The 226,410-nt window shown below is 69.4% G+C and carries 217 protein-coding genes, 3 tRNA genes and 1 pseudogene (2 of these 221 only partly in view); 116 read left to right on the top strand and 105 right to left on the bottom strand.

Translation table 11 applies throughout. The annotated features are described in order from the left end of the window. Nucleotides 1-478 carry the 3' portion of a hypothetical protein gene (locus FVO59_RS05705; RefSeq protein ID WP_182255560.1) on the top strand. It extends 344 nt beyond the left edge of the window, so the window shows 478 of its 822 coding nt (coding positions 345-822); its start codon lies beyond the left edge, outside the window; its stop codon occupies nt 476-478. 10 nt (nt 479-488) lie between these two features. Here the strand turns inward: FVO59_RS05705 and FVO59_RS05700 are convergent. From FVO59_RS05700 to dnaA, 12 genes are all read right to left on the bottom strand, one after another. Next, a tRNA-Ala gene (locus FVO59_RS05700) sits at nt 489-561 on the bottom strand. 38 nt (nt 562-599) lie between these two features. After that, nucleotides 600-673, bottom strand: a tRNA-Ile gene (locus FVO59_RS05695). An 81-nt stretch (nt 674-754) separates the two neighbouring features. Continuing rightward, complete coding sequence (locus FVO59_RS05690) at nt 755-1,558, bottom strand: DUF4097 family beta strand repeat-containing protein (protein WP_182255558.1); 804 nt, start codon at nt 1,556-1,558, stop codon at nt 755-757. After that, nucleotides 1,555-2,256 (bottom strand): LuxR C-terminal-related transcriptional regulator, encoded by a 702-nt coding sequence (locus FVO59_RS05685; protein WP_182255556.1) that lies wholly within the window; start codon nt 2,254-2,256, stop codon nt 1,555-1,557. The genes FVO59_RS05690 and FVO59_RS05685 overlap by 4 nt, the downstream gene beginning before the upstream one ends. Beyond that, complete coding sequence (locus FVO59_RS05680; protein WP_182255554.1) at nt 2,244-3,632, bottom strand: sensor histidine kinase; 1,389 nt, start codon at nt 3,630-3,632, stop codon at nt 2,244-2,246. The genes FVO59_RS05685 and FVO59_RS05680 overlap by 13 nt, the downstream gene beginning before the upstream one ends. A 233-nt stretch (nt 3,633-3,865) precedes the next feature. Then, nucleotides 3,866-4,270, bottom strand: coding sequence for a DUF3566 domain-containing protein (locus FVO59_RS05675; protein WP_182255552.1), 405 nt, complete (start codon nt 4,268-4,270; stop codon nt 3,866-3,868). A 21-nt stretch (nt 4,271-4,291) separates the two neighbouring features. Continuing rightward, nucleotides 4,292-6,859 (bottom strand): DNA gyrase subunit A, encoded by a 2,568-nt coding sequence (gene gyrA / locus FVO59_RS05670; protein ID WP_182255550.1) that lies wholly within the window; start codon nt 6,857-6,859, stop codon nt 4,292-4,294. Nucleotides 6,860-7,052: 193 nt separating this feature from the next. Beyond that, complete coding sequence (gene gyrB / locus FVO59_RS05665; RefSeq protein ID WP_182255548.1) at nt 7,053-9,101, bottom strand: DNA topoisomerase (ATP-hydrolyzing) subunit B; 2,049 nt, start codon at nt 9,099-9,101, stop codon at nt 7,053-7,055. A gap of 117 nt (nt 9,102-9,218) precedes the next feature. Continuing rightward, nucleotides 9,219-9,704 carry a DciA family protein gene (locus FVO59_RS05660; protein ID WP_182255546.1) on the bottom strand — a complete coding sequence of 162 codons (486 nt, stop codon included), beginning with the start codon at nt 9,702-9,704 and terminating at the stop codon, nt 9,219-9,221. After that, on the bottom strand, nt 9,697-10,878 hold the full coding sequence (gene recF, locus FVO59_RS05655; protein ID WP_182255544.1) for a DNA replication/repair protein RecF: 1,182 nt from the start codon (nt 10,876-10,878) through the stop codon (nt 9,697-9,699). Before recF ends, FVO59_RS05660 begins: the two co-directional genes overlap by 8 nt. Before the next feature lie 53 nt (nt 10,879-10,931). Next, nucleotides 10,932-12,074, bottom strand: coding sequence for a DNA polymerase III subunit beta (gene dnaN, locus FVO59_RS05650; protein WP_182255542.1), 1,143 nt, complete (start codon nt 12,072-12,074; stop codon nt 10,932-10,934). A 418-nt stretch (nt 12,075-12,492) separates the two neighbouring features. Then, entirely contained in the window at nt 12,493-13,890 is a 1,398-nt protein-coding gene (gene dnaA / locus FVO59_RS05645) for a chromosomal replication initiator protein DnaA (protein WP_182255540.1), read from the bottom strand. A gap of 342 nt (nt 13,891-14,232) precedes the next feature. Here dnaA and rpmH point away from each other — a divergent pair, with 342 nt between their 5' ends. The 11 genes from rpmH to FVO59_RS05590 all read left to right on the top strand — a co-directional run bounded on the left by rpmH (nt 14,233) and on the right by FVO59_RS05590 (nt 22,205). Further along, complete coding sequence (rpmH, locus tag FVO59_RS05640; RefSeq protein WP_022879826.1) at nt 14,233-14,370, top strand: 50S ribosomal protein L34; 138 nt, start codon at nt 14,233-14,235, stop codon at nt 14,368-14,370. A 7-nt stretch (nt 14,371-14,377) separates the two neighbouring features. Beyond that, on the top strand, nt 14,378-14,728 hold the full coding sequence (gene rnpA, locus FVO59_RS05635; protein ID WP_182255538.1) for a ribonuclease P protein component: 351 nt from the start codon (nt 14,378-14,380) through the stop codon (nt 14,726-14,728). Further along, nucleotides 14,725-15,075, top strand: coding sequence for a membrane protein insertion efficiency factor YidD (gene yidD / locus FVO59_RS05630; RefSeq protein ID WP_182255535.1), 351 nt, complete (start codon nt 14,725-14,727; stop codon nt 15,073-15,075). Before rnpA ends, yidD begins: the two co-directional genes overlap by 4 nt. Before the next feature lie 3 nt (nt 15,076-15,078). Beyond that, the gene (gene yidC / locus FVO59_RS05625; RefSeq protein ID WP_182255533.1) at nt 15,079-16,089 is read left to right on the top strand and encodes a membrane protein insertase YidC; all 1,011 of its coding nucleotides are present in this window, start codon (nt 15,079-15,081) and stop codon (nt 16,087-16,089) included. Next, nucleotides 16,089-16,574, top strand: coding sequence for a Jag family protein (locus FVO59_RS05620; protein WP_182255531.1), 486 nt, complete (start codon nt 16,089-16,091; stop codon nt 16,572-16,574). Before yidC ends, FVO59_RS05620 begins: the two co-directional genes overlap by 1 nt. Nucleotides 16,575-16,674: 100 nt before the next feature. Next, nucleotides 16,675-17,301, top strand: a complete 627-nt coding sequence (rsmG, locus tag FVO59_RS05615) for a 16S rRNA (guanine(527)-N(7))-methyltransferase RsmG (protein WP_182255529.1) — start codon at nt 16,675-16,677, stop codon at nt 17,299-17,301. A gap of 151 nt (nt 17,302-17,452) precedes the next feature. Continuing rightward, nucleotides 17,453-17,752: a GIY-YIG nuclease family protein gene (locus tag FVO59_RS05610; protein WP_182255527.1), complete on the top strand. Its 300-nt coding sequence runs from the start codon at nt 17,453-17,455 to the stop codon at nt 17,750-17,752. Nucleotides 17,753-19,067: 1,315 nt separating this feature from the next. Continuing rightward, complete coding sequence (locus FVO59_RS05605; protein WP_182255524.1) at nt 19,068-19,949, top strand: ParA family protein; 882 nt, start codon at nt 19,068-19,070, stop codon at nt 19,947-19,949. Next, the gene (locus FVO59_RS05600; RefSeq protein ID WP_182256533.1) at nt 19,949-20,932 is read left to right on the top strand and encodes a ParB/RepB/Spo0J family partition protein; all 984 of its coding nucleotides are present in this window, start codon (nt 19,949-19,951) and stop codon (nt 20,930-20,932) included. The genes FVO59_RS05605 and FVO59_RS05600 overlap by 1 nt, the downstream gene beginning before the upstream one ends. A gap of 94 nt (nt 20,933-21,026) precedes the next feature. Further along, on the top strand, nt 21,027-21,905 hold the full coding sequence (locus FVO59_RS05595; protein WP_182255522.1) for a ParB/Srx family N-terminal domain-containing protein: 879 nt from the start codon (nt 21,027-21,029) through the stop codon (nt 21,903-21,905). Nucleotides 21,906-21,914: 9 nt separating this feature from the next. After that, nucleotides 21,915-22,205: a tryptophan synthase subunit alpha gene (locus FVO59_RS05590; RefSeq protein WP_182255520.1), complete on the top strand. Its 291-nt coding sequence runs from the start codon at nt 21,915-21,917 to the stop codon at nt 22,203-22,205. An 84-nt stretch (nt 22,206-22,289) separates the two neighbouring features. Here FVO59_RS05590 and trxA read toward each other — a convergent pair whose 3' ends face one another. From trxA to FVO59_RS05570, 4 genes are all read right to left on the bottom strand, one after another. Further along, nucleotides 22,290-22,613 (bottom strand): thioredoxin, encoded by a 324-nt coding sequence (gene trxA / locus FVO59_RS05585; RefSeq protein WP_182255518.1) that lies wholly within the window; start codon nt 22,611-22,613, stop codon nt 22,290-22,292. Between the two features lie 91 nt (nt 22,614-22,704). Next, nucleotides 22,705-23,679 carry a thioredoxin-disulfide reductase gene (gene trxB / locus FVO59_RS05580; RefSeq protein WP_182255516.1) on the bottom strand — a complete coding sequence of 325 codons (975 nt, stop codon included), beginning with the start codon at nt 23,677-23,679 and terminating at the stop codon, nt 22,705-22,707. 151 nt (nt 23,680-23,830) lie between these two features. Beyond that, entirely contained in the window at nt 23,831-25,450 is a 1,620-nt protein-coding gene (gene murJ / locus FVO59_RS05575; protein ID WP_182255514.1) for a murein biosynthesis integral membrane protein MurJ, read from the bottom strand. Next, the gene (locus FVO59_RS05570) at nt 25,447-27,561 is read right to left on the bottom strand and encodes a DUF6049 family protein (RefSeq protein ID WP_182255512.1); all 2,115 of its coding nucleotides are present in this window, start codon (nt 27,559-27,561) and stop codon (nt 25,447-25,449) included. Before FVO59_RS05570 ends, murJ begins: the two co-directional genes overlap by 4 nt. Before the next feature lie 89 nt (nt 27,562-27,650). Here FVO59_RS05570 and FVO59_RS05565 point away from each other — a divergent pair, with 89 nt between their 5' ends. The 3 genes from FVO59_RS05565 to FVO59_RS05555 all read left to right on the top strand — a co-directional run bounded on the left by FVO59_RS05565 (nt 27,651) and on the right by FVO59_RS05555 (nt 35,300). Further along, nucleotides 27,651-29,171, top strand: coding sequence for a DUF7059 domain-containing protein (locus FVO59_RS05565; protein ID WP_182255510.1), 1,521 nt, complete (start codon nt 27,651-27,653; stop codon nt 29,169-29,171). A 29-nt stretch (nt 29,172-29,200) separates the two neighbouring features. Next, nucleotides 29,201-30,259 carry an LLM class flavin-dependent oxidoreductase gene (locus FVO59_RS05560; RefSeq protein WP_182255508.1) on the top strand — a complete coding sequence of 353 codons (1,059 nt, stop codon included), beginning with the start codon at nt 29,201-29,203 and terminating at the stop codon, nt 30,257-30,259. A gap of 154 nt (nt 30,260-30,413) precedes the next feature. Beyond that, a complete protein-coding gene (locus FVO59_RS05555) occupies nt 30,414-35,300 on the top strand; it encodes a metallophosphoesterase (RefSeq protein WP_182255506.1) in 4,887 nt (1,628 codons plus the stop codon). A gap of 54 nt (nt 35,301-35,354) precedes the next feature. On the opposite strand, the gene FVO59_RS05550 is transcribed toward FVO59_RS05555, so the two are convergent. Continuing rightward, nucleotides 35,355-36,608, bottom strand: a complete 1,254-nt coding sequence (locus FVO59_RS05550) for an FAD-dependent oxidoreductase (RefSeq protein WP_182255503.1) — start codon at nt 36,606-36,608, stop codon at nt 35,355-35,357. Nucleotides 36,609-36,682: 74 nt separating this feature from the next. On the opposite strand from FVO59_RS05550, the gene FVO59_RS05545 reads away from it, so the two are divergent. After that, nucleotides 36,683-37,282 carry a TetR/AcrR family transcriptional regulator gene (locus FVO59_RS05545; protein WP_182255501.1) on the top strand — a complete coding sequence of 200 codons (600 nt, stop codon included), beginning with the start codon at nt 36,683-36,685 and terminating at the stop codon, nt 37,280-37,282. A gap of 71 nt (nt 37,283-37,353) precedes the next feature. Here FVO59_RS05545 and FVO59_RS05540 read toward each other — a convergent pair whose 3' ends face one another. After that, nucleotides 37,354-37,821: an ASCH domain-containing protein gene (locus FVO59_RS05540; protein WP_182255499.1), complete on the bottom strand. Its 468-nt coding sequence runs from the start codon at nt 37,819-37,821 to the stop codon at nt 37,354-37,356. Nucleotides 37,822-38,017: 196 nt separating this feature from the next. On the opposite strand from FVO59_RS05540, the gene FVO59_RS05535 reads away from it, so the two are divergent. The 4 genes from FVO59_RS05535 to FVO59_RS05520 all read left to right on the top strand — a co-directional run bounded on the left by FVO59_RS05535 (nt 38,018) and on the right by FVO59_RS05520 (nt 43,111). Next, the gene (locus tag FVO59_RS05535) at nt 38,018-39,445 is read left to right on the top strand and encodes a CCA tRNA nucleotidyltransferase (protein ID WP_182255497.1); all 1,428 of its coding nucleotides are present in this window, start codon (nt 38,018-38,020) and stop codon (nt 39,443-39,445) included. 153 nt (nt 39,446-39,598) lie between these two features. Continuing rightward, a complete protein-coding gene (locus FVO59_RS05530; RefSeq protein ID WP_182255482.1) occupies nt 39,599-40,930 on the top strand; it encodes a GAF domain-containing protein in 1,332 nt (443 codons plus the stop codon). Between the two features lie 169 nt (nt 40,931-41,099). Then, the gene (gene exaC / locus FVO59_RS05525) at nt 41,100-42,647 is read left to right on the top strand and encodes an acetaldehyde dehydrogenase ExaC (protein WP_182255470.1); all 1,548 of its coding nucleotides are present in this window, start codon (nt 41,100-41,102) and stop codon (nt 42,645-42,647) included. 68 nt (nt 42,648-42,715) lie between these two features. Further along, a complete protein-coding gene (locus FVO59_RS05520; protein WP_182255468.1) occupies nt 42,716-43,111 on the top strand; it encodes a DUF779 domain-containing protein in 396 nt (131 codons plus the stop codon). A 46-nt stretch (nt 43,112-43,157) separates the two neighbouring features. Here FVO59_RS05520 and FVO59_RS05515 read toward each other — a convergent pair whose 3' ends face one another. Next, complete coding sequence (locus FVO59_RS05515; protein ID WP_182255466.1) at nt 43,158-44,354, bottom strand: hypothetical protein; 1,197 nt, start codon at nt 44,352-44,354, stop codon at nt 43,158-43,160. Nucleotides 44,355-44,473: 119 nt separating this feature from the next. Here FVO59_RS05515 and FVO59_RS05510 point away from each other — a divergent pair, with 119 nt between their 5' ends. From FVO59_RS05510 to rplI, 8 genes are all read left to right on the top strand, one after another. Next, nucleotides 44,474-45,451, top strand: coding sequence for a glycosyltransferase family 2 protein (locus FVO59_RS05510; RefSeq protein WP_182255464.1), 978 nt, complete (start codon nt 44,474-44,476; stop codon nt 45,449-45,451). Further along, complete coding sequence (locus FVO59_RS05505; RefSeq protein WP_182255462.1) at nt 45,448-46,812, top strand: polysialyltransferase family glycosyltransferase; 1,365 nt, start codon at nt 45,448-45,450, stop codon at nt 46,810-46,812. The genes FVO59_RS05510 and FVO59_RS05505 overlap by 4 nt, the downstream gene beginning before the upstream one ends. Next, complete coding sequence (locus FVO59_RS05500) at nt 46,809-47,513, top strand: acylneuraminate cytidylyltransferase family protein (protein WP_182255460.1); 705 nt, start codon at nt 46,809-46,811, stop codon at nt 47,511-47,513. The genes FVO59_RS05505 and FVO59_RS05500 overlap by 4 nt, the downstream gene beginning before the upstream one ends. 262 nt (nt 47,514-47,775) lie before the next feature. Next, nucleotides 47,776-49,068: a DUF6716 putative glycosyltransferase gene (locus FVO59_RS05495; protein WP_182255458.1), complete on the top strand. Its 1,293-nt coding sequence runs from the start codon at nt 47,776-47,778 to the stop codon at nt 49,066-49,068. Nucleotides 49,069-49,188: 120 nt separating this feature from the next. Further along, entirely contained in the window at nt 49,189-49,554 is a 366-nt protein-coding gene (gene rpsF, locus FVO59_RS05490; protein WP_101187511.1) for a 30S ribosomal protein S6, read from the top strand. A 5-nt stretch (nt 49,555-49,559) separates the two neighbouring features. Beyond that, on the top strand, nt 49,560-50,054 hold the full coding sequence (locus FVO59_RS05485) for a single-stranded DNA-binding protein (protein WP_182255456.1): 495 nt from the start codon (nt 49,560-49,562) through the stop codon (nt 50,052-50,054). Between the two features lie 47 nt (nt 50,055-50,101). Further along, a complete protein-coding gene (gene rpsR / locus FVO59_RS05480; RefSeq protein ID WP_071641238.1) occupies nt 50,102-50,356 on the top strand; it encodes a 30S ribosomal protein S18 in 255 nt (84 codons plus the stop codon). An 11-nt stretch (nt 50,357-50,367) separates the two neighbouring features. Next, entirely contained in the window at nt 50,368-50,820 is a 453-nt protein-coding gene (gene rplI, locus FVO59_RS05475; protein WP_182255454.1) for a 50S ribosomal protein L9, read from the top strand. 172 nt (nt 50,821-50,992) lie between these two features. Here the strand turns inward: rplI and FVO59_RS05470 are convergent, their stop codons facing one another. The 3 genes from FVO59_RS05470 to FVO59_RS05460 form a co-directional block, all read right to left on the bottom strand. Then, nucleotides 50,993-52,351, bottom strand: coding sequence for a chaplin family protein (locus tag FVO59_RS05470; RefSeq protein ID WP_182255452.1), 1,359 nt, complete (start codon nt 52,349-52,351; stop codon nt 50,993-50,995). 83 nt (nt 52,352-52,434) lie between these two features. Then, the gene (locus tag FVO59_RS05465; protein ID WP_182255450.1) at nt 52,435-53,433 is read right to left on the bottom strand and encodes a hypothetical protein; all 999 of its coding nucleotides are present in this window, start codon (nt 53,431-53,433) and stop codon (nt 52,435-52,437) included. A 423-nt stretch (nt 53,434-53,856) separates the two neighbouring features. Next, nucleotides 53,857-54,582, bottom strand: a complete 726-nt coding sequence (locus tag FVO59_RS05460) for a hypothetical protein (protein WP_182255449.1) — start codon at nt 54,580-54,582, stop codon at nt 53,857-53,859. 960 nt (nt 54,583-55,542) lie between these two features. On the opposite strand from FVO59_RS05460, the gene dnaB reads away from it, so the two are divergent. Both dnaB and FVO59_RS05450 read left to right on the top strand, forming a co-directional pair. Beyond that, nucleotides 55,543-56,934, top strand: a complete 1,392-nt coding sequence (dnaB, locus tag FVO59_RS05455; RefSeq protein ID WP_182255447.1) for a replicative DNA helicase — start codon at nt 55,543-55,545, stop codon at nt 56,932-56,934. A 117-nt stretch (nt 56,935-57,051) separates the two neighbouring features. Then, nucleotides 57,052-57,681, top strand: coding sequence for a LysE family translocator (locus tag FVO59_RS05450; RefSeq protein ID WP_220465700.1), 630 nt, complete (start codon nt 57,052-57,054; stop codon nt 57,679-57,681). Between the two features lie 56 nt (nt 57,682-57,737). Here the strand turns inward: FVO59_RS05450 and FVO59_RS05445 are convergent, their stop codons facing one another. The 15 genes from FVO59_RS05445 to FVO59_RS05375 all read right to left on the bottom strand — a co-directional run bounded on the left by FVO59_RS05445 (nt 57,738) and on the right by FVO59_RS05375 (nt 73,634). Then, entirely contained in the window at nt 57,738-58,925 is a 1,188-nt protein-coding gene (locus tag FVO59_RS05445) for an AI-2E family transporter (protein WP_182255442.1), read from the bottom strand. A gap of 94 nt (nt 58,926-59,019) precedes the next feature. Next, complete coding sequence (locus tag FVO59_RS05440; RefSeq protein WP_182255440.1) at nt 59,020-60,816, bottom strand: RNA polymerase sigma factor; 1,797 nt, start codon at nt 60,814-60,816, stop codon at nt 59,020-59,022. A gap of 95 nt (nt 60,817-60,911) precedes the next feature. After that, the gene (locus tag FVO59_RS05435; protein WP_182255438.1) at nt 60,912-61,826 is read right to left on the bottom strand and encodes a DUF4328 domain-containing protein; all 915 of its coding nucleotides are present in this window, start codon (nt 61,824-61,826) and stop codon (nt 60,912-60,914) included. A gap of 68 nt (nt 61,827-61,894) precedes the next feature. After that, on the bottom strand, nt 61,895-62,551 hold the full coding sequence (locus FVO59_RS05430; protein ID WP_259363462.1) for a histidine phosphatase family protein: 657 nt from the start codon (nt 62,549-62,551) through the stop codon (nt 61,895-61,897). Nucleotides 62,552-62,576: 25 nt separating this feature from the next. Further along, complete coding sequence (locus FVO59_RS05425; RefSeq protein WP_182255436.1) at nt 62,577-63,350, bottom strand: alpha/beta fold hydrolase; 774 nt, start codon at nt 63,348-63,350, stop codon at nt 62,577-62,579. Between the two features lie 36 nt (nt 63,351-63,386). After that, nucleotides 63,387-64,295 carry a J domain-containing protein gene (locus tag FVO59_RS05420; protein WP_430736335.1) on the bottom strand — a complete coding sequence of 303 codons (909 nt, stop codon included), beginning with the start codon at nt 64,293-64,295 and terminating at the stop codon, nt 63,387-63,389. A 61-nt stretch (nt 64,296-64,356) separates the two neighbouring features. Continuing rightward, entirely contained in the window at nt 64,357-65,175 is an 819-nt protein-coding gene (locus tag FVO59_RS05415; protein WP_182255432.1) for an alpha/beta fold hydrolase, read from the bottom strand. Nucleotides 65,176-65,199: 24 nt separating this feature from the next. Continuing rightward, nucleotides 65,200-67,227 carry a hypothetical protein gene (locus tag FVO59_RS05410; protein ID WP_259363461.1) on the bottom strand — a complete coding sequence of 676 codons (2,028 nt, stop codon included), beginning with the start codon at nt 67,225-67,227 and terminating at the stop codon, nt 65,200-65,202. Between the two features lie 5 nt (nt 67,228-67,232). Next, on the bottom strand, nt 67,233-68,207 hold the full coding sequence (locus tag FVO59_RS05405) for a glycoside hydrolase family 130 protein (RefSeq protein ID WP_182255428.1): 975 nt from the start codon (nt 68,205-68,207) through the stop codon (nt 67,233-67,235). 29 nt (nt 68,208-68,236) lie between these two features. Further along, complete coding sequence (locus tag FVO59_RS05400; protein ID WP_182255426.1) at nt 68,237-69,079, bottom strand: carbohydrate ABC transporter permease; 843 nt, start codon at nt 69,077-69,079, stop codon at nt 68,237-68,239. Then, nucleotides 69,076-69,975: a carbohydrate ABC transporter permease gene (locus FVO59_RS05395; protein WP_182255424.1), complete on the bottom strand. Its 900-nt coding sequence runs from the start codon at nt 69,973-69,975 to the stop codon at nt 69,076-69,078. The genes FVO59_RS05400 and FVO59_RS05395 overlap by 4 nt, the downstream gene beginning before the upstream one ends. A gap of 4 nt (nt 69,976-69,979) precedes the next feature. Next, a complete protein-coding gene (locus tag FVO59_RS05390) occupies nt 69,980-71,248 on the bottom strand; it encodes a sugar ABC transporter substrate-binding protein (protein WP_182255422.1) in 1,269 nt (422 codons plus the stop codon). Further along, nucleotides 71,245-72,276, bottom strand: coding sequence for a LacI family DNA-binding transcriptional regulator (locus FVO59_RS05385; protein WP_182255420.1), 1,032 nt, complete (start codon nt 72,274-72,276; stop codon nt 71,245-71,247). Before FVO59_RS05385 ends, FVO59_RS05390 begins: the two co-directional genes overlap by 4 nt. Nucleotides 72,277-72,396: 120 nt before the next feature. After that, nucleotides 72,397-72,600, bottom strand: coding sequence for a hypothetical protein (locus FVO59_RS05380; protein WP_182256935.1), 204 nt, complete (start codon nt 72,598-72,600; stop codon nt 72,397-72,399). A 68-nt stretch (nt 72,601-72,668) separates the two neighbouring features. Next, the gene (locus FVO59_RS05375; protein ID WP_182255418.1) at nt 72,669-73,634 is read right to left on the bottom strand and encodes a DNA topoisomerase IB; all 966 of its coding nucleotides are present in this window, start codon (nt 73,632-73,634) and stop codon (nt 72,669-72,671) included. 185 nt (nt 73,635-73,819) lie between these two features. On the opposite strand from FVO59_RS05375, the gene FVO59_RS05370 reads away from it, so the two are divergent. Both FVO59_RS05370 and FVO59_RS05365 read left to right on the top strand, forming a co-directional pair. After that, complete coding sequence (locus FVO59_RS05370) at nt 73,820-75,328, top strand: MATE family efflux transporter (protein WP_182255416.1); 1,509 nt, start codon at nt 73,820-73,822, stop codon at nt 75,326-75,328. Between the two features lie 209 nt (nt 75,329-75,537). Then, nucleotides 75,538-75,948 (top strand): hypothetical protein, encoded by a 411-nt coding sequence (locus FVO59_RS05365; protein WP_182255414.1) that lies wholly within the window; start codon nt 75,538-75,540, stop codon nt 75,946-75,948. Nucleotides 75,949-75,965: 17 nt separating this feature from the next. On the opposite strand, the gene FVO59_RS05360 is transcribed toward FVO59_RS05365, so the two are convergent. Further along, nucleotides 75,966-77,696: an AMP-binding protein gene (locus FVO59_RS05360; protein ID WP_182255412.1), complete on the bottom strand. Its 1,731-nt coding sequence runs from the start codon at nt 77,694-77,696 to the stop codon at nt 75,966-75,968. 131 nt (nt 77,697-77,827) lie between these two features. Beyond that, the gene (locus FVO59_RS05355) at nt 77,828-78,736 is read right to left on the bottom strand and encodes a DMT family transporter (protein WP_259363460.1); all 909 of its coding nucleotides are present in this window, start codon (nt 78,734-78,736) and stop codon (nt 77,828-77,830) included. Nucleotides 78,737-78,962: 226 nt separating this feature from the next. On the opposite strand from FVO59_RS05355, the gene FVO59_RS05350 reads away from it, so the two are divergent. After that, on the top strand, nt 78,963-79,607 hold the full coding sequence (locus tag FVO59_RS05350) for a ClpP family protease (protein ID WP_182255410.1): 645 nt from the start codon (nt 78,963-78,965) through the stop codon (nt 79,605-79,607). Then, on the top strand, nt 79,604-80,191 hold the full coding sequence (locus tag FVO59_RS05345) for a ClpP family protease (RefSeq protein ID WP_182255408.1): 588 nt from the start codon (nt 79,604-79,606) through the stop codon (nt 80,189-80,191). The genes FVO59_RS05350 and FVO59_RS05345 overlap by 4 nt, the downstream gene beginning before the upstream one ends. A gap of 25 nt (nt 80,192-80,216) precedes the next feature. On the opposite strand, the gene FVO59_RS05340 is transcribed toward FVO59_RS05345, so the two are convergent. After that, complete coding sequence (locus tag FVO59_RS05340) at nt 80,217-80,561, bottom strand: helix-turn-helix domain-containing protein (RefSeq protein WP_182255406.1); 345 nt, start codon at nt 80,559-80,561, stop codon at nt 80,217-80,219. 142 nt (nt 80,562-80,703) lie between these two features. On the opposite strand from FVO59_RS05340, the gene FVO59_RS05335 reads away from it, so the two are divergent. Together FVO59_RS05335 and FVO59_RS05330 are read left to right on the top strand one after the other, a co-directional pair. Beyond that, a complete protein-coding gene (locus tag FVO59_RS05335; RefSeq protein ID WP_182255404.1) occupies nt 80,704-81,363 on the top strand; it encodes an acyl-CoA synthetase in 660 nt (219 codons plus the stop codon). Continuing rightward, nucleotides 81,360-81,746, top strand: a complete 387-nt coding sequence (locus FVO59_RS05330) for a hypothetical protein (RefSeq protein WP_259363459.1) — start codon at nt 81,360-81,362, stop codon at nt 81,744-81,746. The genes FVO59_RS05335 and FVO59_RS05330 overlap by 4 nt, the downstream gene beginning before the upstream one ends. Nucleotides 81,747-81,754: 8 nt before the next feature. On the opposite strand, the gene FVO59_RS05325 is transcribed toward FVO59_RS05330, so the two are convergent. Further along, nucleotides 81,755-82,840, bottom strand: coding sequence for a PQQ-dependent sugar dehydrogenase (locus FVO59_RS05325; RefSeq protein ID WP_182255402.1), 1,086 nt, complete (start codon nt 82,838-82,840; stop codon nt 81,755-81,757). 104 nt (nt 82,841-82,944) lie between these two features. On the opposite strand from FVO59_RS05325, the gene FVO59_RS05320 reads away from it, so the two are divergent. Further along, nucleotides 82,945-84,369, top strand: a complete 1,425-nt coding sequence (locus FVO59_RS05320) for an MFS transporter (protein ID WP_182255400.1) — start codon at nt 82,945-82,947, stop codon at nt 84,367-84,369. 66 nt (nt 84,370-84,435) lie between these two features. On the opposite strand, the gene purB is transcribed toward FVO59_RS05320, so the two are convergent. Continuing rightward, on the bottom strand, nt 84,436-85,809 hold the full coding sequence (purB, locus tag FVO59_RS05315) for an adenylosuccinate lyase (protein ID WP_182256527.1): 1,374 nt from the start codon (nt 85,807-85,809) through the stop codon (nt 84,436-84,438). A gap of 37 nt (nt 85,810-85,846) precedes the next feature. Next, nucleotides 85,847-86,359: a low molecular weight protein-tyrosine-phosphatase gene (locus tag FVO59_RS05310; protein ID WP_182255398.1), complete on the bottom strand. Its 513-nt coding sequence runs from the start codon at nt 86,357-86,359 to the stop codon at nt 85,847-85,849. A gap of 113 nt (nt 86,360-86,472) precedes the next feature. Between FVO59_RS05310 and FVO59_RS05305 the strand changes: the two genes are divergently transcribed. Then, nucleotides 86,473-86,733 (top strand): hypothetical protein, encoded by a 261-nt coding sequence (locus tag FVO59_RS05305; RefSeq protein ID WP_182255396.1) that lies wholly within the window; start codon nt 86,473-86,475, stop codon nt 86,731-86,733. After that, nucleotides 86,730-88,034, top strand: a complete 1,305-nt coding sequence (locus FVO59_RS05300) for a WXG100 family type VII secretion target (RefSeq protein WP_182255395.1) — start codon at nt 86,730-86,732, stop codon at nt 88,032-88,034. The genes FVO59_RS05305 and FVO59_RS05300 overlap by 4 nt, the downstream gene beginning before the upstream one ends. Nucleotides 88,035-88,051: 17 nt before the next feature. Here the strand turns inward: FVO59_RS05300 and FVO59_RS05295 are convergent, their stop codons facing one another. Further along, nucleotides 88,052-88,453: a phage holin family protein gene (locus FVO59_RS05295; RefSeq protein WP_182255392.1), complete on the bottom strand. Its 402-nt coding sequence runs from the start codon at nt 88,451-88,453 to the stop codon at nt 88,052-88,054. A 65-nt stretch (nt 88,454-88,518) separates the two neighbouring features. Between FVO59_RS05295 and FVO59_RS05290 the strand changes: the two genes are divergently transcribed. From FVO59_RS05290 to FVO59_RS05270, 5 genes are all read left to right on the top strand, one after another. Continuing rightward, nucleotides 88,519-89,586 (top strand): histidinol-phosphate transaminase, encoded by a 1,068-nt coding sequence (locus FVO59_RS05290; RefSeq protein ID WP_182255390.1) that lies wholly within the window; start codon nt 88,519-88,521, stop codon nt 89,584-89,586. A 96-nt stretch (nt 89,587-89,682) separates the two neighbouring features. Further along, the gene (locus FVO59_RS05285) at nt 89,683-90,810 is read left to right on the top strand and encodes a thiamine pyrophosphate-dependent enzyme (RefSeq protein WP_182255388.1); all 1,128 of its coding nucleotides are present in this window, start codon (nt 89,683-89,685) and stop codon (nt 90,808-90,810) included. After that, on the top strand, nt 90,807-91,787 hold the full coding sequence (locus tag FVO59_RS05280) for an alpha-ketoacid dehydrogenase subunit beta (protein ID WP_182255385.1): 981 nt from the start codon (nt 90,807-90,809) through the stop codon (nt 91,785-91,787). Before FVO59_RS05285 ends, FVO59_RS05280 begins: the two co-directional genes overlap by 4 nt. Before the next feature lie 22 nt (nt 91,788-91,809). Continuing rightward, a complete protein-coding gene (locus tag FVO59_RS05275; protein WP_182255383.1) occupies nt 91,810-93,144 on the top strand; it encodes a dihydrolipoamide acetyltransferase family protein in 1,335 nt (444 codons plus the stop codon). 27 nt (nt 93,145-93,171) lie between these two features. Beyond that, on the top strand, nt 93,172-93,756 hold the full coding sequence (locus FVO59_RS05270; RefSeq protein WP_182255381.1) for a DUF1349 domain-containing protein: 585 nt from the start codon (nt 93,172-93,174) through the stop codon (nt 93,754-93,756). Nucleotides 93,757-93,794: 38 nt separating this feature from the next. Here FVO59_RS05270 and FVO59_RS05265 read toward each other — a convergent pair whose 3' ends face one another. Continuing rightward, nucleotides 93,795-94,019 carry a hypothetical protein gene (locus FVO59_RS05265; RefSeq protein WP_182255379.1) on the bottom strand — a complete coding sequence of 75 codons (225 nt, stop codon included), beginning with the start codon at nt 94,017-94,019 and terminating at the stop codon, nt 93,795-93,797. Between the two features lie 111 nt (nt 94,020-94,130). Here FVO59_RS05265 and FVO59_RS05260 point away from each other — a divergent pair, with 111 nt between their 5' ends. Beyond that, nucleotides 94,131-95,813, top strand: coding sequence for a glycoside hydrolase family 13 protein (locus FVO59_RS05260; RefSeq protein ID WP_182255377.1), 1,683 nt, complete (start codon nt 94,131-94,133; stop codon nt 95,811-95,813). A 74-nt stretch (nt 95,814-95,887) separates the two neighbouring features. Here FVO59_RS05260 and FVO59_RS05255 read toward each other — a convergent pair whose 3' ends face one another. The 10 genes from FVO59_RS05255 to mshB form a co-directional block, all read right to left on the bottom strand. After that, a complete protein-coding gene (locus FVO59_RS05255; protein WP_182255375.1) occupies nt 95,888-98,683 on the bottom strand; it encodes a PIG-L family deacetylase in 2,796 nt (931 codons plus the stop codon). Nucleotides 98,684-98,844: 161 nt separating this feature from the next. Then, nucleotides 98,845-99,156, bottom strand: coding sequence for an ROK family protein (locus tag FVO59_RS05250; RefSeq protein WP_182255373.1), 312 nt, complete (start codon nt 99,154-99,156; stop codon nt 98,845-98,847). After that, complete coding sequence (locus tag FVO59_RS05245) at nt 99,042-99,719, bottom strand: ROK family protein (protein ID WP_182255371.1); 678 nt, start codon at nt 99,717-99,719, stop codon at nt 99,042-99,044. Before FVO59_RS05245 ends, FVO59_RS05250 begins: the two co-directional genes overlap by 115 nt. Before the next feature lie 20 nt (nt 99,720-99,739). After that, the gene (gene argH, locus FVO59_RS05240; RefSeq protein ID WP_182255369.1) at nt 99,740-101,245 is read right to left on the bottom strand and encodes an argininosuccinate lyase; all 1,506 of its coding nucleotides are present in this window, start codon (nt 101,243-101,245) and stop codon (nt 99,740-99,742) included. Nucleotides 101,246-101,296: 51 nt separating this feature from the next. Further along, on the bottom strand, nt 101,297-102,511 hold the full coding sequence (locus tag FVO59_RS05235; protein ID WP_259363520.1) for an ABC transporter permease: 1,215 nt from the start codon (nt 102,509-102,511) through the stop codon (nt 101,297-101,299). A 2-nt stretch (nt 102,512-102,513) separates the two neighbouring features. Continuing rightward, nucleotides 102,514-103,038 carry an ABC transporter permease gene (locus FVO59_RS16385; protein WP_259363458.1) on the bottom strand — a complete coding sequence of 175 codons (525 nt, stop codon included), beginning with the start codon at nt 103,036-103,038 and terminating at the stop codon, nt 102,514-102,516. Further along, nucleotides 103,035-104,123, bottom strand: a complete 1,089-nt coding sequence (locus FVO59_RS05230; protein WP_182255365.1) for an ABC transporter ATP-binding protein — start codon at nt 104,121-104,123, stop codon at nt 103,035-103,037. Before FVO59_RS05230 ends, FVO59_RS16385 begins: the two co-directional genes overlap by 4 nt. An 8-nt stretch (nt 104,124-104,131) precedes the next feature. Then, a complete protein-coding gene (locus FVO59_RS05225; RefSeq protein WP_182255363.1) occupies nt 104,132-105,232 on the bottom strand; it encodes an extracellular solute-binding protein in 1,101 nt (366 codons plus the stop codon). A gap of 73 nt (nt 105,233-105,305) precedes the next feature. Then, nucleotides 105,306-106,424, bottom strand: a complete 1,119-nt coding sequence (locus FVO59_RS05220) for an ROK family protein (protein WP_182255361.1) — start codon at nt 106,422-106,424, stop codon at nt 105,306-105,308. Then, nucleotides 106,424-107,323 carry an N-acetyl-1-D-myo-inositol-2-amino-2-deoxy-alpha-D-glucopyranoside deacetylase gene (gene mshB / locus FVO59_RS05215; protein WP_182255359.1) on the bottom strand — a complete coding sequence of 300 codons (900 nt, stop codon included), beginning with the start codon at nt 107,321-107,323 and terminating at the stop codon, nt 106,424-106,426. The genes FVO59_RS05220 and mshB overlap by 1 nt, the downstream gene beginning before the upstream one ends. A gap of 143 nt (nt 107,324-107,466) precedes the next feature. Here mshB and FVO59_RS05210 point away from each other — a divergent pair, with 143 nt between their 5' ends. The 9 genes from FVO59_RS05210 to FVO59_RS05170 are packed head-to-tail and all read left to right on the top strand — an operon-like array spanning nt 107,467 to nt 116,093. Continuing rightward, nucleotides 107,467-108,510 carry a metal ABC transporter solute-binding protein, Zn/Mn family gene (locus FVO59_RS05210; RefSeq protein WP_182255357.1) on the top strand — a complete coding sequence of 348 codons (1,044 nt, stop codon included), beginning with the start codon at nt 107,467-107,469 and terminating at the stop codon, nt 108,508-108,510. Beyond that, a complete protein-coding gene (locus tag FVO59_RS05205) occupies nt 108,507-109,358 on the top strand; it encodes a metal ABC transporter ATP-binding protein (RefSeq protein WP_182255348.1) in 852 nt (283 codons plus the stop codon). The genes FVO59_RS05210 and FVO59_RS05205 overlap by 4 nt, the downstream gene beginning before the upstream one ends. Then, a complete protein-coding gene (locus tag FVO59_RS05200; protein ID WP_182255346.1) occupies nt 109,355-110,209 on the top strand; it encodes a metal ABC transporter permease in 855 nt (284 codons plus the stop codon). The genes FVO59_RS05205 and FVO59_RS05200 overlap by 4 nt, the downstream gene beginning before the upstream one ends. A 56-nt stretch (nt 110,210-110,265) precedes the next feature. Continuing rightward, nucleotides 110,266-111,516: a DivIVA domain-containing protein gene (locus tag FVO59_RS05195; protein ID WP_259363457.1), complete on the top strand. Its 1,251-nt coding sequence runs from the start codon at nt 110,266-110,268 to the stop codon at nt 111,514-111,516. A gap of 50 nt (nt 111,517-111,566) precedes the next feature. Further along, nucleotides 111,567-111,983 carry a Fur family transcriptional regulator gene (locus FVO59_RS05190; protein ID WP_182255342.1) on the top strand — a complete coding sequence of 139 codons (417 nt, stop codon included), beginning with the start codon at nt 111,567-111,569 and terminating at the stop codon, nt 111,981-111,983. Next, complete coding sequence (locus FVO59_RS05185; protein WP_182255340.1) at nt 111,980-113,014, top strand: permease; 1,035 nt, start codon at nt 111,980-111,982, stop codon at nt 113,012-113,014. Before FVO59_RS05190 ends, FVO59_RS05185 begins: the two co-directional genes overlap by 4 nt. Then, entirely contained in the window at nt 113,007-113,795 is a 789-nt protein-coding gene (locus FVO59_RS05180) for a TIGR03943 family putative permease subunit (protein ID WP_259363456.1), read from the top strand. The genes FVO59_RS05185 and FVO59_RS05180 overlap by 8 nt, the downstream gene beginning before the upstream one ends. Further along, entirely contained in the window at nt 113,785-115,428 is a 1,644-nt protein-coding gene (locus FVO59_RS05175; RefSeq protein ID WP_182255338.1) for a hypothetical protein, read from the top strand. Before FVO59_RS05180 ends, FVO59_RS05175 begins: the two co-directional genes overlap by 11 nt. Nucleotides 115,429-115,430: 2 nt before the next feature. Further along, nucleotides 115,431-116,093 carry a DNA-3-methyladenine glycosylase gene (locus FVO59_RS05170; protein ID WP_182256523.1) on the top strand — a complete coding sequence of 221 codons (663 nt, stop codon included), beginning with the start codon at nt 115,431-115,433 and terminating at the stop codon, nt 116,091-116,093. Nucleotides 116,094-116,165: 72 nt separating this feature from the next. Here the strand turns inward: FVO59_RS05170 and FVO59_RS05165 are convergent, their stop codons facing one another. Then, entirely contained in the window at nt 116,166-117,140 is a 975-nt protein-coding gene (locus FVO59_RS05165) for a LacI family DNA-binding transcriptional regulator (RefSeq protein ID WP_259363455.1), read from the bottom strand. A gap of 16 nt (nt 117,141-117,156) precedes the next feature. Then, the gene (locus tag FVO59_RS05160; protein WP_182255334.1) at nt 117,157-118,365 is read right to left on the bottom strand and encodes a Gfo/Idh/MocA family protein; all 1,209 of its coding nucleotides are present in this window, start codon (nt 118,363-118,365) and stop codon (nt 117,157-117,159) included. A 356-nt stretch (nt 118,366-118,721) separates the two neighbouring features. Between FVO59_RS05160 and rpmB the strand changes: the two genes are divergently transcribed. The 6 genes from rpmB (at nt 118,722) to FVO59_RS05130 (ending at nt 123,177) form a co-directional block, all read left to right on the top strand. Beyond that, a complete protein-coding gene (gene rpmB, locus FVO59_RS05155; protein WP_071645079.1) occupies nt 118,722-118,958 on the top strand; it encodes a 50S ribosomal protein L28 in 237 nt (78 codons plus the stop codon). Next, entirely contained in the window at nt 118,958-119,128 is a 171-nt protein-coding gene (rpmG, locus tag FVO59_RS05150) for a 50S ribosomal protein L33 (RefSeq protein ID WP_045250846.1), read from the top strand. Before rpmB ends, rpmG begins: the two co-directional genes overlap by 1 nt. A gap of 2 nt (nt 119,129-119,130) precedes the next feature. Then, nucleotides 119,131-119,436, top strand: a complete 306-nt coding sequence (gene rpsN, locus FVO59_RS05145) for a 30S ribosomal protein S14 (RefSeq protein WP_099195867.1) — start codon at nt 119,131-119,133, stop codon at nt 119,434-119,436. Between the two features lie 239 nt (nt 119,437-119,675). Next, a complete protein-coding gene (locus FVO59_RS05140; protein ID WP_182255332.1) occupies nt 119,676-120,500 on the top strand; it encodes a type IV toxin-antitoxin system AbiEi family antitoxin domain-containing protein in 825 nt (274 codons plus the stop codon). Between the two features lie 308 nt (nt 120,501-120,808). Continuing rightward, nucleotides 120,809-121,096 (top strand): HU family DNA-binding protein, encoded by a 288-nt coding sequence (locus tag FVO59_RS05135; protein ID WP_099195869.1) that lies wholly within the window; start codon nt 120,809-120,811, stop codon nt 121,094-121,096. Between the two features lie 71 nt (nt 121,097-121,167). Next, nucleotides 121,168-123,177, top strand: coding sequence for a bifunctional copper resistance protein CopD/cytochrome c oxidase assembly protein (locus FVO59_RS05130; protein WP_220465699.1), 2,010 nt, complete (start codon nt 121,168-121,170; stop codon nt 123,175-123,177). Nucleotides 123,178-123,181: 4 nt separating this feature from the next. Here FVO59_RS05130 and FVO59_RS05125 read toward each other — a convergent pair whose 3' ends face one another. Beyond that, nucleotides 123,182-124,282: a hypothetical protein gene (locus FVO59_RS05125; RefSeq protein WP_259363454.1), complete on the bottom strand. Its 1,101-nt coding sequence runs from the start codon at nt 124,280-124,282 to the stop codon at nt 123,182-123,184. Between the two features lie 70 nt (nt 124,283-124,352). Here FVO59_RS05125 and FVO59_RS05120 point away from each other — a divergent pair, with 70 nt between their 5' ends. From FVO59_RS05120 to FVO59_RS05090, 7 genes are all read left to right on the top strand, one after another. Further along, entirely contained in the window at nt 124,353-125,777 is a 1,425-nt protein-coding gene (locus FVO59_RS05120) for an ATP-dependent DNA helicase (protein ID WP_259363453.1), read from the top strand. 60 nt (nt 125,778-125,837) lie between these two features. Beyond that, on the top strand, nt 125,838-127,124 hold the full coding sequence (locus FVO59_RS05115; protein WP_182255328.1) for a serine hydrolase domain-containing protein: 1,287 nt from the start codon (nt 125,838-125,840) through the stop codon (nt 127,122-127,124). Further along, a complete protein-coding gene (locus FVO59_RS05110; protein ID WP_259363452.1) occupies nt 127,121-128,044 on the top strand; it encodes an EamA family transporter in 924 nt (307 codons plus the stop codon). The genes FVO59_RS05115 and FVO59_RS05110 overlap by 4 nt, the downstream gene beginning before the upstream one ends. Nucleotides 128,045-128,056: 12 nt before the next feature. Continuing rightward, nucleotides 128,057-128,647: a hypothetical protein gene (locus FVO59_RS05105; RefSeq protein WP_182255326.1), complete on the top strand. Its 591-nt coding sequence runs from the start codon at nt 128,057-128,059 to the stop codon at nt 128,645-128,647. Between the two features lie 89 nt (nt 128,648-128,736). After that, nucleotides 128,737-129,309, top strand: a complete 573-nt coding sequence (locus FVO59_RS05100; RefSeq protein ID WP_182255324.1) for a copper resistance CopC family protein — start codon at nt 128,737-128,739, stop codon at nt 129,307-129,309. A gap of 92 nt (nt 129,310-129,401) precedes the next feature. Further along, on the top strand, nt 129,402-130,418 hold the full coding sequence (locus FVO59_RS05095) for a magnesium and cobalt transport protein CorA (protein ID WP_182255322.1): 1,017 nt from the start codon (nt 129,402-129,404) through the stop codon (nt 130,416-130,418). A gap of 64 nt (nt 130,419-130,482) precedes the next feature. Continuing rightward, the gene (locus FVO59_RS05090; protein WP_182255320.1) at nt 130,483-131,679 is read left to right on the top strand and encodes a MalY/PatB family protein; all 1,197 of its coding nucleotides are present in this window, start codon (nt 130,483-130,485) and stop codon (nt 131,677-131,679) included. Between the two features lie 41 nt (nt 131,680-131,720). Here FVO59_RS05090 and FVO59_RS05085 read toward each other — a convergent pair whose 3' ends face one another. Further along, complete coding sequence (locus tag FVO59_RS05085) at nt 131,721-132,188, bottom strand: MarR family winged helix-turn-helix transcriptional regulator (protein WP_182255311.1); 468 nt, start codon at nt 132,186-132,188, stop codon at nt 131,721-131,723. A 123-nt stretch (nt 132,189-132,311) separates the two neighbouring features. Between FVO59_RS05085 and FVO59_RS05080 the strand changes: the two genes are divergently transcribed. Next, nucleotides 132,312-132,671: a DUF7882 family protein gene (locus FVO59_RS05080; RefSeq protein WP_182255303.1), complete on the top strand. Its 360-nt coding sequence runs from the start codon at nt 132,312-132,314 to the stop codon at nt 132,669-132,671. Continuing rightward, nucleotides 132,668-133,069: a peptide ABC transporter permease gene (locus tag FVO59_RS05075; protein ID WP_182255301.1), complete on the top strand. Its 402-nt coding sequence runs from the start codon at nt 132,668-132,670 to the stop codon at nt 133,067-133,069. Before FVO59_RS05080 ends, FVO59_RS05075 begins: the two co-directional genes overlap by 4 nt. Nucleotides 133,070-133,106: 37 nt before the next feature. Here FVO59_RS05075 and FVO59_RS05070 read toward each other — a convergent pair whose 3' ends face one another. The 5 genes from FVO59_RS05070 to FVO59_RS05050 form a co-directional block, all read right to left on the bottom strand. After that, nucleotides 133,107-133,448, bottom strand: coding sequence for a protein-L-isoaspartate carboxylmethyltransferase (locus FVO59_RS05070; protein WP_182255299.1), 342 nt, complete (start codon nt 133,446-133,448; stop codon nt 133,107-133,109). A 142-nt stretch (nt 133,449-133,590) separates the two neighbouring features. Continuing rightward, on the bottom strand, nt 133,591-135,942 hold the full coding sequence (ppsA, locus tag FVO59_RS05065) for a phosphoenolpyruvate synthase (RefSeq protein ID WP_259363518.1): 2,352 nt from the start codon (nt 135,940-135,942) through the stop codon (nt 133,591-133,593). 74 nt (nt 135,943-136,016) lie between these two features. Beyond that, entirely contained in the window at nt 136,017-136,862 is an 846-nt protein-coding gene (locus FVO59_RS05060) for a pyruvate, water dikinase regulatory protein (protein ID WP_182255295.1), read from the bottom strand. Between the two features lie 103 nt (nt 136,863-136,965). Next, complete coding sequence (locus tag FVO59_RS05055; protein ID WP_182255293.1) at nt 136,966-137,544, bottom strand: NADPH-dependent FMN reductase; 579 nt, start codon at nt 137,542-137,544, stop codon at nt 136,966-136,968. A gap of 91 nt (nt 137,545-137,635) precedes the next feature. Continuing rightward, nucleotides 137,636-138,031 carry a winged helix-turn-helix transcriptional regulator gene (locus FVO59_RS05050; protein WP_182255291.1) on the bottom strand — a complete coding sequence of 132 codons (396 nt, stop codon included), beginning with the start codon at nt 138,029-138,031 and terminating at the stop codon, nt 137,636-137,638. A gap of 143 nt (nt 138,032-138,174) precedes the next feature. Here FVO59_RS05050 and FVO59_RS05045 point away from each other — a divergent pair, with 143 nt between their 5' ends. After that, nucleotides 138,175-138,540, top strand: coding sequence for a DoxX family protein (locus tag FVO59_RS05045; protein ID WP_182255289.1), 366 nt, complete (start codon nt 138,175-138,177; stop codon nt 138,538-138,540). Between the two features lie 19 nt (nt 138,541-138,559). After that, nucleotides 138,560-139,987: an MDR family MFS transporter gene (locus FVO59_RS05040; RefSeq protein ID WP_259363451.1), complete on the top strand. Its 1,428-nt coding sequence runs from the start codon at nt 138,560-138,562 to the stop codon at nt 139,985-139,987. Between the two features lie 54 nt (nt 139,988-140,041). On the opposite strand, the gene FVO59_RS05035 is transcribed toward FVO59_RS05040, so the two are convergent. Further along, a tRNA-Gly gene (locus FVO59_RS05035) sits at nt 140,042-140,115 on the bottom strand. Nucleotides 140,116-140,461: 346 nt separating this feature from the next. Between FVO59_RS05035 and FVO59_RS05030 the strand changes: the two genes are divergently transcribed. The 5 genes from FVO59_RS05030 to FVO59_RS05015 are packed head-to-tail and all read left to right on the top strand — an operon-like array spanning nt 140,462 to nt 144,150. Then, nucleotides 140,462-141,406, top strand: coding sequence for an ABC transporter ATP-binding protein (locus tag FVO59_RS05030; RefSeq protein ID WP_182255285.1), 945 nt, complete (start codon nt 140,462-140,464; stop codon nt 141,404-141,406). Further along, the gene (locus FVO59_RS05025; RefSeq protein ID WP_182255283.1) at nt 141,403-142,212 is read left to right on the top strand and encodes a phosphatidylglycerol lysyltransferase domain-containing protein; all 810 of its coding nucleotides are present in this window, start codon (nt 141,403-141,405) and stop codon (nt 142,210-142,212) included. Before FVO59_RS05030 ends, FVO59_RS05025 begins: the two co-directional genes overlap by 4 nt. 26 nt (nt 142,213-142,238) lie before the next feature. After that, the gene (locus FVO59_RS05020; RefSeq protein ID WP_259363450.1) at nt 142,239-143,300 is read left to right on the top strand and encodes a histidine kinase; all 1,062 of its coding nucleotides are present in this window, start codon (nt 142,239-142,241) and stop codon (nt 143,298-143,300) included. Then, entirely contained in the window at nt 143,267-143,488 is a 222-nt protein-coding gene (locus FVO59_RS16380) for an ATP-binding protein (protein WP_259363449.1), read from the top strand. The genes FVO59_RS05020 and FVO59_RS16380 overlap by 34 nt, the downstream gene beginning before the upstream one ends. Further along, nucleotides 143,485-144,150 carry a response regulator gene (locus FVO59_RS05015; protein WP_182255281.1) on the top strand — a complete coding sequence of 222 codons (666 nt, stop codon included), beginning with the start codon at nt 143,485-143,487 and terminating at the stop codon, nt 144,148-144,150. Before FVO59_RS16380 ends, FVO59_RS05015 begins: the two co-directional genes overlap by 4 nt. A 251-nt stretch (nt 144,151-144,401) precedes the next feature. Here FVO59_RS05015 and FVO59_RS05010 read toward each other — a convergent pair whose 3' ends face one another. The 5 genes from FVO59_RS05010 to FVO59_RS04990 all read right to left on the bottom strand — a co-directional run bounded on the left by FVO59_RS05010 (nt 144,402) and on the right by FVO59_RS04990 (nt 149,476). Then, entirely contained in the window at nt 144,402-145,622 is a 1,221-nt protein-coding gene (locus FVO59_RS05010; RefSeq protein ID WP_182255279.1) for a sensor histidine kinase, read from the bottom strand. Then, entirely contained in the window at nt 145,615-146,337 is a 723-nt protein-coding gene (locus FVO59_RS05005; protein WP_259363448.1) for a response regulator transcription factor, read from the bottom strand. Before FVO59_RS05005 ends, FVO59_RS05010 begins: the two co-directional genes overlap by 8 nt. A gap of 50 nt (nt 146,338-146,387) precedes the next feature. Further along, entirely contained in the window at nt 146,388-148,238 is a 1,851-nt protein-coding gene (locus tag FVO59_RS05000) for an Ig-like domain-containing protein (protein WP_182255275.1), read from the bottom strand. An 88-nt stretch (nt 148,239-148,326) separates the two neighbouring features. After that, entirely contained in the window at nt 148,327-148,857 is a 531-nt protein-coding gene (locus tag FVO59_RS04995) for a signal peptidase I (RefSeq protein WP_182255273.1), read from the bottom strand. Nucleotides 148,858-148,909: 52 nt separating this feature from the next. Then, a complete protein-coding gene (locus FVO59_RS04990) occupies nt 148,910-149,476 on the bottom strand; it encodes a TasA family protein (protein ID WP_182255271.1) in 567 nt (188 codons plus the stop codon). Between the two features lie 183 nt (nt 149,477-149,659). Here FVO59_RS04990 and dcd point away from each other — a divergent pair, with 183 nt between their 5' ends. The 3 genes from dcd to FVO59_RS04975 all read left to right on the top strand — a co-directional run bounded on the left by dcd (nt 149,660) and on the right by FVO59_RS04975 (nt 152,073). Then, on the top strand, nt 149,660-150,265 hold the full coding sequence (dcd, locus tag FVO59_RS04985; RefSeq protein ID WP_182255269.1) for a dCTP deaminase: 606 nt from the start codon (nt 149,660-149,662) through the stop codon (nt 150,263-150,265). A gap of 1 nt (nt 150,266) precedes the next feature. Next, nucleotides 150,267-150,776, top strand: coding sequence for a hypothetical protein (locus FVO59_RS04980; protein ID WP_182255267.1), 510 nt, complete (start codon nt 150,267-150,269; stop codon nt 150,774-150,776). 79 nt (nt 150,777-150,855) lie between these two features. Further along, nucleotides 150,856-152,073: an MFS transporter gene (locus FVO59_RS04975; protein ID WP_182255265.1), complete on the top strand. Its 1,218-nt coding sequence runs from the start codon at nt 150,856-150,858 to the stop codon at nt 152,071-152,073. Nucleotides 152,074-152,535: 462 nt separating this feature from the next. Here FVO59_RS04975 and FVO59_RS04970 read toward each other — a convergent pair whose 3' ends face one another. Together FVO59_RS04970 and FVO59_RS04965 are read right to left on the bottom strand one after the other, a co-directional pair. After that, nucleotides 152,536-153,411, bottom strand: a complete 876-nt coding sequence (locus tag FVO59_RS04970) for a helix-turn-helix transcriptional regulator (protein ID WP_182255263.1) — start codon at nt 153,409-153,411, stop codon at nt 152,536-152,538. A gap of 81 nt (nt 153,412-153,492) precedes the next feature. Beyond that, on the bottom strand, nt 153,493-154,359 hold the full coding sequence (locus FVO59_RS04965; protein ID WP_182255261.1) for a MarR family winged helix-turn-helix transcriptional regulator: 867 nt from the start codon (nt 154,357-154,359) through the stop codon (nt 153,493-153,495). Between the two features lie 86 nt (nt 154,360-154,445). Here FVO59_RS04965 and FVO59_RS04960 point away from each other — a divergent pair, with 86 nt between their 5' ends. Further along, nucleotides 154,446-154,973 (top strand): MarR family winged helix-turn-helix transcriptional regulator, encoded by a 528-nt coding sequence (locus FVO59_RS04960; protein ID WP_182255259.1) that lies wholly within the window; start codon nt 154,446-154,448, stop codon nt 154,971-154,973. 8 nt (nt 154,974-154,981) lie between these two features. Here the strand turns inward: FVO59_RS04960 and FVO59_RS04955 are convergent, their stop codons facing one another. Next, nucleotides 154,982-155,884, bottom strand: coding sequence for an alpha/beta hydrolase family protein (locus FVO59_RS04955; protein ID WP_182255257.1), 903 nt, complete (start codon nt 155,882-155,884; stop codon nt 154,982-154,984). Nucleotides 155,885-155,951: 67 nt separating this feature from the next. On the opposite strand from FVO59_RS04955, the gene FVO59_RS04950 reads away from it, so the two are divergent. Continuing rightward, on the top strand, nt 155,952-156,611 hold the full coding sequence (locus FVO59_RS04950) for a TetR family transcriptional regulator C-terminal domain-containing protein (RefSeq protein ID WP_182255255.1): 660 nt from the start codon (nt 155,952-155,954) through the stop codon (nt 156,609-156,611). Nucleotides 156,612-156,816: 205 nt separating this feature from the next. Here the strand turns inward: FVO59_RS04950 and FVO59_RS04945 are convergent, their stop codons facing one another. The 5 genes from FVO59_RS04945 to FVO59_RS04930 all read right to left on the bottom strand — a co-directional run bounded on the left by FVO59_RS04945 (nt 156,817) and on the right by FVO59_RS04930 (nt 163,234). Further along, nucleotides 156,817-159,192 carry a glycoside hydrolase family 65 protein gene (locus FVO59_RS04945; RefSeq protein WP_182255253.1) on the bottom strand — a complete coding sequence of 792 codons (2,376 nt, stop codon included), beginning with the start codon at nt 159,190-159,192 and terminating at the stop codon, nt 156,817-156,819. A 129-nt stretch (nt 159,193-159,321) separates the two neighbouring features. After that, on the bottom strand, nt 159,322-160,758 hold the full coding sequence (locus FVO59_RS04940; protein ID WP_182255251.1) for an MFS transporter: 1,437 nt from the start codon (nt 160,756-160,758) through the stop codon (nt 159,322-159,324). A gap of 18 nt (nt 160,759-160,776) precedes the next feature. After that, complete coding sequence (locus tag FVO59_RS16375) at nt 160,777-161,187, bottom strand: vWA domain-containing protein (RefSeq protein ID WP_259363447.1); 411 nt, start codon at nt 161,185-161,187, stop codon at nt 160,777-160,779. A gap of 10 nt (nt 161,188-161,197) precedes the next feature. After that, the gene (locus FVO59_RS16370) at nt 161,198-161,827 is read right to left on the bottom strand and encodes a vWA domain-containing protein (RefSeq protein WP_259363446.1); all 630 of its coding nucleotides are present in this window, start codon (nt 161,825-161,827) and stop codon (nt 161,198-161,200) included. Between the two features lie 546 nt (nt 161,828-162,373). Then, a complete protein-coding gene (locus tag FVO59_RS04930) occupies nt 162,374-163,234 on the bottom strand; it encodes a serine protein kinase RIO (RefSeq protein ID WP_346265687.1) in 861 nt (286 codons plus the stop codon). A 259-nt stretch (nt 163,235-163,493) separates the two neighbouring features. Here FVO59_RS04930 and FVO59_RS04925 point away from each other — a divergent pair, with 259 nt between their 5' ends. Both FVO59_RS04925 and FVO59_RS04920 read left to right on the top strand, forming a co-directional pair. Next, a complete protein-coding gene (locus FVO59_RS04925) occupies nt 163,494-164,882 on the top strand; it encodes an HNH endonuclease (protein ID WP_182255249.1) in 1,389 nt (462 codons plus the stop codon). A gap of 319 nt (nt 164,883-165,201) precedes the next feature. After that, a complete protein-coding gene (locus tag FVO59_RS04920; RefSeq protein WP_182255247.1) occupies nt 165,202-165,663 on the top strand; it encodes a DUF3817 domain-containing protein in 462 nt (153 codons plus the stop codon). A 21-nt stretch (nt 165,664-165,684) separates the two neighbouring features. Here FVO59_RS04920 and FVO59_RS04915 read toward each other — a convergent pair whose 3' ends face one another. The 12 genes from FVO59_RS04915 to FVO59_RS04860 form a co-directional block, all read right to left on the bottom strand. Beyond that, nucleotides 165,685-166,605: an NAD(P)/FAD-dependent oxidoreductase gene (locus tag FVO59_RS04915; protein ID WP_182255245.1), complete on the bottom strand. Its 921-nt coding sequence runs from the start codon at nt 166,603-166,605 to the stop codon at nt 165,685-165,687. Then, nucleotides 166,598-166,927, bottom strand: coding sequence for a ferredoxin (fdxA, locus tag FVO59_RS04910; protein WP_182255243.1), 330 nt, complete (start codon nt 166,925-166,927; stop codon nt 166,598-166,600). Before fdxA ends, FVO59_RS04915 begins: the two co-directional genes overlap by 8 nt. Next, a complete protein-coding gene (locus FVO59_RS04905) occupies nt 166,924-168,309 on the bottom strand; it encodes an FAD-dependent oxidoreductase (RefSeq protein WP_182255241.1) in 1,386 nt (461 codons plus the stop codon). Before FVO59_RS04905 ends, fdxA begins: the two co-directional genes overlap by 4 nt. Then, entirely contained in the window at nt 168,306-169,316 is a 1,011-nt protein-coding gene (gene cobA / locus FVO59_RS04900) for a uroporphyrinogen-III C-methyltransferase (protein ID WP_182255239.1), read from the bottom strand. Before cobA ends, FVO59_RS04905 begins: the two co-directional genes overlap by 4 nt. Next, on the bottom strand, nt 169,313-170,209 hold the full coding sequence (locus tag FVO59_RS04895) for an ABC transporter permease (RefSeq protein WP_182255237.1): 897 nt from the start codon (nt 170,207-170,209) through the stop codon (nt 169,313-169,315). The genes cobA and FVO59_RS04895 overlap by 4 nt, the downstream gene beginning before the upstream one ends. Next, nucleotides 170,199-171,035 (bottom strand): ABC transporter ATP-binding protein, encoded by an 837-nt coding sequence (locus tag FVO59_RS04890; RefSeq protein WP_182255235.1) that lies wholly within the window; start codon nt 171,033-171,035, stop codon nt 170,199-170,201. Before FVO59_RS04890 ends, FVO59_RS04895 begins: the two co-directional genes overlap by 11 nt. After that, nucleotides 171,035-172,105 (bottom strand): ABC transporter substrate-binding protein, encoded by a 1,071-nt coding sequence (locus tag FVO59_RS04885; protein ID WP_259363517.1) that lies wholly within the window; start codon nt 172,103-172,105, stop codon nt 171,035-171,037. Before FVO59_RS04885 ends, FVO59_RS04890 begins: the two co-directional genes overlap by 1 nt. 59 nt (nt 172,106-172,164) lie before the next feature. After that, on the bottom strand, nt 172,165-173,463 hold the full coding sequence (cysN, locus tag FVO59_RS04880; protein ID WP_182255233.1) for a sulfate adenylyltransferase subunit CysN: 1,299 nt from the start codon (nt 173,461-173,463) through the stop codon (nt 172,165-172,167). Further along, on the bottom strand, nt 173,463-174,482 hold the full coding sequence (cysD, locus tag FVO59_RS04875; protein WP_182255231.1) for a sulfate adenylyltransferase subunit CysD: 1,020 nt from the start codon (nt 174,480-174,482) through the stop codon (nt 173,463-173,465). Before cysD ends, cysN begins: the two co-directional genes overlap by 1 nt. Further along, nucleotides 174,479-175,219 carry a phosphoadenylyl-sulfate reductase gene (locus FVO59_RS04870; RefSeq protein ID WP_182256932.1) on the bottom strand — a complete coding sequence of 247 codons (741 nt, stop codon included), beginning with the start codon at nt 175,217-175,219 and terminating at the stop codon, nt 174,479-174,481. The genes cysD and FVO59_RS04870 overlap by 4 nt, the downstream gene beginning before the upstream one ends. After that, complete coding sequence (locus FVO59_RS04865; protein WP_182255229.1) at nt 175,216-176,937, bottom strand: nitrite/sulfite reductase; 1,722 nt, start codon at nt 176,935-176,937, stop codon at nt 175,216-175,218. Before FVO59_RS04865 ends, FVO59_RS04870 begins: the two co-directional genes overlap by 4 nt. A gap of 288 nt (nt 176,938-177,225) precedes the next feature. After that, nucleotides 177,226-177,915 carry a sirohydrochlorin chelatase gene (locus tag FVO59_RS04860; RefSeq protein ID WP_182255227.1) on the bottom strand — a complete coding sequence of 230 codons (690 nt, stop codon included), beginning with the start codon at nt 177,913-177,915 and terminating at the stop codon, nt 177,226-177,228. A gap of 102 nt (nt 177,916-178,017) precedes the next feature. Here FVO59_RS04860 and FVO59_RS16365 point away from each other — a divergent pair, with 102 nt between their 5' ends. Then, nucleotides 178,018-178,602 carry an ATP-dependent endonuclease gene (locus FVO59_RS16365; protein ID WP_259363555.1) on the top strand — a complete coding sequence of 195 codons (585 nt, stop codon included), beginning with the start codon at nt 178,018-178,020 and terminating at the stop codon, nt 178,600-178,602. A gap of 92 nt (nt 178,603-178,694) precedes the next feature. Here FVO59_RS16365 and FVO59_RS16360 read toward each other — a convergent pair. Then, nucleotides 178,695-179,237: pseudogene (locus FVO59_RS16360) on the bottom strand (alpha/beta fold hydrolase); the annotation flags it as partial. A 303-nt stretch (nt 179,238-179,540) separates the two neighbouring features. On the opposite strand from FVO59_RS16360, the gene dnaK reads away from it, so the two are divergent. The 12 genes from dnaK (at nt 179,541) to FVO59_RS04795 (ending at nt 192,210) form a co-directional block, all read left to right on the top strand. Then, nucleotides 179,541-181,400: a molecular chaperone DnaK gene (gene dnaK / locus FVO59_RS04850; protein WP_182255225.1), complete on the top strand. Its 1,860-nt coding sequence runs from the start codon at nt 179,541-179,543 to the stop codon at nt 181,398-181,400. Nucleotides 181,401-181,402: 2 nt separating this feature from the next. Beyond that, nucleotides 181,403-182,050 (top strand): nucleotide exchange factor GrpE, encoded by a 648-nt coding sequence (locus tag FVO59_RS04845; protein WP_182255217.1) that lies wholly within the window; start codon nt 181,403-181,405, stop codon nt 182,048-182,050. A gap of 7 nt (nt 182,051-182,057) precedes the next feature. After that, nucleotides 182,058-183,044 (top strand): DnaJ C-terminal domain-containing protein, encoded by a 987-nt coding sequence (locus FVO59_RS04840; RefSeq protein WP_182255215.1) that lies wholly within the window; start codon nt 182,058-182,060, stop codon nt 183,042-183,044. 2 nt (nt 183,045-183,046) lie between these two features. After that, nucleotides 183,047-183,508 (top strand): heat shock protein transcriptional repressor HspR, encoded by a 462-nt coding sequence (locus FVO59_RS04835; RefSeq protein WP_182255213.1) that lies wholly within the window; start codon nt 183,047-183,049, stop codon nt 183,506-183,508. Between the two features lie 53 nt (nt 183,509-183,561). Continuing rightward, a complete protein-coding gene (locus FVO59_RS04830; RefSeq protein WP_182255211.1) occupies nt 183,562-184,227 on the top strand; it encodes a GntR family transcriptional regulator in 666 nt (221 codons plus the stop codon). 171 nt (nt 184,228-184,398) lie between these two features. After that, nucleotides 184,399-185,364 (top strand): tripartite tricarboxylate transporter substrate binding protein, encoded by a 966-nt coding sequence (locus FVO59_RS04825; protein ID WP_182255209.1) that lies wholly within the window; start codon nt 184,399-184,401, stop codon nt 185,362-185,364. A 58-nt stretch (nt 185,365-185,422) separates the two neighbouring features. Next, on the top strand, nt 185,423-185,950 hold the full coding sequence (locus FVO59_RS04820; RefSeq protein ID WP_182255207.1) for a tripartite tricarboxylate transporter TctB family protein: 528 nt from the start codon (nt 185,423-185,425) through the stop codon (nt 185,948-185,950). Then, nucleotides 185,947-187,596, top strand: a complete 1,650-nt coding sequence (locus tag FVO59_RS04815) for a tripartite tricarboxylate transporter permease (protein ID WP_182255205.1) — start codon at nt 185,947-185,949, stop codon at nt 187,594-187,596. The genes FVO59_RS04820 and FVO59_RS04815 overlap by 4 nt, the downstream gene beginning before the upstream one ends. Further along, on the top strand, nt 187,593-188,462 hold the full coding sequence (locus tag FVO59_RS04810; protein WP_182255203.1) for a dihydrodipicolinate synthase family protein: 870 nt from the start codon (nt 187,593-187,595) through the stop codon (nt 188,460-188,462). The genes FVO59_RS04815 and FVO59_RS04810 overlap by 4 nt, the downstream gene beginning before the upstream one ends. A 44-nt stretch (nt 188,463-188,506) precedes the next feature. Further along, nucleotides 188,507-189,994: an FGGY-family carbohydrate kinase gene (locus FVO59_RS04805; RefSeq protein WP_182255201.1), complete on the top strand. Its 1,488-nt coding sequence runs from the start codon at nt 188,507-188,509 to the stop codon at nt 189,992-189,994. A gap of 24 nt (nt 189,995-190,018) precedes the next feature. Further along, nucleotides 190,019-191,650, top strand: a complete 1,632-nt coding sequence (locus FVO59_RS04800) for a fucose isomerase (RefSeq protein WP_182255199.1) — start codon at nt 190,019-190,021, stop codon at nt 191,648-191,650. A 92-nt stretch (nt 191,651-191,742) separates the two neighbouring features. Beyond that, nucleotides 191,743-192,210, top strand: a complete 468-nt coding sequence (locus tag FVO59_RS04795; protein WP_182255197.1) for a hypothetical protein — start codon at nt 191,743-191,745, stop codon at nt 192,208-192,210. Between the two features lie 74 nt (nt 192,211-192,284). Here FVO59_RS04795 and FVO59_RS04790 read toward each other — a convergent pair whose 3' ends face one another. Then, complete coding sequence (locus tag FVO59_RS04790; protein ID WP_182255195.1) at nt 192,285-192,851, bottom strand: TetR/AcrR family transcriptional regulator; 567 nt, start codon at nt 192,849-192,851, stop codon at nt 192,285-192,287. Between the two features lie 74 nt (nt 192,852-192,925). Here FVO59_RS04790 and FVO59_RS04785 point away from each other — a divergent pair, with 74 nt between their 5' ends. Next, on the top strand, nt 192,926-193,498 hold the full coding sequence (locus FVO59_RS04785) for a dihydrofolate reductase family protein (RefSeq protein ID WP_182255193.1): 573 nt from the start codon (nt 192,926-192,928) through the stop codon (nt 193,496-193,498). 19 nt (nt 193,499-193,517) lie between these two features. Here FVO59_RS04785 and FVO59_RS04780 read toward each other — a convergent pair whose 3' ends face one another. Further along, nucleotides 193,518-194,102, bottom strand: a complete 585-nt coding sequence (locus FVO59_RS04780) for a hypothetical protein (protein ID WP_182255191.1) — start codon at nt 194,100-194,102, stop codon at nt 193,518-193,520. 94 nt (nt 194,103-194,196) lie between these two features. On the opposite strand from FVO59_RS04780, the gene FVO59_RS04775 reads away from it, so the two are divergent. After that, a complete protein-coding gene (locus FVO59_RS04775; protein ID WP_259363445.1) occupies nt 194,197-195,375 on the top strand; it encodes a glycosyltransferase in 1,179 nt (392 codons plus the stop codon). Nucleotides 195,376-195,507: 132 nt separating this feature from the next. Here the strand turns inward: FVO59_RS04775 and FVO59_RS04770 are convergent, their stop codons facing one another. Further along, nucleotides 195,508-195,651, bottom strand: coding sequence for a hypothetical protein (locus tag FVO59_RS04770; protein WP_182255189.1), 144 nt, complete (start codon nt 195,649-195,651; stop codon nt 195,508-195,510). A 97-nt stretch (nt 195,652-195,748) separates the two neighbouring features. Between FVO59_RS04770 and FVO59_RS04765 the strand changes: the two genes are divergently transcribed. Continuing rightward, a complete protein-coding gene (locus FVO59_RS04765; protein WP_182255187.1) occupies nt 195,749-196,717 on the top strand; it encodes a GlxA family transcriptional regulator in 969 nt (322 codons plus the stop codon). 213 nt (nt 196,718-196,930) lie between these two features. On the opposite strand, the gene allB is transcribed toward FVO59_RS04765, so the two are convergent. Then, entirely contained in the window at nt 196,931-198,328 is a 1,398-nt protein-coding gene (allB, locus tag FVO59_RS04760; protein WP_182255185.1) for an allantoinase AllB, read from the bottom strand. 206 nt (nt 198,329-198,534) lie between these two features. On the opposite strand from allB, the gene FVO59_RS04755 reads away from it, so the two are divergent. The 6 genes from FVO59_RS04755 to FVO59_RS04730 all read left to right on the top strand — a co-directional run bounded on the left by FVO59_RS04755 (nt 198,535) and on the right by FVO59_RS04730 (nt 203,472). Next, complete coding sequence (locus tag FVO59_RS04755) at nt 198,535-199,392, top strand: HpcH/HpaI aldolase/citrate lyase family protein (protein WP_182255183.1); 858 nt, start codon at nt 198,535-198,537, stop codon at nt 199,390-199,392. 35 nt (nt 199,393-199,427) lie between these two features. Beyond that, entirely contained in the window at nt 199,428-199,895 is a 468-nt protein-coding gene (gene bcp, locus FVO59_RS04750) for a thioredoxin-dependent thiol peroxidase (RefSeq protein ID WP_182255181.1), read from the top strand. A gap of 179 nt (nt 199,896-200,074) precedes the next feature. Further along, nucleotides 200,075-200,563 carry a 2-oxo-4-hydroxy-4-carboxy-5-ureidoimidazoline decarboxylase gene (gene uraD / locus FVO59_RS04745; RefSeq protein ID WP_182255179.1) on the top strand — a complete coding sequence of 163 codons (489 nt, stop codon included), beginning with the start codon at nt 200,075-200,077 and terminating at the stop codon, nt 200,561-200,563. A gap of 11 nt (nt 200,564-200,574) precedes the next feature. Then, nucleotides 200,575-200,916: a hydroxyisourate hydrolase gene (gene uraH, locus FVO59_RS04740; protein ID WP_182255177.1), complete on the top strand. Its 342-nt coding sequence runs from the start codon at nt 200,575-200,577 to the stop codon at nt 200,914-200,916. A gap of 9 nt (nt 200,917-200,925) precedes the next feature. Then, entirely contained in the window at nt 200,926-201,819 is an 894-nt protein-coding gene (pucL, locus tag FVO59_RS04735) for a factor-independent urate hydroxylase (RefSeq protein WP_182255167.1), read from the top strand. A gap of 153 nt (nt 201,820-201,972) precedes the next feature. Then, nucleotides 201,973-203,472, top strand: a complete 1,500-nt coding sequence (locus FVO59_RS04730) for a nucleobase:cation symporter-2 family protein (RefSeq protein ID WP_182255165.1) — start codon at nt 201,973-201,975, stop codon at nt 203,470-203,472. A gap of 82 nt (nt 203,473-203,554) precedes the next feature. On the opposite strand, the gene FVO59_RS04725 is transcribed toward FVO59_RS04730, so the two are convergent. Then, nucleotides 203,555-204,307, bottom strand: coding sequence for an SDR family oxidoreductase (locus FVO59_RS04725; protein WP_182255163.1), 753 nt, complete (start codon nt 204,305-204,307; stop codon nt 203,555-203,557). Between the two features lie 66 nt (nt 204,308-204,373). Between FVO59_RS04725 and aceE the strand changes: the two genes are divergently transcribed. After that, complete coding sequence (gene aceE / locus FVO59_RS04720) at nt 204,374-207,097, top strand: pyruvate dehydrogenase (acetyl-transferring), homodimeric type (protein WP_182255161.1); 2,724 nt, start codon at nt 204,374-204,376, stop codon at nt 207,095-207,097. A 96-nt stretch (nt 207,098-207,193) separates the two neighbouring features. Here aceE and FVO59_RS04715 read toward each other — a convergent pair whose 3' ends face one another. After that, nucleotides 207,194-207,961 carry an IclR family transcriptional regulator gene (locus FVO59_RS04715; RefSeq protein WP_182255159.1) on the bottom strand — a complete coding sequence of 256 codons (768 nt, stop codon included), beginning with the start codon at nt 207,959-207,961 and terminating at the stop codon, nt 207,194-207,196. Between the two features lie 196 nt (nt 207,962-208,157). Here FVO59_RS04715 and FVO59_RS04710 point away from each other — a divergent pair, with 196 nt between their 5' ends. The 7 genes from FVO59_RS04710 to FVO59_RS04680 all read left to right on the top strand — a co-directional run bounded on the left by FVO59_RS04710 (nt 208,158) and on the right by FVO59_RS04680 (nt 216,469). Continuing rightward, complete coding sequence (locus tag FVO59_RS04710; RefSeq protein ID WP_182255157.1) at nt 208,158-209,558, top strand: NAD-dependent malic enzyme; 1,401 nt, start codon at nt 208,158-208,160, stop codon at nt 209,556-209,558. A gap of 5 nt (nt 209,559-209,563) precedes the next feature. Beyond that, nucleotides 209,564-210,829 (top strand): DUF6986 family protein, encoded by a 1,266-nt coding sequence (locus tag FVO59_RS04705; RefSeq protein WP_182255155.1) that lies wholly within the window; start codon nt 209,564-209,566, stop codon nt 210,827-210,829. Then, nucleotides 210,826-211,638: a bifunctional allantoicase/(S)-ureidoglycine aminohydrolase gene (locus FVO59_RS04700; RefSeq protein ID WP_182256507.1), complete on the top strand. Its 813-nt coding sequence runs from the start codon at nt 210,826-210,828 to the stop codon at nt 211,636-211,638. Before FVO59_RS04705 ends, FVO59_RS04700 begins: the two co-directional genes overlap by 4 nt. 196 nt (nt 211,639-211,834) lie before the next feature. Continuing rightward, a complete protein-coding gene (locus FVO59_RS04695) occupies nt 211,835-212,620 on the top strand; it encodes a hydroxypyruvate isomerase family protein (RefSeq protein ID WP_182255152.1) in 786 nt (261 codons plus the stop codon). A gap of 28 nt (nt 212,621-212,648) precedes the next feature. Continuing rightward, nucleotides 212,649-213,533, top strand: coding sequence for a 2-hydroxy-3-oxopropionate reductase (locus FVO59_RS04690; protein WP_182255150.1), 885 nt, complete (start codon nt 212,649-212,651; stop codon nt 213,531-213,533). 12 nt (nt 213,534-213,545) lie between these two features. Next, nucleotides 213,546-215,333, top strand: a complete 1,788-nt coding sequence (gcl, locus tag FVO59_RS04685) for a glyoxylate carboligase (protein ID WP_182255148.1) — start codon at nt 213,546-213,548, stop codon at nt 215,331-215,333. Nucleotides 215,334-215,338: 5 nt separating this feature from the next. Next, complete coding sequence (locus tag FVO59_RS04680; protein WP_182255146.1) at nt 215,339-216,469, top strand: glycerate kinase; 1,131 nt, start codon at nt 215,339-215,341, stop codon at nt 216,467-216,469. Between the two features lie 212 nt (nt 216,470-216,681). Here the strand turns inward: FVO59_RS04680 and FVO59_RS04675 are convergent, their stop codons facing one another. Together FVO59_RS04675 and FVO59_RS04670 are read right to left on the bottom strand one after the other, a co-directional pair. Continuing rightward, nucleotides 216,682-216,828 (bottom strand): hypothetical protein, encoded by a 147-nt coding sequence (locus tag FVO59_RS04675; RefSeq protein ID WP_182255144.1) that lies wholly within the window; start codon nt 216,826-216,828, stop codon nt 216,682-216,684. A gap of 112 nt (nt 216,829-216,940) precedes the next feature. Further along, nucleotides 216,941-217,642, bottom strand: a complete 702-nt coding sequence (locus FVO59_RS04670) for an NRDE family protein (RefSeq protein ID WP_182255142.1) — start codon at nt 217,640-217,642, stop codon at nt 216,941-216,943. Nucleotides 217,643-217,697: 55 nt separating this feature from the next. On the opposite strand from FVO59_RS04670, the gene coaBC reads away from it, so the two are divergent. Beyond that, a complete protein-coding gene (gene coaBC, locus FVO59_RS04665; protein ID WP_182255133.1) occupies nt 217,698-218,930 on the top strand; it encodes a bifunctional phosphopantothenoylcysteine decarboxylase/phosphopantothenate--cysteine ligase CoaBC in 1,233 nt (410 codons plus the stop codon). A gap of 11 nt (nt 218,931-218,941) precedes the next feature. Here the strand turns inward: coaBC and moaA are convergent, their stop codons facing one another. Then, entirely contained in the window at nt 218,942-219,970 is a 1,029-nt protein-coding gene (gene moaA / locus FVO59_RS04660; RefSeq protein ID WP_182255131.1) for a GTP 3',8-cyclase MoaA, read from the bottom strand. A 221-nt stretch (nt 219,971-220,191) separates the two neighbouring features. On the opposite strand from moaA, the gene FVO59_RS04655 reads away from it, so the two are divergent. Together FVO59_RS04655 and FVO59_RS04650 are read left to right on the top strand one after the other, a co-directional pair. Continuing rightward, a complete protein-coding gene (locus FVO59_RS04655; RefSeq protein ID WP_182255129.1) occupies nt 220,192-220,695 on the top strand; it encodes a nucleoside deaminase in 504 nt (167 codons plus the stop codon). Nucleotides 220,696-220,742: 47 nt separating this feature from the next. After that, complete coding sequence (locus FVO59_RS04650; protein ID WP_182255127.1) at nt 220,743-222,254, top strand: NCS2 family permease; 1,512 nt, start codon at nt 220,743-220,745, stop codon at nt 222,252-222,254. Between the two features lie 112 nt (nt 222,255-222,366). Here the strand turns inward: FVO59_RS04650 and FVO59_RS04645 are convergent, their stop codons facing one another. The 5 genes from FVO59_RS04645 to xdhB all read right to left on the bottom strand — a co-directional run. Further along, on the bottom strand, nt 222,367-222,753 hold the full coding sequence (locus tag FVO59_RS04645) for a type II toxin-antitoxin system VapC family toxin (RefSeq protein ID WP_182255125.1): 387 nt from the start codon (nt 222,751-222,753) through the stop codon (nt 222,367-222,369). Beyond that, nucleotides 222,753-222,992 carry a type II toxin-antitoxin system Phd/YefM family antitoxin gene (locus FVO59_RS04640; protein WP_182255123.1) on the bottom strand — a complete coding sequence of 80 codons (240 nt, stop codon included), beginning with the start codon at nt 222,990-222,992 and terminating at the stop codon, nt 222,753-222,755. Before FVO59_RS04640 ends, FVO59_RS04645 begins: the two co-directional genes overlap by 1 nt. Before the next feature lie 129 nt (nt 222,993-223,121). Next, nucleotides 223,122-223,631, bottom strand: a complete 510-nt coding sequence (locus FVO59_RS04635) for a hypothetical protein (RefSeq protein ID WP_182255121.1) — start codon at nt 223,629-223,631, stop codon at nt 223,122-223,124. 122 nt (nt 223,632-223,753) lie between these two features. Next, nucleotides 223,754-224,575, bottom strand: coding sequence for a xanthine dehydrogenase accessory protein XdhC (gene xdhC / locus FVO59_RS04630; RefSeq protein WP_182255119.1), 822 nt, complete (start codon nt 224,573-224,575; stop codon nt 223,754-223,756). Nucleotide 224,576: 1 nt separating this feature from the next. Then, nucleotides 224,577-226,410 carry the 3' portion of a xanthine dehydrogenase molybdopterin binding subunit gene (gene xdhB, locus FVO59_RS04625; protein ID WP_182255117.1) on the bottom strand. 530 nt of this gene lie beyond the right edge of the window, so the window shows 1,834 of its 2,364 coding nt (coding positions 531-2,364); the start codon falls outside the window, past its right edge — the gene reads right to left on this strand; the stop codon is at nt 224,577-224,579.

Here is a 226,410-nt window from a genome sequence, read left to right as displayed (position 1 = left end):
GTTTCTGGCAGGACGTCGCCGTTACCCGGGAATGCTGCACTGCCTTGGTGTGACATTCGTGTTCGGAGCATTGGGAATACCGGTGGCGTTCGGGATCGCCGCGGAGGCGGGAACAGGGCTCGGCCTCATGATGCTTCCGACCTACGTGATGATGGGGCTGGCCGCCATCGTCTTCGTGATCATCCAGTTTTCTCCGCGGCCTGACCCTGAGCCCGAGAAGCCGCCACTGACGATCGACGATCTCGACGACAAGGCGATGCGAACCCTCATGCGGGAACGCCGCAACGCCATCAAGAAGCTGTGGCTGAGGGGACGACTCCCCGATGTCGATCTCAAGAAGCTGAAGCAGTTGCAGGCACGACCGCTGGGAAGACTGCATATCGATGACGACGCAGCGGAAGGGTGCCCCCCCGCAGGGCGGGCTCGGCGAACACGGGCAGTGAAAGAGGCCACCTCCGCGAACGGAGATGGCCTCTGACTGGATCTTGTGGAGCCTAGGAGATTCGAACTCCTGACATCTTGCTTGCAAAGCAAGCGCTCTACCAACTGAGCTAAGGCCCCGAAGCGGTGCGGACACCGCGGGGATTCCGTGAACGGAGTGGGGCTACCAGGACTTGAACCTGGGACCTCTTCATTATCAGTGAAGCGCTCTAACCGCCTGAGCTATAGCCCCGTCAACCTCCAAGACTTTACCCGATGACCCGGGCCAAAAGCGAATCGGGCCCGGCCTGCACGCAGGCCGGGCGTTTCGGATTCACTCCCCGGCGCCACCGGGGCGCAGCGTGGCGGATCCTGCGGACACGCTTCCGCTGATCCTGTGCGGACTGTCGGTGCTCTCATCGAGGCTGCTGTCGAGCGAACCGGCGCTGACCTGACGACGCAGGTCGTACTCCTCGTCGGGGAGGGTGAGGTCGAGCGATCCTGCCGAGACGGTGAAGTCGACACTGTCGGGCACGCTGGCCAAGGTCGACACGATCCGCCCGGCACTGATCGTGAACTGCGCCTGCTCGACGCCGCGCAGCTCGATGTCGGCACGGCCGGCGTTCACCTCGAGATCGAGGTCGCGCGCATCGCCGTTCAGCGACAGCGCCCCCGCGTTCACATCGACTCCGAGTCCGCCGAACTCGCCGACGACGTCGAGCGACCCGGCGTGCAGGGTGAGGTCGGCATCCACCCCCTCGAGCGCGAGCGGAAGCACGAGCACGGCCCTCTCGTCGCCGCGCAGCCAGTCGGGGCTCCACCAGTCGAATCCGCGGTCGGGGCCGTGAACCTCGAGCTCGTCTCCGTCGGTGCGCAGGGTCCAGCCATTGGCCGAAGCGCCTTCCACGCGCAGCTCGGCCTCGTCGACGTCGTCGAACATGACGCGCACCTCGGCTCCTCCGACCTCGAGGTCGATGGAGGTCACGCCACGGGCATCCGTGGTCAGCTGACCGGACTGAGGTCCGATCTGCTGCAGCCCGGTGACAGCGGCCGATGCCGCCGAGCCGAGCATGACGACTCCTCCGAACGCGGCGATCACCACGGTGATCGCGCCGATGCTCTTCTTCGTGCCGCTCATCGCAGCCCTCCCTGGTCGTTGCGGCCGGCGTCTGCCGTGCCGGAGTTCTCGATGTGGGCGAGTGCGGCCAGCACCCGCCTGTTGCCGTCCTCGGGTTCGAGCCCGAGCTTCTGGAAGATCGCGGTGATGTGCTTCTCGACGCTGGCCTCGCTGAGGAAGAGCATTCCCGCGATCGTGCTGTTCGACTTGCCCTCGGCGATCAGCGCGAGCACCGTGCGCTCGCGCTCGGTCAGCCGCAGCATCCGCTCGTCGCGATTGCGACGGGTGAGCAGCTGCGCCACCACCTCGGGATCGAGCACGGTGCCTCCCGCGGCGATCCGCTCGACCGACTCGACGAACTCGGCGACGTCGGCCACGCGGTCCTTGAGCAGGTAGCCGAGCGCGCCGCCCTGGGTCTGACCGGACTGAGCGGCGATCAGATCGCTGGCATAGCGCTCCTCGACGTACTGGGAGAGCACGAGGATGGGCAGTGAGGGCTGAGCCCCGCGGATGGCGAGCGCCGCGCGGATGCCCTCATCGGTGAACGTCGGCGGCAGGCGCACGTCGAGGATCGCAAGATCGGGGGCGGCTGCCGTGACGGCGTCCATCAGCCCCGTCGTATCGGGGAGGGCCGCGACCACCTCGTGGCCTGCGTCGTCGAGGAGGCGCACGAGTCCCTCTCGCAGAAGGACCGAGTCCTCGCAGATCAGGATGCGCATGGCACCGTCACCTCCAGGCTGGTCGGACCGCCGGCGGGGCTGTCGAGGCGGAAGGTGCCGCCTGCGGCGAGCACCCGGTTGGTGATGCCATCGAGTCCGCCACCCGGCTGCACCTGAGCCCCGCCCATTCCGTTGTCCTCCACCCGCGCCCACAGTCCGCCGTCACGGCTGCGCACGACCACGCGACATTCGCTCGCGCGGGAGTGCTTGGCGGCGTTGGTCAGCGACTCGGCGATCGCGAAGTAGACGGCGGCCTCGGCGTCTCGGCACGCGGCGTTCGCCCCTGTGACAGCCGGGTCGATTCGCACGTCGAGCAGCACGGGGATGTGCGAGCGGCCGGCGAGCGCCGACAGCGCGGCGTCGAGCCCTCGATCGTCGAGTACGGAGGTGTGGATGCCGCGGGCGAGCTGCCTGAGCTCGGTGATCGCCGCCTTGGTCGACGTGTGCGCCTCATCGATCAGCGCCTTCGCGGCTGCCGGGTCGGCATCGATCTTCTGCTTCGCGAGGCCGAGGGTCATGCCCACCGAGACCAGCCGGGGCTGGACGCCGTCGTGCAGATCGCGCTCGATGCGAGTGCGCTCGAGCTCGGCGGCGCGCACGGCTCCGGCGCGCTGCGCCGACGTGGTGCGCACCTGGGCGGTGAGCTCCGCCTCGCGGCTGGGGATGACGAGGGCGCGGCTGAGCACGCGGTGCAGCAGCGCGAGGCCGATGATCCCCGCGATGCCGGCGATCACCCCGAGGATGCCGACCAGGGGCGCCCACTCGACAGCCAGGTAGCTGCCGAACGGCCCCTCGACGCTGCCCTCGGACGAGAGCGGGGCGAACGAGAAGAAGGCAGACCAGATGACACCCCAGAACAGGCGCAATACGAGCGTGCCCGCGATGCAGGCGAGCACGAAGTTGAGCATGGTGCGCCACATGCGCCCGTCGACCGACTGCCGGCCCAGGTTGCGAAGCCATCCGCCGAATCCGGGATGCGTGCGCTCGCGCCACTGCAGATCGGGGACCTCGACGCCGTACAGGCTGCCGACGCGTCTCACCTCGAACCAGGCGACGCCGTAGAGCCCGTACACGAGGCCGACCAGGACGAACAGGCCGATGCCGAAGACGAACAGCAGCGCGAGCCCGACACCGAGCGTCGCGCTCAGTGCGGCGAGCGCCGCCGAACCGACGGCACCGAGAGCGGCGAGCTCGAGGACGGTCAGGACGATGCGCAGCGGCGGCTGTGCGGCGTCCCTCATCGGACGAGTCGGCGCGGACGCCTCGCTCTGAGCCTGACCGAGGGCGGACGGAGCCGGCCTGTCGGCCTGAGACGGACGAGCGGTCGGCGGGGCCGGCGGGGCCGGCGGGTTCGGCGGGGTCGGATTCGTGGTCATGACTCAAAGCTACGGTTCGGCGCCGGTTCCCGACACGGAGCCAGCCCGACACCCGGATTCGGGTTTTCCCTACTCTCGACCCGTCGGCCGTGCAGCGCCGAACAGCGGCAGCAGCACGTCAAGGCCCCACGAAAGATCAGGAACGCACGTGACAGAGCATCCGGAGATGCTCTTCTGACTTCTCACCGCGCCGACGCAGGCCGAGCCCGCGCCGACGCCGACGCGAATGGAGACTAGTTCGACATGAACCCGACGAGCAGTCCGCCCGTCACCTTCACGGCCAGGTTGTAGATGCCCGCGATGACCGCGCCGAGCACGGTGAAGACGATGAGGTTCAGGATCGACACGACCGCGCCGAACGCCATGACCTGCGGCAGCCCGATGAGGCTCTGGAGGTCGACGGCGCCGTCAGTCAGCGTGTCGAGGAACTCACCGGTCTGGCCGATGACATTGGTCGCCTGCAGCACCATGAAGACGAGGAAGAACGAGACCATGGTCACGATCGCCAGCGCCACCGCTCCGAGGAACGACAGCTTCACGGCCGACCAGAAGTCGACGTAGACCAGGCGCAGGCGCACCTGCTTGCCGCCGGTCTTGCGCGTGGACTTCTTCGCCAGCTTGTCAGCGACTGTGCTCATGTGTCAGTGCTCTCTTCGGTCTCAGGCTTCGGGGATCTCCGCGGCGGGGGGCTGCGCGGTGGGGTTCTGGGGATCCGAGGTCTCAGCCTCCGACTCGTCCTCCTCGTCGATGCCGCGCTCGCTGTTGCGTGCGACGGCGAGGATGCGGTCATCGCCGGACATACGGGCGAACACGACTCCCATCGTGTCTCGGCCCTTCGCCGGCACCTCGGCCACGGCAGAGCGTACCACCTTGCCGCTGGACAGAACCACCAAGACCTCGTCGTCCTCCGAGACGATGAGACCGCCCGCGAGGACGCCTCGCTCGTCGCTCAGCTTGGCGACCTTGATGCCCGTTCCACCGCGCTTCTGCACCTTGTACTCGGAGGCGTCGGTGCGCTTCGCGTACCCGCCGTCGGTGACGGTGAACACGAAGGAGTCGTCGGAGACGATGGATGCCGAGAGCAGGCAGTCCTCGTCATCCTTGAACTTCATGCCCCGAACACCCTCGGTCGCGCGTCCCATCGGACGAAGCGCCTCGTCGGTCGCGTGGAAGCGCACCGACATGCCCTTCGCACTGATGAGAAGGATGTCGTCGTCGGAGTTGACCAGCTTCGCACTGACCAGCTCGTCGGTCTCGCGCAGGCGGATGGCGATGACACCGCCCTGGCGGTTGGTGTCGTAGTCGCCGAGGCGGGTCTTCTTCACCAGGCCGCTGCGCGTGGCGAGCACCAGGTAGTCCTTCGCCTGGTAATCGCTGATGGCGAGCACCTGGGCGATCTTCTCGTCGGGCTGCAGGGCGAGAAGATTGGCGACGTGCTGTCCCTTGGCATCCCGTCCCGCTTCCGGCACCTCGTAGGTCTTGGTGCGGTAGACGCGGCCCTTGTCGGTGAAGAAGAGCAGCCAGTGGTGCGTCGTGGTGACGAAGAAGTGCTCGACGAGGTCGTCGGCGCGCAGCTGTGCGCCCTTCACTCCCTTGCCGCCTCGGTGCTGCGAGCGGTAGTTGTCGCTGCGGGTGCGCTTGATGTATCCCTCGCGGGTGACGGTGACGACCATCTCCTCGACGGGGATGAGGTCCTCCATCGACATGTCGCCGTCGTAGCCGTGCAGGATGTGCGTGCGGCGCTCGTCGCCGAACCGGTCGACGATCTCGGTGAGCTCGGTGCGCACGATGTCGCGCTGACGCGACTCGGTGGCGATGATGTCCTTGTAGTCGGCGATCTTCGCCTCGAGCTCGGTCGCCTCGTCGATGATCTTCTGCCGCTCGAGCGCCGCGAGGCGGCGCAGCTGCATCTGCAGGATCGCATCGGCTTGGTCGTTGTCGATGTCGAGCAGAACCTTGAGTCCCTCGCGCGCCTCCTCGACCGTCGGCGAACGACGGATCAGGGCGATGACCTCGTCGAGCGCGTCGAGCGCCTTCAGATAGCCCTTCAGGATGTGCATCCGCTCTTCCGCCTTGCGCAGGCGGTAGGTCGTGCGGCGCACGATGACGTCGAGCTGGTGGTCGAGCCAGTGCGTGATGAATCCGTCGAGTCCGAGCGTGCGAGGCACGCCGTCGACGATCGCGAGCATGTTCGCGCCGAAGTTCTCCTGCAGCTGTGTGTGCTTGTACAGGTTGTTCAGCACGACCTTGGCGACCGCGTCGCGCTTGAGCACGACGACGAGGCGCTGACCGGTTCGGTCGGAGGACTCGTCGCGGATGTCGGCGATGCCGGTGATCTTGCCGTCGCGGGCCAGGTCGCCGATCTTCACCGCGAGGTTGTCGGGGTTGACCTGGTAGGGCAGCTCGGTGATCACGAGGCAGGTGCGGCCCTGGATCTCTTCGACCTCGACGATCGCGCGCATCGTGATCGATCCGCGGCCGGTGCGGTACGCCTCGTGGATGCCCTTGGTGCCGAGGATCTGCGCGCCTGTCGGGAAGTCAGGGCCCGGTACGCGCTGGATGAGCCCCTCGAGCAGCTCCTCGCGGGGGAGGCTGGGGTTCTCGAGGGCCCAGAGCGCAGCGGCCGACACCTCGCGCAAGTTGTGCGGCGGGATGTTGGTCGCCATGCCGACCGCGATGCCGATCGAGCCGTTGACGAGCAGGTTCGGGAACCGCGCCGGCAGGACATCGGGCTCCTGAGTCTGACCGTCGTAGTTCGGCGAGAAGTCGACCGTGTCCTCTTCGATGTCGCGCACCATCTCGAGCGCGAGCGGGGCCATCTTCGTCTCGGTGTAGCGGGGGGCCGCGGCGCCCATGTTTCCCGGCGAGCCGAAGTTGCCCTGTCCGAGCGCGAGCGGGTAGCGCAGCGACCACGGCTGCACGAGCCGCACGAGGGTGTCATAGATGGCGGTGTCACCATGCGGGTGGTACTGACCCATCACCTCGCCGACCACGCGGGCGCACTTCGAGAACGACTTGTCGGGGCGGAAGCCGCCGTCGTACATGCCGTACAGCACACGGCGGTGCACGGGCTTCAGGCCGTCGCGCACATCGGGCAGCGCGCGGCCGACGATGACGGCCATCGCGTAGTCGAGGTACGAGCGCTGCATCTCGGACTGCAGATCGACCTGGTTGATGCGGCCGTGCTCGTGACCCTCGTTGATGTCGGGGCGTTCTTCGTCAGTCATGTCGTCTTCTCTGTCCCGCGTGATGTTGCCGGATTAGTGCCGGACTGCGGACTCTTCTCTTCTTTCACAGAGCGGGTCCCTCCCGCTTCGCGGGTCCCTCCCGATGCTCACTCCGAGAAGAGTCCTCCGTCCTGAGTTTCTGTGTTCAGCCACCGCGAGCAGCGGCCTTGTGTGTGTATGGCGGAGGTGTGGACTAGATGTCGAGGAAGCGGACGTCCTTGGCGTTGCGCTGGATGAACGTTCGCCGGGACTCGACGTCCTCGCCCATCAGCACGCTGAAGATCTCGTCCGCCGCTGCGGCGTCGTCGATGGTGATCTGGCGAAGGGTGCGCGTGGTGTGATCCATGGTGGTCTCCCACAGCTCCTTGGCGTTCATCTCGCCCAGACCCTTGTAGCGCTGAACGCCGGCATCCTTCGGCAGACGCTTGCCGTTCTCGGCGCCGTGCGCGAGCAGGGCATCGCGCTCGGCGTCGGAGTAGACGTACTCGTGCGGCGAGTTCGACCACTTCAGGCGGTACAGCGGCGGCATCGCGAGGTACACGAAACCGGCCTCGATGAGCCCGCGCATGTAGCGGAACAGCAGCGTGAGCAGCAGGGTCGTGATGTGCTGGCCGTCGACATCGGCATCCGCCATCAGCACGATCTTGTGGTACCGGGCCTTCTCGATGTCGAAGTCCTCGCCGATGCCCGTGCCGAAGGCCTGGATCATCGCCTGGACCTCCTTGTTGCCCAGCGCCTTATCGAGACGCGCCCGCTCGACGTTCAGGATCTTGCCGCGCAGCGCGAGGATCGCCTGCGTGTGCGGGTCGCGGCCCTGCACGGCCGAGCCGCCGGCCGAATCGCCCTCGACGAGGAAGATCTCGCTGATCGACGGATCCTTGCTGGTGCAGTCCTTCAGCTTGTCCGGCATGGCCGCGGACTCGAAGACGCTCTTGCGGCGGGCGGTCTCGCGTGCCTTGCGGGCTGCGATGCGGGCGGTCGCGGCGTCGATCGCCTTGCGGATGACGTTCTTCGCTTGCTGCGGGTTGCGGTCGAACCAGTCGCCGAGCTGGTCGTTCACGATCTTCTGCGTGAACGCCTTCGCCTCGGTGTTGCCGAGCTTGGTCTTCGTCTGACCCTCGAACTGCGGCTCGCCCAGCTTGATCGAGATGACCGCGGTGAGGCCCTCGCGCACATCGTCGCCGGAGAGGTTGTCGTCCTTCTCCTTGAGCAGGTTGTTCGCGCGGGCGTAGCGGTTGACCAGGCTGGTCAGCGCGGCCCGGAAGCCCTCTTCATGGGTGCCGCCCTCGTGCGTGTTGATCGTGTTCGCATAGGTGAACACGTTCTCGGTGTACGACGTCGTCCACTGCATCGCGAGCTCGAGGGAGATCTTGCGCTCGGTGTCCTCCGACTCGAATGCGATGATCTCGTCGTTGACGACCTCGGCCTTGCGCACCTTGTTGAGGTACTCGACGTAGTCGACCAGGCCGCGCTCGTAGAGGAACACCTCGGAGGGCTGGTGCGAGACGACGGTTCCGTCGACCTCGTCCTCCACGGCGGATGCCGGACGCTCATCGCGCAGGGCGATCCGCAGCCCCTTGTTCAGGAAGGCCATCTGCTGGAAGCGGGTGCGCAGCGTGTCGTAGTCGAAGTCGACCGTCTCGGTGAAGATCTCGGCATCCGGCCAGAACGTGATGCTCGTCCCGGTCTCGGTGGTCGCCTCGCCCTTCTCGAGCTTCTGCTGAGGGGTGCCGCCGTCGGCGAAGCTGTGCCGCCAGACGAAGCCCTTCTGCTTGACCTCGACCTCGAAGCGCGTCGAGAGGGCGTTGACCACCGACGATCCGACGCCGTGCAGACCGCCCGAGACGGCATAAGCGCCACCGCCGAACTTGCCGCCGGCGTGCAGGATGGTCAGCACCACCTCGACGGTCGACTTGTTCGGGTCGGAGGAGTGCGGATCGACCGGGATGCCGCGGCCGTTGTCGACGACGCGCACCGCACCGTCCTCGAGGATGGTGACCTCGATGTTGTCGGCGTGGCCGGCGAGCGCCTCGTCGACGGAGTTGTCGACGATCTCGTACACGAGGTGATGCAGACCGCGCGGTCCGGTGGACCCGATGTACATGCCGGGTCGCTTGCGGACGGCCTCGAGGCCCTCGAGGATCTGGATCTGGTCGGCACCGTAGTCGCCGGAGACCTTCGAGGAGCTGTTCTCGGTCGCTGAGCTTGTCGAAGCGTCGTCGGCGTTGTCTTCAGGCGTCATCAGGAATGGTTCTCCACATCGAAAGTACCTACTCATTCTAGTGGGTTTCACCGATGCATATGCGCCTCAAACGCCGTGTGATCGCCTCTGAGCGCTTGAGGGTGCGGGCGTGGTGTCCTACCCGTAGGTGTCTCGTGGACCCCGTCCCGGCACGACCCGCGGACCCCACTTCCACGACGGCACGTCCGGTCCGATGAAGCGCAGGTTCTGCACTCCGGCATCCGGATAGCGGTTGCCGATCTCGGTCATGATCACCGCCCGCATGAACTGCAGGTTCTTCGCCCAGGCCGTCGAGTCGCACTTCACCGTGAGCACCCCGCGCTCGAGCGACACGGGCTCGGAGTGCTTCGCGGTGTCGGCCCCGGCGAGCTCGGCCCACTGCCGCACGAGATCCTCGGCGGCGAGAGTCTTCTCCCAGCCCGAGTCCTTCGTGAGCTTGGCGAGCACGTCTCCGAGAGTGCCGGGATCGCGCCCCTTGGTGAACGGAGCGTTGTCGTCGTCGGCCTCGATGCGCTTCTTGCGCTTCCAGTTCTTCGCGCTCGGCTTCAGCCCTCGCAGGCGCAGGTACGTCGCGACCGTCTCAGGCGGCTGCGGATCAGGCATCCGGATCCCCCTCCGACTCGCGGTCGTCGCTGATGGTGCCCGCGCTGATCCGCACCACGTGTCGATGCAGCGGCTCGGGGATGTCGGCTTCGACAGCCGCCGTGACGATGACCTGCTCGTACCCCGCCGTCAGCGCGGCGAGGCGCTGCCGGCGGTCGGCGTCGAGCTCGGCGAAGACGTCGTCGAGGATGAGCACCGGATCGCCGGCAGGTGACTCCGCGCGCAGCAGCTCGGCTGACGCCAGTCTCAGAGCGAGCGCGACCGACCATGACTCGCCATGAGACGCGTACCCCTTCACCGGAAGGCCCCGCACCCGCAGCATCAGGTCGTCGCGGTGCGGACCCACGAGGGTGAGGCCCCGTTCGATCTCCTTCGCGCGCTTGGCCTGCAGCGCCGAGCGGAACTGATCGGCGATCTCGCCCCTGGCGTCCGGGGTCTCGTCCGTCTCGTCGGAATCGTCCTCCTCCGGGTCGCCGCCGCGCACCGACAGCGCCCACTCGAGCTCCGGGCGATGGTCGGCTCCGGCGATGGCGGCATAGGCATCGGCGACCGGTCCCTGCAGATCGGCAGCGAGACGCAGCCGGGCGTGGATGATCTCGGAACCGAGGGCGATGAGCTTGTCATCCCAGACATCCAGGGTCGACAGGCCCTCTCCGCGCACCCCGCGGGCGCGCGCCGACTTGAGCAGCGCGGTGCGCTGCTTGAGCACACGTTCGTAATCGGCGATGACGCCTGCCATCCGGGGTGTGCGCTGAATCAGCATCTGATCAGCGAATCTTCTCCGGGAAGAAGGGTCACCCCGTACGATCTGCAGGTCCTCAGGCGCGAACAGCACGACGTGCGCATAGCGCGGGAGCTCGTTGGTCTTCGACGGCGATCCGTTGATCCGCGCCTTGTTCGAGCCCTGGCGGTTCAGCTGCACCTCGACGAGCACCTTGCGCTCTCCGTGCGCCAGACGGGCGCGGATGACGGCGAAGTCGTGGGAGTCCTTGACCATCGGCGCGTCCGACGAGACCCGGTGAGACCCGAGAGTCGCGAGGAAGACGATCGCCTCAGCGAGATTCGTCTTGCCCTGTCCGTTGCTGCCGACCAGCACGTTCGGGCCTCGGTGGAGAGTCAGATCGGCCGTCGCATAATTGCGGAAATCGACCAGGTTCAGGTGCTCCACAATCACCGGTACAGCCTACCTTCGGGCCCCGACACCGGCTCCTGCGAGCCGACCCGCCCTCACCGCAGCAGGAGGTTCGGCTGCAGCAGGTACTTGAACGAGTCGAGGCCGGCCTGATCGACCGAGGTCTGGCTGGTGATCAGCACGGGGCTCAGCTTGTTGGCGTTGTCGCTCGAGGTGAAGGTCACGCGGGTGAACTCGCTCTTGACCGCACCGAGCGCCTCGAGCAGGTACTGGGGGTTGAGGCCGAGGGTCACATCGTCGCCGCCGTTGAGGTGCGCATCGACCGACTCGGATGCCCGTGCCTGCTCGCTGCCCGATGCATCCATCGTCACGCCGTCGGCGCCGAAGGTGAACCGAAGCGGTGCCGAGCGGTCGAGCACGAGGGCGACGCGGCGGACGGCCTCGATGAGCTCCGCGGTGTTGACGACCGCGTAGTGGTCGGTCTGCTCGGGGAACAGCCGGCGCACAGGCGGGAAGTTGCCTTTGATCAGCAGAGACGTGACCGTCTTGTTGCCCGCGGTGAAGGCGATGATCTCGCGGTCGCCGGCGCCCGAGAACGCGACCTCGATATTGCCCGCGTGGGCGAAGGTCTTGCCGACCTCGGTCAGGGTGCGCGCGGGGACGAGTGCGGACTGCTCGGCGACCTCGCCGTCCCACGGCACGTCGCGCAGCGAGACTCGGTAGCGGTCGGTGGCGACGAGACTCAGGTTGTGATCGGCGACCTCGAGCTGCACGCCCGTGAGCACAGGGGTGACGTCGTCGCGCGATGCCGCGAAGGCGACCTGGGCGATCGCCGTGGCGAAGTCCTCGGCCGGCACGACGCCGGTCGAGCCGGTGACCTCGGGGATCGAGGGATATTCCTCGACAGGCATGGCCGCGAGGGTGAAGCGTGCCGAACCGCAGGTGACCGCGACGCCGCCGTCCTCCTCGACCGCGATCTCGATCGGCGCGTTCGGCAGCCGGCTGGCGATGTCGGACAGCAGTCGCCCGTGGACGAGGATCGTGCCCGGATCATCGACGGTCGCCTCGATCGTGGTGCGGGCGGATGCCTCGTAGTCGAAGGCGGAGAGGGTGAGGCCCTCACCGGATGCCTCGATGAGCACACCCGCGAGGATCGGCTGCGGATTGCGCTGCGGAAGCAGCTTGACGACGAAGGACACAGCCTCGCTGAACACATCGCGGTTGACCTGGAACCTCACGGGCGCTCCCTCGTTGTACCTGCTGACTGCAGTGGGCGCACTGCAGGCGATCCCATGCTAGTCGCAGGTGACGAGCCGTCCACCACCTCGATCCGGGCGATCGGGCCGGATCGTCCACATCCGTCTGGTCATCGAATGACCCTCGACATGATGGAGATCTCTTAACGGTGTTAACAACTGTGGATTCTGTGGATAACCCGGTGGATATCAGCAGAGAGTAGGTAACTACATCCGTGTGACATGTGGAATCCCTGAGGAATCCGCGGGTTTCGGGGGTGTTGGACGTTCGACCGGCCTCCGCGCTTATCCACAGGGCGGTTATGGCGAGGGCATCCCGAGACGATTGTTTCCACAAGTTATCCACAAGGGCTGCGGAGAACCGGCGCGATTCCGCGCGGGATCAGGCGTGTCGGGGTCGTCAGCGTCGGCTGATCTGAGTGGTGATCTCGGTCACCTGGTTGTACAGCGACCGGCGCTCTTTCATCAGCTCGCTGATCTTCTTCACCGCGTACATCACCGTCGTGTGATCGCGATTGCCGAACAGCTGACCGATCTTCGGCAGCGACAGGCTGGTGCGCTCACGGCACAGGTACATCGCGATCTGCCTGGCGGTCGCAATCTGCTGCGAGCGGCTCGAACCGTACAGGTCGTCGACGGTGAGCTTGAAGTACGCCGCCGTCGCCGTGATGATGTCGGTCGGCGAGATGATGTTGTCCTCGGTGGTGTCGACGATGTCGCGCAGCACGGTCTGCGCGAGCGAGATGTCGAGCATCGAGCGGTTGAGACTGGCGAAGGCCGAGACGCGGATGAGCGCGCCCTCGAGTTCGCGGATGTTGGACGACACGACGGTGGCGATGTACTCGAGCACCTCGTCGGGGATGTGCAGCGACTCGCTCTGCGCCTTCTTGCGCAGGATCGCGATGCGCGTCTCGAGGTCGGGGGCCTGCACGTCGGTGATCAGACCCCACTCGAAGCGGCTGCGCATGCGGTCTTCGAATCCGGTGAGCAGCTTGGGTGCCACGTCGCTCGTGATCACGACCTGCTTGTTGTGATCGTGCAGCTGATTGAAGGTGTGGAAGAACGCCTCCTGCGTCTCGGCACGACCCTGCAGGAACTGGATGTCGTCGATGAGCAGGATGTCGACCTCGCGGTACCGGCTCTGGAATGCCGCGCCGCGGTTGTTGGCGATCGAGTTGATGAAGTCGTTCGTGAACTCCTCGCTCGAGACGTACCGCACCTTGACCCCGGCGTACAGAGACTGCGCGTAGTCGCCGATCGCGTGCAGCAGGTGCGTCTTGCCGAGGCCGGAGTCGCCGTAGATGAACAGCGGGTTGTATGCCTTCGCCGGCGCCTCGGCGACCGCGACCGCGGCGGCATGCGCGAAGCGGTTGGACTGTCCGATGACGAAGTTGTCGAAGGTGTACTTCGGGTTCAGGCGCGACTCGTGGCGCAGGGGAGCGGGCTGCTGCTGCTCCATCGGCGATTCGACGCGGGCGGGTTCAGGGGCGGCGAACTCCGGAACGGCGATGGGGGCGGTCGGCTGGTCGATCAGCTCGTGGTTCACGACGGTGCGGTACGAGGTGACCTCGTCGCCGATGGCGGAGAGCGCCTCCATCATCGGCACTCGCAGGCGCTTGTTGATCTGCGCCGCGGTGAGATCGTTCGGCACGTCGAGATACAGCACGCCTCCCATGACCCCGGCAGGCACGACCAGGCTCAGGAAGCCCCGCAGCTGGGGACTGACCCGCTCGTCATCCCCGAGTCGCTCGAGCAGAATCGACCAGATCGGCACATCGGGATGGGCGGCAGAGGTCATGGTGCTCCGGGGCGAAGTTGTGGAAAGGTCGCGTGAAGCGTGGTCTCCCCCTGTGGATAACGTCGCATGCCACGGTAGTCACCGCCGCGGTTAACAGCAAGCCGCCCGCGGAAACATGCGGGTGTGTCGCAAGACCGGCCGATCTCCACAGTTGTGGATAATGGGTGTGCGCAACTCCACGGCAGCACGGCGGGATCCGGCGCGGACCGTCCTGGCATCCGGGGGCTGATTTGCCCTGCGCGTCGGCAGGTCGTACCCTTAATCGGTTGACTTATGCCATTTAGGCAGTACCCCCTGTCTCCGGATGCTTAGACCCGGTGACACCATTCCCGGAGTGATTCCATGAGCAAGCGCACCTTCCAGCCCAACAACCGTCGTCGCGCCAAGAAGCACGGCTTCCGCGCCCGCATGCGCACCCGCGCCGGCCGCGCCATCCTCTCGGCTCGCCGCGCGAAGGGCCGCACCGAGCTCTCGGCCTGACAGCTCAGTGCTCGCCCGGCCGAATCGACTGACTCGCGGCGTCGACTACCGACAGGTGGTCCGTCGGGGCACACGATGCGGCGGACCGCGTCTGATCACCTCAGTGCTTCGTGGCGCTGATCAGCGGGCTCCCCGGTTCGGGTTCATCATCAGCAAGCAGGTAGGAACCGCCGTGGTTCGCAACACCGTTCGCCGACGCCTCAAGGCCGTGTGCGCGGAGTTCATCGACATGGTTCCCGAGGGCACGGATGTCGTCATCCGTGCCCTTCCTGCATCCGCCTCCGCGGACTTCGCGTCTCTTCGGATCGACGTCGAACGCTGCCTGCGCCGCGTGCTGTCCGGGTCGGCACGCGCATGAGCGCGCTGCCGTCGTACGCCTTCGGAACGGCGCGGTTCCGGGCATCCGATCTGCTGCGCGGCATCGCGCTGCTTCCGCGCAATCTCGCGCTGGCCTTCCTGGCCCTCTACCGGGCTGTGATCTCACCGCTGTATGGCGACGTGTGCAGGTATTACCCGTCCTGTTCCGCGTACGCTGTAGGGGCGGTTCAGCAGAACGGCGCCGTGTGGGGAGCAGTGCTCTCCGTCTGGCGCATCCTGCGTTGCAATCCGTGGAGCAAGGGCGGCGTCGACGACGTCAAGCCCCATGCTCATTTCCGATACGAACTGACCCCGCGCGGGTTCGTCGTACCTGCTCGAAAGGACTGAACAGTGGACTTCCTGGGAATCATCCTGTGGCCGCTGAAATGGGCTGTTGAGCTCATTCTCGTTGCGTGGCACTGGCTGTTCACGGCGATCGGAATGGCGCCGGCCGACGGAATGACCTGGGTGCTGTCGATCGTCGGTCTGGTGATCGTGGTGCGCGCGGCGGTCTTCCCGCTGTTCGTGAAGCAGATCAAGAGCCAGCGCAAGATGATGGAAATCGCTCCTGAACTGCGAAAAGTCCAGGAGAAGTATCGCGGCAAGAAGGATCAGCTCTCTCGCGAGGCGATGAGCCGCGAGACCATGGCGCTCTACAAGAAGCACGGCACGACGCCGATGTCGAGCTGCCTTCCGCTGCTGGTGCAGATGCCGATCTTCTTTGCGCTCTTCAGCGTGCTGAACGACGTGCAGAAGATCGCGAAGAATTCCGACTTCGCTGGTGTGGGCCTGCTCAGCAATGAGCTCACTCAGCAGTTCTATGACGCCAAGCTGTTCGGCTCCGTGTCACTGCACGAGACGCTCAGCGTCGCGTGGGAGTCGCAGAACATGACGGCGATCATCCTGCTCGCCACGCTGGTCGTGCTGATGATCGTCTCGCAGTTCTTCACCCAGCTGCAGATCATCTCGAAGAACCTGTCGCCAGAGGCCAAGACCGGCCAGGCGTACCAGATGCAGAAGATCATGCTCTACGTGCTGCCGCTGGGCTTCATCTTCTCGGGCGTGTTCTTCCCGCTCGGCGTCGTCATGTACTGGTTCGTGTCGAACCTGTGGACCATGGCGCAGCAGTTCCTCGTGATCCGCGAGATGCCGACCCCCGGTTCCGAGGCGGCGAAGGCGCGCGAGGAGCGTCTTGCTCGCAAGGGCAAGGCGATCAATGCGCAGGGCAAGGTCGTTCCGATCGCGGTGTACGAGGCTGAGGAGCAGCGCAAGCTCGAGGAGCTCGAGAAGGCGAAGGCCGAGGCTCCGAAGCGTGAGCAGCCGATGAGCAAGAAGCGTGCGAAGAAGAAGGGCTCCAACTGATGACCGATGACGTGAAGGCCGCGCCGTCGGTCGAAGAGCTCGAGCACGAGGGCGATGTCGCCGCTGACTTCATCGAGGAGCTGCTCGACATCGCCGACATCGACGGTGACCTCAATCTCGATGTGCGCCAGGGCCGCGCCTATGTTTCGGTCGAAGCGGAGGGCAACGGCTTGTCTGTGCTGTCCGCGCCCGACACGGTGCAGGCACTGCAGGAACTGACCCGGCTGGCCGTTCAGAGCAAGACCGGAACGTTCTCCCGTCTGATCCTCGACATCGGGGGATCGCGCGATACCCGTCGCCGCCAGCTCGAGCAGCTGGTGGATGCCGCTGTTGCGAAGCTCGATGAGGGAGCCAGGCAGGCATCCCTGCCCTCGATGTCGAGCTACGAGCGCAAGCTGGTGCACGACATCGTCTCCGATCGTGGACTGACGTCGGAGTCGTACGGCGAGGGTGCCGACCGGCACACGGTGATCTCGCGCGGTTGACGCGATGTTTCACGTGGAACATTCCGATCGCTGAAGCGGTCGAAGCGGGTTGAAGCGCCCAGATCTCATCCGTTGTCTCCCAAAGACCTAGGATCCCCACATGGACAACCCCACCGTCGAGTCCGAACCCGCGGTCGCAGCAGAGCTGTTCGGTGACCGTATCGATCTGGCGCGTCAGTTCACTGAGGCGCTGGTGGCGGAGGGCGAGCTTCGGGGACTGATCGGTCCTCTCGAGCTTCCGCGCATCTGGACCCGGCACATCCTGAATTCGGCGATCGCTGCCCCTCTCTTCCATGGATCGGTTGCCGACGTGGGATCGGGCGCGGGTCTTCCCGGCCTTGTGCTCGCGATCAGCCGCCCCGATGTGCACTGGACTCTGATCGAGCCGATGGACCGTCGAGTGACCTGGCTGAACGAGCAGGTGGATGCGCTCGGTCTCGACAACGTGAAGGTGATGCGCGCCCGCGCGGAAGATGTCGGACTGGAGTTCGATGTGGTCACCGCCAGGGCAGTGAGCGCGATGCGCACACTGGTGCCGATCACGGCACCACTGGCGAAAGATGGCGGCGAACTGATCCTGCTCAAGGGGCACAATGTGCCGGCGGAGATCGAGTCAGCACAGAAGGTGCTCCGGAAGCACAAGGTGACCGACGTCTCGGTACAGGTGCTGGGGGAGGACATCCTCTCCGAGACCACCCGTGTGGTCCGCGCCCGCGTCCGCGCCTGACCCCCGGTCGATGCGCGAGCGGGCCCCCCGGTCGTTGAGCGAGCGCAGCGAGTCGAAACGCCCGTTCTGCGTGGCGCGGCGGATCGTCCGGTTCTCCACATCCGCGCACCCGCCAGGTACCGCCCCATGCCTACGGCGCTAGATTCCGTGAATGACCGGGTTCACCTACGTACTTCGCTGCTCCGATGGGACCTTCTATGCGGGCAGCACCAAGCACCTCGACGATCGAATCGAAGCTCATCAGCAGGGATTGGGAAGCGACTACACCACCAGTCGACGCCCCGTCGAACTCGAATGGTTCGCAGAGTTCGACCGCATTGACGAGGCATTCGCGCTTGAGAAGCAGATTCATGGGTGGAGCCACGCAAAGCGACTCGCCTTCATCGAGGGCGGATTCGATGCCATCAAGGGGTGGAGTGCCCGAGAGCGGGCCCTGCGCGCACGACGGTGACCGGGGGAGCCGGGTGCATCGGTCGTTAAGCGAGCGCATTTCGTCTCGTTCACGTGAAACATCGGTCCCTTGGCTGCGCTCGCTCTTCCTGCCGAGGTGTGAGTACCCCCGGTCGTTGAGCGAGCGAAGCGAGTCGAAACGTCCCTTCTCTGCAGGCTGGGGCCTTTCGTCTCGTCGCTGCGCTCCTCGCTCAATGACCGGGGATGCGGTGTTTCACGTGAAACACGTATCCAAGGCTGCGCGCTCGTCATTTCGTACCGGGCGCGAGTTACTCCCCGGTCGTTGAGCGAGCGAAGCGAGTCGAAACGGCCCTACCTGCGGGCTGGGCCATTTCGACTCGTCGCTGCGCTCCTCGCTCAATGACCGGGGAAGGGGAGTGCCCTCGGCCGTTGAGTGAGCGAAGCGAGTCGAAACGTCCTTGCCTGCGGGCTGGTTCATTTCGTCTCGTCGCTGCGCTCCTCACTCAATGACCGGTAATGGGGATTGCCTCGGTCGTTGAGCGAGCGAAGCGAGTCGAAACGTCTTCAATCTTCACGGGGCATTCGTCTCGTCGCTGCGCTCCTCGCTCAATGACCGGGGGATCGGTGTTTCACGTGAAACATGGGTTCCATGGCTGCGCTCGCCCTTCGGTGCCGGGGTGTGAGTACTCCCGGTCGTTGAGCGAGCGAAGCGAGTCGAAACGTCCTTGCCTGCGGGCTGGTTCATTTCGTCTCGTCGCTGCGCTCCTCACTCAATGACCGGTAATGGGGATTGCCTCGGTCGTTGAGCGAGCGAAGCGAGTCGAAACGTCTTCAATCTTCACGGGGCATTCGTCTCGTCGCTGCGCTCCTCGCTCAATGACCGGGGGATCGGTGTTTCACGTGAAACATGGGTCCCATGTCGGCGCTCGCCATTTGGTGCCAGGTGTGCGAGTACTCCCGGTCGTTGAGCGAGCGAAGCGAGTCGAAACGTCTTTGCTTGCGGGCTGGTTCATTTCGTCTCGTCGCTGCGCTCCTCGCTCAATGACCGGGGAGCGAGCGCAGGGAGTCGAAACGTCCTTTCCTGGGGCATTTCGACTCGTCGCTGCGCTCCTCGCTCAATGACCGGGGGCCACAGCGAGTCGACCCGTCTTCCTCGTCGCTGCGCTCCTCGCTCAATGACCGGGGGGGAGCGACCGCGGGGAGTCGAAACGTCTGCTCATCGCTCAATGACAGAGGCGTGAGGCCGGGGCTCAGTGAGTGGGGGAGGGATCACGTAGAGTGGAGGACGGTCCCGAAAGGAGTCGATGTTTCACGTGAAACCATCCGACAACGCATCGCCGAACCAGGATTTCGGGATGGATACCCCGCTTGCCCGGGAGCTCGCAGACCTCTCGTCTCGACGCAAGGCTCTCAAGGCGGTTGACGTCCAGTTCAGCGGCGACACTCGTGTCTTCACGGTGTCGAATCAGAAGGGTGGCGTCGGCAAGACGACGACCGCGGTCAATCTGGCATCCGCTCTCGCAGATCTGGGTGCGAAGGTGCTGGTCATCGACCTCGATCCGCAAGGCAACGCCTCGACGGCCCTCGGGGTCGCCCACTCGGCAGACACGAAGAGCATCTACGACGTGCTGATCAACGACCTCCCATTCGGCGAGATCGTTCAAGACAGCCCCGAGTCCGAGAACCTCCGCTGCGCACCCAGCACCATCCACCTCGCAGGTGCCGAGATCGAGCTGGTGTCGCAGGTCGCCCGAGAGTTCCGACTTCGGCGAGCACTGGAGGAGTACCTCCGTGAGAACCCCGTCGACTTCGTCATCATCGACTGCCCGCCCTCACTCGGACTCCTCACGATCAACGCGTTCACCGCGGCATCCGAGGTGCTCATCCCCATCCAGTGCGAGTATTACGCGCTCGAGGGCCTGAGTCAGCTGCTCGGCAGCATTCAGATGATCCAGAAGCATCTGAACCCCGAACTCCACCTGTCGACGATCCTGCTCACGATGTACGACGCGCGCACGCGCCTCGCCCAGCAGGTCGCCGACGAGGTGCGAACCCACTTCCCGCAGCAGGTGCTCAACGCCGTGATCCCCCGTTCCGTGCGGGTATCGGAGGCGCCGAGCTTCGGACAGACCGTCATCTCCTATGACGGCACGTCGGCCGGCGCCGTCGCCTACCGGGAAGCAGCAGTCGAGATCGCGCAGCGCAAGGAATCCGCCGCGCAGAACAAGGGAGCATGATGGCGAAGCGCACGGGACTCGGTCGGGGGATCGGAGCACTCATTCCGACGACGGATCAGGCGGAGCGTCCGGTCGACGTCTTCTTCCCTGGTGCGGTGAAGGTCAAGACGGATGCCACTCCCGCACAGCCTGACGAAAGCACCTCTGCCGCAGATGACGCCGAACTGTCGCAGGTGCCAGGTGTCCGGCTGATCCAGGTCGACCCGAACAGGATCGTCCCGAACCCGCGTCAGCCGCGTACGCACTTCGACGAGGACCACCTCGCCGAGCTCGTGCACAGCGTCCGCGAGTTCGGAGTGCTCCAGCCGGTGATCGTCCGCGAGAACGCGGACGGCGAGTACGAGCTGATCATGGGCGAGCGTCGTACGCGCGCCGCACGCGAAGCCGGCCTGGAGACGATCCCCGCGATCCTCCGCGAGACGGCGGACGAAGACCTGCTCCGTGACGCCCTGCTCGAGAACCTGCACCGATCGCAGCTCAACCCGCTCGAAGAGGCCTCGGCCTATCAGCAGCTGCTCGAGGACTTCGGCATCACTCAGGAGGAGCTCGCCGCCCGCATCGGCCGCTCGCGTCCGCAGATCAGCAACACGATCCGCCTGCTGCGCCTGCCCGTCCCCGTGCAGCAGCGCGTGGCTGCAGGCGTCCTCTCGGCCGGCCATGCCCGGGCGATCCTCTCGGTCGAGACGCCCGAGCAGATGCAGCGACTTGCCGACAAGGTCGTGAACGAGGACCTCTCGGTGCGAGCCACCGAGGCCGCCGCCAAGACGCTGCCGACCACCCCCGGATCCGCGAGCAAGCCCACCGCTGGCGCGCGTCGTGCCTACCTCGATGAGGTGTCGCAGAAGCTCGGCGATCGCCTGAACACGCGGGTGCAGATCGCCCTCGGCGCGCGAAAAGGCCAGCTCAAGATCGAATTCGCGTCGATTCAGGATCTCAACCGCATCCTCGCCGAGCTCGGCGAGGATGAGTTCGGCTCGCGCTGAGCCCGATCGGCTGCAGAGCAGATGAGCGCCGGCACATCGCCGGTGCTCATCTGCCGTTAAGGGGACGTTCACGCGCATCCGGAACCCTCTTCCTGTGCGAAGAGGTTCTGCTCGAGGAGGTCGCGCGCGGGAGCAGTCGGACGCTGCTCGGCCGCGCGTCGGCGATGTCGTCGTCGCACCCCTCTCCGACCTCCACCCGACTCAGTCGACCCTCGGATTCGACGAGATCTGCAGCAAGCTGGGTCGCTACACCCTCGGCAAGAACGCCCCCGAGGCGAAAGGGCGCTCCGACCCGCGTACGCGCACCAAGACCGCGGTCATCGGCCCCGGATCACAGCTGTACCTCACCGACGGACACCATACGTTCACCACACTCGCCGAGATGGCCGACGGCGGTCCCGACGCGCGTGTGAAGCTGCGACTCGTCGCCGACCTGTCCGACGCGACACCCGATGTGTTCTGGGCGACGATGCGGCGGCACGGCTGGACGCACCTGAAAGACGCCGAGGGGCGGACGATCGCACCCGCTGATCTGCCGGCATCGCTCGCTCTCGCCGACTTCGGCGACGATGAGCTGAGAAGCCTGCTCTACTTCGCCCGGGGGATCGGCTACCGTTCGACGGACGTGCCGTTCCAGGAGTTCCACTGGGCCGAATGGCTTCGGACCGAGACCGACATCGATCTTCGGATCCGTCACGAGCACGATGCGTACCTCGACCTCGTCGAGCGGGTGACGCGCGCGCAGGCTTCGCTGCGTCCGGATGCCCGCATCTCAGGCGACCTGACCGCGGCCGATCTGGGCGCGCTGCCGCGCTGGAACGACGGAGCGGCGAAGGGGGAGGGCGCCTTCGGCCGTCTGTCGGCACCCTACGAGAGCCCGCGACCCGGTCGCCTCGCATATGCACTCGAGTTCCGCCAGCTGCACGGCATCCACCCCGCGCATCGCGGCCCCGAGCACGCGCACCGCTCGTAGAATTGTCTGGTGATCCCCTCATTCCCCCGCCGCGCGAGCCTGGAAGTGCTGCGCGCGGAGGCGGGAGACGAGCGCTCGGTGCTGGTGCACGAGCGCCTGCGCGGCGGGGAGGACCCGTGGGACTTCATGTCCGAGCTGCCGTCGGTCGACGAGCTGGTGGTGCTGCTGCTGCGCACCGACGTCTACGAGGACCGCGGGGGGAATCCGCGTGATCCTCGGTGGAACGACCTCGTGCTGCGCAGCATCGCGCACGAGTACCCCGAGCTGAGCCCGACCGTGTGGCGGATGCTCACGGCGTAGCCGCTCAGGACCGCCGCGCCCTGGCATCCGGATGCAGGAGCGCCCGCCACCATGCGGTGACGGGCGCTTTCCGAGAGATCGGGATCAGCCGATGAACGGCGCGAGGTCCTGCTCGAGGGCGAACTTCGGCTTGGCGCCGATGATGGTCGTCTTGACCTCACCGCCCTGGAACACCTTCATCGCCGGGATCGAGGTGATCTGGTACTTCATGGCCAGGTCAGGGTTCTCGTCGACGTTGAGCTTGAGGATCGTGATCTTGTCGGGATGCTCGGCCTGGATCTCGTCGAGCACGGGCGCGACCATGCGACACGGTCCGCACCATGCGGCCCAGAAGTCGACCAGCACGGGTCCGTCGGCCTGCAGGACGTCCTGCTCCCAGGTTGCCTGAGTGGTTGCCTTGGCGGTCATGGATTGTCTCCTTGTTCGGTGTCCACCTGATCAAACGTCAGAGGGGAGGATTGTGTTCCCGTGGCCGCGGGCCGCGGTCACGGCCGGGCGGTCAGCCGACGATGATCTCCGCTGCGACGGCGGCCGGCTCTTCGACCGAGGCGTCTTCGAGATCGGCGATGAAGTGCTCTGCGTCGAGGGCGGCGACCACACCCGACCCGGCTGCGGTGGCGGCCTGGCGGTAGGTGGGGTCGATCACGTCGCCTGCGGCGAACACGCCGGGAACCGAGGTGCGCGACGAGCGACCGTCGACCCAGATCGTGCCGGCGTCGGTGAGCTGCAGCTTGTCGTGCACGAGGTGGGTGCGCGGGTCGTTTCCGATCGCGACGAACACGCCGTCGAGGGCGAGCTCGCGGGTCGAGTCGTCGACCGTCGAACGCAGCCGAACGCCGTTCACCGAGTCGCCGCCGAGGATCTCGTCGACGGTGCTGTTCCAGATGAACTCGATCTTCTCGTTCGCGAACGCCCGCTCCTGCATGATCTTCGAGGCGCGCAGGCTGTCCTTGCGGTGGATGACGTACACCTTCGATGCGAAGCGGGTGAGGAAGGTCGCCTCTTCCATCGCGGAGTCGCCGCCGCCTACGACCGCGATCTCCTTCTCGCGGAAGAAGAAGCCGTCGCACGTCGCGCACCACGAGACTCCGTAGCCCGAGAGCCGCTCTTCGCCCTCGATGCCGAGCTTGCGGTAGGCCGATCCGGTCGCGTAGATGACGGTGGACGCCTCGTGCACCGCACCGCTGCCGAGGATGACCTTCTTGACCGGGCCGTCGAGCTGCAGTTCGGTGACGTCGTCGTACAGCACCTCGGTGCCGAACTTCTCGGCCTGGGCCTGCAGCTTGGCCATCAGGTCGGGGCCCTGGATGCCCTCGGGGAACCCGGGGAAGTTCTCGACGTCGGTCGTGTTCATCAGCTCGCCGCCGACCTCGACGGTGCTGGCGACCAGCAGCGGCGTGAGGTTGGCGCGCGCGGCGTAGATCGCGGCGGTGAATCCGGCGGGGCCGGAGCCGATGATGATGACCTGACGCATGTGCTCTCCTAAAGCGGGATGTCGGGCAGGCGCGTGATGATCCGCGTCGTCTGCTTCAACCCATGGTAACCGCGCCGCATTCCCGTGCGCTGTGGGCACCGCGGTGCGGAAGGCGATCCGGATGCCCGATCCCGGGCATCCGGAAGGGGAGTCAGCGCCCGGGCAGGAACCGGGTGACGAGACCGCGTGCGGCCTGCACCTCGGGGGCGCGGAGCAGCACGAGCACGAGCATGTACACGGCGATGGCGACCAGCCCGATGACGCCGGTTCCGGCGGCGCCGAGCAGCTTGTCGACGAACGTCGACCCCGTCTGCCCCGTCGTCCAGCCCTCGCCGGCGCCGAGCAGCAGGTACATGCCCCAGCCGGCGAAGCCGGCCGGCACCGCGGCGATGAAGAACCTGCCGAGCGACAGCAGCGTCTGCCGCAGCTCGAGGCCGCCGAGGCGGTGACGCAGGATGAGCATCGCGAGCACGGTCTGCACGATGCCCGCGACCGACTGCCCGAGGGCGACGGCGGCGGCGAGCTGGCTGAGCGGGGCGATCGCGGCGGCGAGGTACGAGAACCCGATGATCAGGCCGACCTGCACGAGGGTGAAGACGAACGGGGTGCGGGTGTCGCCGAAGGCGTAGAACGCGCGCTGCACGATGAAGAGCACCGACAGTGGCAGCAGCCCCACGAGATAGCAGACCAGCACCGGCGCCGCGGCGACGGCCTCGGCGGGGCTCTGAGTGAAGATGCGGGTGGCGGGCACAGCGGCGACGGCGAGGGCGATGCCCGACCCGACGATGAAGAGCGAGACGAAGCGGATGCAGCGCGCGACATCCGAGCGCACCTCGTCGCGCCGGTTCGCGTGCGCGTGCTCGGCGATCTGGGTGAAGTAGGGGGTGCCGATCGAGATCGCGAAGATCGAGTAGGGCAGCATGAACACCAGCCACGCGGCCTGCATCATGAACACGGACGGGTGGTCGCCCGACGAGTCCGTGACCACGCGGGTCTGGATGAGACCGGCGATCTGACCGGCGATCACCATGAGGAAGGTCCATCCGGCGAGCGAGCCGACCTGCCCGAGGCCGACGCCCTTCCAGCGGAAGTCGGGGCGCAGGTGCAGCCCGGTGCGCCGCCAGGCGAACAGCAGCAGCACAGCCTGCACGGCGATGCCGAACGTCGCCGTGCCCCCGAGCACGGCGATCATGGTGGGATCCCAGACCGACACCCTGCTCCGGTCTCCGCCGAACAGCGCGATGAACACCAGGAAGCCCGCGATGGAGATGAGGTTGTTCGCGACCGGGGTCCAGGTGTACGGGCCGAAGACGCGTTTGGCGTTGAGCGTCTCGCCGATCAGCGCGTACAGGCCGTAGAAGAACACCTGAGGCAGGCACCAGTACGCGAAGGCGGTGGCCAGGGCCAGCTGCTCGGCGGTGAACTTCGGGCCGTACAGCGCGACCAGCCACGGGGCTGCGAGCATGGCCAGCACCGTCGCCCCGAGGAAGACGACCGTGCCCAGGGTGAACAGCTTCGAGATGTACCCGCCGCCGCCGTCGCTGTGGCCGGCCGACTTCACGATCTGCGGGATGATCACCGCGGTGAGGATGCCGGTCTGGATGATCGTGAAGACGTTGTTGGGCAGTTGGTTCGCGACGGCGAACGCGTCGCCGGCCTGGCTGATGGTGCCGATCGCGGCGACCAGCACGATCGTGCGGAGGAGGCCGGTGATGCGCGAGATCAGCGTCCCCGCACCGAGGATGGCGCTGGCGCGGCCGAGACTGGTCACTGCTCTCCTTCTGCCGGATGCTGCGTCTGCTGAGCCTCGTCTCGGGCATCCGCCCTGCGCCGGCGCACCATCCGCACGCTGCCGACGACGAGCAGCAGCGCGATCACGCCGCCGAGGATGCCGAGGCCGATTCCCTCCCAGTCGGCGCGCAGGGTGACGTCGGCGATCTCGGGCTGGCCGACGGGAACGCCGGTGCTGCTCTCGATGCGGAACCCCACGTCGACCCGGCCGCTGGCGACGCGCGCCTCGATCGGCACATCGACGCGGGTCGCGCTGGATGCGAGGGCGCGCACCTGGGTGACCGGCTGGATGTCGAGACGGGTGTCGGAGGGCGTGCTGAACAGGTTGACGGTGACCGGCCAGGGCAGGTCGTTGCGCACCCACACCGGCAGGGGAGCCGCCGAGGTGAACAGCTGCACCGGCTTCGGCTTCTGCACGCTCACCGAGGTGAGCGTGGTGTTCACCCGGTCGGCGTTCTCGGTGGTGCGCTCGACGAACTGCTCGTCGTCTAGTCCGACGCCGATCGCGCGCAGCACGCGGATGCGGGAGGGGGCGAGCAGCACGGCGGGCTCGTCGAGGATCGTCGCGAAGGCGGCGAGGCGGTCTTCCCCGGCGAGCATGCTGTTCAGCTCGGCGACGCGCGCCCCGGTGCTCGTCTCGGTGAGGGTGACGGATGCCGGTTCGCCGGTGCGCAGGGCGCTGAGCGCCGTGCCCGGCGTGGCGAACGCGGTGAGCGCGGCGCGAAGAGCCTCGGGCGAGCGCGTCTCCGATCGCTCGAGCGCGACAGCGGTGAGCGCGCTGCGCTGCTCGGCGAAGTAGAGATGGCCGGCGGCGCCGGCGAGGTCGGCGTCGGCAGCGGCGGGGTCGGTGCGCTCGACGGCCGCGGACATGCGGGCCGAGGCCGCGGCGTCGGCGATCAGCAGCTCGCGTGCGCCCACAGCGCTGTGCACGGCCGGGTCGCCCTGAACGGAGCTCGAGGGCAGGATCGTGGTGACACGGTCGCCGAGGTATGCCCCGAAGGCGGCGAGGTCGGCCTCCGTCACGTCGGCACGCGGCCACAGGATGCCCGCCTGCGTGCCGCGCACGGCGGTCAGCTCGCTGGTGTCGGGCAGGTCGGGATCGGAGGTGGGCAGCGGTGTCGGAGTCGGCTCGGTCGTCGGCTGGGGATCGGGCTCGGTCGCCGGGAAGTGGGCGGGGTCGAGGAGCGGGGTGAGGTCGGGCACCTCGAGCAGCTGCGCGCGCCCGGCCTGGGCCTGCACCGTGGCGTCGGCGTCGCCGAACTGCAGGGTGAACATGTCGTTCGGCAGGGCCTCGAAGCTCTCCAGCCATTGCGTCGCGCTCGCCGGAGCCGCGTCGCCGAGCAGGCGGATCGCGGCCGGGATCGCGGGATCGATCGCGAGGATCGCGCTCGTGCCCGAGACCGCCTCGACGAGATCGGCCAGTGCGCCGCCTGCGGTGGTCAGGGTCGTCAGCTCGTCGGATGTGAGCAGGGCGCCGTTCTCCGGTGTCGCGGTGACTGGCACGATCACCGCCGTGCGGCTGTCGGTGGGTGCGGTGACCACCAGTACCGATGCCGCCGAGATGTTCCACGGCACGGTCTCACCGTCGGCGTCTGTGGTGGTGGCTCCGGTGAGGCGCGCCTTCAGCGGGTAGACCCCGGGGGCGAGCGGACCGAGCTCGGCGGCCTCGACGCTCACGCCCACCGCGTCCGCTGCGCCATCGCCGACGACGGGAGTGGCCTCGGAGGCGACGCTGCGGAATCCGCCGTCGGCGGTGCCTGCGTCGAGCCAGGCGTCGAGTGCGGCACCGTCGGCGAGGGGTGTGGGATTCAGCTCGAGGCTGAGGCTTCCTGCGGTGAGGTCGCTGTCGGTGGGGTTGTCGATCGTGACCGTGCCGAGCAGATCGGTGCCCGGTGCGACCTCGCCTGCCGCGCCGACCGAGACGAAGAGCTCCACCGCCTGATCTGCCGGCTGCTCGGCCTCTGCGTCGTCGGCCACCGCCGGCGTCGAGACGCCGAGACCGCAGGAGGCGACGACGAGCACCGCGGCGAGGCGGCCCAGCAGCCGACGCGCGCGGGGGCGGAGGCCTTCGCGAGGGAATGTCGAGATCATGAGTGCGGGTCGCCGGCTGCCGATCCCCGGTGCCGACGACGCCCCCGATTCTAGGCCGCGACGCCCCCGGAACCCTGAAGGCGCGTAGAGTGACGGCCGTGCCGGATCGCGCTCAGCCTCTTCCCGATGCCCCTCTCGCGCAGGCGCTCGCCGCCGATCTGGATGCCGCGGACTTCCGCTCGGAGCCGCTGCGGCGGCTGTGGGGCGAGGAGGCCGACGACGCCCTGGGCCGCGGACTGCGCGTGCCGATCCTGCGCGCGCTCGCCTCACGTTCCGACACTCTGGCGACCCTCGGACGACTGTGGGTGCTGGGGATGGCGCAGCCGCTCGTCGCCGTGGAGGCTGCGCTGCCGCGGGTGGGCGTGGCCGGCGCCGTCGCCCTCGGGCTCGCCCGCGTGGACGGCGAGAGCGTGCATCCGACGGCGCTGATCCGCCCGCAGTCCTTCGTCGATGCCGATGGCGTCGGCGAATGGTGGATCGCGAGCGACCTCGACGAGGTCGCGCTCGGCACCTCGCTGCCGGCCGACCATGTGCTGGGCGTCGGCGGCGCATCGCGCACGCTCGCCGAGCTGGTCGTTCCCGCGCCGGTGGAACGGGCGCTCGACCTCGGCACGGGGTGCGGCATCCAGGCGCTGCTCGTGTCGCGGCACGCGGGCCGCGTCGTCGCGACCGACATCTCCGCACGGGCGCTCGGCTACGCCGAGCTGAACGCGCAGCTCAACGGGGTGCACAACATCGACTTCCGCCTCGGCAGTCTCTTCGAGCCGGTCGCCGGAGAGTCGTTCGATCTCGTCGTGTCGAATCCCCCGTTCGTCATCACGCCGCGGGCCACGGGGGTGCCCGAGTACGAGTACCGCGACGGCGGGCTGGTGGGGGATGCCCTGGTCGAGGAGTTCCTGCGGCGTGTGCCTGCGCACCTCGCACCCGGCGGCATCGCGCAGCTGCTCGGCAACTGGGAGTCGCGTGCCGACGGCCGCGGACTCGACCGCGTGCGCTCCTGGGTCGGCGACGACCTCGATGCGTGGGTGATCCAGCGCGAGGAGCTCAGCCCGCTCGGATACGCCGAGTTGTGGATCCGCGACGGCGGGACGCTGCCGCGGGACGCCGAGTTCACCCGGCTCCTGCGAGCATGGCTCGACGACTTCGCCGAGCGGGGCGTGACGGCCGTCGGCTTCGGCTACATCCTGCTGCGACGTGCGCTTCCGGATGCGGGGGAGCGGCGTCTGCGACGATTCGAGAGCATCGCGCAGCCGGTGTCCGACCTGGGGCGGGCGCTCGGCGCCGGTCTCGCCGCTCATGATTCCCTGACCGAGGGCATCCCCGACCGCCTCGTCGTCGCACCCGACGTGACCGAGGCGCGGCGTCTCATGCCGGGAGAGGACGACCCCAGCGTGATCGAGCTGCGCCAGGGCGGCGGCTTCGCGCGCACGATCGGTGTCGACAGCGCGCTGGCCGGCTTCGTCGGCGCGTGCGACGGCGAGCTCACCGTGGCGCAGATCGTCGCCGCGCTGGCCGATCTCTTCGAGGTTCCTCTTGCCGAGCTGTGGGCCGATCTCGAGCCCCGCATCCGCCGGCTGGTGCTGGACGGCATCCTGCTGCCCGCGGAATAGCATCCCGCTTTCATGCGTTTGCATACGGCATGAAGGCATTCGGCTTCCTCTCCTTCGGGCACTACCAGGATGTGCCCGGCTCTGTCACCCGCACCGCCGGCGACATGCTGCGCCAGACCATCGAGCTCGCCGAGGGCGCCGACGAGATCGGCGTCAACGGCGCGTACGTGCGCGTGCACCACTGGGCGCGTCAGGCCGCGTCGCCCATGCCGCTGCTGTCGGCCATGGCTGCGCGCACGAAGCGCATCGAGGTCGGCACCGGTGTGATCGACATGCGGTACGAGAACCCGTTCCAGTTCGCCGAGGAGGCGGCCGCGCTCGACCTCATCGCCGACGGCCGCATCGCCCTCGGCGTGAGCCGCGGGTCACCCGAGACGGCGCTGCGGGGCTACGAGACCTTCGGCTTCCACGACGAGGAGGACACCGAGCGCGGCAGCGTGCTGGCCCGCGAGAAGTTCGACCTGTTCCTCAAGGTGATCGACGGTGAGCGCATCGCGCCAGGCGACCCGCGCATGGTCGGCCCAGGTCAGTACCTCGCGATCGAGCCCCAGTCGCCCACGCTGCGCGACCACATCTGGTGGGGTGCGGGCTCGCGCGCCACGGCGGAGACCACCGGGCGCATGGGCCTGAACATGATGAGCTCGACCCTGCTCGTCGAGGCCACCGGCCAGCCGTTCCACGAGTTGCAGCGGGAGCAGATCGATCTGTTCCGCGCCGCGTACAAAGAGGCCGGCCACACCGGAGCCCCTCGGGTGTCGGTGAGCCGCAGCGTGTTCCCGCTGGTCAGCGACCGCGACCGCGCGTACTTCGGGCTGCGCTCGCGTGAGAGCAACGACCAGGTCGGCATCATCGACGGCTATCGCTCGACGTTCGGCAAGACGTACGCCGACGAGCCCGACGCGCTCATCGAGCAGCTGCTCGCCGACGAGGCCGTGATGGCGGCTGACACGCTGATGCTCACGATCCCGAACCAGCTCGGGCCCGAGTACAACCTGCACGTGCTGCAGGCGTTCGCCGAGCACGTCGCCCCCGCGCTGGGGTGGAAGCCCAACACCGAGGGGCCTGTGCAGGGCGACCCCGTCGCCTGACGCGGGCTGACCCGCGCCGGGGCGCGCCGGGGTTCACCGAGCGTTCATGAGACGGTCGCAGACGTCGGCAGACGGTTACCGAGAGGTCATCTGAGGGGACTACGAAGGGGGAGCGGCATTCGCCGTTCCCCCTTCGTGAAGAGGTCTCCTTTCCATGCCCCATCCATCCCTCCGCCGTGCCGGAGCCGGTGCGCTCGCCGCCATGGTCGTCGCCACGACGCTGGTCTCCGGCGCCACGACCGCCGCCTATGCAGACGAGACAGCACCGACGCCGACGGCGACCCCCACGCCCGAGCAGAGCACCGCGGCTCCCGAGCCGACTCCCAGCGCCCCCGGCACTCCCGCACCAGGCGAGACGGCTGCGCCGACCCCGGATGCCACGCAGCCGGCGCCCACGGCAGAGCCGGCGCCCGCCGAGCCGGACCCTGCCGAGACGGATCCGGCCGAGAGCACGGATGAGACCGCGCCGGAGGCATCCGTCATCGCCGCCGTCACGGGCGAGAGCGGCAACGCCGCCGAGCACTGGCCGCTCGTGATCACCGAGATCAACGGCGACAACGCCGGGGCCGACACGTACGAGTTCGTGGAGGTCACGAACACCACATCCGAGTCGATCGACCTCACGGCTCGCGGACTGCAGCTGCGCTACCACACGAGCCAGTGGAACACCGGCACGGTGCAGCCGCTGATCCATCTCGACGGCGAGGGCGACAGCCCGGCGGTCATCCCCGCGGGCGGCACCGCCGTGCTCTGGATGAACTACGCCGAGGGAGACTCGCGCCGCAGCCTCACGAAAGAGCAGTTCCGCTCGTTCTACGGCGTGGCCGAGACCGTGCAGGTGCTGCGCTTCGGGCCGCAGGGCGGGTTCGCGAACAGCGGGTCTCGCGGCTTCAGCCTGACGGATGCCGAAGGGGCGACCCTCGCGCGCGCCTGGGTTCCCTCCGACGACGGCGTCGGCTCGACGCCATGGAACGCGCAGTTCGCCGTGCCGAACCAGATCGGTTCGGCAGACGCGCGTCTGCTCGACTTCGACCCCACCGGTGCCACTGCCGCACCCACGCCGGGCACGATCACCGTCGACCAGGTCACCAGCGAGCTGATCCCCGCACCCAAGCCCACCGACCCCGACGCCACGGGGCCGATCCTGCAGATCACCGAGGTCGCCCCCGATACGGCGAACGTCTCCGGCTCCGACGCGTTCGAGTTCATCGAGGTGTACAACGCCTCCGACGCGCCCGTGGGCTTCGGCGACTACGTGCTCACCTACCTCACCACCGACAACGCACTGACCGGCCCCACGACGAACGCATCCACGCTGTGGCCCGCCGGCCCCGGCGAGCCGACGATCGGCGCGGGCGAGACGCTCGTGCTGTGGATCCAGAACCCGGCGGTGCTCAGCGCCGGCTACACGGTCGCCGACTTCAACGCCGCCTTCGGCACCGACCTGGTGCTCGGCGAGAGCATCCTGACCATCCAGTCCGGCGGCATGGCGAACGGGGGATCGCGCGGTCTGCAGCTGAGCACGAAGAGCGGCCACGACATCTCACGCGCGTACTACTTCGACGATGGACAGACGACCTCGTCGACGGCGATCCAGTACGGGTGGAACCCGGCCGATGCCACCGGTGCGCTGTGGGTTCCCGCCGATCCCGCCGGCAGCATCCAGAGCATGCTGCGTCTCGCGACGCCGACCCCGGGCGCCGTGAGCGACAGCCAGGTGGCGGAGGCCTACGTGCCGCACCCGGCCGCGGGCACCGCTCCGGCGATCATCGACCTCACCGGCGGCTCCGAGCTGCCGAGCGGCGACGGCATCGAGCTCGGCTTCGACATCACCGACGATGTGCTCGTGCGGCGCGTCACGCTCACGCTGACCGACGACCTCGGCGCGACCGAGACGCGCGACCTCACCTTCACCACCCCGGGGCGCTACCTGTACAGCATCCCGTCGGTCGACGTCTACGGGAAGCGCTGGCTGGAGTACTCGGTCACCGCCGGCGACGGCAGCCAGCTCACGACCCTCGGGCCCGTGCGCCTCACTCTCGACGACACCCCTGACGACCCCGTGCGCCTCAACGTCGCCGAGGGGCAGTTCGTCGGCGGACAGACGCCGCTCGTCGCCACGACCGACGGCGACCCGGCATCCCTCTCCCTCTCGATCGACGGCGAGCCGGCAGGCGAGGCGATCCCGTCGCTCGAGCGGGCGCCGCGGTTCGCGATCGAGGCGACCAGCACCGATGCGTTCTTCCGCAACGGCATCAAGCTCGGCGACAACGTGCTCACCGTCTTCGATGAGGGCTACTACGACCGCATCGTGACCGTCGACGCCGAGGTGCCCGTGCAGGAGGTCGTGCGCGGCGAGCAGCTGACGCTCGGCGTGTACGCCGGTACGAAGGCCTGGCCGCAGCCCGACCCCGACGAGAACAACGACGACTTCACGGCCATGAACCCGCGTCTCGTGCTGCCGGACGGCCGGGTGCTTCGCCCGACCTCGTGCGCGGGCGCCGGCGAGGGTCAGGAGCCGACGACGCGCGCCTGCCCGGCCACCTCGACCGAGCGGATCAACTTCAGCGATGCGAACCTCGTGTACTTCCTCGCGACGTTCACCATCCCCGACGACGCGTTCGACTCGGTCTCGACCATGTGGGAGACCACGGCGGTCGACGATGGCGAGCACGTGATCACGGCATCCGACTCGACGGGAGCGGCACCCGTCGCGGCCCGCGCGGCCGACGCGCTCACCGCGACGCGCACCGTGATCGTCGACAACACCGCCCCCGAGATCGACAGCACCCTCGTCGACGGCCGGCAGTACCGCGGCGACTTCACGATCGACGCGACCGTCACCGACGCGGGCTCGGGCTTCCGGTCCCTCACGGCCACGCTCGACGAGAACGAGATCACGCTGCCCTTGTCGACCTCGTCGCTCGCTCTGGCGCCCGGCGACCACACCGCGGTCATCACCGCGAAGGATGCCGTCGGCAACGTGTCGACCAGCACGATCGCGTTCTCGACCGCCGACGAGAAGCCGCGCACGCAGCTGATCAGCCCCGATGACGGAGCCGAGCTCACCGGCGACCAGGTCGACCTGGTCGCGCGGCCCGGATCGCAGGTCGACGACCGCCTCGAGCTGTGCTTCGCCGAGGGCTACACGTACACCTCGATGGATGCCGAGGTGCGCGTCGCCTCGGGAGCCACGTCGAACTCGCGTTCCGCCGACCGCGGCGACGCGAAGCCCCTCAGCGAAGACGAGCTGGCGCGCATCGCCCGCCTGGACGGCATCGAGGTCGCCGCGAGCTCCGACACAGCCATGCCGTATCAGCTGTTCACCGTGCAGGTTCCGGCGCGGGCAGGTTCCGACGCCGAGGTGCGTGTCGCATGGGAGGGCTCGGCGAACGCGGATGCCAAGGTGCTGCTCTACGTGCAGAGGACCGACGGCGCCTGGCACGAGGTCGATCGCCACGTCACCACCGGCGGCGCGCCGGCCAGCTTCGCGCTGGAGGCGGAGGTTCCGGTCGACGGACACGCGAAGGACGGCGAGCTGACGCTGCTCGTGCAGCACTCCGAGGGCTGGGCGGGTACGGACACGAGCTCGCGCGACTCGCAGGTCACGCCGTTCAACGCGGCCGCCACCCCCCGCGAACAGTACGACTTCACCCTCGGCTGGCTCTCTGACACGCAGTACTACAACCGCAACGAGGGCGACCTGGCCGGCGACGGCGGATCGGACGTCTGGTACCAGCATCAGCAGAACATGAACCGGTTCCTCGTGGCGCAGCGCGATGCGCTGAACCTGCAGTACGTCACGCACACCGGCGACATCGTCGACAACTACGACCAGCCGCACCAGTGGAAGAACGCCGACGCGGCGTACCGTCTGCTCGACGACGCGGGGATCCCGTACGGTGTGCTGGCGGGCAATCACGACGTCGGCCACTGGGACGGCGACTACACCGAGTACAGCAGGAACTTCGGCGAGGCGCGCTTCGCCGACAACCCCTGGTACGGCGGCTCGTACAAGGACAACCGGGGGCACTACGACCTGGTGACCGCGGGCGGCATCGACATGCTCATGATGTACATGGGCTGGCCCGACCCCAACGACGAGGCGTCGAACAGCGAGGACATCGCGTGGATGAACTCGGTGATCCGGCAGTACCCCGAGCGCAAGGTCATGATCAACCTGCACGAGTACATGCTCACCACGGGCGGGCTCGGGCCGTTCCCGCAGCGGATCTACGACGAGGTCGTGGCACCGAACGCGAACGTGATCTCGGTGGGCTCCGGTCACTACCACGACGCCTACACGCGCCTCGACGAGTTCGACGACGACGGCGACGGAACGGCCGATCGCACGGTCTACTCGATGCTGTTCGACTACCAGGGCCTGCCCGAGGGCGGCCAGGGGTACCTGCGACTGCTGCACTTCGACAACGAGCAGGGCCGGATCATCGTGCGCACGTACTCGCCGTCGCTCGACGACTTCGACTCCGACGACGCGTCGCTGAACAGCCCTGCCGGCATGCAGGAGTTCGAGATCCCTTACGCCGCGGGCGGCATCGCCCCGGTGACGAAGGTGCTGTCGACCGACTCGTTCCGCGCCGACATCCTCACCACCAACGCGATCGACTGCGTGCAGGACGTGGTGAGCGGCGAGCAGACGACGGTCGCCTGGAAGGGTCTGGATGCCGGTGAGCACGGCTGGTACGTGCGCACGACGGGTCCGTACGGCGGCGTGGAGAGCACCGAGGTGCGCTCGTTCACCATCGACGGCAAGGGCACGGTCGATCCCGGCGAGGGCGGCCCCGGTGACGGCGAAGGCGGCGGTGACGGCGGTGACGGTGGCGGTGACGGCGGTGGCGAAGGCGGACCAGGGTCCGGCGAGTCCGACGGCGGGGTGAAGAACCCGAGCGTCGACCGGCCGGGTGACGCCCTGGCGACGACCGGATCCTCCGGAACCTGGACGCTGGGCCTCGGCATCCTGGCGCTCCTCGCGCTCACCGCCGGCGGCATCCTGTTCCGGAACGGCCGCCGCCGCGCCTAGCGCCCGACGTGCGAAGACCCCGCCGGCACGCGCGCCGGCGGGGTCTTCTCGTTCTCACGCGGAACGTGGGTTCTCGCCGAGGTCGGACGCGCTGGCGAGGGCGGTCAGGGCGACGGAATCAGGGTCGGGGCGGTCGGCGATCAGGCGCACGATCGGGCCGAGCGCGGCGCGCACGCTCAGCATCCGCATCGCCGACTCGCGCAGCCACGCCACCACCCGACCGCGGCGGAACATCATCTTCGCCAGCATCCGCGAGTTGGTCTGCGCCGACTCGACGCGCGGTCGTTCGACCCGCTCCCACTCCGCGAGCACCGCAGCCAGCGTCGAGCGGTCGGCGTGGGCGAGCATGCGCCCCAGCATCCACCCCGACTCCATCGCCATCCCCGCGCCGATGCCGGCCGTCGGCAGGAAGCCGGCGGCGGCGTCTCCCAGCAGGATGCCCTCCGGCAGCACCCAGTTCGAGACCCGCGCGTCGTCGAGTCGCCAGAGGTAGGGGTCCGAGGCGGATGCGACCGCGTCGAGCGCCGTGCTGAGGCGCGGTCCGAGTTCGGCGACGCGCGAGCGCACGTCGGCTGCGAAAGCGGCGGGCCCGACGCGCAGCTCGTCATCCGGACCCCCGAGGAACACTCCGAGCCTGCCCTTGACGGGGTACACCCCGAGGAAGAATCCGTCACCCCAGAGCTCCTCGCCGAGGGCGGGATCGCCGCGCTCCGCCGCCCAGGCCACCCAGCCCGACCAGCCCGTCTCGACGACATCGGCCTCGGCGGCGCCGAGCACGTCGCGCATCCGCGACCGGATGCCGTCGGCTCCGACCACCAGATCGAAGGACGCCTCGACGACGGGGGCGCCGTCGCGGTCGGTGAAGCGAGCGATGCCGTCGGCCACGGTGTCGACGGTCGTGCCGAACGCGACCGGGCATCCGTTGTCGGTGAGGATCTCCACGAGTGCCCCGCGCGAGATGCCGTTGTAGTCGCCGTAGATGCTGAGCAGCTCGCCGAGGGCGTCGGTGCGCAGCGTCCGTCCGCGGTGCGAGCGGAACGAGTATCGCACCAGCGGCGTGCTGGCGGTGCGGTACTGCTCGCGGACGCCCAGATCGATGAACGCCTGGTCGACGCTCGGCATCAGCGCGAGCATGTAGCCGGGGTGGTCGTCGGCGGGCATCCGGTCGACGACCACGGGATGCAGTCCGTCGCGGCGCAGCATGCCGGAAAGGGTGAGCCCGGCGATGCCGGCGCCGACAATGAGCACCTTCAGTCGATCTTCGCGCTGAGCGGCGATCTGGTCTGCGAGCGGGGTCGCGGTGAGCATGATCCTCCTCTGGACCAGCTGGTCCAGTCTTGACGATACTCCCTCTGGACTGACTGGTCCAGTAGGCTGAGCGCATGACCGAGCTCACCGGAAGCCACCGCGGCGCGCTGATCGAGGCGACGGTGGCCGAGTTCGCCGCGAGCGGATACGAGGGCGCCTCTCTCAATCGGATCATCCGCGCCGCCGGCATCAGCAAGAGCTCGTTCTACCACGCGGTCTCGTCGAAGGCCGAGCTGTTCGACGCGGTCGTCGCATCGCTCGTCGCCGACGTGCGGGGGAGGTGGCAGCCGCCGGCGCCGTCCGAGTTCGCCGGCTCCGACTTCTGGCTGCGGGTCGACGACGTGCTCGCGCGCCTCGCCGCGCTCGCCGGCTCCGATCGGGCCGTCGGCATGCTCGGGCGCATCTTCTACCTGCCCGCCACGGCGGAGCCGGATGCCCGCACGCGGATGCTCGAGGGCATCCGCGCCTGGGTCCGAGAGGTCCTCGAGGTCGGTGTCGACTCCGGCGCGGTCCGTGACGACCTCCCGGCCGAGGCCCTCGCCGCCGCCGCGTTCGGCATGCTGCGCGGCCTCGACGAGTGGGCGCTCGCCGGCACCGTGGATCCCTCATCTGCGGCCGCAGCCCCCGGCATCCTGCTGCGCGGCCTGCTCGCCCCTGCGCCCGTCATCTCGTAGGCGACCCCCGCGGGCAAACCGCTCACCGGCTGACCGAGCGACCGGGAGAGAGGCCCCGGAGGCGTCGTGACTCAGTCCGCCGCGCCGCGAAGCAGGCGGAACTCCTCGCAGACGACCGGCATGGTCGGCTCGTAGCCGCGGGGGTTCTCGGAGTGCAGGCGCCAGTAGCGCTCGTGCACCTCGCGCCAGTGCGCGAGAGTGCGATCGCCCTCTCCCTCGGCGAAGGCATGTTCCGGCGATACCCGGTCGAACGGGACGACGTCGATGGCCGTGGTCTCGAGCAGTGCCCGTGGTGCCCCGCGCCCGTCGAGGATGATGCTCAGCGCGCCGACCGCGGGCAGCGCCTCGCCCGTGTGCTCGTAGTCCCACAGCGACGAGGCGGTCGCCGTCTTGGTCCCGGCCAGCACAAGCGCGAGCAGCTCATCGGCGTGCTCGGGGGTCGCGCCGAAGGCCCACGCCTCGGGCAGCGTCTCGGGCAGATGCGCCAGGGCCGCCCTGCATTCGCGCCAGTACTGGTCGATGGCTGCGTCGGTGTGCATCCACTCACCGTACGCGACCCCCGCCCCCCGCCCGCCCCGCCCCCGCCCCCCGCCGCCCGCTCCGCCGCCCGACCCGGTGAGACGTACGTTCCCGCATCAGACTTACGCTGCAGCGCCCTGTCTCGTGCGGGAACGTACGTCTTGCGATGCCGACGCAGGCTCAGAGCGGCCCGGACGCGCCGGTACCCTTGAATCCATGCTCAATATGGCCGAGGGCCTGTCCCGACTCGGCGCGCTCGCCGCGAATCCCGTCGTCGCCACCCTCGCGGCCGCCTTCGCAGATGCGGGCTTCGATCTCGCCGTCGTCGGCGGTCCGGTGCGCGACGCGCTGCTCGGTCGCTCGATCAACGACCTCGACTTCACGACGAACGCCCGCCCCGACGACATCCTGGCGATCGTCAAGCCGATCTCGAGCACGCAGTGGGACATCGGCCGTGCCTTCGGCACGATCGGCGCGAAGGTCCGCGGCGAGCAGGTCGAGATCACCACGTACCGCGCCGACAGCTACGACGGCGTCACCCGCAAGCCGGTCGTCGAGTTCGGCGACGCGATCGACGGCGATCTGCTTCGTCGCGATTTCACCGTGAACGCGATGGCCCTGCAGGTTCCTGCGGTCAAGCTCATCGACCCGACCGGCGGCGTCGAAGACCTGGTCGCAGGTGTGCTGCGCACCCCGATCGACCCCGAGATCAGCTTCGGCGACGATCCGCTGCGGATGCTGAGGGCGGCGCGCTTCAGCGCACAGCTCGATTTCGGCATCGAAGACGGCACCTTCGCCGCCATCGAGAAGCTCACAGAGACGCTGAAGATCGTCAGCCCCGAGCGGGTGCAGGGCGAGCTCGTTCGGCTCATGCAGACCGACGACCCGATCCGTGGCATCCGGGTGCTGGTCGAGAGCGGACTGATCGACGAGTTCCTGCCCGAGGTCAGCGCGCTGCGCCTCGAGGTCGACGAGCACCACCACCACAAGGACGTCTATGAGCACTCGCTCACCGTGGTGCGGCAGGCGATCGACCTCGAGAAGTCGCGCAATCCCGGCGCCGCCCCCGACGTGCCGCTGCGCCTCGCCGCCCTGCTGCACGACATCGGCAAGCCGCGCACCCGCAAGCTCGAACCAGGGGGAGGGGTCACCTTCCACCACCACGATGTGGTCGGCTCGCGCATGGCGCGCAAGCGCCTCCAGGCGCTGCGCTTCGACGGCGACACCACCGACGCGGTCGCGAAGCTGATCGAGCTGCACCTGCGCTTCTTCGGCTACGCCGAGGGAGCCTGGACCGACAGCGCCGTCCGCCGCTACGTGCGCGATGCGGGCGACGTCGTCGACCGGCTGCACATCCTGGTTCGCGCCGACGTGACCACCCGCAACAGGCGCAAGGCCGCACGTCTCGCCTCGGCCTACGACGACATCGAGCGGCGGATCGTCGAGCTGCGCGAGCAGGAGGAGCTCGACAGCATCCGCCCCGAGCTCGACGGCAATCAGATCCAGCAGATCCTCGGCATCAGACCCGGCCGCGAGGTCGGCGAGGCGTATCGGTATCTGCTCGACGTGCGTCTCGACGAGGGCGTGATCGGCCCGGATGCCGCTGAGCAGCGTCTTCGCGAATGGTGGGCCTCGCGGGGCTGACCCGTATGCACCGACGGCCGTGAGACGTACCCTGCAGCACGAGACAGGGGGTCTGAGGGTACGTCTCGTGCGGGAACGTGAGTCTCGCGGGTGCGCCGGCGGCCAGCATCCGACTTACACTGGGCACACCCATCAGCGCCGATCGGAGCCACCGTGCCATCCCCGTGGTCGTCATCGCGTGACGCCTCACCCGAGGTCTCGCGTCTGCTGATCGAGCGCGCGCACGAAGAGCTCGTCGCCGGCAACCTCGACGACCGTCGGCTGCAGCAGGTGCGCCCGCTGGTTCGAGCATCGTGGGAGCGCGCCTGGCAGAGCCGGGTCGGCGCCGAGGGCCTGCCGCCCCTCGACTTCAGCGCGGATGCCCTCGACGAGTACCGCACCGGGCATCCGCTCGCCGGAGTGATGGACCTGATCCGCTCGCTGCTGCTGCCGGGCAGCCCAGAGGACTCCGGTGTGGTCGTCGCCGTCGGCGACCACGTCGGCCGACTGCTCTGGGTCGAGGGCGATCTGCGCCAGCGCGTGCTGTCGGGTGAGATGGGCTTCGTCGAGGGCGCGAACTGGTCGGAGCAGGTGGTCGGCACCTCAGCCCCCGGCACGGCGCTCACCCTGGGCGAGTCGGTGCAGATCCACCACGCCGAGCACTACAACCGGCTCGTGCAGCCATGGTCGTGCACGGCCGCGCCCGTCTTCGACCCCGAGACCCGCCGCATCCTCGGCGTGATCGACGTGACCGGTGGTGCCGAGGCGGTCACGCCGCAGGCCAGGATGCTGGTGGATGCCACGGCGCGAGCCGTCGAGTCCGAGCTGCTCATCGCCTGTCTGCGGGCGCGCAGCGAGGCACCGCGCGGATCCGGTCGACCGACCCGTCGCACACCGCGCGACACCCGTCATGCCCGCCTGCAGGTGCTGGCGCGCGACCGTGCCCGGCTCGAGATCGACTCCGCCGACGGCGAGAGCGTGATCGAGCTCAGCGCCAGGCACGCCGAGATCCTGCTCATGCTGGCCGTGCACCGCCAGGGGCTGTCGGCCGAGCGACTGGCCGAGCTCGTCTACGGCGAGGACGCGTCGCCGGACACGCTGCGCCCCGAGATGGTGCGCCTGCGCAAGGTGCTCGAGCGCGTCTCGCCGGATCTGGCGCCGCAGTCCCGGCCGTATCGGCTCACCGCGCCGCTCGAGACCGACGCGCAGAACGTGCTCTCGCTGCTCGACCGCGGCGCGCATCGCGTCGCGCTGACGGCGTACGTCGGCGCGGTGCTCCCCGAGTCGGCATCCCCCGGCGTCGAGGAGTTCCGCGAGACGGTGCGTGCCGCGCTGCACGAGGTGATGGTCAGCGAGGCCAGTCTCGACGTGCTGCTCGCGTACGCCGAGATCCCCGAGGGGCAGAACGACGCCGAGGCGCTGCGCCTCGCGCTCGAGATGCTCCCCGCCCGCTCGCCCAAGCGCGCCGGTCTCGTCGCACGGATCGAGCGTCTCGACGCCGAGTGAGACCGGATGCCCGGCAGCGGGCATCCGAGCATGCGGCGCGCACCGGCCACCCGGCGTGCACCTCGCAACCGACCGCAACGTTGCGCACGGGTGTGCAACGTGACGCGACCTACCTTCGAACCCAACAGCCGCGCAGCATCGAGGCCGCGGCCCGTCGAAGGAGTCAACGATGACCATCGTCGAAGAAGACGTGTCCACCGCGTACGCCGCTCCCGGGCAGCCCGGGGCCGTCGCGAACTACCGCGCCCGCTACGGCCACTACATCGGCGGCGAGTTCGTCGAGCCGGCCAAGGGCCAGTACTTCGAGAACGTCAGCCCGGTCAACGGCAAGCCGTTCACCGAGATCGCCCGCGGCACGGCGGAGGACATCGACCGCGCTGTCGACGTCGCCTGGAAGGCGTTCGAGTCCTGGAAGCGCACCTCGCCCGCAGAGCGCTCGGTCATCCTGAACAGGATCGCCGACCGCATCGAAGAGAACCTCGAGGCGATCGCCGTCGCCGAGACGTGGGAGAACGGCAAGCCCGTGCGCGAGACGCTCGCCGCAGACATCCCGCTCGCCGTCGATCACTTCCGCTACTTCGCCGGAGTGCTGCGCGGGCAGGAGGGCGGCATCAGCCAGCTCGACGAGAACACGGTCGCCTACCACTTCCAGGAGCCGCTGGGCGTGGTCGGCCAGATCATCCCGTGGAACTTCCCCATCCTCATGGCGACGTGGAAGCTCGCTCCCGCGCTCGCCGCGGGCAACTGCGTGGTCATCAAGCCGGCCGAGCAGACCCCGGCGTCGATCCTCTTCCTGTTCGAGATCATCGGCGACCTGCTGCCGGCCGGTGTCGTGAACATCGTCAACGGCTTCGGCATCGAGGCCGGCGCACCGCTCGCGCAGCACAAGCGCATCCGCAAGGTCGCCTTCACGGGTGAGACCACCACGGGCCGCCTGATCATGCAGTACGCCTCGCAGAACCTCATCCCCGTCACGCTCGAGCTGGGTGGCAAGTCGCCGAACGTCTTCTTCGAAGACGTCGCCCGCGCCGACGACCCGTACTACGACAAGGCGCTCGAGGGCTTCACGATGTTCGCGCTCAACCAGGGCGAGGTCTGCACCTGCCCGTCGCGTGCGCTCATCCAGCGCTCGATCTACGACGGATTCCTCGCCGACGGGCTCGAGAGGGTGGGCAAGGTCATCCAGGGCAATCCGCTGGATCCCGCCACGATGATCGGCGCACAGGCGTCGAACGACCAGCTCGAGAAGATCCTCAGCTACATCGACATCGGCAAGCAGGGCGGTGCGAGGCTGCTCACAGGTGGCGAGCGGGTCGACCTCGGCGGAGATCTGAGCGAGGGCTTCTACGTCGCGCCGACCGTCTTCGAGGGCACCAACGACATGCGCATCTTCCAGGAGGAGATCTTCGGCCCCGTGCTGTCGGTGACGAGCTTCAGCGACTTCGACGACGCCATCTCGATCGCCAACGACACCCTCTACGGCCTCGGTGCGGGTGTGTGGAGCCGCAGCGGCGACACGGCGTACCGCGCCGGCCGGGCCATCGAGGCGGGCCGCGTGTGGACGAACACCTACCACCAGTACCCGGCGCACGCCGCGTTCGGCGGGTACAAGCAGTCGGGCGTCGGTCGCGAGAACCACAAGATGATGCTCGACCACTACCAGCAGACCAAGAACCTGCTCGTGTCGTACGCCGAGGGCCCGATGGGCTTCTTCTGATCCGCACTCAAGAACTTCGGGCGGGTGCTGCGGCACCCGCCCGAAAGCCATATTCGAGAGGAGCCGACATGGTCAGCATCGGAAAGTACGAGCGGGTGGATGTGTCGGATGCCGCGGCCCGGCTGCTGCGTGAGCTGACGGCGCAGCACGGTCCGCTGATGTTCCATCAGTCGGGCGGATGCTGCGACGGCTCGTCGCCCATGTGCTACCCGATAGGCATGTTCATCACCGGCCCGAGCGACGTGCGGCTCGGCGAGCTCGAGATCGAGGGGATCGAACCGATCGAGGTGTTCATGTCGGAGGCGCAGTTCGAGTACTGGAAGTACACGCACCTCACGATCGACGCCGTCCCCGGCCGCGGGGCCGGGTTCAGCGTCGAGGGCCCGACAGGCATGCGGTTCCTCACCAGATCCCGGATGCTGAACGACGCCGAGCTCGAGTACTTCGGCCTCGCTCCGGCCTGAGCATCCGGGCCAGCCGCATCCGGATCGCGTCTGCGGGCGACCCGCGTCAGCGGGTGAGGAAGAACGACAGGAAGCCGATCAGCTGCGGCACCAGAGTGATCCCGAAGACGACGAGGATGATCACCAGCGTCACCCACGAGAAGCCCTTGCGCAGGCGCCGGCCCTGCGGGGCGACGCCGGGTGGTGGCGGGGTGAGCATGCCGAGAGGCGGTGCGAACGGCAGGGGAGGCGCGACGGGCGCACCCGCATGCGGGGCAGCCGGCGGCGGGGCGGAGGGATGCGCCCCGGCCCCCTGTGCAAGCCGCAGCCTGTCGTCGCGCCAGCGCGCCCACTGGTCGAACTTCGTCATCAGTGCGCCGACGGTGCCGAACAGCCACGCCCAGGTTCTCGCATCCGTCGTCGACGCGGGCCGGCGCATGTAGAGGAACATCCAGTCGTCGACGATCTCGACGTCGAGCTGCGCGGCGTGGTCTATGAAGCGGGCCATGATGTCGGGCGTGAACAGGTACAGCGCGTCGGCCTCGTAGCCCTGCGGGCAGTACAGGGTGAAGTACCGGTCGAAGTCGCCCTCGAGCGAGAGCCGCTGATCCTTCGAGAACGTCGCGGGCAGGTTCGAGCCGAGCGCGTTGTTGCCCAGCGCGTCGAGCACGATGTTCGGCAGCGGGACGTCGAGTTTCACCGCCACGTAGCCCCAGTTGTGCGTGGTCTTGTTCTTGCCCGAACCGGTCGTGTACCGGTAGTTGCCGAACTCGACGAACCGCGGCTCCTGCCCTCGCACGAGCTGCGACGCCATCCGGGAGTGGCCGAGGTGGAAGATCATGCCAGGCAGCGGCGGGTCGCTCACGAACGGCCGGAAGGTCATCCCGTTCGCCTCGGCGAATCGCGCGATCCGGTAGGTGCTCTCGCGGGTGCGGCGGCGCGAGACGACGAACAGGGGGATGCCAACCCCGGCGATCACCAGCAGGATCAGCGCGGGCAGCGAGAACAGCGCACCGAAGCCGGCCTCGCCCGATGCGATGCTCGTGGCCGTCCCGATCAGGATCATGCCGACGGTCGGCAGGAAGACGAGTGCGAAGATCGCGGCGATGACCACGGTGAACGCGACCTGGGCGCCGGAACTCGGGTTCTGCGCCTTGACCACGCGCCAGAACTCGTTCACCGCACGCGGATCGACCGGTTCGGTCAGCGGCCGCGTCTCGAACGGGTGATGCTGCGGCGGTCGCTGCGGCAACGGAGTCGTCATCGGCCACCCCCTCGTTCGGCGATCCACCCCATGCGTAAACGGTACCCGCCCGGCTGCGCGTCACCGGCTGTTCACCCGCAGGACGCGGGCACGTAAGAGCCGACCGGCACGATGACCCGGTGCCAGCGCCCTCGATGACCGTGATCGTCCCCGCCAAGGACGCCGCTGAGTTCATCGGCACGACGCTCGAGACCCTCACCAGGCAGTTCGACGACGACCGCGAGCTCAAGCTCGTCGCGATCGACGACGGCTCGAGCGACGACACGGGGGCGATCATGCGCCGGTACGCCGAGCGCTTCACGCACGCCGAGGTCATCCGCAACGACATCCCGCACGGTCTCGCCGCGGCCCGCAACCAGGGACTCGCACAGGTCGAGGGCGACTCCTTCTGCTTCCTCGACGGCGACGATTGGATGCAGCCGGGCCGGCTGCCCGTTCTGCAGCAGGCGCTGCGAGCATTCGACTGCGACTTCGTGCGCACCGACCATGTCACCGTGAAGCGCGCGGAGCGCCGGCTGGTGCGCGCGCCGTTCACCCATCGCGGCGTCGTCGCCGATCCCCGAGAGGCCATCCTGCCCGCCGACGACCGCAGCATGGTCGACTACCCGTTCGCCTGGGCGGGGCTGATGCACCGTCGGATGCTCGACCAGGGCCTCGCGCAGTTCCGCGACGGCCTGTTCACCGCCGAGGACCGCCCGTGGATCTGGCGACTGCACCTCGACGCCCGTTCGTTCGCCGTCGTCGATGCGCCGCACCTGCTGTACCGGCGCGGACTGTCGGACTCCCTGTCGAAGACGCTCGATCGTCGTCAGCTGCACTTCACCCGGGCACTGGGCGAGGTGCTCGACATCGTCGAGGCCGATCGCGAGGCCGAGCGGATCCTCCCCAAGGCCGTCTTCAGCGTGCTGGCGCTCAGCTCGCACCACCTCGTACGCGCTCGCCGCATGCAGCCGGCCGTGCGCAGAGAGCTGCGCACGGGCATCCGGCATCTGCTCGCCCGCCTCCCGCGCGACCAGGCGCGCGCGGCGATCGACCGCATCGGCGGCCCGCGCCGGCGGGTGCTGGCGCGCGTGCTGCGAGAGGCGGACCACGCATGAGCCGGCCGATCCAGCTGTTCGCCCTGCACAGCGCGTACGGGCTGATGACCGCGGTGGCCGCGATCGACGCGGGGCTGCTGGGATCTGACGACGACGTCGAGCGCATCCTCGTGCCGATGAACACGGCGACGGTGCCCGAAACCGCGCACGATCTCGACCTCGTTCCCCGGCTCGCGTCGCTGCGGGCACGCTTCGGCCGGGTCGAGCCGCTGAATCCGCTGCTCGACCCGCTGCACCCGACGACGTGGAAGCCGGATGAACAGGATCTGCCGCTTCTGGAACGACTGCTCCGCAGGGCGTGGGGTCTCGGCGACTCGCAGCTCGAGGTGTTCGTGCAGTCGCCGCAGGTGGCGCCGGCGCGCACCCTGATGGCGCTGTTCTCGCAGGCGCGGCTCGGCGTCATCGGCGACGGGCTGATGACCTACTCGCCGATCCGCGACCTGCTGCCGCGGCAGCTCACCGAGCGGATCACCCGCGTCGTGCATCCCGACATCGTGCCCGGCGTCGCACCGCTCGTCTTCGCCGAGACGGGCGCCGCGCGGGTGCCCGTGCCGGCCGAGGCTTTCGGACGGGTGCTGCGCGAGGCGGGCGAGGCGCGGCCCGATGCCCTGCTCGAGGGGCTCGTCGACCCCGAGGTGCCGACCGCGCTCGTGCTCGGGCAGTACCTGGCTGCGCTCGGACTGGTCAGCGCTGCGGAGGAGGGTGAGCTGCAGGCGCGGATGGTCGACCTGGCGGCGGATGCCGGTGCCCGGCGCATCGTGTTCAAACCCCACCCGTCGGCGCCGCCGTCCCTGGCGGATGCACCGGCGCAGCGGGCCCGCGCGCGCGGACTCGACTTCGCGATCTACGGCGGAGACCAGTCCGCCGAGTTCGTCGCGCACCGGCTCGGCGCCGTCGCCGTGATCGCCGGGTTCTCGACCGCCCTGCCCACCGTGCAGGCCGTGTTCGGGATCCCGGCGCACGCGGTGGGAACCGACACCGTTCTCGAGCGTCTGGGGCCGTTCGAGAACAGCAACCGCGTGCCGGCGACGATCGTCGACGCCCTCGAGCGCGGGGTCGCCGGAGCTGAGCTGCAGAGCATCGTCGACGCGGTCGGGTACGCCATGCAGCCCGAGATCGTCTCGCACCTGAGGCCGGCTGCGGTCGCGACTCTGGCCGGCATGACCGCAGCCGAGCGTGAGCGGTACGTGCCGCCGTCGCGGCTGAGCCGGCTCCGCCTTCCCGGCGCTCCCACGCCGACACCTCTTCAGCGTGCACGCGAATCCGCCGGGGGAGTGGGACGCTGGGAGGAGCTGCGGCTCACCGCAGCCGGCGCGAAGCGCCGTGCACGCAGAGTCTGGAAGGCGGCAACCGGCCGATGACCGAGAACACCCGCACTGTCGCGATCATCCCCGCCCGAGGCGGATCGAAGGGCGTGCCGGGCAAGAACCTGCGCCGCGTGGGCGGCCTGACGCTCGTCGAGCGGGCTGTTCGAGCGGCGGCCGCCGCAGAGGGCGTCGATCTCGTCGTGGTCAGCACCGATGACGCCGAGATCACCCGCGTGGCCGAGACCGCGGGCGCACGGGTCGTCGCGCGCCCCGCTGAGCTCTCAGGCGACACAGCCACTTCCGAGAGCGCACTGCTGCACACGCTCGACGTGCTCGCAGCCGAGGGCGAGAGCGTCGGCACCGTCGTGTTCGTGCAGGCCACCTCGCCCTTCATCCCCAGCGGCGGCATCGCCGAAGCGGTCGCGCACATCGCCGCCGATCGCTACGACAGCGTCTTCTCGGCATTCGAGACGTACGGCTTTCTCTGGGGGCGGGATGCCGATCAGCACGCCGTCGCGATCAACCATGACGCCTCGCACCGCCCGCGTCGGCAGGATCGTGAGCCGCACTACCTCGAGACCGGGGCCTTCTACGCCTTCACCGCCGACGGCTTCCGCGCCGCCGGACACCGCTTCTTCGGCCGTGTCGGCATCGTCGAGGTGCCCGAGGCGTCGGCGATCGAGATCGACGACGAGCACCAGCTGGCGGTCGCGAGCGCCCTGGCCGCGCTGAGCGACCCCGCACAGACCGTGTAGCCGGCATCCGGCGGGGCCGGAGACCGACGCGGCATCGGGCGTCGGCCCCCATCCGCGCACCGACGCGACGTCGACGGCCAGACCGTCGCTCAGCCTTCGGCAGACGGCCACCATCCCGATCCCGTCGGTTCACCTGGACTGCGTAGACCAGGAGGACACGACCGGAGACGGAGGTCCTCATGATCGTCAGCATCGCAGACCGCGTGAACGGCCGGGCCGGCGCATGACCTTCCCCGGCAGCAGGCCGCCCCGGTTGAGGGTCGTGGCGATCGGCGACGCGGACTCCTTCGTGAAGTGGGCAGCCCATCTCATCGACCAGGTCGACGACATCAGCCAGCACCTGCTGCTGGTGCACACGCCGCTGGTCGTCAGCGACGCGCAGCGGGATGCCGCGGTCGCCGGTACCCGATTCGCCGCCGACTCCGCGTCGATCAGCCGCATCGCGTTCGCCGACATCGCCGGCTGGCTGGCGAAGGACGCCCCGGACGTCGTCGTGCTAGCCGGCCGTGCGCCGTTCGTGCGCCTGCTCGGCCGCGAGATCGATCGACTCCCGCGTCGGCCCATCGTGGTGAGCGGCCTGCCCGGCATGTCGATCCCCGCGCTGCGCGGAGCGCTCGAGTACCGCCGGCACTGCGACCTCATGGTGGTGCACTCGCACCGCGAGGTCACCGCGTACTCGCGCCTGGGACGGGCCCTGGGCGTGACCGTTCCGGTCGCGCTCGCGACCCTGCCGTTCGCCACGCCCGCTCGCGCGACCACCGCCGGCACCGACCTCGTCTTCGCCGCGCAGGCCCTCGTGCCGGCCGACCGCGCCGAGCGCCGGCGGATCGCCGAGATCCTTCGCCTCGCAGCGGTCGCCGATCCGTCGCGCCGCGTGGTCGTCAAGCTGCGCTCGCGGCCGGGTGAGGTCGAGGCGCACCAGGAGCGCGACGGCTACACCGACCTGCTCGAGAACGCCCCCGAGAACCTCGTCTTCTCGTACGCCCCGATGTCGGAGGCGCTGAGCACGGCCGAGGGCCTCGTCACGGTCAGCTCGACCGCGGCGATCGAGGCCATGGCCGCGGGAGTTCCCGTCATCGCGCTCGACGACTTCGGCATCAGGCCCGACCTGCTCAACCACGTCTTCGAGCACAGTGGCCTGCTCGGCAGCGCCGATGAAGTCGTGGCGCGCCGATTCCGGCATCCGGATGCCCGGTGGGCCGCGACCAACTACTTTCACGACTCGCGCGACTCGCGCTGGTGGGAGGAGGTGCGCCGGCTCGTCGCGCAGCGACGACGAGGCGCCCTGCCCGCCCGCACCGTCCCCGCTCCGCGCGGGGGTGCCCTGCACGCCGCCTGGCACCGCCGGATCGTTCTCGGCGACGTCGACCGCACCCTGTCGGGGCGCATCGCCGGCGTGGTGGTGACACCGGTCATCTCCGCGCTGACTGCGCTCAAGCGCCGTCGTCGGCGACCGGGGGTTCCGGATGCCATGGCCGCCGACTTCACGCTTGCGCCGAGTCCTCTCGCGGAGCCGGTTCGCCGCCGGTCGGCGGCATCCGCCCCGATCGGGTAGACTGTTGTGGTTGTCTGCCCGTCGGCGTCCATTCGGGACGCCGCGACAGACGACGTGCTACACACCCTCCTGCTTCCGGGAAAGTCCCGGGAGCCGTTCTAGTCCGAAGGAGGTGGGTAAGTGACGCACCAGTACGAGCTCATGGTCATTCTGACCCCCGAGCTGGACGAGCGCCAGGTTGCCCCCAACCTCGACAAGTTCCTGAAGGTCATCACCAACGATGGTGGCTCGATTGACAAGGTCGACATCTGGGGCAAGCGTCGTTTCGCCTACGAGATCAACAAGAAGAACGAGGGCATCTACGCCGTCGTCAACTTCACCGCCACCAGCGAGGCCACGGTCGAGCTCGACCGTCAGCTGAAGCTGAGCGAGCTCGTGTTCCGCACCAAGGTCCTGCGTGCCGAAGAGGCACAGGCCATGGTCGCCGCCGAGGCCAAGCGCGCTGCCGAGAAGGCTGCCCGCAAGCCCAAGGTCGCGAAGGCCTAAGGCTCATGGCCGGCGAAACCGTCATCACCGTGGTGGGCAACCTCACCGCAGATCCCGAGCTGCGCTACACGCAGAACGGCCTGCCGGTGGCGAACTTCACCATCGCCTCGACCCCGCGCACGTTCGACCGTCAGGCCAACGAGTGGAAGGACGGCGAAGCGCTGTTCCTCCGCGCGTCGGTGTGGCGCGAGTTCGCCGAGCACGTGGCAGGCTCGCTGACGAAGGGCATGCGCGTCATCGCGCAGGGCCGTCTGCGTCAGCGCTCCTACCAGGACCGTGACGGCAACAACCGCACGGCCATCGAGCTGGAGGTTGACGAGATCGGTCCGTCGCTGCGTTATGCGACGGCACAGGTCACGCGGGCCGCATCCAACGGCGGTGGACAGTCGCGTCCGCAGCAGCAGCAGCAGGTCTCGGACGAGCCGTGGTCGACCCCCGGCTCCTCGAGCGCTGACGCCTGGAGCACTCCGGGCAGCTTCGGCGACGACACCCCGTTCTGAATTTCCGGATGCCCCGGCATCCGAATCTCATCTCTTAAGGAAGAAACATGGCTGGAAAGTCGAGCGGCGATCGCCGCAAGCCGCGGAAGGGTGGCAAGCCCACCGCTCCCGCGAAGTCCATCCGCGTTGGCGTCATCGACTACAAGGATGTCGCGACGCTTCGCAAGTTCATCTCGGAGCGCGGCAAGATCCGCGCCCGTCGTATCACCGGTGTCTCGGTGCAGGAGCAGCGTCTGATCGCCAAGGCGATCAAGAACGCTCGCGAGATGGCTCTCCTGCCCTACGCTGGCGCTGGCCGCTGAGGGGTACCGACATGGCAAAGCTGATTCTCACGAACGAGGTCGCCGGGCTGGGTAGCGCCGGTGACGTCATCGAGGTCAAGAACGGGTACGCCCGCAACTACCTCGTCCCCAAGGGCTACGCCGTGGCGTGGACCCGTGGTGGCCAGAAGCAGGTCGAGTCGATCCAGGCAGCCCGCAAGGCGCGCCAGATCCACGACCTCGACGAGGCGACCGCACTCAAGAACAAGCTCGAGGGCACCAAGGTGCGCCTGGTCGTCAAGGCCGGCGCCGAGGGTCGCCTGTTCGGCTCGGTGAAGACGGCCGACGTGGCCGACGCTGTCGCCGCCGCCGACCTCGGCTCGATCGACAAGCGCAAGGTGCACTTCACCTCGCCGATCAAGACGACGGGCGAGCACGAGGCGACGGTTCGTCTGCACGACGACGTCACCGCCGTGATCACCCTTCAGGTCATCGCCGCGAAGTAATCTCGCAGCATCCAGCAGGCCCCCGACATCTCCGGATGCCGGGGGCCTTCTGCATGCCTGGCGGTGCGCACTCGATCCTTCTCGACTTGGGCCGGGCGGCGCGGGCTGCCGGTGGGCATGCCGATGCGGCGGACGCGGCCGATGACGTCGCGTCCGCCGCAAGGGTTGTGCATCAGGCCGTGCGGGAGCGGCGGATCAGCGCCCCACCGATCAGCAGCATGAGTCCGGCCAGCAGAGCCAGCAGCGGAGCCATGTCACCACCGCCGGTCATCGCCAGCGCCGGCGCGCCGGTCGCCGCCGAAGCGACGGCCGGGTGACGCGGCGAGGTGGTGCCATCGGTTCCCGGGTCCGTGCCGGGGTCGGTGCCCGGGTCCGTGCCGGGGTCCGTTCCGGGGTCCGTTCCGGGGTCCGTTCCGGGGTCCGTTCCGGGGTCCGTGCCCGGGTCGGTGCCAGGATCCGTGCCCGGGTCGGTGCCAGGATCGGTTCCCGGATCCGTGCCGGGGACATCGACCGTGCTGTCTCCGATCACCGCGATGGCGTTGCCGCCGATCGTGATCGGCGCCGTGATCGGCAGCAGCACCTGTGTGCCGCCGAGCAGCGAGCCTTCACCGCTGGTGATGGCCCCGATCGTGCCGGGTGCCGCCGGCGAGCCGGAGGAGCCGCCGGTGACGGCCGATTCACCCAGCACCGAGATGGCGTTTCCTGTGACGGTGACGGGGGCGGTGATCGGGGCGATGACCTGGGTGCCGCCGAGGATGCTGTCGCTGCCGTCGGTCGTCGCGTCGATGGCGGGTGCCTCTGCGGGTGCGGGTGCGCCGTTGGAGGAGCCGCCGGTGACGGCCGATTCGCCCAGCACCGAGATGGCGTTTCCGGTGACGGTGATCGGGGCGGTGACCGGAGCGATGACCTGGGTGCCGCCGAGGATGCTGTCGCTGCCGTCGGTCGTCGCGTCGATGGCGGGTGCCTCTGCGGGTGCGGAGCTGTCGGCCGTTCCTCCCGATACGGCCGATTCACCCAGCACCGAGACGGCATTGCCTGTCACCGTGATCGGCACGTTCACCGAGATGAGACCCTGCGTACCGGACAGCAGACCGTCCGACCCCGACGTCGTCGCGGTCGCAGCCGGAGCAGACGCGGGGGCCGGGGCAGGGGCCGGAGACTCCACGGCTGACGTGCCGAGCACGCTCACCGCGTTGCCCGACACCGTCACCGGCGCATCGACGGCGATCAACGCCTGCGTGCCGGATGCCACCCCGTCGTCCCCACTTGTCTCCGCGACGGGCGCGGGTGCGGGAGCCGGTGCAGCTGCAGGTGCGGCAGCGGGGGCCGAGGCGACCACGCTGGTGCCGAGCACCGATACGGCGTTGCCGACGACGTTCACCGGCGCGGTGATCGGAGCGAGGATCTGCGTGCCCGAGAGGAGACCATCGTCTCCGTCGGTCTCGGCCGCATTGGCGGCCGATGCGCCGAGCAGCGAGACGCCACCGGCGAGGAGTACGCCCCACAGGGCGTACTTGACGTGCTTGTTCATGAGAGAAACTCCTGATCTGTTCGAGATGAAGACCGCACGGTCGTGCGGCCGGGCATGCCGATGCACGATCGGCCGCCCTCTCGTCAGTCAGGAGAGACGTCGGTGCTGCCCGCCGGAGACGGTGGCAGCGCGGCATCCGCGGGGATGCCCGAGCGCGTCGACATCGCCTGGATGACGCGCGCTGAAGAAGGACCGTCCGAGCTCGCGCCCGGTGCGGGTCCGCCGCCGCCGCTGGCGGACGACGTCGCGACGGCAGGCGCCAGCGCGGGTGCGACGGCGGGGCTGTGAGACGGCGTGAACTGTCGCGCTCCGACGTCTTGGGGGAACCTCGCGCCTGCGCCGCGTTCGGACGAGAACGGGCCGGATGCCGCGGACTGGCGCGCGGCCTCGGGCACCGGAGGAACCACGGAGCCGACGATGACGTCGACGGCGGATGCGGGCCCCTCATGCGGCGCCGGCGGCAGCTCGACTCCCGGCTTCGCCGGCTCATCGGTGCCCGGGATGCTCGGCTGGAGGCCGTCGACGATGGGATCCACGGTGCTGTCGACCACCGGAGGAACGACCGCGAGAACCCCGTCCACACCGGTCGCGACCTCGTCGACGAGGTCGGTCGCCCCGAGTCCTTCGAGCACCGCACCGATCACGGGGACGTCGCCGACGGCATCCGTCACGGGCGTCACGATGGCGCTCACGGGAGACGACGAGGCGATCTCTCCAACGGTCTCGGTGACGGCTGAGACGGTGCCGCCGGCCTGAGAGACGGTCTGCGCCACGGGTGCGCCGACGATCGGAACCTGCGCCACCGATCCGGTCGTCTTCGCGACGACCTTCTCGACCGTCTGGACCACCGGGGCGGCGGCCTGCTCGACGGTCGACGTCGTCGTCTGCACGACCGGAGTGACGACATCGCCGATGGTGTCTCCGACGAGAGAGGTGAGCCCGGAGAGGGGAGCGGCCGGCTCATCGTCGGCCCTGGCCTCATCGCCACCGGTGAACGCTGTCAGCAGCGCCCAGGCGAGCACGAGGAAGGCGCCCCAGAGGTACACCGCTGGTATGCGGCGCCCGGTGGTCTCCAGGTGCATGATCGTGATCCCCATCGCATCCGATATTTCGGCCTACTTGGGCGTGACGATACCGCACGGCGGTCGGGTCGTCCACCCCCTGTGCACGCGTGATCTGGAAGCAGAAGTGCGGCGGGTGTCTCGCGAAGTGGGAGCGAGACACCCGCCGCGGCGGAGGCAGGAAAGCCGATCCGCCATCAGGGCGTCATGGAGAGGGGGTCCATGACTGCCCGAGATGCCGACCGCTGGTGAGACCGGGGAGAATCACCGGCAGGTTCGGCATCGGCCGTCGGCGGCGCCGAGCCCTCCCCCGAAGGCGGGCGCTCGGCCGACGGGAGTCGTCAGGCCGGGATGCTGCGGCAGGCGCCCGTGCGGGCGCGATGCGCGAGTGCGCGCATAAGAGCTCCAGAGTGAGTGGGACTGCGGATCGTGGGAGTCCGGAGCTCAGTCGGGAGGGCAGTCGGTGGCCGCGGCCGGACCGACGGGGAGTCGATCGTCGTCGTGGACGACGGACTCGAGGCGGGATGCGTGGTGGCTCGAGGCGGCGTCGTCGACGACGCCCGCGAAGAGCAGCAGCGAGGAGGATCCGGATGCCGATGCGCCGCCGCCCGAGACAGCCGCGCTCAGCGAGAACGAGGGCGCCTGGTCGTCCAGAGGCGCGGACTCCGGCGTCGCCTCGATGACGGTCGCGGTCGAAGGGGCCCCGGTCGAGGCGATCGCACCGGCCCATGTCGCAGGCACGGTCGCACGGAGCGCCCGGCTGGTCGACTGCACACCGTCGCGAGTATGGCGGGCTGAGCCTTCGGAGGTGAGCGCGGTCATGAGCGCGTTCGCGCGCTCGCGCGCAGGCTGCGCAGCCCGGTCGGGCAGCATCTGGGGGCCTCTCAGCCCCTGGGCGCCTGGCAGCCCCTGGGCGCCTGGCCGTGCGGCGGCGCCGCGATCGACGAGGCCTGCCACGTGGTCGGCTGCGCGGGCGGCGGACGCGACGACGTCGTTCTTCGTCTTGGTGGTCTTCGGCTGCGGGGTGGTGGCGTCGCGCAGCTCCGCGAGGGTGGCGCGCGTCGAGGCGGTCGCGGGCCGTGCCGACGTGCTTGCGGCGGGCTTGTCGCTGACCGGACCGGTCGCGAGGCTCTTGAGCGCGGCGGTCAGTGGTGCCGACGTGGTCGCCATGGCCCTCTGCGCGCCGGCCGCAGAAGCCGCAGCCCCCCGAACGGGAGCGGGAGCGGCGGGAGCCGGAGCGGCCTGTGCAGGGGTGGCAGGGGTGGCAGGGGCCTGTGCAGGGGTGGCAGGAGCAGCAGGGGCCTGGGCAGGAGCGGCAGGAGCGGCAGGAGCCTGGGCAGGCGCAGCAGGAGCCTGTGCAGGGTTGGGAGCGGGAGCGGGCGCAGCCGCGGGAGGTGCGTTCCGAACGACCTGGACGGCGACCGGCTCCGCTGCAGTCGGTGCCGCAGTGCGGACCACGGAAGACGGCAGAGCGGGAGCCGCTGCGGACGCAGGGGGGCCTGCCGGTGGGACATCCGGTCGTTCTGCGGCTGACGCCTGCGAAACCCCGAGGATCGACGAGAGCAGCACCCACGCGAGAACGCCGAGACCACACCACAGCCACAGGCTGCGGCGATCTGCTGATGCGAATCGCACGGTCTGTCTCCCCGGTGAGTCGCCCTATGTCGGCGGACGTTACTCGATCGTGCGAATCTACCCCGGCGGGGGCGAGAAGTCCACACGGGGGAGCGCGATCGGCGCGCGCCGCGCCCGGGACGAACTCGCACTTGACTTTCCCCAGGTTGTGCACATTCGACCACCTGACGAACAAACCTTAAATCTCACGTTGAAACGGAATTCCGTCCACAGGGTGGGGATCACGGAAAAAGCTGGTCAAGAGGGATAAATTCGTGGGGGAGTGAAACTCTCCACCATGTTGTCCACAGTCGTTCTGCACAGACACTCGGGAGTTCTCCGCACACTCTCCACATAGTTATCCACAGGGGTGGTTGCATGGGGATAACTCCGCTCCTAGCTTGGGGGAGACCGGATGTCGGTAGTGGGTGTTTCGCTTGTGCCTGCGAGCGGCGCACGCAGCCGGTCGCTGTAGCCGATGACGATGATCGAGTCGAGTCGGCCGGGAGGAGCACGGTGTCGATCGCAGATATCTCAGACGAGCGTCTTGGCGGTACGCGCGCCCCCGAGCGGACCCCTCCGCACGACCTTCTCGCCGAGCAGAGCGCGCTGGGTGGAATGCTGCTCTCGAAGGACGCCGTCGCCGATGTGATCGAGACGCTCAAGGGCGCCGATTTCTACGTGCCCAAGCACGAGCTGATCTTCGAGGCGATCCTCTCGCTGTACTCGCACGGCGAGCCGACCGATGTCGTCGCCGTCACAGACGAGCTGATCAAGACCGGCGAGCTGGGGCGCGCGGGCGGCGCCGACTACCTGCACACGCTCACATCGATCGTGCCGACCGCGGCGAACGCCGGCTACTACGCCGGGATCGTCTCCGAGCGGGCGATCCTGCGGCGCCTGGTCGACGCGGGCACGCGCATCGTGCAGCTCGGCTACGCGGGCGAGGGCGATGCGACCGACATCGTCAACAACGCGCAGGCCGAGATCTACTCGGTCACCGGCTCCGAGACCGCCGAGGACTACGTGCCGCTCACCGTGGCCGTCGATGCCGCCGTCGAGGAGATCGAGGCCGCCAACGGCCGTGACGGCACCATGACCGGCATCCCGACCGGCTTCCGAGAGCTCGACGAGCTGACCAACGGCCTGCACGGCGGTCAGATGATCGTCGTCGCCGCGAGGCCTGCCATGGGCAAGTCGACGCTGGCTCTGGACTTCGCCCGCGCGGCGTCCATCGGCCACAACGAGCCGTCGATCTTCTTCTCGCTCGAGATGGGCAAGAGCGAGATCGCGATGCGCCTGCTCAGCGCCGAGGGTGCGATCCCGCTGCAGAACATGCGAAAGGGAACACTCGATCCGCGTGACTGGACCACCGTCGCCGCGACTCGAGGGCGCATCAACGACGCACCGCTGTACATCGACGACAGCCCCAACATGACCCTCGTCGAGATCCGCGCCAAGTGCCGCCGGCTCAAGCAGAAGGCGGGGCTTCGCCTCGTCGTGATCGACTACCTGCAGCTGATGACGAGCGGCAAGCGCGTCGAGTCGCGTCAGCAGGAGGTCTCGGAGTTCTCGCGGGCGCTCAAGCTGCTCGCGAAGGAGCTGCAGGTGCCGGTGATCGCGCTGTCGCAGCTGAACCGTGGCGCAGAGCAGCGTGCCGACAAGAAGCCGGCGATCAGCGACCTGCGCGAGTCGGGCTCGATCGAGCAGGACGCCGACATGGTGATCCTGCTGCACCGCGAGGCCGCCTACGACAAGGACATCCGCCCGGGCGAGGCCGATCTGATCGTCGCCAAGCACCGAAACGGTCCCACCGCGACGATCACCGTCGCCTTCCAGGGCCACTACTCCCGATTCATGGACATGGCCCCGGGCGACTTCGGCGGCGGTGGCGGCGACTTCAACTGAGCCGCCGGCACGACGCGGACGAGGGCCCTGCGGGTGATCCTCCACCCGGGATCGTCATCGAATGCGATGGCCGATATCCGCCAGCGATGCACGGGACGATCCCGGATCGTTGCCTGTGTGAGTCCCGATACCTTCGTCGCACTGCTGCTGTTCCTGTTTCCACTCGCATACAGCCCCGGCCCCGGCAACGCCTTCTTCGCAGGGATCGGCGCATCGAGGGGGCTGCGCGCGGCTCTTCCTGCGCTGACGGGCTATCACGCCGCGACGTTCGTCGTGACCGCGGCCCTCGGGCTCGGGATGGGCGCGACCCTCCTCAATGACCCCGTGGTCGCGAGGACTCTCGCGGCGCTCGGGGGCGTATACGTGCTGTGGCTGGCGTTCGCGTTCCTCCGCTCGGCGGTGTCCGGGCCGAAGACGGGTATGTCCGATGCCGGACCGACGCGGATCGGATTCTGGTCCGGGGTCGTGGTGCTGGTGCTGAACCCGAAGGCGTACTACATCATCGCCGTCATGTTCACCCAGTTCCTCCGACCTCCGGCGAACGACGACGTGGCGACGACCTTGGCGCTCACCGCCGTCTTCACGATCAACAACCTGGTCGCGTTCATCGTCTGGGTGCTCGGCGGTAGCGCGCTGGCGATGCTGTTCCGCGGCGAACGGTCCACGCGCTGGATCGACGGCCTGTTCGCGGTGACTCTGGTGGGCGTGGCGATCTGGATGGCCGTCCCGATCTTCGCGCCGAGCTGAGACAGGAAGCGACGATCGGCCGACCCCACCCCCTCGGTGTCAGCGAACGCCGGATGTCAGGCGATCTCGACGGCCGTGCTCTCGGCCGGCTCCGGTTCGCGCGTCTTCCTGCGTGCCCAGCGCACCGGCAGATCGTCACCGTCCCACACCTGGATGATGCCCCACACGGCCGCGGTGACCGGAACGGCGAGCACCGCGCCGATGAGCCCGCTGAGCGCGGTGCCCACGGCGAGGGCGACCAGGATGACGAACGCGTGCAGCTTCATCGTGCGCCCCATCAGGAAGGGCTGGAGCAGGTTTCCCTCCAGCTGGTTGACGAGCACGACGACTCCGACGACCAGCAGCGCGTTCACCCACCCGTTCGCGACCAGGGCGACGAGGGCGGCCAGCACCCCGGCCAGCGTCGCACCGACGATGGGGATGAATGCCAGCAGGAACACGAGGACGGCGAGCGGGATCGCCAGTGGCACCTGCAGGATCAGCAGGCCGATCAGGATGCCGACGGCGTCGACGAGCGCCACCGTCGCGGTTCCCCGCACGTACGAGCCCAGCACGCCGACGGTCTTCGCGCCGATGCGGCGCGCGCGGCGCTCGCTCTCGCCGCGGAACGGGCGCAGCAGGAACTCCCACATCTGCGGGCCGTCCTTGAGGAAGAAGAAGAGGATCGTGACCAGCAGCACGAACCCCGTGACGAAGCTGGCGACCGCGCCGACTCCGGCCAGGGCACCCGAACCGAACTGCGCGCTGGTGACGAAGTCGGTGAGCGTCTTCGTCCACTCCTCGAGCTGCTCAGGGGTGAACAGCTGGAAGGGCAGCGTGTTGGTCCAGTCGATCAGGTGATCGATGCCCTCCTGCGCCTGCGCGTACAGCTCATCCCACTGAGTGCGCACCGCCCAGACGATCAGCCAGCTCAGGGCGCTGAGGACGGCGACGATGGCGAACAGGGTGATGATGGTTGCCGGCAGGTCGGGAACGCGACGTCGGCGCAGCCAGTTCATCGCGGGTGCGAAGGCGCAGGCGAGGATGAGCGCGATGGCGAGCGGGATCGTCACCAGGGTGAGGTACTGGATGACGAACACGATGCCGGCTGCCACGGCGACCGTGACGATGATCTGGATCGATCGGATGCCGAGGCGGCCGAATCCGTCGGCCCAGAGGCTCCATGGCGCGCGGCTCGCGCGGAGGTCGAGGGTGGTCGGGTCGAGCTGGACGCGTCGTGGGCGATCGCTGCTGAACAGGGCCATGCCGTGAGCCTAAGCGGCGCTCACTCCTCGCTGCGCATGATTGACCGCGCGGCGCGAATGCGGCACACTGCCCGCCTGATGACGAGCATCGCGATCACGGATCGACGATGTCGAAGACCCCGCCGCCGCCGCGCGGCAAGGACGGGTCGCGGTTCGGGTCGACGACGTCGACCGGGTCGCTGAAGGCCGGTCCGGCGTACCAGTCGGCGTCGATGACGGCGAATGAGAACGGGTACCACCCGTCTGCGAACATCCTGATCCGGCGGACCGCGTGGCCGTTCTCATCGAGGGTGACAGTCGCATCGGTCTTCGGCGTCGACACCCAGACGGTTCCGTTCGGGGGCCCGGTGATCGAGACCACGATCCCTGTCGTCTGGGCTTCATCGAGCGGGATCGGTCCATCGATCTGCTCGAAGCCCTGCACGGCCGGCGGCTGCACGACGATCGTTCCGGTCGTCGCGAGCGACTGCTCCGTGGCGCTGTACGCCCACACCGCGTAGTCGTACGATCCGGCGTCGAACGCCAGCGGGCGCGTGTCGAAGCTCCATGACCCATCCGGCTCGACGTCGATCTCATACCTCTGCGATGCGAAGTCGATCGCCACGGCGTTGCCGGGAGCCGTTTGACCGGTGATGAACGGTGCGGTGTATCCGGTCACATCTGTCGGCGAGGTGACCCCGGGTGTCAGTGCCGGTTCGCCCCCCGGCTCCTCGCTGGGCCCGGGCACCTCCGGGCCGGCGGGCGCGGGTGCGACCGGAACGTACTGGCCCGCCGGAGCTTGGTCGAACTCGATGGACTCGATGTTCGGATCCGTGTTCCCGCGCCCGAGCGCCGGGGGCTCAGGCGACGGCGTCGGTGTGGGCGTCGCAGGAGGCAGGGGGTCTATGCGGTCGAGGGGGAGCTCGGATGGAGTGGATGCCGGGGTCGGCGCGGTGGCTGTCTCGGGTCGTGCGGCGTCGGCTTCGCCCGGATTGAGGAAGAAGGAGCCGAGGAGGATGCCGCCGACCGCGAGCACCCCCGCGGTGACCACGAGCACCCCAGCGCCGGTGGAGAGCAGGCCGGCGATCCCCACGCCCGCTCCGGCGATGATGACGCCGGAGGCGACCGCGGTGGTCGGTGCCAGCGCGCCGGCACCGGGAAGGGCGACGCTGAGAGCGCCGAAGCCGGCGGCCGAGAGCGTGACGCCCTGCAGCCGGCGTGCGTCGGTCTGAAGACTCACCAGAAGGTCGCTGCACACGCTGCAGGTCTCGAGGTGCGGCGCGATCTGCAGAGTGAGCACCTCGTCGTTGGGGTCGGAGAGGTGCCTCGGGAGAAGACGGGCCACGTGCGTCTCGTCGTCGCGCAGCAGCACGGGCACCTGCCGGCTCAGCCATTGGAGTCTCAGCCCGGATCGCGCCCGCCGGTGCAGAGCCGAGACCGCGTTCGGCTTGATGCCGAGTTCTCGGGCGATCTCGGGTCGCGCGACCTCGGCGACCTCCGACAGCCAGAGCACCTTCTGCCAGCGCTCCGGCAGGTCCTGGAATGCGCCGAGCAGGTCGCTCGCGTCGGACTCCCGCTCGACCAGACTCAGCCCGTCGCTGAAGTCGACCGCATCGGCCTCGGCCCATTCATCGAACCTGCTGGCCTCCTTGCGCCAGCGGATCGCGGTGTTGCGGATGACCGCCTTGAGGTACGAGCGGAAGGCGAAGTCCGGGCCCTTGCTCGTGGTGGTGACCTGCTGATAGATCGCCAGCAGCGCTTCGGAGGCGAGGTCCTCCGCGCGCGACGGCAGCATCCGGCGCGAGTACCGCAGCGCGGCACCGATGTGGCGTTCCCACAGGACCACGTACGCATCGCGATCGCCGTTTCGCAGCTCGCGAAGCAGATCCGCGTCGCTCCGAGGATCCTCCATGGCGCTCCCTTGACCCCTCTCGTGCCCCATAGCGATGATATGGGGATCCGAGATGGATGGCGATGGAGCGCGAGAGAAGCGCTAGGCGGCGGCCTTCACCGGGCGCCCGGGTCGAGGGCATCCGTGATGCGCTTCACCACCATCCAGGCGAGAGCGGCGGCGGCGATCCAGAGCACGTCGCCCGCGATGGCGACGCTGATCGCGGCGCTCAGCGCTGGCACCGTCTCCGCGGCGTTCGTCATGTTGGTCGAGATCACGTACGTCAGGCTCGACGCGATCCACAGCGCCCACCATCCGCCCAGAAGGCCGCCGCTCACGGGGGCGTTCGCGCCGCGCACGATGTCCTTGACGTTCTGGAACGGGAACCACCACGCCACCACCGGGATGAACCACGATCCGACGTGCCATCCTGGCGAGCGACGCAGCGCCGCCGGCGGAACCGATGACGCGGCGCGATGCTGCCAGATGAGCCAGCAGACTCCCGCGGCGATCGTGATGAGGCTCGTGACCCCGGCGAGCAGCAGCGACACGGCGTCGTACGACTGCAGGGCGTCGATCCCGACGAGGCCGGAGGAGAAGGCGCCGAGCGACGAGACGCCCCAGAACTCGGTCGCGATCGCGATCAGTGTGGCGACGGCCGATGCCACGATCAGCCAGCGGGTCGCCGCCCCGATCCCGCGCAGCGGTCGCAGACCGACCGGCTGGGGTGCGACGGGTGCCGCGTACGCGAACTGGCCGGGCGACGGCGGGTGAGCGGGGGCGCCGTACGCGGGGACGGGCATCTGCGGGTAGCCGGGATCGCCGTAGACGGGAACCGACGGCTGGGGGTACGTCGGTTCGCCGTAGAGCGGCGAGGTCGGCGGTGCGGGCGGCGGCGCGTACGCCGGAGGTGCCGGCGTAGTCTGCGCATCGGCGGTGGGCGGCTCGGCCGGCGCGGCCGCGGGGTCAGGTGCTCCGTGCGGATGGCGCGGTGGCTCGGGCGGCGGAGGAGGGGGAGTGAGATCGCTCATGGGGAATCCTTCGGCTCGGCGTTGCCCGAACAGTATCAGCCGCCTTCACCGGCAGACAGGGCCTGGCGCTACGACTCCGCAGGTTTCGTCGGCAGCTGAGGACCGTGGTTCCAGGCGAGGATCGCCGGCTGCTCGCGCGCGAATCCGAGCACCGAGACCGACCCGGCGTCGAGCGAGATCGACGCCCCGAACCGCGGAGCCTGGCGCAGGAAGACGGCGGTGAGGATGCGCAGGTAGTGGCCGTGCGCGACGAGGGCGACGTCGCCGGACGCCATCGCCGGCAGCACCCTCGTCAGCACCCGGGACGCCCGTGCCGCGACCTCCTCGACCGTCTCGCCGGGCGTCTCGCCGCGGATCACACCGTGCGCGAAGGTGGTCCAGTTGTAGCCCAGCTCCGCGCGGATGTCCCTGGTGGTGCGGCCCTCGTACCCGCCGTAGTCCCATTCGACGAGCAGCGGGTCGATCCCGGCATCCAGTCCCGCCAGTTCTGCCGTGCGCCGTGCGCGCTGCAGCGGCGAGCTCAGCACGAGCCCGAAATCGTACCCCTTCACCAGCTCGCCGGCGGCGCGAGCGAGCTCCTCGCCGTGTTCCGTCAGCGGGATGTCGGTCAGCCCGGTGTGCCTGCCGGTGCGCGACCACTCGGTCTCGCCGTGCCGCAGCAGCACGAGCTTGCCCTGCGGGGCATCAGGAGCGGGGTGATCGGGCAGCTGGTCGACGGCATCCACACTCTCACCGTAACCCGCCACCTGGTCAGATCCGCTCGGCGAGCACGCGCGCGGTCGCAGCCGGGTCGGGTCGGTGCATGATCGATTCGGGCACGACGACCAGCTCGGCACCAGGGATCTGAGAGGCGAGACGATCCGACGACGCGATCAGGAACGGGAAGGTCTGCTCGCCCCTCAGCACGGTCACGGGCACCGCCACCCCGAGCAGCGCGGCATCGGGCCGCCGCACGCGCGAGGTGAGATTCACGTCGTACACCGTGGACTGTCCGAGCGGTGCGAGGGCGGCGAGCATGCCGTTCGTCCGACCCGCGTCGACCATCTCGCGGGGCAGCCCGACCGCGTCGAGCTGGAAGGTCGCCACAGCCTCATCCGGGCGGCCGTCGTCGACCAGAGCCTGGAGGCGGTCGGCGAGGTCCGGCCCGTGGCCGGAGCCGTCGAAGTCGATCGGCGGCTCGGAGAGGAACAGCGCGCCCGTCGCCACGCCGCGCGATGCCGCATACAGCGCCAGCACGGCTCCCGACGAGTGCCCGAGCACGGCATCCGCCCCGCCGGCGGCGGAGATGACGGCGGCCAGGTCGGCCACCTCGTCATCCGGGCCCGACCCCGTGCGGTCGCCGCTGTCGCCACGCGCCCGCCGGTCCCAGGTGACGGCGCGAAAGCCGGCGTCGGCCAGTGCCTGAGCCAGGGGAGCCGCGTCGGCCGCGGTCGAGAGCGCGCCGTTCACGATCACGACGGTGCGACCGTCGCCTCGGGAGGAGTACGCGATGGGAGTGCCGTCTGCAGAGTTCGCGATGGTCATGCGCCCATCAGAACACGAGCGTCCGACAAACGGGCTTCACGGCACGAGCACGCGCGCCGCCTGCGGAAGACGGGTGCGCACGTCGAACGCCTCGACCGCGCCCAGCGGCCTGGCCCCGGGTATCCCGCCGCGCAGCACCGTGCGCAGCGAGCTGCGGCGCACCACCGCGACCAGCACGCCGCGCACGGAGCCGAGCACGGTGACGGCCTCGTCGAGCTGCTCGTCGGGCAGGATCAGGATCGCCCCGGCGAACCGCACCCGCGCTGCGCGGGAGATCGTCCGCACCCGGGCGAGGAGATCCGCGACGGGCGTCTCCCCGCCGACGCCCGTCCCGATCACCTCGCCCTGACGGAACCGCACGGGGTCGCCGAAGTCCTCGGATGCGAGCCCGTAGAGCCCGGCCGGCCCCAGCACCGCGTGCGACAGCTTCTGCGCGGCATCCGATCCGGCGACCAGATCGTGCCAGGCCGTGAACCCGATGCCGAGGTCGTCGATCGTCGACGCCGTCGCCTCCTCGGCGAGCGCCTCCGCGAGCATCCGCCTCGCCTGCCACGGCGCCGAGCGCACGGTGACGGGATCCACCGCCTCGCGCGCCGTGACGGCTCGGCCGAGGTGCTCGGTCAGCAGCTGCAGGTACCGCAGGCGATGCCATGCGCCGGCCGTGCCGTACGACTTCGTGCCCGGCCTGGTGCCGGAACGGCGGCCGGATGCCGACGGCGCCGCCCATGCGCCGCTGCTGCGGTCGTATCGGGCCCTGGCCTCGGGAGTGCCGATCAGCTCCCACGCCCGCTGCACGCGCACGAACAGCGCGGCGTCTCCGCCCGTGTCAGGGTGCGTCTGCCGCAGCCGCAGCCGGTATGCGCGCCGCAGCTCATCGTCATCGGCGCTCGCCGCGACCCCGAGGAGCTCGTACGCGGATGCCGAGAGCGGGCCGTCGAACGTCACCCTCACACGTTAGACCGGCGCGACGAGCTCCGAGAAACCACCCCACTCGTGAGTGACCGCATCACTCGTGAGAGACCGCGGGCTCGCCCTTCAAGAACTCCAGCGCCGCCATCCGGAACGCCTTCGCGCCCGGGGCGTTGAAGTGATGACGCCCCGGGATCTCGAAGAACGTCGCCTGCGGCGCAGCCTCGGCGAGCCGGCGCGAGCCGGCGAGCACCGCATCCTGCTCTCCCGTCGCGAACAGCACCGGCTGCTGCGGCGCGTGCGCGGTGTCCGGATCGATCGAGCGGGAGTCGCGCATCCCCTCGGCCAGCGCGAGCAGCGCATACATGTCGTTGCCGGGCACCCGCTCGGCCAGGGCGACGTAGTTCTGCGTCACCGGGTCGGTCACCGGGGTGCCGTCGTCGGCGTACCGGCGCACCTGATCGGTGTCGAGCCTGTCGAGCGGGATGCCGTCCGGCACCCCTCCGAGCACCGCCCGCGGGATGCGGTCGGCGAGGTCGAGCGCCACCTGCCAGCCGACACGCGCTCCCAGCGAGTATCCGACGTACATGGCCTCGTCGATCAGGAACGTGTCGAGCACCGACTCGATGTCGCGCGCGAGGTTGCGCACCGTGTAGCCGGCCGATTCGTGCGGCTTCTGACTCGCGCCGTGCCCGCGCTGGTCGATGCCGAGGATGCGGAACCCCTCGCGCTCGAGCATCCGCACCCACCCGGTGTGCACCCACGTGTCGGCGGTGCTCGACGCGAACCCGTGCACGAGCACGAGCGCGGGTCCGTCTGGATCCCCCCACGAGTAGGAGGCCAGGGCTACGCCGTCGCCCACTTCGACGTACTGGGGATCGGGCAGCTTCGTGAGTGCGGAGAGGATGTCGACCACCCTCCCATCATGCTCCTGTCAGCACTACGGAAGGGTGATCGTGAACCCTCCGCCCCGTACGCGCACGGATCGTCCTCGCGCCGCCTGCCCGTGCTGCGAACCATCCCAGCCGTAGGTGCGTCCGTCTCCTTCGGCGAGCGGGGCGTGTTGCCGGTCGGTCGCTGTGCTGTTCGCATAGAGCACCGCGTCACCGGCTGCGGTCTCGTACACCGCCGTGGTCACCAGAGGCTGCACGACCAGGGCATCCAGGCGCACGTCTCCGCGGCTCGTGCACCGCACCACCGCACGCTCCAGCGACTCGCCGAGCAGCTGCGGCACCAGCATCCCGTCCGCCTCGGTCAGCCCGCGCGTGCCGGTGCCGCCGGCCGGAGTCGTCTTCGTCCAGGTGCGCCCGCCTGCCCGCACCTCCCACACCGCGTCGCCGACATCCGTCGCCTGGCGCCAGATGAGCCCGTGCAGCACGGCGGCCTCCGCCACCTCGAACTCGACCCACTCCCCCTCGGGCACCTGCACGTAGGCACCGCCCGACAGGTTCCCCTCGCCGGTCCACGCGCCCGTCGCGGGGCGAACCACCGTGCACCCGGGCGAGAGGGTCGCGTTCTCGGCGTCGATGGCGCGCAGGCCCGTGTGCGCCCTCAGCCCGGAGATCGACGTGGCGATCGCGGCGACGTCGGGGGCGCTGTCGAGCAGCAGCATGGTGAGCTGCCCGTGGATCGTCGACTCCGCACCCGAGTTGCGGTTGACCCTGCCGTCGGTCTCCACGCCGTCGAAGGTGACGCCGGTCGCCGGGTCGTACACGGGCACGCCGGCCGTGTTGGCTCCGAAGAACCACCCGGCGGCGAGGCCGGCGAGCACACGGTGCCCTGCGCCCCCGGCCTGCAGCGCTCCCGCGACCCGGCCATGCGCGCCGTACGCGATCTGGGCCTCGGCCGGCAGCGGCGCCCACGCGTTGGCGGGACCACCGCAGGTCAGCACGAGCGGGGTGAACCCGCCGGCGTCTCCGGCCGACGCGGACACCCACTCCCGCCTGCCGAGCAGCGAGCCGGCGGCTGCCAGCGCCTCTGGCGCGGCAGCTCCCCAGGCATGCCAGAAGCCGAGGGAGCCGGTCCACGGCAGCACCGCCCCGAACGGCCAGCCGCCGTCAGGATCCGTCGCCATGCTCGCGACGCCCTCGCCGTACGAGGCGAGCGCTCGCCGTATCCGCGCGTCGTCCGGCAGGGTGCGTGCCGCGGCGACGAGACCGAGCATGGCTTCGGCCGTGGCGTCCGCTCCGCCGGTGATCAGCCAGGCCGGCAGCTCAACGCCGTCGCTCTGCACGAAGGTCCCCACCTTCGACAGCGACTGACGCTGGAGGGCATCGAGGCACAGATGCAGCCGCTCGAGGAGGAAGGCCGCGAATGCGGCATCCTCCTTCCGGAAGGCCGCGCAGCCCTCTCCGAATGCCCAGACGGTGCGGGCGAGCCAGTACGACTCGGCCGAATCCGACGGATCGGGCAGCTCCACCGGGATCGCACTCGGGTTCAGCGTGCCGTCCGCCTGCTGCCACAGCACGACGTTGCCCGTGTTCGGCCCGTCGACGGTCTGTAGGTATGCGAGCGTCCTGAGCAGTTCCCGGGCGTCGTCGCGGCTGCGCTCGCCGCCGCCGGCCCGCCAGTCGCGCAGGAACACCACCGCTGCGCGGGAGATGTCGTCGGCGTTGTACGCCCCCTGCGTCCAGTGGCCCGTGGTCTCGTCGAGCGTTCCGCCGCCGACGCGGCGGAAACCGCCGGATCCGTCGGAGTCGGCGTAGGTCCACGGGGCGAGCGCCCGCGGCTCGGCCTCGATCTCGAAGGTGGTGTGCGCGTCGGTCGGTGCGAGCGGCACCTCGTCGAGCAGGAATCGCAGGTGGTCGAGGTTGGTCAGCCGCCCCGCTCCCGCATGTCGCGTCGGTCGTGCGGATGCCGTCTGCGCGGCGACGGCGGGCGCAGCGCCCGCCCCGGCGGTGATGACGGATGCCGCCCCGAGCGCGGAGGCGCCGGCTGCGGTCAGGAACCCGCGTCGCGTGGTCTCCATGATTCTCATTCCTCTCTCAGAGCCCTGCCCCAGGGCTGCTCGGGGTCGTGGATCGCGACGGCCAGCGTCGTGTCGGACTGGCCGTAGTACGCGAACCACTTCCCGTGGAACTTCACGAGGCCCTCCACGAAGGTCACGTTCGACACGAGACCGTTGAGGTCCTCGAAGGTCTGCGGCCTGAGCCACGGCTCCTGCATGCGGGCGATGACGCGGGTCGGCTCATCCGGATCGATCGCGATCTGGCCGCAGCGGTAGTCGACGTCGACCGAGCCGTCGTCGTGCACGGTGCGCGTCGCCCCGTTGGTGAGCATCAAGAGAAGGCCGTTGTCCGTCACGACGGGAGACGTGCCGATCTCCACGAGGGCCTCGTCCCAGGTGCCCGGTGTGGGCGAGTACATCGGCTCGGTGTCAGGCGTGCCTGGCGTCCAGTGGATGAGATCGTCGCTGGTGGCCCAGTAGATGCCGCCCTCGCCGAAGTACATCCACCACTTCCCGTGCATCCTCACCGGCACGATCACGCCGGCCTTCGACCAGTTGAACCCGCGCGGGTCCATGGTCTTGAACGTGTCGAAGTCGTCGAAGAGCGGGCCATGCCTCGTCCATTCGCGCAGGTCTGTGGAGGTGGCCAGGCACAGCTGGGCGCTGCGGCGATCCCAGCCCGTGTACGTGAGGTAGTAGGTGCCGTCGATGAGCGCGATGCGAGGGTCCTCGCAGCCGTAGCGCTCGTAGTCCTCGGCGGGGGAGAGGATCGGCTCGTCCTCGCGGGTGAAGTTCACCCCGTCGCGTGAGCGGGCCAGTCCGATGTGCGAGACGATGTCGTCGGCGTGGGCGCGGTACAGCAGCAGCACCTCGTCGCCGTCGACGAGAGCCGCCGGGTTGTAGAGGTTGGACGACTCCCAGCTCTCGCCGCGAGGCCGCAGGATGGGGTTCCCCTCGTAGGGGGTGAAGGGTCCGAGCGGGAAGGATGCTCCGGTGAACATGATGTCCTTTCTGAGACGCGTCGGGGGCGTCAGCCCTTGACGGCGGCCCCGAGATCGGTGGCGGTGAAGAAGCGCTGGAAGACGCAGAAGAGCACGACGACGGGCAGCGCGAGAGCCGTCGCGCCGGCGAGGATCGCGCCGTTCGGGTTGGCGGTCGACTGAGCGACGTTGGAGATGTAGTTCGCGAGCGAGACGGCCAGCGGCTGCAGCGAGGCGTCCTTCGTGATGAGGAACGGCCAGAGGAACTCGTTCCACGGGCCGATGAAGGTGATCAGCACCACGGTCACCAGCACCGGCCGGATCAGCGGCACAGCCACCGCGGTGAGCAGGCGCAGCTCGCCGGCGCCGTCGATGCGCGCGGCCTCGAAGATCTCGGCAGGCAGCGATTTGAAGAACTGGGTGAAGATGAACACCGCCGTCGTGTTGATCGCGAACGGCAGGATCATCCCGAGGTACGAGTCGCCCAGACCGTAGGTGCGCGTGATCTGCACGTAGAGCGGGATCATCAGCAGCTGGAACGGCACCATCTGCACGAGCAGCATCAGCACCCACAGCACACCGCGACCGCGGAAGTCGAGCCGCGCGAGGGCGTACCCCGCGAGCATCCCGAACACCACCGTGCCGAGCAGCACGCCGGCGGTGAAGATGAGCGAGTTCAGCAGCGAGCGGAGCAGATCGATGCGCGAGTCGATGTTCGCGAAGTTCTGCAGAGTCCAGCCGCCCATCGGCAGCAGCTCGTCCGGTGCGTTCGTCGGGTTCTCCTGGAACGCGCCGACGATCATGAAGTAGAACGGGAACACGAACACGATCGCCGCCAGCGTGAGCAGCGTCACGCTCAGCACGCGGGGGAGTCGTCGTCTGGCACGCATCATCGCTCCTGGGTGGCTCGGTTCGCGATCAGCGACAGTGCGCCGACCAGCACGACGAGGATCATCCCGATCGCCGCAGCGGTGTCGGGGTTCTGCTGCTGGATGCCCTGCTGATAGATCAGCAGCACGGGGGTGACCGACGCTCCGTCCGGTCCGCCGCCGCTGGTGAGCAGGTAGGGCTCGGTGAACAGGTTCGCTCCGGTGATGATCGACAGGATCAGCACGAGCGTCGTCGCGTTGCGCACCCCGGGGACGGTCACGTTCATGAATCGGGCGAACCCGCCCGCCCCGTCGGTCTCAGCCGACTCGTAGAGCTCCTTCGGCACGTTCTGCAGCGCGGCGAGGTACAGCAGGATGTAGAACCCGAGCTGCTTCCAGGTGACGTAGAGCGCGATCATCGGCATCGCCAGCGCGCTGTTCACCAGCCACGACGGCTTCGGGGCGAGATCGCCGAGGAAGGTGTTGATGAGCCCGTTGCTCGAGAACATCAGCATCCAGACGCCTACCAGCGAGACGCTGGCCGTCAGGTAGGGCACGTAGAAGGCGACCCGGTACGCCGCCACCCACCGGATGCCGCTGTTCAGCGCCGTAGCGAGGACCATCGACAGCACGACGGTGAGCGGCACGTTGATCACCAGGAACACGAGCGTGTTGCGGAACGCGTCGAACACCTTCGGATCGGTCATCACCTCGGCGAAGTTGTCGAAGCCCACGAACGGCCGCTCGGGTTCGACTCCGGGGGCGGTGAAGAAGTAGTCGTGGAACGCGATGTAGACGGCGAAGATCAGCGGGTACGCGAAGATCGCCAGCACGAACACGAAATACGGCAGGGCGAACAGGCCGCCCAGCGGCTGCGCACCGAGGATCCTGGTGCGCAGCCGCGTGCTCCGGTCGGTCATCGCGTCACTCGGCGACGATGCCGTCGATCTTCTCGGCGGCCTTCTCGAGGAACTCCGAGGTGGGCTCCTTGCCGAAGATCACCGATGCGGAGTACTCGTCGCGGAACGCCTGCCACGCCTCCACCGAGTTGGGGATGCTGGGCACATCGACCGTGTTCTCGGCCTGATCGGCGAAGGCGACGTAGTTCGGGTTCGCGTCGAAGTAGTCGGGGTAGGTGTCGCGCAGATCGGTGCGCATCGGCATCTGACCCGTCTTCTCGAGCAGCAGTCCGTCGTTCTCCTCGTTCGTCGCGAACTGCAGGAACTCCCACGCGGTGCCCTGGTTCTTGCACGAGGTGAACATCGAGATGCTCTTCGAGTCGGCGAAGGTCTTCGGGTTCTCCTGACCGTCCGATGTCGGCACCGGCATGAAGCCGACGTCGACGGTGTCGGCGTACGACGGGATCGCCCAGGGGCCGGCGAGCTGCATGGCGGTCGTGCCCGACGACATGGCGTCGTCTGTGGACTTCTCGTTCGGGGCCAGCTTCTCCTTGTAGACGGTCGCCCAGAAGTCGGCGACCTTCGCGCCCGCGTCCGAGTCGATGGTGGCCTTGCCGTCTTCGACCAGCATCGTGCCGTCGGTCTCGGCCAGGTAGAAGGGGTAGAAGTCGAACCAGGGCTGGTAGAACTCGCTCGTCGGAGCCGGCCAGATCGCGCTCTGCACGCCCGAGTTCACGATCGCGCGCGCACCGTCGAGGAATGCGTCGTACGTGTTCATCTTCGGGTCGTCGGCGTCGAGTCCGGCCTTGGTGAACAGCTCCTTGTTGTACATCACCATGACGGGGTTCGACTTCCACGGCAGCTGGTAGAAGGCGTCGTCCGTACGGTAGGAGTCGACGTCGCCGCCGCGTCCGCCGATGTAGTCGTCGGCGCCGTCGAGCGTGCTGAGATCGACGAGTCCGCCCTGCTTGACCCAGCCCGAGACCGCCGCCGGAGCGATGTTGAACACCAGGCACGGCGCGGTGCCTGCGGTGATGGCAGCGGTGATCGCCTCTTCCGAGGATGAGGCGGCGGGGATCTCCTGCGCCTCGACCTGGGCATCCGGATGCTCGTCGTTCCAGGCCTTCACGACCTCCTTGCCCCAGGCGAGCTCCTGCTCGTTGTTCGACAGCCAGATCTTGATGCCGCCTGCGCCGTCGTTCGCCTCTGTGCCGCCACCGGCGCCGCCGGCCGAGCAGCCGGTGACGACGAGTGCGAATGCGCCGATGAGCGCTGCGGAATGGATCTTCTTCATGGTGTCCTCCTCGAAACGTCAGGGCCCGCGGATGCCGGTCCCGAGGTGCTTTCCCGAAAATGCACGATGTTGCAGTCGATGAGCTCGGTGCGCGGTTCGGCACCGAGGATGGCGCCGCGCAGAAGCCGCGCGGCGGCCCGGCCACGGGCGGCCGGGTCGGATGAGACGCTCGTCAGCGATGGAGAGAGGTGCGCCGAGAGCGGATCGTCGTCGAAGCCGGCGACGGCCAGGTCGCCGGGAACGGTCAGGCCCTGCGCGCGGGCGTACGACAGGCCGGCGATCGCCATGGTGTCGTTGGAGTAGAGGATCGCGGTGGGACGATCGGCGAGGGCCAGCAGCTCGGCGGTGCGATCGCGGCCGCTGCGGGCGCTGAAGTCGCCCTCTCGCAGCAGCGCCGCGTCTCCCATGACCTCGACATAGGCGTCGGCGCGTGCGCGCGAGTGCACGTAGTCGAGCGGTCCCGAGACGTGGGCGATGCGCCGGTGACCGGCATCGCGGAGATGATCGATCAGCTGCCGCACGGGCTCGCCGTCGTCGGTGCGCACGCACGAGAAGTCGTGCTCCTCGTCGTATGCCCCGACGATCACGGTGGGCACGCCCAGTTCGTCGAGCAGGGGGACGCGCCAGTCCTCGACGCGCAGATCGAGCAGGATCGCCCCATCGGCCCTGCCGTGCGCCATCGACCGGTATGCGCGCTGCTCGGCATCCCGATCCGGCACGACCTGCAGCATCAGCGCGGTCTCGGTCTCGGCCAGCACCGACTCGACCCCGGCGATGAACGCGGGGAAGAACGAGTCGTTGGCGATGACGTCGGGGTCGCGGGCCAGCACCACGCCGACGGCGTTGGCGCGTCGGGTCGCCAGCGAGCGCGCACTCTGGCTCGGCACCCAGTTGAGGCGCTCGGCCGCGGCCAGCACGCGGGCCCGTGTCTCCTCCGAGATCGGGCGGTTGCCGCTCAGCGCGTGCGAGACCGTTGCCTTCGTGACGCCCGCCTCGCGGGCGACGTCGGCGATCGTCGTGCGATTCATGCCACCTCCGTGTGGCGAAGCCTCGCTGCGATGCGAGGCTAACCGGTTTGATTGGTACGAAGGTAAACCGGTTTGACGACGAAAGTCAATGGGGTTGACGAAACGCGCGGATTCCCTGAGCTACGAACGCGGCTCGTCCTCGCCCTCCGCCTGCGACGGGTGCCCGTCGGTGTCGGGGTCGGGTCGCCGGGGCGGGTCGTTCGGATCCTCTCCCTCTGCCTGGCTCGGGTGGTCGCCGCCGCCCGAGCGGCCGCTGGTCCGGGCCGTCTGCAGGCCCTCGTCGCGGTCGCGGTCCTCTGGTCCGGTCGATGCGTCGTCGCTCATCGCTCCTCCTTCGTCGTGTCAGGCGACGCTAGAGCAGGGCATCCGGTTCGCCGAGCGGGTTGACAGCCTCACCTGAGAAGGGCGACGAGCTGACCCTCGATCCGCCGCGACGGGTCGACGACGACCCCTTCGTCGTACAGGTCGAACACGCGCGGGTCGACGTAGCTGGCGCGGGCGACCGCGGGGGTGTTTCCCAGGGCGGATGCCGCGACGCGCACCGCCTGGGCCACTGCGCGCGAGCGCGCGCTCGCCGACGGCTTCGCACCGATCTCGGCGAGGGCGACGGCGGCCGAGATGGTGCCGTGCAGTGTGCGGAAGTCCTTCGCGGTGAACTCGCCGCCGGTGCGCAGCCGGACGTCCTCGTTGATGTCGGCCGCCCTCAGCGGATGCCATGCCGCGTCGTCGTCCTGCCAGCTCAGCAGCAGCGAGCGTCCCCCTCTGCGCTTGAGGCCGGTGACGAGTCCTGCGAGGTCCGCATCGTCGACCTCCGACTCCCACGGCTGTCCGCTCTTGCCGGGGAAGCGCAGCTCGACGACCCGGCCTGCGCGCACGCGGGCGTGAGATCCGCGCAGGGTGACGAGTCCGATGCTGCCGTGCGTCTTCGCGTACTGCTCCGACCCGACGCGCAGCAGGGCCGAGTCGAGCATCTTGAACGCCCCGGCGAGCAGCCGCGGCCTGGCGAACCCGTCGGTGCGCAGGTCTCGGGTGACGCCGCCTCGCGCAGCGGGAAGCACCTCGGCGAGCTGCAGCATGCGGTCGAACTTCTCGCGCGCCATCCGCTCGTGCCAGGCGGGGTGGTAGATGTACTGGCGGCGGTCGGCCGCATCGATGCCGGTCGCCAGGATGTGCCCGTTCGCGTAGGGGCACATCCACACGTCGGTCCACGCGGGAGGAACGACGACCCCGCGCAGCCGCTCGAGCACCCCGGGGTCGTCGACAGCCGCGCCGTCAGGGCCGATGAACCGGTGGCCGCGACCGTGGCGCACCCGTCGGATACCGGGAGAGTGCGGGTCGCTTCGACGCAGGCGGGTCATGCATCCGGACTATCCGACGACGCCGAGGGCGGGCAAGCCCCTGGCGCCGCGAGCGCGGAAGAAATATCGCTCGCGCCCTCGAACTCCTCGAAACGATTCGATAGGATGGCGGCAGCGGCGCCGTGACGATCACGGTGCCGTCGTCTTTTCACCGGCAGCCCCCTCAGCCCTCTTCCCGGATCATCATGGCAACCACCCTCATCACGGGCCGTCCCTGGCGCGTCATCCTGCTGTTCTCCGTGCCCCTGCTCATCGGCAACGTGGTGCAGCAGCTGTACCAGTTCGTCGACACGATCGTCGTCGGGCGCTGGCTCGGCGTCGACTCGCTCGCGGCCGTCGGCGCCACGGGCAGCCTCATCTTCCTCGTCATCGGCTTCGCCTGGGGCCTCGCCAGCGGCTTCGCCATCCCGACCGCGCAGGCCTTCGGGGCGGGGGATGCCAGGGGCGTGAGCCGCTCGGTCGCCACCGGCACCCTGCTCACCGCGGCGACCAGCCTGATCCTCACTGTGCTCGGACCGGTCATCGCCCGGCCGTTCCTCGAGCTGCTGCAGACGCCGCCGGAGCTGATCGCCGAGGCGACCGTCTTCACGCAGGTGACGTTCATCGGCGGCAGCACGATCATGTTCTTCAATTACCTCGCGGCGATCATCCGCTCGATCGGCGACTCGACCACCCCGCTCGTGTTCCTCACCATCTCGTGCGCGCTCAACGTCGGCCTGGTGATCCTCATGGTGGGTCCGCTCGGCTGGGGCGTGGCGGGCGCTGCGTGGGCGACGGTGGTCGCACAGGCGGTATCGGTGCTGCTCTGCCTCGGATACCTGTGGCGCAGGCTTCCGGTGCTGCACGTGCACCGCGATGACTGGAAGGTCGACCGCGCAGAGGTGCTCGAGCACCTGCGGCTGGGACTGCCGATGGGCTTCCAGGCCTCGATCATCGCGATCGGGGCCCTCGTGGTGCAGGTGGCGCTGAACACGCTCGGCTCCGAAGAGGTCGCCGCATACACGGCGGCATCCCGTGTCGACAGCCTCGCCAGCGCCTTCCTCGCCTCGCTGGGACTGGCCGCATCGATGTACGCGGCGCAGAACCTCGGAGCGCGCCGGCCCGACCGCATCCGGCGCGGCACGATCCAGGCGCTGTGGATGGCGGTCATCGCCTCGGTCATCCTGGGCGCGATCATGATCGCCTTCGGCGAGCCGGTGGTGCGCCTGTTCGTCGGCGACGGCGCCGACCACGTCGTCGACCTCGCCCACCAGATGCTGATCATCAACGGCGTCACCTACACGCTCCTCGGCGTGCTGTTCGTGCTGCGCGGTGTGCTGCAGGGGGTCGGGCGCGTGCTCGTGCCGACGGTCACCGGAGTGATCGAGCTGATCGCGCGCGTGGTGGCCGCCCTGGTGCTGGGGGCGATGTGGGACTTCGCGGGCGTCGCGATGAGCAACCCTCTGGCGTGGATCGGCGCGGTCGTCATCCTGGTGCCGGCCTACGTCGCCGCGCATCGCGCGTTCGCTCGCATGCCCGTCGAGCCGATCGAGACCACGCTGACGACGCCGATCCCGGTGATCGGCCCGACGGAGGGGTCGCGGATGGTGGATGCCGTGTTCACCGCGCCGGTGCCTGTGGTCGCTCCACGCTTGAACGCCCTGCGTCTGCCCCGTCTGTCCCGTCTGCCCCGGACCCCTCGCCGCCCGCGCTGACCCCGGCCTCCCCTCGCCTCCCCATGCTCTCGACGACCCAGAGCGGGTGAGCGCACGGCCAGGCCGTTCACACGTCATCCTGCAGGATGATGCCGAATCGTTCCCTCGGGGGACGCACGGATGTGATCTCCGCGCGTAACCTGGTTCACAGAAGCACGCCGGGGGGCGGCGTGCGGATGACCGGGGGGTCGAGAATGTCCAGTCTCGCAGTGACAAACACGCTGGCATCGGTGTTCGTGCCGATCGGCGTCGCCGGAGCGGTGATCGCCGTCGCCTGCGCTCTCGTCACCGCGTTCGCGCTCGCGCGCGGCGCGGCCGGGCTCGCAGGCGGCGGCATCGGCGTGTGGATCGTGGGCGCGCTGCTCAGCCTGTCCGCGTCGTTCGCGATGCAGTGGATGCCGTTCTTCGTCGCCGCCGGCGCACTCGTCGCGGCCTTCGTCGTCGCGCCCCTGGCACGGATGCTCTTCCGCGGGGTCCTCCGGGCGCGCACCGGCGATGCTGCGGCGGCAGAGGCCGCGCCGACGGCAGCCTCCGGGGCAGCGCGGCCGACCCCTTCGCCCGCGCCGGGGCGCGGCATCCCGGCCAGGAACATCACTGACACCGTCCGCGTCGCGTCCTGACCGCGAAGCGATCGCGCCTACCGGCGGTGGTCGCGGTCGAACTGCTGGCCGGCCGCGTCGCCGGACGCCACGCGCTCAGCCTCCCGCGCCCGCAGCTCGACCCGTCTGATCTTGCCGGAGATCGTCTTCGGCAGCTCGGGCACGAACTCGATGATCCGCACCCACAGATGCGATGACAGCCTCTCGCGCGCGAACGCGAAGATCTGCGCCGCCGCATCCCGCTCGGCCTCCGCTCCCGAGCCGGCATCGGCGCGCAGGCAGACGTACGCCTTCGGAACGGCGAGCCGCGTCTCGTCGGGGCTGGGGACCACGGCGGCTTCGATGACGAGGTCGTGCTCGAGCAGAACCGACTCCAGTTCGAACGGCGAGATCTTGTAGTCGGATGCCTTGAACACGTCGTCCGCGCGTCCGATGTACGTCAGGTATCCGTCGTCGTCGCGCACCGCGATGTCGCCCGTGTGGTGGTAGCCGCCGGCGCGTGACTCGGCGGTCTTCTCGGGGTCCTCGTAGTACCCGGCCATGAGACCGAGGGGCTGCTGCGAGAGGTCGAGCGCGATCTCGCCCTCGCGATCGGCGGGCGCGCCGGTCACCGGGTCGAGCAGCACGACCGGATAGCCCGGGAGCGGCCGGCCCATCGAGCCGTCCTTCACGACCTGGCCGGGGGAGTTGCCGATGCACGCCGTCATCTCGGTCTGCCCGAAGCCGTCGCGGATGGTCGATCCCCAGGCATCCCGAACCCGTGCGATCACCTCGGGGTTCAGCGGCTCACCGGCGCCGACGAGTTCGCGCGGCGGATGGGTCAGCCGGTCCAGTTCTGCCTGGATCAGCATCCGCCACACCGTCGGCGGGGCGCAGAAGGTCGACACCCGGTGCGTGTCCATCACCTGCATGAGCGTGTTCGCGTCGAAGCGCTCGTAGTTGTAGACGAACACCGTCGCCTCCGCGAGGAACGGCGAGTAGAAGCTCGACCAGGCGTGCTTCGCCCACCCGGGGGAGGAGATGTTGAGGTGCACGTCGTCGGGTCGGACCCCCAGCCACCACATGGTCGAGAGGTGCCCGACCGGGTACGACACGTGCGTGTGCTGCACGAGCTTGGGCCTGCTGGTGGTGCCGCTGGTGAAGTAGAGCAGGGCGGTGTCGGATGCCGGGGTCGGCCCCTCGGGCTCGAACGCCTGAGCGGCGCCCGTCGATGCGGCGAAGTCGTGCCACCCGTCCGGTGCCTCGCCCACGGCGATGCGCAGCAGCGCGGTGTCGGCCTCGCGCGTGGCATCCGCCACCCGCTCCGCCAGGCTGCCGAGGGCGACGACGGCGCGGGCGCGGCCGTGGGCGATCCGGTAGGCGAGGTCGGATGCCGAGAGCAGCGTCGAGGTGGGGATCGCGACCGCCCCGAGCTTGGTGATCGCGAGCATGATCTCCCACAGCTCGATCGTGTTGTTCAGCATCACGATGAGGTGGTCGCCGCGATGGATGCCCAGATCGCGCAGCCAGCACGCGACCTGATCGGACCGTGCGGCCAGGTCGCCGTACGTCCAGCTGCGCATCGACAGGTCAGACGAGACGATCTGCACGGCAGGCCGGTCGGGCTGCTCTCCGGCGACGACGTCGAACCACTCCAGGGCGAAGTTGAACGAGTCGAGCTGCGGCCACGCGAAACCGGCGGTCGCCGTGTCGTAGTCGTCCCCATAAGCGAAGAGGAAGTCGCGCATCTCGCGGACGGCGGTGGTTGCGGCGGTGGCGGCGCGGGTCATCTGGAGCTCCCTTGCTGAAACTGACTCCTCCATCTTCACCCCTCGGCGCGCGGCAACCTGAGCAACGCTGTGGCGGAGCGGAGTGCTGCGCACCCGCCATGGGCTCTGCGCACCGGCCAGGGCCCCTGCGCTCACCCGGGAGGACGCCGCCCCTCGACTCCTCGCCGCCTCCTGACGATCCGCAGCTCGCTGGCGAGGATGCCCAGCACCACCAGCATCCCGCCCAGCAGAGCCGCGGCCGGAAGACGCTCGCCCGCGAGTCGGCCGATGGCGGCGGCCCACACCGGCTCCCCTGCGTAGATGATCGTCGCGCGCGTGGGCGAGACCGACTTCTGCGCCCAGTTCATCGTCAGCTGGATCAGGCAGCTCGCGGCTCCCAGGCCCACTCCGGCCGCGACCCACACCCACGAGAAGGCCGGCACGGTCTCGCCGACGAACGGCATCGTCGCGAAGCCGAGCACTCCGGCGGTCACCAGCTGCACCACGGTGATGCGCCCGAGGTCGATGCGGTTCGCGAACGCGCTGATCAGGATGATCTCGCCGACGATCGGCAGCGTGCTGATCAGCGTGGCCGTCTCGCCGATCCCGAGCGAGAAGGTCAGCGCGTCGGGCCCGGCTATCAGCAGCAGGCCGGCGAAGGCGAGCCCGGCGCCGGCGAAGGCGAGTGCCGGTGGGCGCTTGCGGAAGAACAGCCACTGCGCGAACGGCACCATCGGCACGTACAGCGCGGTGAGGAATGCCGAGGTGCTCGAGTCGATGCTCTGCAGCCCGAGGGTCTGCAGACCATAGCCGCCGTAGATCATCGCGCCGATCGCCGCCCCGGCGCCGATGTCGGTCCAGGTCATTCCCCGCAGGGATCGGCGGAAGATCAGGATGCTGATCGCCCCTGCAACGAGAAAGCGCAGACCCACGAAGAACCACGGGTCGGAGTGCTGCATCGCCCAGTGCACGAGCAGGAAGGTGCTGCCCCATACGGCGGTGATGGCGATGAGGGCGAGCTCCTGCGGGCGCAGGCGCATCCAGCGAAGACGGGAGGGCACAGTCGATTCTCCCGCCTTCGACCTGCCGGGATGCGCGCCGCACGGGGCGCCGCACGGAGGGCGCCGCACGGATGTCGGCGGGATCGACGGATGCCGGTCGAAACGGCCCGATTGCGCCGACATCCGTGATCCGTGCCGACGGGTGTGCGGAGTTCCCTGCTCAGCGCGGATCCGCTGGGGGCGGATCCGCGCGACAGCGCAGCGGCGCGAGGCGCAGGCTGAGCGCATGACCGAAGACAAGCCAGTCCCGCAGTTCGGACCCGAGACCCGCCGGGCGCTGTTCCATGAGCGCGTTCTCGTGCTCGACGGCGTTCTCGACGACGACAACGGCACCCTGCTCATGACCCAGATGCTCAGCCTCGCCGCCGAGGACCCGGCGGCCGACATCGCCCTGTGGATACATTCGCCAGGCGGCTCCGTGCCGGCGATGCTCGGCATCCGCGACATCATGCGCACCATCCCCAACGAGGTCGCCACCGTCGCGCTGGGTCTCGCCTGCAGCGCGGGACAGTTCCTGCTCTCCGCAGGCACGAAGGGCAGGCGCCGCGCGCTGGCGCACTCGCGCATCCTGCTGCATCAGGGGTCGGCGGGCATCGGCGGTTCGGCGGTCGAGATCGAGGTGCAGGCCGACGATCTGCGGCACATGCGCGACACGGTGATCGGGCTGATCGCCGATGACACGGGGCAGCCGCGCGAGCGGGTCTTCGAGGACTCGCTGCACGATCACTGGTACACGGCCGAGGAGGCGCGGGAGTACGGCTTCATCGACGGGGTGGTCTCGTCGCTCGCCGATGTGCTCCCGCGTCGGCGCGCGCACGTCGGGCTCGGCGGCGAGGCGCAGGCGGCCGATGCGAGAGGAGAAGGGCGATGAGCGGCTACACGATCCCTAACGTCGTGGCGCAGCACCCGCGCGGCGACCGCATCATGGACGTCTACTCGCATCTGCTGACCGAGCGGATCGTCTACCTGGGCACCGAGGTGGATGCCGGGGTCGCCAACACGATCATCGCGCAGCTGCTGCACCTCGATGCCTCGAGCCCCGACAGCGATGTGCAGTTCTCGATCAACTGCGCCGGCGGAGACCCCAGCGCGGCACTCGCCATCTACGACACCATGCAGCACATCAGGCCCCGGGTCACCACGACGTGCGTCGGGCAGGCGATCGGCGTCGGCGCTCTGCTCGTGGCCGCAGGCGCGCCAGGGCTTCGCTCGGCCCTGCCGCACGCCAGGATCGTGCTGCATCAGCCGGCCGCGCAGACCCGCGGTGCCGTTCCCGACCTGATCCTCGCGGCCGACGAGGTGGTGCGGGTGCGCTCCGAGATGGAGCAGGTGCTGGCCCTGCACACCGCCAGAGCCGTCGAGGCGCTGCGCGCCGACACTGACCGCGACCGGGTGTTCACCGCCCGCGCGGCAGTCGAGTACGGGCTGATCGATCACGTGCTCGAACCGCGCTAGCCGCAGCACGGCCGCACGACCCGGGTCAGGAGGCGAGAGCGAAGGCCCCCTGGCCCGCCGGGCGCTGCGGGGTCGACGGGCGCTGCGAGGTGGCCGGGCGCAGCCCGTCGGCGACGGCACTGGTCAGCTCCAGCAGCGAGGCGTCGAGTGCTCCGGCGACCGCGGCGATCATCTCGCTCGACGGCTCTTTTAGCCCGCGTTCCATCTCGGAGAGGTACTGCGGCGAGACGCCGGCGGCATCGGCCGTCTCGGTCAGGGTGTCGCCGCGCTCGTGACGGCGGCGGCGAAGCTCGGCACCCAGCAGTTCGCGCCAGAGCGGCTCCGGCGCGCGTGGCGTGCGGGTCGAGGGGAACGGGACGATCTCTGCCATGCCTCACGGTAGGCACCGTCGCCCGACGCGCTCCAGAGGTTCCGCTCAGAGCAGAAACCCCGCGGGCGGCGCAGACCCCGGTGGCAGGGCTCGCATAGACGTCGCGGCGTAGACTGGACGGGTCACCGATCTGAGGACTGTCATGCCCGCTGCATCCGCCTCGCGCGCCGCGCGTCCCGCCACCGGGCGCCCTTTCACCGCGCGCACCGTGCAGCTGGGGCGCGCCCTGATGGCGGCCGTGGCCGCGCTCATGATCACGTTCTCGCCCGACCACTCCGCGGCCGTCGGGCTGTCGGTGTTCGGCGGATTCGCGATCGTCACCTCGCTCGTGTTCATCGTCGCCGCGATCGTCGTCCACCCCGCAGGGCAGCGCTGGCCCTCGGTGCTGATGGGCGCCATCACGCTGGTGCTCGGCATGGCCGGCAGCATCCCCGCCTGGCGGTCCGACGTGCTGTTCTTCGTGCTCATCGTCGCCTGGGCCGCGTCGACGGGCCTCGTCGAGCTGATCTGGGGCATCCGGTCGCGCGGCACGGAAGGCGCACGCGATGCGATCACGGTCGGCGCGCTGGGGCTGCTGCTCGCAGTGCTGCTGCTGGTCGTCCCGGTCGGCTTCGTGCAGGACTACGCCGTCGAGGGACACGCCTTCTCGCTCACCGGCATCATCATCGGCGTCGGACTGTTCGGCGGGTATGCCGCCATCGTGGCGGTGTTCCTGGGAATCGCGGGACTCGCGCCCGCGCCGAAGGGCGCCGAGACGACTGCCGGGGCCGACCGCCTGGCCGACCACGGAGGAGAGGCATGACCGACCACAAGCCGACGCGCAACGAGATCCTGCGCCCGCTGCACCTCGTGGGCATCGCCCTGGCCGCCGGCATCTTCGCGACCGTCGTGACTCTCGTCTCGACCGGCGCGTTCACCACGCGCGTGAACCTCTCGATCGCCAAGGGCACCTATGAGGGCCTCACCCCGCTGGGTCTGGGGCTCGTCATCGGCGGTGCATCGTTCATCGTCACCCTGCTGGGCCTCGCGATGCTGATGCTCGCCGTCGATCCCGCAGACGTCACGAAGACGATCGACCGGCCGGTGCTGCTCGACCGCGATGAGCCGGACGCAGGGACCGAGGCGGCCCCGCCGCGCGATGACCGCCGCGACGCCGGCGACGCGCCCGCCCCATCATCATCCTGACTCCGGCCTCATCCCTCCGGCAGCGTGAGCTGCAGCAGACGGTCGTCGCCGGCACCCGGTGATCCGCGACCATCGGTGTTGTTCGTCAGCACCCAGAACGTGTCGTCGGGCCCGGCGATGACATCGCGCAGCCGGCCGAACTCCCCGGTGTACACGGGCCAGGGCTCTATGCTCGGCGCCGCCGTGTCGTACAGCCAGAGCCGCTGACCCCTGAGCCCTGCCACGTAGACGACGTCGTCGATCACCGCGATCCCACTGGGGCTCGCCTCGTCGGGGGTCCACACCGCGACCGGGTCGATCGCGTCGTCGACACGGGCGAAGCCCTCGTGGTCGGGCCAGCCGTAGTCGCCGCCGGCCTCGATGCGGTTCAGCTCGTCCCACGTGTTCTGGCCGAACTCGCTCGCCCAGAGCGTGCCGTCGTCGGTCCACGCCAGGCCCTGCACGTTGCGGTGGCCGATGCTGTACACCGGGCTTCCGAAGGGGTTCCCGCGGGCGGGCTCCCCCTCCGGCGTCACCCGCAGGATCTTCCCGCCGAGGAAGTCGCGGTCGCGGGCCCGGTCGCGCTGGCCGGCGTCGCCGGTGGCGATGTAGAGCATCCCGTCCGGTCCGAAGGCGATGCGCCCGCCGTCATGGTTGCTCGCGCGCGGAATGCCCTCGATCACCACCTCGCTCGCACCGACGTCGAGGGCGAGTGAGCCTGGTTCGCCGACGAGAGGCATCCGCACCACGCGGTTGTCGTCCTCGGCGCCGTGATACGCGTACAGCCAGCTCGCCCCGCCGTCGTCGAGCACGGCGAGGCCGTGCAGCCCTGATTCGCCCCCCGAGACGACGCCGGGCACCACGCCGGCCTCCCGCAGGTCGCCGGATGCCGTCAGCTCGAGCACCTCGCCGCCGTCCCGCTGCGAGATCAGCGCCCCGCCGGAGTCGAGCCGCACCACAGACCACGGCGCCTTCAATCCGGTCGCGAGAGCGATCGGCTCGGCATTCGCCGTGCCGGTGGGGTCGGTGGCCTGCGGCGTCGGGATGCCCGGACCCGTGCATCCCGAGACCAGGAGGGCGCTCACGAGCACCGCGGGGGCGACGATCCGTCTCATTGCGCTGCTCCTGTCGATGGTGTGCCCTCAAGCATCCGCCACTTCCCGGCGCCGATCCAGCGGGTCACGGGAATACTTCGGCGCGCGCGGGGCTTGGCCATGTCATGACCGTCTCCGTCGACCGCGCCTCCGTCGGCCTGCGGTCGGAGCGAGGTCCGGTGCTCGGGGCGCTCATGCTCGCCACGGGGCTCATCGCGATCGACACCACGATCCTCGCCACCGCGGTGCCCACGATCGTGCGCGACCTCGGCGACTATCAGCTGTTCCCATGGCTGTTCTCGGTCTACCTGCTCGCGCAGGCAGTGAGCGTGCCGATCTACTCGCGCTTCGCCGACACCATCGGCCGCAAGCCGATCATCCTGATCGGCATCGGCCTGTTCCTCGCCGGGTCCGTTCTGTGCGGCTTCGCGTGGAGCATGTTCACCCTCATCCTGTTCCGCATCGTGCAGGGGCTGGGCGCCGGAGCCGTCGGCCCGATGGCGATGACCATCGTCGGCGACATCTACACCGTCGCCGAGCGAGCCAAGGTGCAGGGCTACATGGCGAGCGTCTGGGCGATCTCCTCGGTGGTCGGGCCCTCGCTCGGGGGCGTCTTCGCCCAGCTGGACGCGTGGCGGTGGATCTTCTTCGTCAACGTCCCCCTGTGTCTGCTGGCGGGGTGGATGCTGGTGTCGAAGTACCGCGAGCAGGTCGAGGCGCAGCGTCATCGCATCGACTACCTCGGGGCCGCGCTGCTCACGCTCGGACTCACCGGCATCATCCTCGGGCTGCTCGAGGGAGACAGTGCCTGGGACTGGCTCTCGTGGCAGAGCGCGCTCTGCTTCGGCGGCGGTGCGCTGCTGCTGGTCGCCTTCGCGTTCGTCGAGAGGCGGGCATCCGAGCCGATCATCGACTTCGGGCTGATCACCAGGCGGCTGATCCTCACCTGCACTGCGGTCGCCTTCGGCGTCGGGGCGCTGACGATCGGCGTGACCAGCTTCGGGCCGGCCTACCTCGAGGGCGCCGGCGGCGCGATCCCGCTGGTCTCCGGACTCGCGGTCGCCGCGATGAGCATGGGGTGGCCGCTCGCGGCATCCTTCGTCGGCAGGCTGTACCTGCGGATCGGGTTCCGGCGCACCGCGCTGATCGGCCTGTCGATCACGACGATCGCGGCGGCGGTGCTCGCGATCATCGCCCCCTGGCCCCACCCGCTGCTGTTCGCGGTGGTCGCGTTCGTGCTGGGATTCGGTCTCGGATGGACTGCCGCGCCGACGCTGATCGGCGCGCAGGCGGCCGTCGGCTGGAGTGAGCGCGGAGCCGTCACCGGCATGAACGGCTTCGCCCGCTCGGCCGGCAGCGCGGTCGGCGTGGCCGTGCTCGGCGCCATCTCGAACTCGCTTCTCGATGCCGGTGACGGCGCGGGCGACCCCGCCACGGTGGTCTGGGCGTCGACGTGGGTGTTCGTCGGTGCCGCGGTCTTCGCCGCGCTGACGCTTCTCGCCGCGATGCTCATGCCCCGTGACGACGTGCCGGACCCGGACTCGGTGTAGCCGGGCGCGGTGCAGCCGGGCGCGGCGCAGTCGGGCTCATCGCGCGGCCGCGGCGCCCGTGGTCGCTCAGCGCGCGAGGCGCTCGGCGATGCCGGTGTACGTCGCCGGGGTCAGAGCCAGAAGACGCTGCTTCGCGGCGTCGCCGATCTCGAGCTTCTCGACGAACTCCGCCAGCTCCGCGGCGCCCACGCGGTGCCCGCGGGTGAGCTCCTTGAGCAGCGCGTACGGGTCGCTGATCGTCGAGCGGCCGGCCACGACCTCGGCGCGGATCACGGTCTGGATCGCCTCGGCCAGCACCTCCCAGTTCTGGTCGAGGTCGTCGAGCAGCACGTCGCGGCGCAGCGAGATCGCGTTCAGCCCGCGGCGCAGATTGTCGAGCGCGAGCAGCGAGTGCCCGAACGCGACGCCGATGTTGCGCTGCGTGGTCGAATCGGTGAGGTCGCGCTGCAGGCGAGAGGTGACGAGCGTCTGCGACAGCGAGTTCAGCAGCGCACCGGACAGCTCGAGGTTCGCCTCGGCGTTCTCGAACCGGATCGGGTTGATCTTGTGCGGCATCGTCGACGAGCCCGTCGCGCCGGCGACGGGGATCTGCGCGAAGTAGCCGAGCGAGATGTAGGTCCAGACATCGGTGGCGAGGTTGTGCAGGATGCCGCCGGCGTGACGCACGCGGTCGTACAGCTCGACCTGCCAGTCGTGCGACTCGATCTGCGTGGTGAGGACGTTGAAGCCGAGACCCATGCCCTCGATGTACTCGCGGGCGATGGTCGGCCAGTCGGCGTCGGGGTCGGCCGACAGGTGCGCCGACCAGGTGCCGGTGGCGCCCGAGAACTTGGCGAGGTAGTCGGATGCCGCGATCTGGCCGCGCACGCGCTCGAGGCGCCACGCGAACACCGCGAGCTCCTTGCCCATGGTCGACGGCGTCGCCGGCTGGCCGTGCGTGCGCGACAGCATCGCGGCGTCGGCGTGCTCGACGGCGAGCTCGCGGAGCTTGGCGATCACCAGGTCGAGGGCGGGCAGCCAGACCTCTTCGACGGCGCGCTTCACGGTGAGCGCGTACGAGGCGGAGTTGATGTCCTCGCTGGTGCAGGCGAAGTGCGTGAGCTCGGCGACGGCGTCCAGCCCCAGCGTCGCAAGACGATCGCGCACCAGGTACTCGATGGCCTTCACATCGTGCTGCGTGACGGCCTCCTTCTCGGCCAGCCAGTCGATCTCGGCCTGACCGAAGTCGCGGTACAGCGCACGCAGGCGCTCCTTGTCGGCATCCGCCAGCGGCGACGTCTCGAACAGCGACCGATCGGTGAGCGCGATCAGCCACTCGACCTCGACCTCGACGCGGGCGCGGTTGAGCCCGGCCTCGGAGAGGTAGTCGGCGAGACCGGAGACGGCGGCCTGGTAGCGACCGTCGAGCGGGCTGAGCGGCTGGGTCGGGAGCGAGGGCAGAGAAGTCAGGGCAGGTCCTCCTGCTCAGGGTCCCGCGTCACGCGGGACGGCGATGGGATGCCCGCACAGCCGGTTCGAGCTGCGCGAAGAGGCCGCGGGTGGCGGTCTCAATCATACCGAGCACCGAATCGAACATCGCGGGGCCGGCGTAGTACGGGTCGGGCACATCCATGCTCGACGCGTTCGGGTCGTAGGCGCGAAGCAGGGTGACCTTGCCCTCGTCGTCCTCGGTGCGAGCCCATGCTCGCAGGATGCGCTCGTGGGTGCGGTCGAGGGCGATGATCAGGTCGTTGTCGGCGAAGGACGCCGCGCTGAACTGCTTCGCGCGGTGCAGCGACCCGTCGAGCCCGCGCCGGGTGAGTGCGTCGAGGGTGCGCTCGTCGGCGCGCTCGCCCACGTGCCAGTCGCCGGTGCCGGCGCTGCGCGAGACCACGCGCGCGCCGAGTCCGTGCTGCTCCGAGAGTGCACGCAGCACCACTTCGGCCATCGGAGAGCGGCAGATGTTGCCCGTGCAGACGAAGATGACGCGGAAGGGATCCGGGTCGGTCATTGCTCCATTCTGCCCGCATCCACTTCCGTCCCCAATCGCTCTTCGCGTCGAGTTGTGCACATCGGGCGGGAATCCGGTGAGCAGGGATGCCCGTGCGCCCGCACCCTGGAGGCATGCTCGCCACCCTTCACCCCGGCGCTCCCTCAGCCGACGAGGTCGCCGCGCTGCTCGTCGGCGTGCGTCAGCTCGACGACGCGATCGACACCCTCACGCAGGTGCGGATCGAACTGGGGCGCCTGGTCGCCGACTCGCACTGGCGCTCGGATGCCGTCGACATGCTGCGCGCATCACTGATCGAGAGAGCGGCCGATGTCAGCGAGCGCTGCGCCGCTGTCGAAGGTCATCGCGACGTGTGCCTGCGAGGCGTCGCGTGAGCGGCGAGCTCGAGATCACGAGCGGCGGGGCGATATCGGTCGACCCCGAGCAGATGCGCGCCGTGGCCGATCGCATGTCGGCGGTGGCGGCTCGACTGGCCGACGCGGGTGAGAGCATCCGTCGCGCGCATCACGTGCTGTCGTCGACCTGGAGTGCGACCAGCCGCGTCGATCTGCCTGCCCTGTGGGCGGGCGCACAGGCGATCTCAGACGGGAGCGATGAACTGGCGTCGGACGCCGTGGGCACGGGCATCATGGCCGATGCGTTCGAGCTGGCCGACCTGCGATCCAGGCAGGAGATGCTCGCGATCAGGCGCCCCGCAGAGGCGGATCGACTGCAGGAGCGCATCGATGAGCTGGTGGCGTCGTATCCCGAGCTCGACGCCATGGCGATCTCGATCGCGGCGGGGTGGGGCAGGCGATCGCAGGAGGGGATGTTCGATCAGCCGCTGGATGCGCTCGCGCTGGGGGCGATGAGGCTCTCGGCTCTCCTGCCCATGCGGCTGTTTACCCGGATGCTGGGCGACGCGACCGCTGCGGCCGGCTCGGTCCCCCCGGGGAGGTCCGTCGCGGGCGGGGCCCCGCCCGTCGCAGTGACGGAGGTGTCGCGGTCGAGCGTCGGCGGGTCGGCGACGACACTGACGCAGCTGGTGCAGCGTCTGCCCGGCGGTGAGGCGCAGGTCGCCGTCGAGAAGCGCACCCACGGCGATGGCTCGGTCTCGTTCGTCGCCTACATCGATGGCACGCGCGACCTCGGCAGCGGGGGAGAGGACCCGTGGGACATGGGCTCGAACTGGGACCTGTACGCCGCGGGTGAGCAGAGCGCGGCATATGCGGCGACCCTCGAGGCCCTCAGACAGTCCGGCGCCGAGCCGGGAGCACGAGTGGACGTGGTCGGATACTCGCAGGGCGCAGCGATCGCCGGAGCGATCGCCATGAGCGGGGTCTACGAGAACTCGCGAGTGATGATCGTCGGCAGTCCGACGGTGCCCGCTCTCGACGCGGACCAGATGCTGATCCGCGTGTTCCACACCGACGATCCGGTCGGGGCCGGCCTCAGCGGAGGCGGCCCGGCCGGCGCCACCGGCGCTGCCGAGAGCGTCACCATCTCGCGCGAATACGCCACCCGGGCAGAGCTCACCTCAGTGCAGTCCCACTTCCGCGACGCCTATGACCAGACTCTCGATCTGGCCGACGAGTCGGGGGACACTCGCATCGTCGCACTGCGAGCGGGCCTCGAGGCCGAGGCCCACGACATCGTCTCGGTCGAGCGCGTCGAGTACCGGGCGACCCGGCCGTGAGGCGAGCGCCTCACGAGTCAGCTGCGCTTCTTGCTCTTCTGCGGCCGCAGCAGGGCGCCGAAGATCGCGTTGATGATCGAGATGAGGAAGGCGGCGACGACACCCCACCAGAACGACTCGACGGTGAGGCCCCAGCCGAATCCGCTGGTGACCCACGCGGTGATCCACAGCAGCAGGCCGTTCACGATGAACGAGATGAGCCCGAGCGTGAGGATGTAGAGCGGGAAGGCGACGACGCGGATCACCGTGCCGATGATCGAGTTCACCAGCGCGAACACCGCACCGACCGCGAGGAAGGTCAGGGCGACCTGCAGGTCGCCGCCCGGCTCGAATGGCCGGATGCCGACCCCGAGCAACGGCAGGAGTGTGACGACCCAGATGGCGAACGCGTTGATGACGACACGGATGAGGAATCGCATCTGCTGATCCTGTCACGCCCTGATGCGCATCGCGAGCATGAGCACCGCGCTCCTAGACTGATCCCGTGACTGAGCCGATCCTGCCCCGCATCCGCCCCGAGATCGCCGCCCTGCCGCCGTACCGCCAGGGCAAGCAGGCCGGCCCAGACGCGTTCAAGCTCTCCAGCAACGAGAACCCGTTCGAGCCCCTCCCGTCGGTGGTCGAGGCGCTGCAGCGCACCACCCCGGTCAACCGCTACCCCGACGCGTCGGCGGCAGCGCTCCGCGCGCGCCTCGGCGAGAAGTACGGCGTCTCCGCCGACGCCGTGCACGTGGCATCCGGAAGCGTCGCGATCCTGCACCAGCTCGTGCTCGCGACCTCATCGGTCGGCGACGAGGTCGTCTTCGCCTGGCGCTCGTTCGAGGCGTATCCGAGCCTTCCGCTGGTCGCCGGGGCGACCGCGGTGCAGGTTCCGCTAACCTCCGGCGCCCGCCACGATCTCGATGCGATGGCGGATGCCGTCACCGACCGCACCCGCGTGATCATCGTCTGCACCCCGAACAACCCCACCGGCCCCATCATCACGAGCGCCGAGTTCGCGGCGTTCGTCGAGAAGGTTCCGCAGGACGTGCTGATCGTGCTCGACGAGGCGTACGCCGAGTTCGTCACCGATCCCGACGCCGTCGACGGCCTCGCCGAGCGGGTGTTCGAGCGGCACCCGAACGTGGTGGTGCTGCGCACCTTCTCGAAGGCCTACGGCCTGGCAGGACTGCGCGTCGGCTATGCGATCGGCGACCCGAGGGTGCTCGACGCGGCCCGCACGACCGCGATCCCCCTGTCGGTGACCTCGGCCGCCGAGCGCGCCGCGATCGCCAGCCTCGACGCCGAGGGCGAGCTGCTCGAGCGCGTCGCGGTGATCGTCGAGCGTCGCGACCGGCTGGCCGAAGGGCTGCGTGAACTGGGATGGAAGGTGCCCGACGCGCAGGGCAACTTCGTGTGGCTGCGCACCAAGGAGCGCACCGACGAGGCGGCCGCCGCCTTCGACGCCGCCGACCTGATCGTGCGCCCCTTCTCGGGCGACGGCATCCGCATCTCGGTCGGCGAGGAGCAGTCGATCGACCGCGTGCTCGCGGTCGCCAGGTCGCTGCTCTGACGCGAGCTCAGACGCGAAAAGTCCAGGTTCCGGGCACTTAGTAGGGGCCCCTAGGTATGCGTGACGTGGCATGCCGGCGTGGGTAGCGTGGGTCGGGTGACCCCGATCGAAGCCCCTCTCGTTCGCGTCCTCGCCGACGACGGCAGCTACGCACCATCGGCCGACGCCGAGCGGTACCTGCCCCTCATCGACGCGCTGACCGACGCCGAACTCGAGCAGTTCTACCGAGACATGGTCGTCATCCGCGCGATCGACACCCAGGCCACCAACCTGCAGCGTCAGGGCCAGCTCGCCCTGTGGCCGCCGAGCCGCGGGCAGGAGGCCGCGCAGGTCGGATCCGCCCGTGCCGCACGCGCGCACGACACGCTGTTCCCGTCGTACCGCGAGCATGTGGTGACGCGCATCCGCGGAGTCGACCCGCTCGACATCATCCGGGTCATGCGGGGCACGTCGCACGGCGGGTGGAACCCCGCCGATGCCAGGAACGGAAACACCCGCATCTACACGCTGGTGCTCGGCTCGCAGACCCTGCACGCGGCGGGCTACGCGATGGGTCTCTCCTTCGACGGCCGCACCGGAACCGGCGATGTCGAGCGTGACGAGGCGGTCGTCGTGTACTACGGCGACGGCGCTTCCAGCCAGGGCGACGTGCACGAGGCGATGGTCTTCGCCGCCAGCTACGACGCCCCCGTGCTGTTCTTCCTGCAGAACAACCACTGGGCCATCTCCGTTCCCGTCGAGACCCAGTCGAAGGTGCCTCTGGTGGGCCGTGGCGCCGGGTACGGCATCCCGTCGGTGCGCGTCGACGGCAACGACGTGCTCGCCAGCTACGCGGTCTCGCGCACCCTGCTCGACGAGGCGCGCAGCGGGCTCGGCCCGCGCGCCATCGAGGCGGTCACCTACCGGATGGGGGCGCACACCACCAGCGACGACCCCACGAAGTACCGCGGCTCCGACGAGGAGCAGCGCTGGGCGCAGCGCGATCCGATCGCCCGCATGCGCGCGTTCCTCGAGGGGCGGGGCGCGTCTGCATCCGTCTTCGACGATGTCGATGCCGAGGCCGCGGACGCCGCAGAAGACCTGCGCGCCCGCGCGGTCACCCTCACCTCGCCCGAGCGGTCGCTCATCTTCGACCACGTGTACAGCGATCCGCACCCGCTGATGGCCGAGCAGAAGAAGTGGCTGAACGACTACGAGGCCTCGTTCGAAGGGAGCGCGTCATGACCATCGACACGATGCCCATGTCGAAGGCGCTGAACGCCGGCCTTCGCAAGGCGATGGAAGACGACCCGCGCGTGCTGCTGATGGGCGAGGACATCGGCCGTCTCGGCGGCGTGTTCCGCATCACCGAGCACCTGCAGCGCGACTTCGGAGACCGCCGCGTGCTCGACACCCCGCTCGCCGAGTCCGGCATCGTCGGCACGGCGATCGGCCTCGCCATGGCCGGCTTCCGTCCGGTCATCGAGATCCAGTTCGACGGTTTCGTGTTCCCCGCCTTCGACCAGATCACCACGCAGCTGGCCAAGCTGACCAACCGTCACGAGGGCGCCCTCTCGATGCCCGTCGTCATCCGCATCCCCTACGGCGGGCACATCGGCGCCGTCGAGCACCACCAGGAGAGCCCCGAGGCGTACTTCACGCACACGCCGGGTCTGCGGGTCGTCTCGCCGTCGACGCCGAACGACGCGTACTGGATGATCCAGGAGGCGATCCGCTCGAACGACCCCGTGATCTTCCTCGAGCCGAAGAGCCGCTACTGGCAGAAGGGCGAGGTCGATCTCGAGGCATCCGCCCTGCCGCTGCACGCATCGCGCATCGTGCGCCGCGGCAGCGACGTCTCGCTCGTCGGTCACGGCGCGATGGTCACCACGCTGCTGCAGGCTGCAGCGCTCGCCGAGGCCGAGGGCACGAGCTGCGAGGTCGTCGACGTACGCTCGCTCTCGCCCGTCGACTACGGGCCGATCCTCGACTCGGTGCGCTCGACAGGCCGCATGGTCTACGCGCAGGAGGCGCCGGGCCACACGAGCGTCGGCAGCGAGATCGCCGCGACCGTCATGGAGCGCGCCTTCTACGCGCTCGAGGCGCCGGTGCTGCGGGTGTCGGGCTTCGACACCCCGTTCCCGCCCGCCAAGCTCGAGGGCACCTATCTGCCAGATGCCGACCGCATCCTCGAAGCGGTCGATCGCTCCCTCGCCTACTGACCTCTTTCCGAAAGGACCGCTCATGGCAACCCAGACGTTCACCCTTCCCGACGTCGGCGAGGGCCTCACTGAAGCCGAGCTCGTCGCCTGGAAGGTCGCTCCGGGCGACACCGTGGCCATAAACGACGTGATCTGCGAGATCGAGACCGCGAAGTCGCTCGTCGAGCTGCCGTCGCCGCACGCGGGTGTCGTCGGCGAGCTTCTGGTGGCCGAGGGAGTGACGGTCGAGGTCGGGTCGCCGATCATCACCTTCGTGGCAGAGGCGGATGCTGCGGGCGCGGCCACCCCGGGCGATGCGGCCGAGCCTCCCGCCACTGACGAGGGCGGCGGCTCGGTGCTCGTCGGCTACGGAACAGGGGGAGGGGCGACCTCGCGCCGCCGCAAGCCGGCCGAGCGGCCGGTGCGCTCGTCGGTGGGCGTGATCGCGAAGCCGCCGATCCGCAAGCTCGCCCGCGACCTGAACGTCGAGCTGACCGAGGTCACGCCGACCGGCGCCGACGGCGAGGTCACCCGCGACGACGTCGTGAAGCACGCCGAGCAGGCGAGCGTGTTCCGCAACATCCAGACTCCCGAGTGGGGCGATGTGCGTGAGGAGAAGCTGCCCGTGCAGCAGGAGGCGCGCTCCGCAGCCGCTGCGCGTCCGCAGCGGGACGACGGGCGCTCCGAGTCGATCCCGGTGAAGGGCGTGCGCAAGGCCACGTCGTCGGCGATGGTGCAGAGCGCCTACTCGGCCCCGCACGTCACGGTCTGGAAGGAGATCGACGCGACCCGCACGATGGAGCTCGTGAAGCGCCTGAAGGCATCGCCCGACTACGCGGACATCCGGGTGTCGCCGCTGCTGATCATGGCGCGCGCGGTGATCTGGGCGGCCAGGCGGACGCCGATGGTGAACGCGGCCTGGGTCGACACCGACTCCGGCGCCGAGATCGTCGTGCGCCACTACGTCAACCTCGGCATCGCCGCCGCCACCCCGCGCGGCCTGCTCGTGCCGAACATCAAGGATGCGCAGGACCTCAGCATGAAGGACCTCGCCCGCGCCCTGAACCGCCTCACCGTCACGGCCCGCGAGGGCAGGACCACCCCCGCCGACCAGCAGGGCGGCACCATCACGATCACGAACATCGGCGTGTTCGGCATGGACGCGGGCACCCCGATCATCAACCCCGGCGAGGCAGGCATCGTCGCCATGGGCACGATCGCGCAGAAGCCGTGGGTCGTCGACGGCGACGTGCGTCCCCGCTGGGTCACGACGGTGTCGGGCTCATTCGACCACCGTGTGATCGACGGCGACGGCATGAGCCGCTTCATCGCCGACGTCGCGTCGATCCTCGAGGAGCCCGCGCTGCTCGTCGACTGACGGCTCGCCGACATCGGAAGGAGCGCCATGAGCGCAGGATCCATCGCGTGGACCCAGGGCCGCTGGACGCATGAGCCGATCGCGGCCGTCGAGGACGGCGCAGACCTCGTGGTGACCGCCGCCGAGGGCAGCGACGCCTGGCGCATCACCTCATACGGATTCGTGCACGCCAGCGAGCACGCACTGCTCGCTCCCTTCACGCAGGACACCGCCGTCGAGGTCGAGTTCACCGCCGCGTTCTCGCAGCAGTTCGATCAGGCCGGGGTGTTCGTGCGCATCGACGACGAGCACTGGGTAAAGGCGGGCGTGGAGTACGCCGACGGACAGCCGCAGGTGGGTGCCGTGGTCACCGACGGCAGGTCGGACTGGTCGGTCGCTCCGGTGCCCGAATGGCTGGACCGCCGCGTGCTCGTGCGGGTCAGCCGGTCGGGCGACGCGCTCACCGTCCGGGCGGCCGTCGACGGCGGCGAGCTGCGGCTGGTGCGGGTGGTGCCGTTTCCGCCCGAGGCTCGGGCCGAGGCTGGCCCGCTCATCTGCGCCCCCACCCGCCCCGGGCTGGCCGTCCGGTTCCACGCCTGGCGCACCACGGCTGCCGACGCCGCGCTGCACTGACTGCATCGCGGACACAGGAGCGGCCCGCTCAGAGCGGCTCAGCGTGGGTCGTGGGAGGGGTTCGACAGGTCCAGAAGGTCGTGCTCGTCGCGCTTGAGCCAGGTAGCGGCCTTCGGCACGTGCCGCTCGATTCGCGCCTCGTGGCGCGCCTGGCGCAGCGCATGGACGATCGCGAACCGGATGATCGCGTACAGCACACCGGCGAAAGCGAGAATCGAGAGGATCCACCCGGCGATCGGCAGCAGGTACATGGTGATCCTCATTCCGTCGTCTTCCGGGCTCTGCGACCCACGGCTCGCACGACAGTGTAACCATGCGCGGGGCCTGTGCTGCCGTCTTCACTCTCCCGGCGAGAGTCACGTACCGTGGTCAGGATGAGCGAAGTCCACTCCCTCGACACGCACGACGACCTCGACACGCACGACGACGCCGCCTGGTGGCGCCAGGCCGCCGTCTACCAGATCTACCCCCGCAGCTTCGCCGACGCCACCGGTGACGGGATCGGCGACGTCGCAGGCATCCTGTCCCGCGTCGACTACCTGGCCGAGCTGGGCATCGATGCCGTATGGCTGAGCCCCTTCTACCCGTCGGCGCTCGCCGATGGAGGGTACGACGTCGACGACTACCGCGACGTCGACCCCCGGCTGGGCACCCTCGACGACTTCGACGCGATGGTGGACGCGCTCCACGAGCGCGGGATCAAGGTGATCATCGACATCGTGCCCAATCACACCTCGAACCGGCACGAGTGGTTCCAGGAGGCGCTCGCCGCAGGCCGCGGATCGGCTGCGCGCGACCGGTACATCTTCCGCGAGGGCACCGGTCCCGACGGCTCGCAGCCGCCGACCGACTGGGTGTCGGTCTTCGGCGGTCCGGCGTGGGAGCGCGTCGACGACGGCCAGTGGTACTTCCACAACTTCGCCACCGAGCAGCCCGACCTCAACTGGGACAACCCCGAGGTGCGCGAGGACTTCCTCACGACCCTGCGGTTCTGGTCGGACCGCGGCGTCGACGGGTTCCGCATCGACGTGGCCCATATGCTCACGAAGGATCTCAGCGAGCCGCTGCCCAGCAGCGCCGAGCTCGCCCTGCTGCCGCAGGACGGCACGCACCCGCTCATCGACCGCGACGAGGTTCACGAGATCTACGCCGAGTGGCGCACGGTGTTCGACTCGTACGACCCGCCGCGCACGGCCGTGGCCGAGGCATGGGTGTCGACTCCGGAGCGGCGGGCGAAGTACGCCTCGGCCGAGGGCCTCGGACAGGCGTTCAACTTCGATCTGCTCGTCGCCGACTTCGACGCGGCCGAGTTCCGGCGCATCATCGCCGACAACCTCGCGCAGGCCACGCTGAGCGGCTCGTCGACCACCTGGGTGCTCTCGAACCACGACGTCACCAGGCACGCGACACGGTACGGGCTGCCCGCCCTCGACGGCCGTGCCGTCAAGCAGGGTGTCGAATGGGTCAGGGCGGGCGGTCCCGCCGCCGACCTCGATCGCGAGCAGGGCCGCCGGCGCGCAGAGGCCGCGACGATGCTGCTGCTGGGTCTTCCCGGCAGCACCTACCTGTACCAGGGCGAGGAACTGGGGCTGCACGAGGTCGCCGAGATCACGCCGGAGCAGCGCCAGGACCCCGCGTTCTTCCGTGGCGCGGAGTTCGACGGATTCGGACGCGACGGATGCCGTGTTCCGCTGCCATGGAGCGCGGACGGCTCGTCGTTCGGCTTCGGCGCAGACGGCGCGCACCTGCCGCAGCCCGCCTGGTTCGCCGACTACGCGGTGGACGTGGAGGCCGCGGATCCGGCATCCACCCTCTCTCTGTACCGGAAGGCGCTGCGGCTGCGCCGCAGCCTGCAGACCGACGAGCGGCTGGAATGGCGCGAGACCGACCGCGACGACGTGCTGCGCTTCGCGCGTCCGAACGGATGGCAGGTGGTGACCAACTTCGGCACCGAGCCGTTCGACCTCGGTTCAGACGCGGATGCCGTGGTGCTGACCACACAGCCCCTGCGCGACGGCGTGCTGCCTGGCGAGGCGACCGCCTGGCTCCGGGCCTGAGACCCGCCGAAAGATCAGAAACGCGCCTCCGACGACGTTCGGAGGTGCGTTTCTGATCTCTGCAGCGGGCTCGGTCAGACCGAGCGGCCGCCGAGGGGAGCCTTCGTGGCGTGGACGCCGCCGTTCGACTCGAACGATACGGCGAGCACCGGCGACGCCTTCGTGCCCTCGAGGCTGGTGCCGCTCCCCGTGGCTACCGTGCGTGCGCCGAAGCGCACCTCGGTGCGCCCTGCTGGCACCTGCTTCTCGGCGCTGCCCACCACCTGCGTTCCGTCCCAGAGGAAGACGCGCACGGTACCGGCGCGCGGCGATTGCAGCGCCACCGTGACGACGCCCGCTGAGATCGATGACTTCAGCACCTTGAGCTCGTGGCTCGTCGGGGAGAACCCACCGAGCGGCACGTTGTCGCTCGCTGACTGCAGGATCGACTGCGGCGACGACACCGAACGCGCTGCGGTGTCTGGCAGAGTCGGCTCCTTCGGACGGCTTCCCGCATCCTGGATGCCATCAAGGGTGATGATGCCCCAGCGCCACGGGTCGGCTCGCATTCCGGGGAAGGTCGACCAGCCGACGCGCCGCTGTGCTGCCTTGTTCTGCGTGTCGGAGTCGTTGATGACGACGTTGAACCCCACGTGCTCGGGGTCGAGATTGTCGGGAAGGACGGAGAACGGGATCCTCACCTCCATGTCGTACCCGGTGTACTCGGCCTCGGTAGGGGCCATCTTGACCTCGACCTGCATGCCGGGGGCCGTGACTGACGCTTCACCCTGCCAGTTGTCGCGGTCACGGCCGACACCGGGGGCACCCGTCATCGAGTCCATCGAGGGCATGATGCCCGCGATGAAGGTCTGCGCGGTGTTGCCGGCAATGCCCCGAGGGTCGATGTAGATCTCCACCGAGTCCGTGCGCCGCTGGCGCTTGTTGTCGCTTCCCGGCAGGATCGTGCCGCGCACGTCGTCGACGACCGAAAGGAACAGGTAGAAGTTCGCGTCGTCGTGGGTGATCCACGTCTGCGCGCTGATCGACGCAGTGGTGCCGCCCATGGGCGAGCCGTCCCAGATGGTGTCGACCGGGATCGGCTCACCGGGGTATTCGCCGTCTCGGCGGATGCCGTCGATGACCGGTGCGGTGGAGGCTCGCTGCACGGCGTAGGTCGGCACCAGGTTCATGGTGACGGCCCGCTCGGCCGTTCCTGCCTCGCTCGTCGCCGAGACGGTCACCGGCCAGCTGCCCTTGTTGGGAGCGCGGTTGGCGGTGGGGATGGTCGTGTCGGTGTTCGTCACCTCGAAGGCGACCGTCGTGGTCTTGCCCGCCGCCAGCCCTGAGTACGACTTCTGGGCGGGCGAGGCGGTGAAGCCCGTGGGCAGTGTCAGCGCCACCGCGCCGGAGCGGGTCTGCGACGAGAAGTTCTCGACGACGATCTCGAGGGTGCGTGTGCGTCCCTGCCCGATCGCGAAGAGCTCCGGCACGAGGACGTCGAGGTGCTTCATGCCGAGACCAGCGGTCCACGAGCGGAACTCCTGGATCTCATCGAGGGGGCGGATGGTCGCCTCGACGGCACCGGCGACGCGCAGCTGCGCGAATGTCGTGCCGCTGGCCCCGCCCGCCGAGAGCGTGGCGTCGACCCGTACCTGCGTCCCGGGCGCATCGCCCGATCCGGCGGTCACCTGGAACGTGGCGGTGTGAGAGCGGCCGCGATTCAGCGCCGGCACGTCGACGGCGCCGCCGGCAGACCAGCCGTCTGGCACGGTCAGGCTCAGCCGTCCGGCCGCGAGTCGCGACGCAGGCGGAGCGGTGACGGTCACCTGCACGGTGCTCTTCTCGCCCGCGACGACCTCGAAGCGGGCGGGCCGCACATCGATGAGCGTGCCGAGCGGCAGACCTCCGTCGATCGGCAGGGCGGCTCCGCGCAGGGCGGCGTCGCCGCCGGAGCGGGGGTCTGTGAGGGGTGAGCGGGAGTGGATCACGGTGAACCAGGAGTTGGAGATCTTCGCCGGGTCAGTCGGACCGGCGGCGAACTCCGCCCACCCCTGGGTCACGTAGGCCCAGCGGGCGAGGTCGAGCATCTCCGACCAGCGCTTGCCGTGCCGGGCGCTGGGGGTTCCGTTCCAGCATCCGAAAACGACGTCGGATGCCACGGTCGGGGTGAATCCGGCGGCGACCCCGCCCTCACCGGTCGCCCCGGAGCCGTTCGCCCCCGAGCGGAGGATGCGGCGCGGCTGCCAGGGCTCGAATCCCTCGTCGAAGTGCTCGGGGTACCGGTCGGGGTCGCCGGCCGCCAGGTATGCCTCGACGGCGAACATCGCCGCCTGCTGGTGGTTGCCGTGGTTGCCCTCGACGGCGGAGGGGTTCATCGTGACGATCACGTCGGGCCGGGTCGCCCGTACGACGCGCACGATCCGGTTCAGCACCGCTGCGCCGTCCCAGACCTGGTACGAGAGCGGAGCACTGGCGGTGTAGTAGAAGTCGAGGCCATCGAGATTGAAGATGTTCGTGATGCCTGCGTAGCCGACGGCCTTGCGCTCTTCGGCTTCGCGCAGCATCCCGAGTGGCGGACCCTCCTCGAGGCCGACGGCGTTGCCGCCGCCTTCGCCGCGGGTCACCGTGATGACCCCGGCCTTCATGCCCTGGTACTCGTTCCACTGCCCGAAGACGCCGAGATTGCCTGCCTCGTCGTCGGGGTGGGCGCCGATGAAGAGGACGTTCAGCTTCGTGGACTCGCGGGGTGCGCTCGCGAGAGCCTGCTCTGCGGGCGTGAGGCCGCTGAGGTGCGCGCCCGTGACGGCAGCGGCGATCCCGAGGGCGCCGCCGGCACGGAACAGCCCCCTGCGGGTCAGTGTGTAGTCGGAGAGGGTATGACGATCGTCCATCTTTGGACCAGCCTTCCGCCCGGGCACACGTCGATGTCGCGCTCCGGGCCGTCGATGAGAGGGAGGAGGGTTACTTTATTTCTGTGCAGAAATAAGTACTGCACCCATTCCACTCGCCTGGGGACAGGCCGTCAACGTCGGAAAATAAGTGCGCGTTCCGGTCAGTCGCTGCCGCGCGCCAGCAGCACGGCACCGCGCAGCGATGCGTCCGCGGCGAAGCGCGACAGCACGATCTCGGGCGCGTAGGGAAGCGCCGTCCTCACACGAGCCGACACAGGGTCCAGGAGCGCGCTCCCGGCCCGTGTCATCCCGCCGCCGATGGCGATCCGCGAGGGATCGACGGTCAGCGCCGCGGTGATCAGGTGCCTCGCGATCTCGTCGAGTGCCTCCCGCCACATCCTCGCAGCCGCCTCTGACGAACCGGCGGCTGCGACCAGCTGCGCGACGTCATCGGCGGCGACGTCGTCGGCCATCGCGATGCGCCGCTCGAGACCGCTGCCCCCGCGTACTCCTCGAGCGTCGGCGTGGAGGCATCCCACCGCCGCACGCACCCCACGATGCCGTAGCCCACCTCGCCCGCAGCCCCGTGCGCACCGCGCAGCGGCCGCCCGTCGATCACCGGCGAGATCGCGATGCCGGTGCCGAGGTTCACATACAGACCCACCGGCACGGTGCGCAGCGCGCCCTCGCGGCACTCCGCAAGGGCTGCCGCCTTGACGTCGTTCTCGATCGCGACGGTCACCGAGCCGAACTCGGCGCGCAGGCGCTCGCCGAGGTCGAGGTCCGACCAGCCATCGACATTGGGCGCGAGCTCGACGCGATCGTCGAACACGATCCCAGGCGTCGAGACGCCGACCGAGGCGACGTCGCCGACCCGGTCGATCAGGCGCCTCGACGCCTCGAAAGTGCGATCGAGGACAGCGTCTGCCGGCTCCCCCCGTCCGATCCGCAGACGCTCCTCCTCCGCGCGACCTTCGTCGCCTTCGACTCGCAGCGCGACCTTCGTGCCGCCGAAGTCGATGCCGAGGACGTTCATGCGCACACCCTCCGCCGGCGTCACGCGCCGAGGGCGGCGGTCGCCGCGACCAGCTCGTCGGCCACTGCGTCGAGGTGAGCGCGGACGTCGTCCCGCCACTGCCGGAACTCCTCCGCGGTCTGCTGGCGCGCGTGCGCCATCCTGGCCACCTCGCGGGGAGCGGCGCCTCCCGTGGAGGTGCGCACCGCGACGAAGTTGTCGGCGTCGAGCGCGCGCGCGAAGTCCTCGGGCGTGAGCGACACGTCCCTGCCGGCGACCTCGGTGACGACCTCGTGCACCCGTTGCGGGTCGATCGTGCGCACGTCGACAACGCCGGCGGCATCCGCCTCGCGCACGATCCGCGACACCACGGTGTGCGCCTGCGTGAACGTGAGTCCGCCGTCGCGCACCAGCGTGTCGGCCAGCTCGGTCGCATTGGCGAACGAGGAGAGGGCGCGCTCACGCATGACGTCGGTGTTCACCTGGATGGTTCCCAGCACCCCGCTCAGCAGGTGCAGCACGTCGGTGAGAGTCTCGACCGCGCGCCATGCGTACGGCTGCAGATCGTCCTCGGTGTCGACGATGTCGCCGAACGGCGTGTTGTGCATCATCGTCAGCACGGTCGCCGCGCTGGCCGACGCCGCAGAGAGCAGCGACCGGGAGTGCTCGATCGACACGGGGTTGCGCTTCTGGGGCATGATCGATGAGATCTGCACGTACGGGGCGGCAACCCGGTACAGCCCGAACTCGGCGGTGCACCACGTGAGGAAGTCGACGCAGCTGCGTCCGGTGTCGATCGCCATCAGCTGCAGTGCGACTGCGGAGTGCGCGATGTAGTCGGTCGCGGCAACGGCATCGTAGGAGTTCTCGACCAGGCCGCGGAAGCCGAGCAGCCGCGCCATGTGGTCGCGATCGATCGCGAACCCGGTGCCGGTAAGGGCGGCCCCGCCCATGGGGGAGTAGTCCAGGCTCTCGTACGCCTGCTGGACGCGGCGGATATCGCGGCCGAGCACATCGGCGATGGCCAGGAATCGGTGACCGAGGATCGAGGGCTGCGCGGGCTGGGTATGGGTGTGTTCGAGCGACAGCGTCGAGGAGTGCTCGGTTCCCAGGCGCACCAGCGTCTCGTAGAGTTCGCCGGCCGCATCCAGCACCTGCAGCAGCTGGCGCCGCATCACCATGCGATACAGGGTCATGCCCATGTCGTTGCGGCTGCGGGCGGTGTGCAGACTCCCCGTGACCTCGCCTCCGATGCGCATCATCTCGTGCTCGACCGTGAAGAAGAGGTCCTCGAACTGCCCGGTGTACTCGCTGGCCGCGAGGGCTTCCAGATCGAGGCCGTCGATCGAGCGGGCGATGGTCGCGGCGTCGGCGTCGTTCAGGATCCCGGCGCCGTGCAGCATGATCAGATGCGCGCGGTGGATCTGGATCATCGACGGCAGCAGCATCCGCTTCGCCTGGTCGTACGCGGGGCGCAGCACCGCGGTGGTGTAGCTCTCGCCCGGGAACGTCTCTCCATCGCGCTGGATGATCTCGTCACGGTTCATTGCTTCTTCTTTCAGTGGTGTGGCGGGGGATGCGGGTCGTGGCGGACGTGGTCAGAGCGCAGTGGCGGTGGCCTCCCTGGCCTCCATCCGACGCGTGACGATCAGCACGCCGAGCACGAGCAGGACCTGGATCATGCCGTACACCGATCCGGTGCCGATGTTGCCCTGGTAGTTCTCGTTGTTGATGGCGATCGACAGAGGCACCCACGCCGGGGTGTAGATGAGGATGCTGGCGACGAACTCGCCCACGCCATCGACGAACGCCAGCAGTGCGCCCGCCATGATGCCGCGGGAGATCAGCGGCAGCACGACGCGACGGAACGCGTACCACCAGGTTGCTCCGAGGCTGCGCGCCGCATCCTCGAGGTTCGGATCGAGCTGTGAGAACGACGCGAAGGTCGATCGGAAGATCAGCGGGTTGAACCGCACGAAGTAGGCCAGCGGAAGGATGGCGAACGTCCCCACGAGCACCTGCCCGAAGGCGAAGGGCGATGGGCTCGAGAATGCGGTGATCAGGTTGATCGCGACGACCGTGCCCGGCAGCGCCCAGGGCAGCATGATCGCGATGTCGAGGGCGAGCTTGCCCCGGAACTGCAGGCGGCTCATGACGTAGGCCGCTCCGGCGCCGAGGATCATCGCGCCGCCGACGGCGATCACGCTCATCAGCAGCGAGTTCGTGACAGGTCGCCAGAACTCCGCGCCGCTGAACAGCTGAGCCCACCACTCCAGGGTGTAGCCGTTGGGCAGCACGCTCTGCAGCCAACCGCCCTTGGCGGTGAACGACAGCACCGCGATCATCACGATCGGCAGCACGAGGAACAGCGTGGTCGGCGCGGCGATGACGAGCAGCAGCACCTTCACCGGGGTGGAGGTGACTGTGGAGCGCTTGCGCCCGCCGCCCTTGGACTGGGTGCGGTACACCTTGCGCTGCTCGTACGAGCGGATGATCGCCAGGAAGACGATGGAGATGATGGCGAGCGCCGTCGAGATGATCGATGCCAGGCGCATGTCGCCGTTGGTCTTGGCGATCACGATCTGCTGCGTCATGACGTCGGTGTACTGGAACAGCAGCGGAGCCGTGTATGACGACATCGCCGACATGAACGTGATGAGCGAGCCCGCGACGAGTGCCGGGGTGAGCATCGGCAGGATCACCGTGGCCCAGATGCGGGCCTTGCCCGCGCCCATCGAGGCCGCGGCCTCCTCGAGGGAGGCATCCGAGTTCGCGAGCGCGGCTGAGACGGTGAGGAAGAAGTAGGGGTACATCGTCATGGCGTGGACGATGAGCACTCCGCCGAGGCCCTGCAGCCAGAACGCCTGTTGGTCGAGGCCGAACCATGCCTCCATGGCGTAGGGGATGCGGCCGCCGACGCCGAACAGCAGCTTGAACGACCACACGCCCATGAGCGGGGGAGCGCGATCGGCAGCAGCGCGAGCACCTGGCAGATGCGGCGGCCGGGGAAGTCCCAACGGGTGAGCAGGATGGCGACGAGAGTGCCGAGCACACCGGCGCAGAGCACCGACAGCAACGACAGCACGATCGATCCGCCGATAGCCGAGGTCTGGGTGGGGTTCGCGAAGAAGTCGCTCCACGCCTTGAACGAGAAGCCGAGCACGGCGGCCTTGTCCTGCGAGACGCTGCGTCGCGCCGTGGCGATCATGGGACCGATCACGTAGCCGAGCAGCACGATGAGCAGCAGGGCGAGGGTGAGCACAGTCGACCAGCGGCGGCGGATCCACGGTGGGCGCTTCGAGGGCCCGGTGACCCGTTGCGCGTTCGTGAGAGTGGTCATCGCTGCTCCGCCGGAACGCAGTACGCCGACTCGGCCGGCAGCACGACGCGCAGCGCGTCGCCGCGCTGCGGACGCGTGTGCGTGCCGGTGAGGTCGACCTTGATGCGGCCGACGGGGGTGTCGAGCTCGCACGAGAGGGAGTAGCCGACGAAGTCGACATCGGCGACGGTTCCCGAGACGACGTTCTGCGTCTCGTCGGATGCTGCCGGGCGCACGCTCTCGGCGCGAACGGTCGCGACGAGAGCGGACCCGGGTTCGAAGGAGACCCCCGGCGCCGCGTTGTCGACGAGCACCTCGAGGATGCTGCCGTCGGTCAGCTCGAGCGCGGCTCGTCGGCCGTCGACGCGACGCACGGTGGCGTCGAGCAGGTTGTTGCGCCCCAGGAAGCCCGCGACGAAGGCGGTGCGGGGTCGGCTGTACACCTCATCGGGTGTGCCGACCTGGTGCACCATCGCGGTGTTCATGACGGCGATCCGCGTCGACATGGCCAGCGCCTCGGCCTGGTCGTGCGTGACGTAGACGGAGGTGATGCCGGTCTCGGCATGCAGGTCGCGCAGCGCGCCGCGCATCTCGAGGCGCAGCTTCGCGTCGAGGTTCGACATCGGCTCGTCCAGCAGGAGCAGCTGGGGACGGAAGACGAGCGCTCGGGCGAGCGCGACACGCTGCTGCTGCCCGCCCGAGAGCTCGTCGACGCGAGCACCCGCCTGTGCGGCGAGCCCCACCTGTGCGAGGACGTCGCGGATGCGACGCTCGGCCTCGGCCTTCTGCACCTTGCGCACGTCGAGTCCGAATCCGACGTTGCGGGTGACCGACATGTGCGGGAACAGCGCGTAGTTCTGGAAGACCAGACCCACGTCGCGCTTGTTCGCCGGCGCATACGTCACGTCGCGGTCGTCGAAGTGGATCGTGCCGCTGTCGGGCTCCTCGAACCCGGCGATCATCCGCAGCGTCGTCGACTTGCCGCATCCCGACGGGCCGAGCAGGGTGAAGAACTCCCCGTCGGCGATCGTCAGGTCGATGCCGTCGACGACGGTCCCCGAGCGGGCGAACGACTTGCGCAGCTGGTGCAGTGTGACTGAGACCATGTGTCAGATCAGCCCTTGTCCTTGATGTTGTCGGCCCAGTACGTCATCCACTCGTCCTGGTTCTCGGCGAACACGGCCCAGTCGATCTTCATCTCGTTGAGCTCGAAGTCCTTCATCCAGTCGGGCTGGTCGGCCTCGGGGATGTCCATCGCCGGGATCTGGTAGTAGTCGGCGGCGAGCTTGGCCTGCATCTTGGGCTCCATCAGGAAGTCCATGAATGCCTGGCCGGCGGCCTGCTGCTTCTCGTTCTTGATCACGGCGACGCCGTCGACGAGCACGGGTGCACCCGACTCCGGCATGATGTAGTCCCACGGGCGGTTGTTCTTGAGCGGCTGGATGAGGGCGTCCTGCATGTTCCAGACGGTCACCTGCCCGGTGCCCTGGTCGAGCTGGGTGTACATGTCGTCGGGCGTCGCAGCGTACGAGACGGTATTGGCGTCGATCTTCTTGAGCAGGTCGTAGCCGGCATCCGGCTTGCCGTCCTTCTCGAACGCCGAGTAGACCATCGAGGCATAGATCGTGCGCATGGTCCCCGAGGGCATGACATCGCGGATGACGATCTTGTCCTTCCACTCGGGCTCGGCGAGGTCGGCCCAGTCCTGCGGCGCCGACTTCTCGTCGAGCAGGTCGGAGTTGTAGATGATGACCTCGGGCAGCAGCATCTCGGCGATCCAGCGGTCCTCGGCGTCCTTGTACTTGTCGTCGACGGCGTCGCCGTTCTTCGGCTCGTACGCTGCCAACAGGCCTTCGTCTGCCGCCTGCTCGAACTGCTGCTGCGTGCCGCCCCAGAGGAAGCCGGCCTGCGGGTTGCCGGCCTCTGCGCGCATGCGGTCGAGGTTCTCCTGAGCGCCGGCGATGACCGTGGTCACCTTGCCCGCGTACTCGGGGTGCTCCTTCTCGAACTCGGATACAACCCAGGCGACCTCGTCCTTGTCGCGTCCGGTGTAGATGGTCAGACTCTCGCTGGGCTTGAGCTCGGTGCTGCCCTGCGAGGGCTTCTCGCTGGCGGTGGGCTCGACGTCTCCTGCGCAGCCGCTCAGGACCAGTGCGCCGGCCGTGGCGAAGGTCGCGAGCCCCAGGAGGCGGCGACGGGTGGTGTGTGCCTTCATTTTCTTCCTCGTCGAAGTCGTGCGGCGGGTGCCGCGGGATGGTGGATACGGGATCGGATGGGTGGGATGCTGCTCACAGACCTCCTGCCAGGAGCTGCTGCCAGCAGCGATTGAGCGCGGAGTCCAGTACGGCGTCCGGCTTCGGCTGCGCGGATCGCACCTCGGGGAGGAACGGAAGCTCCCCGCGAAGCGGGTCGAGCATCTCGCGATGCTCGACCTCACGGAACGCACGCGCGTGCCCGCCGAGCAGGATCACGTGCGGATCGAGGAGGGCGGTGATCACGGCGATGGCGTGAGAGAACGCGGCGATGACATCGGCCCGGATGCGACGAGCCGCGTCGTCGCCGCTGTCGGCGAGGGCGAGGAGTCGGTCGATGGCGGGATCGGCGACCTCGTGGCCGGCCGCCTCGAGGCGCGCGGCGACAGCACGGGTCGAGGTGGTGTCCTCGAAGTCTGTGCGGTCGTTGGTGCTCAGCGGCGACAGGCCGATCTCGCCGGCGGCTCCGTGGTCGCCCTCGATCAGGCGTCCGCCCGCGATGATTCCGGCGCCGATACCGCGCGCCCCGAGGTAGAGATAGACGGCGTTGCGGCCTGCCCTGGCACCGAGGCTGCGGCGCTCCGACGCCATCATCAGGTTCACGTCGTTGTCGATCGTGACCACCACGCCGAACCGTTCGCGCAGCAGGGAGCGCAACGGTACCTCGGCGGTCCAGCCGAGGTCGGGAGCGGCGCTCACATCGCCGGTGTCGGCGTCGACCACACCGGGTACGGCGACGCCGATGCCGAGCACGCGCGGGGTGCGCTCGATGAGTCCCGCGATGGTGTCGACGATCGACTCGGGGCTCACCACCCCGCCTACGGGGTCGGCGCTCGTCTCGCTGATGATGCCCCCGTGAAGGTTCACGCACCGCGCGCGGAGTCCCTCGGAGGTGCATGAGACGGCGAGCAGCGCTCCGTGATCTCTCACCACTTCGAGCCGCACGGGAGGGCGTCCGATGGCCTGGGCCTGTGCACCGACCTCGCGCAGGATGCCGTCGTCGATCAGACCGCGCACGAGCCTGGTGATGAGAGACGAGCTCACCCCGAACTGCTCGACCAGGTCGGATCGGCTCTTGCGCTGCTCGTGCAGGGCTCCGACGACGCGCGCTCGCTGCGTGCGCCGGTCGGCGAGGGCCAGAGTGGGGCGCGACATCAGCGGATCCCGTCCTGCTCGGCCCTGCGGGGAAGAAGCTCGGTCTCGTATTGCGGTCCGGTGCGGTGCCCGCCCTTGACCCTGATGAACCATTCCCGGTCCTGGATGCGCATGCCCCGGCCCGAGGCGAGGACCCAGTACGGCTCGCGCACCGTGAGCTGCGTGCGATGACAGGCGAGGGCCGCGGTCTTCGCGGTCAGGTGCTGCGAGACGTCGAACTCGACGTCGATCGCCGCGTCGTCATGCACGCCGTCGGGGTAGGCGGCAGGGTCGGGGTCGACCCAGAGCCCGAGCTCATCCGCGTGCGTGGCGAGCTCGGTGAGCTCCTCGACGATCAGGTCGCGCGGCACGGCAGTCCAGTAGACGAGGGGCACGTCCCATGCCTCTGCATCGAGCGCGGCGTCCGGGTCGGCGGCGAGCTCGAGGCCGCGCATGGTGACACGGTGCGTCTGGATGTGGTCGGGGTGCCCGTAGCCGCCGTTCGGGTCGTAGGTGATCACGACCTGCGGGCGGGTCTCGCGGATGATCCCGGCCATCAGCAGTCCGGCCTCGTCGAGGTCGGCCTGCCAGAACGCGTCGGGCCGGTCGTTGGCGTCGATGCCGAGTCGTCCTGAGTCGCGGTAGCGGCCTTCGCCGCCGAGGTAACGGTGGTCGGTCACCCCGAGGGCGGTGATCGCGGCGGACAGCTCGCGCGCCCGCTCGGGGCCGAGCGCGTCATCCTGGTCGGCGTGCAGGTGCTGCAGCTCGGGCACGGCGATCCGCCCCTGCTCACCCCGGGTGGATGTGACGACGGTGACGCCGTGGCCTTCCGCGACCAGGCGGGCGATCGTGCCTCCCGTCGCGCAGCTCTCGTCGTCGGGATGCGCGTGAGTGAGAAGGATGTGCGATGCGCTCGCCATGGCGGTCTCCTCTGATCGTGCCCCCGGCGTCTGTGCCGGCTGACTTAGATTCTGGCAGCAAGAATCTAAGTGCGACACAGCGGAAAATAAGTCGCGGAGGGCTCAAGTTGAGAATGGTTATCATTAGCGCTTAGAGTGGACGCATGCACACTCGCCTTGCCGCTCTCGCTGTCGCCGCCGCCTCCGCTCTCGTCCTGACGGGATGCTCGACAGCGCCCGGCGACGAGGCCGGCGCGGGCGATGCGGGCGGGGCGCTGCAGGTCGTCGCGTCGACCAACATCTACGGCCAGCTGGCCGCAGAGATCGGCGGCGACCGCATCGAGGTCACCAGCCTGATCGACTCGGCCGAGAAGGACCCGCACGGCTACGAGGCCACGGCGCGCGACCGTCTCGCCGTGCAGAAGGCCGACCTCGTGATCGAGAACGGCGGCGGGTACGACTCCTTCATGCAGGAGCTGATCGACGGCTCGGATGCCGTGGTCATCACGGCCGCGGAGTTCTCGCACGACTTCCCGGATGCCGTCGTGGAGGACCACGCCGATCACGACGAGCACGCCGAGGGTGAGCATGCCGAGGGCGAGCACGCCGCGGACGAGCACTCCGCGGACGAGCACGCCGAGGGCGAGCATGCCGAAGAGCACGAGGGCCACTCCCACATCGAGGGCTTCAACGAGCACGTCTGGTTCGACGTGCACACCGTCTCGCACGTCGTCGAGCAGATCGCCGCCGATCTCACCGAGATCGATCCTGCAGGCAAGGCCGAGTACGCGGCATCGGCCGAGAAGCTCGCGGCAGAGCTCGAGGGCATCGAAGGCGAGCTGCACACGCTGCACGAGAAGCTCGAGGGCACGCCCGTGTTCATCACCGAGCCTCTGCCCGGCGCGCTCGCCGCGGCTGCCGGCCTCGACGACGTCGCCCCCGAGGGCTTCGCCTCAGCCGTCGAGGAGGGCAACGAGGTCGCGCCGGCCACGCTGCTCGAGTCGCTCTCCCTCGTCGAGGGCGGCAAGGTCTCCGCTGTGCTCGCCAACGCGCAGACCGGCGGAGGCGAGACGAGCCGCATCGAGGACGCCGCGAAGGCCGCCGACATCCCGATCGTCACGTTCCATGAGCTTCTCGAGGCCGACCAGTCGTACGCTGAGTGGATGCGCGCCGCGATCTCCGACCTCGCCGCCGCCCTCGGCGGATGACGGCCCCTCTTCACGCTCAGGATTCGGCGCCCGTTCTCGCGATCAGGGGAGCGGGGCTGCAGCGCGGCGATCGCGAACTGTGGTCCGGACTCGACCTCGACGTCGCCCACGGCGAGTTCATCGCCGTGCTCGGACCATCCGGATCCGGCAAGACGACCCTGCTGCGCAGCATCCTGGGTCTTCAGCCCCTCTCGTCCGGCAGCATCCGCGTCGACGGCCGACCCGCGCAGCGCGGTGACCGCCGGATCGGCTACGTGCCGCAGCAGCGCCCGCTGCCGCCCGACACGAGCATGCGCGCCCGCGACCTCGTCGCGCTCGGCGTGAACGGCACCCGCTTCGGCCTGCCGATCCCGCGCAGGGGCGATCGCGCCCGCGTCGACGCGCTGCTCGAGAGCGCCGGCGCCTCGCACTACGCCGAACGCCCCGTCGGGCTGCTCTCGGGCGGCGAGCAGCAGCGTCTGCGCGTCGGCCAGGCCCTCGCCGACGACCCCGTGCTGCTGCTCTGCGACGAGCCGCTGTCTGGCCTCGACCTCGCCAACCAGCGCGGCATCACCGGCATCATCGACCGCCAGCGACGGCAGGGCGCCGGCGTGCTGTTCGTCACCCACGACATCAACCCGATCCTGGGGCTCGTCGACCGCATCCTGTACATCGCGGGAGGCCGCTTCGTGCTCGGCACCCCCGACGAGGTGCTGCAGAGCCGCGTGCTCACCGAGCTCTACGGCACCGCCGTGTTCGTGCTGCGGGCCGGCGACAGACTGGTCGTCGTCGGAGCACCGGATGCCGAGGGTGCGCACGCCCATGAAGCCGCCGACCCCTCCGCCGGCCATTCGGGAGCGCACGCATGAGGCCGCTGCTCGACTGGGGGGACGTCTTCTCGTTCCAGGACTACGGCGAGCTGCTCGCGCTGCTGTCGAACTCGATCGTCGCCGGAGCGGTGCTCGGCATCGTGGGCGGGCTGATCGGGGTCTTCGTGCTGCAGCGCGACCTCGCCTTCGCCGTGCACGGCGTCAGCGAGCTGTCGTTCGCGGGCGCCGCGGCGGCGCTGCTGTTCGGTGGCAGCGTGGTCGCGGGCTCGCTGGGCGGAGCGCTCGTCGCCGCGATCCTCATCGGCGTGCTGGGGGCGAAGGCACGCGATCGCAACTCGATCGTGGGCGTGCTCATGCCGTTCGGCCTCGGCCTCGGCATCCTGTTCCTCTCGCTCGTGGAGGGCCGCACGGCCAACCGGTTCGGGCTGCTGACCGGGCAGATCGTGTCGGTGTCGAGTCCCGACCTCAGCTGGCTGATCGGCATCTGCATGGTGGTGCTCATCGGGCTGCTGCTCATGTGGCATCCGCTGCGCTTCGACTCTCTCGATCCCGAGTCCGCCGCGGCGCGCGGTGTGCCGGTGCGCGCCGTCAGCCTCGCCTTCATGGTGCTGCTCGGGCTGATCGTCGCCGTCAGCGTGCACATCATCGGAGCGCTGCTCGTGATGGCCCTTCTGGTCACCCCGGCCGCGGCCGCGATGCGCCTGTCGGCCGGGCCGATCGCCGTGCCGCTTCTGGCGGCGCTGTTCGGCTTCACGTCCGCCGTCGGCGGCATCCTGCTCGCGCTCGCCGGCACCCTTCCGGTCAGTCCCTACATCACCACGATCTCGTTCCTCATCTACGCCGCCTGCTGGATCGCGCAGTGGATGCGCGGGCGCGTCCGCCGGGTCTGAGCGGGGATGCCATCATGGATGCCGGGGGCGACACTACTTCAGAGAGGCCGGATCCGGTGAGCGAGACGCAGCAGAACGACGACGAGCAGAACGGCGACTTCTTCGACCAGCTGCTGACCACCGCCCCGAAGGAGCGCTCGTCCTTCACGCAGGCGTTCCGCGGCTACGACAAGGCGGAGGTGGATGCCGCGATCGCGACGCTCCGCGACCAGCTGAAGCGGGTCAGCGGCGACCTCGACGAGGCCGACGAGCGGCGTCGTGGTGACCTCGACGAGCTGCGCGCGCAGAACGAGAAGGCGATCGCCGAGGCGGTCGCCGACAGCGACGGCCGCGTGGCCGAGCTCGAAGCCGAGCTCGCTGCGGCGCGTGCACAGGCCGATGACGCGAGCGCGCAGATCGCGGCGCTGAGCGCCGAGCTGACCGAGGCGCCTCGCTCGGACGGCGAGCCGCAGAGCAGACAGCAGTTCGAAGCGGTGCTCCGCGTCGCCGAAGAGCAGGCGAGCGTGCTGATCCACAACGCCGCCACTCAGGCCGAGCGCCTTCTCGAGGCCGCCAGGGAAGAGGCAGAGGCCAAGCGCGCGGAGGTCGCCGCGGACGTCGCGCGCATCACCGCGCAGGCGCAGCACGACGCCGACCAGATCCGTCTGAAGATCGACACCGAGCACACCGCCCATGAGGCGCGCCTCGAGCGCGAGCAGGCGCATGCGGCCGAGAAGGTCGCGCAGGCCGAGCAGGAGGCGGCGACCATACGCACCGAGGCCGAGAAGGGCGCCGCGGCGCTGCGCGCCATGGTCACCCGCGAGACGACCGATCTTCGGGCAGACGCCGAGCGCGAGGTGCGGGAGATGAACGCCCGCGTGCTCGAGTTCGAGGAGACGCTGACCCGCAGGCAGGATGACGCGCAGCAGGAGTTCCTCGTGCTGCACAACCAGGCCGTCGCCCATGCCGAGCGGATCACCGCAGATGCCAACGAGCAGGTGGCGGCATCGCTCGAGCACGCCCAGCGCATCTCGTCGAAGGCCGAGGACTACGAGCGCCTGATGCGCACCCAGGCGCAGGCCATCGAGGCCGAGGCGCATGTGAAGGCGCGGGAGACCCTCGACCGCGCGCGCACCAAGGCGCAGAAGATCGTCGACTCCGTCACCGGTCACGCGACCGGTGCGCTGCGCGATGCCGAGGACCGCACCAGGCAGCTGCGCTGGCAGCAGCAGCAGCTGAACAGCTTCATGGCCGAGGTGCGCGAACTGCTGCGTCCCGAGGGAGTGCTCACCGCCCCGGCATCCGACGAGCAGGGTGACGAGAGCTGACGACGCTCGGCACTGACCGCCCGCTCAGGCACCCGGCCTAGACTCGACTCATGGCTCAGCGGAACACCTGGCAGCGCGAACGCGTGCGCGATGCGCTCGCCGACGCGCGGGGCTTCGTGAGCGCGCAGTCGCTGCACGCCGACCTCCGCCAGGCGAACACCGGCATCGGTCTGGCCACCGTCTATCGCGCACTGGCCGGGCTCGCGGCGTCGGGCGAGGCCGACTCGCTGCAGAGCCCAGAGGGCGAGGCGCTGTACCGCGCCTGCTCGACCGAGGGCCACCATCACCACCTCATCTGCCGATCGTGCGGTCTGACGGTCGAGATCGAGGCGAAGGATGTCGAGCAGTGGGCTCAGCGCACGGCATCCCTGCACGGCTTCCGCGACGCAGAGCACGTCGTCGACATCTTCGGCCTCTGCGCCACCTGCGCCAACAGGCAGGATGCCGCGACCGAGGCGACGCAGTGACGACCACCACCTCGCCCGAGGTGCCGCACGCGCATCGGCCCGCGCTTCGCCGTGTGCCGACGGGCGCCGCGATCGCGATCGGCGCCGGCATCGTCGCGGTGCTCGTGCTCATCGATCTGCTCGCCCCGACGCTCTTCCCCAAGGCGCTGCCCGACCGCGCGCAGGACGGGCTGACCCTCGCGCTCAGCGTGCTGATCGAGGCGCTGCCGTGGGTGATCCTCGGCGTCGTGCTCTCGATCGTCGTGCAGGTGTGGCTGCCGTCGGATGCCGTGCAGCGCTGGCTTCCGCGCAACGCATGGACCAGGCGCGGGGTGCTGTCGCTGCTGGGCATGTTCATCCCGGTCTGCGAGTGCGGCAACGTGCCCTTCGCCCGCGGCCTGATGATGCGCGGTCTGGCCCCTGCGGAGGCGATGACCTTCCTCATCGCAGCCCCCATCGTCAACCCGATCGTCATCCTCACCACGCACGCCGCGTTCGGCTGGGACGGCGGCATCCTCGTGGCGCGCCTGCTCGGCGGCTTCGTGATCGCCAACCTCATCGGCTGGATCTTCAGCCTCCGTCGCGACCAGCAGGAGCTGCTCACCGAGCGATTCGTCGAGACGTGCGCGCACGTCACGCACGAGCCCGGCAGCCCGACCCGTCGCAGCCTCGTGCAGTTCCTCATCGAGCTGCGTGCCGTGATGCCCGCCCTCGTGATCGGCTCAGCGCTCGCCGGAGCCGTGCAGGTGCTCGTGCCGCGCGACGTGCTGCTGGCGATCGGATCGAACCCCGTGCTGTCGATCCTCGCCATGGTCGCGCTCGCGATGACGGTGGCGATCTGCTCGAACGTCGACGCCTTCTTCGCGCTGTCCTTCGCCTCGACGTTCTCGTCGGGGGCGATCATCGCCTTCCTCATCGTCGGTCCGCTGGTCGACGTGAAGATGCTGGCGCTGCTGCGCACCACCTTCACCGCCCGCGTGCTCGCGGCGGTCGTCGGGGTGGTCATCCTCTCGGCCTGCGCGATCGGGATCGGGGTGAACGTCCTTGGCTGATCAGACGGATGCCTCCCGCGGCCGGCTGCGCGCCCTGACCACGCGATGGCTCGGCGTCGGCCTGGCGTCGGTGATCTCGGTGGTCACCCTCGTGCTCGGCGTCACCGGCCGGCTGACGCTGTACATCAGCCCGGAGACGGTCTGGTTCGCCACGGCCGCCGCGGCTGTCACGCTCATCGTCGCCATCTGGTCGTGCACCCTGCCGCTCGGAGCGGAGGGCGAGCACGACCACACGCATGCGCCTGCGGCGACGGATGCGGTTGCGCGCCGTCGGCACCGCATGCAGACCGTCGCGGTCGTGAGCGGAGGCACGATCGCCTCGGCCGTCGTGCTCGCGGGGCTCGTGCTGCCGCCGGCATCCCTCTCGGCGCAGCTCGCCCTCTCGCGCGTCGGGGAGTCGCCGACGCTGTTCGCCGGGGCCGACGACGTCGCCCTCGGCGTCGCCGACACCACGAGCTTCGGCGTGGGCGACTGGTCGATCGCGTTCGCGAACTCGACCCGCCCCGAGAAGTACGACGGCGCGGCCGTCACGCTCACCGGATTCGTGACCCCCTCCGAGGACGGCGACGTGAACCTCACCCGCATGGTGATCTCGCACTGCGTGATCGACGCGCAGCCGGCATCCGTCCCGCTCAGCGGCGGGGGGCTCGACGGCGACTACGAGACCGGCCAGTGGGTCGAGGTCACCGGCACCGTCAGGGCCGGCGATCGCGGTGCGCTGAGCATCGAATCGGCCACGGTGAAGAAGATCGACGAGCCGAAGGATCCGTATGAGTACTGACGGATCCGCAGACCAGCCCCTCACCCGAGCGCAGCTGCGCGCGCTGCGCGCCGCCGAGGAAGCGGGTGTCGAACCAGGGGCCGACGCGCCGGATGCCGGTCCGGTCCGCGAGAATCGTCCGGCACCTGACGCGTCGACCCCCGACGTGCCATCGCCCGCAGTTCCGCCGCCCGCATTGCCGCCTCTCGCAGTGTCACCGCCCGAGGTGTCGACCCCCGAAGCGCACGCGCACGCAGAGGCGTCACGGCCCGAGCAGCCCGCACGGCCGCGCGACAGGCGGTTCGGGCTCGTGCTGTTCTCCGTGCTCGGCGTCCTGACCCTGGTCGCCGGCGTGCTCGCGGTGGTGAGCCTCGTGCAGGGGCCGCGTCTCAGCGAGGTGCAGGTCGATCCGGCGCAGGCGATCGAGGCATCCGGCAGCCGACTGATCCTCACCGCCAACCAGAGCCTCGACACGATCGATCCCGAGCAGGTCTCCGTCGAGCCCGCCGTGCCGTTCACGGTCGACGCGAGCGGTCGCAGCGTGGGAATCCGGTTCACCGTCCCGCTGCACGACGACACCACCTACCGCGTCGCCGTCGACGGCGTCACCGCGGTGGGCGGCGGCACCGCGGCCGACCTCGAGACCAGCTTCCGCACCCCCGCGTCGACCATCCTGCTGCTGCAGCGCGCCGAGGGCTCCGACAAGATCTTCCTCTCCGACCTCGGCGGCGAGAAGGCCACGCCTGTGTTCGAGCATCCGCGCATCAGCGACTACCGCGCGACCGCCGACGTGCTCGTCGTGGCCGTCGAGGAGGACGACGGCTCCCGGCTGATCGTGATGAATCGCGACGGGTCCGGCCAGCGCGAGCTGACGCTGCCCGGTGAGGGCTATGTCTCATCGGTGCAGGTGTCCGACCGGGCGGGGCTCGTCGGCTACAGCTACTCCGATCGCGACCTCACCGAGACCTCGGGTCGGGCGAGCGTGCTCGTCACCCAGGCGCTCAGCGGTGCGGACGAGCCCCGCGTCGTGCAGATCGACGACAAGGACGCGAACGTCGCCGAGTGGCGCTTCGTGCCCGACTCGTCCTCTCTGCTGTTCATCGACTTCAACGGCGCCCTGAGCGTCGAGGACCCCACCGGAGACGCCGGCCCGCAGTCCATGGGCACGGCAGCCAGCATCCTCGGGGTGAACCGCGGCACGTACACGGCGCTGATCGAGCGGGCCGATGGGAGCTTCGTCGTGCTCGACCTCACCGACGGCGCCGAGGAGCCGCTGCCGCCCTCCGAACCCGACTACGGCGACGCAGTCGGCATCGAGGCGTTCCCCGGTGGAACCCTGCGCCACGTGGTGCAGCGCGACGAGCTCGGCATGCCGACGGGACAGGCGATCGTGAAGGTCGACGATGAGGGAGCGGCGACCGTGATCGCCGAGGTGAGCGGCGAGGACTCGATCCTGCAGACCTGCGCCTCGCCCAGCGGCCAGTACGTCGCAGTCACCATGGCGCCCGACCTCGCGAACAACGAGTACGACGACCTGCTGCTGCCGCTGCCGACGACCATGCACACCCGACTCATCGACCTCGTCGGCGATCGCGAGCTGCCGACGCTGAGCGGCTTCGACATCTCGTGGTGCCGCACGGCTCCGCTGCCGTGACGATCGATCGCGCAGACCTGCTGAGCCTTCCGGTCGAGGTCGCACCGCGACTGCTGGGCGCCGAGCTGCGAACCCTCGTCGACGGCGTCGAGACGGCGCTGCGCATCACCGAGGTCGAGGCCTACCACGGCAGGGGCACCGGCGACGTGCCCGACCCCGGGTCCCACGCCCGGATGGGACCGACCGCGCGCAACGCCACCATGTGGGGCGAACCCGGTCACCTGTACGTGTATCTCAGCCACGGCATCCACTCGTGTATCAACGTCGTATGCGGCCCGGAGGGGACGGCGGGCGGAATCCTGCTGCGAGCGGGCGAGATCATCGAGGGGGTGGATGCCGCGGCCCGCCGCAGGGGCGTCGCCACGCCCCTGTCGCGCATCGCCCTGCGCGACCTCGCCCGCGGACCGGGTCGCCTCGGTCAGGCGCTCGGACTGCGGCATGCGCTGCACGACGGCATCGACTTCGTGACCGGAGCCGAGCAGAACGGCGCCCGCGCTCAGCTGAGCTGGGGAGAGCCGGTCCGCGACGTCTCGGCCGGACCGCGCGTGGGGGTGGCGGGGATCGCCGGCACGGATGCCTTCCCCTGGCGGTTCTGGATCACCGAAGACCCGACCGTGTCGCCCTTCCGCTGGGGGCGAGGCGCGCGAGAGGCGGCGGGGCTCTGAGCACGGCGCGCGCGGGGCTCGTGTTGGTGCTCTGAGCACGGCGCGCGCGGTGCGCGTCGTGGCGGGTGATGGTCAGGACGGGGTGCAGCCGCAGGACTCCCGGATGCGCAGCTGCGTCGTGAACGCGCGGTGACCGCGCTCATCACCGGCATCCAGCAGGGTGCGCACCGCCGCATCCGCCATCGCCTCGAGCGGCTGAGCCGCCGTCGTCAGCCGCGGCCAGACGAAATCGGCCGAGACGGTGCCGTCGAACGAGACGATCGCGACATCGTCCGGCACGCGCACGCCGTGCCGGCCGAAGGCCGCCAGCATCCCGATCGCGATCTGGTCGGACGCCGCGAGCACGGCGCGAGGCAGGCGTCCGCTCTGGATCAGCTGCATGGCCGCGTCGTGGCCGCCCTGATAGGTGAAGGGCACGTGGATGAGCGGGCCGAGCGGAAGGCCGGCCGCGGTCAGCGCATCGCGCCAGCCTCGTTCTCGTTCGTCGTATCGAGCGGCGCTGCCGACGAAGGCGACGTCGCGGTAGCCGTGGCCCACGAGGTGCGCTGTGGCCTCGCGGGCTCCGAGCGCGAAGTCGACGCCGACGCTGTGCAGGCCGTCGGTCTCGCCGAACTGCCCGATCACGACAGTGGGGATGCCGAGCGCCTCGACCAGCGACTGCTCGCGAGCGGTCAGGACGTCGGCGATGATCAGACCGCCGATCTGACGCGAGACGAGATCGCGGATCTGCTCGGCCGTGGGCACCTGCTCGCGGTCGGAGTTGACGATGAGCAGCGAGCGGCCGTTGTCGGCGCTCGCCTGATCGAGGGCGTGGCACAGCTCGGCGAAGAACGGGCTGCGGTTGTCGTGCACGAGCAGGCCGAACATGTCGGCGGAGCCCATCGACAGCGCGCGGGCGGCGGCGTTGGGGCGATAGCCGAGCACGCGCACGGCGTCGAGCACGCGTTCCCGCGTCAGGGGCGCGACGGCCTTCGGCCCGTCGTTGAGCACGTAGCTGACGACGGCCGTGCTGACGCCGGCGTATCGGGCGACGTCAGCCCGGGTCACTGACCGCGGTCGGCGGTCAGCGTGCATTCGGTTCCCCCATATCGGGAATCATAAGGCGCTCGCCCCCGCGACGCGCCGACTCGTGCGCGATGACACCCGGCAGAGTGAACCTCGCGGCCTGCCACGCGTTCACCGGCGGCAGCGTCTGATCCGTCACGGCACGCACGAAGTCGTCCACGAGGAAGTGATGACTGCCCTCGTGGCCGTTGTGCAGCGACTGCAGCTCGGCGGGGATGCGCCGGCGCTCGGTCTCGTGGATCGCGGCATAGCCCGACACGAATGCATCGCGCAGCGCCGGGGCCACGTGGGCGAGCGCGGGGTCGTCGACGGAAACGGAGGCGTGGGTGTCGATGAGGTGCGAGATGTCCTCGACGCCCTCGCGGTTCTGCCAGACGGTGGTGCGCGCGAGCTGCTCGAACGATCCCTCGGTGCCGAACCAGCGGAAGCGCGATTCGCGCAGGTGCGTGGGGTAGCCGACCCGGCGGAACTCGTTGATCCGCATGGATCCGCCGCCGGCGACCTCGAACAGGGCGGTGGCGTTCGAGAAGTCGTTGTCGAACTGGCTGACCTCGCGCTCGAACACGCCGTCGCCGCGCTCGTCGATCACGCCGATGGCCGAGACCGCCACGGCATGGGTGGGCCAGGCGCCGAGCACGCCGCCGATGGAGTGCGTGGGGTAGAGCAGCGGCGGATAGCTGGCCGTGCTCTTCCACTCCTCGCCGCCCGAGTACTGGTAGGCCTCGTAGAAGCCGAGGTCCATGTCGTGGACGTAGTCGCCCTCGCCGTAGAACAGCCGACCGAACTCCCCGGCGGCGAGCTTCTGCCTCGCGTACACCGTGGACGGGTTGTAGTAGCTCGTCTCGCCCATCATGTAGGTGAGGCCGGTCTCGCGTACCGCGTCGATGATGGCGGCGATCTCGTCGACGGTGATGGCCATCGGCACGGCCGAGTACACGTGCTTGCCGGCGCGCAGCGCCTTGACGACCAGCGGACCGTGGGTCCAGCGCTGAGTGAAGATCGCGATCGAGTCGATCGCAGGCGACGCGACCATGTCGTCGAAGCTCTCGAAGACGCCCGCGAGTCCCGCGGATGCCACCAGCTCAGCGGCCCGCGAGGGCACGACATCAGTGACGTGCACAGCCGAGATGCCGGGATGATGATGGAAGAGGGTGGCGAACTGGCCTGCGAACTGGCCCGCGCCGACGAGCCCCATGGTGAACGCCATATGCCGCAGTCTTCCACCGCGTGTCAACGGGTGTCAACTGAGTGAGGGATCTCGAAACCGTGCCCCTCAGAACGGTTTCGAGATCCCTCTTTCCCCAGTGATCTACGCGGGTAGAGTATCACGGCCGATGCCGGAATGCACCCCCTAGAGCAGGGAATGATGGTGCGAGCGCCGTGCGCCCGGTTCGGGGGAGTCGGATGCCGTGCTAAACTGACTCCTTGTCTGTGCACACTCCTGTGCGCAGTTCGTATCCCACACCTCTTCGCGCGGCTGACGAAGCCGTGCCTGCGGGTGGGGTGCAGACAAGGGATCTTGGGTGGGGCCGTCCGGCCTCACGGTAATGAAGGAGTCACAAAATGGCAGCAGTGTGCCAGGTGACCGGTGCTGTTCCCGGCTTCGGTCACAACATCTCGCACTCGCACCGCCGGACGAAGCGTCGCTTCGACCCGAACGTGCAGAAGAAGACCTACTACGTGCCGTCGCTCGGTCGTAAGGTCACCCTGAACGTGTCCGCCAAGGGCATCAAGGTGATCGACGCTCGCGGTATCGAGAAGGTCGTCGCGGACCTCAAGGCGAAGGGTGTGAAGCTCTAATGGCCAAGAAGGCTCAGGACATCCGTCCGATCATCAAGCTGCGCTCGACGGCGGGCACCGGTTACACCTACGTGACCAAGAAGAACCGCCGCAACACCCCGGACCGCCTCGTGCTGAAGAAGTACGACCCGGTCGTTCGCAAGCACGTCGAATTCCGCGAGGAGCGTTAATCATGGCGAAGAAGAGCAAGATCGCTCGCAACGAGCAGCGCAAGGTCATCGTCGAGCGCTACGCCGAGCGTCGCGCCGAGCTGAAGAAGACCCTGGTCGACCCGAACGCCACCGACGAGGCCCGCGAGGCCGCTCGCGTCGGCCTGCAGAAGCTGCCGCGCAACGCGTCGCCGATCCGCGTCCGTTCGCGTGACGCCATCGACGGCCGTCCCCGTGGCGTGCTCACGAAGTTCGGCATCTCGCGTGTCCGCTTCCGTGACATGGCCCACCGTGGTGAGCTGCCCGGCATCACCAAGTCGAGCTGGTAAGCATCCGCTTGTGAGGGGCGAGGATCTTCGGATCCTCGCCCCTTTCGCATTCCCTCGCAGCGCTCACTCGTTCGGGAGGAGAACGCACGCAGGGGAGGCGGGCATGGCCTGGCTGATCCTCCTATGAGGGCTTTCTCCTCCAGAGCGGTTGCCCTGCACATTCCGGGCGCGAGAGCACTTGTGCACGGAAGGGGTGATTCTGCTCACTGCATGTCTCGCGCAGGCGCCACGCTCGTGGCATGGAGATCGTTCAGGCGCTGCAGCAATTCGATGGCGTGGCCCGGATCGAGACGCTTCGTCGTCTCGGCGTGACGGCATACCAGCTCAGGAGGGCTCGCGAGAGCGGGCTGATCCACTCGGTCAGGCGCGGGTGGGTCGCCTTGCGCGGTGCCGACCGGATGCTGGTGGCGGCCGCGCGCCGAGGAGTGGTGCTCAGCTGCATCACCCTGGCCGCCCGGCGCGGGCTGTGGGTGCTCGACTCCTCTGAACCGCACGTCGCCGCGCCACCGCACGCCGGGCATGCTTCCGTGTCCACGGGAGTCATCCATTGGAGTCGGCCGCTCTTCCCCCGGCATCCCGACTCCTGCGAGGACTCGCTCGAGAACGCACTGGTGCTCGCAGCCCGCTGCCAGCCACACGAGGCGGCGCTCGCCCTGTGGGAGTCGGCATTCAAGAAGGAGCTCGTCGATCCCGTCGTGCTCGGTCGGGTACCGCTGCCGCCGCATGCGAGGGAGATGCTCGAGCAGGCGACGCCGTTCGCGGATGCCGGTACCGAGAGCATCTTCCGCACGAGGCTGCGTTGGCTGAGGCTGCCGGTCACGCCGCAGGTATGGCTGCTCGGGCACCGAGTCGACTTCCTCATCGGCGAACGGCTCGTGGTGCAGATCGATGGCGGACACCACGTCGACGAGCAGCGGACGAGTGACATCGCGCACGACGCGCTGCTGAAGCTGCACGGCTTTCACGTCATCCGCATCAGCTACTCCCAGCTGATGGATCGCTGGCACGAGGTGCACGCCCTCATCATCGCGGCGATCGCGCAGCGTCTGCACCTCGCCGCATGATTCACCCGCCCGCCCGCCCGCCCGCCCGGGAGGAGAACTCACGTATGGGAGGACCAGCACAGCGCAAACGCCCTCCGATGAGTGCGAACTCCTCCCTCGAGCGCGGCGACGGGGACGCCCATCTCGACCTGAATCTGTGACTGAAGTGACGAAAGTGACGGAACTCGCCGAGAAAACACGTCAAAACCCGCGAAATGACGCGGAATCCGGGCGTGTGGTTGATACATTCGAGGCGGTCGAACGACCGACGGGGGTCTCTCCCTCGAAATCAACACGATGCGACGGACCTTCGTCGCTGGAGGAGTGACATGGCTGACAAGTCCATCACCAAGACCGAGCTCGTCGCGAGCATCGCTTCCGCCACCGGCGAGAGCCAGGCCACTGTTTCGCGCGTCCTCGACTCGCTGTTCGCCACCGTCTCGGACGCCGTTGCCAAGGGCAGCAAGGTCTCGATCCCCGGCTGGATCGCGTTCGAGCAGGTCGACACCGCCGCTCGCACCGGCCGCAACCCGCAGACCGGCGCCGAGATCAAGATCCCGGCCGGCAAGCGCGTCAAGGTCACCGCTGGCTCCAAGCTGAAGGCAGCCGTCAAGTAAGACCGCACGCTTCGCATGAAGGCCGTCCCTGTGGGGGCGGCCTTCATGCGTATCGGCCGTAGGCTGGAACGGTGAATTCCTACCGTCTCGCTGGCCTGGCGATCCTCGTCGTCAGCGGGGTCGCAGGACTCATCGTCGCCCTGGTCGTCGGCGGCGGGGCGGTGCCGCCGAAGCTGCTCGATCCTGGCCCCGTCGTCATGTGGGGCCTGCCCGCCGTCAAGCTCGTCGCCAACCTGGGCGCGGCCGCGATGCTCGGCTCCCTGGTGCTCGCGCTGTTCGGCCTGCGCGCCGGCTCGCGCCCCTTCGAGGTCGCGATCGACACGGCATCCGTGGGAGCCGCCGTCTTCACCATCGGATCCGGCCTCACCGCCTTTCTCACCTTCATGGCGGCCTTCAACCCGAAGCTCACCGCCGACCGATCGTTCGGCGAGCAGTTCGGGCGGTACCTGCTCGAACTGCCTCTCGGGCAGGCCTGGCTGATCACCACCCTGATGGGCGCGGTGATCACCCTGCTGCTCTTCGGCTGGCGCAGCTGGACGGGCACGATGCTGACGGCTGTGCTCGCCGCCGCGGCGTTCCTGCCGATGGCCACGCAGGGCCATTCGGGCGACGTCGCCGGCCACACCGTCGCCGTCAACGCGATCCTGCTGCATACGATCGGCGCGGCGGTCTGGGTGGGCGGCGTGCTGCTGCTCGTCATCCTCCGCCACGTCGGCAGCCGGGCGGCGGCGCAGAACGCGGGCAAGGCCACGACCCCGGATGCCCGCATCGACCTCCCCGTGCTGGTCGGGCGCTACTCGTCGCTGGCCATCGCCGCGTTCGCGGTCGTGGCGTTCTCGGGCGTCGCCCGCACCGTGGTCGCGCTGGGGGAGTGGAGCGAGTTGCTCTCGCCCTACGGGCTGATCGTCATCGCGAAGGCGGTGGCGCTGGTCGGCCTCGGTCTGTTCGGCGCCTGGTACCGGCGTCGCCTCATCCCCCACCTCGACGGCGACCGTGAGAAGCGCTCGTTCTGGTCGCTGATCCTCGGCGAACTCGCCCTCATGGGCCTCGCGTCCGGCGCCGCCGCAGCGCTCGCCCGCACCCCTCCGCCCCTCGGCGAGGAGGCGCCCGCAGTGCAGACCCCTGCCGAGCGGCTCACCCGCAGCCCGCTGCCGCCGGAGCTGACCCCCGATCGCTGGTTCACCTCGTTCGACCTCGACGTGCTGTGGATAGTGGCGGTCGCGTTCGGCGTCTTCCTCTACGTCGCCGGGATCGTCCGGCTGCGTCGCCGGGGGGATGCCTGGCCCGTGCACCGCACGGTCTTCTGGATGTCAGGGTTGGCGCTGCTGCTGTGGGTGACGAACGGGCCGATCAACGCGTACCAGGACTATTTGTTCAGCGTGCACATGGCGGGACACATGCTGCTGAGCATGGCGATCCCCGTGCTGCTGGTGGCAGGCGCGCCGATCACCCTGGCGCTGCGCAGCATCCACAAGCGCGACGACGGCACACGCGGCGGCCGGGAGTGGATCCTGTGGGCGGTGCACTCGCCGTACTCGCGCTTCATCACGCATCCGTTCGTCGCCGCCGCCATCTTCGCGCTGTCGCTGTGGGCGTTCTACTTCACAGACCTGGTGCGCTGGGCGATGTACGACCACCTCGGCCACGAGTGGATGATCATCCACTTCCTCATCTCGGGCTACCTGTTCGCGATGACGCTGATCGGCGTCGACCCCATCCCTTACCGCCTGCCCTACGCGGGTCGTCTGATCACGCTCATCGCGGTGATGGCGACGCACGCGTTCTTCGGCATGGCGATCATGATGCAGTCGGGGCTGATCGTCGCCGAGTGGTACGGGTCGATGGGCAGAACGTGGGGCCCGACCCCGATGGAGGATCAGTACATCGGCGGCGGCATCGCGTGGTCGGTCGGCGAGATCCCGACGTTGATCCTGGCGATCACGCTCGCGATCCAGTGGTCGAGATCGGATGCCAGGCTGCAGCGTCGACGCGACAGGCACGCCGATCGCACCGGCGACGCCGAGCTCGAGGAGTACAACGCGCAGCTGGCCCGCATGGCCGAGCGCGACAGCGCTCGCTGAGGCGTCAGTCCTCGAGTGCGGGCTGGTCGCCCTCAGGCGATCCCACTCGGATCGACACCGACCCGTCTGCGAGCACCGTGACCGTGCCGTTCACCCGGAACGGCACATCCTGCGAGACCTCGCGCACCGCGCCGTCGAAGAGCGATTGGATCTTCACGTCGATGTGCGCCATCGCCTCGGTGGGCGGCAGAGCCCAGTTCGCGCCGTCGGGCACGAGGGTGACGGTGGGCTGCGTCACGATCGACCACGTGGGCACCGTGTCGGGGGCGAGCCGGTTGTGCAGCTGCAGACCGAAGGGGCAGCGGGTCGGCTGCAGCACCTCCTGCGTCGCGCAGTCGGTGAGGAACTGCTCGACCTGCTGCTGGACGACCCCGACGAACTTCTCGGTCGGCTCGGTCTGCACATCGACAGGAGTGCGCGCGAGCGCGGTATCGGCGAGCACGCTCACGCCGGGGGATGCCGCGATCGCCGTGTCGACGGTGACCGAGTACCTTCCGGGGGTGAACACCAGCAGATGAACGGGGTCGAGCGGGGCGGCCTCGGCACCGTCGACCGACACCTGGCGGCGATCGATCGCGAATCCGTTCACCGCGAACACATCGGCTCCGCGCACGGTCAGCTCGATCTCGGCGAGCGGGCTCTCGGTGAAGCGCCAGTTCGGGGTCACGCCGACCCAGCCGTCCTGCGCGACGGTGAAGGTCGAGGTGCCCTCCACGCCTCCGGCGCGATAGTCGACGACGACCTGGTGCAGGCCGTCCTTCTCGCCCTTCTCGGTGACCGTGACGTCGGTCAGCGGAGAGAGGGCGGCACGGCGCAGCAGCGCTTCGGATGCGGAGGCGTCGATCCCGGCATCCTGCAGCACAGCCAGGTCGAGCGAGACGCCAGGCACCTGCAGAGCCTCCGCGGCGCGGCCACTGGAGAGCAGGTCGAGGTAGCGCTGCACGAAAGCAGAGGGGCTGTAGAACTGCTGATACAGCGACATCCCGCCCGCCGCGATGGCGGCGAACAGCAGCACGCCCACCAGCGCGAGGAGGGTGAGATCGGCGCGGAGGCTGGACCGAGCGCGCGGGCTCGCTCGCCCCCGTGACACCCGCCCCTGCATCATGGCGCCAAGTCTATGGAGTCGGCCCTGGGACGGAGCCGAACGCGCTCCGCCGGGACTTAACATAGGGGGCGTGTCCATCGCGCTCTCGGAAGAACAGCAGGCGCTGTTCCGACTCATCGAGGACACCGACGAGCACGTGTTCATCACGGGGCGCGCCGGCACGGGCAAGTCGACCCTGCTGCAGCACTTCGCGTGGAACACGAAGAAGCAGATCGCGATCTGCGCGCCCACGGGCGTCGCGGCGCTGAACGTCGAGGGTCAGACGATCCACTCGCTGTTCCGGCTGCCGATCGGGCTCATCGCCGAGAGCGAGATCGACCAGTCCGACGCGACCCGCCGCATCCTGAACGCCATCGAGACCCTTGTCATCGACGAGATCTCGATGGTCAACGCGGATCTGATGGATGCCATCGACCGGTCGCTCCGGCAGGCGCGCGGCAAGCGGGGCATCCCGTTCGGCGGAGTGCAGATCGTCATGTTCGGCGATCCGTACCAGCTCGCACCGGTGCCGCCGCGCGGCGACGAGCTGCGATACATCCAAGACCATTACCGCTCGTTCTGGTTCTTCGATGCGAAGGTCTGGACCGGTGGCCGTCACGGCGACGACGACGGCGGCGGGATGCTCGACATCGGCACCTACGGCGCGAAGCTGCACGTGCACGAGCTGGTGCACATCCACCGCCAGTCGGACGACGGGTTCAAGGCGATGCTCAACGCCGTGCGCTACGGCCGAGTCACCGCAGACATCGCCGGCGTGCTCAACGAGAAGGGCGCCCGCACCCCTCCCGAGCCCGAGGCGGGCGAGGTGCCGATCATCACGCTGGCGACCCGCAACGACATCGTGAACAGCATCAACCGGCGCCATCTCGCGGCCCTTCCCGGGCGCGAGCAGACGGCGCACGCGGAGGTCTCGGGCGACTTCGGTCGCGGCGAGGCCAACTACCCGGCCGATGCCGAGCTGAAGCTCAAGGTGGGGGCGCAGGTGATGTTCCTGCGCAACGACATCTCGATGCAGGGCGAGCCGCCGCGCTGGGTGAACGGCTCGATCGGCACGGTCACCCGCATCCTCGGCGGAAGCGTGCGCGTCGACGTCGACGGAGACGAGTTCGATGTCGAGCCTGCGGTGTGGGAGAGGTTCCGTTACGCGTACAACCCCGGCACCAAGACGCTGACCCGCGAGGTCGCGGCGGAGTTCACCCAGTTCCCGCTGCGCCTGGCGTGGGCGGTCACGATCCACAAGTCGCAGGGCAAGACCTACGATCGTGCGATCGTCGACCTCGGCTCCGGCGCGTTCGCACCCGGGCAGACCTATGTCGCCCTGTCGCGGCTCACGTCGCTCGACGGCCTCTACCTGTCGCGGCCGCTGCGGCCCAGCGACATCCGCGTCGACGAGGATGTGCGGCGGTTCATGCGCGAGGCGTGGGAGGCCAGACAGGCGCAGAAGGCGGAGGCGGAGAAGACGGAAGGCGCCCGCAACGGCATCCGGATGCCATGACCGGCCGCCTTTCAGGCTCGTCGCCCTAGACTCGGAGAGTCCATCTCCGGGGAGTGTCCTATGCATCTTCGTTCGTCGCGCCGCGTGCGCGCAGCCGTGGGCGGCGCCCTCGCCCTGGCGCTCGCACTGACCGGCTGCACCGCATCGGAGCCGGAGTTCAGCTACACGCCGCCTGAGCAGGTCGACGCGAAGCTGCCCGACGATGTGACGGGGCAGCTGCAGGCGGCCGTCGAGCAGGCGATCGTCGCGAGCGGCTCGTCGGGAGCCGTCGTCGGCGTGTGGGTGCCGTGGAGCGGCGAATGGGTCGCCGGCCTCGGCACGCAGGGCCCCGATGGCGAGAAGGTGACAGCGGACATGTCGTTCCGCGTCGCGGACGTGACCCGTCTGATGACCTGCGACGTGCTGTACGGCATGGCCGATGACGGCGAGGTCGAGCTCGACGCCCCCGTGCCGAAGTACGTCTCGGGTGTCGCCGACCTGAGCGACATCACTCTGCTCGATCTGTGCAACGGCACCAGTGGGATCGGCTCCTCGGAGGGCGCGGTCACGCAGTACTGGCTGAACACGCCTGGCCGCGAATGGGCGCCCCTGCAGCTGGCGAGCTTCGGCCTCGGCATCGGCCGCGGTCCCGCGCACACCGCATATCGCGACTCCGACGCGGGCTACCTCATGCTCGGCCTGGCGCTCGAGCGCATCTCGGGCAAGAGCGCCGCCGCGCTGATCGCCGAGTACGTGACGCGCCCCCTCGATCTCGCGTCCACGACGCTGCCGCCGCGCGAGTCGGCTGCGCCCACTCCGTCGCCGGCGCTGAAGGGCACGTATCTGCCTCCGGCAGAGGGCGGCGGCCTGAACTGCGCGGCACCGGTCGACATCACCGAGAGCTCGTCGAGCATCGGGTTCACCGACTCCGGGGTCGTGTCGACCATCACAGATCTGGGCCGCTACGCACAGGCCGAGGCGCGGCAGGCGCTCCGAGCCAAGGATGCCGAGCCCGCACGCTTCGGCGCTCCGCTGCCGGTCACCCCCGACGCGCCGAGCTGGTACCAGGCGACGGGCGGGGGCTATCTCGTCGGCTCGCTGGTCGGCCAGCACGGCTGGGTCCCCGGCTACGCGACCGCCGCATACTCCGACCCGGCCACCGGCTTCACGGTGGCCGTGACCCTCAACGGGTCGTCGGCGGGCGGCTCGATGGCCGGGTACCTGGCGTGGCAGCTGTCGGCGATCGCATCGAAGGCGCCGGCCGTCGAGGGGCAGACCGCTCCGGAGTTCGGGCTGCCCTTCACCGCCGAGCAGTACGCGCAGAGCATCGCCGACTCGGCGATCTGCTCGGCCCCTCCCGCAGAGTGAGCCGCGTCACCACCGGCGGCGCATCATCGTCGGGCGTCGGCGCGGTGGGCGCGGGAGCGGTGGGCCTGGTCGCGATCGGGCTGATCTGCCAGGAGGTCGGAGCCTCGCTCGCGGTGCTCCTGTTCCCGCAGATGGGCCCACTGGGCATGGTGATGCTGCGGCTGGTCTTCTCTGCGCTGATCCTGCTGGTGATCGCCCGGCCGTCGTTTCGCGGGCATTCGCCTGGTGCGTGGCGCTCGGCGCTCATGCTCGGCGGCGTGCTGGCGCTCATGAACGGCCTCTTCTACCTCGCGCTGCGCGAGCTGCCCCTCGGCGTGACCGTCACGATCGAGGTTCTCGGCCCGCTCGCGCTCGCCGTGATTGCCGCGCGCACCAAGGCGTCGTGGGTGTGGGCGGTGCTGGCGCTGGTCGGCATCGTCGCCCTGGGCGGCGGCGGATGGGAGCGGCTGACGGTCAGCGGCGTGCTGTTCGCACTCGGCGCGGCGGCCAGCTGGGCCGGGTACATCCTCTCGTCCGCGCGCGTCGGGCGCGACTTCGACGGGCTCGACGGCCTCGCCCTCGCGATGGCCTTCGGCGCGCTGCTCTCGCTGCCCTTCGGTGTCGCGGATGCCGGTGCCTCACTGCTGCGCCCCGAACTGGTGGCACTCGGTGCTGCGGTCGCCGTGCTGAGCTCGACGATCCCGTACGCGCTCGAGATGCTCGCGCTGCGCCGCCTCGCTCCCGCCGTCTTCGGCATCCTGATGAGCCTGGGACCGGCGATGGCGAGCCTCGCGGGATTCGTGCTCCTCGGCCAGCACCTCTCGGCGCTGGAGGTCGCGGGCATCGCGCTCGTCGTGCTCGCGAGCGCGGGTGCGGTATGGGCAGGGCGCGAACGCCGGGCTCCTGCCCGGCGTGCTCCCGATGTGCCGCCCACGCCGTGAAAGAATGGACGGGTGCGCGCGTCTCGTAAGCTCCGGCTCCTCCGTGGCGTCGCGGGCGCCTCGATCGCGACGTTCGTCGCGCTCGCCTCGCATGTCTGGGTCGGCGGGCAGATGCCGGGGATGCTCGGCATCGCCGTTCCGTGGCTGCTCTCGGCCATGGTGTGCACGCTGCTCTCGGGCATCCGGCTCTCGGCGCTCCGTCTGAGCGTCTCGGTGCTGCTGTCGCAGGCTCTGTTCCACTCCCTGTTCGTGCTCGGCGCGATCACGCCGCGCGGCGGTGTGGCGCCGCACGTGCACGGCCCGCTGGTGCTGCCGTCCGCGAGCGGTGCCGTCATCGTTCCCGAGGACACGGGGATGTGGGTCGCGCACGGGATCGCCGCGATGATCACCGTGCTCGCGCTGCATCGCGGTGAGCGCCTGGTGCAGGCGCTCGTAGACCTGGCGTTCGCCGTCGCGCGCTGGCTCAGCCGCGCCGTGGTCGTGGCGCCCGTGCTTCCCGTCGCGCCGGCGCGACCGCGCTGGACGGTGCTCGTGGCGCCGCTTCGCGCCGAGCCTCGCCTCGCTGCGCTCCGCCGACGCGGACCGCCTCTTCCTGTCGTCTGATCCATCGCTGCCCAACGGCAGCGGGGCGCCGAGCGCGCCCGTTCCAGATGACCCGCCGCATCGCGCGGCGTTGAAGAAAGAGGTTTCCCATGTTCCGTCTCCGCACCACCGTCGCCGCAGCCGCTGTGGCGATCATCGCCGCACTCGCCGTGGCGGCACCGGCATCCGCCCACGACGAACTCGTGTCGAGCACCCCGGCAGCCGACTCGCAGCTGACCGCAGCTCCGACGGAGGTCGTGCTCACGTTCTCGAACAACCTGCTCTCGCTCGACGAGAACAGCGGCACCGCGATGACCGTGTCCGACCCGTCGGGTGAGGACTGGGTGGCAGGCGAGCCCGTGATCACAGCCGACACCGTCACGGTCCCCCTCGCCGAGGGCATGCCGAACGGCGCCTACACGGTGACCTGGCAGGTCGTGTCGAGCGACGGCCACCCGACCTCGGGCGAGTACTCGTTCTCGCTCGCCGCGGCGGAGGCCGAGGTCGAGCCCAGCGCCGCTCCGACCGAGAAGGTGACCGAGGAGCCTGAGCAGCCGTCGAAGACGGCGCAGACGACGGACCAGGATGAGACCGCACCCTGGCCGCTGCTGATCGGCCTCGGCGTCGTGCTGCTCGCCGCGATCATCGTGTTCATCGTGATCGCCGCGCGCCGCCGGCGCTGAATCGGCCGGGACGGGCCTCGCCGAGCACGGCGGGGCCCGTTCCCGGTGATACCTTCGGCGACAGCGCGCTGCGCGCATTCAGGAGGAACCGCATGGCGATCGTCGACAACGGCATCTACGTCGGCGGGGTGCGCACCGCGAACCCCGCCAGCCTCGACGAGACCTTCGAGCTGATGCGCGAACGCGGCGGAATGGGGTGGATAGGGCTCTACCGGCCCGACTCCGCCGAGCTGCAGGCGGTCGCCGCCGAGTTCGGGCTGCACGAGCTCGCCGTCGAGGATGCCCTGCGCGGCCACCAGCGGCCCAAGCTCGAGCAGTACGAGGACCACCTCTTCGTCGTGCTGCGACCCGCCCGCTACCTCGACGCCGAGGAGGAGGTCGAGTTCGGCGAGGTGCACGTCTTCGCCGGCCGCGACTTCGTCGTCACGGTGCGGCACGCGGAGGAGCCCGATCTGGCACGCGTGCGCCGCCGTCTCGAGGGGGAGCCGGAGCTGCTCGCCCACGGACCCGAGGCGGTGCTCTACGCGATCCTCGACGAGGTCGTCGATCGGTACGCGCCCGTGCTCGCCGGACTCGAGAACGACATCGATGAGATCGAGAATCAGCTGTTCGTCGACGACGTCGACGCCACGCAGCGCATCTACGAGCTCTCCCGCGAGGTGCTCGACTTCCAGCGCGCGGCGCAGCCGCTGACCGAGATGGTCGGCGGGCTGCTGCGCGAGGGGGACAGGCTGGGGGCGGATGCCGAGCTGCAGCGCCGTCTGAGGGATGTGCACGACCATACGATCCGCGTCGCCGACCGGGCTGCGACCTTCCGTGCTGTGCTCGACAAGGCGCTCGTCGTGGAGTCGACGATCGTCGCCCGTCGGCAGAACGAGGAGATGCGGCGGATGACAGAGGAGAGCATCAGGCAGGGCGACCAGATGAAGCGCATCTCGTCGTGGGCGGCGATCCTGTTCGCCCCCACCCTGATCGGGGCGATCTACGGCATGAACTTCGAGCACATGCCCGAACTCGAGTGGCCCGCCGGGTACCCGCTCTCGATCGCGGCGATGGTGGCGCTCGGCGGCGGGCTCTGGCTCGCCTTCAAGCGCAAGGGCTGGCTGTAGCGTCGTGTGACGCCATAGGGCGTCAGACCGCCCCGTTGTCGCACCGGCACAGCAGAATGGTTGTATGAGCCTCGCCGACCTCACGACCGCGCACCCGTTCGATGCCATCACCGAGGCCGACCTGCGGCAGGCCGGCAGCGTGAAGTGGACCCGTTTCCCCGACACGATCGGAACGTTCATCGCCGAGATGGACTTCGGGGTGGCACCTGCGATCTCGGATGCCGTCTCCGATGCGCTGCGCGCCGGCTTCACGGGCTACCTGCCGCAGCCGACGGCGCGCGCGCTGCAGCAGGCGGTCGCCGACTGGTACGCCGCGAAGCACGGCTGGGCCGTGCCGGCCGACGACGTGCGCCTGGTCGCAGACGTGATCGCCGCGTACGAGTTCGCCATCACCACCTACACCGAGCCGGGGGCGGCCGTCATCGTGCCGACGCCGGCGTACATGCCGTTCCTCGATGTGCCCCTGCGGCACGGACGGCGGGTGATCGAGGTGCCAAGCCTCGAGGTCGACGGGCGCTGGACGATGGACCTCGACGCCGTCGCGGCAGCATTCGCCGATGGCGGCGAGCTGCTCGTGCTCTGCAACCCGCACAATCCGCTCGGCACGGTCGCCACCAGGGACGAGCTGCTGGCGCTCGCCGAGACGGTGTCGGATGCCGGTGGCCGGGTGTTCGCCGACGAGATCCACGCACCGCTCGTGTACGCACCCGCCAGGCACATCCCGTACGCATCGGTGTCGGATGCCGCGGCCGAGCACACCCTGACGGCGACCTCGGCGTCGAAGGCGTGGAACCTCGCAGGCTTCAAGTGCGCTCAGCTGATCCTCTCGAACGACGAGACCCGCGCCGCGTGGGACGCCGACGGCGGCTGGGCCGGACACGGCACCGCGACGGTCGGAGTGATCGCGCAGCTGGCCGCCTACACCAGCGGCGCCGAGTGGCTGGCCGAGGTCACGGAGTACCTCGACGGCAGCCGGGCGCTGCTCGCCGAGCTCGTGGCAGAGCATCTGCCCGGCGTGCGGGTCACGGTGCCCGAGGGCACGTACATCGCCCTGCTCGACTTCCGCGGCACGAGTCTGTGGGCAGAGCTGGGTGCGGACGCAGATCTGGGCACGTGGTTCCGAGAGAACGCCAAAGTCTCGATGACCGATGGAGCCCTGTGCGGTCAGGCGGCGATCGGGTGCACGCGCTTCGTGTTCGCCACCCCTCGGCCGATCATCCGTGAAGCCGTCCTGCGGATCGCCGAGGCCCTGACGCGCTGAGCGGGCAGTCCTCGTTAGGGGTCGGCAGGCCGGAGACGGGGTCAGATGCCGGCGGTGCGACCGGCCCGGTCGACGGCTGCGGTGAGCTTGCCGAGGAAGTTGACGACGGCGGCGTGCTCGGCTTCGGTGAGGTCGGCGGCGATCTGACGCGTCGCCTGCTGGAACGCCACGACGGGAGCGCCGACGGTGCGCTCGGCGAGCGGAGTGGCGGTGATCACGAGGCTGCGGCGATCGGAGGGATGGCGCACGCGCTCGATGGCTCCGGCGCGCTCGAGCCGGTCGAGGAGGGCCGTCATAGAGGCGGATGTGACGCCGAGGTGCTTCGACAGCGCCGTCGGGGTGACCGTCGCGTCATTGCGGGCTGCGGTCAGCAGGTACTGGACGATCCGGATCTCGTTGTCCGACATCGATGAGGCCGCGCGGGCGCGGGCATGCATCGCGCTGTCGGCTTCCTGGTACTGCCGGAGCGCGTCGATGATCTGGGTCTCGGAACTCACGTGATCGCTCATGTGCCCCTCCTCGACATCGATCATAACAAACCATGAAGTGTGGCGGATATGTAGTTTGACAAACTACTTTTGATCTGAGTAAGTTTTCTCACATCAGATTCCCCACCGACCAGAGGAGTGGACATGGGCACGCTGCACTACGGAGCCACCGGCGATCCGATCGAGATGCCGGATCGGATCCTCGCTCACCTGAAGGTTCTGATCTCGACCAAGCTGCGTCGCAACGAGAGCTTCTCGCTCTCGTGGGACCGACTGACCGATGGAGCAGTCGAGCGATCGAGCATCTGGCTGCACTGCTCGATCCCGCTGCAGTTCCAGATGGACGCCGAGGCGGCCAAGCAGCTCGACCGCACCTACCTGCAGCAGCTCGCCGACCAGGCGAACTCGTCGGCCGGAGTCGTCATCGACCTGTGCGATCAGGTGATCGAGCGCGAGATCACCGAGATCGACGTTCGCACCCCGACCCTGGCGCGTGTGGCATGACCATCGCAGAGCACCCCGCGGGGCGACTGTTCGTCCCGGGCGCAGCGGCATCGCCGGTGCCGAGCGCGTCCACCTCGGTGTCGGTGGTGCCGCGGCCGGTGACCTGGAGCAAGGTCGACACCGGCTTCCACGTCGCATCCAGGGCCGGCGAGTACGTCGGCTCGATCGACACGACGCCCGACGGGCACTTCGTCGCGTTCGACGGCACCAGCGCGCCCATCGGCCGCTTCGCGGAGCTGTCGGATGCGAAGACGGCGGTGCTGTCGTGGAGGCCGGAGCGCGCACGCATCCGGGATCGCCGCCTAGGCGAGATGATCCGGCCGATCGCCGCGTCGGCGGGGATCGTCGCAGGAGCGACCGCCGCGCTGGGCGCGCTCCTCACAGCCCTTCCAGGCTGAGCGACCGCCCAGGAGGGCGGCCGAGGGGCCGCCGCGGTCAGTGCGCGAGGACGACCGCGTCGGTCTTCTCCTGAAGGAACGAGCGCAGCTCGGCGAGCCGGGCGATATCGTCGGCGAGCAGGCGGAGGTCGGCGTCATCCATGTCGATCGACGCACTGCGACCCTCGAACGTCACGACCCACACGGGCAGCCCCAGACGGATCTCGGGGTGCAGCAGCGTGATCGTGCTGGCGGAGCGGAGCGTCACGACGACCATGCCCGAGTTGGGGCCCGACTCGAAGTTGTTGTCGAGCACCGCGACGCCCAGCGAATCAGCGCTGTGCGACACGATGTACTCGTTGACCCAGCGCTCGACTGTGGTCCGGTCGCGATATGGCATGCAGGCACCTGTGTTTCATAGACGAGCGCAGACGCGCTCACTCCGAACGTAGCCGACCGCACTGACCGGGGCCTGGAAGAGCCGTTCCGCGTACCGGACGCGAAGGCTTCCTTCGCCTCCGGTCAGCGCTGATTCGACAGCATCAGGCGCCGACGGGCTGGCTCCGCGCGAGACGCAGCCAGGTCTCGACGACCGTGTCCGGGTTGAGCGACACCGACTCGATCCCCTGCTCGACGAGCCACTCCGCCAGCTCCGGGTGGTCGCTCGGGCCCTGGCCGCAGATGCCGACGTACTTGCCGTGACGACGGCAGGCCTCGATGGCCATCGACAGCAGCTTGAGCACGGCGGGGTCGCGCTCGTCGAAGGTGTCGGCGACGAGGGCGCTGTCCCGGTCGAGACCGAGGGTCAGCTGAGTCATGTCGTTCGACCCGATCGAGAATCCGTCGAAGTGCTCGAGGTACTCGTCTGCCAGCAGCGCGTTGGTGGGCACCTCGCACATCATCACGACCTTGAGGTCGTTCTCGCCGCGACGCAGGCCGTTCTCGGCGAGCAGCTCCACGACGGCCTGACCCTCGGCGACGGTGCGCACGAACGGGACCATCACCTGCACGTTCGTGAAGCCCATCTCGTCGCGCACGAACGTCAGCGCCTCGCACTCCATCTCGAAGCACTCGCGGAAGTCGGGCGAGATGTACCTCGAGGCGCCGCGGTAGCCGATCATCGGGTTCTCCTCGTGCGGCTCGTAGCGCTCGCCGCCGATGAGGTTGGCGTACTCGTTCGACTTGAAGTCGCTCATCCGCACGATGACGGGCTCGGGGGCGAAGGCCGCCGCGAGCATCGAGACGCCCTCGACGACCCGCTGCACGAAGTAGTCGCGCGGCGACGGGTAGGCGGCGATGCGGGCATCCACCTGCCGGCGAAGATCGTCGGGCAGGGAGTCGTGCTCGAGCAGCGCCCGGGGATGGATGCCGATCTGCCGGTTGATGATGAACTCGAGCCGCGCGAGGCCGACGCCCCGGTGCGGCAGGCGGGAGAACGAGAACGCCTGGTCGGGGGTGCCCACGTTCATCATGATCTTCACGGGTGCCTCGGGCATGCTGTCGAGCGCCGTCTCCTCCTCGGAGAACGGCAGGATGCCCTCGTACACCACGCCGGTGTCTCCCTCGGCGCACGAGACCGTGACCTCCTGGCCGTCGGCCAGCACTCGCGTGGCGTCGCCGGTTCCGACCACGGCCGGGATGCCGAGCTCGCGGGCGATGATCGCGGCATGGCAGGTGCGGCCGCCACGGTTGGTGATGATGGCGGATGCCCGCTTCATGATCGGCTCCCAGTCGGGGTCGGTCATGTCCGCCACGAGCACGTCGCCGGTCTGGAACTCGCTCATCTGAGTGGCGTCCCGCAGCACGCGCACGGGACCTGCGCCGATGCGCTGACCGATGGCGCGGCCCTCGACGGCGACGGTGCCCCTCTCCTGCAGGCGGAACCGGCGCATCACGTTCGCCGACGCCCGCGACACGACCGTCTCAGGACGAGCCTGCAGGATGTACAGCTGCCCGTCGACGCCGTCCTTGCCCCACTCGATGTCCATCGGGCGGCCGTAGTGCGCCTCGATGACGAGGGCGTGCCTCGCGAGCTCGGTGAGCTCGGAATCGGTGATCGAGAACAGCTGGCGCTGCGGGGCCGGCACATCGACGAACGCGGTGCTCGCGCCCGCCTCTCTGCTGTCGGTGTAGCGCATCGCGATCGCCTTCTCGCCCACAGAGCGCTTGAGGATCGCGGGGCGGTCCGCTCGCAGCGCCGGCTTCGAGACGTAGAACTCGTCGGGGTTCACCGCGCCCTGCACGACGGCCTCACCCAGCCCGTACGAGCTGGTGACGAAGACCGCCTCGTCGAACCCGGACTCCGTGTCGACGGTGAACATCACCCCGGACGAGCCGATGTCCGAGCGCACCATGCGCTGCACGCCGGCCGAGAGGGCGACCTCGTCGTGGTCGAAGCCGTGATGCACCCGGTAGGCGATCGCTCGGTCGTTGTACAGCGAGGCGTAGACGCTGCGGATCGCGGCGAGGACGTTCTCGATCCCGCCCACGTTGAGGAAGGTCTCCTGCTGGCCGGCGAACGAGGCGTCCGGGAGGTCCTCCGCGGTGGCCGATGAGCGGACGGCCCAGGTGACGCCCTCGGGGTCGGCGTCCTTCGCGACCAGCTGCCCGTAGGCGTCGCGGATGTCCCGCTCGAGATCCTCGGGCAGCGGATGCTCGATGATCCACGTGCGGATCTCGGTGCCTACGAGTGCGAGACGCGTCACGTCGTCGGTGTCGAGACCGGCGATCGCGTCGCGGATGCGCTCGCGCAGCCCGCCGTGCTCGAGGAAGCGGCGGTAGGCGTCCGCCGTCGTGGCGAAGCCGCCCGGCACCCGCACTCCCAGGTCGGCGAGATTCGAGATCATCTCGCCGAGCGACGCGTTCTTGCCGCCGACCTGGGGGAGGTCGGCCATTCCGATCTGATCGAACCAGAGGATGTTGGTCACGAGGAGCTCTTTCGTCTGAAGGGTGGTCAGGCTGAGTGTGGTCAGCGGCGGAGGCCGAGGGCTTGCAGGATCACTGCGGACATCTCCTCGACGCTCTTCGTCGAGGAGTTGAGGAAGGGGATGCCGTTGCGGGCGTACAGCTTCTCGGCGCGGCGCAGCTCGGTGGTGCACTGCGCGAGGCTCGAGTAGTGGGAGTCGGGGCGGCGTTCGTGGCGCACCTGGCTGAGCCGCAGCGGCGTGGTGGTGAGTCCGAAGCACCGCGAGGCGTACTTCTCGATGAGAGGCGGCAGGCCGTCGCTGGGGAAGTCGTCATCGGTGAGCGGGTAGTTCGCGACGAGCAGGCCGTACTGCAGTGCGAGGTACATCGTGGTGGGGGTCTTGCCGCAGCGGCTGGGGGCGACGATGATCACGTCGGCGAGGTCGAGGGCGCGACTGCTCTGTCCGTCGTCGTGCTCGATCGCGTACTCGACCGCGCGCATGCGGGCGAAGTACTCGGTGGCGTCGCCCAGAGTGTGGAACTGGCCGAGCTGCTCGGACGGTGGGGTGCCGAGAGCCTCGGCGAGCTCGCTCAGGTGGCCGCTCAGCAGGTCGATGTGCGTGGCGGGGACGGCGGTGAGCACGGTGCGCACCGCGGGGTTCTTGGCCGTGGTGAAGACGAGCGGCTCGAGGCCGCCTGCGGCATCCTGCGCGATCTGCTCAGCGACGGTCGTCGCGGCGTCGACCGAGTCGACGAACGGGACCGTGTGCTTGACGAACACCATGCCGGGGAAGTTGGCCAGCAGGGCGTTGCCCAGGGTCTCGGCGGTGATGCCCGTGCTGTCCGACACGAAGTACGCGGCGCGCACGGCGCGCGTCGTGGTCTTGTCGCTGAGGGTCGTCTCGGCCATGAGACGACCCTATGCGGAGGATCAGAGGAACCTTCGCCACTCCCGGGGGTAAAGATCACCGAATCTTATGATCTTGAAAGGAGTCCCTGCACGCGAGCGCTGGTCACGCCGCGGCGAGCCCCTGCACGCGCGACTCCAGGGCGGCACCGACGGCGCCGATCGTCTCGGAGTACCGGTCGACGACGACGTCCGGGGCGCCGAGGTGCCAGTCCGCGGTGTAGTCCTCACGCCGGATCACGAGCTGCGGCTGGATGTCGATCAGATCCATCCCGATGAACTCGAGCACTTCGCGCAGCTGCTTGGCGGACGCTGCTCCGCCGTGCCCGCCGTAGCTGACGATCGCGGCCGGACGGTCCTGCCACTCGGCGTAGATGTAGTCGATGGCGTTCTTCAGCGCGGCCGGGTAACCGGCGTTGTACTGCGGAGTGAGGAAGACGATCGCATCGGATGCCCGGATCTCATCGGCCCACGCGAAGGTGTGCGGATGCGTGTACTGGTTCATGCCTGCCATGAGCGGTTCATCGAGCATCGGCAGGTCGATCTCGCGAAGATCGAGGATCCGCACGTCGGCGCTCGTCGACCGCGCGAGCAGTTTGGCGATGCTGTCTGCCAGCTGGCGTCCGATCCGCACGGGACGAGTGCTGCCGACGATGATGCTGATGCGGGGCTGAGATTCCGACATTGTTCTGATCCTTCCGTTGCTGACGGCTGGATGAACGCGGTCTCAGGAGAATGTATTCCATTGAATGTATTCCAGGGATGTGCTCCCGGAATCAGGCGTCGGTCTCGAGGTCGTACTTCAGGCGATGCGCGGCGATCTCGCTCTGGTGGGTTGAGGCCCACTCGGCGAGCACCAGGATCGGGGCGATCAGCGTGCGCCCGAGCGGGGTCACGCGGTACTCCACACGCGGGGGGATCTCGGCGAACATCTCACGCGCCACGAGCCCGTCGCGCTCAAGCTGCCGCAGGGTGTGGGTGAGCATCCGGGCCGAGATCCCGGAGGTCATCTGCTTGAGCTCGGTGAAGCGCATGGGGCCGTCCTGCAGCATCCCGATCAGCATCATGCTCCACTTGTCTCCGACGCGCGACAGTATCGAGCGGAACACCTCTGCATCCGCCTCGGATCCCCCGCACATCGTATGCATGCGTGGCTCGTGCGCGATCTCCATTGCAGCTCCTTCATCGTCGGCACGTCGTGTCGGTTACCTCGGTGTGACTCGGTCACGTTGCGGTGCCTGCCACCCCGTGAGGAATACTTACCCACCGTACCTCAGTTACCGATCGTAACTTTCGTTCTTGTGAAAGGCCTCCTGTGATCCTCCTCACCGTTCTCACCTGGGTTCTGTCCGGCTTCCTCGCCCTGGCATTCCTCATGGCCGGCTCCATGAAGATCCTGAAGCCGCACGGCGGCGACCGGCCGATGCCGACCCTTGACGACTACAGCGACTCGCAGGTCAGGCTCATCGGCGCCGCCGAGGTGCTCGGTGCGGTCGGCGTGATCATCCCGGTGCTCATCGGCGTGGCGCCCATCCTCACCCCGATCGCCGCGATCGGCCTCGCGCTGATCCAGTTCCTCGCGATCTTCGCGCACCGCAAGCACGGTGAGCCGTTCGTGCCCAACATCGTGCTGATGCTCGTCGGGCTCGCCGTCGCCGCGCTGCGTCTTGCAGGAGTGTGACCACATGTCCACTGCGTCCGTGACTCTGCCCTCTGAGGCCACCGGCCCCTCCCGCACATCGGGCAAGGCCGCGATCTGGCTGCTGCTGGGTGCGGCCTTCGCCACCATGCTCAACGAGACGGTGATGGGCGTCGCCATCCCGCACCTCGTGACCGACCTCGGCGTCTCTCTGAATCTCGCTCAGTGGACCACCACGGCGTTCATGCTCACCATGGCCGTGGTGATCCCGACCACCGGGTACCTGCTTCAGCGGTTCACGACCAGGCAGGTCTTCCTGGCGGCGATGACGGCCTTCAGCGCGGGCACGCTGCTCGGCGCGCTCGCCCCTGACTTCACGGTGCTGCTGATCGCGCGGGTGATCCAGGCCTCCGGCACGGCGATCATGATGCCTCTGCTGATGACGACGATCATGACCCTCGTGCCCGCGCATGAGCGCGGGCGGTTCATGGGACGGATCACGATCGTGATGGCAGTCGCCCCCGCGCTCGGTCCCACGCTGTCCGGATTCATCCTGAACAGCCTGTCTTGGCAGTTCCTGTTCTGGACGATCCTCCCGGTCGCCCTGCTGATGCTCGCCGCCGGAGCCTTGCTGCTGCGCAACATCGGAGCGCACAGCAGCGCTCCGCTCGACCTGCTCTCTCTGCCGCTCACTGCGGTCGCCTTCGGCGGTCTCGTCTACGGATTCAGCGCACTGGGTGCAGGAACCGACACGTCGCGCACCGCCGGGTCGATCGCCCTGGCAGCCGGCATCGTCGGCCTCGCGCTGTTCATCTGGCGACAGCTCATGCTGCAGCGCACCGAGCGGGCACTCCTCGACCTGCGCGTCTTCCGCTCCCGGCCGTTCGCGCTCGCCGTGATCCTGGTGATGGTGATGATGGCGGCGATGTTCGGATCGATCATGCTGCTGCCGATCTATCTGCAGAACGTCCTGCGCGTCGACTCGGTGACCACTGGTCTGCTGCTGCTCCCCGGCGGCCTGGTGATGGGACTCATCGCCCCGCTCGTCGGGCGCCTCTTCGACAGGTTCGGGCCCCGGCCGCTCGTGATCCCCGGGGCGATGCTCGCCAGCTCGGTGCTGTGGGCGATGACGAGGCTCTCGGAGAGCACGCCTCCGGTGCTCGTCATGCTCGGGCACGTGGGGCTCTCGGTGGGGGTCGCCTTCATGATGACGCCGTTGATGACCTCGGCGCTCGGATCTCTCGGGCCGAAGCTGTACTCGCACGGCTCCGCGACGATCGGCACCGTCCAGCAGGTCGCCGGAGCGATCGGCACCGCGCTGTTCGTGACGGTGCTCGGCATCGGGACGGCTCGATCGATGGCATCCGGTGCCGGGCAGATCCCGGCGGAGGCGTACGGAGTCTCGTTCGCCTTCCTGGTCGGAGCCGTCATCTCGCTGGTCGCGGTGGTCGGCAGCTGGTTCGTCCGCAATCCCGTCACCCCTGGATAGAGACGGACGGATGCGCCGCGCGAGAAGCGCCTCAGCCGCGCTGCGTGGTCACTGTGGAGGGGCTGACGGGAATCGAACCCGCGCTGTCTGCTTGGGAAGCAGAAGTTCTGCCATTGAACTACAGCCCCGTGCGCCCGGAGGCGCTTGGCAAGCATAACAAAGGTGCGGGTGGTGGCTACGCGGCGGGTCCGACTGTCGGGTGAGCGTCGGGAATCTCGGACGACACGCTGCCGGTACGCCCGGTGTGCCGAGTACACGCCGTGCGCGGGCCGGATGGTCCGAGACGCCCGACAGGCGCGCTCGAGACCGAGACGCCCGACACCGAGACGCCCGACAGAGAGACGCCCGACAGAGAGACGCCCGACAGGCGCGCTCGAGACACCCGTGACGTAGTACCACGGGATGACGCGCCCCGGCGAGAGTCACTCTGCAGGCGGACGCGCGCGGATGCGCCAGGGAAATAGCGTCGAAGGCATGATCACAGCAGAGGGCCTCGGCAAGAGGTACGGAGACAAGGTCGCCGTCGACGACGTGTCGTTCACGGTGCGTCCTGGCAGCGTCACGGGGTTCCTGGGGCCGAACGGCGCCGGCAAGTCGACGACGATGCGCATGATCGTCGGTCTCGACCGACCGACATCCGGCCGCGTCATGATCAACGGGCAGAGCTACACCGATCTCAAGGCGCCGCTCGCCGAGGTCGGGGTGCTGCTCGACGCCAAAGCCGTGCACACCGGCCGCAGCGCGCGCAACCACCTGCGGGCCATGGCCGCCACCCACGGCATCCCTTCTTCCCGTGTCGACGAGGTCATCGAGATCACCGGGATCGGCTCGGTGGCGCGCAAGCGCGCCGGCGGGTTCTCGCTGGGCATGGGCCAGCGCCTCGGCATCGCCGCGGCACTGCTCGGCGACCCGCACACGCTCATCCTCGACGAGCCGGTGAACGGCCTCGACCCCGAGGGCGTGCGCTGGGTGCGCCAGTTCGTGCGCCACGCGGCATCCGAAGGCCGCACGGTGCTGCTCTCCAGCCACCTGATGAGCGAGATGGCGCAGACCGCCGACCACGTGATCGTGCTCGGCCGCGGCAAGGTGCTCGCCGACGCGGCCCTGCCCGACCTCGTCCGCGCGTGGACCACCGAGCGCGTTCACGTGCGCAGCCCCCGCGCCGCCGAGCTCGCAGACGCGATCGCAGGCACCGACGTCGAGGTCACCAGCTCCGACCGCTTCACACTCGACGTGACCGGACTCCCGGCATCCCGCATCGGCGACATCGCCGCCGACCGCGGCATCGCCGTGCACGAGCTGACTCCCGCGAGCGGCTCGCTCGAAGACGCCTACCTCGCCCTCACCGGCGACGCCGTCGAATACCGCACCCGCGAGGTCCCGCAGGACGTCGCCCCTCTCCAGGAGGCCCGCGCATGACCGCCATCCAGGCCCGCGCCACACACATCCCCACCACCGCGTCGCACGTCTCGCTCGGCAGGCAGCTGCGCAGCGAGCTCATCAAGCTGCTGTCGGTGCGCGGCACGTGGTGGTCGGTCGCGATCGTCGCGGTGCTGACCGTCGGCATCGCCGTGCTGTTCGGGGCGAATCTGCCGGAGGGTCTTCCCGACCCGATCATGGTGATCGTCGCCCCTGTGCAGTTCACGATGCTGCTCGCCGGCATCCTCGGGGTGATCTCGGTCACCGGCGAGTACTCCACCGGCATGATCCGCTCGACCCTCACCGCCAACCCGGTGCGCGGCTCGGTTCTCGTGGCGAAGGCGGCCGTGCTCGCGGCGTTCCTCTTCGTCGTGTCGCTGGTGATCTTCCTCGCCGCGGCGCTGATCGTCACGCCGATCCTCGCCGACGCGGGCACGTCGTTCGAGTGGGCGAAGCCCGAAGCGGTGATCGTGCCGATCCTCGCCGCCTCCGCGACCATGTCGCTGTTCTCGCTGATCGGCGTGGGGCTCGGCTTCCTGCTGCGCTCGGGCGCCGGCGCGATCGCGGTCACGGTCGGCATCATCTTCGTGCTGCCCGTGATCTTCAGCCTGGTCGGCACCTTCCTGCCCGACCTCACCTGGCTGATCGACGCGGCGAACTACCTGCCGGCGTCCGCTGCGCCCAGTGCCATCCTGCCCTCCGACCTGACCGCCCTGAACGCGGCCGAGTCGTGGCTGACGCTCGGCGCCTGGTCGGCGGCGTCGCTCGTCGCCGGGTGGGCCGCATTGCGCGGGCGGGATGCCTGACAGCACCGGCACGTAGAGTCGTGAGCGTGTCAACGCGCAGCCGCAGCTCGGACGTCCTCACGGACGACGGACTGCGGCTGCCGCGTCCGCCCGGCGTGATCCGGCGGTTCTGGGCGCGGCATCCGCGCCTGGCAGACATCCTGATCGCCCTGTTCTGCCTGCTGGGCTCATTCGGTCTGAGCAGCACCGCGCAGCAGCGTGACGGCGCGCACTCACCCGTGGTGACGGCCGTGCTCGGGATGCTGATCCTCGGCGCGTGCATCGCGCTGGTGTGGCGACGCTCCCGCACGACCGCCGCGCTGGTCGCGGCGCTGGTCGTCGACCTCGCCCTTCTCGCGGGCACTTCGGCGACCGGGTCGCTGATGTTCGCGGTCGCCGTGTACTCGGTCGCGGTGTATCGCGCGACACGTCTGGCGTGGCTCTGGCTCGGCCTCGGCGCCGTGGCGACGGCCGTGCTCGGACTCGCACTGCTGGGCGCCGGTCGCCTCGACGTGCAGGATCTGGTCAACGCGATCCTCTCGGTGGCCGTGCCGGGACTCATCGCCGCGCTCATCGGCGTCAACGTCGGCGGCCGACGCCGCTATCTGGAGGCGATCATCGACCGCTCCCGCCAGCTGCTCGTCGAGCGGGACCAGCAGGCGCAGCTCGCGGCAGCGGCCGAGCGCGACCGAATCGCCCGCGAGATGCACGACATCGTGTCGCATTCGCTGACCGTCGTCGTCGCGCTGTCCGAGGGGGCCGCGGCCACCGACGATCGGAGCCGCTCGCGCGACGCGTCGCTCGCCGCGGCTCGCACCGCCCGCTCTGCGCTCGCCGAGATGAGATCGATGCTCGGGGTGCTGCGCGACGGCGATCCGCACGCTCCGCTCGCCCCCTCGAGCCGGTCAGCCCCGCCGAGACGGTGGCCGCCGCCAGGGATGCAGGATTCCCCGCATCTCTGGCCGTTCGCGGTGAACCGGACTCCGCGCCGGCGGTGCGTTTCGCCGTCGGACGCATCGTGCAGGAGGGCGTCACCAACGCCATCCGCCACGCGCCGGGGGCCACCGCGGTCGACGTGCGCATCGACCATGACGCGTCGCCCCTGGTGATCGAGATCGTGAACGACGGCGTCACGCGCGCCGCAGCCACCGGCGGGTTCGGCCTGCGGGGCCTCGCCGAGCGGGCATCCGTCCTCGGCGGGACCGTCGTGTCGGCTCCGGCGGGCGAGGGGCGATGGATGCTGCGCGCCGAGCTGCCGCACCGAAGCCGGGAGTCGTTCGAGGGAGCAGAGCAGTGACCGAGCCGATCCGTCTTCTTCTCGTCGACGACCAGGCGCTGATCCGCCTCGGATTCCGAATGGTGCTCGACGCCGAGGCCGATCTCGAGGTCGTCGGCGAGGCAGGCGACGGGGCGGAGGCGATCGCGCGGGCGGCGACCCTGCGCCCCGATGTGGTGCTGATGGACGTGCGGATGCCGGGGATCGACGGCATAGCGGCGACGGATGCCATCGTGCGCAGCCACCCTGACACACGTGTGCTCGTGCTGACCACTTTCGACCTCGACGAGTACGCGTTCGCGGCGATCAGGGCGGGCGCGAGCGGATTCCTGCTGAAGGATGCCGAGCGGCACGAGCTGCTCTCGGCGGTGCGCGCCGTCCACCGCGGCGACGGAGTGCTCGCGCCGCGGGTCACGAGGGCGCTGCTCGACAGGGTCTCGGGGCAGCTGGACGCCGGCGGCCCGGCATCCGGCGCCGTCGCCGATCCGACGGCCGAGCTGACCGAACGCGAGCGGGAGGTGTTCGCCGCCATCGCGCAGGGGCTGACGAACGGAGAGATCGCCGAGCGGTTCTTCCTCAGCGAGTCGACCGTGAAGACGCACGTCGGGCGGGTGCTCGCAAAACTCGGTGCACGTGACCGGATACACCTGGTGATCCTGGCGTACGAGGCCGGAGTGGTCTGACGCCCTTCGCCCCGCGGCCGGGCGAGCGCGTCGGAGATGCCAGACGACACGGCGCCGGGACGGCGTGTTCACCGCGAACACGCCGGGATGAACCCGAATGGGCCGATGGCTCCGACGCAGCAGCGCGCCCGGGCGAGCGCGTCGGAGATGCCAGACGATACGGTGCCGGGACGGCGTGTTCACCGCGAACACGCCGGGATGAACCCGAATGGGCTGATGGTTCCGACGTGGCAGCGCGCCCGGGAGCTCACTCAGCGCGCGGGGAGGATGAGCGAGAACGTGGTGGTCGGGGCTCCCTCGAGCAGCAGGTGACCGCCGAGGCTCTCGGCGAGCTCCGCCGACAGCGCCAGTCCGATCCCCTCTCCCGAGGTGGCGCTGCGCTGCTCGGGCCGGCGCTGGAAGATCTGATTGCCGCTCGGGCGCGGACCCTGATCTGCGACCTGCACGGTGACGTACTCGGATCGCCGCTCACCGCTCACCGTGATGTCGCCGCGGCCGTGGGCGATCGCGTTGTGCAGCAGCACGTCGAGGATCTGCGAGGCCGCGGCAGGGGCATCCCCGAGCGCCGAGCCCGAGGCCGAGACGCGGATGCGCCGGCCCGACGCCCCGGCCTGGGCGTTCCACCGAGACGCGGCGGCGCGCAGCGAATCGTGCAGCGGCTCGAACGTTCCCGAGCCGGGCGTCCCGCCGCGGGCGAACTCGAGCAGCTGCGAGATGGCATCCGCCAACCTGTCGATCTCGCGCACCGCGTGATCGAGCTGCTCGCGCACTGCGGGAGCCGTCTCGGGCCAGAGCGAGAGGTCTTCGAGCTCCAGCCGGAGCGCGGTGATCGGGGTGCGCAGCTGGTGCGACGCGTTCGCGGCGAACTCGTGCTCGCGCCGGATCCTGCGCTCCAGGGTCGCCGCGCTGTCGCGCAGTGCGGCGTCGATGGCCTTGGCCTCCGGGATGCGCAGCGGTTCGGGGGAAGGCTGCAGATTGCCGCGGCCGATCTGGCGCACCGTCTCGACGATGCGCAGGAACGGTCGCGACAGCGAGCGCGCCAGCAGCACGGCCACGACGGCCGAGACCACGAGCAGCCCGATGCCGATGACGATCACCGGGGCGATCGCCGTCGTCACGCGTTCGGCGACGACCTCGCCGGACCGGGTGAAGGCGACGGCTCCGCCGGCGGAGACGTCGGAGGAGCGGGTGATGTCGTTGCCGACGGGCGTGGAGCCCGCCCGGACGGCGTCGCCGTCGGCAGGGCGGTACTCCACGCTCTCGCCCTCGGTCAGCAGCGAGGCGAGGAACGCCTCGTCGACGGGCTCGTCGCGATCGTCGATGACGGCAGCGACCATTCCTGCCATCCGATCGGCGTACTGGTTCTCGGAGGCGTGCACGAGGTCGGCGACCATGATGATGCGCGGCACCCCGTACAGCGCGATGATGCCCAGGGCGAGGGCGAGGAATGCGACGATGAGCCGCTCACGCATCGGCGGCGCCCTCGTCGAGCCGGAAGCCGACCCCTCGCAGCGTGGTGATGCGCACATCGGCTCCCGATTCCTCGAGCTTCTGCCGCAGTCGTGCGACGGTCACGTCGAGCGTCTTCGTCGACCCGAACCAGTTCTCGTCCCACACCTCGTCCATCAGCCTCTCGCGCGTGACCACGGCACCGCGGGTGCGGTCGAGCTGGGCGAGCAGATCGAACTCCTTGGTGCTCAGGGCCAGCTCGCGACCGGCGGCGACCACGCGCCGCGCCGCGACGTCGACGACGAGCGCGGGCGCGGAGGCTGCTGCGGCGGCATCCGGATGCCCTGACTCCGGCGCCCCGGCGGCTGCAGGTGCTGCGCTGCGGCGCAGCAGCGCGCGCAGGCGCGCGAGCAGCTCGGCCAGTGCGAAGGGCTTGGCGATGTAGTCGTCGGCGCCGACGTCGAGACCGACGACGCGGTCGAGCTCGCCGTCGCGGGCGGTGAGGATGACGATGCCGCCGGCGAACTCCTGCTCGCGCAGTCGGCGGCACACATCGAGGCCGTCCATGTCGGGGAGTCCGAGATCGAGCACCACGAGGTCGACGTCGGCGCCGGCGCGCTCGAGCGCTGAGCTGCCATCGACCACCCGCTCGACGACGTACCCCTCTCGGTCGAGCGTGCGCAGCAGCGGCACCGCAATGCCGTCGTCGTCTTCCACGACCAGGATTCGTCGCCCCACGTGGTCGAGGCTATCAACGTCGTCGACATCCGATATACCGGAATCTGACATCAGAACTCCCTGTCGAGAGCGCCGCTCTCGGTGATCGGCGCGGTGGTGCTGCGCACCCCGGCGAGGTCGGTGGCGTTGGCGGACGGCGTCCAGATCATGGCCCCGGCGGTCGATGCCGTGCGCAGCGCGCCGCCCGAGGTCAGCGAGTTCACGCTGATCCTGATCGTGGTCACCGAGGCGCCGTTCACGGTCGCCGTCGTGGCGGTCATGGTCGCCGAGTACAGCGTCGTCTTGTTCGTCTTGATGTAATCGCCGCGGAGGTTGACCGTGCCGAGGCTGATCGGGCCGGTGCCGGCCGACGAGAGCACATCGACCGTGTCGCCCGCCGAGCCCGTGCCGACCAGACCGCCGTCGCGCAGACGCAGCGTGACCGGGGTCGCCGCGCCGGTGAATCCCGCGAGGATGCTCGCCGGGTTCATCTGCCTGCTGTAGGTGTACGTGATGGCGTCGCCGGCGTCGAGGCGGCCAGGGGTGCCCGTGCCGTTGACGGCCTGGATGTCGAGTCCGCGCACCGGCGTGTTGTCGACGCGACGTGAGGTGAGCGATGCCGAGATGGTCGTCCGTCCCGATCCGTCGACGAGCAGGGCGCGCAGATCGTAGCTGCCGTCAGCGACGCCCGCGGTGTTCCAGACGCAGGTGAAGGCTTCCGCAGAGGTGGTGCAGGCGGTCTTCCAGTCGGTCGTCCCGGTGGGCGCGTACTGGATGGTCACCGAGGTGACACCGGCGGTGGAGTTCGCGTTGGCGGTGAGCGTGGAGGCACCGGAGAGGTAGCTGCCAGGATCGTCGAGAGACACCGAGGAGATCGTGTTGTCGACCGTGCGGTTGGCGATCGCGCTGGACGTCGCCGTTCCGCCCGCGACATCGGTCGCCACGGCGCGGAAGGAGTATGCGCCTCTGGCCATCGCGAGCGTGCTGTACCGGCACGAGTACGGTGCCGCGGTCACGGTGCACGCGGTCACCCAGCTCCCGCCCGTTGCGGGCTGGTACTGGATGGCGACCGACGCCACTCCGGAGTGCGCGTCGCTGGCGGTCGCCGCGAGGGTGACCGTGCCGCTGAGCGTCGCACCGGGGTCGATCATCGACACGACGGGTGCGACGTTGTCGACGGTGATGTCGGAGTACACCACCGAGTAGACGATGTTCGTCAGATTCAGCACCGGGTACGCGACGGCGCGGATGTCGTAGTCGCCGCTCGACACCGCGGTGGTCGACCAGTTGACCGTGCACTGATCGGAGCCGAGCAGGTTCGCGCAGCTGCCGATGCTCGTCCACTTGGCGGCGCCGGCGGCCGAGTACTCGAGTCGTACCGCGTACAGCAAACCGAGCGGCGACGCGTTCTGCAGACTCGCCCGCAGAGGCACGGTGCCCCGCAGCACCTCACCAGGGTCGGTGAGGATCACGGCGAAGGCGTTGGCGACGTTGACGCGCACGAGCCCCGACGTGGCCGAGTAGCCTGCGCTGTCGGTGGCCATGGCCCTCAGGTCATAGGCGCCGTCGGCGACCGTGGTCGTCTGCCAGGTGCAGCTGTACGGGGCGGCCGCGAGCGTGCACAGCGTGGTCCAGGTCGAGCCGCCGGCCGGCTGCATCTGCAGCACGACCGATGCGATGCCGGTCTCGCCGTCGGCCGCGGCTACGGAGACGGTCGCCGCGCCCTTGAGCGGCCCTGACGGCGCAACGACACTGACGGTCGGCGGCGTCCAGTCGGCGGCCGCGCCCGCCGTGCTGACGGCGTTCGTCGACTGCGAGGTGAAGGCGGCGGTGGAGAACTGCGTCCCGCCCAGGCTCGAGACCGCGATCAGCGCGCACAGCAGCACCGCGAGTGCGGTGCTGCGCAGCGCGGTGCCGGTCATCGCCGTCCGCCTTTCCTCTGTCATGCTCTCGACGTTACGGAGCGGTCGGTTACAGCCGTGCCACAGCCGCCCCTCAGCGGCGACACGATCAGCGGCGCAGGCCCCCGACGAGGTCGCGCAGGAAGAGCGCGGCGATGATCGCCGCGGGGACGCCGATCGCCAGCATCCGGATGCCGGGCATCGCCAGCACGATGAAGATCCAGCCGATGCCCGGGATCCATCCCTCCACGCGCGGCTGAACGGCCGAGGCCAGGGTGAACGTCCACGGGTCGGCGCTCGCATTGGCGTCGCCCTTGGTGCGCAGGACGCGCCCGCCCTCCACCGCCGGATCGTCTGAGATCGACAGGATGCGGTGGGTCACGGGCTCGTGGATGCCGGAGTCCTGCGGCGGCACGTACGTGATGATGTCGCCGACCTCGAGATCGGCGATGGGCACCTGTCTCTCGTAGACGACGGTGCCGCGCTCGAAGGTGCCGGACATCGACCCGCCGGTGATGACGTAGCGGTCGAAGCCGAGCAGGGACGGGACGAGCATGAGCGCCGCGATCGCCGTGGCGATGAGGACGGTGATCGTGACCAGGGTGCGTGCGATCACACGGGATGTCCTCGCGGTGCTCATGCTCGTCCTTTCTTCTGATCTCGGGTGATCAGTCTGAGGGTGAGGGGTCAGCTCACTGGTCGATGGTGGCGGCGGCGCCCTGCTTGGCATCCCAGGTGTAGGTCGCCGTGGCCGACTTGCCCTGCTCGGTGTTGTCAGCGCTCTGCGCGAGAGTGGTGCTGAACGTGTAGTCGCGGGCTTCGCCTGCGGCGAAGGTGCCGAGATCGAGCGCGCCGGCGGCGGTCAGCGCGCCGAAGGTGCCGCTCCACACCGCGGTGCCGGTGCCGGCGCGCGTGATGGTGAGCGTGAGGTTGTCGGCCTTGACGAACCCGTTGACCGCGTTCTCGGTGAGCGTGAACGAGGCGGGCAGGCTGCCGGAGTTGGTGATGGTCACGGTGCCGTTGAGGGTGTCGCCCGGCTTGAGGTTCGCTGCGTTGAAGATCGCCTTGCCCGACTTGGAGTTCTGCTGCGCGAGCGTGCCTGTGCTGAACGCATTGGCCGTGTTCACCGAGTTCGACACGAAGTCGGCGCCCGAGCCGACGGCGACTGCGGCGGCGACGAGCAGGCCGGCGAGCGGCACGATGACGAGGCGCTTGCGCGACTTCGCGGGAGCGGCGGCGGGGGTGGTGGTGTCGTTCATGATGTTCCGTTCTGTGGGCCGATCGGCCGTGGTCGGTGGGGGAGAGCTTGTGATTCCGACGCTACGGAGGCGGCGACAACGGCCACGCCACAGGAGGGCAACACCGTCGACCCTGTTCGGTTACAGCCATCCGCATCCGGTTACAGATCGGTGCGCCGGCAGCAGCACCGTTACGCTGAAGACGTGCTTCTCAGCGATCGCGACATCAAGGCAGAACTCGCATCGGGCCGCATCGGGCTCGCCCCGTACGACGAGCAGATGGTGCAGCCGTCGAGTGTCGACGTGCGTCTCGACCGGTACTTCCGGCTGTTCGACAACCACAAGTACCCGTTCATCGACCCGTCCGAGGATCAGCCCGAGCTGACCCGGCTCATCGAGGTCGATCCGGACGAGCCGTTCATCCTGCACCCGGGCGAGTTCGCGCTCGGTGCGACCTTCGAGCAGGTCACCCTGCCCGACGACGTCGCCGCCCGGCTGGAGGGCAAGTCGTCGCTCGGTCGTCTCGGTCTCATCACCCACTCGACCGCAGGGTTCATAGACCCCGGCTTCAGCGGGCACGTGACGCTGGAGCTGGCGAACGTCGCGACCCTTCCCATCAAGCTGTGGCCCGGGATGAAGATCGGTCAGTTCTGCTTCTTCCGCCTCACCTCGCCCGCCGAGAACGCCTATGGCTCCGGCCCGTACGGCAACCGCTACCAGGGGCAGCGGGGGCCGACGGCATCCCGTTCGTTCCAGAACTTCCACCGCACCGATGTCGGGACGACCGATGCCGGAGCCATCGGAGGCTGACATGAGCGACCCGACGGATGCCGAGAAGCCCGAACCCGGCGCGGGGGAGCCGGTCGCGTCCGAGCAGGTCGCACCCGCGAACGCCGAGCCTGTTGTGCCCGAGGGGTTCGTGCCCGAGGGGGTCGTGCCCGAGGGGGCCGTGCCCGAGGGGGTTGTGCCCGAGGGGGTTGTGCCCGAGGGGGCCGTGCCCGAGGCGGAGGTTCCCGAGCCGGCGATCCCGGATGCCGAGATCCCGGCATCCGCGCTTGCCGAGCCCGTCATCCCGCCGGCCCCGCCGGAGGATCCGCCCACGCGCGCAGCCAGGCGCATCCCGGTGGCCGAGAAGCTCGCGTCGGTGCCGACCCCGGCATCCGGAGCTCGTCAGACGGCACCCGCACCCGATCCGGCGGTCGTCCCGCCGCCGGCGGGAGCGACGCCCGGAAGCTACCGCGGATGGACAGTCGCGATCTACGGCTTCCTGCTGCTGCTCCTCGGCGGCGCCGTCGTCACCATCGGCGTGCTGCTGAGCTGATCCGCGCTTCCGGACGAATGGTCGGATGCCCCGGACGCACGGTCGGGCAGAGCATCCGCCTGCGAGCCAGGCTGGAACCATGACGACCACCGCCTCCGATCCCGCGACCGGCTCCGTTCCCACCACGGCGAGCCGTGCCGCCCGCATGCCCTATGCGGCGCTGCTGACGATGATGGCGATGAGCTTCCTGCTCGTCAGCGCCGAGTTCCTGCCGAACGGCGTGCTCACCGAGATCGCCGCCGAACTGCGCGTCACTCCGGGGCAGGCCGGACAGCTGGTGACGGTCACCGCGCTCGCCGGACTGTTCGTCGCGCCGACCATCGGGCTGATGCTGCCCCGGCTCGACCGTCGCACGCTGCTGGTGTGGATGGCGGTGCTCGCGGCCGTGTCGAACCTGGTGGTGGCCGTCGCGCCGTCGCTCGCGCTCATGCTCGTCGCCCGCGTGCTGCTCGGGGCGGCGCTCTCTGGCTTCTGGACGATGTCGATCACGGTCGCCGCGCGCATCGCGGGGCCGGAACGGCTCGGGCGCGCGGTGATGTTCACCTCGGCAGGCACGTCGCTTGCGACTGTCGCCGGTGTGCCGGTGGGCGTGATGCTCAGTCAGCTGCTCGACTGGCGCGGGGTGTTCGGCATCGCGGCGGCCGCGACCGCACTGCTCGCCGTGGCGCTGCGCACGCTGCTGCCGCCGGTGCCGGCCGAGAACGCGGCGCGCCTGTCCGTGCTGACCGAGACGCTGCGCCGCCCCGGCATCGGACTCGGGGTCGTCGGACACGTGCTCGTGATCTTCGGCCACGCGCTGGCATACACCTATATCCGCCTCGCGCTGGAGCGGGTGCAGATCGACGGCGGGGCCATCGACGAGGGCACGGTGATCGTGCTGCTGGCGGTGTTCGGCGTCGGCGGGTTCATCGGCAACCTCGTGATCGGGGCCGGCATCGACCGCACATATCGGGTGCTGGCCGTCGCGACGCCGGTGGCGATCGCGCTCGCCGTGATGATGATCATCGTGGGTGCCGGATCGCTGTGGACGGTCGGAGTCGTCGCGTTCGTCTGGGGCTTCTTCTTCGCCTCGTGGCTGCTGATCGTGAACACGTGGGTCGGCCATCGGATGCCGGATCGACTCGAAGCCGGCGGAGGGCTCGTGGTCGTCGGGTTCCAGGCGGCGATCATGCTCGCGGCCGGAGTCGGCGGCATGCTGGTGGATGCCCTCGGCATCGAGCTCGCGTACACCGTGGGTGCGGTGATGCTCGCCGTCGGTGCCGTGCTCTTCGGCATCTCCGACCGCCGGGGCCGCTGAGGCCTCCGCCTGCTCGCCCACTACCGGATGGGAAACGCCGGTGGGTGGCATCCGGTGCCGGCCTTTCCCATCTGCCGGGCGCGCCGGCGGATGGGAAGCGCCGGTGGCTGGCATCCGGTGCCGGCGTTTTGCGTCTGGTCGGGTGGTGCGGGGTCAGTTGTCTGCGGGTCGCCCACTACCGGACGGGAAACGCCGGTGGGAGGCATCCGGTGCCGGCGTTTTCCATCTGCGGGGTGTGGTGTCGGATGGGAAACGCCGGTGGGTGGCATCCGGTGCCGGCGTTTTGCGTCTGGTCGAGTGGTGCGGGGTCAGGTCGCCCGCGGGCGCGCCGTCGGATGGGAAACGCTGGTGAGTGGCTTCGGGTGCCGGTGTTTTCCGTCTGCGGGGTGTGGTGTCGGATGGGAAACGCCGGTGGGAGATCGGGCGGGGGATGCCGGCGGACGGCCGACGGTGGGGATGCGGTCAGGCGGATGCCAGGGATGCCCGCGTGCGCCATGCCGACGGTGTCAGGCCGGTGTGGCGGCGGAAGGCGCGGCTGAAGCCCTCGTCGGATGCGTAGCCGAGCTCGCGGGAGACCTCGCTCACTCCGCGGCCGTCGATGAGCAGCGCGCGCGCCGCACGCATGCGCACCTCCGCGACGTACTGGGCGGGCGACAGGTCGAAGGCCGCGCGGAAGCGCTCGGCGAACACCGAGCGCGAGAGGGCGCTGATGGATGCCATCTGCTCGACCGTCCATTCCCGTCCGGGGTCGGCGTTCACGGCATCCACGACTCGGTCGAGGAACGGATCATCTGAGAGCGACGGCCAGCCCTGCGGCGCGCACGCACTCGACCAGGCACGGATCACTGACTGCAGCAGCGTCGTCGCCATCATGCGGCAGATCACGAGATCGCCGTCGCGGTCGCACACCACGGGCGCATCGGTGCCCATGTGCTGGGCGAGCGCCGCGGCCGCGGGCTCGAGTTCTTCGAAACTGCGGATCCAGGCGACGTCCGGAAGCAGGGGCGCGACGTGGGCCGAGCCGTCGGCGAGCGCGAGGTGCGAGACGAGCACCCCCGAGCCGGCGGGGATGCGCAGCGGGATCGGGCGAGCGCCGGAGAGCAGCAGCGCGTCGCCCGCGGAGAGCCCGTCGGGAAGCCCCGCGTCGCGGGGCAGCGATACCTCGCCGGCGAGGACGTAGACGAGGGACAGGCCGTCGGACGCGAGTGGGATGGTGTCGCCGGCGGGCGGGAAGTGCCGGCGCTGCGACCGGATGCTGACTGCGATCGCTCCCAGGAGCTTCTCGAGCGCGTCGCCGCGGGCGCCGAGGGCGGCGGGGGCGGGCGCGAGAAGGCTCATGCCTCTGGCAACCCGCCCACGCGCACGACTATTCCGGCGCGCGGGCGCGGTATGCCAGGAAGAAGGCGTTCTCGCGGTGGATCAGCAGTGGGTGTGGAAGTGCACGTGCTGCACGCGGGAGAAGCGGCCCTCGCTCATGTGGCGGGGACCGAAGCCGTGGCGACCGTGCCCCGAGTGCTCGTGCCCCGAGTCGCCGTGTCCCGAGTGCCCGTGCCCCGAGTGCCCGCGGTGGTGCGGGTGGCCCTGAGAGTTCTCGCCCTCGTGGCCGTGGGCGTGCCCGAAGCCGCGCTCGCGTCCGAACCGGCCGTTCGCGTGCCCGTGTCGCTGGTCGCGACCGCGGCGGTGCCCCGAGTCGCCGTGCCCCGAGTGCCCGTGGCCCTCGTGCCCGTGTCCGGAGTCGCGGTGTCCGAACCGCCCGTGCCCCGAGTGTCCGTGTCCCGAGTCGCCGTGCCCCGAGTGCCCGTGCCCCGAGTGCCCGTGGCCCTCGTGCCCGTGCCCGAAGCTGCGGCGCTCGCCACCCCGACCGCGTCCGGCGCGGCCGTGCCGGCGGGGAAGCGGCTTGCCGTCCTCCCAGCCGAATCCGCGGGCGACCTTCTCGAGCGATGCTGTCATCGCGGCGTACTCCTCGGCGGTGAGAACGTCGGCGACCCGGGCGCGGATCTCCTCGACGGAACTGCTCAGTCGCTGCATGGCGAGGGTGCCTGATTCGGTGAGAGCCCAGTCGTCGGCGGTGCGCTCGATCCATCCGAGTCCGATCAGGCGACGCAGTCGGTGACCGTGCCGGTCGTGTGTGGGGCGCTCGCCGTGGGTGCCGGCGATGCGGTTGAGCATGCGCCAGTCGCGGCGGGTGATGCCCTCGTCTTCGAAGACGGTGGCGAACTCGGCTCGCATCAGGCGGTCGACGGCGGTGATCCAGTAGCCGAGGGGGCGGGTGTCATTGCTGTTCATGGGAATCCTTTGTATGTCATTGTGCATGTACATGCAGTGTGACATGCAAATGCGTTGCATGTCAAGTTGCATGTAAAGTCGATTCCATGACCGACTCGCATCCCGATCCCGCAGAGGCCATCGCCTCGGCCCTCGCGCGTCTTCGCGGCGGGCGCGGGGGCGGCGCCGGTTCGGGGCTGCATGCCCACGGGCATCCGCACCCGCATCCGCATCCGCACGAGTCGCACGGGCACCGCGGTCGCGGCGGCGGCCCCAGGGGATGGGGCGGGGATCGGGCCGGCGCGCCGGCGGTGGTGCGGATGCTCGATGCGCTCGCCTTGGCATCCGATCCTCTCGGCGTCAGCGACATCGCCGACGCGATCGGCGTCGACCAGCCGCGGGCCTCGCGGCTCGTGCAGCAGGGCGTCGACCGGGGGTGGGTGCGTCGCGAGGCGGACCCGAACGATGCCCGGCGCACTCGCATCGCCCTCACCGGAGAGGGCTCGCGGATGATCCGCGGCGTGCGCGGCGAACGACGCGAGCGGCTGAGCAGAGCGCTGCAGGCGCTCACGGAGACCGAGCGGGATCAGCTCGCCAGCCTGCTGACCAAGCTCGCCGACGGCTGGTCGAGCTGACGGGTGCGTCAGCCGAGGCGAGGCGCAGATGCCGCAGAGCGGGCGGCCTCCTCCTCGCGGCTGCTCGTGGTCGCCGCGAAGGCGAGCACCGCGTCCAGCACGGGGTCGGCGCGGAGCGTGCGGTTGTGGCCGTAGCCCGCGGTGAGCACGAGCTCGGAGTGCCCGTGGTGGACCCCATGAAGCTCGCGCGAGTGGCTGGCATCCAGCCTGCTGTCGTCGACGTCGTGCACGACCAGCAAGTCGACGTGCTGCGGGAGCGGATGCCGCAGTGAGTCGTAGCGCGCATCGGCGGTCGATCGCGGCATGCCCAGTCGGCGATAGAACTGCGCCTCGAACGCGCGTCTGACGGCGGGGGTGAGCCGAAGGGTCGCGGCGAACTGATCGTGGAAGGCCTGCACCCCTCCAGCGGCTGAGATGGTCGCAACCCGCCCGGTTCCGACGCCGGCGCGAACGGCCGCGAGTGCGGCGAATCCTCCGAACGAGTGCCCGATGATGAGATCGAACGGCCCCTCGGTGTCGGACAGTCGCTGGGCGGCCGCGACCCAGTCCCTTACATCCGTGCGCCGTCCGGCGGAGGCGCCGTTCGCGGGCGCGTCGAAGCCGACCACGCGGTAACCATCTCCGACCAGCTCGCGGACAAGTGTCGCGAACTGCGCGGCGCGTGCGTTCCAGCCGTGCATGAGCAGAACGGCTCGCGTTCCGCTGCCCCACGCGTACGTGGTGATGCGCCTGCCGCGCACCTCGATCTCGCCGCGCCGCGCCGAATCGTGCGTATGCCGGTCGTCATCGCGCACCGCCATGCGCGGCGACGTCGAGAAGAAGGCGGCGAGAGCGATGCGGGCGGCTAGCGAGGGCGAGACGGCCCCGACGGCGCGGATGCCTGCGGCGGCGATGCTGATGGATCGGGACATGAGGGCCTCCCAACAATACGAACGATCGTTCATAGAGTATCCGAACGATCGTTCGTAGACTAGGGGGATGGCGGATACCGACCCCGCGGTCATCGACGGCCGTCGCGTGCGCGGCGACGCATCGCGTCGTGCCGTGCTGCGCCGCGCCACCGATCTCGTCTCGGTCGAGGGGCTGGACGGGCTGAGCATCGGCCGGCTGGCGGTGGAGTCCGGCCACAGCAAGAGCAGCATCGCCGGGCTCTTCCAGAATAAGGAGGGCCTGCAGCTGGCGACCGTCGCTGCCGGCCGATCCATCTTCGTCGACGTCGTCGTCGAACCCGCGCGGCAGCACGAACGAGGGCTGCCGCGGCTGGTGGCGCTGATGCGCAACCTCATCGACTACTCCCGCGACCGCGTCTTCGCGGGGGGATGCTTCTTCGCTGCGGTCAGCGCGGATTACGACTCGAAGCCGGGGCCGGTGCGCGACGCGGTCCGTGCGGCGATGCACGACTGGTACGGCTACGTCGCCGCGCAGGTGCGTGCGGCGGTCGACGCGGGCCGGCTTGATCTCGACGACGACGGCGTCGAGCTGCTCGCGTTCTCCCTTCCCGCGCTCTACGAGCAGGCGAATGCCCGATCGCTGCTGTGGGGGAGCGATCGGCCCTATCTCCTCGCCCAGCGCGCGATGCGCGACCTGCTCATGGGCGCGGGGGCGGACGAGAGCGCGCTGCAGGCGCTGGACGGCTGAGCTCGCCCTCCGCGCTGCCGCGCGCGGCGCCGCGCCGGGATACGCTGCCGGATGCTGTCGAGCCCGTGGCCGTGCTTCGTCGCTCGGCCCCCGGTGGCCGCCGATCCCCTCACCGCGCAGCGCGTACCGCGAGAGCGGTATGAGCGGTTCCTCATCGGCGGGTCTCCCCTGGCGTACTGGCACACGCAGGGGCGCGTCTGACGCGTCAGGTCGCGGTGCGCGCCCGCCGCGGCGCCCGGCCGCGCGGCTGCGTCGGGCGCGGGCCGGGATCGGGCAGGGGAGGGATACCGAGACGCTGAGTCGCTCCGGCCTCCAGCGTGATCTCCTCGTCGAAGTGCCGGATGCCGAGCGGGGGGCCGTCCATGAGTCGGTAGGTGACGCCGTCATGCTCGACGTCGACGCGAAGTGCGCGGCCGCGCACCAGCATCCCGAACGAGAACGCCCTCATCGGGGCGGCGACGCGCGGCGCGAACCGCAGCCTCTCGTCGTCGTCCCGCATGCCGCCGAAGCCGCGCACCAGAGCGTTCCACACACCCGCCAGCGCGGCGACGTGCAGACCTTCGTCGACGTCGTCGCGCAGGTCGTCGAGGTCGATCGTGCCTGCCTCGACGAGATAGTCCATCGCCAGGTCGAGGTGGCCGGTGCGTGCGGCGACAACGGCCTGCACCGAGGCCGACAGCGACGAGTCGCGCACCGTCAGCTCGTCGTAGTAGGCGAAGGCGCGCGCCGTCTCGTCCGGCGAGAACGCCTCGGGCGTCGACTGAAGAGCGAGCACGAGATCGGCCTGCTTGATCACCTGCTTGCGGTACAGGTCGAAATACGGGAAGTGGCTGTGCAGCGGGTACTGCTCATCGCCGGTGGCCTCGAAGTCCCACCGCTGCTTCTGCGTGAATCCGGCGGACTGCTGCGGGATGCCGAGGTCTGCGTCGTAGGGGATGCTGACCGCGTCGGCGGTGGTCGTCCATCGTGCGATCTCATCGGAGGTGACGCCGAGTGCCGAGGCCTCGTCGCCGTACCGCTGGGACGTCTCCGCCGCGGCGCGGAGATTGCGCTGCGCCATCAGGTTGGTGAAGACGTTGTCGTCGACCAGTGCGGAGTACTCGTCCGGGCCGGTCACGCCGTCGATGTGGAACGAGCCGTCGTCGTCCCACCGCCCGAGCGAGCACCACAGCCGCGCCGTCTCGACGAGGAGCTCCAGTCCCTTCTCGCGCTCGAACTCCTCGTCGCCGGTGGCCCGCACGTAGCGTGTGACCGCCGCGGCGATGTCGGCGTTGATGTGGAATGCGATGGTCCCCGCCGGCCAGTACCCGGAGCACTCGCGGCCGTCGATCGTGCGCCATGGGAACGCCGCGCCCTCGAGGTGCAGCTGCTCGGCGCGGTGACGCGCGTGATCCAGCGTCGAGTGCCGCCAGACGAGGGCGTCTCGGGCGGCGCGGGGCTGCGTGTAGGTGAGCACGGGGAGCACGAAGGCCTCTGCGTCCCAGAAGGTGTGACCCTCGTAGCCGACGCCGGTGAGACCCTTGCCGGGGATCGAGCGCACCTCGGCCCGTGCGGCGGCCTGCACGACCTGGAACAGCGCGAACCGGACGCTCTGCTGCAGCCGTTCATCGCCTTCGATGACGATGTCGGCGCGGGCCCAGAAGTCGTCGAGGTATGCGCTCTGCTCGGCGACGAGCGCCTCCCATCCGGCGTCGATCGCGCCCGAGACGGCCGTCTCGGCGCGGTCCTGCAGGGCGACGTGCTCGACGTCGGACGACCACTCGTGCCCGACGGCCTTGAACAGCCGGACGCTCTCGCCTGGCGCGAGCCTCGCTCGAACGGTGGTGCGGGCGAGGTCGTGTCCGACCTCGGTGCGCGGTTCGACGGTCTGCGGCGCGGATGCCTCGATGCGATGGTCTGTCGCGACGGCGACCGTGATGCCGCTGCGCCTCGTGCGCTGGGTCATGGTCGCTCGTCCTGCGGATGCCCGTTGCTCGACCGGCTCGAAGGGATGCCGCAGTGCCTCCATGACGCGCGGGTCGGGATGCACCTCGGGCAGCGGTTCGTCGGCCACGATCTCCGAGAGCAGGGTCACCTCGACCTCGGCGTCGATCGAGGTGACCTCATAGCGCACAGCGGCGATCGACCGTCGCGTGAACGACACGACCCGCTCGGAGCCGACCGTCACTCTGCGGCCGGCGGGGGATCGCCAGACGGCTGTGCGGCGCAGGATGCCGGTGCGGAAGTCGAGGTGCTGCTCGTGGCTGATCAGCTCTCCGGTGCGGATGTCGAACGGCTCGTCGTCGACCAGCAGGCGGATGACCTTGCCGTCCGGCACGTGAACCACGGTCTGCCCGTGCTCCGGGTAGCCGTAGCCGTCCTCGGCGTACGGCATCGGGTGCTCTTCGAAGACGCCGTTGAGGTAGCTGCCGGCCGCAGCGCTCGGATCTCCCTCGTCGAGGGTGCCCCGCCATCCGATGTGCCCGTTCGACAGCGCGAGAACCGACTCGCGGTGCGACTGCCCGTCCTCCTCCCAGCCGGCGTCCCGCAGGCAGGACCAGCCGATGGCCCAGGGGTCGACGTCGAAACGGTGCTGCGCCATGTCGCTCCTGTCGGGTCGGTGCCGGGGCGACCATTCTGCGTCAGGCGCTCCGCGTGAGCGCGGCCCTTGCGCCGCAGCGGGGCGGACGGCTAGGGCGACCCGGCCTCGTCGTCCGGCGCGCGGCCCGTCCTACGCTCCGACATCCTTCGGGAAGCGCACGCACAGCAGCAGCACGAGGCCGATCAGCAGGATGAGCCCGATGCCGAGCACGCCGTACACGATCCCGCCGAACCACATCAGGAACAGCGACCAGGCGAGGGGCGAGAGGAACGACGCCACCCGCCCGGTGGTCGCGTACAGGCCGAAAATCGTGCCCTGCTGGCTGGGCGGGGTGAGGCGAGTCAGCAGGCTGCGGCTGGATGCCTGGGTCGGGCCGACGAAGGCGCACAGCAGCAGTCCGCAGACCCAGAAGACGATCGTGCCGTAGTCGCGCAGCGCGTAGACGACGAACGCCATGACGACGAGCCCGGCGAGGGCGAAGATGATGAGGCGGCGAGGACCGATCGCATCGTCGATGCGCCCGGCGAGCAGCGTCGAGATGCCGGCGACGAGGTTCGCAGCGAGACCGAAGACGATCACCTCGAGGAAGGAGAAGCCGAAGCCCTGGGCCGCGAGCACGGCGCCGAAAGCGAAGACCCCGGCGAGGCCGTCGCGGTAGACCGCGGCCGCGAGCATGAACCAGAAGGTCGGCCGGTTGGTGCGGAACAGGTCGCGGATGCTGCGGCCCAGCACGATGTACGAGCGGAAGAAGCCCACCTTCTCGGTGCCCTCGTACGACGGCGACTCGGGCACATTGCGGAACATCGGGATCGAGAACACGATCGTCCACAGACCGCAGATCACCGCGACGAGCTTGAACGCGAGCGGCTCGCTCTGCCCGATCAGGAAGAGCACGGGGATGCACACGATGAGCGCCACGACACCGCCGATGTACCCCAGGCCCCAGCCGAGGCCCGACACGCGGCCGACGTTCTTCGGAGTCGACACCTCCGACAGCATCGCGTAATAGCTGACGTTGCCGATCTCGCCGATGACGGCCGCGAGTGCGACCGCGAACGCCCCGAACCAGAAGAACTTCGGGTCGGCCTCGACGAAGAACAGCGAGAACTGCACGAGCGCGATCGCGATGGTCGCGCCCATCACCCACTTCTTCTTGCTGCCGCGCGCGTCGGCCTGCTGGCCGAGCACGGGCGCGAGCAGCAGGATCAGGATGCCCGCGGCGAAGTTCGCCCACCCCCACCACTCCGACAGGTCGGTGAGCCCCTGGCAGTATGCCGATGCCGTGAACTGCGACTCGTTGCAGTTCATGTACGACCCGTCGGCGAGCTGTCCGGACTCGCGCACAGACGGCTCGAGGAACATCCTCGAGGTCAGATAGAGGGCGATCCAGACGAAGGTGAGGATGACCGTGTTGAACGGCTGCATCGCCCAGTCCCACATCGCCCACGACGCGACCTGCTTCTTCGTGGCTGCGGGCGCCGAGCTCTCGTGCTCCCGGCCGAAGGCCGCGACGGCTCCCGTCCTTGCTGTGGGCGGGGGGACGGCAGCGGCATCACGACCGGTCATGGCCGCCACGCTACCGGATCAGAAGCTCGTGACGAGGTCTCCGAGCACCTCCGAGAGCGTCGTCGGGTCGGTCGCGTCGTAGTAATGCGCGCCGGTCGCTCCTGCGATGCCTTGCAGCGTCGCCACGTCGGCGTCTGCGCCGTAGGCGAGCGTGAAGATCAGCACGTGCTTGTCATGCGGGATGCCCGCGAGCGCCGCCTTCATCGTCGCGACGTCCGTGGTGGGCACCTTCACGTCGTTCTCGCCGTCGCTGAGCAGCACGATCGCGTTGATGTGATCGGGCGTCGCTGCGGCCGCCTGCGTCTGGGCGTACGACGCGACCGCCTGGTACAGCGGGGTGTCACCCATCGACGTGATGCCGCGCAGTCCCGCGATGAAGTCTTCCCTCGTCGTGGCGATGTCGGCGACGGGACGCACGGCGCCTGGCACGAGGGTGCCGTCAGGCGCCTGGGCGAAGGCCGCGAGACCCCACGTCGTCGCCCGCGGTGAAGTGCTCGAGAGCGGATTCGATCGCCTTCTTGGCCTGCGACAGCTTGGTCTCGGTCGCCGAGATCGGCTCGTCCATCGACCCCGAGACATCGAGCAGGAACAGCACGTTGGCGCGCTTCCTCACCTCGGGGAAGGCGGCCTGCCCCGCCACCAGCGCGCCGGCATCCGGAGACAGCTGCGTCTTCGTGCCGGCGGTGCTGAGCCGACCGACCCGCTCGACATCGTCGTCGAGTTCGCGGTTGAGGTCGCGGTAGCCCGAGGCGCGAACGATCTGCTGGCCCTCGGCGCTCTGCGTGAAGCGGATGAAATCAGCCGCGGCGGCCTTCTCCGCGGCATCCACCCAGTCTCCGGTGACGGACACCGCCGGGTTGTCGGCGACGTACGCCCCGTCGGCGGGGTAGATGGGCACGAGCGGGTCGGCGGGCGGATCCTCCAGCGTGCGGGTCACGCCGTCGCGACTGACGATGCCGCGGTTGTAGTCCCACACCGACTTCTCGTCGACGATCACGGCCGACAGGAAGTCGGCGGCCGCCTGGCAGCCTGCGCAGCTCGTCGGCGAGTCGGCCGACGGCGACGCCATTGCTCGCCGCCAGGAACACCGCGGCCATCTTGACGGCGGTCACGGGCATCCCGAGATCGGGTGAGAGGAACGCGCCAGACGCGAGCAGGCCCGTGATGCCGAGCCAGGCGAGCGGGGTCACCGAACGTTCGATGCGCGTGACGTCGGCCAGCTCGGCGCGGCTGCCGACCCACATCACGGCCTTCGCATCGAGCGCGACCGTGGCGCCCAGGCCTGCGATCACCGACGCGAGATGCAGGAAGAGCAGAGGCAGGTGAGCATCCGGATGCGCGCGCAGCGAGGTGCCGAACCACAGTGAGACCAGCATGCCCGCAGTGACGGCGGCATAGCCCAGCGCGCGTCGATGCCGCTGGATGCGGCGGCGCTCGCGGAGGCTCCCTGACACGGGCTGCGATCCCTTCGGCTGGCGGTGGGGCTCGTCGACGTGCTCGTCGCACGTCGCTCACCGCCCGATGCGGGATACCCAGGGCGCCGCCTTGCCCCAGCAAGTCGGCACTTCATGTTAGAGCCGAGCGGTCGCGCGCGACAGAGCGTGCGCAGGCGCCGTCAGCTGAACGACGTGGCGAGCAGATCGGCGAACAGCGCTTCGGCGTCGCAGTCGATCCTGCGCCTCGCGAACCAGTCGCAGATGTTCGTGCAGTCGCGGTGCAGCAGATCCAGTCCCTGCGGGTTCGAGACGGTGTCGACGATCTGCGGCAGGTCGATCACCCGCACCCGTCCTCGGTGCACGAGCAGGTTGTACGCCGAGAGATCGCCGTGCGCGAGGCCCGCTGCCGCGAACAGGTGCATGATCTCGACGATCTGGTCGAACAGGTCGGCCAGCTGCCTTGCATCCGCCCTCACCTGCGCGAGCCGGGGAGCGGCTGCGCGATCGTCGCCGATGAACTCCATGAGGATCTCGGTGCCGTCGACCTGCACCGGGTACGGCACCGGGGCGCCGAGCGCGTGCATGCGGCTCAGGGCCTGGAATTCGGCGAACGACCACTCCGCCGCGGCGACCTGGCGGCCATGGGCCGACTTCTTCGCGAGTGCGCGGGCATCGCGGGTGTTGCGGGTGCGCCGGCCCTCGGTGTACGTCGATGAGCGCTGGAAGCTGCGGTGGTCGCTGTCGCGGTACCGCTTCGCCGCGAGCAGCGTGCTGAGGCCGGGGCCCGATCCGGCTCCTGGCACCGATCGTTCGATGAGGAACACGTCGGCTTCCTTCCCGGTCTTCAGGATGCCGAGTTCGGTGTCCACTGCGGCCGCGCTGGTCACCACCCAGTCGGGGCGAGGGAGCGGTCCGCGCTCGGTCGGCATGGTGGCGGGCCAGGTGGACCACCGCTGGTTCTCACCGATCTCGGTGTCGGCGAAGGCGAGGGTGACGTCGAAGGGAGACGCGTCGAAGGACGCGGAGTGCTGAGGGTTCACGATGTGGCTCCGGAAAGGGCGGCCACACGCGGATCAGGGGCGGGCGGCCTCGGTGGGAAGGAAGTCGGCGGCGGGTACGACGAGGACGGTGTTCATCGGTCGCTCCTTCCGCTCGCATCTTCCGGGTGCTTCCCGGTGCGGTCCGAGCCTAGGCCCGCTGCGGGAGACATCCGGACCTCGTTATGCGTTCGTGACCTCTCGGCATGCCCAGGTGTCAGTTGAAGATTCGAATGTCGGTGGCCATGGCGATACTGAAGATATGAACGGAATTGCGACGGCGACCGCCGAGGACATGGCGAACCTCGACGCGCTCGTGTCGTCGCTGCAGGCCGTCGAGAAGACGCTTCAGGGTGTGCTCGCCGCTCGCGACGGGCTGCTCGCCGTCGCGAACCGCCTCGCGATGTCCATCGCCGAGCAGGGCGAGGGTCTGGAGACATCCGATCTCACGCTGCGCGCGGTGGCGGCCGAGCTCGCCGCGGCGCTGCGCGTCAGCGACCGCACCGTGCAGCGGCGCATGCTCGCGGCGGAGGTGCTCGTCGAGCGGTTCCCGCAGGTGTGGCAGGCGCAGGGTTGCGGCGCGATCACGGCGGGCCATGCGCGGGTGATCGTCGAGGCCGGCGCGCACATCGATGACGCGACGGCCCGCGCCGCCTACAGCGAGCGCGTGATCGCGCTCGCTCACGACGACTCGCCCAATCGGGTGCGGGTGGTCGCCGAGCGCATCGCGCAGCAGTATCAGGAGCGATCTCTCGAGGAACGTCACGAAGACGCGCGGGAGAACCGCGGGGTGTGGGTGACCGATCTTCCGGATGCCATGTCCGAACTGCACATGTATGGTCCGTCGGTGCTCGTGCACGGAGCTCACGCACGTCTGACCGAGATGGCGCGGGCGCTCGAGGTCGAGAAGGGCGCCGGGGCTGGCAGCGCCGAGGCTGGCCTTGCCGGGGCTGAGGGCGCCGAGGCTGGCCTTGCCGGGGCTGAGGGCGCCGGGGCTGGCCATGCCAGGGCTGACGGCGACGATCCTGGCCGCGCCGTTGCTGACCGCGCCGCCGACGCGCGCACGCGGGGGCGGCGGCGCTTCGACCTCGCGCTGGACATGCTGCTCACCGGCACGCCGCTCGGCCATGACTCGGCGGGCGGGATGCTCGGCGCGATCACTGCGCAGGTCAGCGTCACCGTGCCCGTGACCACGCTGATGGGCGAGAGCGGGCCTTCCGCCGAGATCGATGGGCGGGTCCCGGTCGATCCGGCCACCGCGCGCCGGCTGGCGGGCGCAGCGAGCGGGTGGGATCGGGTGCTCACGCACCCGGTGACCGCCGGAGTGCTCGCGGTCGACCGGTATCGTCCGCCGGATTCGCTGCGGCGCACGCTGCGGGCGCGAGATCAGCGGTGCCGCTTCTCCGGATGCGGGATGCCGGCGCGCGACAGCGACCTGGATCACACCCGGGATGCCGCCTTCGGGGGAGAGACCAGCGAGGAGAACCTCGCGGCTCTCTGCCGACGGCATCACGTGCTGAAGCATCAGACCCCGTGGCACGTGGTGCAGCTCGGCGGGGGACTGCTCGAGTGGACCAGCCCCACTGGTCGCACGTACGTCGACCGGCCACCGCCGCCGAACACAGTGACGTTCATCGAGGCGCCGTTCTGAGGGTGCGGTTCTGAGGGGGCGGTTCTGACAGGCCCGGTTCGTTGATGCGCCGTTCTGGCAGGCGCGGTTCTGAGAGCGCCGTTCTGACAAGCGCCGTCCTGACAGGCGCCGGAGCAGCCGCGCCCGGCGGGCGCATAGTCGGGTCGCCTAGCGTGGAGGGGTCGCGGTCGGCAACGCTCGACGCGCGGACGCACGGTAACGCTCATCGCCCCGACGCATTCCGCCCCGGCCTGCTCCGCCCCGACGCATTCCGTCCCGACGCACTCAACCCGACGCACTCAACCCGACGCACCCCGACCCACGCCCACCGAGGAGAACCGTGTTCACCACGCCCGCCCGCCTGTTCCGCGTGCTCGCGATCGCCGAGGCGATCACCTGGACCCTGCTGATCAGCGCCCTGATCGCCCGCGCGGTCGGGCAGCCGGCGGTGCTCGTGACGATCGCCGGAGGCATCCACGGTTTCGTCTTCCTCGCCTACGGCGCGACCGCGGTGCTGCTCGCATTCCACCAGCGCTGGCACGTCGGCGCGGCGGTCCTCGCGGTGGTCAGCGCCGTCATCCCCTACGCCACCATCCCCGTCGAGATCTGGCTGCACCGCAGCGGACGACTCGACGGCGCGTGGCGCCTCGACGAGACCGACGACCCCCGTGACCGCACCTGGTACGACCGCACGATGCGCTGGTTCCTGCACCGGCCGTGGGTGCTCGGGCTGCTGATCCTCGTCGCCGTCGCAGCGATCTTCAGCATCCTGCTGCTGGTCGGCCCTCCCGGCGGACGCTGACCCGCAGGGGACCGCGGCCTCTCAGTGGGCCGTCGCGACGCCGATCGCATCGTGCGTGATCACGGCCGCGACTCGCGCCCCCGCTCCGGCGGCGACGATCAACTGCTGCGGTCCGGGGGCGGCGACGTCGCCCGCCGCGTACAGGCCGGGGATGCTCGTGCGACCCGACCTGTCGGTCATCAGATGGCCGACGTCGTCTCGCTCGGGCGCGAGCCCGACGAGGAACGACAGATCCGCCTCCCAGTCGGGGCGGACGAAGCCGCCGTCGATCGCGTGCTCGCCGCCGTCGGCCGTTCGCACGGCCCGGATGCGGCCCCGCTCTCCGACCAGCTCGACGATCGGGGAGCGAATGACCGAGACGCCGGTGGTCGCGAGCTCCGCCTCCTCCGCCGTCGTGACCGCATCCGATCCGTGGGTGAACACGGTCAGCTGCGGCGTCCAGTGCGCGATCAGCCTGGCACGGTCGGCGAGGTCGCCCGATTCGCCGATGAGGGCGAGGCTGCGCCCGCGCAGCTCCCACGCATCGCACGCCGCACAGCTGAACAGGCTCATGCCGTAGAAGCCTCGGAGATTCGGCACCTCGGGTAGCGTCTCGCGCAGCCCTGTGGCGAGCAGCACCGAGCGCGCGGTCAGCCGCTCTGACGGCTCGCGTCGCCCGATGCCGGCCGCGTACCCGGCATCCGCCCGCGAGAGCGTACCCACCCTCACGCGCGATCGGACCTCGACGTTCGGGTAGGCGGCCAGCTCTTCACGCGCGATGCGCCGCAGTTCGAACGGCGGCACGCCGTCGCGGGTGAGGAAGCCGTGGGAGTTGAGCGTCGCGGCGTTGCGCGGCCGATCTGCGTCGACCACGAGCACCCTGGCGAGCGAGCGGCCGAGATTCAGCGCGGCCGACAGGCCGGCGGGCCCGCCGCCGACGATGAGCACGTCGTAGTCAGTCATGACCGTTCGCTCCCGCCGGCACGGCCGCCACGACCGGGTGGTCGAACTCGTAGACCCCGACCTTCGAGGCGCCGCCCGGCGAGCCGATCTCGTCGAAGAACTCCACGTTGGCCTTGTAGTAGTCGGCCCACTCCTCGGGCAGGTCGTCTTCGTAGTAGATCGCCTCGACGGGGCACACCGGCTCGCAGGCACCGCAGTCCACGCACTCGTCGGGGTGGATGTACAGCGAGCGCTCACCTTCGTAGATGCAGTCCACCGGACACTCGTCGATGCAGGCGCGATCCTTGACATCGACGCAGGGCAGCGCGATGACGTAGGTCATCGGGTCAGCACCCCCGGGCGCGAGATCTCCACCTGCTCGTCCCGGGCGACGACCTTGACCCGCTCGCGCACGTGCACGTGGTTCTCGCCGAGGGCGCGCTCGTGGGCATCCAGCGCCAGCCAGCCGTCCCAGGTGGTGTATGCCGTCTCGCGCTCGTCGAGCAGGTCGAGCACGTCGGTCTCGACGGCCGGATCGGCGAGCGCGCCCGACTGCGCGTCGGCGACGAGATGCCCGATCGTCTGGAGCGCATCCGACTTCGTGTGCCCGATGAGTCCGACCGGTCCTCGTTTGATCCAGCCCGTCGCGTACAGCCCCGGCTGGCCGAGCACTCGGCCCTCGTCATTCGGCACGATGCCTCGGCGCTCGTCGAAGTCGGCGCCCTCGACGCGGGTGCCGTAGTACCCGATCGCGCGGTACACGGCCTGCACGTCGTACTGGCGCACCTCGCCGGTCGGCACAGGAGTGCCGTCGGCATCGGGTGCGGTGCGGGCGAACCGGATGCCCTCCACGCGGCCCTCGCCGGTGATCTCGACGGGCGCATGCCAGAAGTGCAGGTGCAGTCGACGTGACACCCCCGTCGACGGGCGGCCCCGCCACGAGCTCAGGGTGCGCAGCATGACCTTCAGCTGGTTGTTCGACGCCGCCGCCGGATCGATGCCGTCGAAGTCCTCGTCGTACAGCACGATGTCGACATCGGGCACCTCGCCCAGCTCGCGCAGCTCGATCGGCGTGAACTTGATGTCGGCGGGTCCACGGCGACCGAACACGTGCACATCGGTGACGGCCGACGACTCGAGGCCGGCGAGCACGTTGTCGGGCACCTCGGTGGTGCGCAGGTCGACGGCGTGCTTGGCGAGCACGCGCGCCACGTCGAGCGCGACGTTGCCGTTGCCGATCACCGCGACAGCCGACGCATCGAGCGGCCAGGTTCGCGGCACGTCGGGATGCCCGTCGTACCAGGCCACGAAGTCGGCGGCGCCGTACGAGCCCGGCAGATCGATGCCGGGGATCTCGAGGGCCGCGTCGCGCAGCGCTCCGGTCGCGAGGATCACGCCGTGGTACCGCTCACGCAGCTCGTCGAGTGCGATGTCGCGTCCGACCTCGACATTGCCGATGAACCGGATGGTGCGCCGTGCCGACCCGGTCTCGGGGAAGGCGTCGAGCATCTCGTGCAGTGACGTCACGATCCCCTTGATGCGGGGGTGGTCGGGTGCGACGCCGTAGCGGATCAGGCCGTAGGGCGCAGGCAGCGACTCGAACAGGTCGATCTCGACGGCGCCGATGGCGTCGCCGGCCTTGACGGCCTGGGCGAGCAGGTTGCCTGCATAGATGCCCGCGGGTCCGGCGCCGACGATCGCGACGCGCAGCGTGGTGAGGGTCATGACTGGGGGGCCTTTCGAGACGAAGCGGGGGAGGAGTGGGCATCGATCGCCCTGATGAGTCCGGTGTCGACCGCGAGACCCGCGTCGAGCGCTGCGGCGAGGCGCGACCGCGGCCGCCGGCGCACGGGCCGGGAGGGGCTTCCCGGCGCCGCGGACGAGGTGAACTCGGCTGCAGCGACCGGCTCGGGTGCGGATGCCGGTCCGGATGCCGGTGGCGCCGCGTCAACGGCATCCGCCGACCTCGGCTCGGAGACCGCGGCCGGCGCGAGCGATGCGGCGAACGGGCTGAGCCGCACCACCTCGCCGATCACGACGACGGCGGGCGAGCGCACCTGACGCGCCGCCGCGAGCTGCGCGATCGTCCCGAGTGTCCCGACGGTCACGCGCTCTCCCGAGCCGTAGCCGTCCTCGACGATCGCGACGGGGCAGCCGGCACCGCGTGCGCCCGCGGCGAGCACGTGGGCGGAGTGCCCGAGCGTGCTGACGCCCATCAGCAGCACGAGGGTGTGGTCGGAGCCGGAGGCGCTGACCGAGCCGCCCGGCTCGATCTGATCATGGGCGCTCACGACGCTGAACGACGCGGCGACGCCGCGATGGGTGAGCGGGATGCCCGCCACCGCCGGCACCGAGACGGCGCTGGTCACCCCGGGCACGACCTCCACCCGGACTCCGGCTGCCTCGCAGAACAGCTGCTCCTCGCGACCGCGTCCGAACACGAACGGATCGCCGCCCTTGAGGCGCACCACCTCACGACCGGCCAGGGCCAGCTCGACGAGCAGCTCGTTGATGGCGTCCTGCGGCACCCGGTGGTGACCAGGCAGCTTGCCCACATCGATCACCTCGGCCGGGATCGTCACGCCCTCCGCCTCCAGCTGAGCGAGCACGCTTCGCGCGCCGAGCCGGTCGGCGACGATCACATCCGCTCTCTCGAGCGCACGCAGTCCTCGCAGGGTGAGCAGCCCGGCGTCGCCGGGGCCGGCGCCGACGAGTGTCACGGTTGCGGTCATCGGGTGCCTCCCAGCAGCAGTCCGCGATTGCGCAGCATCCGGCGCTCGAGCGGTCCGAAGAACACCAGCTCGATGACGATGCCGATCGCGAGGATCAGGATGATGGTGCCGAGCACGCTGGCCAGGTCGGCCAGCTCGCGCGACTGATTGAGCAGCGTGCCGAGGCCGAAGCCCATTGACCCGCCCATCGTGATGATCTCGGCCGCCATCAGCGACCGCCACGAGAACGCCCAGCCCTGTTTGAGGCCGGCGACATAGCCGGGCAGCGAGGCAGGGAGCACGACGGCGGTGGCGAGCTGCCACCGGCTGGCGCCGAGCACCGTGCCGACGCGACGCAGCTGCGGCGGCACCTGATCGATGCCCGAGAGCAGGCCGTTCACGATCGACGGGACCGCGCCCATCAGGATCACGAAGTACGCCGTCGCGTCGGTCAGGCCGAACCAGATGATCGCGGCGGGCACCCAGGCGACCGACGGCAGCACGGTCAGTCCCGAGATCAGCGGACCGGCGGCGCGACGCAGCAGCCTCCACTCCGCCAGCGCCAGGCCGAGCGGCGTGCCGATCGCGATCGCGATGACGAAGCCGAGGCCGCCGCGTTCGAGGCTGGTGAGCACGGCCTCCTGCAGACGACCGGATTGCCAGGCGTCGCCGAGCGCGGTGAGCACGGCCGACGGGCTCGGCGCCTTGTCGGGGCGGGGCGCGGCGATGCTCACGTACAGCTGCCAGACGGCCAGCAGCACGACCAGCAGGGCGACCGGAGGCAAGATCTTGGCGAGCAGGTCGCGACCGAGCGGCCGGACGTGCGATTCGTCGGACTGCAGACGGTCGAGCCCGGCGGAGAGGGTGTCGATGTCGTCGACGGGTGCAGCGGCGGCGGTCTGTTCACGAGGCATTGCGTGCGATCTCCTTCCGCAGCTCGGTGGTGATCTCGGCGGCGAGGGCCGACACCTCCGGCGATTCGATGCGGCGTCCGACGGTGTTGCGGATGCGCCACTCCCCGGCGATCCGTCCCGGCCTGCTCGAGAGCAGCACCACCCGCTGACCGAGCCGAGCCGCCTCTCGTACGTTGTGGGTGACGAACACGATCGTGCGGCCGGTGGCGCGCCACACCCGCTCGAGCTCCTCGTGCAGCAGGTCGCGGGTGATGGCGTCGAGAGCCGCGAACGGCTCGTCCATCAGCAGCACCGAGCGGTCCTGTGCGAGGGCGCGCGCGAGCGCCACCCGCTGGCGCATGCCCCCTGACAGCTCGTGCGGTCGCTTGTCGCCGGCCTCGGCGAGGTTCACCGTCGCCAGCAGGCGGTCGGCCTCGGCGCGACGCTCGCCGCGCGGCACACCCCGCAGCCGCAGGGCGAGCTCGACGTTCCGTCGCGCGGTGAGCCACGGCATGAGCGCCGACTCCTGGAACATCACCGCAGCTCCGGAGGCGGGCGTCTCGATCGCTCCGGAGGTGACGGGCTCGAGTCCGGCGATGAGGTTGAGCAGGGTCGACTTGCCGCATCCGGATGCCCCGAGCAGGCACACGAACTCTCCGGGGGCGATGTCGAGCGAGATGTCGTCGAGCACCACAGGCCCCGCCCCGTAGCGCTTCGTGACGTGCGAGATCCGCACGGAGGGCTCGACATGCGGGCGCTCGCCCGGCAGCGGGCTGACGCCGTCGAAGCTGGGCGTGAGGTGCGCCTCGGCGACGGCCGGACGTGCGAGCGTCTCGCGGGTGGCCATCACTGCTTCCCGAGTCCGGCCGCAGACACGGTCTCGTCGCCGGCATCCGAGAGCCGAGCGTTGAGCGCGCGGAGATCGAACAGCCCGTCGATCGAGCCCTTCTTCTGCGTCCCCGCGGCCAGCCCGTCTGCCACGAGGGTCTCGAAGGTCTCCGCGTGCGGATCCACGGTGAAGTCGACGTTCTCGAGCGCGCGGGCCAGCACGTCGTCGGGCAGCCGCTTGCCCGTCGCCTCCTCGAGCTGGGAGTTGATGACCGCCGCGGCGCCCGACTCGTTCTCGTCGAGCCACTCCACCGACGCGATGTGCCCGGCGAGCAGCTTCTCGACGACATCCGGATGCTCGTCGGCGAAGTCCTTGCGCACGAGCAGCACCGTGGTGGGGAAGTCGCCGTCCTCCCACAGCTCGGCCTCGTCGACGAGCATGTGCGCTCCCGCCTCGATGACCAGACGCGACACCCACGGCTCGGGCAGCCAGGCCCCATCGAGCTGGCCGTCCTGGAAGAGGGTCAGCGTCTGGGCGTTCTCGGTCGGGGTGATGCTCACGTCTCCGCCACCGGATGTCGAGGTCTCCAAGCCCTCGTCCGCCAGCCAGCTGCGCAGCGCCACGTCCTGGGTGTTGCCGAGCTGGGGACTGGCGATGTTCGCGCCCTTCAGATCGTCAGGCGAATCGATGCCGTCGCGCACGACGAGCGCGGCGCCGCCCGAGGTCGCTCCTGCGATGATGCGCGCGGAGGCGCCGCCCGATTGGATGAACGTGTTGATCGACGGGTTCGGGCCGATGTAGGTGGCGTCGATGGCCCCGGCCGAGAGCGCCTCGATCGCGGCGGGACCCGCGTTGAAGATCTCGGTCTTCAGGTCGATGTCGCCGAGGGCGTCGTCGAACAGGCCCTCAGCGAGCCCCACGAGTGCCGGCGCGTGGGTGACGTTGGCGAAGTAGCCGAGGCGCAGCTCGGCGGGCTCGCCCTCCGCGGCGGCGGATCCGGATGCGGGGGCGCAGCCCGCGAGCACCCAGGTGGTGAGTCCCATCGCCAGGGCCCCCAGTGCGGTGAATGTCCTGTTCCTACGGGTGATGTTCACGGTTTCGCCTCCTTAGGCTCGGTGGTCGTGCTGGTGTCGTCGGTGGGAAGGGGTCAGTCGATGACCGTGCCTGCGGCGAGCGTCGCGCCGTCGGCGGGATGGATGAGCAGCAGCGAGCCGCCCTCGCGGCTCTGCGCGTAAGGCTCGAGCGGGAGGTCGGATGCCAGTCGCAGCCGCACGCGGCCGATCTCGTTCTCGGCCAGCGCTGCCTCGGCCGTGTCGGTCAGGTCGGCGTGGGACAGCGTCTCGAGGTCACGACGGGTGAGCACCTCCGCGACGATCGCCTGCACGGTGGCCGTGCCGTGCTTCACGAGCACGCGGGCGCCGGCGGCCGTGGCACGAGGGTCGAGCTGGAACAGCTCGACGACGGCATCCCGACGCAGCGCAGGCGCGGAGCCCTCGGCGACGATCAGGGCGCCGCGGGCGGCGTCGATCTCGTCGGCCAGGGTCAGCGTCACCGACTGACGCACCTCGGCGGCGTCCGTCTCGACGCCGGCGACGTGCACGCTCGTCACCTCGGTGGAGCGACCGGAGGGGAGCACCTGCACACGGTCGCCGACCGAGACGGCGCCGGCGGCGATGCGGCCGGCGAAGCCGCGGAAGTCACGCAGGCGCTCGGCGTCGTCGGCGGGGATCTCGGGCGACAGGCCGCCCTGCGGGCGCAGCACGAGCTGCACCGGCAGCCGAAGGGGAGCATCGTGGTCGGCGCGGACGGGCAGGGTCTCGAGAAGCTCGAACAGCGTCTCGCCGCGATACCAGGGGGTGCGCACCGACCGGTCGACGATGTTGTCGCCCTCGAGCGCCGAGACCGGCAGCACGTGCAGGGCGCCGATGCCGAGCTCGTCGGCCACGCGCAGCGCCTCGAGCTCGATGTCGACGTAGGTCTGCTCGTCGAAGCCGGTGAGATCGATCTTGTTCACCGCGACGATCACGTGCGCCACCCGCAGCAGCGACGCCACGGCGAGGTGACGGCGGGTCTGCTCGACGACGCCCTTGCGGGCATCCACCAGCACGACCACGGCATCCGCCGTGGCCGCCCCCGTGACCATGTTGCGCGTGTACTGCACGTGGCCGGGGCAGTCGGCCAGGATGAAGCTGCGCCGGTCGGTGGCGAAGTAGCGGTACGCGACGTCGATCGTGATGCCCTGCTCGCGCTCGGCGCGGAGACCGTCGGTCAGCAGGGCGAAATCGAAAGCGCCGTGCGCGAAGCCGCGCGCCCGCGACGTCGCCGCGACCTGGTCGAGCTGGTCGGCGAGGATCGCCTTCGCATCGTGCAGCAGTCTGCCGACCAGGGTGGACTTGCCGTCGTCGACCGACCCGGCGGTCGCGAAGCGGAACAGAGTCGTGCTCATCAGAAGTACCCGTCCTTCTTGCGGTCCTCCATGGCGGCCTCGCTGATGCGGTCGTCAGCCCGCGTCGCGCCGCGCTCGGTGAGGGTCGTGCGGGCGACCTCGTCGACGATCGACGCCGTGTCGGCGGCGTCAGACTCCACGGCTCCCGTGCAGCTCATGTCGCCGACGGTGCGGTAGCGCACCGTGCGACGCACCACCTGCTCGTCTTCGCGCGGCTGCGAGAACTCGCCCACCGCCCACCACATGCCCGAGCGCCGGAACACGTCGCGCTCGTGGGCGTAGTACAACGGCGGCAGGGCGATGCCCTCGCGCTCGATGTAGCGCCAGATGTCGAGCTCGGTCCAGTTCGAGATCGGGAAGGCGCGCACGTGCTGACCGGGCAGGTGGCGTCCGTTGTAGAGGCTCCACAGCTCGGGCCGCTGGTTGCGCGGATCCCACTGGCCGAACTCGTCGCGCAGCGAGATGATGCGCTCCTTGGCGCGCGCCTTGTCTTCATCGCGGCGGGCGCCGCCGAAGACCGCATCGTGGCGGCCCGCGGCGATCGCATCGAGCAGCGGCTGCGTCTGCAGCGGGTTGCGCGTGCCATCAGGACGCTCGAAGAGCCTGCCGTCGTCGATGTAGTCCTGCACCCTGGCGACGGCGAGGTCGATGCCGAGGCGGGCGACCGTCTCGTCGCGGAACCGGATGACCTCGGGGAAGTTGTGCCCGGTGTCGACATGCAGCACGGGGAACGGCACGCGTCCCGGTGCGAACGCCTTCGCGGCGAGGTGCAGCACGACGACCGAGTCCTTGCCGCCCGAGAACAGCAGCACGGGCCGCTCGAACTCGGCGACGACCTCGCGGATGATGTGGATGCCCTCGGCCTCGAGCAGGTCGAGCGTGCTCGGCGTGGCATCGACGACCGCGCCCTCCCGGTCGTCGAGCGAGGGGCGCAGCGACGGGTCGAGACGCGTTGCATCCTCCCGGTCGTTGAGGGGGCGCAGCGAGTCGAAACGCGTCTCAGGATTCCTGGTGCTCATACGTGCAGCCCGCATTCTGTCTTCGAGAGTCCGGCCCAGCGACCGGATCTGGGATCTTCACCGGGTGCGACCGGCTTCGTGCACGGCGCGCAGCCGATCGACGGATACCCGTTCGCGATCAGCGGGTTGACCGGAACCTCGTGCGCACCGGCGTAGTCGATGAGGTCGTCGAAGCTCCACGCCGCGACGGGGTTCACCTTCACGAGGCCGTTGCGCTCGTCCCAGACCACCAGTTCGGTCGCGGCGCGCGTCGGCGCCTCGTCACGGCGCACGCCGGTGAACCAGACCTCGTAGCCCCCGAGAGCCCGCTGCAGCGGCTCGACCTTGCGTCGCGCGCAGCACAGCCCGGGGTCGCGGGCGAACAGGTCCTTTCCGAACTCGGCATCCTGCTCCCGCACGCTCTGCTCGGGCTTCACGTCGACGACGTTCACGTCGAGTCGTGCGGCGACCTCGCTGCGGGTGAACGCCGTCTCGGCGAAGTGGTAGCCGGTGTCGAGGAAGAGCACGTCGACACCGGGGAGCCCCTGTGCCACGAGGTGCGGCAGAGCGGCATCCGCCATCGAGCAGGCGACGGCAGCCTGCGAGACGCCGAAGTTGGCGGCCACCCACGCGACGACCTCATCGGGGCTCGCCTCGTCGTCCTGCCTGCTGCGCAGCTCGGCATTGCCGCGCTCGGCGAGTGCGCGAAGCTCGGCGGCGGAGCGGCGGGCGGTGCCGATGGTGACGGGCGTGCTCACTGCAGGGCCTCCTCGTCGGCGCGGTGCGCCCACTGCGCGAAGGTCTCGTCCCCGCTCTCGCGCTCCGCGAGGTAGCGGCGGATGACCCGCTCGGCGTAGTCGGCGATGCCGTCGGCCGGCACCTTGAGGCCGCGGACGGTGCGGCCGAGACCCGCCTCCTCGCGGTCGACGTTCGCGAGTCCGCCGCCGAGGTGCACCTGGTAGCCGGGCACCTGCTCGCCGTCGATCAGCACGAGCTGGCCCTTCAGGCCGATGTCGGCGGTCTGGATGCGAGCGCACGAGTTCGGGCATCCGTTCACGTGCAGGGTGATCGGGCGCCCGATCTCGGGTTCGAGGGCGCCGAGGCGCTCCTCCAGCTGCTCGATCGCCCTGGCCGCGTTGACCTTGGTCTCGACGATCGCGAGCTTGCAGAACTCGATGCCGGTGCAGGCGATGGTGCCGCGGCGGAACAGGCTGGGTCGGGCCGACAGGCCGAGGCCGTCGAGGCCGGCGACCAGGCTCTCGACGCGGCTCTCGTCGATGTCGAGCACGAGCAGCTTCTGGTGCGGTGTCGTGCGGATGCGGTGCGAGCCGTGCGCCTCGGCGAGGTCGGCGAGCGCGGTCAGCGTGCTGCCCGAGACGCGGCCGACCAGGGGCGCTGCTCCGACGAAGAACCGGCCGTCCTTCTGCCGGTGGACCCCGACGTGGTCGCCGAGGCTCTTCGGCTTGGGCGCCGCGGGGCCGTCTGGCAGCGGACTGTCGAGGTACTCGTCCTCGAGCACGGCGCGGAACTTCTCGGTGCCCCAGTCGGCGAGCAGGAACTTCAGGCGCGCCTTGTTGCGCAGCCGCCGGTAGCCGTAGTCGCGGAAGATCTGAGTGACGCCGTGCCACACCTCGGCCACCCGCTCGGGGGCGACGAAGACGCCGAGGCGCTCGCCGAGTCTCGGCACCACCGAGAGCGCGCCGCCGACCCACAGGTCATAGCCGATGCCGAGCTCGGGGTGCTCGACCGCGACGAAGGCGCAGTCGTTGATCTCGTGCACGACGTCCTCGCTGGGGTGGCCGGTGATCGCCGTCTTGTACTTGCGGGGCAGGTTCGACAGGGTCTCGTCGCCCAGGAACCGGTCGGCGATCTCACGGATCTGCGGGGTCGGGTCGATGAGCTCGTCGGCGGCGATGCCGGCCACGGGAGAGCCGAGGATCACACGGGGGACATCGCCGCAGGCCTCGGTGGTGCTGAGGCCGACGGCCTCGAGGCGGCGCCAGATCTCGGGCACGCTCTGCACCTCGACCCAGTGCAGCTGCACGTTCTGCCGGTCGGTGATGTCGGCGGTGTCGCGCGCGAACTCGGTCGAGATCTCGCCGATCACGCGCAGCTGCTCGGTGGTCAGCTGCCCGCCGTCGATGCGCACGCGCATCATGAAGTACTCGTCTTCGAGCTCGTGCGGCTCGAGCTGCGCGGTGCGTCCGCCGTCGATTCCCGGCTTGCGCTGCGTGTACAGACCCCACCAGCGGAAGCGTCCGTGCAGGTCGGTCGGGTCGATGCTCGCGAACCCGCCCGTGGCGTAGATCGTCTCGATGCGCTCGCGCACGTTGAGGCCGTTGTCGGCGAGCTTGAACTCCTCGTTGCCGTTCAGCGGCTCGGTGCCGTCGATGGCCCACTGGCCGTGCGGCTTCGTCGGCGTGCGGCTGGTGCGCGTGCGCGCACCGCGGATCGTCGTCGGCTGCTGGATGGTCATCGAGCCCTCCTCCGGATGAATGGCTGGGGATCAACGTACGGACTGCCCCGCGCGAGCCGGAAGCGTGTGTGACATGAAGCGACCACGGGCGAAACACGGCGTCATGTGACGCGAAACATGACGCCTGTGGGTGGCGGGGTCGCGGGATCTGTGCATCGCCGGCGGTGGTGCTGCGCATCGGCCGCACGGCTCTGCGCATCGGCCGCACGAGCGCAGGCGATCCACCCGGCACAGGACGGATCGGGGCGATCGCGTCCTGTGCTCGCGCGTTCGCCTTCCTCCGGTGAGTCAGCCCTCGGCTTCGGCCCGTTCATATCGCGCGATCACGAGATCGACGAGCGGGTCCGGGATGCCCTGATCAGTCAGCAGATCGTCGAGCAGCGGCGGTGTGATCGGATGCGCACGGGCGTGCCGGGCGGCGAGATCGAAGAAGAACCCGCGCCCGAGCAGGTACGTGGCGACGACGGCATCCGGTGCCGCCGCCAGAGCCGTAGGCAGATCCGGATGCCTGGCGGCGAGGTACGCGAGATCGATTCGCCGGCCGGTGCGCTCGCGCAGCAGGGCGGCGATGCCCTCGGCATCCGGGACCGAGCGCTCGTCGCGGGAACCCGCCACGGCGAGGACGACGGGGGAGTCCGGCTCGCCGACGCCCGCGAGCCGCAGTGCGAGCACCTCGGCGAGCAGGGGGTCGGGGCCGAGGGGCGCGGCCGCGACGGCATCCGCCCGCCCTGCCGCGACGCCGTGCAGGTCGTGGTGCACGTGGAATCCCTGCGAGAGCAGCAGCGGCACGATCACGACCGGCCCGTCGACGGCGGCCAGCGCGCTCGCCGCATCGGGCTGCTGCACGTCGACGAACCCCTCGCGCACCTCGACGTCGGGCAGGCGCTCGGCCACGCGCGCGACGAGCGCGGCGATCGAACGCGCGCCGTCGACGTCGGAGGTGCCGTGCGAGACGGCCAGCAGCGCGGGGCGGGGCATGGGCCGACTCTAGAGCGGGTGCTCCGGATGCGTCGCGTGCGATGTCAAAGAGCGAAACGCAGGCTCGCCCGGTGGACAGCGCGGCCGCGCTATCGTCGTGCCATGCCGGGCGCGGATGAGGGTCACACCGCCGGCGTGAGCGTGCTGGTCGAGGGGCGCAGCGACAGGCTCGCCCTGGAGGCGCTCGCGCGGCGGCGCGGCGACTCGCTCGTCGACGCCGAGATCGTCGTGATGGACGGGATCACGAACCTGCGCGGCCGGCTGATCGCTCTGAAGGGCAGCAGGATGCGCGTGCTCGGGCTGTACGACGGGGCCGAGCGGGCCTACGTGGAGCGGGTGCTGGTGACGTTCGGGGTGGCGGATCCGGAGGCCGCGGGCTTCTTCGGATGCGACCGCGACCTGGAGGACGAGGTGATCAGGGCGGCCGGCCCGGATCTCGTGCTCGACACGCTCGGCCGGCGCGGCGAGCTGGCGCGGTTCAGGCGGTTCCAGCGACAGCCGGCGCAGCGTGTGCGCAGCATGCAGGAGCAGCTGCACCGCTTCGCCGGCACCGCGGCGGGCCGCAAGTCGCGCTTCGCCGCCGATGTGATCGAGGTGATGCCGATGGAGCGGATGCCCGTGCCGCTTACCGCGCTGCTCGATCGCGCCGTCGCCGAGGACCGCGGCGTCTGGCTCAGCGGCGGGTGAGCCATCTCGCGAGTTCGTCGCGGAAGGCGTCGGTGGCCGCAGTCGTCGATCATCGCGAAGCGGGCGCCGAGCGCAGCGGCGTAGTCGATGACCGGCTGTGCTCCCGTCAGGAGGTCGCGGTCTCCGCCGATCACGAGCGCGGGCGGGAGCGTCGCCGAGAGGATGATCTGAGCGGCGTCGTCGGGGATTCCGTCGAACCACGCCGACGCGGCGGCGAGGCTCATCGAGCCGACCCGTGCGTGCTGCTGCTCCTTCTCGGTCCAGTGGGCGTAGCTCGCGGGAGCCTGACGGAGGAAGGCGGCGCGGAAGCCCTCCTCGGTGGTGGGCTCCTGCTCGTGCGAAAGCGAGAGGATCGCCGCGGCGACCGCAGGATCGCCGCGGTCGACGGGGAGGGAATCGCCGTCGTACGGCGTCCCCGTCAACCATGAAGCGGGCGGCGTGACGAGTGCCATCGAGCGGATCCGCCCGGGGAACCGCGCCGCGGCGGCCAGCGCCAGCCGGGTGCCCGCGGAGTGGGCGACGAGGTCCACCGCGTCGACGCCCAGCGCGTCGATGGCGGCGACCACGTCGTCGGCATCCGTCCACCATCCGTGCGAGAGCCCGCCGGTGCGGGGTGTTCCCCGCGGATGCAGCACCACGAGCTCGCGCACCTCGGAGATCCCTGCGAGGTCGCCGAGGTACTCGGGGTCGCGGCAGGGTCCGCCCGGCAGAACGAGGACGGGCGCGCCACGGTCCTCTCCCACCCGGGTGACGGCGGGGATGCTCGGGGCGGCGGGATTCACAGGGAAAGTCTCACACGGTGAATGCTCAGCAAACTTGAGTCACCTCATATCAACTTTGTTTGACAGTGTCGCGCGGACCGGGTTACACTTGAGTCATCACGACTCAGGTTCATGCCTGATCGTCCGCAGACTTTCACCAATGCAAAGGAGAAACACATGGCACGTGCTGTCGGCATCGACCTCGGAACCACCAACTCCGTCGTCAGCGTCCTCGAGGGCGGCGAGCCCAAGGTCATCGCCAACGCCGAGGGCTTCCGCACCACTCCGTCGGTGGTCGCGTTCACCAAGGACGGCGAGGTGCTGGTCGGCGAGACCGCCAAGCGCCAGGCCGTCACCAACGTCGACCGCACCATCTCGTCGGTCAAGCGCCACATGGGCACCGACTGGTCGTTCGACGTCGATGGCAAGAAGTGGACGCCGCAGGAGATCTCCGCGCGCATCCTCCAGAAGCTCAAGCGCGACGCCGAGTCGTACCTCGGCGACACGGTGACCGACGCCGTCATCACCGTTCCGGCCTACTTCAACGACGCCGAGCGTCAGGCCACCAAGGAGGCCGGTGAGATCGCGGGCCTCAACGTCCTGCGCATCATCAACGAGCCCACCGCCGCAGCCCTCGCCTACGGACTCGACAAGGGCAAGGAGGACGAGCTCATCCTCGTCTTCGACCTCGGTGGCGGAACCTTCGACGTCTCCCTGCTCGAGGTGGGCAAGGACGACGACTTCTCGACCATCCAGGTGCGCGCCACCGCCGGTGACAACCGCCTCGGCGGCGACGACTGGGACCAGCGGGTCGTGGACTACCTGATCAAGCAGTTCAAGGAGACCACCGGCGTCGACGTCTCGGGTGACAAGATCGCCCTGCAGCGCCTCAAGGAGGCCGCCGAGCAGGCCAAGAAGGAGCTCTCGTCGTCGACGAGCGCCTCGATCAACCTCCCCTACCTGTCGCTGACCGATCAGGGCCCCGTCTCGCTGAGCGAGAGCCTCACCCGCGCGAAGTTCGAGGACCTCACCAAGGACCTCCTCGACCGCACCAAAAAGCCCTTCGAGGACGTCATCCGCGAGGCGAACATCAAGGTGTCGGACATCGACCACATCGTGCTCGTCGGCGGCTCCACCCGCATGCCGGCGGTCGCGGAGCTCGTCAAGCGCGAGACCGGCAAGGACGCCAACAAGGGCGTCAACCCCGACGAGGTCGTGGCCGTCGGCGCCGCCCTGCAGGCCGGTGTCCTCAAGGGCGAGCGCAAGGACGTTCTGCTCATCGACGTCACCCCGCTGAGCCTCGGCATCGAGACCAAGGGCGGCATGATGACCAAGCTCATCGACCGCAACACCGCGATCCCGACCAAGCGCAGCGAGACCTTCACCACCGCCGACGACAACCAGCCGTCGGTCGCGATCCAGGTCTTCCAGGGTGAGCGCGAGTTCACCCGCGACAACAAGCCGCTCGGCACCTTCGAGCTCACCGGCATCGCCCCGGCCCCCCGCGGCATCCCGCAGATCGAGGTCACCTTCGACATCGACGCCAACGGCATCGTGCACGTGTCCGCGAAGGACAAGGGCACCGGCAAGGAGCAGTCGATGACCATCACCGGCGGCTCGTCGCTGTCCAAGGAGGACATCGACCGCATGGTGCGCGAGGCCGAGGAGAACGCGGCCGAGGACAAGAAGCGCCGTGAGGCCGCCGAGGTTCGCAACCAGGCCGAGACCCTCGCCTACTCGATCGAGAAGCTCATCAAGGAGAACGAGGACAAGCTGCCCGAGGACGTCAAGACCTCGGTCCAGGGCGACGTCGACGCGCTCAAGACGGCTCTCGCCGGTGACGACGACGAGGCCGTGAAGACCGCGTTCGACAAGCTGAACGAGTCGCAGACCAAGCTGGGCGAGGCGATCTACGCCCAGTCCCAGGCGGATGCCGCCGCCGACGCTCCCGCAGGCGACGAGGCTCCGGCCGACGCCTCCTCCGACGAGGATGTCGTCGACGCCGAGGTCGTGGACGACGAGGACGAGAAGAAGTAACCATGACGGACAAGAACTTCGACGACGACAGCGCCGAGGTTCCCGGCGAGGGGTCGGATGCTCAGGCATCCGGCCCCGCGTCGCAGAACCAGAGCGTTCCCGACAACCCCGACTCGACCGAGGCCGCAGCGGCCGAGGGCTCCGACGACGACCTCACGGTCGATGACATCCTGAACGCCCAGCAGATCGACGAGGCTGCCAGCGAGGACGGCTCGGACGCCGGCATCGTCGACGCCGAGCACGCGCTGCTGACCGACCTCAAGCGCCTGACCGCCGAGTACGCGAACTACCGCCGCCGCACCGAAGAGCAGCGCCACGTCGAGATCGACCGAGCCAAGGGCGAGGCCGTCAAGGGCCTGATCCCCGTGCTCGACGACCTCGACCGCGCTCAGCAGCACGGCGACCTCGTCGAGGGCTCGGCCTTCGCCGTGATCGCCGACAAGCTGCGCGCCGTGGTCGAGCGCCTCGGCGTGGTCGCCTACGGCGAGAAGGGCGACGAGTTCGACCCTCAGCAGCACGAGGCGATCTTCCAGCAGCCGACTCCCGGTGCGACCTCCTCGACGATCCTCGAGGTCGTCGAGGTCGGCTACCGTCTCGGAGACGTCGAGCTGCGTCCGGCCAAGGTCGTCGTCGCCGTACCCGCGGAGTAGGTGATCGATGGCTAGCCAGGACTGGTTCGACAAGGACTTCTACAAGACGCTGGGCGTCTCGAAGGACGTCTCGGACGCCGATCTCAAGAAGACCTATCGCAAGCTCGCCCGCAAGTACCACCCCGACTCCAACCAGGGTGACGCCGCAGCCGAGGCGAAGTTCAAGGAGATCAGCGAGGCGTACAGCGTGCTGAGCGACGCCGAGCAGCGTCGCGAGTACGACGAGATCCGCGCCATGGGCTCGGGTGCGCGCTTCACCGCTCCCGGCGGTGGCGGTGCAGGCGGCTTCGAAGACGTCTTCAGCCGGTTCGGGCAGGGCGGACGTGCGAGTCAGGCCGACTTCGACGACATCTTCTCGATGTTCTCGCAGGGCGGCGGAGGGTCGTTCGGCTCCGGCCGCTTCGGCCAGCCCACCGGCGGGTACCGCGGCTTCGGCGGCCCGCAGAAGGGCGCCGATGTCACGGCCACCACGACGCTCGACTTCGTCACGGCCGTGCAGGGCGACACGATCACCCTGCAGGCCGCCGACGGCAAGCCGTTCAAGGTGAAGGTGCCCGCGGGCGTGAAGGACGGGCAGAAGATCCGTCTGCGCGGCCGCGGGCGCCCCTCGCCCGACGGCGGCGAGGCCGGCGACATCGTCGTGCAGGTGAAGGTGCGTCCCCACCCGGTGTTCACCCGCGACGGGCTGAACCTGCGGCTCACCGTGCCGGTCACCTTCACCGAGGCGACCCTCGGCGCGACCATCGAGGTGCCCACCCTCGGCGGCGAGGCGGTCAAGCTGCGCGTCGCCCCCGGCACGCCCTCCGGGCGGGTGCTGCGGGTGAAGGGGCGCGGCGTCGCCTCGTCGAAGGGCACCGGCGACCTGCTCGCCGAGCTGCAGATCGCCGTTCCGGCGCACCTCGACGACGCCGCCCGCGAGGCCCTCGAGCGCTTCCACGAGCTCGAGCCCAAGGAGAACCCGCGGGCCGAGATGATGGCCAAGGCGAAGGCCTGACCATGGATGCCGATTCTCCCGTCTTCGCGATCGCGGTCGCCGCGGAGCTGGCCGGGATGCACCCCCAGACGCTGCGGCAGTACGACCGCATCGGGCTGGTGGTGCCCGGCCGCACCCGCGGCGGCTCGCGACGCTACTCGATGCGCGACATCGAGCAGCTCCGCGAGGTCGCCCAGCTCTCGAGCGAGGGGATGAGCCTGCCGGCCATCGCCCGGCTGCTCGATCTGGAGGACGAGGTGCGGATGCTGCGCCGCCGCGTCTCCGAGCTGGAGGGCGCGCTGCGCGCCGAGCGGGAGAGCCGCCCCGGCGTGCGCGTGTTCGCCGCCGGGGCGACGGGTCAGGTCGTCACCCTGCCGTCGGGGCGGCGCATCCGCCGCTCGACGGAGGTCGTGCTCTGGCATCCGCGGGGCGCGGTCGCTCGCGACGACGCCGGGGAGGACGATTCTCCGCTCGAGCGCGACTGACCACTGGCTGCTCCCGGCATGTAACCTGTCAACAGTAAACATGGGAGACGAGCATGACCATGACGGTGAAGCGCGGAGAGTCACTGGGCGCCCAGGTGGCGAACGTACTGCGACAGAGGATCGTGCGCGGCGAGCTCGTATCGGGCGAGCGCATCACCGAAGAGGCGCTCGCCGAGGAGTTCGAGGTCAGCCGCGGTCCTGTGCGCGACGCGCTCACGCAGCTGAGCTTCGAGAGGCTGGTGCGCATCCAGCGACCGCGCGGCGTGTTCGTCATCGGCCTCACTCATGACGACGTCGACGAGCTGTACAGCCTGCGCGGCGCGCTCGAGCAGCTCGCGCTGTCGCGTGCGATCCGCGTCTCGGACGACGCGCGGTGGGCGGCGATGGGCGAGGCGGTGCGCCGGATGGCGGATGCCGCCGACTCCGGCGACCATGCCGCCTTCGTCGAGGCCGACCTCGACTTCCACTCGCAGATCTACGCCCTCTCCGATCACTCCCGCCTCGAGGCGGCCTGGCGGCAGTATCTGCCGACGTTCACGGCTCTGCTGGATGTGACGATCAATCACGACGCCGATCTGCACGACTCGGCACACGATCATGTCGTGCTCATGGACGTGATGCGCAGCGGCGATGCCGGCCGAGCCGCCGCCGTGCTCACCGCGCATCTCGACGGGGCGAGGGATCGCATGCTCAGCGAGCTGGTCGAGCAGACAGCCTGAGCGCGGCGCTCCGGGCGAGCGTCCTCTCGAGCGGCTCGGCTGGTGCGAGCGTGATCGCCTGCAGCCCTCCGGCTCAGACCGGATGGATTCTGCTACCTGTTGACTGTTAACAGTGAACAATGATACGCTCGGCTGGTCGACAACACGGTCGACCAGCACCGAGGAGCAAAGATGCCCCGCATCCGCATGTCCCGCGCGGCCGCAGCCATCGCAGCCGCCGCCGCAACCGCGCTCGTCCTGGCCGGCTGCACGAAGGTCGAAGAGGGCGGTGCCGAATCGGCCTTCCCCGAGAAGGACATCCGCCTGATCATCCAGGCCAACCCCGGCGGCGGTTCCGACCTGTCGTCGCGCGCGCTCGCCACCGAGCTCGAGAAGATCCTCGACGTCAGCGTCATCCCCGAGAACATGCCCGGCGCCGCGGGTGCCCTCGCCATGGAGTACGTGGGAAGCCAGAAGGCCGACGGCTACGTGATCGGCTTCGCACCCGTCGAGATCGCCATGCTCAACACCACGCAGGGCGCGAAGGTGCTGCCCGAGAACTACGACCTGCTCGGCCAGATCATGCTGGCACCCGGTGTCGTCACCGTCGGCGCCAACAGCGGCATCGATTCGCTCGAGGCACTCGTCGAGAAGGCGGAGTCGGGCGCAGTGACCGTCGCGAACTCCGGCGCGGGCTCGATCTGGGAGGCGGCGACCGTCGGTCTCGCGGACACCACGGGCGCGCAGTTCTCGCCGGTGCCCTACGACGGCGGCGCCACCGCCGTGGGCGCGGCCGCCTCGGGCGAGACCGTCGCCGCCGTCTCGGGCCTCGGCGAGGCGCTCGCGCAGGGCGACGCGGTCAAGATCCTGGCAGTGATGCACGACGAGCGTCACCCCGATGCGCCCGACGTGCCCACGGTGGCCGAGGCCATCGGCGATGACGTCGAGTTCGGCGGCTGGGGCGGCATCTACGCGCCCAAGGGCCTGCCCGACGACGTGAAGGAGAAGCTGGAGTCCGCCGTCAAGGAGGCGGTCGACTCCGACGCCTACCAGAAGTTCCAGAAGGACGCCGGCAACCTCGTGGTCTACCGCGACTCGGCCGAGTGGACCACCTACGTGAACGACCAGTTCAGCCTGTTCAAGGACCTGCTGGGCTGAGACGGTTCAGGGGCCGGGTCACGCGATCCGGCCCCTGGATTCTCGAGAGGACGATCACATGTCGACCATCGACGCCACCTCCGAGGACGAGTACCAGAGCGCGACCCCGTCGCGACGGCTCGAGGTCCTCTTCGCCGCCGTCGCGCTGGCTCTCGCCGCGGGGTATCTCGCTCTCGCGCTGCAGATACCGCTTCGCCGTGCCGCTGCGCCCGGTCAGCTGGATGCCCGCTTCTGGCCCACCGTGCTCGGCGTCTCCGCCGTCGCCGTCGCGATCGTCCTGCTCGTGATCGCACTGACCCGGCCCGCGCCCACCCGTGAGGATGTCGAGAGCATCCAGCGGGGCGGAGTCGTCCGCGTGATCGTCACGGTGGCCGTCGTCTGCGCCTTCGTCGCGCTGTGGTCGATCGGCTCCGTCATCCTCTTCGGCTACCGCATCGAGATCTTCCCGATCGCAGCGGGCCTGTTGATGGCCACACTGATGCTCGTCTACGGCCACCGCCGCTGGCTGAGCCTCATCATCTACTCCGTCCTGGTCACGGCGTTCGTCTACGTCGTGTTCGGCATGCTCCTGAGGATCCCGCTGTGAACCCCTTCATCGAGGGAGTGAGCTCCCTGCTGGACATCTCGATGCTGCTCTACATGGGCATCGGCCTCGTGCTCGGCTTCATGGTCGGCGCGTTCCCCGGCATCACCGCCACGATGGCCGTCGCCCTCGCCGCCGGCTTCACCATGACGCTCGAGCCCGTGCAGGGCCTCGCCGTGCTGCTCACGATCTATGTGGCGGCGAACTTCGGCGACCGGGTGCCCTCCATCCTGATCAACACGCCTGGCACCCCGGCATCCATCGCCACCACCCTCGACGGCTATCCGATGGCGAAGCAGGGCAGGGCGGGACTCGCCCTCACGATCTCAGCGATCGTCTCGGCCGTCGGCATCCTCGCCTCACTCGTGCTGTTCTCGGTCGCCGCCGTGCCCATCGCCAACTTCGCCCGCGACTACTTCAAGTCGCCCGAGCTGTTCGCGCTGGTCGTCTTCGGCATCGCGATCATGATCGGCATCTCCTCGAAGTCGATGCTCAAGGGCATCCTGGCCGGACTCTTCGGCCTCATGCTCGGCAGCGTCGGCACCTACGCCGCGACCGCCGACCAGCGGTTCACCTTCGGGCTGCTCGAGCTCGTCGAGGGCGTCAACTTCATCGCGGTCATCATCGGCCTGTTCGGCATCGCCGAGCTGCTCGACCAGCTGCTCACGCACCGCCAGAGCAGCGTGCGCCCGATCTCGAGCCTGGGCCGGTGGTGGCCGAATCGCGAGGAGCTCAAGCAGAGCGGCCGCGCGACGGCGGTCGGCGGTGCGGTGGGTCTCGGCGTCGGTCTCATCCCGGCTGCGGGCGGCGACATCGCGGGCCTCATCGGCTGGGAGCGCGCTCGCAAGGCGTCCAAGCACCCCGAGCGGTTCGGCAAGGGGTCGATCGAGGGCGTCGCCGCGTCCGACACCGCGTCGAGCGCGACACTCGGCGGTTCGCTCACCACGACGATGGCGCTCGGAATCCCCGGCGACTCGGTGATGGCCGTGATGATCGGCTCGATGATCATCTGGGGCATCACTCCTGGACCGACGCTGTTCTCGAACCGCCCCGACCTGGTCGTCTCGATCGCCGGCATCATGCTGATCGCGACGCTGCTCTCGTTGGCGCTGAGCCTGGTTCGCATGAAGGGCATGGTCAAGCTCCTCGACGTGCCCCAGCCGTACCTGTGGAGCGGCATCCTCATCTTCTGCATCATCGGCACCTATGCCACCTCGAACAGCCTGTCGACCGTGATCACGATGCTCGTGTTCGGCGTGATCGGCGTGCTGCTCAAGCGCATGCAGGTGCCGGCCGGCCCCGTCGTGCTCGGCCTCCTGCTCGGCCCGCTCGCCGAGGAGAACCTCGCTCGCACCATGGCGATCCTGCCGACCAAGCCGTTCTTCTCGGTGGTCAGCCCGATCGCGATCCTGCTGATCCTGCTCGCCGTGCTGTCGGTCGTCATGCCGGCGATCCGCGCGGCGCGCAAGCCGCGCGAGCAGCGCCACTCGTTCGAGGAGTCGGTGCTCCACACCGAGAGCATCGACCAGATCACCCAGGCCAGAGAAGAGCTCGCGGGCCGGCCTGACCTGCTGACCTCGACCGTGCGCAGCATCGACAGCAAGAGCGGACGCCGCGCGCGCCGCAGCAAGAAGGAGAACGAGAAGTGACCCGCTACGACATCATCACCGCAGTGCCCACCGCGTTCCACCGCGACGGGAGCTTCGATGAGACCGGCTCGCGCGAGATCCTCAGGTACGTCGCGGCCTCCGGCAACGAGGGGGCGTTCGTGCTCGGCACGACCGGCGAGTTCCCCGCTCTCGATGTCGAGGAGTTCACCGCGTTCGTCCGCGCCGCGATCGACGAGCTGGCGCAGCGCATGCGCGTGATCGTGCACGTCGGCCGCCCGAGCGCCTTCGAGGCCGTTCGTCTGGTCGCCATCGCGCGCGCTCTCGGCGCCACCGAGTTCGCCGCACTGACGCCGTACTACCTGCGTGCATCCGACGACGCGATCTTCGACTACTACCGTCAGGTGTCCGAGGCCGTCGGCGACGGACGCCTCTACGTGTACGTCTATCCGGCCCGCAGCGGCAACCCCGTGTCGCCTCAGCTGCTCGCCAGGCTGGCGGAGCTGCCCGGCGTCGTCGGCGCCAAGGTCAGCGAGCTGAGCCTGGATGACCTGGCGGCGTACCGCGCTGCGGTTCCCGCTGGCTTCGACCTGTACACCGGAGCCGACCGCGATCTCATCGCCGCAGTCGGCGTGGGTGCGCAGGGTGTCGTGTCCGGCGTGTCGTCCGTGACGCCGAAGCCGTTCCGCGCGCTGGCCGATGCCGGCCGCGCGGGCGATGCGCAGGCCATCGCGGAAGCTCAGTCGGACGTCGACGAGGTCGTGTCGCTGATCGGCGGCGACATGGCGCGCATGAAGGAGGGGTACCGCGTGCTCGGCATCGTCGACACGCACTGCCGCATGGCGATCGATGAGCCCGACGAGGCCGGACGCGCAGACGTCGCCCGCGTCGTGGCTGCGCACTCCTGAGCCACGACGGGCCTCTCACCAGGGAACTGCCGAGGAGGAAGACAATGCGCTGCACCCTCGGGGTGGACATCGGCACGTCGAGCAGCAAGGGCGTGCTCGTCACGGAGGACGGCACGATCCTGGCGACCGCCGTCCGCGCGCACGAGGTGGACAGGCCCCGCAGCGGCTGGGTCGAGATGGACGGTCGCATCTGGTGGGACGAGTTCATCGCCATCGCCCAGGAGCTGATCGCCGCGGCGCCGGACGCTCGTGTGCATGCCGTCGGCGTCAGCGGGATGGGGCCGTGCATCCTGCTCGCCGACGAGCACGACGAGCCGGTGCGCCCGGCGATCCTGTACGGCGTCGACACCCGCTCCACTGCGCAGATCGCGCGCATGACGTCGGAGCTGGGGGAGGGCGAGATCACCCGCATCGGCGGCTCGGTGCTCACCTCGCAGGCGGGCGGCCCCAAGATCGCCTGGGTCGCCGATGAGGATCCGGACGCCTTCGCCCGTGCGCGGCGGCTGTTCATGCCCGCCTCGTGGCTGGCCCGGCGGCTCACCGGCGCCTACGTGCTCGACCACCAGTCGGCGAGCCAGACCTCCCCGCTCTACGACATCGAGCAGGAGCGATGGCATGAGCCGTGGTGGCGACGGTACGCGTCTCCGATCGAGCCGCCTCGGCTCACCTGGGCGGGTGAGATCGCGGGGACGGTGACGGATGCCGCGGCGCTCGCCACAGGCATCCCGGCCGGCACCCCGGTGATCACCGGCACCATCGACGCCTGGACCGAGGCCGTCAGCGTCGGCGCGCACGAGCCGGGCGACCTCATGCTGATGTACGGCACGACGATGTTCCTCGTCGCCACCGGCGAGCAGACGCTGCGCACGCCGTCGATGTGGACCACCGCCGGCGCCTTCCCCGGCACTCGCAACCTCGCCGGCGGGCTCTCGACCTCCGGCGCGCTCACCGCATGGCTGAAGGACCTCTCCGGCGCCGGGTACCCCGAGCTGCTGGCCGAAGCGGCGGAGTCAGGGCCGGGGGCGCAGGGACTGCTCATGCTGCCCTACTTCGCCGGGGAGCGGACCCCGATCCAAGACCCCGACGCCCGCGGGGTCATCGCAGGACTCACGCTCAGGCACGGCCGGGGCGACCTCTACCGGGCCGCCCTCGAGGCCACTGCTCTCGGGGTGCGCCACAACGTCGAGACCATGCGGGCCGCGGGCGCCGACATCCGCCGGATCGTGGCTGTCGGCGGCGGCACGCAGGGCCGGCTGTGGCTGCAGATCGTCTCCGACGTCACGGGGCTCGTGCAGGAGGTGCCCGAGACGACGATCGGAGCCGGCTACGGCGCGGCCTTCCTCGCCGCGTCCGCTGTGGCTCCGGCATCCGCCCGACCCGCGATCGGCGAGTGGAACCCCGTCGTCGAGACCATCACTCCAGACCCCGCCCTCGGCGCACTGTACGACGCGCTGTTCGACCGGTACCTGCGCCTGTACGACGGCACGAGAGACGTCGTCCACGAACTCGCCGCCGATCAGCGCGGCGCCTGACCACACACCCCACGGAGAACCACCATGAGCTACATCCTGCCCGCCCCGCCCGCCCGCCCGGCTTCCGCACCCCGCACCGCGTACCTGATCGCCTCGGGTGACCTGCGCGAGTCGGCCAACGTGGCGGGCTGGCCCGCCCAGGTGGCGCTCGAGGCCGCCGTCACCGGCGTGCTGAACGACCTCGGCTGGAGCGTCGTCCGGGCGAACGACGTCGACCCCGCGACGGGCCACGGCTTCATCTCCAGCCAGCGGATGGGGCTCGAGGTCTTCAAGGGCATCCCGGCCGATGCGCCGCTCATCGTCGCCGAGGCCGTCTGGCAGTACTCGCACCACGTGCTCGCAGGTCTGCGCACGCACGGGGGGCCGATCCTCACCGTCGCGAACTTCGCCGGCGACTGGCCGGGGCTGGTGGGCCTGCTGGGACTGAACGCCGGGCTCACCAAGATGGGCAGGGAGTACGCCACCATCTGGTCGGTCGACTTCACCGACGACTGGTTCCGCGACGGCATCAAGGAGTGGACCGAGACCGGTGCGATCACGCACGACGCCTCGCACGTGCGCCCCCTCCCCGCCCTGCCCGACAGCCCCGAGAAGCAGCTGGGGCAGGCGCTCGCCGCAGAGCTGCTCGTCGACAAGGCCATCATCGGCGTGTTCGACGAGGGATGCATGGGCATGTACAACGCCATCTTCGACGACGAGCTGCTCAACAGGACGGGCATCTACAAGGAGCGCCTGTCGCAGTCGGCGCTGTACGCCGAGATGCTCGAGGTGACCGATGCCGAGGCCGACGCTGCCTATGACTGGCTGGTCGAGCGAGGGATGACGTTCCGCTACGGCGAGGACGCCGCCACCGAGCTCACCCGCGAGCAGGTGCAGTGGCAGCTGAAGATGTACATCGCGGCACTGCGGATCGCCGACGACTTCGGGCTCGACGCCGTCGGCATCCAGTACCAGCAGGGTCTCAAGGATCTCGTGCCCGCGTCCGACCTGGCCGAGGGCATCCTGAACTCCACCGAGCGTCCGCCTGTGACCAGCCGCGACGGATCGCGCATCCTGCACGAGGGTCGCGCCTTCCCGCACTTCAACGAGGCCGACGAGGGGGTCGCCGTCGACGCGCTGGTCACCGACCGGGTGTGGCGTGCGATGGGTCTCGTCCCCGACAACACCCTGCACGACGTGCGCTGGGGCGAGGAGTACGACGGGGAGTTCGTGTGGGTCTACGAGATCTCGGGGTCGGTGCCCGCGTCGCATCTCGGCGGCTGGGACAAGGCCGAGGGGTGGCGGCAGGGCCATGTCTTCTTCCCCGCGGGCGGAGCCACCATCAACGGGGTCTCGAAGCCGGGCGAGGTGGTGCTGAGCCGGGTGTTCATCGCAGACGGCATCCTGCAGGCCGACCTCTTCCGGGCCTCGGTGATCGAGCTGCCTGCTGAGGAGACTCAGCGCCGCAAGGACGCCACCAACCCCGAGTGGCCCATCGCGCATGTCGTGCTGCACGGCCAGACCCGCGACCAGTTCATGGCCCGCCACAAGGCGAACCACGCGCAGCTCGTGTACGCACCCGATGCCGAGACAGCCGACAAGGCGCTGATCGCGAAGGCCGCCATGTTCGAGGGGATGGGCATCAGGGTCAACCTCACGGGTGACGTCTCGGTCTGAGGCGTCGCGACGCGGCTGAGGAGTGCAATAGGGTTTTCACAGTCGGGGGGCTGCGCTGGGCAGGTCTTCGGCCAGTCACCGGAGGAGAATCCATGCGCACTGCACCCAAGACCACTCTGTTCGTCGCCGCTCTGGCGCTCGCCGTCGGCCTGACCGGCTGTTCGGGCGCTCCGGCCGGCGACGGCCAGAAGGCCGACGAGAAGCCGGCCGCCAGCAGCCAGAGCGTCGCAGACGCCTGCAAGCTGTTCGTCGACGAGGGCACCGAGATCAGCAACAAGGCGCAGGAGCTCTCGGCTTCCGCCTCCACCGACCCGGCGGCCGCGGCCGCCGCGCTCGACGACGTGCAGAAGGAGTTCGAGGCCCTCGGCGAGAAGATCACCAACGAGGAGATCTCGTCCGTCTACGACGAGTTCGTCTCGGCGTACGGCGAGTTCTCGACCATCATCGGCGAGGTCTCGGCCGACCCGTCCAAGGCCACCGAGGCCATGGAGAAGATGAGCGACACGGTCACCAAGGTCACCGACGCGAGCAAGAAGCTCGGCGAGGCCTGCAACGGCTGAGCGAGCGTCTGCTCGTCGCTGAAGAACCCGCCCCCGCACTCCTGCGGGGGCGGGTTCTTCATATCAGTCCGCGATCAGGGGAGCAGGCCGGCGACGAGCGCGTCGACGATCTCGTCTGTGTCCGTCCCGGGGTCGAGAGGCGAAGTGAGCCTGTCGAACACCAGGCCCTCGATCGCATAGTGGAACAGGGCGATCTCGCGTCGTCCGCCCGGAAGGCCCGCGGCCTCGTTGAATGCCACGTCGTGGTCGAACGCGGTGCTCTGCCACTCGCGGAAGGCCGGCGCCAGCTCTGGTCGGCGCGCCAGTTCGAGCCGAAGCTCGAACAGCGCCAGCGTCACGTCGCGGTGGGTTGTGAGGCGTCGGACGATGTCGCGCAGGTAATCGGCGAAGAGCTCGCGGGTCGGCGGCGTCGATGCCCTGGCCGAGAGGTCTTCCGGCGTGGGGGAGAGACGGATCCCGATCCGCTCGATGAGCCCGGCGATGAGCAGCTCCCTGCTGCGGAAGTAGTTCGACGTGGTCCCCAGGGGCACGCCCGCCTCGGCGTCGATCGCACGGTGCGTGAGCCCGCGCGATCCCTCTCTGGCCAGCACGCTGATCCCGGCGTCCGCCAGCGCTCTGCGCCTCGCATCGTTCTTCGCCATGGCTCGACACTAGCGCAACCACTGCACCTGTTGTAGTCTGGTCAACCACTGCACCTGTCGTGATCGGAAAACTGATGCGAGAACTCACCTACTTCGTGGCCGTCTCGGTCGACGGCTTCATCGCCGGCCCGAACGGGGAGCACGACCGCTTCCTGGCCGAGGGTGACCACGTTGACGCGATCGCGGAGCGCTTCCGCGGCACCGTGCCGACGGTGTTCGCCGACCGGGCCGGGGTGCCCGCTGAAGGCGGTCCGTTCGACACCGTCCTGATGGGCTGGAACACCTACGCGGTCGGTCTGCCCCATCTGCCCAGCCCCTATGCCCATCTCAGGCAGATCGTCTTCACGCGCGCCCACGAGGCGCCGGTGGGCGCGGATGCCGTCGAGTGCACCGATCGCGATCCGGTCGATGTCGTGCGCGAGCTGAAGAGCTCGCCTGGTGACGGCATCTGGCTCTGCGGCGGCGGCGCGCTCGCCGCGCAGCTCGCCGACGAGATCGATCGCCTCGTGCTGAAGATCAGCCCGGTGCTGTTCGGCGACGGCATCCGGCTCTTCGGGAAGCGGTCCTACGCGCCCAGCGGTATGACATCCGACGCCGCCACGCGATACGAGTCGGGCGTGGTGATCGCCGAGTACTCGAGGGCGTGACCAGGGTCGCCGGCGCGGCTCAGGCCGGGGGCAGACGCAGCACGTCGCCCTCGCCGCCGGCGATGTCGTCGGCGATCCGGATGCTGCGGGCGAGGTCGTCCAGTGCGCCCTCCAGCGTTCCGAAGCGCTCGCGGTCGCTGCACACCGCCGTCAACGTGATGAGATGCGTGCCGGTGTCCCACGTGTAGGTGGCAGAAGGCGGGGATGCCGGGTTCGGCGGCACGGGCATCAGGAGCTTCTCGCCCTGCCCGAGGGCCGTGCGGAAGTCCTCGGTGTCGTCGTACTCCATCGGCATCATGGCCCGCGCGGTGCGCAGCTGAGGGGTGAGCTCCTGCACGGTGGCCATGGCGACCACCAGCTCGGGCTCGGCCTTCCAGGTCCACGCGAGCACCCGCCCGTCGGCCCTGCGCATCGCGAAGGGGATCGCCTGGCTGGCCAGCCAGCTGCCGAACCGCGCACCGGGCAGCGTCTCGCGCCCGAGGCCCGTGCCGGCCTGGCCCATGAGCATCCGGATGGCCGCCTTGCGATGCCGGCGGCCGGTGAAGCCGAGCGAGCCGGTGACGGGGATCCACAGGGCGCGGTCGGCGGACGAGATCAGGCGCATGACCCCACGGTACGCGGCCCGCCTCCCGGGCGGGCACAGTCGCCTCGGGTAGAGTGACGGGCGCCCAGAGCTAGAGATAGGCAGCAGACTTCCCGTGACCTCCGGACGCCCCCTGAAGATCCTCATCGGCTGCGACACGTTCGCCCCCGACATCAACGGAGCCGCACGCTTCGCCGAGCGCCTCGCTGCCGGCCTCGTGCAGCGAGGCCACGACGTGCACGTCGTCGCGCCGAACACCGCCTACCGCCGCTCGCCCGCGCACACCGAGATCATCGAGGGCGAGCCCATGACCATGCACCGGCTGCCGGCACTGCGATGGCTGCCGCACGACTGGGTGCGCTTCGTCTGGCCGTGGCGATCGAAGCACTGGGCCCGCAAGGTGCTCGACGAGGTGCAGCCTGACATCGTGCACATCCAGTCGCACATCATCATCGGTCGCGGCCTGACCAGGATCGCCGACCAGCGCGGCATCCCGGTCGTCGCCACGAACCACGTCATGGCCGAGAACATCCTCGACCACACGACGATGCCCAAGTTCATCGACGACATCGTGCTGCGCCTCGCCTGGGCCGATGCCAAGCGCACCTTCGACATGACGCGCGCCGTGACCACGCCGACCCGCAAGGCGGCGGACTTCCTCGAGCGCACGATCGACACCAGGGGCGTCGTGCCGGTCAGCTGCGGCATCGATCGGCGCAACTACACGCCTGTGATCGCCCCGCGCGAGAAGAACCGCATCCTCTTCGTCGGCCGTCTCACCGGTGAGAAGCAGGTCGACGTCGTGCTGCGCGCCGTGCAGAAGCTCGATCCGGCCCTCGACGTGCACTTCGACATCGCGGGCGGGGGCGATCAGCGCAAGGCGCTGGAGGCGCTCGCCGCGCAGCTCGGCATCGCCGAGCGGGTGACCTTCCACGGCCGTGTGACCGATGAGCAGCTTCGCGAGCTCTACTCGCGCTCCTCGGTGTTCGCGATCGCGTCGATCGCCGAGCTGCAGTCGATCGTGACGATGGAGGCGATGGCATCCGCTCTGCCCATCGTCGGAGCGAACGCGGTCGCTCTGCCGCACCTCGTGCACGACGGCGAGAACGGCCACCTGTTCGAGCCGGGCGACGTCGACGACCTCGCCGACAAGCTCACCCAGGTGCTGACCGCGTCGCCGGCCGAGTACGAGCGGATGCAGCGCGCCTCGCTCGACGGCGTCGCCGTGCACGACATCAACCGCACGCTCGACACCTTCGAGGCCCTCTACAGAGGCGAGCCCCTGCCCGACTGACCTCTCGCCCGCCCGTGGGCTGGGGCGGGCGCGGAGGCAGGCGCACGCGCGGAGGCAGGCGGATTCCCGCGGGGTTCGCCTGTGCCGGTGTGTTCGCCTGCGCTCGCGCGGTGGCGGATGCCCGGAGGGGCGTCAGTGCGAGGGGAGGGCGCGGTCGTTCTCGGCGACGCGCGTCCAGTCGGTCGCGGAGCGGCGGAATCCGTCGCGGCGCAGTTCGACGACGGTCGCCACGAGGGCCCAGAGGGCCAGGGCTGCGATGATGAGGACGATGAACATGGCAGTAACGCTACGTTCAAGGTGAAACTGCCACTAGTGGCAGAGGTGACACCATGCGTAGGATTACTGCCAAGCATCCGCTCTGGGAGGAGACCCGATGAAGACCGTCGCCTGCGTCATCGACAACGGCTTCGCTCCGTTCGAGTTCGGGGTCGCCTGCGAGGCCTTCGGCCTCGACCGCAGCGACGACGGCGTCCCGAACTTCGACTTCCGCGTCGTCGCGCCGGAACCGGGCCTCGTGCGATCGAAGATCGGCTTCTCGGTCGAGGTGCAGAACGACCTGGCTTTCGCGCACGAAGCCGACCTGGTGATCTTCTGCCCGATGCCCCGGGAGCAGTGGACGCAGGTCGACTCTCGGCTGATCGACCTCGCCCGCGCGGCGGTCGCGCGGGATGCCTGGGTCATGAGCGTGTGCAGCGGCTCGTTCGCCCTCGCCGCCGCCGGAGTGCTCGACGGGCGCCGCGCGACCACCCACTGGATGTACGCGCACATCCTGGCCGAGATGTACCCGCTCATCGACGTCGATCCCGACGTTCTCTTCGTGCAGGACGGTCGCATCATCAGCAGTGCAGGTACCGCGGCGGGAATCGACGCCTGCCTGCATCTGCTGCGCATCGAGCTCGGTGCCGAGCTGGCCGGACGCATCGCCCGTCGCATGGTCGTGCCGCCGCAGCGCGACGGCGGTCAGGCGCAGTACGTCGACCGGCCCCTCCCCGTCGAATCCGGCGGCTCGCTGGCATCCGTCGCCGACTGGGCGGTGCAGAACCTCCGCGATGAGCTGTCGGTCGATCAGCTCGCAGGTCGCGCGCACATGTCGTCGCGCACCTTCGCCCGCCGATTCAAAGCGGAGTTCGGCGCCACACCCGCGTCGTGGCTCACCCGCCAGCGCGTGATCAGCGCGCAGCGGATGCTCGAGCGCACCGACTTCGGACTCGATCGCGTCGCCGAGGAGAGCGGCTTCGGCTCGGCGGCCGTGCTGCGTCAGAACTTCGCCAGGGTGCTCGGCACCACTCCGACGGCGTATCGGGCGCGCTTCTCGTGCCGTGATGAGCGGATGCCCGCCTGACCGGATGCCCGGGAGCCGGATGCCCGGGAGCCGGATGCTGGCCAGGCGGATGCACGGGAGCCGGCCGTCCGACCGGATGCCTGCAATCCGGCCGTCGGTGCGCGCCCACGCGGAGGCAGGCGAACAACCCGAGGCAGGAGAATCCGCGGGGAATCCTCCTGCCTGGGCGTGTTCGCCTGTTCTCGCGCGGTCAGCAACTGACCGGGATCGCGCTCAGGCGTTCGTCATGCCACGGCGCAGCAGGCGGCCGCGGGGGTTCTCGAAGTCGATCACCTCGCCGTGCAGCCAGGTGCGACGCACGACGCCCGCGAGGGCCTTGCCCTGGTACGGGGTGATCGGGTTCTTGTGGTGCAGCTTCTTGACGTCGACCACGTACGCGTCGTCGGCGGCGAAGATCGAGAAGTCCGCGTCGTAGCCGGGGGCGATGCGGCCCTTGCCGGTCAGGCCGGCGAACTGCGCCGGTCGCTCGCTCATCCAGGCCACGACCTGCTCGAGCGACAGCCCGCGCTGGCGCGCCTCGGTCCAGATCAGCGACAGGCCGAGCTGCAGCGACGCGACGCCGCCCCATGCCACGCCGAAGTCGCCGTTCTCGAGGTCCTTCAGGTCGAGCGTCGAGGGCGAGTGGTCGGAGACGATGAAGTCGATCGTGCCGTCCTCCAGCCCCTGCCAGAGCAGCTCGCGGTTGCCCGCCTCGCGGATGGGCGGGCAGCACTTGAAGGCCGTGGCCCCGAGCGGGATCTCCTCGCTGACCAGGGTGAGGTAGTGCGGGCAGGTCTCGACGGTGATCTTGAGCCCGTCGTGCTTCGCGGTGCGCAGCATCGCCAGCGCGTCGGAAGACGACAGGTGCAGGATGTGCGCGCGGGCGCCGGTCCAGCGGGCGCGTTCGATGACCTCGGCGATGGCGAGGTTCTCGGCCCCGCGGGGTCGGGATGCCAGGAACTTGGCGTAGTCGTCGCCGTCGGGCTGCGGAGCGCGGTCGATCGCACGCGAGTCCTCGGCGTGCACGATCATCACCGAGTCGAAGTTCGAGAGCTCGCGCATGTCCTTCTCGAGCTCGTCAGGGTCGAGCGGGGGGAACTCGTCGACACCGGAGTGCAGCAGGAAGCTCTTGAACCCGAACACGCCCGCGTCGTGCAGCGGGCGGAGGTCGGCCGTGTTGCCGGGCACGGCGCCGCCCCAGAAGCCCACATCGACGTGGGTCTGGCCACGGGCCGCCTGGCGCTTGGTCTCGAGCGCGTCGACGCTGACCGTCGGCGGGATGCTGTTGAGTGGCATGTCGACGATGGTCGTGACGCCGCCGGCGGCAGCTGCACGGGTGGCGGACGCGAAGCCCTCCCACTCGGTGCGGCCGGGCTCGTTGACGTGCACGTGGGTGTCGACCAGGCCGGGGATCAGGGTCTCGTCGTCGGCGAGCTCGATGATCTCGGCGCCGTCGAGGTTGTTGCCGAGCGGCTGCATGGCGACGATCACGCCGGCGCGCACGCCCACCTCGCGCGGTCGGATGCCGGCGGTCGTGAGCACCCGTGCACCGCGGATGACGAGGTCGTAGGTCTCGCCGGTCGGGTCGAGCGAGACCGGCGCGGATTCCTGGTGCTCGGCGTCGTGTGACATTCCGGCCATCCCTTCACAAAGATTTCATTAGGCGAGAACTAGTTTTCGCACTAGGAGATCTCACCACGCGCGGAAACCGCTGTCAACATCGGGAGAGTGTAGTCGCGGCATAGGGTGGGCGGGGTGATGTCCGCGTTGGCGGTCCGCGAGGGACCGCAGTAGACTTTTCGTATAGCAGAACTTGATTTTCATTGATCGGAACTAAGATGAACGCTCCACTCACGTCCGCGACGCGACGCGAGATCGCCCCCGAACTCGCCCGCTCCTGGCTGCTCGTCGCCGCCACGCGCCCCGAGGCCTTCGACGACGCCGCGGCCTCCCACGCCGACGCCGTCGTGCTCGACATCGAGGACGCCGTCGACGCCAGCAACAAGGAGTCTGCGCGCGCCGATGTGGTGCGCTGGCTCAGTGAGGGCGGACGCGCCTGGGTGCGCATCAACGATGCAGGCAGCGATTACTGGGCGGATGACATCGAGGAGCTGCGCGCGGCACCCGGTCTGCAGGGCGTGATGCTCGCCAAGACCGAGCTCGGCGGCCAGGTCATGGACACCTTCAATCGCCTCGGGGCGCGGGTGCCGATCGTCGCGCTGGTCGAGTCGGCCGTCGGCATCGAGAACGCGAGCGAGATCGCTCGCGCCAAGGGCGTCTTCCGGCTCGCCTTCGGCAGTGGCGACTTCCGGCGCGACACGGGGATGTCGGCCGATCGCGAGGCGATGGCCTATCCGCGTGCGCGCCTGGTGATCGCCAGCCGCGTCGGCTCGCTGCCGGGACCGATCGACGGGCCGACCGTCGGCTCGAGCCACCCCATCCTGCGCGAGCAGTCGGCCATCACCGTGTCGATGGGCATGACGGGCAAGCTCTGTCTCTCCACCGACCAGACCCCCGTGGTGAACGAGGTCATCAGCCCCACCCGCACCGACGTCGAATGGGCCCACGAGTTCCTCACCGACTTCGACGCCCGCGGTCGGATCGTCCGCGACGGCAGCGACCTGCCGCGTCTCGGTCGCGCACGCAAGATCATGCAGCTCGCCGAGGCCTTCGACGTGCTGCCCGTCGCGCGCTGAGCGCGGCACCCACCCCTCAATCGAACGGAGTCATCATGACCGACAAGCTCACCGCGGGCGTCCCCGCTCCCGACTTCGCCCTCGCCGACGCCGAGGGCCGCACCACCGCGCTCTCCGACCACCGCGGCCGCAACGTGGTCGTCTACTTCTACCCGAAGGCGGCCACCCCCGGCTGCACGACCGAGGCCTGTGACTTCCGCGACAGCCTCTCGGCTCTCGACGCGGCCGGCTACGCGGTCATCGGCGTCTCGCCCGACTCCGTCGACGAGATCCGTGCGTTCTCCGAAGCGGAGGGTCTCACCTTCCCGCTTCTCGCCGACACCGACGCCGCCGTCGCGAAGGCGTGGGGCGTGTGGGGCGAGAAGACCGTGGGCGACCGCACCTTCGACGGAGTGATCCGCTCCACCTTCGTGCTCGACGGCGACGGCGTCGTCCAGCGCGCCGAGTACGGGGTCGATGCAGAAGGTCACGTCGCCCGTCTGCGCGCCGAACTCGGAGTCTGACTCCACGATGCGAAAATGGCCGCCGTGGATGTTGACAACAGCCTCGGCGGCCATCACAATACTTACACATGCTGAAATAACAGTTCCGGCATACGGAAGAAACCTTCTCGTGAAGACTCCGTCAGGGGTTTCCGTATAGCCTTCGCGCCGGATGCCAGCATTCTGCTTGAGGATCGAAGATGTTGCTCGAGAACTTCAACTCGGCTCCCCGTGAAGAAGCCGTCGCCGTCGTGAAGCCGGCACTCGACATCAGCCGCTGGATCGACGCGATCGTCGACGGCCGGCCCTACCGGAGCGTCGACGAGGTCGCCGCCGCCGCCACCACGGTCGCCGCCCCGCTCTCCGAGGCCGAGCTCGACGGCGCACTCGCACACCACCCGCGCATCGGCGAGCGCCCCCAGGGCGAGAGCGCCGAGGCCGCGCTGTCGCGCAAGGAGCAGCCAGGCGTCGATGCCGAGGCCGCAGCCGCCCTTGCCGCCGGCAACAAGGCATACGAGGAGAAGTTCGATCGCGTGTACCTGGTGCGCGCCGCGGGCCGCTCCGCCGAGGAGATCCTCGCCCTGCTGCAGCAGCGGCTGGGCAACACCCCCGAACAGGAGCTCGTCGTGGTCGACCAGCAGCTGCGCGAAATCGCGGCGCTGCGTCTGGCCGGAGCCCTCGAGAGCTGAAGGAGCGCGACATGAGCGTTTCCCACGTGACCACCCACATCCTGGACACCTCGATCGGACGCCCTGCGCCCGACGTCGCCGTCGCACTCGAAGCCCGTCGGGGCGACGAGTGGGTCGGGATCGGTTCAGGATCCACAGATGCTGACGGGCGGGTGAAAGAACTGGGCCCCGAGCGGCTGGAGAGCGGTGCGTACCGTCTCCGGTTCGACACGGCGGCCTACTTCGCCGGCATCGACACGGACACCTTCTTCCCGGAGGTGGTGTTGACCTTCCAGGTCGACGCTGAGCAGGCGCACTATCACGTGCCGCTCCTTCTCAGCCCGTTCGCCTATTCCACTTACCGAGGAAGCTGAGTAGAGATCATGACCAACATCATTCTGGGCAAGAACCAGTACGGCAAGGCAGAGGTCAGGGTCGTCCGCGTCACGCGCGACACCGACCGTCACGAGATCGAGGACCTCAACGTCACCTCGCAGCTGCGCGGTGACCTCGACAGCGCCCACTTCGAGGGCAACAACGAGCACGTCGTCCCGACCGACACGCAGAAGAACACGGTGTACGCCTTCGCCAAGGACGGCGTGGGCAGCCCGGAGGAGTTCCTGCTCCGCCTCGGCCGCCACTTCACCGGCGAGTTCGACTGGATCACGGGAGGCCGCTGGGAGGCCGAGCAGTACACCTGGCAGCGGATCCAGGGCGATGACGGCGAGCACGACCACTCGTTCGTGCGCGGCGGCACCGAGACCCGCACCTCCGTCGTGCAGATCGACGGCGACGACACGGTCATCATCGCCGGTCTTCAGGACCTCAAGGTGCTCAAGACGACCCAGAGCGGCTTCGTCGGCTACCCGAAGGACAGGTACACGACGCTGCCCGAGACCGAGGACCGCATCCTCGCCACCTCGGTCACCGCGAAGTGGCGCTACAACCGCAACGACATCGACTTCAACGAGACGTTCGCCGACGTGCGTCGCCTGCTGCTCGCCGGCTTCTCGCGCAACTACTCGTACGCGCTGCAGCACACGCTGAAGGAGATGGCAGAGGCCGTCCTCGAGGCGCACCCCGAGATCGACGAGATCCGCTTCTCCACCCCGAACAGCCACCACTTCGTGGTCGACCTCTCGCCGTTCGGCCTCGAGAACCCCAACGAGGTGTTCTACGCCGCCGATCGCCCCTACGGCCTGATCGAGGCATCGTTCCTCCGCGAGGGCGCCGACACCGACCACTGGTCGTGGGACGGCATCGCCGGCTTCTGCTGATCCGGCGCCAGCCGACTCAGGACACACGCCCCGGGGGCTCGTCGGTCATGCCGACGGGCCCCCGGTGCCATCAGAGCGGGACGGTCCCGTTCACCATGCCCATTTTCCGTATGCCCACCCCGAACAGCGGGTCCCGGACAAGGAGGTCCACACATGACTGCGGCACGCAGCACCACGCCCAAGCGTCCATCCGACCGCCCCGAGGACGAGCGCCTCAGCATCGGCGCATCCTTCACCTACGGGCTCCAGCACGTCCTCACCATGTACGGCGGCATCATCGCTCCGCCGCTCATCATCGGCTCCGCCGCCGGCGTCAGCCCGTCCGAGATCGGACTGCTCGTCGCAGCCTGCCTCTTCGTCGGCGGGCTGGCGACCCTGCTGCAGACCATCGGCTTCCCGTTCTTCGGCTCCCAGCTCCCGCTCGTGCAGGGCGTCTCGTTCGCCGGCGTCGCCACCATGCTCGCGATCGTGAACGGCAACGGCCGCATGGGCCTCACCGACGTCTTCGGCGCGGTGATCATCGCCTCGCTCATCGGGCTGGTGATCGCGCCGTTCTTCGCGCAGATCGTCCGGTTCTTCCCTCCGGTCGTCACCGGGGTCGTGATCACCTCGATCGGGCTGTCGCTCATGCCCGTCGCCGGTCACTGGATCACCGGGAACGATCCGACGGCCGAGAGCTTCGCCGATCCGGTGAACATGGGCATCGCGGCGTTCACGCTGGCCGTGATCGTGCTGCTCAGCAAGCTCGGCAACGCGTTCGTCTCGCGCCTGTCGATCCTGCTCGCCATGATCATCGGAACGATCTTCGCCGCACTGATCGGCCGCGCCGACTTCTCGAAGGTGTTCGAGGGCGACTTCTTCGCCTTCCCCACGCCGCTCGCCTTCGGTGCGCCCACCTTCGACGTCGCCGCGATCCTGTCGATGCTCATCGTCGTGCTGGTGATCCTCACCGAGACCACGGCCGACATCCTCGCCGTCGGCGAGATCACCGGATCGAAGGTCGACCGCAAGCGCATCGCAGCGGGCCTGCGCGCCGACATGCTGGCGAGCGCCGTGTCTCCGATCTTCAACTCGTTCACCCAGAGCGCCTTCGCCCAGAACGTCGGCCTCGTCGCCGTCACCAAGATCAAGAGCCGCTACGCGGTCGCCGCCGGCGGGGTGGTGCTGATCATCCTCGGCCTGTGCCCGTTCCTCGGGCGCGTCGTCGCGGCCATGCCGACCGCGGTGCTGGGAGGTGCGGGCATCGTCCTGTTCGGCACGGTGACCGCCTCGGGCATCCGCACCCTCTCAAAGGTCACGTACGAGGGCAACATGAATCTGATCATCGTCGCCACGGCGATCTCGGTCGGCACCCTGCCCGAGCTGATCCCCGGGCTGTACTCCAACTTCCCGAGCTGGTTCCAGGTCATCTTCAACTCGGGCATCAGCTCGGCCGCCGTGATGGCGATCCTGCTGAACCTCGTGTTCAACCACCTGAAGCGCGGCAACCCGGCCGACCCGTCGGTGTTCGCGGCGAGCCCGGTGCGCGTCATCAGGACCGACGTGATCCGGGTGCTGAAGGAGGGCGACCGCTACGTCGACGGCAAGCTCGTCGGCGCAGACGGCAAGGTCGTGCAGATCGTCGACGACGAGCCGCACGGATCAGGGCACTGAGACCGGACCGAACCGACCGGGGGTCCGCATTCCTGGGGAGTGCGGACCCCGCTGGGGAGTCATCATGACCAGCAGCGCACGCTCAGCCGCGACCGCCGAACGGCATGCCCGCGGCCGCCACCGTGAGCGACGGGATGTTCGCCTCCGCAGGCAGCTGCGCCATGAACAGCACGGTGCGCGCGGCGTCGGCCACGTCGAAGGTCGGCTCCACCATGCGCGAGCCGTCTGCCTGCAGCGCACCGGAGCCCACGCCGATCTCGGTCATGATCTGCGTGGCCGCGTTGCCGATGTCGATCTGACCGCAGCTGATCCCGTGCCGGCGCCCATCGAGGTCGATCGATCTGGTGAGACCGGTGATGGCGTGCTTGCTCACCGCGTACGCGACGGACTGCGGCCGCGGCACCTGCGCCGAGATCGAGCCGTTGTTGATGATGCGGCCGCCCTGCGGCCGCTGGGCGATCATGGTGCGCATCGCGGCACCCGCGCACAGCAGTGCACCGGTCACGTTCACGTCGATCGTCCGGCGCCATTCGTCGGGATCGACGTCGGCCGCGGATGCCGCGGGGCCGAAGATCCCGGCGTTGTTGAACAGCACGTCCACCCGGCCCCACTCCGCCACGACCCGGGCGAACAGCGCGTCGACCTGCGCCGGGTCGGTGATGTCGGTCGGCACGACCAGGGCATCCGGATGCCCTGCCGCGGTCTGCTCGAGGGCATCCGCCCGTCGCCCCGCGAGGGCGACCCGGAATCCCGCCTCGAGCATGGCCTCCGTCACAGCCCGACCGATCCCCGAACCCGCTCCTGTGACGACGGCGATGCGCTCGCTCACGGTCACCCCTTCCGCTTCCTGTTCCCCTGCCTGATCGGCAGCATCCACTCCATCTAACAAGAAAGGCCGAAAGTGAACGACGATCGCGCCTCAGCATCCGCCACTGAAACCGTCCTCGACATCGACCCGGACGAGACCGCCGAGTGGCTCGAATCCCTCGACGCCGTCGTCGATGTGCACGGCCGCGCACGCGGCGAGCACATCGTGCGCAGCCTGGTCGAGCGGGCGGGCATCCGCGACGAGCCCAGCGCCACCACCGACTACGTCAACACGATCGCCGCAACCGACGAGCCCGCCTACCCGGGCGACGAGGAGCTCGAGCGACGCTACCGCGCCTGGATGCGCTGGAACGCGGCCGTCCTCGTGCACCGCGCGCAGCGGCCGGGCATCGGCGTCGGCGGCCACATCTCCACCTACGCCGGAGCGGCGACGCTCTACGAGGTGGGCTTCAATCACTTCTTCCGCGGCAAGGACCACCCCGGCGGCGGCGACCAGATCTTCTTCCAGGGGCACGCATCGCCAGGCATGTACGCGCGCGCGTTCATGGAGGGGCGCCTCAGCGAGGAGGACCTCGACGGCTTCCGCCAGGAGAAGTCCCGCGAGGGCCACGCGCTGAGCTCGTACCCGCATCCGCGTCTGATGCCGGAGTTCTGGGAGTTCCCGACCGTGTCGATGGGGATCGGCCCGATGAACGCGATCTACCAGGCGCAGTCCAACCGCTACCTGCAGGGCAGGGGCCTGAAGGACACGAGCGACCAGCACGTCTGGGCGTTCCTCGGGGACGGCGAGATGGACGAACCGGAGTCGCGCGGTCTGCTGCAGCTCGCCGCCAACGACGGCCTCGACAACCTCACCTTCGTCGTCAACTGCAATCTGCAGCGCCTCGACGGACCCGTGCGGGGCAACGGCAAGATCATCCAGGAGCTCGAGGGCTTCTTCCGCGGTGCCGGCTGGAACGTCATCAAGGTGATCTGGGGTCGCGAGTGGGACGACCTGCTCGCCCGCGACGACGACGGCGCGCTCGTCGACATCATGAACACCACCCGCGACGGCGACTACCAGACGTACAAGGCCGAGTCGGGCGGGTTCATCCGCGAGAACTTCTTCGGTCGCGACCCGCGTGCCGCCGCCCTCGTGGAGGACCTCACCGACGACCAGATCTGGGGTCTCAAGCGAGGCGGTCACGACTACCACAAGGTCTTCGCGGCGTATCAGCAGTCGATGCAGCGAAACGGCAAGCCGACCGTCATCCTCGTCAAGACGGTGAAGGGCTACGGCCTCGGGCAGCGCTTCGAGGCGCGCAACGCGACCCACCAGATGAAGAAGCTGACGCTGCAGGACCTCAAGGACTTCCGCGACCACCTGCGGGTGCCGATCACGGATGCCCAGCTCGAGGCCGACCCGTATCAGCCGCCGTACTACCACCCCGGCGCCGACGCCCCCGAGATCCGGTACATGCACGAGCGCCGCCGGGCGCTCGGCGGGTTCCTGCCCGAGCGGCGTCCGCACGCCTCGGGCGAGATCGCCCTGCCCGATGCCAAGGCCTATGAGGTCGCCGCCCGCGGCTCGGGCAAGCAGGAGGCCGCGACGACCATGGCCTTCGTGCGGGTGCTGAAGGACCTCATGCGCGACAAGGAGTTCGGTCACCGCATCGTGCCGATCATCCCCGACGAGGCGCGCACCTTCGGCATGGACGCCTTCTTCCCCACGGCGAAGATCTACAACCCGAACGGCCAGAACTACCTCGCCGTCGACCGCGACATCGTGCTCTCGTACAAGGAGAGCACGGCAGGGCAGATCCTTCATGTCGGCATCAACGAGGCGGGTTCGATCGCGGCGTTCACCGCGGCCGGCACGGCCTACGCCACCCATGGGGTGCCTCTGATCCCGATCTACGTGTTCTACTCGATGTTCGGCTTCCAGCGCACCGGCGACTCGCTGTGGGCGGCAGCCGACCAGATGGCGCGCGGCTTCCTCATCTCGGCCACCGCGGGCCGCACGACGCTCACCGGTGAGGGCCTGCAGCACGCCGACGGCCATTCGCCGCTGCTCGCCGCCACCAACCCGGCCGTGGTGACCTACGACCCGGCGTACGGCTACGAGATCGGGCACATCATGCGCGCGGGCATCGAGCGCATGTACGGGCCCGACTCGACCGACCGCAACCGGATCTACAACCTCATGGTCTACAACGAGCCGATCGTGCAGCCGGCCGAGCCCGAAGGGGTCGATGTCGAGGGCATCCTGGGCGGCATCCACCGCATCTCGCCCCCGCAGGGCGACGGCCCTCGGGCGCACCTGCTTGCTTCCGGCATCGGCGTGACCTGGGCCCTCGAGGCGCAGCAGCTGCTGCGCGAGGAGTGGGGCGTCGCGGCCGATGTGTTCTCGGTCACCTCGTGGACCGAGCTGCGCCGCGACGCGGTGCGCGCCGAGGAGGAGGCGTTCCTGCACCCCGAGAGCGGCGTGCGCACGCCGTTCGTGCAGCAGCAGCTGGCAGACGCTCACGGCCCGATCGTCGCGGTCAGCGACTACGCGAAGGACCTGCCCGACCAGATCCGTCAGTTCGTGAGGAACGACTGGGCGACCCTTGGCGCCGACGGCTTCGGCTTCTCGGACACCCGTGCCGCCGCCCGCCGCTTCTTCAAGATCGACTCGCACTCGGTCGTCGTCCGCGCGCTGCAGCTGCTCGCCGCGAGGGGAGAGGTGGATGCCGCTGCTCCCGGGAAGGCCGCGGAGCGCTACCGCCTGCTCGACGTCAACGCGGGCACGAGCGGCAACGCGGGCGGAGACGCCTGACACACCTCACTCTCGGGAGGGGAAGACGCGTTCGGGAGGAGGCCCTGCGACAGGGCTTCCTCCCGAACGTGAGAACTCCTCCCGAAGGAGAGCGCGTCAGGACGCGAGCTCGGCGCTGATCGCCTCGGCCGCCTTGCGCAGCATCGGCACGGCGCGGTCGCCGAACGCGTCGTCCACGCGCGAGATCGGCCCGGAGACCGAGACGGCCGTGGGGGTCGGGGCGTCGGGCACGGCCATCGAGAAGCACCGCACGCCGATCTCCTGCTCCTGGTCGTCGATCGCGTAGCCGCGCTCGCGGATGCGGTCGAGCTCGGCGATCAGGGCATCCACGTCGCCGATGCTGAACTCGGTGGGGGTGGGCATGCCGGCGCGTGTGACGATGCTGCGAACGGTGTCGTCGGGAAGCTGCGCGAGGATCGCCTTGCCCACGCCGGTGTCGTGCGTGTGCGCGCGGCGGCCGACCTCGGTGAACATGCGCATCGAGTGCAGCGAGGGGACCTGCGCGACATACACGACCATGTTGCCGTCGAGCACCGCCATGTTCGCGCTCTCGCCGAGCTGGTCGACCAGGCCCTTAAGCTGCGGACGCGCCAGGGCGCCGAACTGCCGGGATGCGCCCTCGCCGATGCGGATCAGCCGCGGCCCGAGGGCGTAGCGGCGGTTCGGCAGCTGGCGCGCGTAGCCGAGGGAGACGAGCGTGCGCAGCAGGCGATGGATGGTCGGCAGGGGCAGATCGGTCGACGATGCGAGCTCGCTGAGGGTGACATCGCCGCCCGCATCGGTGACCAGCTCGAGCAGCTCGAACACGCGCTCGACGGACTGCACGCCTGAACCGCTGCTGCGCGGTGTCTTGGTTTCGGCCATGGGTGTCCTCCTAGGTACCGACATGATTCCATCATGCGAGAAGTGAGAGCGAAAATCCTGCGATGTACATCATCGTTGATTGCATCGGACTTTCGTAAGATAGACAATAGTCTCCACGATGCGAAAGCACGAGGTAGTCCACAAGCAAATGTGAGTCGGCGCTGACGCGTGCGGCGCACCTCAGGGAAGAGGAAACATGGCCAACCCGGGTCCCGGTAACTCGATCACTCTGCGTATCGACGCTCCCTCCAACTTCAGCGTCACCAGCGAGCTCGCCGCCGCAGCGGCATCCGCCGGTGCCGCTATCACCGCGCTCGACGTCGTCGAGTCGCACCCCACCTCGATCGTCGTCGACCTCACCTGCAACACCATCGACGACGACCACGCCTCGCGCATCCGCGACGCCGTTCAGGCCCTCGACGGCGTGCACGTGCGCCAGGTCAGCGACCGCACCTTCCTCATGCACCTCGGCGGCAAGCTCGAGGTCGTGCCGAGCGTTCCGCTTCGCAACCGCGACGACCTCTCGCGCGCCTACACGCCGGGTGTCGCCCGCGTCTGCATGGCCATCGCCGAGGACAAGAGCAAGGCCCGCAACCTCACGGTCAAGCGCAACACGATCGCCGTGGTCACCGACGGCACCGCCGTGCTCGGCCTCGGCGACATCGGCCCCGAGGCCGCGCTGCCCGTCATGGAGGGCAAGGCCGCCCTGTTCAAGCAGTTCGCCAACGTCGACGCGTGGCCGGTCTGTCTCGACACGAAGGACACCGAGGAGATCATCAAGATCGTCAAGGCGATCGCTCCGGTCTACGGCGGCGTGAACCTGGAGGACATCGCGGCGCCGCGCTGCTTCGAGATCGAGGCGCGTCTGCGCGAAGAGCTCGACATCCCCGTCTTCCACGACGACCAGCACGGCACGGCGATCGTCACCCTCGCCGCCCTGGTCAACGCCCTCAAGGTCGTCAAGAAGAAGATCGAGGACGTGCGCATCGTCGTCTCCGGCGTCGGCGCCGCGGGCAACGCGATCATCCAGCTGCTGCTCGCCGAGGGCGCGAAGGACATCGTGGCCTGCGGCCGCGACGGCGCCATCGTCGCCGGCGTCGAGTACGCCGACGCGCACCGCCGCGAGATCGCCGCCACCACCAACCCGCGCGGCTTCACGGGCACCCTCAAGGAGGCCATGGTCGACGCCGACGTGTTCATCGGCGTGAGCGCGCCCAATGTGCTCGACGAGAACGACATCGCCGCGATGGCCGACGACGCGGTCGTCTTCGCCATGGCCAACCCGACCCCCGAGGTCGACCCGGTGGTGGCATCCAAGCACGCCGCGATCGTCGCCACCGGCCGAAGCGACTTCCCCAACCAGATCAACAACGTGCTCGCCTTCCCCGGCGTCTTCCGGGGTCTGCTCGACGCGGGCGTGGCAGACATCACCCCGCCTATGCTGGTCGCGTCGGCGTACGCCATCGCCTCGCGAGTCGAGGAGGATGAGCTCAACGCGAGCTTCATCATCCCGAGCGTCTTCGACCCGCTCGTCGCCGGTGCCGTCGCAGACGCCATCGTCCGCGTCGTCGAGTCCGCCGCCGCAGACAAGGAGTGAGCACCGTGACAGCCCATACATCGCTGCGCGAAGACGACTTCGCAGACATCGACGCCAGCCTGGCACAGACCGACGCCCTGCTCTCGGGCTCGTACCCGGGCGATGACGGGAGCCGTCAGCCCGTGCACACGCTGTACGTGCCTGCCGACCGCTTCGACCCGGCGCTGCCCGCGCGCTTCGGCGCCGACGCCCTCGCCGCCGTCGAGGCGGCCGGCGGCATGACCGCGCTCGCCGAGTCGGTCGGCCTTGGCCACCTCGCCGGCGAGCTCGCGCCGCTGGTGGATGCCAAGCTGCGCCGCGAGCCCATCGAGGACCTGCGCCTCGACTTCGAGGACGGCTACGGCACCCGTGGCGACGACGAGGAGGACGCGGCGGCGGTGCTTGCCGCCGAGCGCGTCGCCGAGGCCGTCGCCGCAGGCACGGCGACGCCGTTCATCGGCATCCGGTTCAAGTGCTTCGAGGCGCCGACCCGGCGCCGCGGCATCCGCACCCTCGACCGCTTCGTCACCACGCTGGCCGGCGCGGGCGAGCTGCCGGAAGGCCTCATCCTCACCCTGCCGAAGGTGACCACCGTCGCGCAGGTCGAGGCCATGGTCGCGCTGTGCGAGCGCTTCGAGGAGCGTCTGGGGCTCGCGCCAGGACGCCTGCGCTTCGAGGTGCAGATGGAGACGCCGCAGCTCATCGTCGCGGCCGACGGCACCGCCCCCGTCGCGACGCTGCTGCACCGCGCGCAGGGGCGCGTCTCCGCGCTGCACTACGGCACGTACGACTACAGCGCCTCGCTGCAGATCGCCGCTGCGTACCAGTCGATGGAGCACCCCGCGGCCGACTACGCCAAGCAGGTCATGCAGGTCGCGGTCGCCGAGACCGGTGTGCGGCTCTCCGACGGGTCGACCAACGTCATCCCGCTGGGCGAGAAGGCGCAGGAAGCCTGGACGCTGCACGCCCGCCTGGTGCGGCGCTCTCTCGAGCGCGGCTACTACCAGGGCTGGGATCTGCACGCCAACCAGCTGCCGACCCGCTACCTGGCGACCTACGCGTTCTACCGCGAGGGGTTCGACGCCGCGGCCAGACGCCTCGACAACTACCTGCACGGCAGTGACGCGACGATCATGGACGAGCCGGCCACCGCTCGCGCCCTCGCCCGCTTCGTCGTGCGCGGCCTGGAGTGCGGTGCGCTCACCGACGACGAGGTGCGCTCGTCGACGGGCGCATCGCCCGCAGAGCTGACCCGGCTCGCACATCCCAAACTCGCCACCAAGGAGGCCTGATGTCGTACTACACCCCCACCGGCGGACTGCCGGGGCAGACCGAGCTGCTCACCGACCGCGCGATCGTCAAGCTCGCCTACACGGTGATCCCCAAGGGCGTGCTGCGTGACATCGTCACGAGCAGCCTGCCCGGATTCAGCAACACCCGCGCGTGGATCATCGCCAAGCCCACCCCGAGCTCGGCCGAGACCTTCTCGCAGCTGATCGTCGAGATCTCCCCTGGTGGCGAGGCGGCCAAGCCCGAGCCCGAGGCCGGCGTCGAGGGCGTCGTCTTCGTCACCACCGGACAGCTCACGCTGACCCTCGAAGGCGAGACCCACGTGCTCGAGGAGGGCGGATACGCGTTCCTCGCGCCTGGCGCGAACTGGTCGCTCAAGAACGAGGGCGACGAGATCACCAGCTTCCACTGGATCCGCAAGGCGTACGAGTGGCTCGAGGGCGTCGACGCACCTGCGTCGTTCGTGACCCGCGACCAGGACATCGAGCCGACGCCGATGGTGGGCACCGACGCGTGGCTCACCACGCGCTTCGCCGACTCGAACGACATGGCGCACGACATGCAGGTGAACATCGTCACCTTCAAGCCGGGCGGCTCGATCCCGTTCGCCGAGACGCACGTCATGGAGCACGGCCTGTTCGTTCTCGAGGGCAAGGCCGTCTACCACCTCAACGGCGACTGGGTCGAGGTCGAGGCGGGCGACTACATGCTGCTTCGCGCGTTCTGCCCGCAGGCCTGCTACGCCGGCGGCCCCGGCGACTTCCGGTATCTGCTGTACAAGGACATGAACCGTCAGATCAAGCTGACCTGACGCCCGCTGAGACTCCGCTCTCGCAGAGGGGAAACGCCGGTGAGACGACGCTCTCACCGGCGTTTTCCATCGGTTGGGCGCGAGCCGGTTCCGGATGCTGGAATGTGCGCCCCTGAACGTTGACACGACGACGAATCGCGACCTAACCTTTCATTACTAGGAACTTTTATTCCGTAATACGAAATCAAGGACGATCATGAGCTACACCGTCAACGCCTCGATCCTGCTGACCGACCTCCCCGTCACCGAGCGGCCCGCCGCGGCCAAGGCCGCCGGCTTCGACGCCGTCGAGTTCTGGTGGCCCTTCGCCTCCGCCGTGCCCGCACAGCAGGAGATCGACGAGTTCGTCGCCGCCATCCAGGACGCGGGCGTGCAGCTCACCGGCCTCAACTTCTTCGCCGGAGACATGCCGGCCGGCGACCGCGGCCTGGTCTCGTGGGTCGGTCGTGAGGACGAGTTCCGCGACAACGTCGAGGTCGTCGTCGGCATCGGCGAGCGCACCGGCACCAAGGCGTTCAACGCCCTCTACGGTCTTCGCCAGGACGGCGTCGATGCGAAGGCGCAGGACGACCTCGCAGTCGAGAACCTCGCCATCGCGGGCAGGGCCGTCGCCCGCATCGGCGGCATCGTTCTGCTCGAGCCGGTCTCCGGGGCCGACGCCTACCCGCTCAAGACGGCGGCCGACGCGCTCGCGATCATCGCCCGCGTCAAGGACGAGCACGGGGTCGACAACGTGCGCCTGCTGGCCGACTTCTACCACCTCGCCGTCAACGGCGACGACGTGGCGGCGGTCATCGCCGGCCACGCCGGCGAGTTCGGTCACATCCAGATCGCCGACGCCCCCGGCCGGGGCGAGCCGGGCACCGGCGAGCTGCCGATCGCCGAGTGGATCGAGGCGGCACGCGCCGGCGGCTACGACGGCGTCATCGGCCTCGAGTACAAGGCCACCCAGGCAGACCCGTTCGCCTGGACCAAGAACTGACATCCCACTTCCGCGAAGGAGCGACGACATGACCAGCATCACCATCATCGGCCTCGGCATCATGGGCCTTCCCATGGCGAAGAACCTCGTCAAGGCCGGCTACACCGTCACCGGCGTCAACCGCAGCCCTGAGGCCGTCGAGAAGCTCGTCGCGGCGGGCGGCAAGGGCGCGGCGAGCATCGCCGAGGGCGTCAAGGACGCCGACGTGATCATCACGATGGTCCCCGACTCCCCGGATGTCGAGGGTGTCGTTCGCGGCGAAGAGGGCGTCTTCGCGAACGCCAAGCCCGGCGCGCTGTGGATCGACAACTCGTCGATCCGCCCCGACGTCGCCAAGGAGCTCGCCGCCGAGGCCGTCGCCGCCGGCTTCGGCGCAGTGGACGCCCCCGTCTCGGGTGGCGAGCAGGGCGCCATCGACGGCGTGCTCTCGATCATGACCGGCGGCTCACCGGAGGACTTCGCCAGGGCCGAGCCCATCCTTCAGGCGATCGGCAAGACCATCGTGCACGTCGGCCCCGCCGGCGCCGGGCAGACCGTCAAGGCCGCCAATCAGCTGATCGTCGCCGTGAACATCCAGGCCCTCAGCGAGGCGATCGTCTTCCTCGAGGCGTACGGCGTCGACACCGACGCCGCCCTCAAGGTGCTCGGCGGAGGTCTCGCCGGCTCCAAGGTCCTCGACCAGAAGGGGCAGAAGATGCTCGACCGCGACTTCGCCCCCGGCTTCCGCCTGGCCCTGCACAACAAGGACCTGGGCATCGTCACCGCCGCGGCTCGCGGCGCAGGCGTCGCCGTGCCCCTCGGCTCGGCCGTCGCCCAGCTCGTCACCTCCCTCGTCGCCCGCGGCGACGGCGGACTCGATCACTCCGGCCTCTTCAAGCTCACCGCAGAGCTCTCCGGCCGCGACAAGAACTAAGGACAGAACATCATGACCCGCATGCGCGCAGTGGACGCCATCGTCCAGATCCTGATCAAGGAGGGCGCCGACGAGGCGTTCGGCCTGCCAGGCGCCGCCATCAACCCCCTGTACTCCGCGATGCGCGCCAATGGCGGCATCCGGCACACCCTCGCCCGCCACGTCGAGGGCGCCTCGCACATGGCCGACGGCTACAGCCGCACCGGCGACGGACGCATCGGCGTCTGCCTCGGCACGTCGGGCCCTGCGGGCACCGACATGATCACCGGTCTGTACGCCGCGATCGCAGACAGCATCCCGATGCTGTGCATCACGGGCCAGGCTCCGGTGGCGAAGCTCGACAAGGAGGACTTCCAGGCAGTCGACATCGCGTCCATCACGAAGCCGGTGACCAAGTTCGCCAAGACGGTGCTGGAGGGCGCGCAGGTGCCCGGCGTCTTCCAGACCGCCTTCCAGATCATGCGCTCCGGGCGCCCGGGCCCGGTGCTGATCGACCTGCCGTTCGACGTGCAGATGACCGAGATCGAGTTCGACATCGACACCTACGAGCCGCTGCCCGTCGCCAAGCCCGTGGCGACCCGCGCACAGGCCGAGAAGGTGCTCGACATGCTCACCGCGTCGACGCACCCGCTGATCGTCGCCGGTGGCGGCATCGTCAACTCCGGCGCGTCCGACAAGCTCGTCGAGCTGGCCGAGACCCTCGGCGTGCCCGTGGTGCCGACCCTGATGGGCTGGGGAGCCATCGCCGACGACCACCCGCTGGCCGCCGGTCTGGTTGGCATCCAGACCTCGCAGCGCTACGGCAACGCGAGCTTCCTCGAGAGCGACTTCGTGCTCGGCATCGGCAACAGGTGGGCCAACCGCCACACCGGTGGTCTCGACACCTACCGCAAGGGCCGCACCTTCGTGCACGTCGACATCGAGCCCACCCAGATCGGCCGCGTCTTCGCGCCCGACTACGGCGTGGTCTCCGACGCGGGCGCGTTCATCGACGCGCTGCTCGAGGCGGCGCGCGACCGCGTGGCGTCGCTCCCCGACTACAACCCGTGGGCGCAGGAGTGCCGCGACCGCAAGGCGCGTCTGCAGCGCAAGACCAACTTCGACAACGTGCCCATGAAGCCGCACCGCGTCTACCAGGAGATGCTCACCGCGTTCGACCGCGACACCACGTTCGTCACCACGATCGGCCTCTCGCAGATCGCCGGCGCCCAGCTGCTGCACGTCTACGGTCCCCGCAAGTGGATCAACGCGGGCCAGGCCGGCCCCCTCGGCTGGACCGGCCCCGCCGCCCTCGGCGTCGTCCGGGGCAAGCCGGGCGAGCAGGTCGTCGCGCTCTCGGGCGACTACGACTTCCAGTTCATGATCGAGGAGCTCGCCGTGGGCGCGCAGCACAAGCTGCCGTACATCCACGTCGTGGTCAACAACAGCTACCTGGGTCTGATCCGTCAGTCGCAGCGCGGCTTCGAGATGGACTACGAGGTCTCGCTCGCGTTCGACAACGTGAACACCCCGCACGACCCCGACAGCGTCGCGACCGGCTACGGCGTCGACCACGTCAAGGTCGCCGAGGGTCTGGGCTGCAAGGCGATCCGCGTCGAGCGTCCCGAGGACCTGCAGGCCGGGTTCGCCGAGGCCGCTCGCCTGCGCGACGAGTTCCAGGTGCCGGTCGTGGTCGAGGTCATCCTCGAGCGCGTCACGAACATCGCGATGGGAGCAGACCTCGACACCATGAACGAGTTCGAGGACCTCGCCGTCACGCCGTCAGATGCACCTGAGGCGATCTACGCTCTGCTTGACTGATCGACATGCGCATCCTCATCGCCTCTGACAAGTTCAAGGGCTCGGCAACGGGCTCCGAGGTGGCGGCGGCTCTCGCCGACGGCATCCGGGAGATCATCCCGGATGCCGTCGTCGACGCGGCTCCCGTCGCCGACGGCGGCGAGGGGACGGTCGACGCGGCCGTCGCGAGCGGGTTCACGCCGGTGACGGTGTCGGTGACCGGACCGACCGGTCGCCCGGTGGATGCCACCTTCGCCGTGCGCGGAGAGCAGGCGATCATCGAGATGGCGGCCGCGAGCGGGCTGGACGTGCTGCCCGACGGCGAGAAGAACGCGCTCGAGGCGACCAGTCGCGGCACCGGCGAGCTGATCGCCGCAGCACTCGACCGCGGCGCCACCGCGATCGTGCTCGGCGTGGGCGGCAGCGCCTGCACCGACGGCGGGGCGGGCATGCTGCAGGCGCTGGGCGTGGCACTGCGCACCGAAGACAGGCCCGTCCGCCCCGGTGGTGCGGGCCTGGTCGACCTGGTCTCGGCCGACATCTCGGGACTCGATCCTCGACTCGCCGGCGTCGGGTTCGTGCTGGCGGCCGACGTCGACAATCCTCTCCTGGGAGACCGGGGGGCCGCTGCGGTGTTCGCGCCGCAGAAGGGGGCGAGCGCCGACGATGTCGCCGTCCTCGAGGCGGGCCTGTCTCGTCTCGCAGAGCTCGTCGACGCCCTGCCGGGCGTGCGCCCGTCAGTCTCGGCGCCGGGCGCGGGCGCTGCCGGCGGCGTCGGCTACGCCGCCCTCGCCGTGCTCGGCGCGGTGCGCGAGCCCGGCATCGACGTGATCCAGCGTCTGACCGGACTGGAGTCGCGTATCGCAGGCGCCGACCTTGTCATCACCGGCGAGGGCAGCCTCGACGATCAGAGCCTGGGTGGCAAGACGCCTCTCGGAGTGTCTGCGGCCGCCGCGAGGGCGGGCAAGCCCGTGATCGCGGTGTGCGGGCGCACGACCCTGGATGCCCAGCAGGCGGCCTCCGCGGGCTTCGCCAAGGTCTACGCGCTGAGTGACATCGAGCCGGAGCCGGCGAAGAGCATGGCGAACGCCGTGCCTCTGCTGCGCGGCGTCGGCCGCACGATCGCCGCCGACCTCGCGGAGCTGCTGTCCCGCTGACTCCCCCTCAGCACACTCCTCAGCACTCTCCTCAGCGCACTCCCCTCAGCACGCTCCTCGCGAGACGTACGTTGCAGCACGAGACGGGCAGCTGGGAGCTCTGCCTCGTGCCTGAACGTACGTCTCGCGGAGCCGGATGCCGGCAGGGGCGCGCAAGAGGGGACCGGACCGCCTGTGGGCGGAGCCGATCCCCTCTTCTCGCGCGTGAGTCCTCAGGCCGCCTTCGGGAAGAGGATGCGGAACGCGCGGGCGAAGCTGTTGCCCTCGTCGGCAGGCAGGTGGAAGTCCGGGTCGATGTTGACCAGGGTGCTCTCGGCGGCGGGGACGTTACCGTTCGCCTCAATCGCGTGTGTGCTCATGTCCCTCTCCGTTCTCAGTTTCCATAAAGTGGAAGAATTGTCTTGCTTTATGAAAACAGTAAGTCGAGGGATGTGCAAGAGTCAATACCCTTCCACGATGTGCAACGCCAGGTCAGTCCCAGTGGCCGGGGTCGGCCAGCACCCGCGACTGTACCTGCACGGACTCGGGCGTCACCTCTGCGGTGCAGAACAGTAGCGACATGGTCGGGTATCCGTGCACGTGGTTGTCGCGCACGATCGCCCTGTCGTCCTCGGGGGAGAGTGCGGCGCTCTCGCCGAGCACCGCGATCCAGCGCTCGGCCCAGTCGACGGGCGAGCCGTCGTGGTGGGCCGCCGCGGCCTCGAACTGAGGCAGCCACGCCTCGATGCGAGCGGTGGCCGGATCGTCGAGGTCGTCGTGCGCGATCATGTGCACGCCGTAGGGCACGGGGGTCGCCCGCAGCTCGATGCCGTCCCACGACAGCACCCGCGACCCCTCCGGTGTCACCTCGAGCAGGTTGAAGCCGTGCATCGGGAGCGGGCCCTCCGGTGACCGGCCGGCGATCGACTCCAGCGCGAGAGATCCCCGCGAGAGCGCCTGGTCATCTGGCAGGTCGAGCACGTCGGCGCGGTTGAGCAGCACGGCGAGCCGCCGTGCTGCGGGGTCGAAGGCCAGCCACGCGCCTCCTGCGCGTCGGTCGCGGATGCCGAACACGCCGGGACGGGTGTCTGGCCACCATTCGCCGAGATCGTCCCACGGGCGGGCCGGGTCCTCGTCGCGCACGGCCAGCAGCCGCGCCCCTCGTTCCCCCACGCTGATCACGACGGTGCACACGAGCACGAGTCTATGCGCGCCCCGCAGCCGCACGGGCTGGGGCAGAATCGAAGGCGTGAACATCGTCGTCGCCGTCTCCGGCGGGATCGCCGCCTACAAGAGCGTGCACCTGGTGCGCCTGCTGATCAAGGCCGGTCATGAGGTCACGGTCGTGCCGACCGAAGACGCGCTGCGCTTCGTCGGGCTGCCCACCTGGGAGGCCATCAGCCGAAGGCCGGTCACCACCAGCGTGCACGAGGACGTGGCGCAGGTGCGTCACGTCGCCCTCGGCCAGGCCGCCGACCTCGTGATCGTCGCGCCGGCCACGGCCAACACGATCGCGAAGATGGCCGCGGGGCTGGCCGATGACCTGCTCGGCACGACGCTGCTCGCCACCGTGGCGCCTGTGGCGATCGCCCCGGCGATGCACACCGAGATGTGGCGCCACCCGGCGACGCAGGCGAACATCGTCACGCTGCGCGAGCGCGGCGTGACGATCCTCGGCCCTGGCGACGGCGAGCTCACCGGCGGTGACTCCGGCGCCGGCCGGATGCTCGAACCCGAGCAGATCATGGCCGGCGCTCTGGCCCTCGTCTCACCGGATGCCGGTCAGCGCGCCCAACCACAGGCCGACCTCGACGGGCTGCGCGTGGCCGTCTCCGCAGGCGGCACCCGCGAGCCGCTCGACCCGGTGCGCTTCCTCGGCAACCGCTCCAGCGGTCGCCAGGGCACAGCTCTCGCGCTCGCCGCCGCCGATCGCGGAGCCGAGGTCATGCTCGTCGCCTCGCACGTCGACGGCGCGGTCCTGGCGGATGCCGAGAGGCACCCGCTCATCCGGATCGAGCGCGCGGGGACGGCGGCCGAGCTCGGCGAGGCCATGCGCCGCGCGTCGGAGGACGCCGCGGTGATCGTGATGGCCGCGGCCGTCGCCGACTACCGCCCCGCAGACGTGTCGGAGCGCAAGCTGACGAAGGAATCCGGCCCGCTCGAGAGCATCGAGCTGGTGCAGAACGAAGACATCGTGGCGCATCTGGCCGCTCGGCGGCATCCGGGTCAGGTGGTGGTGGCGTTCGCCGCCGAGACGCCCGACGACCGGGACGAGCTGCTCGAGCGCGCCAGGCGCAAGCGCGAGCGCAAGGGCGTCGACCTGCTCGTGGTGAACGAGGTCGGCTGGGACCGGGGCTTCGAGTCGGGCGAGAACGCCGTGCATGTGATCGGCGACGGCGGGGCCGTGCTCGCCAGGGCATCCGGAACCAAGCGCGCGGTCGCAGACGACATCTGGGACGTCATCGCAGACATCCTGGAGTGACGGGCGGCGGCTCAGCCGCCGATGTACGACATCTCGATGCGCTTGCGCTGTGCGCGCAGCGCCGGGGTGAGCCCGGCGCGGATCTCCGAGTAGCGGTCGCTGCGGCCGCCCCAGATGGATGCCATGGCCGCGGCCAGCTGGTCGTCATCGGCCCCGCCGCGCATGAGCGCGCGCAGGTCGTGGCCCTGCGATGCGAACAGACAGGTGAACAGCTTGCCCTCGGTGGAGATGCGGGCGCGTGTGCACGTGCCGCAGAACGCGTTGGTGACGCTGGAGATCACGCCGATCTCTCCGGTGCCGTCGGCATAGCGCCAGCGCTTGGCCGTCTCGCCGTGCACGGCGGGCGCGACCGGCTCGAGAGGGAACACCGCGCCGATGCGGCTGATCACCTCGGCCGATGGCACCACCTCGTCGAGCGACCACCCGTTGGTGTTGCCGACGTCCATGTACTCGATGAAGCGCAGCGTGTACGGGGTGCCCTTGAAGTGCCGGGCCATGTCGACGATCTCGCCGTCGTTCACTCCGCGCTTGACGACCATGTTCAGCCGGATCGGGCCGAGACCGGCCGCATGAGCTGCGTCGATCCCGTCGAGCACCCGGCCCACCGGGAAGCGCACGTCGTTCATCCGCTGGAACAGGTCGTCGTCGAGCGAATCGAGCGATACGGTCACCCGCTTGAGCCCCGCGTCCCTGAGGGCCTGGGCCTTCATCGAGAGCGCAGAGCCGTTGGTGGTGAGGGCGAGGTCGAGGGGTTCGCCCTCGGGGGTGCGGATCGCGGCCAGCTGCCCGATGAGCTGCTCGATGCCGCGGCGCAGCAGAGGCTCGCCCCCGGTCAGGCGCAGTTTCTGCACGCCGTGCGCTGCGGCGACGGTCGCGATGCGCGTGATCTCCTCGAAGCTCAGCAGCTCGTCGCGGTCGAGGAACGCGTAGTCGCGACCGAAGATCTCCTTCGGCATGCAGTACACGCACCGGAAGTTGCATCGATCGGTCACCGAGATGCGCAGATCGCGCAGAGGGCGATCGAGTTCGTCGGTGAGCATTCTGCCTGTATACCACATGGTGAAAACAAACTTTCACAAAAAGCTGGACGAAGGGCGTGGATGCTGTTACGGTCTTTCTCAGCCCGGAACCGTCACCACGAGTTTCGAGTCGACAAAAGAAAAGAACAAGCGGTTCGACGTATATCTCGTGGAACGTTCCGATCCGGATCGGACCCGATAAGCCGTATCACTGCTGTGAGATTGCAAGGAAGCTCTCAAGCATGTCAACCACCGCTCTCGGGGCACAGCTCACGCCGGCCCAGTATCTTGCCCATGCCGTCGACATCGCCGTTCGAAACGTCCGCAACGCGGGCGGCCCGTTCGGAGCGATCGTCGTGTCCGCCGATGGTCAGGTCTTCGAAGGCGTCAATCGTGTCACCGCCAACCTCGACCCGTCGGCGCACGCCGAGGTGACCGCCATCCGCAACGCCTGCCAGGGGCTCGGCACGTTCGACCTCACCGGCGCGACGCTCTACACGAGCTGCGAGCCCTGCCCGATGTGCCTCGCCACGTCGCTGTGGGCGCGCATCGACCGCGTGTACTTCGCCGCCGATCGCGATGACGCCGCGGATGCAGGATTCGACGACGCCGTGTTCTACCGGTACTTCGAGGGCGGCCCCGCCGACCGCGAGATCATGCCGGTCGCGCGGGAGACCCTGCCGGCCGACCAGCGCGTCGCACCTTTCACCGAGTGGAACCAGAACTCCGCTCGCACCGAGTACTGACTCGCCCACTCACCATCCTCTCCACCCGACAGAGAGCGCTGAAAACCATGTCTCAGACCACCGGTGTCCGCGAAGATGCGGACCTGCCACGCAAGAGCACGACGAACACCACCATCACTCCCGAGCCGCGCAACGCGCTCGACCGCTTCTTCGAGATCACCAAGCGCGGATCGTCGATCCCGCAGGAGATCCGCGGCGGCGTCGTCACGTTCTTCGCGATGGCCTACATCGTCATCCTCAACCCGATCATCCTCTCGGGGGGTGTCGACGCCGTCGGCAACTCCCTCGACTTCGCGCAGGTCGGCGCCGTCACCGGCCTCACCGCAGGCGTGATGACCCTGCTCATGGGCTTCATCGCCCGTGTGCCGTTCGCGCTCGCCGCAGGGCTCGGCATCAACTCCTTCCTCGCCGTCTCGGTCGTGCAGGGCGTCACCTGGCCCGAGGCCATGGGACTGGTGATGATCAACGGCATCCTGATCGTGCTGTTCGGCGCCACCGGCATCCGCACCGCGATCTTCCACGCCGTGCCGCACGCGCTGAAGGCCGCCATCACGGTCGGCATCGGCCTGTTCATCGCCTTCATCGGCTTCGTCGACTCGGGCTTCGTCAACCGCACGCCGGCCGGCCCCCCTGTGCAGCTGGGCGAGGGCGGATCGCTCAGCTCGGTGCCGACGCTGATCTTCATCGCCACGATGGTGCTGATGGGCGTGCTGATCGCCCGCAAGGTGCCCGGTGCGATCCTCATCGGCATCGTCGTCGGCACCGTGGTGTCGATCATCGTCGAGAGCGTGCTGAAGCTCGGACCCACGGTCGGCAGCGACGGCGAGGTCAACCCGGCCGGCTGGCACATGACCGTTCCCGGTCTGCCCTCGAACTGGTTCAGCCTGCCCGACTTCTCGCTGATCGGTCAGTTCGACCTGGTCGGCTCGTTCGGCCGCATCGGCGCGCTCGCCGCGATCATGCTCGTCTTCACCCTGCTGTTCACCAACTTCTTCGACGCCATGGGGGCCATGACGGGCTTGGCGAAGCAGGCGGGCATCGCCCACAAGGACGCGACGTTCCCGCGCCTGCGCAGCGCCTTCGTCGTCGAGGGCGCCGGCGCCGTGGTCGGCGGTGGCACGTCCAGCTCCTCTGCGACGGTGTTCATCGACAGCGCCGCCGGCATCGCCGAGGGCGCTCGCACGGGTCTCGCATCGGTCATCACGGGCGGGCTGTTCCTGTTCTCGATGTTCCTCACCCCGCTCACCGCGATCGTGCCGATCGAGGTCGCGGCCGCAGCGCTGGTGATCGTGGGCGCGCTGATGATGGCGCAGATCCGCGAGATCAACTTCAACAAGTTCTCGATCGCGATGCCGGCCTTCCTGACGATCGTCACGATGCCGCTGACGTACTCGATCGCGAACGGCATCGGTGCCGGCTTCATCGCCTGGGCGCTGATCAACACGCTCGCCGGTCGCGCCCGCAAGGTGCACTGGCTGCTGTGGGTGGTCGCGGCCGGGTTCGCGATCTACTTCGCCCGCGGACCCATCGAGGCGCTGCTGAGCGGTGGCGCCGGCTGACCAGGCGCCTCGCGAGAAGACCCCCGGCCCGCTCAGCGGGTCGGGGGTCTTCTCTATATAAAAGATGAGTCAGGCGGATGCCGCGGGCGCGGCCTCCTCGATGAGCTGCAGGTCATTCGCGTGCGTCGTGCACCCACGTGCGTCCGAGCGCGAGCAGCACGCGGTCGGCGGTGAGAAGCGGCATGCCGTCTGCGAACGACTGTGCGAGAAGGAATCGATCGAACGGATCGTGCCGGATGAGCGTCGGCTCCTCCCGAAGGGCATTCGCGTGCCGCGATGTGAAAGGCAGCTCGACGAGGCCCATCTGCGTGAACACTTCCGGAAACCTGTCGCCCCCGGGAAGATCGATTCGGCCGAGCGCATTCTTGATCACGATCTCCGAGATCGACACCGCCGAATAGTGCAGGCGCTGAGCCTCGGCGATGCGATCACGACTTCGAGGGCCGAGCCGCTCGTCGTCGGTGGCGTACCAGAGAAGCGAGTGGGTGTCGAGGAGCATCAGTCGTCGGATCCGTAGAACATCTCGCGGATCTCGCCATCTGCGCCGTCGAAGGCCTCGGCGTCGTAAGAGAACTCGCCTCGGAGCGCGCCGATGACCGGCCGATCGGTCCGGTGAACCACCAGGTCGATCACCGGGGTGCCTGCGCGCGCGATGGTCACCTGCTCGCCCGCGAGCACCCGCTCGACAAGGGCGGAGAGCTGACTCTTCGCCTCGTGCATATTCACCTGAACAGTCATGGCCTTAGTCTAGTCGGGCTAACCTCGGCGTACAAGCCTGTCAGCGATGCTCCGCTGCGAGTAGTCGTGGACGGGCCGTCAGGCCCCTTCGGTCAGGATGCGGGGCGTCACGTCGACGCCGAACCCTGATCACCGCGTTGCGAAGGTGCTGAGGTGATGCTCAACGATGGGCAACCAGTGGCGACCCTGCAGCTCTGGGCGCGCATCATCCAGACTGACCCAAGAACCCTCGCACACCGGCTCGGTCCCCTTCGTCGGCACGAACACCGGCACATGGGCCCAGGGCTTCGGATGAGGGTAATCGGCGTCACCCTCAGGCACGACGTTGCGGATGTAGCCAACGCAGCGGTGCTCGATGTCAGCGCGTCCGAGCGTCTTGCTCGCGAGCGACGAGACACCCTCGGTGGTACTGACTCCAGCGGAACCAGCGGAAAGAGGCAGGCTGGGGAGGTCGAGGCCGCGGGGTGTCGGCACGCAGAAGAACTCGACACCACGCGTGGTATGCCGAACAAGCAGCAACCGGACGATGATGCATGGATCTGGTACCAGGCATTCGTGACCTGCCCACGCCTCCGCATGGCTACCGTGCGGTAGCCACGGCGCAGCCGGGACAGTGGCGATCAGACGTTCGTCGGACACGACGATAGTGTTACACGCGAATTGCTGCAGGCCGGATCAACGGCAGCAACTGTCGCGGCGGCGACCGGGTTATCGCTTCAACGGCAGGGAACTGCTGGCTTCCTGTACCGACACCGCGCGTGTCAGGCGGATGCCGCGGGCGCGGCCTCCTCGATGAGCTGCAGGATCCGTGCGGCGACGCTGACGGCGATGGCCGCAGGCTGCTTGCCCGACACCTCGGGGATGCCGATCGGCGTCGTCACCCTGGTGAGGTCGGCGTCGGTGTGGCCGAGTTCGTGCAGCTTCCTGCGGAAGCGCGCCCATTTCGACGCCGATCCGATCAGGCCGATCGAACCGAGCCCCGGGGTGCGCAGCGACTGGTCGACGATCGCGAGATCCTCGACGTGGTCGTGGGTCATCACGAGCACGTGCGCGCCGGCCGGGATGCTCAGCAGCGCGGCCTCGGGCACGGGCGCGTGATGCGTCTCGATGCGCGCCACGGCATCGGCGGCGACGGGGGCCAGGCGGTCGGCGTCGAGCATCTCCGGTCTGGAGTCGATGAGGTGCAGGGCGATCTCGTGGCGCGACAGGATGCGCGCGAGCTCGAGGCCCACGTGCCCCATGCCGAACACTGCCACCGATGGCACGACGCGCACCGGCTCGAGCATGATGGTGACCTCTCCTCCGCAGCACTGCACACCGTACTCGGTCGTCGCCTTGTCGCTGAGCGTCAGGGTGAGCAGCTGCGGCTCGGCGGTGCCGGAGGCGAGCATCTCGCGGGCGCGATCGGTGGCGGTGGCCTCGAGGTTGCCGCCACCGATCGTGCCGAACTGGTCGTCAGGCGAGATGACCATCTTCGCGCCGCCGTTGCGAGGCGCGTGTCCGCGCACCATCGCGAGCGTCACGATCACCGCAGGGGTGCGGCTCTCGCGCAGCGTGCGCAGGGCATCCAGCCAATCGACCATGTCAGACCGGTGCGAGCTCGGGCGCAGGAGTCGTCGCTCCCTGCGCCGCCTTGGCGGTCTCGACCGCCCAGTACACCGACTCGGGTGTCGCGGGCGAGGCCAGGTCGACCGAGTGGCCGGCAGGACCGAAGGCCGCGACGGCCTGGCGCAGCGCCTCGCGGGCGCTGAACGCGAGCATGAAGGGCGGCTCGCCCACGGCCTTCGAGCCGTAGACCGCGCCGTCCTCGCGGGCGTTCTCGAACAGACGCACGTTGAACTCCTCCGGCATCTCCGAGAAGCTCGGCAGCTTGTACGTCGACGCCGACTGCGTCTGCAGGCGGCCACGATGCGGCCCGTCGGTGGCATCCCAGCGCAGGTCCTCGAGCGTCAGCCAGCCCATGCCCTGCACGTACGCGCCCTCGATCTGCCCGATGTCGAGCATCGGGGAGAGCGAGTCGCCCACGTCGTGCACGATGTCGACACGGCGGATGCGGTACGCGCCGGTGAACCCGTCGATCTCGACCTCGGTGGCGGCGGCGCCGTAGGCGAAGTACTTGAACGGCGAGCCCTGCATGATCTCGGGGTTCCAGTGCAGACCGGCGGTTCGGTAGTACCCGGCGGCGAACAGCTGCACGCGCTGGAAGTACGCTGCCTTCGCCACCTCGGCGAACGTGAGTCGATCCGGCTTGCCCAGCGCGGTCACGAAGCCGCCTCCGAAGCGCACATCACGCTCGTCGACACCCAGCAGACGCCCGGCGACGGCGGCCATCCGATCGCGGATCTGATCGCACGCGTTCTTCACCGCTCCGCCGTTGAGGTCGGCACCCGACGACGCGGCCGTGGCCGACGTGTTGGGAACCTTGTCGGTGCGGGTCGGCGCGAGGCGCACCTGGTGCAGCTCGAGCCCGAGGGCGGTGGCCGCGATCTGCAGCATCTTGGTGTGCAGACCCTGGCCCATCTCGGTGCCGCCGTGATTGACCAGCACCGAGCCGTCCTTGTAGACGTGCACGAGCGCGCCGGCCTGGTTGAACGCGGCGAAGTTGAACGAGATGCCGAACTTGATCGGCGTCATCGAGATCGCTCGCTTCACGTCGGGGTTCGCCGCATTGAACGCATCGATCTCGGCACGCCGCTCGGCGATGCTCGCCTCATCGGCGAGCTGATCCCAGATCGTCGGCATGCGCTCGGCATCCTTCACCAGCTGGCCGTAAGGGGTGGTGTGGCCGGGCTGGTAGAAGTTGCGTCTGCGCAGCTCGAGCGGATCGATGCCGAGCGTCGGCGCGACCCGGCCGAGGATGTCCTCGATGAGGAACACGCCCTGCGGACCGCCGAAGCCGCGGTATGCGGTGTTCGACTGCTTGTTGGTCTTGGCGATCTGCCCGTACGCGTGCACGTTCGGGATCCAGTAGGCGTTGTCGAGGTGGCAGAGCGCGCGGCCGAGCACCGGCTCGGACAGGTCGATCGACCAGCCGCCGTCGGCCGTCAGCACCGCATCGAGCGCCTGCAGCATGCCGTTCTCGTCGAGCCCCACCTTCCAGCTGATGTGGAACGGGTGCCGCTTGCCCGTCATCGTGAGGTCCTGCGTGCGGTTCAGCCGCACCCGCACCGGTCGGCCGGTGAGCTTGGCGCCGAGGGCCGCGACTGCGGCGAAGCCGTGCGGCTGCATCTCCTTGCCGCCGAAGCCGCCGCCCATCCGGAGGCACTGAACGGTGACCTCGTTGGCGTGGATGCCCAGCACGTGCGAGACGAGATCCTGCGTCTCGGTCGGATGCTGGGTCGAGCACTGGATGAAGTACTGCCCTTCCGAGTCGCGCACGGCGAAGGACGCGTGGGTCTCGAGGTAGAAGTGCTCCTGC

Origin of the sequence: Microbacterium esteraromaticum (assembly GCF_014084045.1) — a bacterium.
Lineage (GTDB): Bacteria > Actinomycetota > Actinomycetes > Actinomycetales > Microbacteriaceae > Microbacterium > Microbacterium esteraromaticum_D.
This window is presented reverse-complemented; position numbering and strand designations above follow the sequence as displayed.

Excerpts from the sequence above, each read along its gene's own strand:
- FVO59_RS05690 (WP_182255558.1), bottom strand. The coding sequence starts at position 1,558 with ATGAGCGGCACGAAGAAGAGCATCGGCGCGATCACCGTGGTGATCGCC.
- FVO59_RS05685 (WP_182255556.1), bottom strand. The coding sequence starts at position 2,256 with ATGCGCATCCTGATCTGCGAGGACTCGGTCCTTCTGCGAGAGGGACTC.
- FVO59_RS05680 (WP_182255554.1), bottom strand. The coding sequence starts at position 3,632 with ATGACCACGAATCCGACCCCGCCGAACCCGCCGGCCCCGCCGGCCCCG.
- FVO59_RS05675 (WP_182255552.1), bottom strand. The coding sequence starts at position 4,270 with ATGAGCACAGTCGCTGACAAGCTGGCGAAGAAGTCCACGCGCAAGACC.
- gyrA (WP_182255550.1), bottom strand. The coding sequence starts at position 6,859 with ATGACTGACGAAGAACGCCCCGACATCAACGAGGGTCACGAGCACGGC.
- gyrB (WP_182255548.1), bottom strand. The coding sequence starts at position 9,101 with ATGACGCCTGAAGACAACGCCGACGACGCTTCGACAAGCTCAGCGACC.
- FVO59_RS05660 (WP_182255546.1), bottom strand. The coding sequence starts at position 9,704 with ATGCCTGATCCGCAGCCGCCTGAGACGGTCGCGACGTACCTGCGCCTG.
- dnaA (WP_182255540.1), bottom strand. The coding sequence starts at position 13,890 with ATGACCTCTGCCGCCCATCCCGATGTGCCGATCTGGTCGATTCTGCTC.
- rpmH (WP_022879826.1), top strand. The coding sequence starts at position 14,233 with ATGAGCAAGCGCACCTTCCAGCCCAACAACCGTCGTCGCGCCAAGAAG.
- yidD (WP_182255535.1), top strand. The coding sequence starts at position 14,725 with ATGAGCGCGCTGCCGTCGTACGCCTTCGGAACGGCGCGGTTCCGGGCA.
- FVO59_RS05620 (WP_182255531.1), top strand. The coding sequence starts at position 16,089 with ATGACCGATGACGTGAAGGCCGCGCCGTCGGTCGAAGAGCTCGAGCAC.
- rsmG (WP_182255529.1), top strand. The coding sequence starts at position 16,675 with ATGGACAACCCCACCGTCGAGTCCGAACCCGCGGTCGCAGCAGAGCTG.
- FVO59_RS05610 (WP_182255527.1), top strand. The coding sequence starts at position 17,453 with ATGACCGGGTTCACCTACGTACTTCGCTGCTCCGATGGGACCTTCTAT.
- FVO59_RS05605 (WP_182255524.1), top strand. The coding sequence starts at position 19,068 with ATGGATACCCCGCTTGCCCGGGAGCTCGCAGACCTCTCGTCTCGACGC.
- FVO59_RS05600 (WP_182256533.1), top strand. The coding sequence starts at position 19,949 with ATGGCGAAGCGCACGGGACTCGGTCGGGGGATCGGAGCACTCATTCCG.
- trxA (WP_182255518.1), bottom strand. The coding sequence starts at position 22,613 with ATGACCGCCAAGGCAACCACTCAGGCAACCTGGGAGCAGGACGTCCTG.
- trxB (WP_182255516.1), bottom strand. The coding sequence starts at position 23,679 with ATGCGTCAGGTCATCATCATCGGCTCCGGCCCCGCCGGATTCACCGCC.
- FVO59_RS05570 (WP_182255512.1), bottom strand. The coding sequence starts at position 27,561 with ATGATCTCGACATTCCCTCGCGAAGGCCTCCGCCCCCGCGCGCGTCGG.
- FVO59_RS05560 (WP_182255508.1), top strand. The coding sequence starts at position 29,201 with ATGAAGGCATTCGGCTTCCTCTCCTTCGGGCACTACCAGGATGTGCCC.
- FVO59_RS05555 (WP_182255506.1), top strand. The coding sequence starts at position 30,414 with ATGCCCCATCCATCCCTCCGCCGTGCCGGAGCCGGTGCGCTCGCCGCC.
- FVO59_RS05550 (WP_182255503.1), bottom strand. The coding sequence starts at position 36,608 with ATGCTCACCGCGACCCCGCTCGCAGACCAGATCGCCGCTCAGCGCGAA.
- FVO59_RS05545 (WP_182255501.1), top strand. The coding sequence starts at position 36,683 with ATGACCGAGCTCACCGGAAGCCACCGCGGCGCGCTGATCGAGGCGACG.
- FVO59_RS05540 (WP_182255499.1), bottom strand. The coding sequence starts at position 37,821 with ATGCACACCGACGCAGCCATCGACCAGTACTGGCGCGAATGCAGGGCG.
- FVO59_RS05535 (WP_182255497.1), top strand. The coding sequence starts at position 38,018 with ATGCTCAATATGGCCGAGGGCCTGTCCCGACTCGGCGCGCTCGCCGCG.
- exaC (WP_182255470.1), top strand. The coding sequence starts at position 41,100 with ATGACCATCGTCGAAGAAGACGTGTCCACCGCGTACGCCGCTCCCGGG.
- FVO59_RS05520 (WP_182255468.1), top strand. The coding sequence starts at position 42,716 with ATGGTCAGCATCGGAAAGTACGAGCGGGTGGATGTGTCGGATGCCGCG.
- FVO59_RS05515 (WP_182255466.1), bottom strand. The coding sequence starts at position 44,354 with ATGACGACTCCGTTGCCGCAGCGACCGCCGCAGCATCACCCGTTCGAG.
- FVO59_RS05505 (WP_182255462.1), top strand. The coding sequence starts at position 45,448 with ATGAGCCGGCCGATCCAGCTGTTCGCCCTGCACAGCGCGTACGGGCTG.
- FVO59_RS05500 (WP_182255460.1), top strand. The coding sequence starts at position 46,809 with ATGACCGAGAACACCCGCACTGTCGCGATCATCCCCGCCCGAGGCGGA.
- FVO59_RS05485 (WP_182255456.1), top strand. The coding sequence starts at position 49,560 with ATGGCCGGCGAAACCGTCATCACCGTGGTGGGCAACCTCACCGCAGAT.
- rpsR (WP_071641238.1), top strand. The coding sequence starts at position 50,102 with ATGGCTGGAAAGTCGAGCGGCGATCGCCGCAAGCCGCGGAAGGGTGGC.
- rplI (WP_182255454.1), top strand. The coding sequence starts at position 50,368 with ATGGCAAAGCTGATTCTCACGAACGAGGTCGCCGGGCTGGGTAGCGCC.
- FVO59_RS05470 (WP_182255452.1), bottom strand. The coding sequence starts at position 52,351 with ATGAACAAGCACGTCAAGTACGCCCTGTGGGGCGTACTCCTCGCCGGT.
- FVO59_RS05465 (WP_182255450.1), bottom strand. The coding sequence starts at position 53,433 with ATGCACCTGGAGACCACCGGGCGCCGCATACCAGCGGTGTACCTCTGG.
- FVO59_RS05460 (WP_182255449.1), bottom strand. The coding sequence starts at position 54,582 with ATGGCGACCACGTCGGCACCACTGACCGCCGCGCTCAAGAGCCTCGCG.
- FVO59_RS05445 (WP_182255442.1), bottom strand. The coding sequence starts at position 58,925 with ATGGCCCTGTTCAGCAGCGATCGCCCACGACGCGTCCAGCTCGACCCG.
- FVO59_RS05440 (WP_182255440.1), bottom strand. The coding sequence starts at position 60,816 with ATGGAGGATCCTCGGAGCGACGCGGATCTGCTTCGCGAGCTGCGAAAC.
- FVO59_RS05435 (WP_182255438.1), bottom strand. The coding sequence starts at position 61,826 with ATGAGCGATCTCACTCCCCCTCCTCCGCCGCCCGAGCCACCGCGCCAT.
- FVO59_RS05425 (WP_182255436.1), bottom strand. The coding sequence starts at position 63,350 with ATGACCATCGCGAACTCTGCAGACGGCACTCCCATCGCGTACTCCTCC.
- FVO59_RS05410 (WP_259363461.1), bottom strand. The coding sequence starts at position 67,227 with ATGGAGACCACGCGACGCGGGTTCCTGACCGCAGCCGGCGCCTCCGCG.
- FVO59_RS05405 (WP_182255428.1), bottom strand. The coding sequence starts at position 68,207 with ATGTTCACCGGAGCATCCTTCCCGCTCGGACCCTTCACCCCCTACGAG.
- FVO59_RS05400 (WP_182255426.1), bottom strand. The coding sequence starts at position 69,079 with ATGATGCGTGCCAGACGACGACTCCCCCGCGTGCTGAGCGTGACGCTG.
- FVO59_RS05395 (WP_182255424.1), bottom strand. The coding sequence starts at position 69,975 with ATGACCGACCGGAGCACGCGGCTGCGCACCAGGATCCTCGGTGCGCAG.
- FVO59_RS05390 (WP_182255422.1), bottom strand. The coding sequence starts at position 71,248 with ATGAAGAAGATCCATTCCGCAGCGCTCATCGGCGCATTCGCACTCGTC.
- FVO59_RS05385 (WP_182255420.1), bottom strand. The coding sequence starts at position 72,276 with ATGAATCGCACGACGATCGCCGACGTCGCCCGCGAGGCGGGCGTCACG.
- FVO59_RS05380 (WP_182256935.1), bottom strand. The coding sequence starts at position 72,600 with ATGAGCGACGACGCATCGACCGGACCAGAGGACCGCGACCGCGACGAG.
- FVO59_RS05375 (WP_182255418.1), bottom strand. The coding sequence starts at position 73,634 with ATGACCCGCCTGCGTCGAAGCGACCCGCACTCTCCCGGTATCCGACGG.
- FVO59_RS05370 (WP_182255416.1), top strand. The coding sequence starts at position 73,820 with ATGGCAACCACCCTCATCACGGGCCGTCCCTGGCGCGTCATCCTGCTG.
- FVO59_RS05360 (WP_182255412.1), bottom strand. The coding sequence starts at position 77,696 with ATGACCCGCGCCGCCACCGCCGCAACCACCGCCGTCCGCGAGATGCGC.
- FVO59_RS05350 (WP_182255410.1), top strand. The coding sequence starts at position 78,963 with ATGACCGAAGACAAGCCAGTCCCGCAGTTCGGACCCGAGACCCGCCGG.
- FVO59_RS05345 (WP_182255408.1), top strand. The coding sequence starts at position 79,604 with ATGAGCGGCTACACGATCCCTAACGTCGTGGCGCAGCACCCGCGCGGC.
- FVO59_RS05340 (WP_182255406.1), bottom strand. The coding sequence starts at position 80,561 with ATGGCAGAGATCGTCCCGTTCCCCTCGACCCGCACGCCACGCGCGCCG.
- FVO59_RS05335 (WP_182255404.1), top strand. The coding sequence starts at position 80,704 with ATGCCCGCTGCATCCGCCTCGCGCGCCGCGCGTCCCGCCACCGGGCGC.
- FVO59_RS05330 (WP_259363459.1), top strand. The coding sequence starts at position 81,360 with ATGACCGACCACAAGCCGACGCGCAACGAGATCCTGCGCCCGCTGCAC.
- FVO59_RS05325 (WP_182255402.1), bottom strand. The coding sequence starts at position 82,840 with ATGAGACGGATCGTCGCCCCCGCGGTGCTCGTGAGCGCCCTCCTGGTC.
- FVO59_RS05320 (WP_182255400.1), top strand. The coding sequence starts at position 82,945 with ATGACCGTCTCCGTCGACCGCGCCTCCGTCGGCCTGCGGTCGGAGCGA.
- FVO59_RS05310 (WP_182255398.1), bottom strand. The coding sequence starts at position 86,359 with ATGACCGACCCGGATCCCTTCCGCGTCATCTTCGTCTGCACGGGCAAC.
- FVO59_RS05305 (WP_182255396.1), top strand. The coding sequence starts at position 86,473 with ATGCTCGCCACCCTTCACCCCGGCGCTCCCTCAGCCGACGAGGTCGCC.
- FVO59_RS05295 (WP_182255392.1), bottom strand. The coding sequence starts at position 88,453 with ATGCGATTCCTCATCCGTGTCGTCATCAACGCGTTCGCCATCTGGGTC.
- FVO59_RS05280 (WP_182255385.1), top strand. The coding sequence starts at position 90,807 with ATGACCATCGACACGATGCCCATGTCGAAGGCGCTGAACGCCGGCCTT.
- FVO59_RS05275 (WP_182255383.1), top strand. The coding sequence starts at position 91,810 with ATGGCAACCCAGACGTTCACCCTTCCCGACGTCGGCGAGGGCCTCACT.
- FVO59_RS05270 (WP_182255381.1), top strand. The coding sequence starts at position 93,172 with ATGAGCGCAGGATCCATCGCGTGGACCCAGGGCCGCTGGACGCATGAG.
- FVO59_RS05265 (WP_182255379.1), bottom strand. The coding sequence starts at position 94,019 with ATGAGGATCACCATGTACCTGCTGCCGATCGCCGGGTGGATCCTCTCG.
- FVO59_RS05260 (WP_182255377.1), top strand. The coding sequence starts at position 94,131 with ATGAGCGAAGTCCACTCCCTCGACACGCACGACGACCTCGACACGCAC.
- FVO59_RS05255 (WP_182255375.1), bottom strand. The coding sequence starts at position 98,683 with ATGGACGATCGTCATACCCTCTCCGACTACACACTGACCCGCAGGGGG.
- FVO59_RS05250 (WP_182255373.1), bottom strand. The coding sequence starts at position 99,156 with ATGGCCGACGACGTCGCCGCCGATGACGTCGCGCAGCTGGTCGCAGCC.
- FVO59_RS05245 (WP_182255371.1), bottom strand. The coding sequence starts at position 99,719 with ATGAACGTCCTCGGCATCGACTTCGGCGGCACGAAGGTCGCGCTGCGA.
- argH (WP_182255369.1), bottom strand. The coding sequence starts at position 101,245 with ATGAACCGTGACGAGATCATCCAGCGCGATGGAGAGACGTTCCCGGGC.
- FVO59_RS05235 (WP_259363520.1), bottom strand. The coding sequence starts at position 102,511 with ATGTACCCCTACTTCTTCCTCACCGTCTCAGCCGCGCTCGCGAACTCG.
- FVO59_RS16385 (WP_259363458.1), bottom strand. The coding sequence starts at position 103,038 with ATGACCACTCTCACGAACGCGCAACGGGTCACCGGGCCCTCGAAGCGC.
- FVO59_RS05230 (WP_182255365.1), bottom strand. The coding sequence starts at position 104,123 with ATGGTCTCAGTCACACTGCACCAGCTGCGCAAGTCGTTCGCCCGCTCG.
- FVO59_RS05225 (WP_182255363.1), bottom strand. The coding sequence starts at position 105,232 with ATGAAGGCACACACCACCCGTCGCCGCCTCCTGGGGCTCGCGACCTTC.
- FVO59_RS05220 (WP_182255361.1), bottom strand. The coding sequence starts at position 106,424 with ATGTCGCGCCCCACTCTGGCCCTCGCCGACCGGCGCACGCAGCGAGCG.
- mshB (WP_182255359.1), bottom strand. The coding sequence starts at position 107,323 with ATGGCGAGCGCATCGCACATCCTTCTCACTCACGCGCATCCCGACGAC.
- FVO59_RS05210 (WP_182255357.1), top strand. The coding sequence starts at position 107,467 with ATGCACACTCGCCTTGCCGCTCTCGCTGTCGCCGCCGCCTCCGCTCTC.
- FVO59_RS05205 (WP_182255348.1), top strand. The coding sequence starts at position 108,507 with ATGACGGCCCCTCTTCACGCTCAGGATTCGGCGCCCGTTCTCGCGATC.
- FVO59_RS05200 (WP_182255346.1), top strand. The coding sequence starts at position 109,355 with ATGAGGCCGCTGCTCGACTGGGGGGACGTCTTCTCGTTCCAGGACTAC.
- FVO59_RS05190 (WP_182255342.1), top strand. The coding sequence starts at position 111,567 with ATGGCTCAGCGGAACACCTGGCAGCGCGAACGCGTGCGCGATGCGCTC.
- FVO59_RS05175 (WP_182255338.1), top strand. The coding sequence starts at position 113,785 with ATGAGTACTGACGGATCCGCAGACCAGCCCCTCACCCGAGCGCAGCTG.
- FVO59_RS05160 (WP_182255334.1), bottom strand. The coding sequence starts at position 118,365 with ATGGCGTTCACCATGGGGCTCGTCGGCGCGGGCCAGTTCGCAGGCCAG.
- rpmB (WP_071645079.1), top strand. The coding sequence starts at position 118,722 with ATGGCAGCAGTGTGCCAGGTGACCGGTGCTGTTCCCGGCTTCGGTCAC.
- rpmG (WP_045250846.1), top strand. The coding sequence starts at position 118,958 with ATGGCCAAGAAGGCTCAGGACATCCGTCCGATCATCAAGCTGCGCTCG.
- rpsN (WP_099195867.1), top strand. The coding sequence starts at position 119,131 with ATGGCGAAGAAGAGCAAGATCGCTCGCAACGAGCAGCGCAAGGTCATC.
- FVO59_RS05140 (WP_182255332.1), top strand. The coding sequence starts at position 119,676 with ATGGAGATCGTTCAGGCGCTGCAGCAATTCGATGGCGTGGCCCGGATC.
- FVO59_RS05135 (WP_099195869.1), top strand. The coding sequence starts at position 120,809 with ATGGCTGACAAGTCCATCACCAAGACCGAGCTCGTCGCGAGCATCGCT.
- FVO59_RS05125 (WP_259363454.1), bottom strand. The coding sequence starts at position 124,282 with ATGATGCAGGGGCGGGTGTCACGGGGGCGAGCGAGCCCGCGCGCTCGG.
- FVO59_RS05115 (WP_182255328.1), top strand. The coding sequence starts at position 125,838 with ATGCATCTTCGTTCGTCGCGCCGCGTGCGCGCAGCCGTGGGCGGCGCC.
- FVO59_RS05100 (WP_182255324.1), top strand. The coding sequence starts at position 128,737 with ATGTTCCGTCTCCGCACCACCGTCGCCGCAGCCGCTGTGGCGATCATC.
- FVO59_RS05095 (WP_182255322.1), top strand. The coding sequence starts at position 129,402 with ATGGCGATCGTCGACAACGGCATCTACGTCGGCGGGGTGCGCACCGCG.
- FVO59_RS05090 (WP_182255320.1), top strand. The coding sequence starts at position 130,483 with ATGAGCCTCGCCGACCTCACGACCGCGCACCCGTTCGATGCCATCACC.
- FVO59_RS05085 (WP_182255311.1), bottom strand. The coding sequence starts at position 132,188 with ATGAGCGATCACGTGAGTTCCGAGACCCAGATCATCGACGCGCTCCGG.
- FVO59_RS05080 (WP_182255303.1), top strand. The coding sequence starts at position 132,312 with ATGGGCACGCTGCACTACGGAGCCACCGGCGATCCGATCGAGATGCCG.
- FVO59_RS05075 (WP_182255301.1), top strand. The coding sequence starts at position 132,668 with ATGACCATCGCAGAGCACCCCGCGGGGCGACTGTTCGTCCCGGGCGCA.
- FVO59_RS05070 (WP_182255299.1), bottom strand. The coding sequence starts at position 133,448 with ATGCCATATCGCGACCGGACCACAGTCGAGCGCTGGGTCAACGAGTAC.
- ppsA (WP_259363518.1), bottom strand. The coding sequence starts at position 135,942 with ATGGCCGACCTCCCCCAGGTCGGCGGCAAGAACGCGTCGCTCGGCGAG.
- FVO59_RS05060 (WP_182255295.1), bottom strand. The coding sequence starts at position 136,862 with ATGGCCGAGACGACCCTCAGCGACAAGACCACGACGCGCGCCGTGCGC.
- FVO59_RS05055 (WP_182255293.1), bottom strand. The coding sequence starts at position 137,544 with ATGTCGGAATCTCAGCCCCGCATCAGCATCATCGTCGGCAGCACTCGT.
- FVO59_RS05050 (WP_182255291.1), bottom strand. The coding sequence starts at position 138,031 with ATGGAGATCGCGCACGAGCCACGCATGCATACGATGTGCGGGGGATCC.
- FVO59_RS05030 (WP_182255285.1), top strand. The coding sequence starts at position 140,462 with ATGATCACAGCAGAGGGCCTCGGCAAGAGGTACGGAGACAAGGTCGCC.
- FVO59_RS05025 (WP_182255283.1), top strand. The coding sequence starts at position 141,403 with ATGACCGCCATCCAGGCCCGCGCCACACACATCCCCACCACCGCGTCG.
- FVO59_RS05010 (WP_182255279.1), bottom strand. The coding sequence starts at position 145,622 with ATGCGTGAGCGGCTCATCGTCGCATTCCTCGCCCTCGCCCTGGGCATC.
- FVO59_RS05000 (WP_182255275.1), bottom strand. The coding sequence starts at position 148,238 with ATGACCGGCACCGCGCTGCGCAGCACCGCACTCGCGGTGCTGCTGTGC.
- FVO59_RS04995 (WP_182255273.1), bottom strand. The coding sequence starts at position 148,857 with ATGAGCACCGCGAGGACATCCCGTGTGATCGCACGCACCCTGGTCACG.
- FVO59_RS04990 (WP_182255271.1), bottom strand. The coding sequence starts at position 149,476 with ATGAACGACACCACCACCCCCGCCGCCGCTCCCGCGAAGTCGCGCAAG.
- FVO59_RS04980 (WP_182255267.1), top strand. The coding sequence starts at position 150,267 with ATGAGCGACCCGACGGATGCCGAGAAGCCCGAACCCGGCGCGGGGGAG.
- FVO59_RS04975 (WP_182255265.1), top strand. The coding sequence starts at position 150,856 with ATGACGACCACCGCCTCCGATCCCGCGACCGGCTCCGTTCCCACCACG.
- FVO59_RS04970 (WP_182255263.1), bottom strand. The coding sequence starts at position 153,411 with ATGAGCCTTCTCGCGCCCGCCCCCGCCGCCCTCGGCGCCCGCGGCGAC.
- FVO59_RS04965 (WP_182255261.1), bottom strand. The coding sequence starts at position 154,359 with ATGAACAGCAATGACACCCGCCCCCTCGGCTACTGGATCACCGCCGTC.
- FVO59_RS04960 (WP_182255259.1), top strand. The coding sequence starts at position 154,446 with ATGACCGACTCGCATCCCGATCCCGCAGAGGCCATCGCCTCGGCCCTC.
- FVO59_RS04955 (WP_182255257.1), bottom strand. The coding sequence starts at position 155,884 with ATGTCCCGATCCATCAGCATCGCCGCCGCAGGCATCCGCGCCGTCGGG.
- FVO59_RS04950 (WP_182255255.1), top strand. The coding sequence starts at position 155,952 with ATGGCGGATACCGACCCCGCGGTCATCGACGGCCGTCGCGTGCGCGGC.
- FVO59_RS04945 (WP_182255253.1), bottom strand. The coding sequence starts at position 159,192 with ATGGCGCAGCACCGTTTCGACGTCGACCCCTGGGCCATCGGCTGGTCC.
- FVO59_RS04940 (WP_182255251.1), bottom strand. The coding sequence starts at position 160,758 with ATGACCGGTCGTGATGCCGCTGCCGTCCCCCCGCCCACAGCAAGGACG.
- FVO59_RS16370 (WP_259363446.1), bottom strand. The coding sequence starts at position 161,827 with ATGGCGTCGCCGTCGGCCGACTCGCCGACGAGCTGCGCAGGCTGCCAG.
- FVO59_RS04925 (WP_182255249.1), top strand. The coding sequence starts at position 163,494 with ATGAACGGAATTGCGACGGCGACCGCCGAGGACATGGCGAACCTCGAC.
- FVO59_RS04915 (WP_182255245.1), bottom strand. The coding sequence starts at position 166,605 with ATGACTGACTACGACGTGCTCATCGTCGGCGGCGGGCCCGCCGGCCTG.
- fdxA (WP_182255243.1), bottom strand. The coding sequence starts at position 166,927 with ATGACCTACGTCATCGCGCTGCCCTGCGTCGATGTCAAGGATCGCGCC.
- FVO59_RS04905 (WP_182255241.1), bottom strand. The coding sequence starts at position 168,309 with ATGACCCTCACCACGCTGCGCGTCGCGATCGTCGGCGCCGGACCCGCG.
- cobA (WP_182255239.1), bottom strand. The coding sequence starts at position 169,316 with ATGACCGCAACCGTGACACTCGTCGGCGCCGGCCCCGGCGACGCCGGG.
- FVO59_RS04895 (WP_182255237.1), bottom strand. The coding sequence starts at position 170,209 with ATGCCTCGTGAACAGACCGCCGCCGCTGCACCCGTCGACGACATCGAC.
- FVO59_RS04890 (WP_182255235.1), bottom strand. The coding sequence starts at position 171,035 with ATGGCCACCCGCGAGACGCTCGCACGTCCGGCCGTCGCCGAGGCGCAC.
- cysN (WP_182255233.1), bottom strand. The coding sequence starts at position 173,463 with ATGAGCACGACTCTGTTCCGCTTCGCGACCGCCGGGTCGGTCGACGAC.
- cysD (WP_182255231.1), bottom strand. The coding sequence starts at position 174,482 with ATGAGCACCAGGAATCCTGAGACGCGTTTCGACTCGCTGCGCCCCCTC.
- FVO59_RS04865 (WP_182255229.1), bottom strand. The coding sequence starts at position 176,937 with ATGACCATCCAGCAGCCGACGACGATCCGCGGTGCGCGCACGCGCACC.
- FVO59_RS04860 (WP_182255227.1), bottom strand. The coding sequence starts at position 177,915 with ATGCCCCGCCCCGCGCTGCTGGCCGTCTCGCACGGCACCTCCGACGTC.
- FVO59_RS16365 (WP_259363555.1), top strand. The coding sequence starts at position 178,018 with ATGCCGGGCGCGGATGAGGGTCACACCGCCGGCGTGAGCGTGCTGGTC.
- dnaK (WP_182255225.1), top strand. The coding sequence starts at position 179,541 with ATGGCACGTGCTGTCGGCATCGACCTCGGAACCACCAACTCCGTCGTC.
- FVO59_RS04845 (WP_182255217.1), top strand. The coding sequence starts at position 181,403 with ATGACGGACAAGAACTTCGACGACGACAGCGCCGAGGTTCCCGGCGAG.
- FVO59_RS04840 (WP_182255215.1), top strand. The coding sequence starts at position 182,058 with ATGGCTAGCCAGGACTGGTTCGACAAGGACTTCTACAAGACGCTGGGC.
- FVO59_RS04835 (WP_182255213.1), top strand. The coding sequence starts at position 183,047 with ATGGATGCCGATTCTCCCGTCTTCGCGATCGCGGTCGCCGCGGAGCTG.
- FVO59_RS04830 (WP_182255211.1), top strand. The coding sequence starts at position 183,562 with ATGACCATGACGGTGAAGCGCGGAGAGTCACTGGGCGCCCAGGTGGCG.
- FVO59_RS04825 (WP_182255209.1), top strand. The coding sequence starts at position 184,399 with ATGCCCCGCATCCGCATGTCCCGCGCGGCCGCAGCCATCGCAGCCGCC.
- FVO59_RS04820 (WP_182255207.1), top strand. The coding sequence starts at position 185,423 with ATGTCGACCATCGACGCCACCTCCGAGGACGAGTACCAGAGCGCGACC.
- FVO59_RS04805 (WP_182255201.1), top strand. The coding sequence starts at position 188,507 with ATGCGCTGCACCCTCGGGGTGGACATCGGCACGTCGAGCAGCAAGGGC.
- FVO59_RS04800 (WP_182255199.1), top strand. The coding sequence starts at position 190,019 with ATGAGCTACATCCTGCCCGCCCCGCCCGCCCGCCCGGCTTCCGCACCC.
- FVO59_RS04795 (WP_182255197.1), top strand. The coding sequence starts at position 191,743 with ATGCGCACTGCACCCAAGACCACTCTGTTCGTCGCCGCTCTGGCGCTC.
- FVO59_RS04790 (WP_182255195.1), bottom strand. The coding sequence starts at position 192,851 with ATGGCGAAGAACGATGCGAGGCGCAGAGCGCTGGCGGACGCCGGGATC.
- FVO59_RS04785 (WP_182255193.1), top strand. The coding sequence starts at position 192,926 with ATGCGAGAACTCACCTACTTCGTGGCCGTCTCGGTCGACGGCTTCATC.
- FVO59_RS04780 (WP_182255191.1), bottom strand. The coding sequence starts at position 194,102 with ATGCGCCTGATCTCGTCCGCCGACCGCGCCCTGTGGATCCCCGTCACC.
- FVO59_RS04770 (WP_182255189.1), bottom strand. The coding sequence starts at position 195,651 with ATGTTCATCGTCCTCATCATCGCAGCCCTGGCCCTCTGGGCCCTCGTG.
- FVO59_RS04765 (WP_182255187.1), top strand. The coding sequence starts at position 195,749 with ATGAAGACCGTCGCCTGCGTCATCGACAACGGCTTCGCTCCGTTCGAG.
- allB (WP_182255185.1), bottom strand. The coding sequence starts at position 198,328 with ATGTCACACGACGCCGAGCACCAGGAATCCGCGCCGGTCTCGCTCGAC.
- FVO59_RS04755 (WP_182255183.1), top strand. The coding sequence starts at position 198,535 with ATGAACGCTCCACTCACGTCCGCGACGCGACGCGAGATCGCCCCCGAA.
- bcp (WP_182255181.1), top strand. The coding sequence starts at position 199,428 with ATGACCGACAAGCTCACCGCGGGCGTCCCCGCTCCCGACTTCGCCCTC.
- uraD (WP_182255179.1), top strand. The coding sequence starts at position 200,075 with ATGTTGCTCGAGAACTTCAACTCGGCTCCCCGTGAAGAAGCCGTCGCC.
- uraH (WP_182255177.1), top strand. The coding sequence starts at position 200,575 with ATGAGCGTTTCCCACGTGACCACCCACATCCTGGACACCTCGATCGGA.
- pucL (WP_182255167.1), top strand. The coding sequence starts at position 200,926 with ATGACCAACATCATTCTGGGCAAGAACCAGTACGGCAAGGCAGAGGTC.
- FVO59_RS04730 (WP_182255165.1), top strand. The coding sequence starts at position 201,973 with ATGACTGCGGCACGCAGCACCACGCCCAAGCGTCCATCCGACCGCCCC.
- FVO59_RS04715 (WP_182255159.1), bottom strand. The coding sequence starts at position 207,961 with ATGGCCGAAACCAAGACACCGCGCAGCAGCGGTTCAGGCGTGCAGTCC.
- FVO59_RS04710 (WP_182255157.1), top strand. The coding sequence starts at position 208,158 with ATGGCCAACCCGGGTCCCGGTAACTCGATCACTCTGCGTATCGACGCT.
- FVO59_RS04695 (WP_182255152.1), top strand. The coding sequence starts at position 211,835 with ATGAGCTACACCGTCAACGCCTCGATCCTGCTGACCGACCTCCCCGTC.
- FVO59_RS04690 (WP_182255150.1), top strand. The coding sequence starts at position 212,649 with ATGACCAGCATCACCATCATCGGCCTCGGCATCATGGGCCTTCCCATG.
- gcl (WP_182255148.1), top strand. The coding sequence starts at position 213,546 with ATGACCCGCATGCGCGCAGTGGACGCCATCGTCCAGATCCTGATCAAG.
- FVO59_RS04680 (WP_182255146.1), top strand. The coding sequence starts at position 215,339 with ATGCGCATCCTCATCGCCTCTGACAAGTTCAAGGGCTCGGCAACGGGC.
- FVO59_RS04675 (WP_182255144.1), bottom strand. The coding sequence starts at position 216,828 with ATGAGCACACACGCGATTGAGGCGAACGGTAACGTCCCCGCCGCCGAG.
- moaA (WP_182255131.1), bottom strand. The coding sequence starts at position 219,970 with ATGCTCACCGACGAACTCGATCGCCCTCTGCGCGATCTGCGCATCTCG.
- FVO59_RS04655 (WP_182255129.1), top strand. The coding sequence starts at position 220,192 with ATGTCAACCACCGCTCTCGGGGCACAGCTCACGCCGGCCCAGTATCTT.
- FVO59_RS04650 (WP_182255127.1), top strand. The coding sequence starts at position 220,743 with ATGTCTCAGACCACCGGTGTCCGCGAAGATGCGGACCTGCCACGCAAG.
- FVO59_RS04645 (WP_182255125.1), bottom strand. The coding sequence starts at position 222,753 with ATGCTCCTCGACACCCACTCGCTTCTCTGGTACGCCACCGACGACGAG.
- FVO59_RS04640 (WP_182255123.1), bottom strand. The coding sequence starts at position 222,992 with ATGACTGTTCAGGTGAATATGCACGAGGCGAAGAGTCAGCTCTCCGCC.
- xdhC (WP_182255119.1), bottom strand. The coding sequence starts at position 224,575 with ATGGTCGATTGGCTGGATGCCCTGCGCACGCTGCGCGAGAGCCGCACC.